Source organism: Ramlibacter sp. PS4R-6, assembly GCF_037572775.1.
GTDB lineage: Bacteria > Pseudomonadota > Gammaproteobacteria > Burkholderiales > Burkholderiaceae_C > Ramlibacter.
Genome location: NZ_JBBHKA010000001.1, coordinates 1 through 223,320, shown reverse-complemented (window position 1 = coordinate 223,320; position 223,320 = coordinate 1). Strand labels below are relative to the sequence as shown.

The 223,320-nt window shown below is 69.1% G+C and carries 212 protein-coding genes, 5 tRNA genes and 1 pseudogene (1 of these 218 only partly in view); 114 read left to right on the top strand and 104 right to left on the bottom strand.

The features are described from left to right. Positions 1-4,089 carry the 3' portion of a hybrid sensor histidine kinase/response regulator gene (locus tag WG903_RS01090; RefSeq protein WP_340072336.1) on the top strand. Its footprint begins 1,926 nt before the window's first position, so only the last 4,089 of its 6,015 coding nucleotides appear in the window; the start codon falls outside the window, past its left edge; its stop codon occupies positions 4,087-4,089. Here the strand turns inward: WG903_RS01090 and WG903_RS01085 are convergent. Further along, positions 4,079-5,401 (bottom strand): cryptochrome/photolyase family protein, encoded by a 1,323-nt coding sequence (locus WG903_RS01085; RefSeq protein ID WP_340072335.1) that lies wholly within the window; start codon positions 5,399-5,401, stop codon positions 4,079-4,081. The genes WG903_RS01090 and WG903_RS01085 overlap by 11 nt on opposite strands. Positions 5,402-5,457: 56 nt before the next feature. Between WG903_RS01085 and WG903_RS01080 the strand changes: the two genes are divergently transcribed. From WG903_RS01080 to WG903_RS01055, 6 genes are read left to right on the top strand one after another with little or no spacing between them, the layout of a single operon-like run. Continuing rightward, the gene (locus WG903_RS01080) at positions 5,458-6,060 is read left to right on the top strand and encodes a YqgE/AlgH family protein (RefSeq protein WP_340072334.1); all 603 of its coding nucleotides are present in this window, start codon (positions 5,458-5,460) and stop codon (positions 6,058-6,060) included. After that, positions 6,057-6,473 (top strand): Holliday junction resolvase RuvX, encoded by a 417-nt coding sequence (ruvX, locus tag WG903_RS01075; RefSeq protein ID WP_340072333.1) that lies wholly within the window; start codon positions 6,057-6,059, stop codon positions 6,471-6,473. The genes WG903_RS01080 and ruvX overlap by 4 nt, the downstream gene beginning before the upstream one ends. Continuing rightward, positions 6,470-6,967, top strand: coding sequence for a bifunctional pyr operon transcriptional regulator/uracil phosphoribosyltransferase PyrR (gene pyrR, locus WG903_RS01070; protein ID WP_340072332.1), 498 nt, complete (start codon positions 6,470-6,472; stop codon positions 6,965-6,967). The genes ruvX and pyrR overlap by 4 nt, the downstream gene beginning before the upstream one ends. Further along, a complete protein-coding gene (locus tag WG903_RS01065; RefSeq protein ID WP_340072331.1) occupies positions 6,967-7,929 on the top strand; it encodes an aspartate carbamoyltransferase catalytic subunit in 963 nt (320 codons plus the stop codon). Before pyrR ends, WG903_RS01065 begins: the two co-directional genes overlap by 1 nt. Continuing rightward, a complete protein-coding gene (locus WG903_RS01060) occupies positions 7,926-9,227 on the top strand; it encodes a dihydroorotase (protein ID WP_340072330.1) in 1,302 nt (433 codons plus the stop codon). The genes WG903_RS01065 and WG903_RS01060 overlap by 4 nt, the downstream gene beginning before the upstream one ends. Before the next feature lie 4 nt (positions 9,228-9,231). Next, entirely contained in the window at positions 9,232-9,972 is a 741-nt protein-coding gene (locus WG903_RS01055) for a lysophospholipid acyltransferase family protein (RefSeq protein ID WP_340072329.1), read from the top strand. Here WG903_RS01055 and WG903_RS01050 read toward each other — a convergent pair. Then, complete coding sequence (locus WG903_RS01050; protein ID WP_340072328.1) at positions 9,956-10,186, bottom strand: hypothetical protein; 231 nt, start codon at positions 10,184-10,186, stop codon at positions 9,956-9,958. The two genes, WG903_RS01055 and WG903_RS01050, sit on opposite strands and share 17 nt — an antisense overlap. Before the next feature lie 195 nt (positions 10,187-10,381). On the opposite strand from WG903_RS01050, the gene WG903_RS01045 reads away from it, so the two are divergent. Then, on the top strand, positions 10,382-11,596 hold the full coding sequence (locus tag WG903_RS01045; RefSeq protein WP_340072327.1) for a DUF4214 domain-containing protein: 1,215 nt from the start codon (positions 10,382-10,384) through the stop codon (positions 11,594-11,596). Positions 11,597-11,618: 22 nt separating this feature from the next. Here WG903_RS01045 and WG903_RS01040 read toward each other — a convergent pair whose 3' ends face one another. Then, entirely contained in the window at positions 11,619-12,899 is a 1,281-nt protein-coding gene (locus tag WG903_RS01040) for a hypothetical protein (RefSeq protein ID WP_340072326.1), read from the bottom strand. A gap of 22 nt (positions 12,900-12,921) precedes the next feature. On the opposite strand from WG903_RS01040, the gene WG903_RS01035 reads away from it, so the two are divergent. The 6 genes from WG903_RS01035 (at position 12,922) to WG903_RS01010 (ending at position 19,812) form a co-directional block, all read left to right on the top strand. Next, positions 12,922-12,996: transfer RNA gene (locus WG903_RS01035), tRNA-Arg, on the top strand. 515 nt (positions 12,997-13,511) lie between these two features. After that, on the top strand, positions 13,512-13,739 hold the full coding sequence (locus WG903_RS01030) for a hypothetical protein (protein ID WP_340072325.1): 228 nt from the start codon (positions 13,512-13,514) through the stop codon (positions 13,737-13,739). A gap of 368 nt (positions 13,740-14,107) precedes the next feature. Beyond that, the gene (locus WG903_RS01025; RefSeq protein WP_340072324.1) at positions 14,108-16,072 is read left to right on the top strand and encodes a hypothetical protein; all 1,965 of its coding nucleotides are present in this window, start codon (positions 14,108-14,110) and stop codon (positions 16,070-16,072) included. After that, positions 16,069-16,572, top strand: a complete 504-nt coding sequence (locus WG903_RS01020; RefSeq protein WP_340072323.1) for a hypothetical protein — start codon at positions 16,069-16,071, stop codon at positions 16,570-16,572. Before WG903_RS01025 ends, WG903_RS01020 begins: the two co-directional genes overlap by 4 nt. Beyond that, positions 16,569-18,134: a GMC family oxidoreductase gene (locus WG903_RS01015; RefSeq protein ID WP_340072322.1), complete on the top strand. Its 1,566-nt coding sequence runs from the start codon at positions 16,569-16,571 to the stop codon at positions 18,132-18,134. The genes WG903_RS01020 and WG903_RS01015 overlap by 4 nt, the downstream gene beginning before the upstream one ends. 94 nt (positions 18,135-18,228) lie before the next feature. Next, on the top strand, positions 18,229-19,812 hold the full coding sequence (locus WG903_RS01010) for a RimK family protein (RefSeq protein ID WP_340072321.1): 1,584 nt from the start codon (positions 18,229-18,231) through the stop codon (positions 19,810-19,812). Here the strand turns inward: WG903_RS01010 and WG903_RS01005 are convergent. From WG903_RS01005 to WG903_RS00985, 5 genes are read right to left on the bottom strand one after another with little or no spacing between them, the layout of a single operon-like run. Beyond that, positions 19,698-20,324: a class I SAM-dependent methyltransferase gene (locus WG903_RS01005; protein ID WP_340072320.1), complete on the bottom strand. Its 627-nt coding sequence runs from the start codon at positions 20,322-20,324 to the stop codon at positions 19,698-19,700. The two genes, WG903_RS01010 and WG903_RS01005, sit on opposite strands and share 115 nt — an antisense overlap. Before the next feature lie 32 nt (positions 20,325-20,356). Next, the gene (locus WG903_RS01000; RefSeq protein ID WP_340072319.1) at positions 20,357-21,547 is read right to left on the bottom strand and encodes a vWA domain-containing protein; all 1,191 of its coding nucleotides are present in this window, start codon (positions 21,545-21,547) and stop codon (positions 20,357-20,359) included. Between the two features lie 4 nt (positions 21,548-21,551). Then, a complete protein-coding gene (locus WG903_RS00995) occupies positions 21,552-22,148 on the bottom strand; it encodes a GNAT family N-acetyltransferase (protein WP_340072318.1) in 597 nt (198 codons plus the stop codon). Further along, on the bottom strand, positions 22,145-22,375 hold the full coding sequence (locus WG903_RS00990; RefSeq protein WP_340072317.1) for a hypothetical protein: 231 nt from the start codon (positions 22,373-22,375) through the stop codon (positions 22,145-22,147). Before WG903_RS00990 ends, WG903_RS00995 begins: the two co-directional genes overlap by 4 nt. After that, positions 22,375-23,217, bottom strand: coding sequence for an AAA family ATPase (locus WG903_RS00985; RefSeq protein ID WP_340072316.1), 843 nt, complete (start codon positions 23,215-23,217; stop codon positions 22,375-22,377). Before WG903_RS00985 ends, WG903_RS00990 begins: the two co-directional genes overlap by 1 nt. Before the next feature lie 94 nt (positions 23,218-23,311). On the opposite strand from WG903_RS00985, the gene WG903_RS00980 reads away from it, so the two are divergent. After that, entirely contained in the window at positions 23,312-24,013 is a 702-nt protein-coding gene (locus WG903_RS00980) for a c-type cytochrome (protein ID WP_340072315.1), read from the top strand. Positions 24,014-24,078: 65 nt separating this feature from the next. Here WG903_RS00980 and WG903_RS00975 read toward each other — a convergent pair whose 3' ends face one another. After that, on the bottom strand, positions 24,079-24,513 hold the full coding sequence (locus WG903_RS00975; RefSeq protein WP_340072314.1) for a DUF1841 family protein: 435 nt from the start codon (positions 24,511-24,513) through the stop codon (positions 24,079-24,081). A gap of 67 nt (positions 24,514-24,580) precedes the next feature. Here WG903_RS00975 and pcaF point away from each other — a divergent pair, with 67 nt between their 5' ends. Then, positions 24,581-25,786, top strand: a complete 1,206-nt coding sequence (pcaF, locus tag WG903_RS00970) for a 3-oxoadipyl-CoA thiolase (RefSeq protein WP_340072313.1) — start codon at positions 24,581-24,583, stop codon at positions 25,784-25,786. Then, entirely contained in the window at positions 25,783-26,538 is a 756-nt protein-coding gene (locus tag WG903_RS00965) for a sulfite exporter TauE/SafE family protein (protein WP_340072311.1), read from the top strand. Before pcaF ends, WG903_RS00965 begins: the two co-directional genes overlap by 4 nt. On the opposite strand, the gene WG903_RS00960 is transcribed toward WG903_RS00965, so the two are convergent. The 4 genes from WG903_RS00960 to kefF all read right to left on the bottom strand — a co-directional run bounded on the left by WG903_RS00960 (position 26,532) and on the right by kefF (position 32,877). Next, entirely contained in the window at positions 26,532-27,125 is a 594-nt protein-coding gene (locus tag WG903_RS00960) for a PAS domain S-box protein (protein WP_340072310.1), read from the bottom strand. The genes WG903_RS00965 and WG903_RS00960 overlap by 7 nt on opposite strands. 46 nt (positions 27,126-27,171) lie before the next feature. Next, a complete protein-coding gene (locus tag WG903_RS00955) occupies positions 27,172-30,342 on the bottom strand; it encodes a PAS domain-containing hybrid sensor histidine kinase/response regulator (protein ID WP_340072309.1) in 3,171 nt (1,056 codons plus the stop codon). Positions 30,343-30,436: 94 nt separating this feature from the next. After that, positions 30,437-32,263, bottom strand: a complete 1,827-nt coding sequence (kefC, locus tag WG903_RS00950; RefSeq protein ID WP_340072308.1) for a glutathione-regulated potassium-efflux system protein KefC — start codon at positions 32,261-32,263, stop codon at positions 30,437-30,439. Further along, positions 32,260-32,877, bottom strand: a complete 618-nt coding sequence (gene kefF, locus WG903_RS00945; protein WP_340072306.1) for a glutathione-regulated potassium-efflux system oxidoreductase KefF — start codon at positions 32,875-32,877, stop codon at positions 32,260-32,262. The genes kefC and kefF overlap by 4 nt, the downstream gene beginning before the upstream one ends. A gap of 32 nt (positions 32,878-32,909) precedes the next feature. Here kefF and WG903_RS00940 point away from each other — a divergent pair, with 32 nt between their 5' ends. Together WG903_RS00940 and WG903_RS00935 are read left to right on the top strand one after the other, a co-directional pair. Next, complete coding sequence (locus tag WG903_RS00940) at positions 32,910-33,527, top strand: ParA family protein (protein ID WP_340072305.1); 618 nt, start codon at positions 32,910-32,912, stop codon at positions 33,525-33,527. A gap of 29 nt (positions 33,528-33,556) precedes the next feature. Then, positions 33,557-34,015, top strand: a complete 459-nt coding sequence (locus WG903_RS00935) for a MaoC family dehydratase (RefSeq protein ID WP_340072304.1) — start codon at positions 33,557-33,559, stop codon at positions 34,013-34,015. Here the strand turns inward: WG903_RS00935 and trmL are convergent. Both trmL and WG903_RS00925 read right to left on the bottom strand, forming a co-directional pair. Beyond that, positions 33,996-34,469 (bottom strand): tRNA (uridine(34)/cytosine(34)/5-carboxymethylaminomethyluridine(34)-2'-O)-methyltransferase TrmL, encoded by a 474-nt coding sequence (trmL, locus tag WG903_RS00930; protein ID WP_340072303.1) that lies wholly within the window; start codon positions 34,467-34,469, stop codon positions 33,996-33,998. The genes WG903_RS00935 and trmL overlap by 20 nt on opposite strands. A gap of 3 nt (positions 34,470-34,472) precedes the next feature. After that, complete coding sequence (locus tag WG903_RS00925; protein WP_340072302.1) at positions 34,473-35,180, bottom strand: ComF family protein; 708 nt, start codon at positions 35,178-35,180, stop codon at positions 34,473-34,475. Between the two features lie 26 nt (positions 35,181-35,206). Here WG903_RS00925 and WG903_RS00920 point away from each other — a divergent pair, with 26 nt between their 5' ends. From WG903_RS00920 to WG903_RS00885, 8 genes are all read left to right on the top strand, one after another. Then, entirely contained in the window at positions 35,207-36,094 is an 888-nt protein-coding gene (locus tag WG903_RS00920) for a biotin synthase (protein ID WP_340072301.1), read from the top strand. A gap of 88 nt (positions 36,095-36,182) precedes the next feature. Further along, a complete protein-coding gene (locus tag WG903_RS00915; protein WP_340072300.1) occupies positions 36,183-36,659 on the top strand; it encodes a DUF2244 domain-containing protein in 477 nt (158 codons plus the stop codon). A 43-nt stretch (positions 36,660-36,702) separates the two neighbouring features. Beyond that, entirely contained in the window at positions 36,703-37,860 is a 1,158-nt protein-coding gene (gene coxB, locus WG903_RS00910; protein WP_340072299.1) for a cytochrome c oxidase subunit II, read from the top strand. A 30-nt stretch (positions 37,861-37,890) separates the two neighbouring features. After that, complete coding sequence (gene ctaD, locus WG903_RS00905) at positions 37,891-39,528, top strand: cytochrome c oxidase subunit I (protein ID WP_340072298.1); 1,638 nt, start codon at positions 37,891-37,893, stop codon at positions 39,526-39,528. After that, positions 39,525-39,635: a cytochrome oxidase small assembly protein gene (locus WG903_RS00900; protein WP_340072297.1), complete on the top strand. Its 111-nt coding sequence runs from the start codon at positions 39,525-39,527 to the stop codon at positions 39,633-39,635. The genes ctaD and WG903_RS00900 overlap by 4 nt, the downstream gene beginning before the upstream one ends. Continuing rightward, the gene (locus WG903_RS00895) at positions 39,635-40,222 is read left to right on the top strand and encodes a cytochrome c oxidase assembly protein (RefSeq protein WP_340072296.1); all 588 of its coding nucleotides are present in this window, start codon (positions 39,635-39,637) and stop codon (positions 40,220-40,222) included. The genes WG903_RS00900 and WG903_RS00895 overlap by 1 nt, the downstream gene beginning before the upstream one ends. Then, positions 40,219-40,401 (top strand): DUF2970 domain-containing protein, encoded by a 183-nt coding sequence (locus tag WG903_RS00890; protein ID WP_340072295.1) that lies wholly within the window; start codon positions 40,219-40,221, stop codon positions 40,399-40,401. The genes WG903_RS00895 and WG903_RS00890 overlap by 4 nt, the downstream gene beginning before the upstream one ends. A 39-nt stretch (positions 40,402-40,440) precedes the next feature. Next, positions 40,441-41,322, top strand: coding sequence for a cytochrome c oxidase subunit 3 (locus WG903_RS00885; protein ID WP_340072294.1), 882 nt, complete (start codon positions 40,441-40,443; stop codon positions 41,320-41,322). A gap of 46 nt (positions 41,323-41,368) precedes the next feature. Here the strand turns inward: WG903_RS00885 and WG903_RS00880 are convergent, their stop codons facing one another. Further along, entirely contained in the window at positions 41,369-41,602 is a 234-nt protein-coding gene (locus WG903_RS00880) for a twin transmembrane helix small protein (protein WP_340072293.1), read from the bottom strand. A 15-nt stretch (positions 41,603-41,617) separates the two neighbouring features. Between WG903_RS00880 and WG903_RS00875 the strand changes: the two genes are divergently transcribed. From WG903_RS00875 to WG903_RS00850, 6 genes are read left to right on the top strand one after another with little or no spacing between them, the layout of a single operon-like run. After that, positions 41,618-42,340, top strand: a complete 723-nt coding sequence (locus WG903_RS00875; protein ID WP_340072292.1) for an SURF1 family protein — start codon at positions 41,618-41,620, stop codon at positions 42,338-42,340. After that, positions 42,288-43,001, top strand: a complete 714-nt coding sequence (locus WG903_RS00870; protein ID WP_340072291.1) for an SCO family protein — start codon at positions 42,288-42,290, stop codon at positions 42,999-43,001. The genes WG903_RS00875 and WG903_RS00870 overlap by 53 nt, the downstream gene beginning before the upstream one ends. Before the next feature lie 5 nt (positions 43,002-43,006). Further along, positions 43,007-44,149 (top strand): COX15/CtaA family protein, encoded by a 1,143-nt coding sequence (locus WG903_RS00865; RefSeq protein WP_340072290.1) that lies wholly within the window; start codon positions 43,007-43,009, stop codon positions 44,147-44,149. Next, complete coding sequence (gene cyoE / locus WG903_RS00860; protein WP_340072289.1) at positions 44,146-45,042, top strand: heme o synthase; 897 nt, start codon at positions 44,146-44,148, stop codon at positions 45,040-45,042. The genes WG903_RS00865 and cyoE overlap by 4 nt, the downstream gene beginning before the upstream one ends. Next, a complete protein-coding gene (locus tag WG903_RS00855) occupies positions 45,039-45,623 on the top strand; it encodes an SCO family protein (protein ID WP_340072288.1) in 585 nt (194 codons plus the stop codon). Before cyoE ends, WG903_RS00855 begins: the two co-directional genes overlap by 4 nt. Before the next feature lie 2 nt (positions 45,624-45,625). Next, positions 45,626-46,432, top strand: a complete 807-nt coding sequence (locus WG903_RS00850; protein ID WP_340072287.1) for a DNA alkylation repair protein — start codon at positions 45,626-45,628, stop codon at positions 46,430-46,432. A gap of 2 nt (positions 46,433-46,434) precedes the next feature. Here the strand turns inward: WG903_RS00850 and WG903_RS00845 are convergent, their stop codons facing one another. The 3 genes from WG903_RS00845 to rpoH all read right to left on the bottom strand — a co-directional run bounded on the left by WG903_RS00845 (position 46,435) and on the right by rpoH (position 50,253). Beyond that, positions 46,435-47,424 (bottom strand): Bug family tripartite tricarboxylate transporter substrate binding protein, encoded by a 990-nt coding sequence (locus tag WG903_RS00845; protein ID WP_340072286.1) that lies wholly within the window; start codon positions 47,422-47,424, stop codon positions 46,435-46,437. Positions 47,425-47,463: 39 nt separating this feature from the next. Then, entirely contained in the window at positions 47,464-49,200 is a 1,737-nt protein-coding gene (locus WG903_RS00840; RefSeq protein WP_340072285.1) for a sensor domain-containing diguanylate cyclase, read from the bottom strand. Positions 49,201-49,314: 114 nt separating this feature from the next. Further along, entirely contained in the window at positions 49,315-50,253 is a 939-nt protein-coding gene (rpoH, locus tag WG903_RS00835) for an RNA polymerase sigma factor RpoH (protein WP_340072284.1), read from the bottom strand. 217 nt (positions 50,254-50,470) lie between these two features. On the opposite strand from rpoH, the gene WG903_RS00830 reads away from it, so the two are divergent. Then, a complete protein-coding gene (locus tag WG903_RS00830; RefSeq protein ID WP_340072282.1) occupies positions 50,471-50,932 on the top strand; it encodes a hypothetical protein in 462 nt (153 codons plus the stop codon). 3 nt (positions 50,933-50,935) lie between these two features. On the opposite strand, the gene WG903_RS00825 is transcribed toward WG903_RS00830, so the two are convergent. After that, positions 50,936-51,403 carry an Mpo1 family 2-hydroxy fatty acid dioxygenase gene (locus WG903_RS00825; RefSeq protein WP_340072281.1) on the bottom strand — a complete coding sequence of 156 codons (468 nt, stop codon included), beginning with the start codon at positions 51,401-51,403 and terminating at the stop codon, positions 50,936-50,938. 73 nt (positions 51,404-51,476) lie between these two features. Between WG903_RS00825 and cutA the strand changes: the two genes are divergently transcribed. Then, positions 51,477-51,779, top strand: coding sequence for a divalent-cation tolerance protein CutA (gene cutA, locus WG903_RS00820; protein ID WP_340072280.1), 303 nt, complete (start codon positions 51,477-51,479; stop codon positions 51,777-51,779). On the opposite strand, the gene selD is transcribed toward cutA, so the two are convergent. Together selD and senB are read right to left on the bottom strand one after the other, a co-directional pair. Continuing rightward, a complete protein-coding gene (gene selD / locus WG903_RS00815; protein ID WP_340072279.1) occupies positions 51,776-52,846 on the bottom strand; it encodes a selenide, water dikinase SelD in 1,071 nt (356 codons plus the stop codon). The genes cutA and selD overlap by 4 nt on opposite strands. Further along, positions 52,843-53,835 carry a selenoneine biosynthesis selenosugar synthase SenB gene (senB, locus tag WG903_RS00810; protein WP_340072278.1) on the bottom strand — a complete coding sequence of 331 codons (993 nt, stop codon included), beginning with the start codon at positions 53,833-53,835 and terminating at the stop codon, positions 52,843-52,845. The genes selD and senB overlap by 4 nt, the downstream gene beginning before the upstream one ends. Here senB and senA point away from each other — a divergent pair. Next, positions 53,823-54,986 carry a selenoneine synthase SenA gene (gene senA, locus WG903_RS00805; protein ID WP_340072276.1) on the top strand — a complete coding sequence of 388 codons (1,164 nt, stop codon included), beginning with the start codon at positions 53,823-53,825 and terminating at the stop codon, positions 54,984-54,986. The genes senB and senA overlap by 13 nt on opposite strands. A 16-nt stretch (positions 54,987-55,002) precedes the next feature. On the opposite strand, the gene WG903_RS00800 is transcribed toward senA, so the two are convergent. Beyond that, the gene (locus tag WG903_RS00800) at positions 55,003-55,515 is read right to left on the bottom strand and encodes a TlpA family protein disulfide reductase (RefSeq protein ID WP_340072275.1); all 513 of its coding nucleotides are present in this window, start codon (positions 55,513-55,515) and stop codon (positions 55,003-55,005) included. A gap of 78 nt (positions 55,516-55,593) precedes the next feature. Here WG903_RS00800 and WG903_RS00795 point away from each other — a divergent pair, with 78 nt between their 5' ends. From WG903_RS00795 to merP, 3 genes are read left to right on the top strand one after another with little or no spacing between them, the layout of a single operon-like run. Further along, positions 55,594-56,703 (top strand): transglutaminase-like domain-containing protein, encoded by a 1,110-nt coding sequence (locus WG903_RS00795; RefSeq protein WP_340072273.1) that lies wholly within the window; start codon positions 55,594-55,596, stop codon positions 56,701-56,703. A gap of 19 nt (positions 56,704-56,722) precedes the next feature. Beyond that, the gene (locus WG903_RS00790; RefSeq protein ID WP_340072271.1) at positions 56,723-57,058 is read left to right on the top strand and encodes a mercuric transporter MerT family protein; all 336 of its coding nucleotides are present in this window, start codon (positions 56,723-56,725) and stop codon (positions 57,056-57,058) included. A 13-nt stretch (positions 57,059-57,071) separates the two neighbouring features. After that, on the top strand, positions 57,072-57,353 hold the full coding sequence (merP, locus tag WG903_RS00785; RefSeq protein ID WP_340072269.1) for a mercury resistance system periplasmic binding protein MerP: 282 nt from the start codon (positions 57,072-57,074) through the stop codon (positions 57,351-57,353). Between the two features lie 3 nt (positions 57,354-57,356). Here merP and ftsY read toward each other — a convergent pair whose 3' ends face one another. Then, positions 57,357-58,391: a signal recognition particle-docking protein FtsY gene (ftsY, locus tag WG903_RS00780; RefSeq protein WP_340072268.1), complete on the bottom strand. Its 1,035-nt coding sequence runs from the start codon at positions 58,389-58,391 to the stop codon at positions 57,357-57,359. A gap of 29 nt (positions 58,392-58,420) precedes the next feature. Here ftsY and WG903_RS00775 point away from each other — a divergent pair, with 29 nt between their 5' ends. The 4 genes from WG903_RS00775 to coaD all read left to right on the top strand — a co-directional run bounded on the left by WG903_RS00775 (position 58,421) and on the right by coaD (position 62,477). Then, entirely contained in the window at positions 58,421-59,827 is a 1,407-nt protein-coding gene (locus WG903_RS00775) for a M16 family metallopeptidase (RefSeq protein ID WP_340072267.1), read from the top strand. Between the two features lie 13 nt (positions 59,828-59,840). Further along, entirely contained in the window at positions 59,841-61,178 is a 1,338-nt protein-coding gene (locus WG903_RS00770; RefSeq protein ID WP_340072266.1) for a M16 family metallopeptidase, read from the top strand. Positions 61,179-61,373: 195 nt separating this feature from the next. After that, positions 61,374-61,946 carry a 16S rRNA (guanine(966)-N(2))-methyltransferase RsmD gene (gene rsmD / locus WG903_RS00765; protein WP_340072265.1) on the top strand — a complete coding sequence of 191 codons (573 nt, stop codon included), beginning with the start codon at positions 61,374-61,376 and terminating at the stop codon, positions 61,944-61,946. A 30-nt stretch (positions 61,947-61,976) separates the two neighbouring features. Further along, the gene (gene coaD / locus WG903_RS00760) at positions 61,977-62,477 is read left to right on the top strand and encodes a pantetheine-phosphate adenylyltransferase (protein ID WP_340072263.1); all 501 of its coding nucleotides are present in this window, start codon (positions 61,977-61,979) and stop codon (positions 62,475-62,477) included. Positions 62,478-62,483: 6 nt separating this feature from the next. Here the strand turns inward: coaD and WG903_RS00755 are convergent, their stop codons facing one another. From WG903_RS00755 to WG903_RS00720, 8 genes are read right to left on the bottom strand one after another with little or no spacing between them, the layout of a single operon-like run. Further along, a complete protein-coding gene (locus WG903_RS00755) occupies positions 62,484-63,188 on the bottom strand; it encodes an alpha/beta fold hydrolase (protein WP_340072262.1) in 705 nt (234 codons plus the stop codon). Continuing rightward, positions 63,185-64,381 (bottom strand): tetratricopeptide repeat protein, encoded by a 1,197-nt coding sequence (locus tag WG903_RS00750; RefSeq protein ID WP_340072261.1) that lies wholly within the window; start codon positions 64,379-64,381, stop codon positions 63,185-63,187. The genes WG903_RS00755 and WG903_RS00750 overlap by 4 nt, the downstream gene beginning before the upstream one ends. Beyond that, entirely contained in the window at positions 64,371-65,807 is a 1,437-nt protein-coding gene (locus WG903_RS00745) for an amidase (RefSeq protein ID WP_340072260.1), read from the bottom strand. The genes WG903_RS00750 and WG903_RS00745 overlap by 11 nt, the downstream gene beginning before the upstream one ends. A gap of 13 nt (positions 65,808-65,820) precedes the next feature. Further along, entirely contained in the window at positions 65,821-67,308 is a 1,488-nt protein-coding gene (locus tag WG903_RS00740; RefSeq protein WP_340072259.1) for an ABC transporter substrate-binding protein, read from the bottom strand. Positions 67,309-67,342: 34 nt separating this feature from the next. Then, entirely contained in the window at positions 67,343-68,140 is a 798-nt protein-coding gene (locus tag WG903_RS00735) for an ATP-binding cassette domain-containing protein (RefSeq protein WP_340072258.1), read from the bottom strand. Next, positions 68,137-69,126, bottom strand: coding sequence for an ABC transporter ATP-binding protein (locus WG903_RS00730; RefSeq protein ID WP_340072257.1), 990 nt, complete (start codon positions 69,124-69,126; stop codon positions 68,137-68,139). Before WG903_RS00730 ends, WG903_RS00735 begins: the two co-directional genes overlap by 4 nt. Continuing rightward, positions 69,126-69,947 carry an ABC transporter permease gene (locus WG903_RS00725; RefSeq protein ID WP_445263619.1) on the bottom strand — a complete coding sequence of 274 codons (822 nt, stop codon included), beginning with the start codon at positions 69,945-69,947 and terminating at the stop codon, positions 69,126-69,128. Before WG903_RS00725 ends, WG903_RS00730 begins: the two co-directional genes overlap by 1 nt. Continuing rightward, positions 69,944-70,894, bottom strand: a complete 951-nt coding sequence (locus WG903_RS00720; RefSeq protein ID WP_340072256.1) for an ABC transporter permease — start codon at positions 70,892-70,894, stop codon at positions 69,944-69,946. Before WG903_RS00720 ends, WG903_RS00725 begins: the two co-directional genes overlap by 4 nt. 24 nt (positions 70,895-70,918) lie before the next feature. Between WG903_RS00720 and WG903_RS00715 the strand changes: the two genes are divergently transcribed. Continuing rightward, positions 70,919-71,239 carry a YfhL family 4Fe-4S dicluster ferredoxin gene (locus tag WG903_RS00715; RefSeq protein ID WP_340072255.1) on the top strand — a complete coding sequence of 107 codons (321 nt, stop codon included), beginning with the start codon at positions 70,919-70,921 and terminating at the stop codon, positions 71,237-71,239. On the opposite strand, the gene WG903_RS00710 is transcribed toward WG903_RS00715, so the two are convergent. The 8 genes from WG903_RS00710 to WG903_RS00675 all read right to left on the bottom strand — a co-directional run bounded on the left by WG903_RS00710 (position 71,181) and on the right by WG903_RS00675 (position 77,162). Continuing rightward, positions 71,181-71,483, bottom strand: a complete 303-nt coding sequence (locus WG903_RS00710) for a hypothetical protein (protein WP_340072254.1) — start codon at positions 71,481-71,483, stop codon at positions 71,181-71,183. The two genes, WG903_RS00715 and WG903_RS00710, sit on opposite strands and share 59 nt — an antisense overlap. After that, positions 71,480-72,094 (bottom strand): aminoacyl-tRNA hydrolase, encoded by a 615-nt coding sequence (gene pth, locus WG903_RS00705; RefSeq protein ID WP_340072252.1) that lies wholly within the window; start codon positions 72,092-72,094, stop codon positions 71,480-71,482. Before pth ends, WG903_RS00710 begins: the two co-directional genes overlap by 4 nt. 78 nt (positions 72,095-72,172) lie before the next feature. Then, positions 72,173-72,889 carry a 50S ribosomal protein L25/general stress protein Ctc gene (locus WG903_RS00700; protein WP_340072251.1) on the bottom strand — a complete coding sequence of 239 codons (717 nt, stop codon included), beginning with the start codon at positions 72,887-72,889 and terminating at the stop codon, positions 72,173-72,175. Between the two features lie 58 nt (positions 72,890-72,947). After that, positions 72,948-73,925, bottom strand: a complete 978-nt coding sequence (locus WG903_RS00695) for a ribose-phosphate pyrophosphokinase (protein WP_340072250.1) — start codon at positions 73,923-73,925, stop codon at positions 72,948-72,950. A 22-nt stretch (positions 73,926-73,947) separates the two neighbouring features. After that, positions 73,948-74,024, bottom strand: a tRNA-Gln gene (locus tag WG903_RS00690). 47 nt (positions 74,025-74,071) lie between these two features. After that, positions 74,072-74,917, bottom strand: a complete 846-nt coding sequence (gene ispE / locus WG903_RS00685) for a 4-(cytidine 5'-diphospho)-2-C-methyl-D-erythritol kinase (RefSeq protein WP_340072248.1) — start codon at positions 74,915-74,917, stop codon at positions 74,072-74,074. A 2-nt stretch (positions 74,918-74,919) separates the two neighbouring features. Further along, positions 74,920-75,420 carry a lipoprotein insertase outer membrane protein LolB gene (locus tag WG903_RS00680; RefSeq protein ID WP_340072247.1) on the bottom strand — a complete coding sequence of 167 codons (501 nt, stop codon included), beginning with the start codon at positions 75,418-75,420 and terminating at the stop codon, positions 74,920-74,922. Then, a complete protein-coding gene (locus WG903_RS00675; RefSeq protein WP_340072246.1) occupies positions 75,417-77,162 on the bottom strand; it encodes a tetratricopeptide repeat protein in 1,746 nt (581 codons plus the stop codon). The genes WG903_RS00680 and WG903_RS00675 overlap by 4 nt, the downstream gene beginning before the upstream one ends. Before the next feature lie 23 nt (positions 77,163-77,185). Between WG903_RS00675 and mutM the strand changes: the two genes are divergently transcribed. Genes mutM through mutY form a run of 3 tightly spaced genes read left to right on the top strand, consistent with a single transcriptional unit; the run spans position 77,186 to position 81,030 of the window. Continuing rightward, positions 77,186-78,004 carry a bifunctional DNA-formamidopyrimidine glycosylase/DNA-(apurinic or apyrimidinic site) lyase gene (gene mutM, locus WG903_RS00670; RefSeq protein ID WP_340072245.1) on the top strand — a complete coding sequence of 273 codons (819 nt, stop codon included), beginning with the start codon at positions 77,186-77,188 and terminating at the stop codon, positions 78,002-78,004. 48 nt (positions 78,005-78,052) lie between these two features. Then, the gene (locus WG903_RS00665) at positions 78,053-80,008 is read left to right on the top strand and encodes a dynamin family protein (RefSeq protein ID WP_340072244.1); all 1,956 of its coding nucleotides are present in this window, start codon (positions 78,053-78,055) and stop codon (positions 80,006-80,008) included. Beyond that, positions 80,005-81,030: an A/G-specific adenine glycosylase gene (gene mutY / locus WG903_RS00660; RefSeq protein ID WP_340072243.1), complete on the top strand. Its 1,026-nt coding sequence runs from the start codon at positions 80,005-80,007 to the stop codon at positions 81,028-81,030. Before WG903_RS00665 ends, mutY begins: the two co-directional genes overlap by 4 nt. Here mutY and rapZ read toward each other — a convergent pair. Genes rapZ through WG903_RS00645 form a run of 3 tightly spaced genes read right to left on the bottom strand, consistent with a single transcriptional unit; the run spans position 81,027 to position 84,443 of the window. After that, positions 81,027-81,896, bottom strand: a complete 870-nt coding sequence (gene rapZ / locus WG903_RS00655) for an RNase adapter RapZ (protein ID WP_340072242.1) — start codon at positions 81,894-81,896, stop codon at positions 81,027-81,029. The two genes, mutY and rapZ, sit on opposite strands and share 4 nt — an antisense overlap. Continuing rightward, positions 81,893-83,545: a DNA repair protein RecN gene (recN, locus tag WG903_RS00650; protein WP_340072241.1), complete on the bottom strand. Its 1,653-nt coding sequence runs from the start codon at positions 83,543-83,545 to the stop codon at positions 81,893-81,895. The genes rapZ and recN overlap by 4 nt, the downstream gene beginning before the upstream one ends. Before the next feature lies 1 nt (position 83,546). Further along, positions 83,547-84,443, bottom strand: a complete 897-nt coding sequence (locus WG903_RS00645) for an NAD kinase (protein WP_340072240.1) — start codon at positions 84,441-84,443, stop codon at positions 83,547-83,549. A 54-nt stretch (positions 84,444-84,497) separates the two neighbouring features. Here WG903_RS00645 and hrcA point away from each other — a divergent pair, with 54 nt between their 5' ends. From hrcA to WG903_RS00625, 4 genes are all read left to right on the top strand, one after another. Beyond that, a complete protein-coding gene (gene hrcA, locus WG903_RS00640; RefSeq protein ID WP_340078177.1) occupies positions 84,498-85,505 on the top strand; it encodes a heat-inducible transcriptional repressor HrcA in 1,008 nt (335 codons plus the stop codon). An 83-nt stretch (positions 85,506-85,588) separates the two neighbouring features. After that, a tRNA-Ile gene (locus WG903_RS00635) sits at positions 85,589-85,665 on the top strand. Positions 85,666-85,711: 46 nt separating this feature from the next. Then, a complete protein-coding gene (locus WG903_RS00630) occupies positions 85,712-86,731 on the top strand; it encodes a DUF3800 domain-containing protein (protein WP_340072238.1) in 1,020 nt (339 codons plus the stop codon). Positions 86,732-86,864: 133 nt separating this feature from the next. Beyond that, complete coding sequence (locus WG903_RS00625) at positions 86,865-87,266, top strand: hypothetical protein (RefSeq protein ID WP_340072237.1); 402 nt, start codon at positions 86,865-86,867, stop codon at positions 87,264-87,266. A gap of 7 nt (positions 87,267-87,273) precedes the next feature. Here the strand turns inward: WG903_RS00625 and WG903_RS00620 are convergent, their stop codons facing one another. Then, positions 87,274-88,167 (bottom strand): LysR family transcriptional regulator, encoded by an 894-nt coding sequence (locus tag WG903_RS00620; protein WP_340072236.1) that lies wholly within the window; start codon positions 88,165-88,167, stop codon positions 87,274-87,276. A 74-nt stretch (positions 88,168-88,241) separates the two neighbouring features. Between WG903_RS00620 and WG903_RS00615 the strand changes: the two genes are divergently transcribed. Both WG903_RS00615 and WG903_RS00610 read left to right on the top strand, forming a co-directional pair. Next, on the top strand, positions 88,242-89,309 hold the full coding sequence (locus WG903_RS00615; protein ID WP_340072235.1) for a tartrate dehydrogenase: 1,068 nt from the start codon (positions 88,242-88,244) through the stop codon (positions 89,307-89,309). 32 nt (positions 89,310-89,341) lie between these two features. Further along, complete coding sequence (locus WG903_RS00610; RefSeq protein WP_340072234.1) at positions 89,342-90,298, top strand: tripartite tricarboxylate transporter substrate binding protein; 957 nt, start codon at positions 89,342-89,344, stop codon at positions 90,296-90,298. 37 nt (positions 90,299-90,335) lie between these two features. Here the strand turns inward: WG903_RS00610 and WG903_RS00605 are convergent, their stop codons facing one another. Next, positions 90,336-90,821, bottom strand: coding sequence for a hypothetical protein (locus tag WG903_RS00605; RefSeq protein WP_340072233.1), 486 nt, complete (start codon positions 90,819-90,821; stop codon positions 90,336-90,338). 68 nt (positions 90,822-90,889) lie between these two features. On the opposite strand from WG903_RS00605, the gene WG903_RS00600 reads away from it, so the two are divergent. Next, the gene (locus tag WG903_RS00600) at positions 90,890-91,312 is read left to right on the top strand and encodes a helix-turn-helix domain-containing protein (protein WP_340072232.1); all 423 of its coding nucleotides are present in this window, start codon (positions 90,890-90,892) and stop codon (positions 91,310-91,312) included. Here the strand turns inward: WG903_RS00600 and WG903_RS00595 are convergent. From WG903_RS00595 to WG903_RS00585, 3 genes are read right to left on the bottom strand one after another with little or no spacing between them, the layout of a single operon-like run. Then, positions 91,281-92,447: a mandelate racemase/muconate lactonizing enzyme family protein gene (locus WG903_RS00595; protein WP_340072231.1), complete on the bottom strand. Its 1,167-nt coding sequence runs from the start codon at positions 92,445-92,447 to the stop codon at positions 91,281-91,283. The genes WG903_RS00600 and WG903_RS00595 overlap by 32 nt on opposite strands. A gap of 60 nt (positions 92,448-92,507) precedes the next feature. After that, positions 92,508-93,878, bottom strand: a complete 1,371-nt coding sequence (locus WG903_RS00590; RefSeq protein ID WP_340072230.1) for an MmgE/PrpD family protein — start codon at positions 93,876-93,878, stop codon at positions 92,508-92,510. A 3-nt stretch (positions 93,879-93,881) separates the two neighbouring features. Further along, complete coding sequence (locus WG903_RS00585) at positions 93,882-94,850, bottom strand: Bug family tripartite tricarboxylate transporter substrate binding protein (protein WP_340072228.1); 969 nt, start codon at positions 94,848-94,850, stop codon at positions 93,882-93,884. Between the two features lie 98 nt (positions 94,851-94,948). On the opposite strand from WG903_RS00585, the gene WG903_RS00580 reads away from it, so the two are divergent. Beyond that, positions 94,949-95,425: a cupin domain-containing protein gene (locus tag WG903_RS00580; RefSeq protein ID WP_340072227.1), complete on the top strand. Its 477-nt coding sequence runs from the start codon at positions 94,949-94,951 to the stop codon at positions 95,423-95,425. A 4-nt stretch (positions 95,426-95,429) separates the two neighbouring features. Here the strand turns inward: WG903_RS00580 and WG903_RS00575 are convergent, their stop codons facing one another. Next, positions 95,430-96,863, bottom strand: coding sequence for a DUF4214 domain-containing protein (locus tag WG903_RS00575; protein ID WP_340072226.1), 1,434 nt, complete (start codon positions 96,861-96,863; stop codon positions 95,430-95,432). Between the two features lie 115 nt (positions 96,864-96,978). Between WG903_RS00575 and WG903_RS00570 the strand changes: the two genes are divergently transcribed. The 5 genes from WG903_RS00570 (at position 96,979) to WG903_RS00550 (ending at position 112,007) form a co-directional block, all read left to right on the top strand. Beyond that, entirely contained in the window at positions 96,979-97,305 is a 327-nt protein-coding gene (locus WG903_RS00570; RefSeq protein WP_340072225.1) for a DUF962 domain-containing protein, read from the top strand. Between the two features lie 46 nt (positions 97,306-97,351). Further along, positions 97,352-98,590, top strand: a complete 1,239-nt coding sequence (locus WG903_RS00565) for a glycosyltransferase (RefSeq protein WP_340072224.1) — start codon at positions 97,352-97,354, stop codon at positions 98,588-98,590. Between the two features lie 42 nt (positions 98,591-98,632). Then, on the top strand, positions 98,633-99,781 hold the full coding sequence (locus WG903_RS00560; RefSeq protein ID WP_340072222.1) for a helix-turn-helix transcriptional regulator: 1,149 nt from the start codon (positions 98,633-98,635) through the stop codon (positions 99,779-99,781). A 254-nt stretch (positions 99,782-100,035) separates the two neighbouring features. Further along, on the top strand, positions 100,036-111,870 hold the full coding sequence (locus tag WG903_RS00555) for a calcium-binding protein (protein WP_340072221.1): 11,835 nt from the start codon (positions 100,036-100,038) through the stop codon (positions 111,868-111,870). Between the two features lie 60 nt (positions 111,871-111,930). After that, positions 111,931-112,007, top strand: a tRNA-Arg gene (locus WG903_RS00550). Positions 112,008-112,055: 48 nt separating this feature from the next. Here the strand turns inward: WG903_RS00550 and panC are convergent. The 5 genes from panC to WG903_RS00525 all read right to left on the bottom strand — a co-directional run bounded on the left by panC (position 112,056) and on the right by WG903_RS00525 (position 115,567). Beyond that, a complete protein-coding gene (panC, locus tag WG903_RS00545) occupies positions 112,056-112,877 on the bottom strand; it encodes a pantoate--beta-alanine ligase (protein ID WP_340072220.1) in 822 nt (273 codons plus the stop codon). 2 nt (positions 112,878-112,879) lie between these two features. After that, on the bottom strand, positions 112,880-113,686 hold the full coding sequence (gene panB / locus WG903_RS00540) for a 3-methyl-2-oxobutanoate hydroxymethyltransferase (RefSeq protein ID WP_340072219.1): 807 nt from the start codon (positions 113,684-113,686) through the stop codon (positions 112,880-112,882). Continuing rightward, complete coding sequence (bioB, locus tag WG903_RS00535; RefSeq protein WP_340072218.1) at positions 113,683-114,636, bottom strand: biotin synthase BioB; 954 nt, start codon at positions 114,634-114,636, stop codon at positions 113,683-113,685. Before bioB ends, panB begins: the two co-directional genes overlap by 4 nt. Further along, positions 114,633-115,010, bottom strand: coding sequence for an aspartate 1-decarboxylase (gene panD, locus WG903_RS00530; RefSeq protein WP_340072217.1), 378 nt, complete (start codon positions 115,008-115,010; stop codon positions 114,633-114,635). Before panD ends, bioB begins: the two co-directional genes overlap by 4 nt. A gap of 71 nt (positions 115,011-115,081) precedes the next feature. Then, positions 115,082-115,567 carry an Lrp/AsnC family transcriptional regulator gene (locus tag WG903_RS00525; RefSeq protein WP_340072216.1) on the bottom strand — a complete coding sequence of 162 codons (486 nt, stop codon included), beginning with the start codon at positions 115,565-115,567 and terminating at the stop codon, positions 115,082-115,084. A 123-nt stretch (positions 115,568-115,690) separates the two neighbouring features. Here WG903_RS00525 and WG903_RS00520 point away from each other — a divergent pair, with 123 nt between their 5' ends. Both WG903_RS00520 and amaB read left to right on the top strand, forming a co-directional pair. Continuing rightward, positions 115,691-116,785: a saccharopine dehydrogenase C-terminal domain-containing protein gene (locus WG903_RS00520; RefSeq protein WP_445263564.1), complete on the top strand. Its 1,095-nt coding sequence runs from the start codon at positions 115,691-115,693 to the stop codon at positions 116,783-116,785. Positions 116,786-116,798: 13 nt separating this feature from the next. Next, a complete protein-coding gene (amaB, locus tag WG903_RS00515) occupies positions 116,799-118,313 on the top strand; it encodes an L-piperidine-6-carboxylate dehydrogenase (protein WP_340072215.1) in 1,515 nt (504 codons plus the stop codon). Here the strand turns inward: amaB and WG903_RS00510 are convergent. Continuing rightward, the gene (locus tag WG903_RS00510) at positions 118,310-118,732 is read right to left on the bottom strand and encodes a PaaI family thioesterase (protein WP_340072214.1); all 423 of its coding nucleotides are present in this window, start codon (positions 118,730-118,732) and stop codon (positions 118,310-118,312) included. The two genes, amaB and WG903_RS00510, sit on opposite strands and share 4 nt — an antisense overlap. 228 nt (positions 118,733-118,960) lie before the next feature. Between WG903_RS00510 and WG903_RS00505 the strand changes: the two genes are divergently transcribed. Further along, a complete protein-coding gene (locus tag WG903_RS00505; protein WP_340072212.1) occupies positions 118,961-121,168 on the top strand; it encodes a cellulose synthase in 2,208 nt (735 codons plus the stop codon). A 13-nt stretch (positions 121,169-121,181) separates the two neighbouring features. Here WG903_RS00505 and WG903_RS00500 read toward each other — a convergent pair whose 3' ends face one another. Beyond that, positions 121,182-121,583: a response regulator gene (locus tag WG903_RS00500; RefSeq protein ID WP_340072210.1), complete on the bottom strand. Its 402-nt coding sequence runs from the start codon at positions 121,581-121,583 to the stop codon at positions 121,182-121,184. Between the two features lie 140 nt (positions 121,584-121,723). Between WG903_RS00500 and WG903_RS00495 the strand changes: the two genes are divergently transcribed. Beyond that, positions 121,724-124,180 carry a sensor domain-containing protein gene (locus WG903_RS00495; protein WP_340072209.1) on the top strand — a complete coding sequence of 819 codons (2,457 nt, stop codon included), beginning with the start codon at positions 121,724-121,726 and terminating at the stop codon, positions 124,178-124,180. 6 nt (positions 124,181-124,186) lie between these two features. Here the strand turns inward: WG903_RS00495 and WG903_RS00490 are convergent, their stop codons facing one another. Further along, the gene (locus WG903_RS00490) at positions 124,187-124,933 is read right to left on the bottom strand and encodes a hypothetical protein (RefSeq protein ID WP_340072207.1); all 747 of its coding nucleotides are present in this window, start codon (positions 124,931-124,933) and stop codon (positions 124,187-124,189) included. Between the two features lie 93 nt (positions 124,934-125,026). Here WG903_RS00490 and greB point away from each other — a divergent pair, with 93 nt between their 5' ends. Continuing rightward, positions 125,027-125,590 carry a transcription elongation factor GreB gene (greB, locus tag WG903_RS00485; protein ID WP_340072205.1) on the top strand — a complete coding sequence of 188 codons (564 nt, stop codon included), beginning with the start codon at positions 125,027-125,029 and terminating at the stop codon, positions 125,588-125,590. On the opposite strand, the gene WG903_RS00480 is transcribed toward greB, so the two are convergent. The 4 genes from WG903_RS00480 to WG903_RS00465 form a co-directional block, all read right to left on the bottom strand. Further along, the gene (locus WG903_RS00480; RefSeq protein WP_445263563.1) at positions 125,574-127,841 is read right to left on the bottom strand and encodes a RelA/SpoT family protein; all 2,268 of its coding nucleotides are present in this window, start codon (positions 127,839-127,841) and stop codon (positions 125,574-125,576) included. The two genes, greB and WG903_RS00480, sit on opposite strands and share 17 nt — an antisense overlap. 95 nt (positions 127,842-127,936) lie before the next feature. Continuing rightward, positions 127,937-128,140: a DNA-directed RNA polymerase subunit omega gene (gene rpoZ / locus WG903_RS00475; RefSeq protein ID WP_340072204.1), complete on the bottom strand. Its 204-nt coding sequence runs from the start codon at positions 128,138-128,140 to the stop codon at positions 127,937-127,939. Positions 128,141-128,153: 13 nt separating this feature from the next. After that, the gene (gmk, locus tag WG903_RS00470; RefSeq protein ID WP_340072203.1) at positions 128,154-128,774 is read right to left on the bottom strand and encodes a guanylate kinase; all 621 of its coding nucleotides are present in this window, start codon (positions 128,772-128,774) and stop codon (positions 128,154-128,156) included. A 12-nt stretch (positions 128,775-128,786) separates the two neighbouring features. After that, positions 128,787-129,689, bottom strand: a complete 903-nt coding sequence (locus tag WG903_RS00465) for a YicC/YloC family endoribonuclease (protein WP_340072202.1) — start codon at positions 129,687-129,689, stop codon at positions 128,787-128,789. A 92-nt stretch (positions 129,690-129,781) separates the two neighbouring features. On the opposite strand from WG903_RS00465, the gene WG903_RS00460 reads away from it, so the two are divergent. From WG903_RS00460 to WG903_RS00430, 7 genes are all read left to right on the top strand, one after another. Next, positions 129,782-130,789: a serine/threonine protein kinase gene (locus WG903_RS00460; RefSeq protein WP_340072201.1), complete on the top strand. Its 1,008-nt coding sequence runs from the start codon at positions 129,782-129,784 to the stop codon at positions 130,787-130,789. Then, the gene (locus WG903_RS00455) at positions 130,790-131,704 is read left to right on the top strand and encodes a PP2C family protein-serine/threonine phosphatase (protein ID WP_340072200.1); all 915 of its coding nucleotides are present in this window, start codon (positions 130,790-130,792) and stop codon (positions 131,702-131,704) included. A 58-nt stretch (positions 131,705-131,762) separates the two neighbouring features. Then, positions 131,763-132,488 (top strand): ribonuclease PH, encoded by a 726-nt coding sequence (rph, locus tag WG903_RS00450; RefSeq protein ID WP_340072199.1) that lies wholly within the window; start codon positions 131,763-131,765, stop codon positions 132,486-132,488. A 56-nt stretch (positions 132,489-132,544) separates the two neighbouring features. Then, positions 132,545-133,090: a non-canonical purine NTP pyrophosphatase gene (locus tag WG903_RS00445; RefSeq protein ID WP_445263618.1), complete on the top strand. Its 546-nt coding sequence runs from the start codon at positions 132,545-132,547 to the stop codon at positions 133,088-133,090. After that, positions 133,087-134,277 (top strand): radical SAM family heme chaperone HemW, encoded by a 1,191-nt coding sequence (gene hemW, locus WG903_RS00440; RefSeq protein ID WP_340072198.1) that lies wholly within the window; start codon positions 133,087-133,089, stop codon positions 134,275-134,277. Before WG903_RS00445 ends, hemW begins: the two co-directional genes overlap by 4 nt. A 149-nt stretch (positions 134,278-134,426) precedes the next feature. Then, the gene (locus WG903_RS00435) at positions 134,427-139,235 is read left to right on the top strand and encodes an NAD-glutamate dehydrogenase (protein ID WP_340072197.1); all 4,809 of its coding nucleotides are present in this window, start codon (positions 134,427-134,429) and stop codon (positions 139,233-139,235) included. A 27-nt stretch (positions 139,236-139,262) separates the two neighbouring features. Continuing rightward, positions 139,263-139,350, top strand: a tRNA-Ser gene (locus WG903_RS00430). A gap of 1 nt (position 139,351) precedes the next feature. On the opposite strand, the gene WG903_RS00425 is transcribed toward WG903_RS00430, so the two are convergent. The 5 genes from WG903_RS00425 to WG903_RS00405 form a co-directional block, all read right to left on the bottom strand. Further along, positions 139,352-140,026 carry a GNAT family N-acetyltransferase gene (locus WG903_RS00425; RefSeq protein ID WP_340072196.1) on the bottom strand — a complete coding sequence of 225 codons (675 nt, stop codon included), beginning with the start codon at positions 140,024-140,026 and terminating at the stop codon, positions 139,352-139,354. A gap of 49 nt (positions 140,027-140,075) precedes the next feature. Further along, on the bottom strand, positions 140,076-141,287 hold the full coding sequence (locus tag WG903_RS00420) for a glycosyltransferase (protein ID WP_340072195.1): 1,212 nt from the start codon (positions 141,285-141,287) through the stop codon (positions 140,076-140,078). Between the two features lie 301 nt (positions 141,288-141,588). Then, positions 141,589-141,816: a hypothetical protein gene (locus WG903_RS00415; protein WP_340072194.1), complete on the bottom strand. Its 228-nt coding sequence runs from the start codon at positions 141,814-141,816 to the stop codon at positions 141,589-141,591. An 81-nt stretch (positions 141,817-141,897) separates the two neighbouring features. After that, positions 141,898-143,091, bottom strand: coding sequence for a DUF4382 domain-containing protein (locus WG903_RS00410; RefSeq protein ID WP_340072193.1), 1,194 nt, complete (start codon positions 143,089-143,091; stop codon positions 141,898-141,900). Between the two features lie 217 nt (positions 143,092-143,308). Beyond that, positions 143,309-143,785 carry a hypothetical protein gene (locus tag WG903_RS00405; protein ID WP_340072192.1) on the bottom strand — a complete coding sequence of 159 codons (477 nt, stop codon included), beginning with the start codon at positions 143,783-143,785 and terminating at the stop codon, positions 143,309-143,311. A 386-nt stretch (positions 143,786-144,171) separates the two neighbouring features. On the opposite strand from WG903_RS00405, the gene WG903_RS00400 reads away from it, so the two are divergent. Further along, positions 144,172-144,438: a GlsB/YeaQ/YmgE family stress response membrane protein gene (locus WG903_RS00400; RefSeq protein ID WP_340072191.1), complete on the top strand. Its 267-nt coding sequence runs from the start codon at positions 144,172-144,174 to the stop codon at positions 144,436-144,438. 114 nt (positions 144,439-144,552) lie between these two features. On the opposite strand, the gene WG903_RS00395 is transcribed toward WG903_RS00400, so the two are convergent. The 3 genes from WG903_RS00395 to puuE are packed head-to-tail and all read right to left on the bottom strand — an operon-like array spanning position 144,553 to position 148,491. Next, positions 144,553-145,788, bottom strand: a complete 1,236-nt coding sequence (locus tag WG903_RS00395; protein ID WP_340072190.1) for a M20 family metallopeptidase — start codon at positions 145,786-145,788, stop codon at positions 144,553-144,555. Then, on the bottom strand, positions 145,785-147,554 hold the full coding sequence (gene uraD, locus WG903_RS00390) for a 2-oxo-4-hydroxy-4-carboxy-5-ureidoimidazoline decarboxylase (RefSeq protein WP_340072189.1): 1,770 nt from the start codon (positions 147,552-147,554) through the stop codon (positions 145,785-145,787). The genes WG903_RS00395 and uraD overlap by 4 nt, the downstream gene beginning before the upstream one ends. Position 147,555: 1 nt before the next feature. Then, complete coding sequence (gene puuE / locus WG903_RS00385; protein WP_340072188.1) at positions 147,556-148,491, bottom strand: allantoinase PuuE; 936 nt, start codon at positions 148,489-148,491, stop codon at positions 147,556-147,558. A gap of 40 nt (positions 148,492-148,531) precedes the next feature. Between puuE and uraH the strand changes: the two genes are divergently transcribed. Next, the gene (uraH, locus tag WG903_RS00380; protein WP_340072187.1) at positions 148,532-148,885 is read left to right on the top strand and encodes a hydroxyisourate hydrolase; all 354 of its coding nucleotides are present in this window, start codon (positions 148,532-148,534) and stop codon (positions 148,883-148,885) included. Here the strand turns inward: uraH and WG903_RS00375 are convergent. Further along, complete coding sequence (locus WG903_RS00375; RefSeq protein ID WP_340072186.1) at positions 148,882-149,403, bottom strand: hypothetical protein; 522 nt, start codon at positions 149,401-149,403, stop codon at positions 148,882-148,884. The genes uraH and WG903_RS00375 overlap by 4 nt on opposite strands. A 130-nt stretch (positions 149,404-149,533) precedes the next feature. On the opposite strand from WG903_RS00375, the gene xdhC reads away from it, so the two are divergent. After that, positions 149,534-150,322: a xanthine dehydrogenase accessory protein XdhC gene (xdhC, locus tag WG903_RS00370; RefSeq protein ID WP_340072185.1), complete on the top strand. Its 789-nt coding sequence runs from the start codon at positions 149,534-149,536 to the stop codon at positions 150,320-150,322. 2 nt (positions 150,323-150,324) lie between these two features. Continuing rightward, a complete protein-coding gene (locus WG903_RS00365; protein WP_340072184.1) occupies positions 150,325-151,521 on the top strand; it encodes a urate hydroxylase PuuD in 1,197 nt (398 codons plus the stop codon). Here WG903_RS00365 and WG903_RS00360 read toward each other — a convergent pair. Together WG903_RS00360 and WG903_RS00355 are read right to left on the bottom strand one after the other, a co-directional pair. Next, positions 151,496-152,452 (bottom strand): MBL fold metallo-hydrolase, encoded by a 957-nt coding sequence (locus WG903_RS00360; RefSeq protein WP_340072183.1) that lies wholly within the window; start codon positions 152,450-152,452, stop codon positions 151,496-151,498. The genes WG903_RS00365 and WG903_RS00360 overlap by 26 nt on opposite strands. 35 nt (positions 152,453-152,487) lie before the next feature. Continuing rightward, positions 152,488-153,030, bottom strand: coding sequence for a hypothetical protein (locus WG903_RS00355; protein WP_340072182.1), 543 nt, complete (start codon positions 153,028-153,030; stop codon positions 152,488-152,490). A gap of 319 nt (positions 153,031-153,349) precedes the next feature. On the opposite strand from WG903_RS00355, the gene WG903_RS00350 reads away from it, so the two are divergent. After that, positions 153,350-155,218 (top strand): glycosyl hydrolase family 8, encoded by a 1,869-nt coding sequence (locus tag WG903_RS00350; RefSeq protein ID WP_340072181.1) that lies wholly within the window; start codon positions 153,350-153,352, stop codon positions 155,216-155,218. Positions 155,219-155,301: 83 nt separating this feature from the next. Continuing rightward, positions 155,302-155,517: a hypothetical protein gene (locus tag WG903_RS00345; RefSeq protein ID WP_340072180.1), complete on the top strand. Its 216-nt coding sequence runs from the start codon at positions 155,302-155,304 to the stop codon at positions 155,515-155,517. Between the two features lie 6 nt (positions 155,518-155,523). On the opposite strand, the gene WG903_RS00340 is transcribed toward WG903_RS00345, so the two are convergent. Beyond that, entirely contained in the window at positions 155,524-156,249 is a 726-nt protein-coding gene (locus WG903_RS00340) for a sulfite exporter TauE/SafE family protein (RefSeq protein ID WP_340072179.1), read from the bottom strand. A 67-nt stretch (positions 156,250-156,316) separates the two neighbouring features. Between WG903_RS00340 and WG903_RS00335 the strand changes: the two genes are divergently transcribed. The 6 genes from WG903_RS00335 (at position 156,317) to WG903_RS00310 (ending at position 162,552) form a co-directional block, all read left to right on the top strand. Continuing rightward, positions 156,317-158,092 (top strand): DUF885 domain-containing protein, encoded by a 1,776-nt coding sequence (locus WG903_RS00335; RefSeq protein ID WP_340072178.1) that lies wholly within the window; start codon positions 156,317-156,319, stop codon positions 158,090-158,092. 41 nt (positions 158,093-158,133) lie between these two features. Beyond that, entirely contained in the window at positions 158,134-159,084 is a 951-nt protein-coding gene (locus tag WG903_RS00330; protein ID WP_340072177.1) for a tripartite tricarboxylate transporter substrate binding protein, read from the top strand. Between the two features lie 30 nt (positions 159,085-159,114). Further along, positions 159,115-160,422: a glycerate kinase type-2 family protein gene (locus WG903_RS00325; protein ID WP_340072175.1), complete on the top strand. Its 1,308-nt coding sequence runs from the start codon at positions 159,115-159,117 to the stop codon at positions 160,420-160,422. Positions 160,423-160,506: 84 nt separating this feature from the next. Further along, on the top strand, positions 160,507-160,953 hold the full coding sequence (locus tag WG903_RS00320; protein ID WP_340072174.1) for a septal ring lytic transglycosylase RlpA family protein: 447 nt from the start codon (positions 160,507-160,509) through the stop codon (positions 160,951-160,953). A gap of 87 nt (positions 160,954-161,040) precedes the next feature. Beyond that, the gene (locus tag WG903_RS00315; protein ID WP_340072173.1) at positions 161,041-161,829 is read left to right on the top strand and encodes a hypothetical protein; all 789 of its coding nucleotides are present in this window, start codon (positions 161,041-161,043) and stop codon (positions 161,827-161,829) included. A gap of 171 nt (positions 161,830-162,000) precedes the next feature. Next, positions 162,001-162,552 (top strand): DUF2087 domain-containing protein, encoded by a 552-nt coding sequence (locus WG903_RS00310; RefSeq protein ID WP_340072172.1) that lies wholly within the window; start codon positions 162,001-162,003, stop codon positions 162,550-162,552. Here WG903_RS00310 and WG903_RS00305 read toward each other — a convergent pair. The 8 genes from WG903_RS00305 to WG903_RS00270 all read right to left on the bottom strand — a co-directional run bounded on the left by WG903_RS00305 (position 162,522) and on the right by WG903_RS00270 (position 172,617). Then, positions 162,522-163,514: a Cj0069 family protein gene (locus WG903_RS00305; protein WP_340072171.1), complete on the bottom strand. Its 993-nt coding sequence runs from the start codon at positions 163,512-163,514 to the stop codon at positions 162,522-162,524. The genes WG903_RS00310 and WG903_RS00305 overlap by 31 nt on opposite strands. 100 nt (positions 163,515-163,614) lie before the next feature. Then, positions 163,615-164,709: a DNA topoisomerase IB gene (locus tag WG903_RS00300; protein ID WP_445263562.1), complete on the bottom strand. Its 1,095-nt coding sequence runs from the start codon at positions 164,707-164,709 to the stop codon at positions 163,615-163,617. A gap of 69 nt (positions 164,710-164,778) precedes the next feature. Beyond that, positions 164,779-165,261: a DUF3016 domain-containing protein gene (locus WG903_RS00295; protein ID WP_340072169.1), complete on the bottom strand. Its 483-nt coding sequence runs from the start codon at positions 165,259-165,261 to the stop codon at positions 164,779-164,781. A 62-nt stretch (positions 165,262-165,323) separates the two neighbouring features. Beyond that, a complete protein-coding gene (locus WG903_RS00290) occupies positions 165,324-165,737 on the bottom strand; it encodes an acyl-CoA thioesterase (RefSeq protein WP_340072168.1) in 414 nt (137 codons plus the stop codon). Positions 165,738-165,745: 8 nt separating this feature from the next. Continuing rightward, positions 165,746-166,723 (bottom strand): Bug family tripartite tricarboxylate transporter substrate binding protein, encoded by a 978-nt coding sequence (locus WG903_RS00285; RefSeq protein ID WP_340072167.1) that lies wholly within the window; start codon positions 166,721-166,723, stop codon positions 165,746-165,748. After that, positions 166,720-168,240 carry an indolepyruvate oxidoreductase subunit beta family protein gene (locus WG903_RS00280; RefSeq protein WP_340072165.1) on the bottom strand — a complete coding sequence of 507 codons (1,521 nt, stop codon included), beginning with the start codon at positions 168,238-168,240 and terminating at the stop codon, positions 166,720-166,722. The genes WG903_RS00285 and WG903_RS00280 overlap by 4 nt, the downstream gene beginning before the upstream one ends. Then, on the bottom strand, positions 168,237-170,363 hold the full coding sequence (locus WG903_RS00275) for an indolepyruvate ferredoxin oxidoreductase subunit alpha (protein ID WP_340072164.1): 2,127 nt from the start codon (positions 170,361-170,363) through the stop codon (positions 168,237-168,239). Before WG903_RS00275 ends, WG903_RS00280 begins: the two co-directional genes overlap by 4 nt. 88 nt (positions 170,364-170,451) lie before the next feature. Further along, positions 170,452-172,617, bottom strand: a complete 2,166-nt coding sequence (locus WG903_RS00270; protein ID WP_340072163.1) for a sensor histidine kinase — start codon at positions 172,615-172,617, stop codon at positions 170,452-170,454. A 110-nt stretch (positions 172,618-172,727) separates the two neighbouring features. Here WG903_RS00270 and WG903_RS00265 point away from each other — a divergent pair, with 110 nt between their 5' ends. Then, on the top strand, positions 172,728-172,961 hold the full coding sequence (locus WG903_RS00265; RefSeq protein ID WP_340072162.1) for a hypothetical protein: 234 nt from the start codon (positions 172,728-172,730) through the stop codon (positions 172,959-172,961). Here WG903_RS00265 and WG903_RS00260 read toward each other — a convergent pair. The 5 genes from WG903_RS00260 to WG903_RS00240 form a co-directional block, all read right to left on the bottom strand. Then, complete coding sequence (locus WG903_RS00260) at positions 172,958-174,694, bottom strand: MFS transporter (RefSeq protein ID WP_340072161.1); 1,737 nt, start codon at positions 174,692-174,694, stop codon at positions 172,958-172,960. The two genes, WG903_RS00265 and WG903_RS00260, sit on opposite strands and share 4 nt — an antisense overlap. A gap of 42 nt (positions 174,695-174,736) precedes the next feature. Continuing rightward, positions 174,737-175,162, bottom strand: coding sequence for a hypothetical protein (locus WG903_RS00255; RefSeq protein ID WP_340072160.1), 426 nt, complete (start codon positions 175,160-175,162; stop codon positions 174,737-174,739). Between the two features lie 98 nt (positions 175,163-175,260). Next, positions 175,261-175,410: a lmo0937 family membrane protein gene (locus tag WG903_RS00250; protein ID WP_340072159.1), complete on the bottom strand. Its 150-nt coding sequence runs from the start codon at positions 175,408-175,410 to the stop codon at positions 175,261-175,263. An 8-nt stretch (positions 175,411-175,418) separates the two neighbouring features. Further along, positions 175,419-175,784 (bottom strand): hypothetical protein, encoded by a 366-nt coding sequence (locus tag WG903_RS00245; RefSeq protein ID WP_340072158.1) that lies wholly within the window; start codon positions 175,782-175,784, stop codon positions 175,419-175,421. A 79-nt stretch (positions 175,785-175,863) separates the two neighbouring features. Continuing rightward, positions 175,864-176,175 (bottom strand): BON domain-containing protein, encoded by a 312-nt coding sequence (locus tag WG903_RS00240; protein WP_340072157.1) that lies wholly within the window; start codon positions 176,173-176,175, stop codon positions 175,864-175,866. A 206-nt stretch (positions 176,176-176,381) separates the two neighbouring features. Here WG903_RS00240 and WG903_RS00235 point away from each other — a divergent pair, with 206 nt between their 5' ends. After that, positions 176,382-177,836, top strand: coding sequence for a phospholipase D-like domain-containing protein (locus WG903_RS00235; RefSeq protein ID WP_340072156.1), 1,455 nt, complete (start codon positions 176,382-176,384; stop codon positions 177,834-177,836). On the opposite strand, the gene WG903_RS00230 is transcribed toward WG903_RS00235, so the two are convergent. Then, a complete protein-coding gene (locus WG903_RS00230; RefSeq protein ID WP_340072155.1) occupies positions 177,833-178,639 on the bottom strand; it encodes a Crp/Fnr family transcriptional regulator in 807 nt (268 codons plus the stop codon). The two genes, WG903_RS00235 and WG903_RS00230, sit on opposite strands and share 4 nt — an antisense overlap. A 73-nt stretch (positions 178,640-178,712) precedes the next feature. Between WG903_RS00230 and WG903_RS00225 the strand changes: the two genes are divergently transcribed. The 3 genes from WG903_RS00225 (at position 178,713) to WG903_RS00215 (ending at position 180,849) form a co-directional block, all read left to right on the top strand. Beyond that, a complete protein-coding gene (locus tag WG903_RS00225; protein WP_340072154.1) occupies positions 178,713-179,069 on the top strand; it encodes a hypothetical protein in 357 nt (118 codons plus the stop codon). 128 nt (positions 179,070-179,197) lie between these two features. Further along, the gene (locus tag WG903_RS00220) at positions 179,198-180,376 is read left to right on the top strand and encodes a sensor histidine kinase (RefSeq protein ID WP_340072153.1); all 1,179 of its coding nucleotides are present in this window, start codon (positions 179,198-179,200) and stop codon (positions 180,374-180,376) included. Further along, positions 180,373-180,849, top strand: coding sequence for a response regulator (locus WG903_RS00215; protein ID WP_340072152.1), 477 nt, complete (start codon positions 180,373-180,375; stop codon positions 180,847-180,849). The genes WG903_RS00220 and WG903_RS00215 overlap by 4 nt, the downstream gene beginning before the upstream one ends. A 14-nt stretch (positions 180,850-180,863) precedes the next feature. On the opposite strand, the gene ureG is transcribed toward WG903_RS00215, so the two are convergent. The 7 genes and pseudogenes from ureG to WG903_RS00180 all read right to left on the bottom strand — a co-directional run bounded on the left by ureG (position 180,864) and on the right by WG903_RS00180 (position 185,124). Beyond that, positions 180,864-181,487, bottom strand: a complete 624-nt coding sequence (ureG, locus tag WG903_RS00210; RefSeq protein WP_340072151.1) for an urease accessory protein UreG — start codon at positions 181,485-181,487, stop codon at positions 180,864-180,866. After that, a complete protein-coding gene (locus WG903_RS00205) occupies positions 181,484-182,152 on the bottom strand; it encodes an urease accessory protein UreF (protein ID WP_340072150.1) in 669 nt (222 codons plus the stop codon). The genes ureG and WG903_RS00205 overlap by 4 nt, the downstream gene beginning before the upstream one ends. Then, positions 182,118-182,615, bottom strand: a pseudogene (ureE, locus tag WG903_RS00200) (urease accessory protein UreE); the annotation flags it as partial. The pseudogene ureE and the gene WG903_RS00205, both read right to left, overlap by 35 nt. Further along, positions 182,615-184,333, bottom strand: coding sequence for an urease subunit alpha (ureC, locus tag WG903_RS00195; RefSeq protein WP_340072149.1), 1,719 nt, complete (start codon positions 184,331-184,333; stop codon positions 182,615-182,617). The pseudogene ureE and the gene ureC, both read right to left, overlap by 1 nt. Positions 184,334-184,335: 2 nt before the next feature. After that, complete coding sequence (locus WG903_RS00190; protein WP_340072148.1) at positions 184,336-184,641, bottom strand: urease subunit beta; 306 nt, start codon at positions 184,639-184,641, stop codon at positions 184,336-184,338. After that, positions 184,638-184,802 carry a hypothetical protein gene (locus WG903_RS00185; protein ID WP_340072147.1) on the bottom strand — a complete coding sequence of 55 codons (165 nt, stop codon included), beginning with the start codon at positions 184,800-184,802 and terminating at the stop codon, positions 184,638-184,640. The genes WG903_RS00190 and WG903_RS00185 overlap by 4 nt, the downstream gene beginning before the upstream one ends. A gap of 19 nt (positions 184,803-184,821) precedes the next feature. Next, positions 184,822-185,124, bottom strand: a complete 303-nt coding sequence (locus WG903_RS00180) for an urease subunit gamma (protein WP_340072146.1) — start codon at positions 185,122-185,124, stop codon at positions 184,822-184,824. Between the two features lie 255 nt (positions 185,125-185,379). Between WG903_RS00180 and urtA the strand changes: the two genes are divergently transcribed. From urtA to WG903_RS00145, 7 genes are all read left to right on the top strand, one after another. Then, positions 185,380-186,666, top strand: a complete 1,287-nt coding sequence (urtA, locus tag WG903_RS00175) for an urea ABC transporter substrate-binding protein (RefSeq protein WP_340072145.1) — start codon at positions 185,380-185,382, stop codon at positions 186,664-186,666. Positions 186,667-186,786: 120 nt separating this feature from the next. Next, positions 186,787-188,358, top strand: a complete 1,572-nt coding sequence (urtB, locus tag WG903_RS00170; RefSeq protein ID WP_340072144.1) for an urea ABC transporter permease subunit UrtB — start codon at positions 186,787-186,789, stop codon at positions 188,356-188,358. After that, a complete protein-coding gene (gene urtC / locus WG903_RS00165) occupies positions 188,358-189,509 on the top strand; it encodes an urea ABC transporter permease subunit UrtC (protein ID WP_340072143.1) in 1,152 nt (383 codons plus the stop codon). The genes urtB and urtC overlap by 1 nt, the downstream gene beginning before the upstream one ends. After that, on the top strand, positions 189,506-190,366 hold the full coding sequence (gene urtD, locus WG903_RS00160; protein WP_340072142.1) for an urea ABC transporter ATP-binding protein UrtD: 861 nt from the start codon (positions 189,506-189,508) through the stop codon (positions 190,364-190,366). The genes urtC and urtD overlap by 4 nt, the downstream gene beginning before the upstream one ends. Next, positions 190,366-191,058, top strand: coding sequence for an urea ABC transporter ATP-binding subunit UrtE (gene urtE, locus WG903_RS00155; protein WP_340078173.1), 693 nt, complete (start codon positions 190,366-190,368; stop codon positions 191,056-191,058). The genes urtD and urtE overlap by 1 nt, the downstream gene beginning before the upstream one ends. A gap of 86 nt (positions 191,059-191,144) precedes the next feature. After that, complete coding sequence (locus WG903_RS00150; protein ID WP_340072141.1) at positions 191,145-191,372, top strand: hypothetical protein; 228 nt, start codon at positions 191,145-191,147, stop codon at positions 191,370-191,372. 150 nt (positions 191,373-191,522) lie between these two features. Next, on the top strand, positions 191,523-193,502 hold the full coding sequence (locus WG903_RS00145) for an alpha/beta hydrolase family protein (protein WP_340072140.1): 1,980 nt from the start codon (positions 191,523-191,525) through the stop codon (positions 193,500-193,502). Here WG903_RS00145 and WG903_RS00140 read toward each other — a convergent pair. The 3 genes from WG903_RS00140 to WG903_RS00130 all read right to left on the bottom strand — a co-directional run bounded on the left by WG903_RS00140 (position 193,499) and on the right by WG903_RS00130 (position 195,482). Next, a complete protein-coding gene (locus tag WG903_RS00140; RefSeq protein ID WP_340072139.1) occupies positions 193,499-194,329 on the bottom strand; it encodes an urease accessory protein UreD in 831 nt (276 codons plus the stop codon). The genes WG903_RS00145 and WG903_RS00140 overlap by 4 nt on opposite strands. A gap of 22 nt (positions 194,330-194,351) precedes the next feature. After that, entirely contained in the window at positions 194,352-194,501 is a 150-nt protein-coding gene (locus WG903_RS00135) for a hypothetical protein (protein WP_340072137.1), read from the bottom strand. Positions 194,502-194,603: 102 nt separating this feature from the next. Further along, the gene (locus WG903_RS00130; protein WP_340072136.1) at positions 194,604-195,482 is read right to left on the bottom strand and encodes a PAS domain-containing protein; all 879 of its coding nucleotides are present in this window, start codon (positions 195,480-195,482) and stop codon (positions 194,604-194,606) included. Positions 195,483-195,540: 58 nt separating this feature from the next. On the opposite strand from WG903_RS00130, the gene WG903_RS00125 reads away from it, so the two are divergent. Both WG903_RS00125 and WG903_RS00120 read left to right on the top strand, forming a co-directional pair. Beyond that, a complete protein-coding gene (locus tag WG903_RS00125; RefSeq protein WP_340072135.1) occupies positions 195,541-196,383 on the top strand; it encodes a CAP domain-containing protein in 843 nt (280 codons plus the stop codon). Between the two features lie 61 nt (positions 196,384-196,444). Then, positions 196,445-197,074 (top strand): cytidylate kinase-like family protein, encoded by a 630-nt coding sequence (locus tag WG903_RS00120; protein ID WP_340072134.1) that lies wholly within the window; start codon positions 196,445-196,447, stop codon positions 197,072-197,074. On the opposite strand, the gene xdhB is transcribed toward WG903_RS00120, so the two are convergent. After that, positions 197,071-199,374 carry a xanthine dehydrogenase molybdopterin binding subunit gene (gene xdhB, locus WG903_RS00115; RefSeq protein ID WP_340078172.1) on the bottom strand — a complete coding sequence of 768 codons (2,304 nt, stop codon included), beginning with the start codon at positions 199,372-199,374 and terminating at the stop codon, positions 197,071-197,073. The two genes, WG903_RS00120 and xdhB, sit on opposite strands and share 4 nt — an antisense overlap. Before the next feature lie 53 nt (positions 199,375-199,427). Then, positions 199,428-200,891, bottom strand: coding sequence for a xanthine dehydrogenase small subunit (xdhA, locus tag WG903_RS00110; RefSeq protein WP_340072133.1), 1,464 nt, complete (start codon positions 200,889-200,891; stop codon positions 199,428-199,430). A gap of 42 nt (positions 200,892-200,933) precedes the next feature. Here xdhA and WG903_RS00105 point away from each other — a divergent pair, with 42 nt between their 5' ends. The 5 genes from WG903_RS00105 (at position 200,934) to WG903_RS00085 (ending at position 207,572) form a co-directional block, all read left to right on the top strand. Then, positions 200,934-202,439, top strand: coding sequence for an ABC transporter ATP-binding protein (locus tag WG903_RS00105; RefSeq protein ID WP_340072131.1), 1,506 nt, complete (start codon positions 200,934-200,936; stop codon positions 202,437-202,439). Then, the gene (locus tag WG903_RS00100) at positions 202,432-203,496 is read left to right on the top strand and encodes an ABC transporter permease (protein ID WP_340072130.1); all 1,065 of its coding nucleotides are present in this window, start codon (positions 202,432-202,434) and stop codon (positions 203,494-203,496) included. Before WG903_RS00105 ends, WG903_RS00100 begins: the two co-directional genes overlap by 8 nt. Then, positions 203,475-204,395: an ABC transporter permease gene (locus WG903_RS00095; RefSeq protein WP_340072129.1), complete on the top strand. Its 921-nt coding sequence runs from the start codon at positions 203,475-203,477 to the stop codon at positions 204,393-204,395. Before WG903_RS00100 ends, WG903_RS00095 begins: the two co-directional genes overlap by 22 nt. Positions 204,396-204,431: 36 nt before the next feature. Next, positions 204,432-205,601, top strand: a complete 1,170-nt coding sequence (locus tag WG903_RS00090) for a BMP family ABC transporter substrate-binding protein (RefSeq protein ID WP_340072128.1) — start codon at positions 204,432-204,434, stop codon at positions 205,599-205,601. A gap of 117 nt (positions 205,602-205,718) precedes the next feature. Beyond that, positions 205,719-207,572 carry a PAS domain-containing sensor histidine kinase gene (locus tag WG903_RS00085; protein ID WP_340072127.1) on the top strand — a complete coding sequence of 618 codons (1,854 nt, stop codon included), beginning with the start codon at positions 205,719-205,721 and terminating at the stop codon, positions 207,570-207,572. A 3-nt stretch (positions 207,573-207,575) separates the two neighbouring features. Here WG903_RS00085 and WG903_RS00080 read toward each other — a convergent pair whose 3' ends face one another. Together WG903_RS00080 and WG903_RS00075 are read right to left on the bottom strand one after the other, a co-directional pair. Beyond that, the gene (locus WG903_RS00080) at positions 207,576-208,730 is read right to left on the bottom strand and encodes a sensor histidine kinase (protein ID WP_340072126.1); all 1,155 of its coding nucleotides are present in this window, start codon (positions 208,728-208,730) and stop codon (positions 207,576-207,578) included. A gap of 159 nt (positions 208,731-208,889) precedes the next feature. Then, complete coding sequence (locus WG903_RS00075) at positions 208,890-209,915, bottom strand: VWA domain-containing protein (protein ID WP_340072125.1); 1,026 nt, start codon at positions 209,913-209,915, stop codon at positions 208,890-208,892. A gap of 138 nt (positions 209,916-210,053) precedes the next feature. Here WG903_RS00075 and WG903_RS00070 point away from each other — a divergent pair, with 138 nt between their 5' ends. The 3 genes from WG903_RS00070 to WG903_RS00060 are packed head-to-tail and all read left to right on the top strand — an operon-like array spanning position 210,054 to position 212,470. After that, entirely contained in the window at positions 210,054-211,094 is a 1,041-nt protein-coding gene (locus WG903_RS00070; RefSeq protein ID WP_340072124.1) for a GNAT family N-acetyltransferase, read from the top strand. A gap of 25 nt (positions 211,095-211,119) precedes the next feature. Next, positions 211,120-212,157 carry an adenosine deaminase gene (locus tag WG903_RS00065; protein WP_340072122.1) on the top strand — a complete coding sequence of 346 codons (1,038 nt, stop codon included), beginning with the start codon at positions 211,120-211,122 and terminating at the stop codon, positions 212,155-212,157. Then, the gene (locus WG903_RS00060; RefSeq protein ID WP_340072121.1) at positions 212,150-212,470 is read left to right on the top strand and encodes a hypothetical protein; all 321 of its coding nucleotides are present in this window, start codon (positions 212,150-212,152) and stop codon (positions 212,468-212,470) included. Before WG903_RS00065 ends, WG903_RS00060 begins: the two co-directional genes overlap by 8 nt. A 46-nt stretch (positions 212,471-212,516) precedes the next feature. Here WG903_RS00060 and WG903_RS00055 read toward each other — a convergent pair whose 3' ends face one another. Next, complete coding sequence (locus tag WG903_RS00055; RefSeq protein ID WP_340072120.1) at positions 212,517-215,558, bottom strand: S8 family peptidase; 3,042 nt, start codon at positions 215,556-215,558, stop codon at positions 212,517-212,519. A gap of 224 nt (positions 215,559-215,782) precedes the next feature. Between WG903_RS00055 and WG903_RS00050 the strand changes: the two genes are divergently transcribed. From WG903_RS00050 to WG903_RS00035, 4 genes are read left to right on the top strand one after another with little or no spacing between them, the layout of a single operon-like run. Then, positions 215,783-216,805 carry a BMP family ABC transporter substrate-binding protein gene (locus WG903_RS00050; protein ID WP_340072119.1) on the top strand — a complete coding sequence of 341 codons (1,023 nt, stop codon included), beginning with the start codon at positions 215,783-215,785 and terminating at the stop codon, positions 216,803-216,805. A 23-nt stretch (positions 216,806-216,828) separates the two neighbouring features. After that, positions 216,829-218,112: a guanine deaminase gene (gene guaD / locus WG903_RS00045; protein ID WP_340072118.1), complete on the top strand. Its 1,284-nt coding sequence runs from the start codon at positions 216,829-216,831 to the stop codon at positions 218,110-218,112. Then, positions 218,109-218,654, top strand: coding sequence for a hypothetical protein (locus WG903_RS00040; RefSeq protein ID WP_340072117.1), 546 nt, complete (start codon positions 218,109-218,111; stop codon positions 218,652-218,654). The genes guaD and WG903_RS00040 overlap by 4 nt, the downstream gene beginning before the upstream one ends. Positions 218,655-218,658: 4 nt before the next feature. Further along, complete coding sequence (locus WG903_RS00035) at positions 218,659-219,498, top strand: 5'-3' exonuclease (protein WP_340072116.1); 840 nt, start codon at positions 218,659-218,661, stop codon at positions 219,496-219,498. Here WG903_RS00035 and WG903_RS00030 read toward each other — a convergent pair. Continuing rightward, positions 219,482-220,159, bottom strand: a complete 678-nt coding sequence (locus tag WG903_RS00030; RefSeq protein WP_340072115.1) for a hypothetical protein — start codon at positions 220,157-220,159, stop codon at positions 219,482-219,484. The two genes, WG903_RS00035 and WG903_RS00030, sit on opposite strands and share 17 nt — an antisense overlap. A gap of 31 nt (positions 220,160-220,190) precedes the next feature. On the opposite strand from WG903_RS00030, the gene dcd reads away from it, so the two are divergent. Beyond that, positions 220,191-220,757, top strand: coding sequence for a dCTP deaminase (gene dcd, locus WG903_RS00025; RefSeq protein ID WP_340072114.1), 567 nt, complete (start codon positions 220,191-220,193; stop codon positions 220,755-220,757). Here the strand turns inward: dcd and WG903_RS00020 are convergent. Next, positions 220,738-221,652 carry a delta(1)-pyrroline-2-carboxylate reductase family protein gene (locus tag WG903_RS00020; protein ID WP_340072113.1) on the bottom strand — a complete coding sequence of 305 codons (915 nt, stop codon included), beginning with the start codon at positions 221,650-221,652 and terminating at the stop codon, positions 220,738-220,740. The two genes, dcd and WG903_RS00020, sit on opposite strands and share 20 nt — an antisense overlap. Positions 221,653-221,750: 98 nt before the next feature. On the opposite strand from WG903_RS00020, the gene WG903_RS00015 reads away from it, so the two are divergent. The 3 genes from WG903_RS00015 to WG903_RS00005 form a co-directional block, all read left to right on the top strand. Then, on the top strand, positions 221,751-222,032 hold the full coding sequence (locus WG903_RS00015; RefSeq protein WP_340072112.1) for a hypothetical protein: 282 nt from the start codon (positions 221,751-221,753) through the stop codon (positions 222,030-222,032). 85 nt (positions 222,033-222,117) lie between these two features. After that, complete coding sequence (locus WG903_RS00010; protein ID WP_340072111.1) at positions 222,118-222,441, top strand: hypothetical protein; 324 nt, start codon at positions 222,118-222,120, stop codon at positions 222,439-222,441. A 186-nt stretch (positions 222,442-222,627) separates the two neighbouring features. Continuing rightward, on the top strand, positions 222,628-223,320 hold a 693-nt coding region (locus WG903_RS00005; RefSeq protein ID WP_340072110.1), incomplete at its 3' end, for an Ig-like domain-containing protein.

The window sequence follows — 223,320 nt, the reverse complement described above, 5'->3', positions numbered from 1 at the left end:
TCCGCGCGCGAAGCCGCCGCCGCCGTGGCGCACGACCCGGCCGCCGCGCCCAAGGCGCTCGAGCAGCTCGCCGCCGCCGTCAAGCCCGTGCCAGCGCCCGTCGCGCCGCCGCCGGCGTCCGACGACATCGAGGAAGACGACCTGCTCGACATCTTCCTGGAGGAAGCGCGCGAAGTCGTGGGCAACGGCCTGGCCGCCATCGAGTCGCTCGTGGTCGCACCCGCCGACGTGGGCGAGATGACCACGCTGCGCCGCGCTTTCCACACGCTCAAGGGCAGCTCGCGCATGGTGGGCCTGAACGAGTTCGGCGAGGCCGGCTGGGCGATGGAACAGGTGCTCAACACCTGGCTGGCCGACCAGAAGCCGGCCAGCGACGAGCTGCGCACGCTCGCAACCGACGCGCTGAAGGGCTTCGGGAAGTGGATCGAGGACATCGCCGCCAAGAACGACGGCGCGTGGAAGTCCTCGTTCTTCCGCGGCCCGGCCGATGCGCTGCGCACCGAAGGCCGCCTGGTCGCGATCACGCTGCCGGTTGCCGGCGAAGCCGCGCCGGCCGCGGTCGAGGAAGTGCCCGCCCTGGAGATTCCCGCCGAACCCGCGATCGGGGTCGAGGTCGAGGTCGTCGAGACCATCGAGCTGTCGGCGCCGGCGCTGGAGTTGCCGCCCGAGCCCGCGCCGGAACCGGCCCCCGCCGCGGATGCGGTGGCGTTCGAGATTTCGTTCGATGCGCCCCCCGCCGAAACGCCGCCGGTGCAGGAAGCCCCGGCCGAGGAAGCAGCGCCGGCCATCGAACTGTCGTTCGACCCGTTGCCCGACCCCGCGCAGGAAGTCGTCTCCTTCAACCAGACGCAGATCATCCGCGGCGAGCCGCCGCAGGCCGCCGAGATCCCGGCGGCCGAGCTGCCGCCGGAATTCGATTTCTCGCCGACGCCCACGCTCACCATCCGCGCCGAGGCCCAGCAGCCCGAGGCGGAGGAAGAAGCACCCGCGCCCGTGCCCGAAGCCGTCGAGATCGAAGGCATCGACTTCGCGAGCCTGTCCGCCGTCTCCGGCGCGGCCGAAACGCCGGAGCGCGCGCCGATCGCAGCCGAGAGCGACGACCAGGTCAAGGTGATCGGCACGCTGCGCATCGGCATCCCGCTGTACAACGTGTACCTCAACGAGGCCGACGAGTGGTCGCGCCGCCTTGCCACCGAGCTCGCCGAATGGGCGCTGGAGCTGGACAAGCCGGTCCCCGAATCGGCCGTCGGCATCGCGCATGCGCTGGGCGGCAGTTCCGCCACCGTCGGCTTCCACAGCCTGTCGGAGATCGCGCGCGCGCTCGAATACGCGCTGGAGCACACGCGCATGCTCGCCTGGGCCACGCCGCAGCACGGCAAGGCCTTCACCGAAGCGGCCGAGGAAATCCGGCGCCTGCTGCACCAGTTCGCCGCCGGTTTCCTCAAGGACCCGAACCCGGGCATCGTCACGGCGCTCGAGGCACTGAAGGCGCTGGACATCCCGCAGCGCGCCGACACGTCTTCCTCGGGTCCCGCGCCGCTGGACGAGCCGCAGGTGGATTTCGGCGAGATCGTCCCCGAGCCTCCGGTAGCCGTGCCCGCAACGCCCATGCCGGCCGCGCCGGAAGTGGCGCCGCTCGCGGCCAACGTCGTGCCCATGCCGTCCGCGGCCGCGCAGCGCGTCGTCGCGCAAGTGGATGTCGATGACGACGAGGAAGACATCGACGTCACGGACGCGGTGGACCCCGACCTGTTCCCGATCTTCGAGGAAGAGGCGGTCGAACTGCTGCCGCAGATGGGCGCCGCGATGCGCCAGTGGTCCGCGCGGCCCGACAACCGCAGCGCCCGCGACGAGGTGCTGCGTGCGCTGCACACGCTCAAGGGCAGCGCACGCCTCGCCGGCGCGCTGCGCCTGGGCGAACTCGCGCACCGCATGGAGTCGCACATCGAGTCGCTCGGCTCCGAGGGCGTGAGCGCCGCGGCCATCGACCCGGTGCTGCACCGCTTCGACGTCATCCAGACCAGCTTCGAGCACCTGCGCGCCGGCGGCGCCGCCCAGCCGGCAGCCGCCGAGGAGGCCGTTCAGCCCGACGCCGTCCAATCCGCCGCGCCGGCCACGCCGGCGCAGGCCGCTCCGCAGCTCACGCAGCTCGGCACGCAAGCCACGCCGCAGCGTGCGCTCGTCGCGCAGCCCGCGCTGCAGGTGACGGCGCAACGCGCGGCGGGCCATGCGGTCCGCGTGCGCGCCCAGCTGCTCGACCGCCTGATGAACCAGGCCGGCGAGGTGATGATCACGCGTTCGCGCCTGGAGTCCGAGCTGCGCCAGCTGCGCGGCTCGCTCAACGACCTCACCGGCAACCTGGACCGCCTGCGCGGCCAGCTGCGCGAGATCGAGGTGCAGGCCGAGACGCAGATGCAATCGCGCCTGGCGCAGGCCAAGGACACGGCCGCGGGCTTCGACCCGCTCGAATTCGACCGGTTCACCCGCGTGCAGGAACTCACGCGCTTCATGGCCGAGTCGGTGAACGACGTGGCCACGGTGCAGCGGAACATCCAGCGCGTCGTGGAATCGACGGAAGACGACCTCGTCGCGCAGGCCCGCCAGACGCGCGAGCTGCAGCGCGACCTGCTGCGCACGCGCATGGTGGAGTTCGAAGGCATCTCCGACCGCCTGTACCGCGTGGTGCGCCTGGCATCCAAGGAATCGGCCAAGCAGGTGAAGCTGGACATCACCGGCGGCTCGATCGAAATGGACCGCGGCGTGCTGGACCGCATGACGCCCGCGTTCGAACACCTGCTGCGCAACTGCGTGGCGCACGGCATCGAGGAGCCGTCCGTGCGCACCGCCGCCGGCAAGGACCCCAGCGGCACCATCGTCATCAACCTGCACCACGAAGGCAACGACGTGTCGGTGGAGTTCCGCGACGACGGCGCCGGCCTGAACCTCGCGCGCATCCGCGATAAGGCGGTGCAGCAGGGCCTGGTGCCCGCGGGCCACGAGCTCTCCGACGCCGAGGCGGCGCAGATGATCTTCATGCCCGGCTTCTCCACCGCGACGCAGGTGACCGAACTGGCCGGCCGCGGCATCGGCATGGACGTCGTCCGCGCCGAGGTCAACGCGCTGGGCGGCCGCATCGAAACGGCGACCACGGCGGGGCAGGGCACGAGCTTCAAGCTGGTGCTGCCGCTGACCACCGCCGTGACGCAGGTCGTGATGATCCGCGCCGGCAAGCTGTCCTTCGGCGTGCCCGCGAACCTGATCGAGATCGTGCGCCGCGCCGCCGCCAAGGAGGTCGAGCAGGCCTACAACAGCGGCACGTACGCGTTCGGCGACGAGCAGCTGTCCTTCTTCTGGTGCGGCGCCCTGCTGCAGGCTTCGCAGCGCAGCTCGGAGCCGGTGGGCAAGACGCTGCCGGTCGTGGTGTTCCGCAGCGCCGCGCAGCGCATCGCGGTGCACGTGGATGAAATCCTGGGCAACCAGGAAGTGGTGGTGAAGAACCTCGGGCCGCAGCTGGCGCGCCTGCCGGGCCTGGCGGGCATGACCGCGCTGGCCTCCGGCGCCGTGGTGCTGATCTACAACCCGGTGGCCCTGGCCACGGTGTACGGCGACCTCGCGCGCCAGCTCAGCGCCGACAGGGCGCAGCCGGAAGTGCTCGAGCAGGAGGCCATGCCGGCGCAGCCCGCCGCGGTGCTGATGCCCGCCGCACCGGCGATCCCGCTGGTGCTGGTGGTCGACGACTCGATCACGGTGCGCCGCGTGACGCAGCGCCTGCTGCAGCGCGAAGGCTACCGCGTCGCGCTCGCCGCCGACGGCCTGCAGGCGCTGGAGCGCTTGGCCGAGGAAAAGCCCACGGTGGTGCTGTCGGACATCGAGATGCCGCGCATGGACGGCTTCGACCTGGCGCGCAACATCCGCAACGACGATCGCCTGAAGGACCTGCCGATCATCATGATCACGTCGCGCATTGCGCAGAAGCACAAGGACCACGCGCAGGAGCTGGGCGTCGACCACTACCTCGGCAAGCCGTACTCGGAAGAGGAACTGCTCTCGCTGGTGCGGCACTACAGCACGCAGGCCGTCACGGCCTGACGGCGGCGTACCGGCGCAAGGCGCGCTCGCGCGCCTCGCCATGCGCCACGATCGGCGGCACGGCCTTGCGCCCCGCCAGCCAGTAACCCACGAACGACCCCTCGGGGTCGAACTTCGCCTGCTGGCTTTCGGGGTTGAAGATGCGGAACCACGGCTGCGCGTCGCAGCCGGTCGACGCGGCCCACTGCCAGTTGCCGTTGTTGGCGGCCAGGTCGTAGTCGTTGAGTTTCTCGGCGAAGTAGCGCTCGCCGCGCCGCCAGTCGATGCCCAGGTCCTTCACCAGGAAGCTCGCCGCGACCATGCGCAGGCGGTTGTGCATGAAGCCGGTGGCGTTGATCTGCGCCATGGCCGCATCGACGATGGGATAGCCGGTACGCCCCTCGCACCAGGCCGCGAAGCGCTCGTCGGCGTGCGCGCCGCTTTCCCACTCGATGGCGTCGTACTCGCGGCGGAAGGCGCCGTCCACGACGTGCGGGAAATGGGCGAGCACCTGGAAGAAGAAGTCGCGCCACACCAGCTCGGACAGCCACACGCCCGCGCCTTCGCTGCCCGCGCGCATGCGCCGGTGCGCTTCGCGCGCCAGTTCGCGCACGGACACGGTTCCGAAGCGCAGGTGCACGCCCAGGCCGCTGGTGCCGTGCAGGGCCGGGAAGTCGCGTGTGGCGCCATAGGCATCGATGTGCGCGAGGAAGTCGCGGAACATGGCGGCTCCGCCCGATACGCCGGTGGGCAGGTCGAGCTCGCGCAGGTTGGTCGCCTCGAACCCGAGGTCGGCCAGCGACGGCACGGGTTCGGCTTGGGGCGTCGGCACGAGCCGGTGCGCATGTTTGTCGACGGCATAGGAGCGCAGCTGGAAATCGTCGAGCTTCGCCAGCCAGGCGTTCTTGTACGGCGTGAACACGGTATAAGGCTTGCCCGCCTGCGTGAGGACCTCATCCCCGTCGAAGACGGCCTGGTCCTTGAACGCGTGGAAGGCGATGCGGTCGCGGGCCAGCGCGGTGCGCACCGCGTCGTCGCGGGCAATGGCCGCCGCCTCGTAGTCGCGGTTGGCGAACACCGCCTGCACGCCCAGCTCGCCGGCAAGCCGCGGGATTTCGTCGGCGGCACGGGCGTGCCGCACCACGAGCCCCGGCAGCAGCCGGCGCAGCTCGGCGACGCTTTCGCGGACGAATTCCACCCGCCGGTCCCGGCGCGGCAGGCCGCCGAGGATGGCCGGGTCGAAGACGAACACGGCGTGCACGCGCTCGCAGGCCCGCAGCGCCTCGTACAGCGCCGCGTGGTCGTGGGCCCTCAGGTCGCGGCGAAACCACACGAGGCCCTTTGAATACTTGGCTGGCACGGCAGGCGGCACCCGGTAAAATGGCGATCATGCCGTCCGATGCCGAGCCCATCAACCTCACGCATCACTTCCTCATCGCGATGCCGGGGCTGCAGGACGAGTCGTTCGTCCGCAGCGTGGTGTACCTGTGCGAGCACAGCTCGCGCGGCGCCCTGGGCCTGGTGATCAACAAGCCCAGCGACATCAACCTGCGCCACCTGTTCGACAAGGTGGACCTGCCGCTGGGCCGCGACGACCTGGCGGGCGCCCCCGTGTTCCAGGGCGGCCCGGTGCAGACCGAGCGCGGCTTCGTCCTGCACGAGGCGGTGTTCAAGGACCAGGACGCGGAATCGAAGGAGACGGTGTACGCCTCCACCATGACCATCCCCGGCGGGCTGGAGATGACGACGTCCAAGGACGTGCTGGAGGCGATCTCCACCGGCGCCGGCCCGAAGAAGGTGCTGGTGTCGCTCGGCTACTCGGCCTGGGGCGAGGGCCAGCTCGAGACGGAGCTCGGCGAGAACAGCTGGCTCACCGTCGGCGCGGACATCTCCGTGATCTTCGATACGCCGGTGGAGGAGCGCTACGAGAAGGCGCTGCTGCTGCTCGGCCTGCAGCCGTGGATGCTGACCACGGAGGCGGGGCACGCATGATGGGGCGACCCATCGACGTCCCGCCCCACTTCTCCACCTTTTTAGCTTTCGATTTCGGCGCGAAGCGCACCGGCGTCGCCGTGGGCAACCGCATGCTGCGCACCGCCACGCCGCAGCCGACGATCCGCGCGGAAGCCGGCGACGCGCGGCTGCAGGCGGCGGCCGACCGGGTGCGCGAGTGGCAGCCCGATGCCCTGGTGGTCGGCGTACCCTTCCACCCGGACGGCGCGAGCCACGACAATACGGCCCGCGCCCGGAAATTCGCCCGCCAGCTGGCTGCCCGCACGAAGCTGGCGGTGTACGAAGTGGACGAGCGCTACAGCACGACGGAGGCCGAGGGTTCGGGCGCGACCGACCCCGATGCCGGCGCCGCGTGCGTGATCCTGGAACAGTTCCTGAGGAGCCTGCCATGAAACCTGCGCTCGACGCCGAAGCCCTGTACCGCGACCTCGTGCGCGGCGTGCGGCAGCTCGGCGCCGGCAGCGCGAAGCTCGTGGGCATCACCTCGGGCGGCGCGTGGCTGGCCGAGCGCCTGCAGCAGGACCTGCAGCTCGCCGGCAAGGCGGGCGTGATCTCCTCGGCGATGCACCGCGACGATTTCGCGCAGCGCGGCCTCTCGGGCGCCGGCCAGCAGACGCAGCTGGATTTCGACGTGAACGGCGCGCACATCATCCTGCTGGACGACGTGCTGTACACGGGCCGCACCATCCGCGCGGTGATCAACGAGCTGTTCGACTACGGCCGGCCCGCCAGCGTGAAGCTCGCGGTGCTGGTGGACCGCGGCGGGCGCGAGCTGCCGGTGCAGGCGGACTTCGCCGCGGCCACGGTGCAGGTCCCCGACAAGCAATCGCTCGCGCTCGCGCGCGGCGCCGACGGCACCTTCAGTTTCCAGGTGGAAGGCCCCTGATGCTCCACAAGCGCAACCCGCAACTCAACCGCAACGGCGAGCTCGTCCACCTGCTCTCGGTGGAAGGCCTGCCGCGCGACATCGTCACGCACATCCTCGACACGGCGTCCACCTTCGTGAGCGTCAGCGACCGCGAGGTCAAGAAGGTGCCGCTGCTGCGCGGCAAGAGCGTCTTCAACCTGTTCTTCGAGAACTCCACGCGCACGCGCACCACGTTCGAGATCGCGGCCACGCGCCTGTCGGCCGACGTGATCAACCTGGACATCGCCCGCTCCTCCGCGAGCAAGGGCGAGTCGCTGCTCGACACCATCGCCAACCTCTCGGCCATGGCCGCCGACCTGTTCGTGGTGCGGCACAGCGAGTCGGGCGCGCCCTACCTGATCGCCCAGCACGTCGCGCCGCATGTGCACGTGATCAACGCGGGCGACGGGCGGCACGCGCACCCCACGCAGGGGCTGCTGGACATGTACACCATCCGCCACTACAAGAAGGACTTCTCGAACCTCACGGTGGCGATCGTCGGTGACGTGCTGCACTCGCGCGTGGCGCGCTCCGACATCCACGCGCTCACCACGCTCGGCTGCGCCGAGGTGCGCGCCGTCGGACCCAAGACGCTGGTGCCCGCCGACATGGCGCAGATGGGCGTGCGGGTGTGCCACACGCTCGAGGAGGGCCTGAAGGGCTGCGACGTGGTGATCATGCTGCGCCTGCAGAACGAGCGCATGAGCGGCGCGCTGCTGCCTTCGTCGCAGGAGTTCTTCAAGGGCTACGGCCTGACGCAGGAAAAGCTCGCGCTGGCCAAGCCCGACGCGATCGTGATGCACCCGGGGCCCATCAACCGCGGCGTGGAGATCGACTCCGCCGTGGTCGACGGCAAGCAGAGCGTGATCCTGCCGCAGGTCACCTTCGGCATCGCCGTGCGCATGGCGGTGATGAGCATCGTGGCGGGGAACGAAGCATGAAGATCCTGATCAGGGGCGGGCGCGTCGTCGACCCGGCCAGCAAGCTCGACAAGGTCTGCGACGTCGCGATCGCGGCGGGGCGCATCGTCTCGATCGGCGAGGCCGCCAGCTTCAGCGCCGCGCGGACCATCGATGCCGCCGGCTGCATCGTCGCGCCCGGCCTCGTGGACCTGGCGGCGCGCCTGCGCGAGCCCGGCTACGAGCACGAGGGCATGCTGGAAAGCGAGATGGCCGCGGCGGTGGCCGGCGGCGTCACCAGCGTGGTGTGCCCGCCCGACACCGACCCGGTCCTCGACGAGCCGGGGCTGGTCGAGATGCTCAAGTTCCGCGCCGAGAAGCTGCACCAGGCGCGCGTGTTCCCGCTGGGCGCGCTCACGCGCAAGCTCGAAGGCGAAATTCTGACCGAGATGGTGGAGCTCACCGAGGCCGGCTGCGTCGGCTTCAGCCAAGCCGACGTGCCGCTGGCCAACACGCAGGTGATGCAACGCGCCTTCCAGTACGCGGCGACCTTCGGCTACACGGTGTGGCTGCGGCCGCAGGAGCTGTATTTGGGCCGCGGCGTCGCGGCCAGCGGTGCACTGGCGACGCGCCTCGGCCTGCCGGGCGTGCCGGTCGCCGCCGAGACCATCGCCCTGCATACCATCTTCGAGCTGGTGAAGATCACCGGCGCGCGCGTGCACCTGTGCCGCCTGTCGAGCGCGGCCGGCGTGGACCTGGTGCGCCAGGCCAAGGAGCAGAAGCTGCCCGTCACCTGCGACGTCAGCATCAACTCGCTGCACCTGACCGACGCCGACATCGGCTTCTTCGACGCGCGTGCCCGACTGAGCCCGCCGCTGCGCCAGCAACGCGACCGCGACGCGTTGCGCGCGGGGCTGGCGGACGGGACCGTCGATGCGCTGGTGTCCGACCACACGCCGGTGGACGAGGACGCCAAGACCTTGCCCTTCGGCGAGGCCGAGCCCGGCGCGACGGGGCTAGAGCTGCTGCTCCCGCTGGCGCTGCGCTGGGGCGAGGAGAGTGGTGCGGGCCTGGTGCGCGCGCTGGCCGCGGTCACCAGCGCGCCGGCGAAGGTGCTGGGCGCGTCGCTGGGCACGCTGCAGGCCAGCGTCGGCCAGCTGGCCAACGGCGCGGTCGCCGACGTGTGCGTGTTCGACCCGAAAGCCGAATGGACGGTGGACGCCGAAGGCCTGCGCAGCCAGGGCAAGCACACGCCGTTCGCGGGCTACCCCATGCGCGGCCGCGTGCGCTGCACGATCGCGGCGGGCCAGCTCGCGCACGAGGACCGCCCGGCCGCGTGACGCGATGAGGGCCTTGCGCGCCGCGTGGCGCCTCCTGCGCGCGCTCGGCGTGGGCCTCGCCGGCTGGCGCACCATCGCCTTCGAGTTCCCGCGGCTGGCGCCGCACGAGCGCGAGCAGCGCGTGCAGGACTGGGCGCGCCGCATGCTGCAGGTGCTGGGCATCGAGCTGCGCCTGCTCGGCACCGCCCCCGCGCACGGTCCCCTGCTGCTGGTCGCCAACCACATCTCGTGGCTGGACATCCTGGTGATACATGCGGCGCGGCATTGCCGCTTCGTGTCGAAAGCGGATGTCAAGCACTGGCCCCTGATCGGCACGCTCGCGACCGGCGCGGGCACGCTCTACATCGAACGCGAGTCGCGCCGCGACGCCATGCGCGTCGTGCACCACATGGCCGATGCGCTGCGCGCGGGCGACATCCTGGCCGTGTTCCCGGAAGGCACCACGACCGACGGCCGCGAGCTGCTGCCCTTCCACGCCAACCTGATCCAGGCGGCCCTCTCGGCGCCCGCGCCCGTGATGCCGGTGGCGTTGAGCTTCGTCGATGCGCACAGCGGCGAGACGAGCTTCGCCGCCAGTTACATCGGCGACGAGACGCTCGTGGGATCGCTCTGGCGCACGCTCACCGCGCCGCCGCTGGCGGCCATCGTCGCATTCGGGGAGCCGCAGCCGCCGCAATCGCGCGAGCGGCGCGCCTGGGCCGCGGACCTGCGCAAGGCGGTGGGCGAGCTCAGGGCTCGTCGCTGAATTCGGCGCGGCCGGCGGGCTGCTTGCGGAAGAGGACCTCGCCGGTGGGCACGTGCACCACGCGGATTTCGCCCGACGGCTGGGTGAAGCTCTTCGCGGCCATGGCGACCGCGAGGCCGCGATCGCTGAAGAAATACTGTTGCGCGCCGGGCTGGGGCAGGAAGCGGCCGGCGATCGGGTAGCTGCTTTCGACTCGGAATTCCTCGGAAGGCATCGTGTTCCCCTGGTGCGTCTTCAATGCTACGCAGGGCATTTGACGTCGCGGTGGCAGCCCTGTCTGTAGGAGCGCGCCGACACCAGCGTCGGACACCGCGATGGCTACCCCTTTCCAGTCCTAGCCCGTCTGCGCCATTGCTGGCACGGCAGTGCATTCCTAAAGTCGTCCCATCAATTCAGGAAGGCTTTCGCAATGGCAATTCAGACTGGCACCTCGGGCAACGACGCGTTCGTGGCCCACCCCGCAATCGACTACCAGAAGGGCCAGCTGGTCTTCGTCCTCGGCGGCATCCCCGCCGGCGGTGAGTGGCCGAAGATCGGCGTCCTGATCAATGGCCAGTGGACCGCCACGGCCACGATCGACGCCTATGTCATCAACGGCAACACGCAGACGGTGACGGTGCAGCTGCCGACCGGCACGATCACGAGCGTGGGCCTGCAGTACTTCAACGACGGCAGCGTCGGGTCCGAGAACCGCGACCTGTACATCGGCAGCGCATCGCTCAATGGCGTGAACCTGCCCTTGAACCAGGGCACCTACGCGATCGACGGCGCGTCGCCCATCCCCGGGCAGAACGAGATCTACCGCAACGGCACGCTCACGTGGAGCGGCTCGGTGGTCAGCAATGCGATGGCGACCTCGGCGAAGGCCGAGAACAACGACATCACGGGCGGCGCGGGCTTCGACGTGGTGAGCTACACCGGCAAGGAGCTGCCCCTCTTCGACTTCAAGTACCAGGCCGACGGCTCCATGACCGTGGAGAGCTACCGCGCGGGCTTCAAGGACACGCTGCACGGCATCGAGAACATCCTGTTCGACGACACGAGCGGGTCGGGCGCCAATGCCACGGTCGACGCCGCGGGGCGCGTGATCGACGGCGGCCGCGGGTTGGACACGCTGGTTCTGTTCGGCCACACCGACCAGTACTACGTGTCGCACACGGCAACGGGCGTGTCGATCTACGGCAATGGCGTGGACGAATGGATCACGAACGTCGAGCGCGTGCAGTTCACGAACGGCTTCCTCGCCTTCGACATCAACGGCAATGCGGGCATGGCTTACCGCCTGTACCAGGCCGCGTTCGACCGCAAGCCCGACGTCGGCGGGCTGAGCTACTGGATCCATGCGATCGACGGCGGCCAGTCGGTGCGCGACGCCGCCGCCTACTTCGCAACCAGCCCCGAGTTCAACTCCAAGTACGGCCCGCTCGACAACCAGCACTACGCCGCGCAGCTCTACACCAACGTGCTGCACCGCACGCCGGACGCGGGGGGCCTGCAGTACTGGGTCGATTCGCTCAACAAGGGCACGTCGCGCGCGGAGGTGCTGATCGGTTTTTCGGAGTCCGCCGAAAACCAGGCGAACGTGATCGGCGTGATCGAGGACGGGATCTACTACACGCTGTGATCGCGCCGGGAGGCCGGCGCCCTCAGTGCGCCGCCGCCCAGGCCAGCAGCAGGTCGATGGCCTTCGCGATCTCGCCGGCGGTGCCGCGGTATTCCGCGGAGCCGCGCGGCGCGCCTTCGCGCGTGTACCACTCGTAGAAGCCGTTGTCGCGCACCACGCGATCGAGCATGGGCCCGATCTCCTGGTAGGCCTGCGCGACTTGGCCGTGCGCCACCATCTGCTGCACGATGCGCGCGCCGAACCACGGCCAGTCGCCCCCGTTCTGGTAGAAATATTCCGAGCCCATGTACTCGGTGTTGGCGAAGAAACCGGCGGGGTAGGCCGGGTAAAGCGACACGCCGACGCTGGCCGAACCCGAATCCACCTTGTTTCGAACCATGCGCGCGAAGGCCTGCAGCACTTCCGCCTCTTCCAGCATGCCGGCCTGGATCGCGACCGCAGTGCCGCCCTGGAAGTAGATGCGCGATTCGTCGAAGCTCGCCGGGAAGGGCGAGCCTTTCTCCAGGTAGACGTGCGGGATGAACTGCGTGCCGGTCCACAGGTGCGTGCGGACGGCGGCGCGCAGCGCGGTGCGCTTCGCTGCCCACGCGGAGGCATCGCGCGCGATCGCCCCTTCCAGCGACTGCAGGTCCGCCAGCGCCAGCGACAGCATCGCGTTGTCGTAGATGCTGATGGCCGGGTGGCTCGCATCGCTCAGGTCCACGCCGGGCACGTCCTCGGGCTGCACGTCGCCCCAGTCGGCGCGCGTTCCGCCCCAGACCAGGCCGTACGCCGCCGCATAGCGCTGCGAGTACAGGAAGTTCAGCGCGTTCTCCAGCCGCACGATCACGGGCACGCCTGCCACCGATTGCGTCAGGAACGCCGTGTCACCGGTGGCGGCGACGTACTTCGCCACCGCCTGCACCAGCGAGCTTTCCTGGTCCGATTCGACCGTGCCCTTGAACGTCGCGCCGTCCAACAGGGCAATGCCGTCGGCGATGTTGCCGTCCGCGCCCTGGTGCGCCAGGAAGAGTTCGAGGTACTCGCGCACCTTCTGCGGCCCCTGGGCCTCGATCGCGAGCGCAAGGAAGGTGTTGAGGTCGCGGATGAACACCGCCGGGTAGCCGCTGCCCGCCGCGAGCGAACCCGCGGCGAGCTGCCTGGCCTTGGCGCGCACGGATGCGAGGCGCGTGTCGCTGCGAATGGTCGCGGCGAGCGTGGCCTCTGGCGACGGCGGGGGCGACGAACCGCCGCCGCCACCGCAGGCATGCAGCAACAGCGCGGCGAGGGCGACCGCCAGCGCGGCGAGGAACGGGTGTTTCATAAGACCTAGAATCGGCGTCACCGCCGCCGTAGTTCAATGGATAGAACGAGCGCCTCCTAAGCGCTAGATACAGGTTCGATTCCTGTCGGGGGCGCCAGGGCGGCCTTGAGGTAGTCGCGCACTTCGGGCGTGCACAGGCGCAGGGCCGCGCGCAGCGCCGCCACCTGTTGCGGCGAGGTCTTTTGCGGCCGCGCCGGGAACGACGGGTCGGGGTCGTGGAAGGCCGGTCCCAGCTCGTCGCGTAACCACGCGTTTTCGGCGGCGATCAACTCCGCGAGCGGCCGGGCCTCGGCCTCCAGCAAACCGAACTTCGGCCCCTTCATCCGCCGGATCGCCTGCAAGCCGGGCTGGGTCAGGAACTGCTTGAGCTCCTGGTTGGTTCCTTGCCACCGGCTACGGCCGAAGCGCCGGAACAGCACCGACAGGACGCGCACCGACAAGTCGCTGGACCCTTCGTTGACCCGCTTCCACTCGAGGCCCTCCAGGTTGCGCAAGCCGATGGTTTCGAGGAAGTAGCCCGGCGGGCCGTGCGGGTGCGCGACCGCCGTTTCATGGCTGTGGAATTCCACCTGCGGGAACACCGAGCGGACCATTTCCATGCGGGGCCGGACGATGCCCTTCGAACGCACGAGTTCGTCCACCGCCTCGCCCAGCGTCAGCGCGAGCTGCCCGCGCACCCGCTGCCCCACCATCGAGTCCAGCCACGGGGTGATGTGCCGTACGTGGCAGACCACGCGCAATTCGCACCCGATGGACGTGAGCCAGTCGCGCAAGGCGGCCAGTTCGTCCGGTGCATACGTCGAAAGGCCTTCGGCCGACAGGATCGAAGGGCCGCGGTAGGACCGCAAGGCATCGGCGAACTGCGCCTTCACCGTCTCGCGCTCGTGGTCCGCCAAGGTGAAGGAACCCGCCTCGAACTGCCCCTCCAGGCCCATGCGTCCCGGGTCGCGGCGGAACAGGTTGCGCAGGATGAACGTGTGGTTGGCTTCCTCGGGCCCGCGCGCGCGCACCGTGGGGTACTGGAAGCCGCGCGCCCGCAGAACGACCTGGTTCGCCGCGCAAGTGGCCTGGATCGAGGAGGAGGCCGTCTTGTGCAGGCCGACGTGGAGGATGAGTTGCTGCGCCATGCGTGGGCCCGGTTGGGCGCTGGAAGCATAGCGCAAGCGGTGTGCGACACTCGCCGCAGGAGCGACGATTGCGGGGAATCCATGCGCTTGCCTCCGGCGCCTTGCGCCATCTTTCCGCTGCTGCTGCTGGCTTCCGGGCTCGCGGCGGCGCAACCCGAAACGCCGGAACGCGCGGCTGAGTTGCTGGCGCGCGGCGCGCCTCCCCCGATGATGGCGGGGCAGAACCATGCGGTGCCGCCCATGCCCACGGCGGCGCAGCAACCCAACCCGCTGGATGCCACGTTGCGCCAGGTGCGCACCACGCTCGCGGCGTCGCCGCTGCGCTCGCCTACCGGCGTCACGAGCCGCGACTACGCCGCGATCGCCAACGGCATCGTGCAGTACTTCCGCCACTTCCAGGCGCCGGGCGGGCGCATCGTCGACCCGTTCATGCGCCGCGAGTTCCAGTACAGCACGCCAACGTATGCGCTGGCGGCGGCCACGCTGGCGACAGGCGCGGGTGTGAACGACCTGCTCGACAGCGCCGCGCGCGCTCTCGACAGCTCCCTGTTCCAGCTCGCCTCCGGGACGCCCGCCGACCGGCACGGCGACTTCTTCATCGTGCCGACGATGCTCGCGTACGACCGCCTGCAGGGCCGCGTCGATGCGGCCACGCGCGCGCGCTGGGAGAAGTACCTGCGCATGATCGACCCCAAGGTGGCCTACACCGACCTGATCGGTCCGGGCCAGGCCGACGTCATCAACTGGAACACCGGCGCGATCGCCGGCGAGTTCATGCGCCACAAGCGCGGCTTCACCGACGCGGCCTTCGCCGAGCGCTACCTTGCCGCGCAGCTGCCGCGCTTCACGCCCACCGGCACCTACCGTGACCCCGGTGCGCCGGTGGCCTACGACGCGGAGGCGCGCTTCAACCTCACGATGCTGCTGGAAGCGGGATACGACGGCCCGCAGCGCCAGGCGCTCGAGACGCTGTTGGAGCGCGGCGCGTGGGCGGCGCTGCTGATGCAGTCGCCGCGCGGCGACGCGCCCGCCGGCGGCCGCAGCGCCGAGCATGCGTGGAACGACGCGCTCGCTTGCGCGACGTTCGAGCTGTGGGCGCGCCGCAGCAAGGCCAGGGGCGACATGGCCGCCGCGTCGGCCTTCAAGCGCGCGGCCCGCCAGGCGGCGCGCGCCGTCGCGCGCTGGGTGCGGCCCTCGGGCGAGCTGTGGGTGGTGAAGAACCGCTTCGACCCCGCGGTGCGGCGCGGCTTCGAGCCCTACTCCTCGCACTCGCAGTACAACCTGCTGGCCGCCGCTTACCTCGCGATCGCCGCGAGCGTGGCCGACGAATCCATCCCCGAAGGTCCCAGCCCCGCCGACGCGGGGGGCTTCGCGATCGAGCTGCCGGCGCTGCACAAGGTGTTCGCGAACGCCGGCGGCCACTACCTGGAGATCGACACCGCCGCCGACATCGACTACGACAGCACGGGCCTCATGCGCGTGCACCGCCCGGACATGGACAACGCGATCGGGCCCAACGCCAGCGCACCGGCGAAGCTGCTGCCGCTCGCGGCCGGCGGCATCGCCTGGCCCGACGGCAAGGGGGGCTGGGAGTGGCTGGCGCAGTTCGGGCAGGGCAAGGTCAAGGCGTCCATGAGCGTGGCCACCGCCACGCCCGCGAAGGTGGAGTTCTCGGTGCGCTACGAGCTCACGGGCGCCGCGATCGCGGCGGTGACCGAGAGCTATTCGCTCGCGCCCGACGCCGTGACCGTCACCGTGCGCCTCGAAGGCGGCACGGCCGACCGCTGGCGCCTCGCGTTCCCTGCGTTTTCGGGCGACGGCCGCGAGCGCGCAGGCATAGGCGCCGCCAACGAAGGCCTCATCGTGCGCACGGCATCGTCCGCGCAGGGCCTGCGCATCGTCGCGCCCGACAAGGCGCAGGCGCTGCGCACGGGCCGCATCGTCGCGCTGCGCAACGGCGACTACGAAGCGATCGAATGGGGCGGCGCGGGCCGCCAGGTCACCTACCGCCTGGCGGCACCATCCGCCGCAGGCACGCCGCCGTGAAGGGCACGCGGCGCGACTTCGTGCGGCAAGGCGGCTGGGCCGTCGCCGGCGCATACGTGCCGGCGCAGGCGCAGCAGCAGCGCCCGGCCGCCGACCCGGCGGCTTCGGTTCTCGCGCCAGCGGTGGTGCGCACCTTGCGTGCCAGCGCCGAAGCGATCACCGGCGTGGCGCCGCTGCGCGGCCACTACGAAGCCTACTGGCGCTACCACGCCCTGCACGACGCGAAGCGCCGCGAACTCTATGGGCGCTTCGCCGACACCGTCACCGCGAGCGCCGCGGCCGCCGGCATCGCGGACTTCGCGGCTGCTTCGCCGCAGTCGCGCCTCGCCGTCCTGCAGGGCCTGCGTTCGCTGCCCGAGCAGGCGCGCGCCTTCGAGAGGCCCGTGTTCCAGGAAATCCTCGCCATCTTCCAGCGCACGGATGCCTGGCTGCAACTGGGCTACGAGGCCTGGCCGGGCAGCGCGCGCGGCCTCGACGAGTACCGGCGCGCACCGCGATGAAGCGCGTGGCCATCGTCGGCGCGGGCATCGTCGGCACCACGCTCGCGTGGCACCTCGTGAAGGCCGGCCATCGCGTCGACCTCTTCGAGACCGGGCCCGACATTCCCTATCCGCACGCGCCGCAGTTCGCCAACGAGGTGCTGTTCGCGAACCAGTTCGCCAGGCCGGCGCAAGCGATCCCCGCCGCGCTGCCCGCGGACGTGCGCGGCCTTGTGCAGACCGGCGACTATGCGTGGCGCATCGACGACGAAAGGTCGATGTGCGTCGGCGGGCAGGCGACGCGCTGGTGGGGCATCACGCCGCGGCTCGTGCCCGAGACCTTCGCCGGCTGGCCCATCACCTACGACGACCTCGAGCCCTGGTACGGCGAGGCGGAGCGTTACCTCGGCATCTCGGGCTCGGCCGACGACAACCCGTTCGCGGCGCCGCGCAAGCAGCCGTACCCGCTGCCGCCGTTCGAGCTGGGCGCGGTGGACCTCGAGCTGGCGGCGCGCCTGAAGGCGCAGGGGCTGCACGTGCACACCACCGCGCAGGCGCGCACGCGCCGCGCGTACGACGGCCGACCGGCGTGCAGCAACTACGGCACCTGCGGCACCTGCCCGACGGGCGCGCGCTACAGCCCCAACCACCACCTCGCGCAGGCGCTGCGCACGGGCCTGGCGACGCTGCACACGCGCTCGCTCGTGCGCCGCATCGTGATGGAAGGCAACCGCGCGCGCGCACTGCTGGTCCACCCCGGCCTCGGCGCCGCTTCGCGTGAGCACGCAGCCGACGCCATCATCGTCGCCGCGGGCGGCATCGAATCCGCGCGCCTGCTGCTGCTGTCCAAGGCCGGGGGCCCGCACCGCGAAGGCCTGGGCAACGACTCGGGCCAGGTCGGCCGCAACCTGGTGTTCCACCATGTCTGGCGCGGGCAGGTGGAGTTCAGCGAACGGATGCTGCCGGGCCGCGCCGGGCCGCCGACGATGCTGTCGCACCAGTTCGTGCGCCCGGCGGCGCCGCGCGAGCACGGCGGCATGACGGTGGAACTGTTCGACACCTTCAGTTCGGCGGCACTTGACGCGGTGATGCGCAAGCCCTGGCGCGACGGCGCGCAGGTCGTCGAAGCGATGCGCCCCGGCACGCGCCTGCGCACCCTCACCTTCAACGCCGAGGCGCGGCGGGGGCCGGGCAAGTACGCGGCCTTGGCCAAGCAGTCGGCCGACCGCTTCGGCGATCCCTACATGCATGTGCACTACGAACTGGACGACTTCGACCGCGCCACCTACAAGGCTGCGACGGGCATAGGCGCGCGCTTCGCGCAGGCGATGGGCGCCGTTGCGGGGCGGCTCGACGACATCGCGTCGTACTGGTCGGCCCACCACCACCTGGGCACGTGCCGCATGGGCGCCGACGCGCGCGAAGGCGTCGTCGACTCGTTCGGCACGGTGCATGGGGCGCAAGGCGTCTACGTCTGCGGCGGGAGCACCTTCGCCAGCGCGGGCGCGCTGCAGCCGACGCTGACGATGGTGGCGCTGGCGATCCGCAGCGCCCGCCGCATCGCGGACACGCTGCGCGGCTGAGCAATTGGGGCCGACCCCGCGTGCGGCGCCGCCGACGCGCGGCAGGGCAGCGGGCCGTCGCACCTGTCAACGGTTCGCGGGCAAGCTGGTGGGGGTGAGCATCCTCTTCGTCGTCGACCGCACTTCGCACTGGCCGTTCGAGATCCCTGGCTCGAGCGTGGCCAGCGCCCGCGCCTACCTCACGGAACCCGCGTACGCCAACCACCTGAGGGCACGGGTCGTGAACCTCTGCCGTGTCAACCGCTACCAGGGGCGCGGCTATTACGTCTCGCTGCTGGCCGAAGCGCGCGGCCATGAACCCCTGCCCAGCGTGAAGGCGCTGGGCGACCTGCAATCCGACGAGCTGCGCCAGGCCATCGCCGACAAGGTCGCGGAGCTGACGCGTGGCATCCAGCACGAGGAGAGCGACCGCTTCGAGCTGGATGCCTATTTCGGCCGCGACCCCTCGGGTGCGCATGGCCCACTCGCCCAGCAACTGTTCGACGCGAGCCAGGCGCCGCTGCTGCGTGCGCAGTTCCGCCGCAGCGACGATGGGTGGCAGCTGGAGAAGCTCACCCCGATCTCGGCCGACGACGTGCAAACGCGCCACCGCGAGTTCCTGCTGTCCGCGGCGACGGAATTCGTGACCGGCGACAACCGCGCGCCGGCAGCCACCGGGGGCAGCCGCCGCACGCCCGTGCTCGCGATCCTGCACGACCCGGCCGCCGAGGACAAATGCTCCAACGAAGGCGCGCTGCGCAAGTTCGTCGAGATCGCGCCGCGCGTGGGCATCGAGGCCCGGCTCATCGAGCCGGGCGACGTGGACCGCATCGAGGAGTTCGACGCGCTCTTCATCCGCGCCGACCCCAGCGTCGACAACTACACCTACCCGCTGGCGCGCAAGTGCGAGTCGCTGGGCATGCCGGTGATCGACGACCCGGAATCGGTGCTGCGCTGCTCGAACAAGGTCTACCTCGACGAGCTGCTGACGCAGCACGGCATCCCCAAGCCCAAGACGCTGAAGGTGCACAAGGGCAACGTCGGCGAACTCATCCCCGCGTTGGGGCTGCCGCTGGTGCTGAAGGTGCCCGACGGCGCGTTCGGCCTCGGGGTGGTCAAGATCGAGAGCGAGGAGGACCTGCAGAAGCACGCGAAAGAGCTCTTCGCCCGCTCCGAGCTCCTCGTGGCGCAGGAATGGCTTCCCACCGAATTCGACTGGCGCATCGGCGTCTTCGACGGCCGCCCGCTTTTCGCGGCGCAGTACATGATGGCGCCGGGTCACTGGCAGGTGCACAAGCGCGAGGACGGCCAGCACACCGAGGGCGACACGATTGCCTTCTCGATCGGCGAAGTCCCCGAAGTGGTGGTCGAGACCGCGCTGCGCGCCTGCAACCTGATCGGCCGCGGCCTGTACGGCGTCGACCTGAAGCAGTCGGGCGAGAAGTGCTGGCTGATCGAGGTGAACGTCAACCCGAACATCGACGCGGGCAACGAGGACCAGATCCTGGGGGATGCGATCTACCGGGAGATTCTCGGGGTGTTCGCGCGGCGCATGCGCGCGAAACGCAAGACGGCCGCGCCCGGCTACGGCCGCACGGCGTACACACGGAACCCGGAGGCCACCCTGTCCGAAACGAACGACGAGCGCCTGGCCGCGGCCGCCAGCGGCAGCAGCAAGGGCACGCGCAGCAGCTTGTAGGCGAAGCTGTCCTTCATGTGCAGCCACTCCCACACCACCCAGTAGAGCGTGTGGTAGACGGAGGCGAGGGCGCGGACCTCCTCGACCCGGAACCCGTTCCTCTCGAACAGGAGCGTGAACCCGTCGCGCGTGAAACGCTGGAAATCCCCCGGCACCTTGTGCTCCGGCTGCAGGAAAGGAACGCTCGCCACCACGCGGCCCCCCGGCCTGAGCACGCGCAGCATCTCCGCCACGCACGCGTCCGGGTTGGGGACGTGCTCGAGGACGGCGATGCAGATCACCGTGTCGAACGACGCATCTGCCAGCGGCAGTTCGTGCAGCGGGGAGACGACGTCGATGGCCTGGCGGTCGTCGCCGGGCCAGGCGTCCTGGTTGACGAGTTCGCCGGGAACCAGGTGGCGGATGCTGCGCCAGCCGGCGCCGGCGTTGAGCACGCGCCCGTCGAACCAGCCGCGCTCCCGCGCTTCGCGCAGCTCGTCGTCGATCGGGGGCCAGATCACGGACTGGGACACCGCCCGCCTCAGTCCGTCGAGCAGCTGCATCGCTACTTGGACAGCAGGCGCATCGCCTCTTCCAGCCCCTTGATCGTCAGCGGGTACATGCGCTGGTTCACCAGCTGCTGGATCACGCTGATCGACTGGCGGTACTGCCACACGCCTTGCGGCTCGGGGTTGATCCACACGAACTTCGGGAAGGCGTTCGTCAGGCGCTGCATCCATTCCGCGCCGGCTTCCTCGTTGTTGTATTCCACGCTGCCGCCGGGCTGCAGGATCTCGTAGGGGCTCATCGTGGCGTCGCCGACGAAGATGAGTTTGTAGTCCTTGTTGTACTTGCGGATGATGTCCCACGTGGGGAACTTCTCCGAGAAGCGGCGGCGGTTGTTCTTCCACATGAAGTCGTAGACGCAGTTGTGGAAGTAATAGAACTCCAGGTGCTTGAACTCCGCCTTGGCCGCCGAGAACATCTCCTCGACGCGGTGGATGTGCTCGTCCATCGTGCCGCCCACGTCCATGAGCAGCAGCACCTTCACGTTGTTGTGGCGCTCGGGCACCATCTTGATGTCCAGCCAGCCCGCGTTGGCGGCGGTGGACTTGATGGTGTCGTCCAGGTCCAGTTCCTCTTCGGCGCCCTCGCGCGCGAACTTGCGCAGGCGGCGCAGCGCGACCTTGATGTTGCGCGTGCCCAGCTCCTGCGAGTCGTCGTAGTCCTTGTAGGCGCGCTGGTCCCACACCTTCACGGCGCTCTTGTTGCGGCCCTTGTCCTGGCCGATGCGGATGCCCTGCGGGTTGAAGCCGTAGGCGCCGAAGGGTGAGGTGCCGCCCGTGCCGATCATGCGGTTGCCGCCTTCGTGCCGGTCCTTCTGCTCCTCGAAGCGCTTCTTCAGCGTCTCCATGAGCTCGTCCCAGCCCATGGCCTCGATCTTGGCCTTCTCCTCGGGCGACAGCTCCAGCTCAAGGTTCTTGCGCAGCCACTCCAGCGGGATGTCCTTGGTGAAATCGGCCACCAGCTCCACGCCCTTGAAGTACGCCGCGAACGCACGGTCGAACTTGTCGTAGTGCTTCTCGTCCTTCACCAGCGACGTGCGGGCGAGGTAGTAGAAGTCGTCGATCGCGTAGCCGTCCTCGCTTTCGGGACCGACCACGCCGTGCTTCAGCGCGTCCAGGAGGGTGAGGTACTCCTTGACGGAGACCGGCAGCTTCGCGCTGCGCAGCGTGTAGAAGAAGTCGATCAGCATGGCGTCACTCCCGCGGCTTCGAGAGCAGGTACTGCAGCTGGGCCTTCACCTCGGGCCACTCGCCCGCGGCCAGGCTGTACATCACCGTATCACGAACCGTGCCGTCGCGGCGCAGCCCGTGGTGCCGCAGCACGCCGTCCTTGCGCGCGCCCAGGCGCTCGATCGCCTTCTGGCTGGCGTGGTTGTAGTTGTCGGTGCGCCAGCCGACGAGCTTCGCGCCGAGCGTCTCGAAGGCGTGCGTCATCAGCAGCAGCTTGCACGTCGTGTTGACGTGCGTGCGCTGCCAGCTCCTGCCGTACCAGGTGTAGCCGATCTCCAGCCGCTCCACCGCCGGCACGATGTCGTGGTAGCGCGTGCTGCCGATCACCTTGCCGCTGCCCAGGTCGCGCACGACGAAGGGCAGCATGTGGCCGTCGGCGTAGCCCTTGAGCGCGGTGTCGACGTACGCCGTCTCCTCGCCCGGCGCCGGCACCGAGGTCACGCGGATGTTCCAGAGCTCGCCGTCGCGCGCGGCCGACGCGATGTCGGCGGCATGGTCGCGCGTCATCGGCTCCAGCCGCACGCGGCCGGATTCGAGCGTGACGGGCTCGTGCTTCTTCATGCTTCTTCCTTGCGCTGCGAACGGCGCCAGGTGCGGGCCACCCGCAGGCCGAGGCCGCCGCCGATGCCGCACAGCACGATGCCGGCAATCGCGCGGGGACCGAACCCTGGCTCGAAGATGCTCCAGCCGAGCAGCTGCCCGATGCCGAAACCGAGCACGCCGCCCAGCACGAAGCCGACGGCGTCCGAGACGCCTTCGACCAGAGCGTCGCGGAAGGCCGTGTCCATCAGCGGTTGTGCTTCTGCATGAACACGAGCTTCTCGAACAGCGTCACGTCCTGTTCGTTCTTCAGCAGCGCGCCCACCAGCGGCGGCACGGCCACCTTGTCGTCCTTGCTTTGCAGCGCGGCCGGCGGGATGTCCTCGGCCACCAGCAGCTTGAGCCAGTCGAGCAGTTCGCTGGTCGAGGGCTTCTTCTTCAGGCCCGGCAGGTTGCGCACGTCGTAGAAGGTCTTCATCGCCGCCGTGAGCAGGTCCTTCTTGAGCGTCGGGAAGTGCACGTCCACGATCTGCTTCATCGTGTCGGCGTCGGGGAACTTGATGTAGTGGAAGAAGCAGCGGCGCAGGAACGCGTCGGGCAGCTCCTTCTCGTTGTTCGACGTGATGAACACGAGCGGCCGGTGCTTGGCCTTCACGAGCTCCCGCGTCTCGTACACGTAGAACTCCATGCGGTCGAGCTCGCGCAGCAGGTCGTTGGGGAACTCGATGTCGGCCTTGTCGATCTCGTCGATCAGGAGCGCCACCGGCTGGTCCGCCGTGAAGGCCTGCCACAGCACGCCCTTGACGATGTAGTTGTGGATGTCCTTGACCTTTTCGTCGCCCAGCTGCGAATCGCGCAGGCGGCTGACGGCGTCGTACTCGTACAGGCCCTGCTGCGCCTTGGTGGTGGACTTGATGTGCCACTGCAGCAGCGGCATCTTCAGCGCCGTCGCCACTTCCTCGGCCAGCATGGTCTTGCCGGTGCCCGGCTCGCCCTTGACCAGCAGCGGCCGCTTGAGCGTGATGGACGCGTTGACCGCGAGCATCAAATCCTGCGTCGCGACGTAGTTCTGGGAGCCTTGGAACTTCATGGGTGCTGTGCCGGAAAAGCGGCGGGATGGCCGCCGATATAATCGATCGTTTGGAGGGACGGGTCGTCCCCTCGCATCGGATTCTGCCCCCAAAATGAAGAACCTGTTCTCCACGCTCTTCGCCGTCGCTGTCGCTTGCGCGACGGCCCCTGTGCTGGCCCAGGCGCCCGCTGCCGCCCCCAAGGCCGCTGCGTCGGCCGCCCAGCCGGGCCCCGTCTCCAAGTCGGTCGAGGCCCGCGTCGCCATGTGCATGGGATGCCACAGCATCAAGGGCTACCAGGCCAGCTTTCCCGAGGTGCACAAGGTGCCGATGATCGCGGGCCAGAGCGCCAAGTACATCGTCGCGGCCCTCAACGGCTACAAGAACGGCGACCGCAAGCACCCCACGATGCGCGCCATCGCCGGTTCGCTGTCCGACCAGGACATCGCCGACGTCGCCGACTACTACGCCAAGCTGGGTGGCGACGCCAAGGCGCCCGCGCAGCCCTCGAAGCAGCCGGACGCGCAAGTCGCCGCGCTGCTGCAGAAGGCCGCTTGCGCGTCGTGCCACGGCGCCAACTTCTCGCTGCCCATCGACGTCTACCCGAAGATCGCCGGCCAGCACGCCGATTACCTGTTCGTCGCCCTGAAGGCCTACAAGCAGGAGAACAACCAGGCGGTGGGCCGCAGCAACGGCGTGATGGGCGCCATCGCCAAGCAGTTCAGCCACGCGGAACTCAAGGCGCTGGCGAATTACATGGGTTCACTGGATGGCGACCTGAAGACGGTTCCGGAATCGCGCTTCCATACTCATTAGGCCCTTCGGGTCTACGTTCAACAAGGCCCGCTCAAGCGGGCCTTGTTCTTTGTGGACTGACTCCGTCAGTCCTTGGTGGCTCGCTTCTGCACGCACTCCACGTAGGCGTCCCCATCCGGCGGTCGCCCGCTGCGCTGGCTTTCCCACAGCATCTGCCCCAGGCACTCCATCGCCTCGTGGTGCGCATCGTGCAGCGAGTTGCGCCTCGCCGCGAGCAGTTCCACCGCCTGCCGGATGCCGCGCGGCTGGTCGATGGAGCATTGCTCGCTGATCGACAGGTGCATCGCCAGGTGCAGGAAGGGGTTGGCGCGCCCGTCGCTGCCGTCATGCTGCGCGGCCAGCGCCGCCTGCTCGTCGGCGAGGTCGCCCGCGTACTCGGGGTGCTCGCCCACCCATTGCCCGGCCAGCGTCTCCAGCGCATCCATGGGGTGGCCGGCCCGCGACTTGGCCGCGACACCGCAGAAGAAGCGGCGCACGTCCTGCTGGGAAGGGTTGAACATGCAGGCAGCGTAGCACGGGCCTAAACTTGCGCCGTTGGCCCATGTGCAACACGAACAGGAGATTCCGATGACCCGCCATGCCTTCATCTGCGATGCGATCCGCACGCCTTTCGGCCGCTACGGCGGCGCCTTGTCTTCGGTGCGCACCGACGACCTCGCCGCGATCCCCCTGAAGGCGCTGATGCAGCGCAACCCCAAGGTCGACTGGCAGGCCGTCACCGACGTGATCTACGGCTGCGCGAACCAGGCCGGCGAGGACAACCGCAACGTCGCGCACATGGCGACGCTGCTCGCGGGCCTGCCGGTGGAAGTGCCCGGCGCGACCATCAACCGCCTGTGCGGCTCGGGCCTCGACGCGGTCGGCACCGCGGCGCGCGCCATCAAGGCCGGTGAAGCCACGCTCATGATCGCCGGCGGCGTCGAGAGCATGAGCCGTGCGCCCTTCGTCATGCCCAAGGCCGACAGCGCCTTCTCGCGGACCAACGCCGTCTACGACACCACCATCGGCTGGCGCTTCGTCAACAAGCTGATGAAGGAACAGTACGGCGTCGACTCCATGCCCGAGACGGCGGAGAACGTCGCCACCGACTACAAGGTTTCGCGGGACGCGCAGGACCGCATGGCACTCGCTTCGCAGACGAAGGCGGTGGCCGCGCAGAAGGCCGGCTTCTTCGCCGGCGAGATCACGCCCGTCACCATCCCGCAGAAAAAGGGCGAGGCCGTCGTCGTCGACAGGGACGAACACCCGCGCGAGACCAGCCTCGAGGCGCTGGCCCGGCTGAAGGGCGTGGTGCGTCCCGACGGCACCGTGACGGCGGGCAATGCCAGCGGCGTCAACGACGGTGCGTGCGCGCTCGTCATCGCCGACGAAGCCACGGCATCGCGCCACGGCCTCACGCCGCGCGCTCGCATCGTGGGCATGGCCACGGCCGGCGTGCCGCCGCGCATCATGGGCATCGGCCCCGCGCCGGCGACGCAGAAGGTGCTGGCGCTGGCGGGCATCCAGCTCGAACAGCTCGATGTCATCGAGCTGAACGAGGCCTTCGCCGCGCAAGGCCTCGCGGTGCTGCGCCTGCTCGGGCTGCAGGACGACGACCCGCGCGTGAACCCCAACGGCGGCGCCATCGCCCTGGGCCACCCGTTGGGCGCATCGGGCGCGCGGCTTGCCACCACCGCGGTCAGCCAGTTGCACCGCACGGGCGGGCGCTACGCGCTGTGCACCATGTGCATCGGCGTGGGGCAGGGCATCGCCGTCGTCCTCGAGCGCGTTTGAACCTCCCGCTCATCACCGACCCGTGGTTCTACGCCGCGGCGGTGCCCGCCGTGCTGCTCATGGGCATCAGCAAGAGCGGCTTCGGGTCCGGCTTCGGCTCGCTCGCGGTGCCGATGATGGCGCTGGCCATTCCCGTGCCGCAGGCCGCCGCGATCTTCATGCCCATCCTGTTCGCGATGGACCTGATGGGCATCGCGGCTTTCCGCCGCCACTTCGACTGGGCCTTGATCCGCTTCCTCGTGCCGCTCGGGCTGGCCGGCAGCCTGATCGGCGCCTTGTCGTTCCGCTACCTCGATGCGAAGACGGTGGCGGGCATCGTCGGCGTCTTCACGCTGCTGTTCCTCGCGCAGCGCCTCGCGTTCCCGCCCAAGCCCGACAGCCCGCACCCGCCGAAATGGGCCGGCGCGCTGCTGACCGTCACGTCGGGCTTCACGAGTTTCATCGCGCATGCCGGCGGGCCGCCCGTCAACGCCTACATCATCCCGATGCGGCTCGCACCGATCACCTTCACGGCGACCATGGCGGCGTTCTTCTTCACCGTGAACCTGAGCAAGTGGGTCCCGTACGCGTGGCTCGGATTGCTCGACGCGCGCAACATGGCGACCTCGCTGGCGCTGCTGCCGCTCGCGCCCTTCGGCGTGTGGGCCGGCGTGCGCCTGGCGCACCGCATCCGCCCGCAGCTGTTCTACCGCCTGGTCTACGCGGGGATGTTCCTCACTGGCGTCAAGCTGGTGTGGGACGCGTTTCAGTAGGTCGTCGCGCGGGCCTCGGCCACACGCTCGGGGTCTTCCGACTCCAGCAGCGTGACGATGCGATCCAGACGTGCCTTGTCGGTGACGTCGCGAAAGCTGGTGACGCTGCCGACCCGGCGCCCGCGCACGCGCTGCGGCATCACGTGGCATTCGAGGATGCGGCCGTCGGTCAGCTCGACCAGGTCGCAGCGCTCCTCGTCGGGGCGTGCGCGCCGGGCCTGCGAGATCTCCAGGAACAGCTCCGGGTCCTTCACCTGCGCCATCTGCAGGGCGAGCAGCGCGGCCTCGTTCAGGCACGACGCCCTGTCTTCCGCGATGCCCCACATGTCGACGAAGCGCGAGTTGAAATGCATCGCGCGGCCGAAGTAGCCCATCGCCAGGATGCCGTCCTGCGAGGCGTCCAGCGTGGCCAGCAGCAGGTCGAGGGCCGCGCGGGCCTCGATCAGCTCCTGGGTGCGCGCTTCCAGCGAGCGCGTCACCGAATGCAGCTTCTGCTGCGAGGCGCCGAGCTGGCGCTGCACCTGCGCGACTTCCTGGGCCAGCCGGTTGACCAGCCCGTTGTATTCGAGTTCCTTGGTTTCGCTCATGGGGTGATCAGACCATCTCGCGGTGCGATGCAGTTAAGCCGATTGCCTAAACAGGTTGAGCCGACAGCTGCGCGTCCAGGGCGTCCAGCAGCGGCAGCACCGCGGCGTCCAGTGCGTCCAGGAGCACGCCGGTATCGGCGGGACGGTGGCGCAAGGCCTGTTCGAGCTGCTCCGCCTGGTCCTGCACCAGCGTCGCGCCCACATTGCCCGCGACCGCCTTGGCCGTGTGCGCCAGCCGTTCCGCGGTGGCGGTGTCGCCGGCGGCCAGGGCGTCGCGCAGCTCGCGCATCGCTTCGCGCTGGCCGCTGGCATAGCGCTTCAGCATCGCCAGGTACAGCGGCTTCTTGTTCATCATGCGCTTGAGGCCCAACGCGGTGTCGAGGCCCGCGATGCCGCGGGGAATGCCGTCGGCTGCCGCGGCACCCGTGGGCGCGGCGGCCGGCACCGCGGCGACGCGGCGCGGGCGGATCCAGCGCAGCAGGATGTTCCACATGTCCTCGGGGTCGATCGGCTTGACCAGGAAGTCGTTCATGCCGGCGTCGAGGCACTTGCGCCGGTCGTGCTCCATCGCGTTGGCCGTCATCGCCACCACGGGCAATGCGTCGAAGTGCTTGAAGGCGCGGATCTGGTGCGTGGCCGTCACGCCGTCCATCACGGGCATCTGCATGTCCATGAAGACCAGGTCGTACTTCGCCGCCTCCAGCCGCTCCAGGGCCACCTGGCCGTTGTCGGCGACGTCGACCACGAGGCCGGCGTCCTCCAGCAGTTCGCGCGCCACCTGCTGGTTGATGTCGTTGTCTTCCACCAGCAGGATGCGCGCGCCGCGGATGGCGGCGAGGCGCTCCCCGGGCTCGGCACGCCCGGGCTCCGTGGGCGCGGCGCGCGCAGCGCGCGAGCCCAGCGCGCCCACCGTCGTGTCGAACAGGATCGACGGGCTGACCGGCTTGACCAGCACGCTCTGGATGCCCACGCCGTGCGCCTCCTTGAGCACCTCCTCGCGCCCGAAGGCGGTCACCATCAGGATCATCGGCGCGGCTTCGAGCCCCAAGGCGCGGATGCGGCGCGCCGTCTCCATGCCGTCCATGCCGGGCATGCGCCAGTCCAGGTACACGACGTCGTAGGGGTTGCCCGCAAGGTACGCGCTGCGCACTTCCTCGATCGCCGCGGGGCCGGAGCGCACGCCGCGCGTGACGAAGGTCATGCCTTCGAGCATCTCGGTGATGACCGCGCGGGCGTGGTCGTTGTCGTCGACGACCAGGGCCCGGCGGCCGCGCAGGTCGGGGTTGGGAACGAAGTCGCGCCGGGTCGAAGCGCCGATCCCCAGGCGCGCGCTGAACCAGAAGGTGCTGCCCTTGCCGGGCTCGCTCTCCACGCCCACTTCGCCGCCCATCAGCTCGGCGAGCTTGCGCGAGATCGCCAGGCCCAGGCCCGTGCCGCCGAAGCGGCGCGTCGTCGACGTGTCGGCCTGCGAGAAACTCCTGAACAGGCGCTCGATCTGCTCCGGGCTCAGGCCGATGCCCGTGTCCTGCACACGGAAGTGGAGCAGGACGTCGCGCTCGGTGCGCTCGCTCGCACGCACCGAGATCATGACCTCGCCCTTCTCGGTGAACTTCACCGCGTTGTTCGCGTAGTTCAGGAGGATCTGGCCCAGGCGCAGCGAGTCGCCCACCAGGTTGGCGGGAACGTCGGGTGCGATGTCGATCACGACCTCGAGCCCCTTGGCGCTGGCCTTGTCGCCCACCAGGCCGCTCGTGGTGTCCAGCAGCTTCTCCAGCTCGAAGTCGGCGTGCTCCAGGTCCAGCTTGCCGGCCTCCACCTTCGAGAAGTCCAGGATGTCGTTGATGATGCCCAGCAGGTGCTGGCCGGAGCTCTGCACCTTGGCGATGTAGTCGCGCTGGCGCGGCGTCAGGTCGGTCTTCAGCACCAGGTGCGACAGGCCGATGATGGCGTTCATGGGCGTGCGGATCTCGTGGCTCATGTTGGCCAGGAAGTCGGACTTCATGCGCGTGGCTTCCTCGGCCAGCTCCTTGGCGCGGCGCGTGTCCTCTTCCTGCTTCATGCGCACGGTGATGTCGCGGCTGATGCCCAGCACGCCGCGCGCCTTGCCGTCTTCATCCCACAGCGGCCACACGTGCGTGTCCAGGCGCACCTGCTCGCCGGTGGGGTAGGTCACCCAGCATTCCGACTTCTGCTCGCGCAGGCTGGCCAGGCAGCGCGCGTCGCGCTCGGCCATCATGGCCGCGAGCTCCGGGGGGAAGACGTCTTCGTACGTGAGGCCGACGACCTCCTGCGGCGGCCTGCCGGCCAGCACGCCGAACGCGGTGTTGCACCCCAGGTAGCGGCCGTCCATGTCCTGGTAGAAGATCAGGTCGGAGATGGAGTTGACCAGCGAATCGAGCGTCGCCTCGTGGCGTTTCTTCTCCTGCTCGGCGCGCCTCAGCTCGGTGATGTCCTTGATGCTGACGATCAGCATGCCGCGGTCGCCCTGCTGCGTGAGGAAGATCGTGAGCTTGACGTCGCGCAGCGTGCCGTCCTTGCGGCGGTGCTGGCTGACGATGGTGCTGCGCTTGCCTTCGCGCGCCAGCTCCTCGACCAGGCGCATGGCCTTCTCCTGGTCCGAGTAGAGCGGGTCGATGTCGGCCACCTTCAGGCCGATCAGCTCCTCGGCCGGGTAGCCGAAGTGCGAGCACGCGCCCGGGTTGGCGTAGGCGATCCGCTGCGTGTCCGGGTCCACCCACACCATCGGCGCGGAGTTTTCCAGCACGAGCTGGTTGAACAGCATGTCCTGTTCGTGGCGCATGCGCTCGGTGACGTCGCGGAAGATGATCACGCAGCCGACGCAGCGGCCGTGCACGCGCTGCGGCAACACGTGGCGCTCCAGCACCCGGCCGTCGAGCAGCTCCACGGTGGAAAAATCCTCCTCCTCCGGGTTGGCGCGGCGCCGCGCGATCGCGTCCAGCCACTGCTGCGGGTCCTTCACGCGCGACAGCTGCCACTCCACCAGCTGGTGGTCGCCCAGGTCGCCCAGCTTGTCCTCGGGGATGCCCCACAGCTCCACGAAGCGGATGTTGTAGTACAGGCCGCCGTCGAACTGCAGCGTGAGGATGCCGTCGTTGGTGGCGTCCAGCGTCGAAACCAGCTGCTCGTGCGAGGCGCGCAGGCGCGCGAGCTCCTCGCGCATCTGGGCCAGCTGGATTTCGGCGGGGGCACGGTCCATGGGTTCCTCTCCTTGGGGACTCCATGAGACACCGGCGCGGCCGCCGGGGGTTAGGCAAATTGCGTAGGGGGCCTAGGGCGTTTCGCCCCGGGGCTTACCAGTTGGGGCGCTCCGTGGACTCCTGGCGGCGCTTGTCCTGCTCGGCCCGCTCCTGCGCCATCTGCTCCTCGAACTGCCGGCGGCCCTCCTTGACCACCGAGATCAGCTTGCTGCGGTTCTGGTAGTGCGGGTACATCTGCTCGAACAGCTGCAGGTTGTGGCGGCGGAAGCGCATGGCCTGGCGGCGGGCCTCGCCGGCCGTGTGCCCGAGCAGCTCCAGCACCGTGCGGCCGCTGCGCAGGCTGGACTCGAACACCTCGCGCTCCACCCGCAGCACGTTGCGGTCGCGCAGCTTGTTCCAGTGCGTGACGTCGCGCGCGCGGGCGACGATCTGCAGGTGCGGGAAGTGCTCGTGCGCCAGGTCGACGATGGCCAGCGACTGGTCGACGTCGTCGACCGCGACCACGAGGATCTTCGCCGTGCCCGCACCCGCCGTTCGCAACAAGTCCAGGCGCGTGGCGTCGCCGTAGAACACCTGGTAGCCGAAGGCGCGCGCGGCCTCGATCATGTCGGCGTCGTGGTCCAGCACGGTCGACGCGAAACCTTCGGCGGTGAGCAGGCGGCCGATGATCTGGCCGTAGCGGCCGAAGCCCGCGATGACCACCGGCGCGTCCTGCTGCTCGCTGATCTCGTCGAGCTTCGGCACGTTGCAATTGGCCCAGCGCGGCAGCAGCCACTTGTCGATGGCGATCAGCAGCACGGGGCTGAGCAGCATGGACACCGCGACCGCGCCGATCAGGAGCGAGGCCGTCTGCGCGTCCATCACCGTGTTGCCCGCGGCGGCCTGGAACACCACGAAAGCGAACTCGCCGCCTTGCGCCAGCAACAGCGTGAACACGGGCCGCTCCATCGTCGGGATGCGCATCGCGCGCGCCAGCGGGTAGATGACCGCGGCCTTCACCGCCATGAAGCCGAGCACGATGCCGGCCATCACGAGCGGCGAGCGCGCCAGCACGCCGAAGTCGATGCTCATGCCCACCGCGATGAAGAACAGGCCGAGCAGCAGGCCCTTGAAGGGCTCGATGTCCGTCTCCAGCTCGCGGCGGAATTCGCTTTCGGCCAGCAGCACGCCGGCGAGGAAGGCGCCCAGCGCCATCGACAGGCCCGCCAGCTGGCACAGCGCGGCGATGGCGACGACCACTAGCAGCGAGGCGGCCGTGAAGATCTCGGGCGTGCCGCTGCGCGCGATCCACGACAGCAGCGGCCGCAGCGCGAGCCGCCCGCCCAGCACGATGACGGCCACGACGCCGACGATGCGCAGGCCTTCGATCCAGCGGCCGTCGCTGTCGGTCCCGGCCACGCCGCCCAGCAGCGGCAGCAGCGCCAGGATGGGGATCGCGGCGACGTCCTGGAACAGCAGGATGGAAAAGCCCGCCTGGCCGCTGGAGGTGGGCAGCAGGTTGCGCTCGCCCATCACCTGCAGCGCGATGGCGGTGGAAGAAAGCGCCAGGCCCAGCGCCGCGACGATCGCGATGCGCCAGGGCACGCCCGCCAGCATGGCGGCAGCGCAAATGAGGGCCGCGCACCCGAGCACCTGCGCCGAGCCCCAGCCGAAGATCGGGCGGCGCAGGTTCCACAGGCGCCGCGGCTCCAGCTCCAGGCCGACGAGGAACAGCATGAGCACCACGCCGAACTCGGCGAAATGCAGGATGTCGGGCGCGTTGGTGACGAGGCCCAGGCCCCAGGGGCCGATCGCGATGCCGGCGGCGAGGTAGCCGATGATCGAACCCAGGCCCAGCGCGCGCGCGAGCGGCACGGCGAACACCGCCGCCGCGAGGTAGACGAGGGAGCCGGACAGCCAGCCGGGCAGGTGTTCGGTCATTGGTGCGGCCTGTCGTCGGCGGGCACGTCGCACGCGGGGCACATGGGCAGGTCCTCGATCTCCGGCCAGTCGGGATAGGAGCCCAGGCGCTCGCGGAACACGGCCACGTGCTGCTCGACCTGTTCTTCGCTCGCGCGCCGCACGCCGTGCATGACCAGCGGCGGCAGGAAGCGCATGCCGCACAGCGTCGCGGTCTGCTCGTAAGGCGGCATGAAGGCGTCGAAGAAGTAGCGGTTGTAGCCGGTGGGGTGGTAGGCCGACTCGGGGCCGCCGGTCGTCGCGGCCAGCCACAGGTCCTTGCCTTGCAGCGCGGTGCCATCGTGCCCGTACGCCCAGCCGTAGGCGAGCACCTCGTCCAGCCACAGCTTCTGCAGGGGCGGCATGGAGTACCACTGGATCGGGTGCAGCAGCACGAGCAGGTCCGCGGCGGCGCAGGCCTGCTGCTCCACGGCGGCATCGACGTCGAAATCCGGGTACAGCGCGTAGAGGTCGCGCACCTGGACTCCCGGCACCGAGCGAGCGGCCTCGACGAGGCGCCGGTTCACCCGCGACTCGCGCCAGTTGGGGTGGGCCGCGAGGACCAGCACCCGGGATTTCGGAGCTTGCTCATCCATACCGGTAACATACCGCAGAGGAGGGGTCCATCATGCCTGTGGTCGTGGTTGCGAATCCGAAGGGCGGCGTCGGCAAGTCGACGCTGGCCACCAACATCGCGGGGTACTTCGCGAGCAAGGGCCGAACGGTCATGCTGGGCGACGCCGACCGGCAACAGTCCTCGCGGCTGTGGCTGGGCCTGAGGCCTCCCGCGGCGCGCGGCATCGCGGGCTGGGACGTCGGCGCCGACAAGATCGCCAAGCCGCCGAAAGGCACCACCCACGTGGTCCTGGACACGCCGGCCGGCATCCACGGCAAGGAATTGAAGCAGGTGGTGGAGATCGCGGACAAGGTGGTCGTGCCCTTGCAGCCCAGCATCTTCGACATTTACGCGACGCGCCACTTCCTCGACGAGCTCGCCCAGCTGAAGAAGGCCGCGCACAAGCAGGTGGGCATCGTCGGCATGCGCGTGGACCCGCGCACCATCGCCGCGGACAAGCTGCACGAGTTCGTCGACAGCCTGAAGCTGCCGGTCATCGGCTATTTGCGCAGCACGCAGAACTACATCCACCTGGCGGCGCGCGGCCTGACGGTCTTCGACGTCGCCCCGGGCCGCGTCGAGCGCGACCTGGAGCAATGGCAAGGCATCTGTCGCTGGCTCGACACCTGATCCATGCGCCGCGGCGCTAAAGTGGGCGCATGAAACGCACGTTCCAGACGCTCCAGGAAGTCGCGCAGCACGTCGGCCAGGAAGTCGCGGTGAGCGACTGGGTGACCATCACGCAGGAGCAGGTCAACCTGTTCGCGCAGGCCACCGGGGACCACCAGTGGATCCACGTCGACGTGGAGCGCGCCAAGACGGGGCCGTTCGGCGCGCCCATCGCCCATGGTTTCCTCACGCTGTCGCTGCTGCCCAAATTGATCGAAAGCTCGCTGCAGGTGCGCGATTCGAAGATGGGCGTGAACTACGGGCTGAACAAGGTGCGCTTCACCGCGCCCGTGCCGGTGGGCAGCCGACTGCGCTCGCGCACGAAGCTGCTCGAGGCCAAGCCGATCGAGAACGGCGGCTACCAGTTCACCTGGAACGTGACCATCGAGCGCGAAGGCAGCGACAAGCCGGCTTGCGTCGCCGAGTCGATCAACCGCCGCTATCCCTGAAGCCGTTCTGGCGCCAGGCCTCGAACACCGTCACCGCGACGGCGTTCGAGAGGTTCAGGCTGCGCTGGTTGGCTCGCATCGCGAGCTTCAGGCGCTGTTCCTCGGGGAAGGAATCGCGCACGTCCGCAGGCAGGCCCGCGGATTCCGAGCCGAACACCAGCCAGTCGCCCGGACGGAACTGCGTGTCGTGCACGAAGCGCATCCCGCGCGTGGTCAGCGCGAAGAGGCGCCCGCGGTCGGGCCGCGCCTCAGCGAGGAACGCCTCCCAACCCGCGTGCCGCTTCACCTCCGCGTACTCGTGGTAGTCCAGGCCCGCGCGCTTCATCAACTTGTCCTCCATCGAGAAGCCGAGCGGCTCCACGAGGTGCAACGTGCAGCCGGTATTGGCGGCCAGTCGGATGACGTTGCCGGTGTTGGGCGGGATCTCCGGGTGGACCAGGACGATGTGGAACACGCGTCAGGCCCCCGGTTCGTCGGTGCGCGCGAACACGATGCCGGTGACCTGTGCCGCGCCGGCATCGCGCAGCGCCTGCGCCGCCGCGAACATCGAGGCGCCGCTGGTCATCACGTCGTCGACGATGGCGACCCGCTTGCCCCGCACATCGCCGGCGCGCAAGGGATCGACCGCGAACGCGCCCTTCACGTTGGCGATGCGCGCCTGGCGGTCCAGCGCCGATTGCGCCGCGGTCGCGCGGATGCGCAGCAGCAGGCCGGCGTTGGTGCGCGCCAGGGCCAGCGCCTTGGCCAGTTCCAGCGACTGGTTGAAGCCGCGTTCGGCCAGGCGCGCGCGCGACAGGGGCATGGGCACGACGGCCTGCGCGGCCTCCAGCGCGGGCTCGACCCACGGCGCGCTGCGCATCAGCAGCGCGAAGCTGCGCGCCCAGCCGGCTTGGCCGTTGAACTTGAACTGCGCCACCAGCGACGACCACGGGTAGTCGTACGCCACGGCGGCGTGGCAGGCATCGAGCGGCGGCGGCGCCCCCAGGCAGGCGCCGCATTCGCGCACGCCGGGCGGCACGGGCAGGGCGCAGCGAAGGCAGCGCGTGCGCGGCTGCGCGAAGCGCTCCACACAGCGCTCGCACAGCGCCTGTGCCGGCCAGGCGCGGCACACCGCGCACTGGGCGGGCAGCGCGCGTTCCGCACGGGTGAGCAGGCGCTGGAACATCGCGGGTCAATATACTCGCGAGCCCCATGGCCGACGCGAAGCCGCCCACCATAGCCCCCGCCGCCGCCGCGCGCTGGCAACACGCCGCACCGGCGCGTCCGCCGTGGCTGCACGAGGAAGTGGGGCGGCGCATGGCCGAGCGGCTGGAATGGATCCGCCTCGCGCCGCAAGCCTGGGCCGACTGGGAGCCGGTGCGCGGCGGCATCGAGGCCCACCGCGCCGTCGCAGCCCGCTACCCGAAGGCGCAGCGCTGGGTCGCCGAGCACGAGGCTCGGCGGGCCGACGTGGCGCGGAAGGCACTGGCAAACCCATGGTGGAAGATCAACGCGGCACCGGTCCATCACGGCGACGCACCGGAGGGCGGCGTGCAGATGCTGTGGGCCAACATGGCGCTGCACATGGCCGCCGACCCGCAGGCGCTGATCGCGCAGTGGCACCGGGCGCTGGCCACCGACGGCTTCCTGATGTTCTCCTGCTTCGGCCCGGACACCTTGCGCGAGCTGCGCACGCTGTACGCGGCGCAGGGCTGGCCGCCGCCGGCGCACGAATTCACCGACATGCACGACTGGGGCGACATGCTGGTGCACTGCGGCTTCGCCGAGCCCGTGATGGACATGGAGCGCATCACGCTCACCTGGCCCACCCCTGAGCGCATGCTGACCGAGCTGCGCGAGCTGGGCGCCAACCTGCATCGTTCGCGTTTCCAGGCCTTGCGGGGCCGGGGTTGGCGCCAGCGGCTGCACGACGAGGCCGCGCGCTCGCTGCGAGGGCCCGAAGGAGGGCTGGCGCTCACCTTCGAGATCGTCTACGGCCATGCGCTCAAGCCCGCGCCGCGCATGCGCATGGCCGACCAGAGCGCCATTTCCGTCAAGGACATGCAAGCCTTGCTGCGATCGGGCCGCAAGCCGGGCTGAATGCCCCGCCGCCGCAGGGAAATGCCCCTTTCGCTGCCGCTACAATGGCTGGTTGATTTCCGACCCCCGCCACTGACCAACCTTACCCGTGCCGAAACCGGTCTTTCGTTTCGCCACCGTGCAGGGCCAGGCTGTGTACTGGTTCCTCAAGCGCAACTGCTCGGTGACCCCGCAGCAGCTGGGCTGGCTCTATGCATCGCTGTGCGTGCTGTCGCTGGGCATCGCGGGCATGTTCTGGGCCATGGGCGCCGTGCTGGTGATGCCCTTTGCCTGGCTGGAGCTGGCGGCGGTGGGCCTGGCGTTCCTCGCGTATGCGCGGCACGCCACCGACGGGGAGAAGATTTCGCTGAAGGGCCGCCAGCTGGTGGTCGAGTTCGAGAGCGCCGGGCACCTGCAGCGCGCGGAATTCAACCGCGACTGGGTGCGCGTGGAGCCGGTGGCCGACGACCGCTCGCTGATCGAGCTGTCGGGCCAGGGGCGGCGCGTGAACGTGGGGCGCTTCGTGCGCCCCGAGCTGCGGCCGGTGCTGGCGCAGGAGATCCGCAGGGCCTTGCGGGAAGCCTGAGGGCGCGGACAAGAAAACGAATCGAAAGCAAACGACCACAACCATGAAGAGCATTTCCACCAAGCTGGCCCTGCTGATGCTGGCCGCGGGCATCGTTCCCGCGGCGCATGCCGTCAACGACCTGCCCGGCGGCCCCGCGGTGCGCCAGCTGAACCTGCATGCGGCCGCGACGCGCATCGCCGTCGAGCAGGCCTGGCTCCACTGGTTCATGCTGATCGCCTGCACGGTGATCTTCATCGCGGTGTTCTCGGTGATGTTCTATTCCATCTGGAAGCACCGCAAGTCGGTGGGCCACCCGGCCGCCAACTTCCACGAGTCGGTGACGGTCGAAGTGATCTGGACCATCATCCCGTTCCTGATCGTGATCGGCATGGCGCTGCCCGCCACCAAGGTGCTGGTCGCGTCCAAGGACACCAGCAACGCCGACCTCACCATCAAGGCCACGGGCTACCAGTGGAAGTGGGGCTACGACTACCTCAAGGGCGAGGGCGAGGGCCTGTCGTTCCTGTCCACGCTGGACGCCACGCACCGCGAGATCTCCAACGACGGCGCCAAGGGCGACGTGCCGGACAACTACCTGCTCAAGGTCGACAACCCGCTGGTGGTGCCGGTGAACAAGAAGGTCCGCATCATCACCACCGCCAACGACGTGATCCACGCGTGGGGCATCCCGGCCTTCGGCGTCAAGCAGGACGCTATCCCCGGCTTCGTGCGCGACACCTGGTTCCGCAGCGAGAAGACCGGCGACTTCTACGGCCAGTGCTACGAGCTGTGCGGCAAGGAGCACGCCTACATGCCGATCCACGTGAAGGTGCTGTCGGCGGCCGACTACACCGCGTGGGTGGCCGGCGAACAGAAGAAGGTGGCCGCCAAGGCCGACGACCCGAACAAGGTCTGGACCCTGGCCGACATCACGGCCCGCGGCGAGAAGGTCTACAACGCCAACTGCGCGGCCTGCCACCAGCCCAACGGCAAGGGCGTCGCCGCCTTCCCGGCGCTGGACGGCTCGGCCCTCGTGAAGGACGCCGACAAGGCCAAGCAGCTGCACGTCGTGCTCAACGGCCGCAACGCCATGCCGGCGTGGAAGCAGCTGTCGGACACCGACATCGCCGCCGTCGTCACGTACACCAAGAACAGCTGGTCCAACAAGACCGGCCAGCTGGTGCAGCCGTCGGAAGTGCTCGCGCAGCGCGGCAAGTAAACACGGGCAGAGGAACAAGAGGATCACAAGATGAGCGCAGTTCTGGACCACCACGATCACGCCCACGACGAGCACCACGACCACCACGCGCCCACGGGCTGGCGGCGCTGGGTGTTCGCCACGAACCACAAGGACATCGGCACGCTGTACCTGCTGTTCGCCTTCACCATGCTGATGGTGGGCGGCGTGCTGGCGCTCCTGATCCGCGCCGAGCTGTTCCAGCCCGGCCTGCAGCTGGTCAACCCCGAGCTGTTCAACCAGCTCACCACCATGCACGGCCTGATCATGGTGTTCGGCGCGATCATGCCGGCCTTCGTGGGCTTCGCGAACTGGATGGTGCCGCTGCAGATCGGCGCGCCCGACATGGCCTTCGCGCGCATGAACAACTTCAGCTTCTGGCTGGTGATCCCCGCGGGCATCATGCTGGTGGGCTCGTTCTTCATGCCCGGCGGCGCCCCCGCGGCCGGCTGGACGATCTACGCGCCGCTCACGCTGCAGATGGGCCCGTCGATGGATGCGGCGATCTTCGCGCTGCACGTGCTGGGCGCCAGCTCGATCATGGGCTCGATCAACATCATCGTCACCATCCTGAACATGCGCGCGCCCGGCATGACGCTGATGAAGATGCCGATGTTCTGCTGGACGTGGCTCATCACCGCCTACCTGCTGATCGCCGTGATGCCGGTGCTCGCCGGCGCCATCACGATGACGCTGACCGACCGCCACTTCGGCACGACGTTCTTCAACCCCGCCGGCGGCGGCGACCCGGTGATGTACCAGCACATCTTCTGGTTCTTCGGCCACCCCGAGGTCTACATCATGATCTTGCCGGCCTTCGGCATCATCAGCCAGGTCGTGCCCGCGTTCTCGCGCAAGCGCCTGTTCGGCTACGCGTCGATGGTGTACGCCACGTCTTCCATCGCGATCCTGTCGTTCATCGTGTGGGCGCACCACATGTTCACGACCGGCATGCCGGTGACGGGCCAGCTGTTCTTCATGTACGCCACGATGCTGATCGCGGTGCCTACGGCGGTGAAGATCTTCAACTGGATCGCCACCATGTGGCAGGGCTCGATGACCTTCGAGACGCCCATGCTGTTCGCGGTGGGCTTCATCTTCGTGTTCACGATGGGCGGTTTCACGGGGCTGATCCTCGCGATGGCGCCGATCGACCTGCTGCTGCAGGACACCTACTACGTGGTGGCGCACTTCCACTACGTGCTGGTGGCGGGCTCGCTGTACGCCATGTTCGCCGGCTTCTACTACTGGGCGCCCAAGTGGACGGGCGTGATGTACAACGAGACGGCCGGCAAGATCCACTTCTGGTGGTCGCTGATCGCGTTCAACGTCACCTTCTTCCCGATGCACTTCCTGGGCCTGGCCGGCATGCCGCGCCGCTACGCCGACTACCCGATGCAGTTCGCCGACTTCAACATGTGGGCGTCCATCGGTGCCTTCGGCTTCGGCCTGGCGCAGGTGTACTTCTTCTTCGCCGTGGTGCTGCCGGTGATGCGCGGCAAGGGCCAGCCGGCCGGCCAGCGCCCCTGGAACGACCCGGACGGCGCGGGCGCCGAAGGCCTGGAGTGGGAAGTGCCGTCGCCGGCGCCCTTCCACACCTTCGAGACGCCGCCGCGCCTGAACGCCGCCGCCACCAAGGTGATCGGATGACACCCGACCAGAAGAAGTCGAACCTGCGGCTGGCGCTGATCCTGGCGTCGATCGCGGGCGTCTTCTTCATCGGCTTCGTCGCCAAGATGTTCCTGCTGGGTCGCTGATGGCCGCCGACAACGCGAAGATGTTCAAGAAACTGGCGGTGGTCGCCGCCGGCATGTTCGCGTTCGGCTACGCGCTGGTGCCCATCTACAAGCACATCTGCGAGGTGACGGGCATCAACATCCTGGCGCTGGGCGAGAAGGAAGTGCCCGGCACCTCGCGCGCACAGCCCAATTCGCAGGTCGACACCACGCGCACGATCACGGTGGAGTTCGACGCCAACGCGCGCGGCCCCTGGGAGTTCAAGCCCGCGCAGCGCTCGGTGCAGGTGCACCCGGGCGAGCTCGCCACGGTGATGTACGAGTTCCGCAACGTGCAGAACCGCCGCATGTCGGCGCAGGCCATCCCCAGCTACGCGCCGCACCAGGCCGCGAGCCACTTCAACAAGGTCGAGTGCTTCTGCTTCAAGCAGTACACGCTGGAGCCGGGTGAATCGAAGCAGTGGCCGGTGGCGTTCGTCATCGACCCCAAGCTGTCGAAGGACGTCACCACCATCACGCTGTCGTACACCTTCTTCGAGGTGGGCAGCCAGGTGCCCCCCGCGCCGCAAGGCGCCTCGCTGGTCACTGGGGGTGGCCGTGCGTCATGAACGTGCCGCAGACGATCAAGGCGGTGCTGTGGTCCTTCATCGGCATCCGCAAGCGCTCGGAGCTGGAGCAGGACATGGCCGGGCGGCTGAACCCCTTCGCGGTGATCGCGGTGGCGTTCGTGCTGGTGGCGCTGTTCGTGGCGGGCCTGGTGACGCTGGTGCACTGGGTCGCGAAATAACGCAAGAGATTTGAAGAAAACAAGAGAGTCGAGGACAAGATGAGTTCCAACACCGGCGGCGCCGCGCCGCACTATTTCGTTCCCGCGCCCTCGCGCCATCCCGTCACGGCCTCCATCGGCCTGCTGATCATCATCTTCAGCGCCGCCGAATGGGTCAACGGCGCCGACTGGGCGAAGTACTCGCTCCTGGTCGGCTTCCTGTGGCTGTTCACGGTGCTGTTCCAGTGGTTCCGCGACGCCATCCACGAGAGCGAAACGGGCCAGTACGGCCACAAGGTGGAGATCTCCTACCGCTGGAGCATGAGCTGGTTCATCTTCTCGGAGGTGATGTTCTTCGGCGCCTTCTTCACGGCGCTGTGGTGGATGCGCGCGCACTCGGTCCCCGCACTGGGCGGCCTCGACAACGCGCTGCTGTGGCCCGACTTCAAGGCCGTGTGGCCCACGGTGCAGCCGGGCGCCACCGCGTCGCCGGCGAACATCATCGAGCCCTTCCAGACGATGACGCCGTTCTGGCTGCCGACGATCAACACGGCGCTGCTGCTCTCCTCGGGCGTGACCATCACCATCGCGCACCACCTGCTGCGCGAAGGCAAGCGCGGCCCGACGATCCTGTGGATGTGGATCACCGTGGCACTGGGCGCGACCTTCGTCGCCGTGCAGGGCTACGAATACTTCCACGCGTACCACGAGCTGAACCTCAAGCTCACCTCGGGCGCCTACGGTTCCACCTTCTTCATGCTCACCGGTTTCCACGGCTTCCACGTGATGGTCGGCATGCTGATGCTGTTCTTCATCACGCTGCGCCTGATGAAGGGCCACTTCACCGCCGACAAGCACTTCGGCTTCGAGGGCGCCGCGTGGTACTGGCACTTCGTGGACGTCGTGTGGCTGGGCCTGTACACCCTCGTGTACTGGCTGTGACGCTGCCGCGCCCCGCAACGAAAAAGCGCCGCGAGGCGCTTTTTTGTTATTTCCCGACCGGGATCCCGGTGGGCTGGATCCAGCCCAGCTTCCAGGCGACGAGGATGCAGACGAACAGCAGCACCGACAGGCCGATGCGCAGCGCGAGCGCGCGCGCCATGTTGTCGCCGCGGCGCTTGTCGCCCTGGTCGTCCTTGCCGGTGCGCATCATGAAGAACAGCGCCGAGCCCAGGCTGCCCACGATGGCCAGGAACGCGACGGCGACGAGCACTTTGATCATCGCCCCGATTATCCCGTGAGGCCGCTGCGTTCCTGGCTCGTCACCGCCGCGGCCCTGGCCGGGATCGCGGCGACCTTCGCCCTCGGGCAGTGGCAGCTCGGCCGCGGGCGCGAGCGCGACGCCGCGCAGGCCGCGATCGAGGCCCGCGCGCAACTGCCCGAACTGGCGCAAGCCTCGCTGGCCGCGCCGAACGCGCAGGAGCTGGTGCATCGCCGCGTCGTGCTGCGCGGCACCTGGGATGCGCCGCGAACGGTGTTCCTCGACAACCGCCAGATGCGCGGCGCGCCGGGCTTCTACGTGGTCACCCCCCTGAAGCTCGAGGGCAGCGATGCCGCCGTGCTGGTGCAGCGCGGCTGGGCTCCGCGGAACTTCGAGCGGCGCGAGCAGCTACCCAAGGTCGATACACCGGCCGGTCCCGTCGAACTGCGCGGGCGCATCGCCCCGCCACCGGCACGGCTGTACGAGTTCCGGGGCGTGGAGACCGGGCCGATCCGGCAAAATCTGGACATCGCGGCATTCAGCGCCGAAACCGGCCTGAAGCTGGCGCAGGTGTCCGTGCTGCAGGCGGCCCCGCCTGCATCCGAAGGCCTGCTGCGCGACTGGCCGCGCCCGGCGGCCGGCAGCGAAAGGAATTACGGCTACGCCCTGCAATGGTGGGCCTTGTGTGCGCTCATCGCGATCCTCTATGTCTGGTTCCAGTTCATCGCCCCTCGACGCCAAGCCCGGCCTGCTCGATGAGCCGCTCGGGCTGACGGTGCATTCGCTGCCGCTGCCGCAGGAAGCCGCGGCGGAGGACGGCCGCCGCACGGCCACCGGCCGCTTGAAGATGCTGCTGGTGCTGGCGGTGTGCGCGGCGCCGGTGGTCGCCTCGTACGTCACGTACTACGTGATCCGCCCCCAGTCGCACAAGAGCTACGGCGCACTGATCGACCCGCAGCGCACGATCCCGCAGGCGCAGGCCACGGCGCTCGACGGCAAGCCGGTGCAGCTGTCGACGCTGCGCGGCCAATGGCTGTTGGTAAGCGTGGCCGGCGGCAGTTGCGACGCCGCGTGCGAGAAGCACCTGTACCTGCAGCGGCAGCTGCGCGAGTCGCTCGGCAAGGACAAGGCGCGTGTCGACTGGGTGTGGCTCGTCGACGACGCGGCCACGGTGCGGCCGCAGCTGCTGCCCGCGCTCGCGCAAGCCACCGTGCTGCGCGTCGACGCGAAGCCGCTCGCGCAGTGGCTCGAAGCCGCGCCCGGGCAGTCGCTCCACGACCACCTGTACGTGGTCGACCCGCAAGGCAACTGGATGATGCGCTTCCCGCCGGCGACGGACGCCGCGGCGGCCAAGTCCATCAAGCGCGACCTCGAGCGGCTGCTGCGCGCGTCGGCGTCGTGGGACCTGCCGGGGCGGTGAACGCGATGCAGCCGCAAGCCCTTTGGGATTTCTCGCCCGCGCTCCATATCATGGCGATGGGCGTGGCGCTCGCACTCGGGCCGCTGGCGTGGGTGGGGTTGCGCAAGCTCGAGGGCGGCGCCGCGCGAAGGCTGCAGGCACTGACGCTGCTCACGCTCTTCCTCACGTTCGACCTCGTGCTGTTCGGCGCGTTCACGCGCCTGACGGATTCGGGCCTGGGCTGCCCCGACTGGCCCGGCTGCTACGGTAACGCCAGCCCCATCGGCGCCTCGCACGAGATCGCGCAGGCGCAGGCGCAGATGCCGAGCGGCCCGGTCACGCACACCAAGGCGTGGATCGAGATGCTGCACCGCTACTTCGCCACGGGCGTTGGCGTGCTGATCGTGACCCTGCTGGTCGCCACCTGGCTCGAGCGAAAGCGTGGCGCCGCGGTGGCGCTCGCATGGCCCGCCGTCACGCTGGCCTGGGTCTGCGTGCAAGGCGCCTTCGGTGCGTTCACGGTCACGCTGAAGCTGCAGCCGTCCATCGTCACGCTGCATTTGTTGGGCGGACTGGTGCTCATCGCGCTGCTGGTGCGGCAGGCGGTGGCTTACGAACACGCGCGCCAGGGCGCGCAGCCCGTCGCGCTGGCGCCGACGCTGCGCATGGGTCTGCTGGCGTGCCTTGCGCTCGTCTGGCTGCAGGTTGCGCTGGGCGGCTGGGTCAGCACGAACTACGCGGTGCTGGCGTGCGGCGGCTTCCCGAAATGCCAGGGCGCGTGGTGGCCGGCGATGAATGTCGACCAGGCCTTCGAGCTGTGGCGGCCGCTGGGCCGCACGGGCGCGGGCGACCCCATCGAGTTCGGCGCTTTGGTCGCGATCCACTACGTGCATCGCCTGGCTGCGTACGCCGTCCTCGCGGCGATCGCGGCGCTCGTGTGGCAGGCCAGGCGCGCGGGCGTGCTGGCCCGGCCGATGAAATGGCTGGCCATGCTGGCCGTGCTGCAGTTCCTCACCGGCCTCGCGAACGTCGTCTTCGACTGGCCATTGGCCTCGGCGGTGCTGCACACGGGCGGCGCGGCGGCGCTCGTCGGCGTGCTGACCTGGGCCGCGTGCGAGAGCCGCGCCGTTCCCGAACGCACCCTCGCAGCGCGGGAGGCATCGGCATGAACACGGTGGCCGCGCCGGCGGCATCGCGCTTCTCGCAGTTCTATGCGCTGACGAAGCCGCGCGTGGTGCAGCTGATCGTCTTCTGCGCCCTGATCGGCATGGTGCTCGCGGTGCCCGGCATCCCGACGCCTGCGGACCTGCGCACCATGGCCATCGCGTGTTTCGGCATCTGGCTGGTGGCGGGCGCCGCCGCCGTCTTCAACTGCCTGGTCGAGAAGAGCATCGACGCCAAGATGCGGCGCACGGCGTGGCGCGCCACGGCCAAGGGCGAGCTGTCCGACTGGCAGACGCTCGCATTCGCCGCGGTGCTGTGCGGCATCGGCTCGGCGGTCCTGCACGAGTGGGTGAACCCGCTGACGATGTGGCTCACCTTCGCCACCTTCGTCGGCTATGCGGTGATCTACACCGTGGTGCTCAAGCCGCTCACCCCGCAGAACATCGTGATCGGCGGCGCCTCCGGCGCGATGCCGCCCGTGCTGGGCTGGGCGGCGCTGCGCGGCGACGTGGGCCCCGAGGCGCTGATCCTCTTCCTCATCATCTTCCTGTGGACGCCGCCGCACTTCTGGGCGCTGGCGCTGTACCGCGTGGAGGACTACCGCAAGTCCGGCCTGCCGATGCTGCCCGTGACGCACGGCAACGAGTTCACGCGGCTGCAGGTGCTGCTGTACACGTTCGTGCTGTTCGCGGCCTGCCTGATGCCGTTCGCGTACGGCATGAGCTCATGGTTCTATCTTGCCGCCGCAGTCGTGCTGAGCGCCGGCTTCTGCTGGTATGGCTTTCGCCTGTGGCGCGATTACTCGGACGCACTCGCGCGCCAGACCTTCCGCTTTTCCCTCATCCACCTGAGCCTGCTGTTCGCGGCGCTCCTGGTCGACCACTACCTGCCCATATGAACCGCCGCCACCTCCTCGCCGCCGCAGCTGCTGCACTGGCCAGCGCCTGCACCGAGTCGAAGCCGAAGTTCGCCGGCGTCGACGTGACCGGCGCGCCATACGGCAAGGACTTCAACCTGCCCGACGCCGACGGCAAGCCGCGCGCGCTCGCGGAATTCAAGGGCAAACTGGTTGCCCTGTTCTTCGGCTACACGCAGTGCCCCGACGCGTGCCCGACGACGATGGCCGAACTCGCGGAAGCGAAGAAGCTGCTGGGCGCGCAGGGTGACCAGCTGCAGGTGGTGTTCGTCACCGTGGACCCGGCGCGCGACACGGCCCCCATCCTCAAGGCGTACATGGGCAACTTCGACGCAACCTTCCTTGCGCTGCGTCCCAACGAGCAGCAGCTCGAACAAGTGGCCAAGGACTTCAAGGTCTACTACAAGAAGGCCGAAGGCGGCGACGCGAAGAACTACACGATGGACCACACGGCCTCGACCTACGTCTTCGACATGCAGGGGCGGCTGCGCCTGTACGAGCGCTACGGCAGCGGGCCGCAGGTGCTGGCCGCCGACTTCAAGAAGCTGCTCGACGCCGCCTAGGGATGGTCCAGCACCTGCTCGGCCGCAAGGGCGCGCCGACCATCGCGCGGATCCCGCCCGAGGTGCTCGAGGCGCTCAACGACGGCCTCATCCCCACGGCCAACCTCAACGAGTTCCTCGCGCTCGACCTGCCGCGGTTCGCGCGTACGGTGGCCGGCCACATCGGCGTCGATGCGCAGCACGAGCGGCTGGCCGACACGCTGGCGATGCTCGAGGCCTTCCCCAAGGTCAAGCGCCACGAGCATGTCGCGCGTGCGTTCTTCGACATCGTCGAGCCCCTCGCCGGGCGCGACCGCATCGCGCACGCGCTGGCCACGCACCCGAGCGACATCGCGCGTTCGTGGGCGGCGCAGTGGGTGATGTTCGCGCGCATGCCACTGGCGCAGAAGCTGCGGTCGGTGCGGCGCTTCGCCGCCGACCCGCATTTCGGCGTGCGCGAGATCGCCTGGATGGCCGTGCGCGACGAAGTCGCCGGTGGCGTCGACACGGCCGTGCCGCTGCTGCGGCCGTGGGTCGCCGATGCCGACGCCAACATCCGCCGCTTCGCCTCCGAGCTCACGCGCCCGCGCGGCGTGTGGTGCGCGCAGATCGAGTCGCTCAAGCGCGAGCCCTGGCGCGCGATCGAGCTGCTGGAGCCGCTGAAGGCCGACGCCAGCCTCTACGTGCGCAACTCGGTCGCCAACTGGCTCAACGACGCGAGCAAGACGCAGCCCGAGTGGGTCGAGCAGGTGTGCGCGCGGTGGGAGCGCGAGTCGCGCACGCCCGAGACGGCGTACATCGTGCGCCGCGCCCGGCGGTCGATGAAGTAGCGCTACTCGGCTTTGATGCCGCGGGTACGGATCACGTCGCCGAGCAGCGCCGTGTCCTGCTTGATGCGGTTGGCCAGGCCCTCGGACGACGTGCCGGCCACCTGCCAGCCTTGCGCGAAGAGCTTCTGGCGCACTTCGGGCGTCCGCGCGATCTCGCTGATCAACGCGGACAGCTTCGCCACGACGGCCTTCGGCAGGCTCGCGGGCGCCGCAACGGCCGTCCAGATCTCCAGCTGGAAGCCGCGCGTGACGCCTTGCTCGTCGAGGCTGGGGTACTCGGGCACCAGCGAGCTGCGGCCGCTGGACGTGACGCCGACGGCCTTGAGCTTGCCCGCGCGGACCTGCTGCGCGGCCAGGCCCGGCGGCAGCAGCGCCAGCTGGATCTGCCCCGCGATCATCGCGTTGATCACCTGCGGGTTGCCGGGGTAGGGCACATGCACGGGGTCGATACCGGCCTTCGTCTTCAGCAGCTCCATGCCGATGTGGCCCACGGTGCCTACACCGGGCGAGCCGTAGCTCCACTTGTTACCCGCGGTGCGCGCGGCGGCGAAGAAGTCCTGCGCGTTGGTGAACGGCACGCCGGTGCCGGCTGTGAGCAGCAGCGGCGCCGTGCCGACGAGGCTGATCGGCGCGAGGTCCTTCAGCGGGTCGTACGGCGTCGCGGGATTGAGCAGCTTCGCGATGGTCATGTTGCCGTTGATCATCACGCCGAGGGTGTGGTCGTCGCTGGCCTTGGCCACCTGGTCGGCGGCGATGTTGCCCGCGGCGCCCGGCTTGTTCTCGACGATCACCGGCTGGCTGAGCGCCTTCGACAGCGGCTCGGCGATCGTGCGCGCCACCAGGTCCGGCGTGGACCCGCCGGGAAAGCCGACGAGGATGCGCACGGTCTTCGTGGGCCAGGCGGGCGCTGCCGCCTTCTGCGCGAAAGCGGGGACGGCGAGCGACGCGGCGCCCGCTGCGAGCAGGGTGCGGCGGTCAAGGGAAGCGGTCATGGCGGAAATGCTTTCGTCCAAATGTTCGATGGTACTGCCCTAGAAATTCAGGGGCCGGATCAGCTTGCGTGCGTCGGGCCGGATCGAATTCACGCCCTCCAGCAGCCAGTCGAGGCTGCCGCCGGCGTCGAGCTGCCGGTCGGGCAGCAGGGCGGCGGCCACCTGGAACTTGATCAGCAGGCCGTTGGGCAACGCGTCCGACTCGCGCAGGCCGCTGGCCACCAACTGCTGCGCGCGGCTGGCCGCATCCTGCGGGGTGGCCGGCCCTTCCAGCAGCAGCGCGAAGTGGTGGTCGCCCACGCGCGCGGCCATGTCGGTGTCGGCGGCGACGCCGCGCAGCAGCGAGGCTGCGACCACCAGCGCGCGCTCCGCGGCGTCGCGCCCGTACTCGGCCATGATGGATTCGTAGTTGGCGATCTTCACCGTGAGCAGGCCGCACGCGTGCTTGAGCGTGGCGCAGCGCTGCAGCGCGCCCTCCAGCCGTTGCAGGAAGGTGCGCGTGTGCGCCAGGCCCGTGAGCGTGTCGTTGCGTGTCAGGCCGGCCGCCCGCACCGTCGCCTCGCGGCGGCGGTTGGCGCGCACGCTCAGCGCGTAGAAGAGGATCGGCATCTCCAGCGCCGCGCCGATCGAGACGCCATAGCGCGTCCACGGCGAGATCGGGATCAGGTTGAAGCCGCGCAGGATCGGGAAGACGGCCATCACCAGCACCGGCAGGAAGCCCAACGCGATCAGCTGCACGTAGGGATCGTCGCCCTGCACCCAGACGACGCCGATCAGAACGGCGACGATCACCAGCGCGATGCTGGCCAGCAGCACCACGACGAACAGCGACAGCCGGGAGGCCAGCACGACGTCGAGGGCCACGGCCGACAGCAGCGCCGCGATGACGGCCCACACCATGAGGTCCAGGGCGCGCGAGTAGCGCCGGGGCTCGGTCACCGTGCGCGTGAACCACAAGGCAGCCGCCGCGGACACGCCCGGCAGCACGAACGACGCCATCTCGTTCCACTTGAGCGCGTGATCCCACAGGTGCTGCGCCCCCACGCCCAGGTAAGCGAGCTGCCCGGCCGCGAGCGCGATCACGTACACCGCGTACACGCCGAAGTTGCGGTCGCGGTAGAAGACGGCGTTGCCGATGGACACGAGCGCGATCAGGACCGCGAGGCTGAAATAGCCACCCAACAGGAACTGCTCGGCCTCGCGCGAGGCGAACAGGACCGACTGGTCGTACAGCCCCAGCGGCGATGCGAAGTCCACGCGCTCGTGTTCGATGCGCAGCCAGTAGCGCACCGGCTTGTCGGTGCGGCCCGACAGTTCGAACGTGGGCAGGCGGCCGGGCAGGGGCCATTCCGACACCGGACGCGTGTCGCCGGCTTCCTGCATCACCCAGGCGCCGTTCGGCCCGCGCCAGAAGAACTGCACGCGGTCCACGCCCGAGGATCCCACTTCGGCGAACCAGCGCGCGCCGGCCGGTGTCAGGGCGTCGAACTGGAACCAGAGCGCGGCGCCGTCGATCCGGTAGCTCGTGCCGGCCTCGCGCAAGCGCCAGGGGATCGCGTCGCCGGCGGCTTCGAGCGCGTCGGGTGTCGCCTTGTGCGTGGTGTCGATGTAGAAGCGCGCGCGCCCGGTCAGCGGGATGCCGGGCCCTTCGCTGCCGAGGATGATCGGCGCGGGCGCGGGGACGGCGCGAGCAGGCTCCTGCGCCCCGGCCCAGCCCGCGACGAGCAGCAGCAACAGCGCCACGATGCGCGCGGCGATCGAAGTCCGTCCCCTCACGCGCCGATTGTTGCAGCAAAAAAAGAAAAAGACCCGGGTTTGCCGGGTCTCTTGCGAAGCAAAAAGGCCCGGCTTTGACACCGGGCCCAGGCAGCGGAGCGCCTGCAAGTGAGCTTACGCGTATGCGGCCAGCGCCTTCTTCATCTTCTTCATCGCGGCCGACTCGATCTGGCGAATGCGCTCGGCGCTCACGCCGTATTCGTCGGCCAGCTCGTGCAGCGTCATGCCGCCGGAGCCGTCGTCGTTCACCTTCAGCCAGCGCTCCTCGACGATGCGGCGGCTGCGCGGGTCGAGCTCCTCGAGGGCCGCGGCGATGCCGTCGGTGGCCATCACGTCGCGCTGGCGCGACTCGATCATGGCCGTCGGCTCGTGCGAGGCGTCGGCCAGGTAGGCGATCGGGCCGAAAGCCTGCTCGCCGTCATCGGTCGGCGTGGGGTCCAGCAGCACGTCGCCGCCGGCCATGCGCGTTTCCATCTCGATGACTTCCTCGCGCTTGACGTTCAGCTCGCGCGCCATCACCTCGATCTGCGCGTCGGTCAGCGTGTCGCGGTGGGTCTGCGCGTCTTCCTCGTCCTTGAAGCCCTGCTTCATCGAACGCAGGTTGAAGAACAGCTTGCGCTGGGCCTTGGTCGTCGCGACCTTGACCATGCGCCAGTTCTTCAGGATGTACTCGTGGATCTCGGCGCGGATCCAGTGCAGCGCGTAGCTCACCAGGCGCACGCCCTGGTCGGGGTCGAAGCGCTTGACGGCCTTCATCAGGCCGATGTTGCCTTCCTGGATCAGGTCGCCGTGGGGCAGGCCGTAGCCCAGGTACTTGCGCGAGACCGAAACCACCAGGCGCAGGTGGGACAGCACGAGCTTCCCGGCCGCTTCCAGGTCGTTGTCGTTGCGCAGCCGCCGGGCGAAGTCCTGCTCCTCCTCCAGCGTGAGCATGGGGAGGCGGTTCACCGCCGAGATGTAGGCGTCCAGGTTGCCCAGCGAGGGGACCACCGCCCACGGGTTGGCCATTGCCAGGGCCGTGGTGTTGCCGGGGGCAGCCAGAGGTTGGGACATTCCAGAAACTCCTTTCATATATGGAGCGTTTCAACGCCATGTTAGCACTCTCTTGGAGTGAGTGCTAAGGCCGGAGTTCCGTCCATGGCCGGATACGGTCCGGGAAAACCCGGGCCGCCGAGTTGTGGGTGGATTGTGGCTTTTCCCAGCGCTTGGGCTAGCATCACCGCAACAGGAAGTAACAAGCGCGGCATGGCCCGTGCGGGCCAGGAGGGTCATGAAAACCATCATCAACCGGGTCTTCGCCAAGAAGGAAGAACCCGCCCAGTCGCCTGCTCAGCCGTCGCACCTGTCCTCGGAGCTGAGCCACAGCGACATCGAGAATTACTACCTTCGTATCATCGTGGACTGCCTGCGGCGCATGCTGGTGCCGCCGGACAGCATCGAGGTGGGGGTCAAGCGGGCGGGCGTCGGGCCCAGTGGCCTGTCGGCCTTCGCCGGCTACGTGCGCATCCTGAAGTGGGACTCGGTGCTGACGCCCGTGCTGCTGCAGAACATGCCGGTCATCGACGCGCGGATCCGCAAGGTCGTGGACGCCTCGATCATCCTGGAGCACACGCACTTCGCCGGGATCTGGTTCCAGGCCAACGACAACACCGAGGGCGCGCCGAAGTCGCTGCTGGGCGTGCCGGCCGAGCTGGTGCACCAGCCTGGCGGCGTGCCGCCGAACTCGCCGTAGCGCTCAGTAGCGCAGGCCGAGCTTGTTGAACAGCTTGGCCGCCACGAACAGCGGGCCCACCAGCAGGTACTGCAGGTCCTCGAAGAACGAGGGCTTCCTGCCTTCGATCTTGTGGCCGATGAACTGGGCGATCCAGGCCACCACGAACACCGCGACCGACACCGGCAGCACATCGGCGCCGAGCGCCTGCACGATCACGATCGTCAGCGCGCCACTGACCACCATCGCAGCCAGGAAGGGCACGGAGCCCAGGCGCACGTAATAGACCATGCTCAGGGCGAGGAAGCCGTAAGCGACCCACGGGTGCAGCGCGTACAGCAGGCCAATGAGGCTGACCATGATCAGCGGCACCGCCACGCAGTGGATCGCGGTGTTGGTGGCGTTGCGATGGCTCTCGCCGTAGTGCGCCAGCAGCTGGTCGAGGCGCCGCGCCGCCGGGGCTCCGGCCGTGCCTTCGGTGATGGTGCTCATCGGGTTCTCCTTTGGAAGAATGGCGGCATTGTCGAAGGGGCCCGCCATGCCGGACTGTAAAGAAGTTGACATTTTGACCGTCACCACGACGGTGGGTTCCCTGGACGACGCCAAGCGCCTGGCGCGCGGCCTGGTCGAGGCCAAGCTGGCGGCCTGCGTCCAGCTCGATGCGATCGCTGCCTCCGTCTACCGGTGGGAAGGCAAGGTGTGCGAGGACGCGGAAACGCGGCTCACGATCAAGACCTTGCCCGCGCGCGCGGACGCGCTGCGGGCGTTCCTCGATGAACACCACCCCTACGACGTCCCGCAGTTCGTCGCGCTGCCGTGCCGTGCGAGCGATGCGTACGGCGAGTGGGTGAAAGGCGAGGTTGCCTAGCGCAGCACCAGCTTCGGCTCGCCGGCGGCGGGGCGGCACTCGCCGATGACCGCGGCCTGCGCGAAGCCGTGACGGCGGAAGGTGTCGATGACGGCCGCGGCGCTGGCCGGCGTGCACGACACCAGCAGGCCGCCGCTGGTCTGCGGGTCGCTGAGCAGTGCCTGGTCGACCGACGCGAAGCCCGCCGGCAACTGCACCGACTGGCCGTAGCCGGCCCAGTTGCGCCCCGACGCGCCCGTGACGTGGCCGGCAGAAGCGAGCTCACGCACGCCCTCGAGCAGGGGCACTTTCGCCCAGTCGAACACGACATCCAGCTTCGCGCCGCGCGCGAGTTCGAGCGCATGGCCCGCGAGGCCGAAACCCGTCACGTCGGTGAGCGCATGCACGGCGTCCATCGCCGCGAGCTCCGGCCCGGGCGTGTTGAGCTTCGTCGTGGTCTCGATCATGCGGCGGTAGCCCGCGGGCTCCAGCTGTTCCTTCTTCAACGCGGCCGATAGCACGCCCACGCCGAGCGGCTTGCCCAGCACCAGCACGTCGCCCGCGCACGCATCGGCGTTGCGCTTCACGCGCTTCGGGTGCACCAGCCCCAGCGCCACCAGGCCGTAGATCGGCTCGACCGAATCGATGGTGTGGCCGCCCGCGATGGGGATGCCCGCGTCGCGGCACACCGATTCGCCGCCTTCGAGGATGCGCGCGATGGTTTGCGTCGACAGCACGCTGATCGGCATGCCCACCAGCGCCAGGGCCATGATGGGCTTGCCACCCATCGCATACACGTCGGAGATCGCGTTGGTCGCCGCGATGCGGCCGAAGTCGAAGGGGTCGTCGACGATCGGCATGAAGAAGTCGGTGGTCGCGATCAGCGCCTGCTCGTCGTTCAGCTGGTACACCGCCGCGTCGTCGGCGGTTTCGATGCCCACCAGCAGCTGCGGCGGCACCGGCAGCCGCGCGGTGCCCTTGAGGATTTCCGACAGCACGCCGGGCGCGATCTTGCAGCCGCAGCCGCCGCCATGCGACAGCGAGGTCAGGCGCGGTTCGGCGGATGCGGGATTCAACGGGGCGTTCATGCGCTTTCCTCGAGTTCGCGGACCAGTTGCAGCACGGCCGCGCGCTCCGTCTCCGGTGCGAACAGCGGTGCCCGAAGCGCGCATTGTGCGCGCAGGCGCGCGAGGAGGGCGGCCGAGGGGTCATCGCCGGCCTGCGTGTCGCGCGCCGCTTCGAGCAGCCGCGCCAGCGCCGCGGCGTCGCCGTGCGGGAAGTAGCCGCCGTAGTCCGCGCCGAGCATGCCGACGTTGCCGTCCACGCGCGAGGCGATCACGGGCGTGCCGCTGCACACGGCTTCCATGATCACGTGCGCGCCGCCTTCCATCGCGCTGGTGTGCACCAGCACATGCGCACGCTGGATCGCATCGCGCGTCTCGTTGTGGGGCAGGGCGCCGAGCCAGCGGTAGTTGGGGCACGCGGCCTGCGCGGCCCGCGCGCGTTCGGCCCACACGGGCTCCTCGGCGCGGCCGATGTGGTGGATCTCGATGTCCGTGCGAGCGCGCAGCAGGCCGGCGGCGTCGAACAGCGTCTGCGGGCTCTTCACCTCGCGCAGGTGGCCGACCATCACGGCGCGCAGCGTGCGGCCGGATTTCGAGAGCGCGCGCCGCGGCGTGACCGACTGGTAGATCGCGCGTGACTTGCTTCGGTGGCGGGCGGGCAGTGCCGAAAGCCCCAGCTCCTGCAGCACGACGAGGCTCTGCGCCAGGTCGAGCGATCGCTGCGCGCCGGCATCGCCCCGGATGTCGCGGTAGAGGTCGGTGCCGGTCAGCACCAGCGCGATGCGCCCGGGTGGCTTCACGGAAACCCATGCGGCGATGGCCGTCGCCGAGCGCCGAGCATGCAGGGCGATCATCAGTTCGTCGCCGGCCGCGCCTGCATCGGGCCACGCATCCACGATACGCACCGGGTAGCGCGGCCGCAGGAAGGACGCCCAGCGCGCCGCGGTCTGCCAGTTGCCGTTGTTGGCGGCAGCCAGTGCGGGGCTTACGATGACCACCGATGGAGACGGCATCGCCGGTTTATAGCGCGGCGCAGGCTTTGCGCACGGGCGGGCGCGACGCGGTGCGGGCGGCGCTGCTGGCCGCGCGCAAGCGCACGCTGGTGCTGGCGGACGCGTACGCGGAAGCGCTGCGCCCCGCCGGCTTGCGCGTGCCCTGCCGCGCCACGCTCAACCCGCCGCTGTGGGAATGGGGCCACGTCGCGTGGTTCCAGGAATGGTGGATCGCGCGCAACCGGGAGCGTGCGCTCGGAACGAGATGCGATCCCGAGCACGAGCGTTTGCCGTCGCTGATGGCCGCTTCCGACGCGCTGTACGACTCCGGCAAGGTCGCGCACGCCACGCGCTGGGACCTTCCCTTGCCCGACGAGAAGGGCACGCGCGCCTGGATGGCCGCGACGATGGACAGCACGCTCGATGCGCTGGAAGGCCTGCCGGCCGATGCGGGCGACAACGAGCTCTACTTCTTCCGCCTGGTCGCGCTGCATGAGGAGATGCACGCGGAAGCTGCGTGCTACATGGCGCGCGGCCTCGGCATCGTCGTGCCGACGGTCCGGCCGACGCCGTTGCTCGGCAATGGCGCGACGCTGCATGTGCCCGCGCAGGAGTTCGTGGCGGGCTGGCAGGGGCCGGGCTTCGCGTTTGACAACGAACTGGCGCCCGTGCGCGTGCAGCTCGCGGCCTTCGAGATCGACGCCGAGCCGGTGAGCCAGGCACGATTCTCCGAGTTCGCCGATGCCGGCGGTTACGTTGAGCGCAAGTGGTGGGGCGACGCCGGCTGGGCCTGGCTTCAGCAAAGCGGCGCGAGCCCGCAGGCCGGCGATGCCGGTGCGCCCGCCATGCACCTCACGGCCTTCGAAGCCGAGGCCTGGTGCCGCTGGGCCGGCCGCCGCCTGCCGAAGGAATTCGAATGGGAGTGCGCTGCGCTCACGCAACCGGACTTCCGCTGGGGCCACGTGTGGGAATGGACGGCCTCGCCGTTCGTGTCTTATCCCGGTTTCGAGCCGCATCCCTACCGCGACTATTCCGCGCCCTGGTTCGGCACGCGGCGCACGTTGCGAGGTGCCTGCGCGGCCACGTCGCCGCGGCTGGCCCATCCGCGCTACCGCAACTTCTTCGAGCCGCAGCGCAGCGACATCGTGTCGGGCTTCCGCAGCTGCGCGTGAACGTCCGTCCGGCCGTTCACAGCAACGGCCGGATCGCTTCCATTCCGGCGCCGCCGTCCCAGTCGAACTCCCCGACGATGATGAAGCGTACGCGGCCCTGGCGGTCGATGGCCACCGTGCTCGGGAAGATGTTGATGCCGAACGCGCGCGCGGCCGCACCGTCCGCATCGCGCACCACCGGCAATTGCAGCGGCATCTTCGCGAGGAAGCGCTTCACGGCAGGCTCGCCTTCGCGGTAGTTCACCGCCACCACGCGCAGCCCTGCTTCGCGCTGCGACAACGCGAGGCGCTCCAGCGCCGGCATCTCCGCCCGGCACGGCTCGCACCAGCTGGCCCAGAAATTCAGCAGCACCGCATGGCCCCGCTCTCCCGCGAGCCGCCACGGCGCGGTGTCGACGGCCGGCAACTCCAGCGGCGGGGTCGGCTTGCGCGCCGGCCAGGCCTTGCGTACCGACTGCGCAGCCACGAGGTCACTCGACACGAGCGCACCCATGCCCAGGAGCGCGCCGATGCAATGGCGGCGATTCATGCGGTCCGGAATCCCCTTGTCGAATGGTGCGAAAGGCTTCCCTTCGATAATATCCAGAACCCCGAAACGGAGCTTCCCATGACGTTCGCGATCACACGCCGCCAGATCGTCCAAACCGCCGCTGCGTCGATGGTGGCGGGCGGCCTGCCCCAGCTCCACGCGCAAGAGGTTGCGCGCCGCTTCGAGCCCAGGCCCGAAGGGTGGCGCAAGTTCGAGATCACCACCACCGTCCAACTGCGCGGCGAGCGCGGCGATGCCACCATCTGGCTGCCCGTTCCATCGCTGGACACGCCATGGCAGCGCACGAGCGACAGCAACTGGTCGGGCACCGCCAGCACCATCAACACCGCTTCCGACGGCCGCACGGGCGCAAAGGTGCTGGTGGCGAAGTACGCCGCCAGCGCGGCCGACCCGACGCTGGTGCTGACCAGCGTCGTCGAAACGCAGAACCGCGCCGTCGACTGGGGCGCGAAAGCGCCGGCCGCCGATCCATCGGACCTGCGCGAATGGCTCCAACCCAGCGAGCTCATCCCGACGGATGGCATCGTGAAGAAAGTCGCCACGCAGGTCGTGCTCGGCGCTCGGTCCGACCGCGAGAAGGCCCAGCGCATCTACGACTGGGTGATCGTCAGCACCTACCGCGAGCCCAAGGTGCGCGGTTGCGGCACCGGCGACATCAAGGCGATGCTCGAGTCCGGCAACATGAGCGGCAAGTGCGCCGACATCAACGCGCTGTTCGTGGGCCTGTGCCGCGCCAGCGGTGTCCCGGCGCGCGACATCTACGGCATCCGCCTCGTGCCCAGCGCATTCGGCTACCGTGAACTCGGCGGCAACCCGGCCAGCCTCAAGGGCGCGCAGCACTGCCGCGCCGAGGTCTACCTGCAAGGCACCGGCTGGGTTGCGATGGATCCCGCCGACGTCACCAAGGTGATGAGGCAGGAAACGCCCGAGTGGATCAAGGACGCGGGCCACCCGGTGGTCGCGCCGGTGCGCAAGGCGCTCTTCGGCAGCTGGGAAAGCAACTGGATGGGCTACAACTGCGCCAGCGACGTGAAGCTGCCCGGCGCGAAGCAGGCCCGGCTCGGGTTCTTCATGTACCCGCAGGCGGAAACCGCAGCGGGCGCGAAGGATCCGTATGATCCCGACACGTTCGTCTACCAGATCACCGCGCGTGAAATCCGTGCCTGAACATGCAGCAGCCGCCAAGGTGGCTTCGCCACTCACGCTGGCAGGCATCGCCGCGCTGCTGGCCTCGACGTGCTGTGTGCTGCCGCTCATCTTTGCGGTGGTCGGTGTGAGCGGCGCATGGATCGGGCAATTGCGCCGCATGGAGCCTTATTCGTACCCGCTCACGGCGCTCGCCGCCGCGTCGCTGCTGGTGGCGGGTTGGCGCATCTGGCGCTCGGCAACGCCGGACGCCGCGCAGTGCGAGGCCGAAGCCTGCGTTCGCAGCAACGCCGCCGCCCGGCGATGGTTCTGGGCGCTGGCCGCGCTCACGGTGCTGCCCATCGCGCTCAACCAGAGCGCGCATCTGTTCTATTGAGGAGGGCTCGCGCATGAAGACGATCCGATCGCTTGCCGCAGTGGCCCTCATGGCCGGCGCATTCGCCGCGCACGCCGGCGTGCGCCAGGTGGAGCTCAGCGTCCCGTCGATGGACTGCGACACCTGCCCGATCACGATCCGCGTGGCGCTGATGAAGGTGCCCGGCGTCAAGAAGGCCGTGGTGAGCTACGCGAGGCGCAATGCCGTCGTGACGTTCGACGACAAGGCGACCACGGTTGCCGCGCTGACGAAAGCGACCGAGCAAGCCGGTTACCCGTCGTTCCAGAAGGACTAGCCTTCAGGCGAGCAGCGCCAGCGCGAATTCGCGCGCGCTGAAAGTCTCCAGGTCCTCGAGCTTCTCGCCGACGCCGATGAAGTAAACCGGCACCGGCTTCTCCTGCGCGATCGCGGCCAGCACGCCGCCCTTGGCCGTGCCATCGAGCTTGGTGACGATCAATCCCGTCAGTCCCAGCACGTCGTCGAAGGACTTCACCTGCGCCAGCGCGTTCTGGCCGGTGTTGCCGTCGATGACCAGGATCACCTCGTGCGGCGCCGTCTCGTCGGCCTTGGTCACCACGCGCTTGATCTTGCGCAGCTCCTCCATCAGGTGCAATTGCGTGGGCAGGCGGCCCGCGGTGTCCACGAGCACCACGTCCTTGCCGCGCGCACGGCCCGCGGCAACCGCATCGAAGGCCACCGCCGCCGGGTCGCCGCCTTGCTGGCTCACGATCTCCACGGTGTTGCGGTCGGCCCAGACGGCGAGCTGCTCGCGCGCCGCCGCGCGGAAGGTGTCCGCCGCCGCGAGCAGCACCGACTCGCCGTCGTCCGCCAGGTGCTTGGTGAGCTTGCCGATGGAGGTGGTCTTGCCCGCGCCGTTGACGCCCGCGACCATGATCACGGTCGGCTGGTGCTCGCCGATCACCAGCGGCTTCTCCAGCGGCTTGAGCAATTGCGTGAGCGCGTCGACCAGGATGTTCTTGGCCTGCACGGGGCGCGATGCGCCGCTTTGCGCCACGCGCCGCTTCACTTCGGCGATGAGGTGCTGCGTGGCCTTCACGCCCGTGTCGGCCATGAGCAGCGCGGTCTCCAGCTCCTCGTAGAACGCGTCGTCGATCTGCGCCGCGCCGAACACCTCGGAGATCGACGAGCCGGTCTTGCGCAGGCCGGCGCTCAGGCGTTCCATCCAGCTCTGGCGCTCGGGCGCGAGCGGCGCCACCGGCACTTCGATGGCCTGGACGACCGCCGTGCCGATCAAGGAAGAGCTGGCGCCCGGCGGGGCTGGCGCGGCGGGGGCGGGGGTGGCCGCCGGTTTTTTCTTGAAGAAGCTGAACATTGCCGCGCTTGTTAGGATCACACGATTCTATGAAACAGCTCCTGCACCGGCTCCTGGCCGCTTTCGCATTCGCTGCCTTCGTCCCCACCGCACCGTCTTTCGCGCAAGCGCCGCCGCCGCCGCGCGTCGAGCAGTTCCGGCTGGACAACGGCATGACCGTGATCGTCAAGCCGGACCATCGCGCGCCGACGGCAGTACAGATGGTGTGGGTGCGCGTGGGCTCCATCGACGAGGTCGACGGCTGGAGCGGCCTGGCCCACATGCTCGAACACATGATGTTCAAGGGCACCAGGCAGCTGAAGGTGGGCGAGTTCTCGCAGCGCATCGCGCAGCTGGGCGGGCGCGAGAACGCCTTCACCAACCGCGACACCACGGCGTACTTCCAGCAGATCCCGGCGAACAAGCTCGAGGACGTGATGAAGCTCGAAGCCGACCGCTTCGCCAACAGCCAGTGGCCCGACGAGGAGTTCAAGAAGGAACTCGAGGTGGTGAAGGAGGAGCGCCGCTGGCGCACCGACGACCAGCCGCGCGCCCTGCTGTGGGAGGCGCTCAATGCCACGGTGTGGGCCGCCTCGCCCTATCGCCGCCCGGTGATCGGCTGGATGAGCGACCTGGATGCGATGCAGCCGCAGGACGCGCGCGATTTCTACCGCAGCTGGTACGTCCCCGCCAATGCGGCGCTGGTGATCGTCGGCGACGTCGACCCGCAGAAGGTGCGGCAGCTGGCGCAGAAGTATTACGGTTCGATCGCCGCGCGGCCCTTGCCGCCGCGCAAGCCGCGCGAGGAGCCCGAGCAGGCCGGCGTGCGGCGCCTGGAGTTCAAGGCGCCCGCGGATCAAGCGTACGTCGCGCTCGCGTTCAAGGTGCCGCAGCTGCGCTCGTTCGATGCCACGCCGGACAACGACGATGCGCTCGCGCTCACGGTGCTGTCGGCGGTGCTGGACGGCTACGCGGGCTCGCGCCTGGACCGCGCGCTCACGCAGGGGCCCGACCGCGTGGCCGACAGTGCCGGCGCATCGAACGGTTTGTGGGCGCGCGGCCCGCAACTCTTCGTGCTGGACGGCGTGCCGGCGCAAGGCAAGACCGCGGAGCAGGTCGAGGCCGCCTTGCGCGCGGAGGTGGCGAAGGTCGCGCGCGACGGCATCACCGAGGCGGAACTCAATCGCGTGAAGACGCAGTGGGTGGCCAGCCAGGTCTACCGCCTCGATTCGCTCATGGGCCAGGCGCAGGAGCTCGGCTCGCACTGGGTGATCGGCATGCCCACCGACGCGCAGGAGCGCTTGATCCAGCGCCTGCGCGCCGTCACCGCAGCGCAGGTGAAGGCCGTGGCCGCGAAGTACTTCGGCGACGACCAGCTCACCGTGGGCATCCTGCGGCCGCAGCCGATCGACCCCAACCGCAAGCCGCGCCAGCGCCCCGCCGGCGTGCGCGACTGAAGGAGCGGCAACGATGAAGCACAAGCAACTGGCCGCAGCCTTCGCACTGGCACTGTGTGCCGCGGGCGCCTTCGCCGCGATCCCGATCCAGCACTGGGTGCAGCCCAGCGGCGCGAAAGTCTATTTCGTTGAATCGAACAGCCTGCCCATCGTCGACGTGCGCGTGGACTTCGACGCCGGCGGGCGGCGCGAGGCCGACGACAAGGCGGGCCTGGCCAGCATCACCGCGGGCATGACGTCCAAGGGCGTGGCCGCGCGCGGCAGCGAGCCCGCGCTCGACGAAAACCAATTGGGCGAAGCCTGGGCCGACCTCGGCGCCGACCTGGGCGAGGGCGCGAGCTCCGACCGCATGAGTTTTTCGCTGCGCACGCTCAACTACCCGGACATCCTGCCGAAGTCCGTCGCCCTGGCCGCGCGGCAACTGGGTGAGCCGTCCTTCCCCGAGGACGTGTGGCGGCGCGAGCGCCAGCGCATTGCCGCGGCCATCCGCGAGGCGAACACCAAACCGGGGACCATCGCGTCCCGCACTTACGCCGCGGCGGTGTACGGCACGCATCCCTACGGCCATGACACCACCGAGGAATCGCTGGCGCGCATCTCGGTGGCCGACATGCGCCAGTTCTACCGCTTCCTCGAACCCTGCCGTGCCAAGGTGACCATCGTCGGCGCCGTGACGCGCGCGCAGGCGGACGAGATCGCGCGCACGTTGCTGTCCCGGCTGCCCGCCGCTGTGGCGGGCAAGTGCGAGGCCTTGCCGCCGGTCGCCGAGGTGCAACCACTCACTGCGGCATCGGTGAAGGCCATTCCGTTCGCGTCCGCCCAGGCCCATGTGCTCATGGGTCAGCCGGGCTACAAGCGCTCCGACCCGGATTACTTCCCCATGGTCGTGGGCAACTACATCCTGGGTGGCAGCCCGCTGGTTTCGCGCCTGCCGACCGAGGTGCGCGAGAAGCGCGGGCTGTCGTACTCGGCCAGCAGCGGCTTCTCGCCCGGGCTGCACGCCGGCGCCTTCACCGTCAGCCTGCAGACCCGGCCCGACCAGGCGCAGCAGGCGCTGCAGGTGGCGCGGGACGTGGTGGCGCGCTTCGTCGCCGACGGACCGACCGCGGATGAGCTGAAGGCCGCCAAGGGCTTCCTCGTCGGCGGCTTCCCGCTGCTGATCGACAGCAACCGCAAGCTCCTGGACAACGTCTCGAACATCGCCTGGAACGACCTGCCGCTGGACTACCTGGACACGTGGACGGCCAAGGTGGAGGCGGTGACGGCGGCCCAGGTCAAGGCGGCCTTCGCCCGCAAGCTCCAGCCGGACCGGATGGTCACGGTGATCGTGGGCGCCGGCGCCGGGACGTAGACCCCCCGGGTATGCCCCCCCTGTCAAAGTTGACAGGGGTCGGCAACACGGCCCTTGCGAAGCTTCCTAGGATTGCATCCATCGCTGTCACACGATCGGCGCTCGCGAGGGTGCTGTCTCTCTCTCCCAAAAAAGCCGGGGCGTCCCAAAAGGGCGACCCCGGCTTCATTTTGGGCGGGCGCTTACAGTGCGCGGATGCCCAGACAACCCGCCCCGCCGCGCGAGGTCCGCATCATCGGCGGCCAGTGGAAGCGCACCAAGCTGCCCGTGCGCGACAAGCCCGGCCTGCGCCCCACGCCCGACCGCGTCCGTGAAACGCTCTTCAACTGGCTGGGCCAGGACCTCACCGGCTGGCGCTGCATCGACGCCTTCGCGGGCACCGGGGCGCTGGGCTTCGAGGCGGCGTCACGCGGTGCGGCGCAGGTGGTCGTCGTCGAACAGGATGGCGAGCTGGTGGAGCTGCTGCGGGCGCTGAAGGCGAAGCTCGCGGCCGAAGCGATCGACGTGCGCCGCGCCAACGGCCTGTCGGTGCTGGCCTCCGCGACGGAAGGCAGCATCGACGCCGTCTTCCTCGATCCGCCGTTCGACGCGGGCCTGTGGGACAAGGCGCTGCGCAGCGCCGCGCCCGTGCTGGCGCCGGAAGGCCGCATCTACCTCGAAGCGCCCGATGCGTGGGACGACGCGAAGCTGGCGCCCTACGGCTTGGCGCTCGAGCGCCACATGAAGGCCGGGGCGGTGCACGCGCACCTGTTGCGGCGGGCTGCATAATGCAGCGCAGCAATGGCGCGAGGAGACACCATGAGCCAGCCCGTGATCGCCGTCTACCCCGGCACCTTCGACCCCATGACCTTGGGGCATGAGGATGTCATCCGGCGGGCCACGCAGCTTTTCTCCAAGGTGATCGTCGCGGTGGCCGCCGGCCACCACAAGAAGGCGATGTTCACGCTGTCCGAGCGCATCGACATGGCCCGCGAGGTGGCCAGCCAGTTCAAGGGCGTGGAGGTCGACAGCTTCTCGGGCCTGATGCGCGACTTCGTCGTGGCCCGCGGCGCCAAGGCCATGGTGCGCGGCCTGCGCGCCGTCACCGACTTCGACTACGAGTTCCAGCTGGCCGGCATGAACCGCAGCCTGATGCCCGACGTCGAAACGGTCTTCCTCACGCCCAGCGACAAGTACCAGTTCATCAGCAGCACCTTCGTGCGCGAGATCGCCGTGCTGGGCGGCGAGGTCGACAAGTTCGTCTCGCCCGGCATCCAGCAGCGCCTCATGGAAAAGGTGCGCAGCCTCGGCGGCAACTAATTGGGGTCAGATTCCAATTTCCCGCAGCCACGCCGCTAGCCGGGCGTTCACTTCCTGCGGCCGCTCCATCGTGAGCATGTGCCCGCAGCGCGGCACGACGTGCAACTGCGCTTGCGGTGCAAGCCCCGCGATCTCCCGCCCGCAATCGGGCGGCACCAGTTGGTCCGAATCGCCGTGCATCACGAGCACCGGGCAATTGACGTACGGCAGGTGCAAGCGCGCATCGGGCCGCGAGATCACGGCGCGGTTCTGGCGGACCAGTTGGTCCGCGCCCGCGCGCAGCACGAACTCCAGGTAGTCCCGCGCGATCGACGGGTCCTGCACGTGGTCGGGGTGGAAGGCGAAGCCCACGTTGGGCTCGATCACCTCGCGCAGGCGCCCCTGCCCGAACAGCGTGATCGCGTTCTCGCGCACCTGGCGCATGCCCTCGTTCTCCGGCTGGGCGCTCGTGCCGAGCAGCGCCAGCGCCGCGACGCGTTCCGGCGCTTGCCGCGCGGCTTCCATCGCGACCATGCCGCCCATCGAGGCGCCCACCAGCACCAGCCGGCCCGGCACCTCCGCCAGCAGGGCCGATGCCATGTCCGGGATCGAGCCGTGCCGCATGTGCACGTCCGTGACGACTGGCTGCCATGCCGACAAGGCCTCCAGCTGCGAGCGCCACATCACGCGGTCGCCGGCCAGCCCCGGCACGAGCACGAGCTGCGCCTTCATCGTGCGCGCGCGAGGGCGTCGCGATGGACGCGCGTGAAGAGGTCGCGCTGCGCATGGCTGCCGCCGATCTCGGCCATGCGTGGCAGCGCGCGCCCCAGTTGGTCGGCTGCGCGCGACCAGTCCCCGCGCGCATGCGCGAGCATCCCGCGCGCGGCGGGCACGGCGACGTCGCGCCACACCCGGGGTGCGCCTTCAGCATGCCGCTCGATGTTGCGCATCAGCACGTCGGCTTCAGCCCGACCCGCGCGCGCCAGCCCATAGAGATACTGCACGTCGAGGAAGGGCAGCACATGGTCCGCCACGCGCGGCGCCAGGTGAGTGGCGACGTCCTGCCAGCGCGCACCGACATCGCCGCCCGCCAGCTCGACGCGCGCGAGCAGCGACACCGCGTTGACCTGGTCCTGCGAGTAGTCCTTGGCGACGCCCCACACCTGCGCGTCGTAGACACGCAGGACTTCGTCGAGTTCACCGAGTTCGATCAGGAACAGCGCCTGGTGCCACCAGTTGTGCGTCACCATGAACGAGTTCAGCCCCGTCCAGGTGTCGCTCACCGACGCCATGAAGTCGCGGCCTTCGCCGTTGCGGCCCTGCGTGAGCATCACGTGCGCCAGCGCATGGTGGGCCCAGGGCTCCTTGCGGCGCATGGCAATGGCACGCCGAGCGCTCGCCTCCGCTTCGGCCAGCCGATGGCACTGCTCGTAGCCGAAGGCCAGCATGCCGTGGAAGAAGGGCACGTCCGCCGCCGCAGCCTCGACGGCCTGGGCGATCCGCAGCATGCCTTCGGAGTCACCGCCGTTGAACAGGTGGTACTGCCCCAATTTCACCGAAGGCAGGTCGCGCGGGAATTCGCGTGCCTGTTCCTCGTGCAGGGCGATGGCGCGCGGGATGTCGCTCTGCACCCAGGCATCGACGGCGGCGATGAAGCGCTGCTCGCGCGGCGTCGCTTCAGCTGCGTGGGCCTTCGCGCGATCGAGAAACGGCCGCGCGTTGGCGGGCGCATCGGGCGTCTCCGCGAACATGTGCACCGCCGCGGCATACGCCTGCACGATGGGGCTGTCGTCCCGGTCCGCGATGCCGAGGACGTTCACCGCCCGCGCCTCGCTGGCGATGAAGCCCTCCACGAAGTCGTCCACCGCGCCGCGGCTGCCTTCGTCGCGCAGCGTGACGCGGTTGCCCAGGACGTCAGTCGACATGGGCCGTGCTCTTGGACGGCGGTTGCGGCCACGGGCGCTGCTCGCCCCGGATGATCTCGAAGGCGCGCGCCACCTGCAGCACGCCCAGGTCGTCGAAGCGCGCGCCCGCGATCTGCAGGCCGATCGGCAGGCCGCTCGCGGTGTAGCCGCAGTTGATCGACGCCGCCGGCTGCTCCGACATGTTGTACGGCACGGTGAAGCCGATGTGCTCCAGCGAGCGCATCGGGTCGTTGGTCGGCGACGCGTGTTCCGCCGGATACGCAGGCACCGGCGCCGTCGGCGAGATCACGCAGTCGAACGCGCTGCACGCCGCCACCGTGCGCACACGCGTCAGGTGGAACTGGCTGTAGCCCTTGAACACCGCCTCGCCGCTCATGTTCGCCGCGCTGTCGCCCCACTGCTGGATGTAGGGCAGCACGCGCGCCTTGCGCTCGGGCGGCAGCGCCTTCATGTCCACGTACGAGCGCATGCGCCAGAACCAGTCCATGCCTTCCAGCATCGCCTGCGTCATGAAGGGTTTCATCGGCGTGACGATCGCGCCCGCGCGCTCGAAGAGCTGCGCGGCCTGCGCGACGGACTTGCGCACTTCGGGTTCGACCGCCAGGCCGCAACCCGCTTCGAGCAGCAGCCCGATGCGAAGGCCCTTGAGCTTGTCCGCGCCGCGGTCGAAGCTGCCCCAGGCGATGTCCTGGTACGGCAGGTTCATGCTGTCGCGCGCATCCGGCCTCGACAAGACCTGCATGAACCACGCGGCGTCTTCCACCGTGCGTGTCATCGGCCCCGCGGCGCGCCCCATGTAAGGCGGGTCGATCGGGATGCGGCCGAGGCTGGGCTTGAGCGTGAAGATGCCGCACCAGCCCGCGGGCAACCGCAGCGAGCCGCCGATGTCGCTCCCCACGTGCAGGGGCCCGTAGCCGGCCGCCACCGCCGCGGCCGCACCCGCGCTGGAACCGCCGGGCGTCTTCGCGAGGTCCCACGGGTTGCGCGACAGCGCATGGAAGCTCGAGAGCCCCGAGGACAACATCCCGTAGTCGGGCATGGTGGTCTTGGCGACCATGACGCCGCCCGATTCGCGCACGCGCGCGGCGGGCGGCGCATCGGCAACAGCGGGCGCGAGCTCCGTCGCCGCCGTTCCCAGCGGCACCGGGTCGCCCTGCGTGGCGATGTTTTCCTTGATCGTGAGCGGCACGCCGTCGATGGGGCCCAGCGGCGCGCCCTTCATCCAGCGTGCCTCGCTCGCGCGCGCCTGCTGCAGCGCCAGCTCGGGCCGCAGCAGGTACAGCGCCCGGATGTGGGGCTCCCACAGCTCGACGTGGCCGAGCACGGATTGCGTGACCTCCACCGGCGACAGCTCGCGCCGGCGGTAGGCGTCGACGAGCGCGGGGGCGCTCAGCTCGTGCAGCGCACGAGGGTACTGCCTGGACATCGTGGCTTCCCGCTCAAGCCCAGGAGATCGCGGCCAGGTCGTTGCAGAAGATCGGCATGTCCTTCCACAGGCCCTTGACCTCCTTGCGCGCGACGGTCGGGAACTGCGGCTGGTACATGTAGCCGTTGGCCGCGTCCTGCGCGAGCAGGCGCTGCACCTCGCCGAGGTACTTGGCGCGCTCGGCCGCGTTGCCGGTCGACTTGACCTTGTTGTAGGCCTCGCTGAACTTCGGGTTGGCGTAGCCCCAGTAGTAGTCCGGCTTGGCGTAGTTGCCCAGGTCGAAGGGCTCCACGTGCGAGATGATGGTCAGGTCGTAGTTGTGCGGGCCGCCGAAGGTGTTGGACAGCCACTGCGCCCACTCGACGTTCTGCACCTTGACGGTGATGCCCACCTTGGCCAGCTGCGCCACGATGAACTCGCCGCCCTGGCGCGCGTAGGCGGGCGGGGGCAGCGTCATCGTCAGCTCCAGCGGCGTCTTCACGCCGGCTTCGGCCAGCAGCCGCTTGGCCTTCTCGGGGTCGTAGGGGTTGACCGACGTCGTGTCGACGAAGCCTTCCGCGCCCGGCACGTAGTGGCTGCCGATGGGCGTGCCGAAGCCGTCGGCCGCGGCCTCGATGAAGGCCTTGCGGTCGATGGCCGCGAGGATGGCGCGGCGCACACGCACGTCGTCCAGCGGCTTGTGCTTGTTGTTGATCGACACGATGGTCTTGGCGCGCGAGCCGCCCAGGTACACCTGGTACTGCGGGTTGTTGCGAAACTGCGCGACGGCGCGCGTGGCGATGCGGGGGAAGGCGTCGACGTCACCCGACAGCACGGAGGCGGCTTGTGCAGCCGGGTCGGAGATGAAGCGGAACGTGACGCGGCGCAGCTTGGCGTGCGAAGGGCTGCGGTAGCCGTCCCACTTGGTCAGCACCGCCGACGAGCCTCTGGTCCAGTTCTCCAGCCGGTAGGGTCCGGTGCCCACGGGCTTGGTGGCATTGGTCTCCGCGCTCTTGGGCTCGACGATGATGGCCGTGGCCTGCCCGAGCAGGAAAGGCAGGTCGGGGTCGATCTCCTTGTTCAGCAGCACCACGGTGTTGTCGTCGACGACCTGCGCGGACAGGTTGGCGAAGGTGCGCTTGTCCTTGTTGGTGCTCTTCTCGCCGCCCGCGCGGTCGAACGAGAACTTCACCGCCTGCGCGTTGAACGGCTCGCCGTTCTGGAACTTCACGCCCTTGCGCAGCTTGAAGGTGTAGGTCTTGAGGTCGGGCGAGACCTCCCAGCTTTCGGCCAGCAGCGGCGTGACCTTGCCGTCGGAGTTGATCTTGGTGAGCGTCTCGAAGACGTTGTACAGGACGATCTCGGCGATGGCCGAGGCCGCGCCGGCGGTGGGGTCCAGGCCCGGCGGCTCCAGCGCCATCGCCATCACGATCGAATCCTTGCTCTTCTGGGCGAAGGCGGGCAGGGCCAGCGGCAGGGTGGAGGCGGCGGCGCTGGCCAGGACGGTTCTTCGTTTCATCATGATCCTCATCTCCAAGGTGGGGTGCGCCGCCATCTTATTCCGGCGGCTCGGCTTGCGGAACGGCCTCGAGCAGGGCGCGGGTATAGGGATGACGAGCATGCGCGAACAGCTCGCCCGGCGGCCCCTGCTCGACGATCACGCCCTCGCGCAGCACCGCCACCTCGTCGCACAGGTGCTGCACCACGGCCAGGTCGTGGCTGATCAACATGTAGGTCACGCCGAACTCGGCCTGCAGGTCCTGCATCAGGTTGAGTACTTGCGCCTGCACCGACACGTCCAGCGCACTCACCGGCTCGTCGGCCACGATCAGGCGCGGGCGCGTGACGAGCGCCCGGGCGATGGCGATGCGCTGGCGCTGGCCGCCGGAGAACTCGTGCGGGAACTTGGCCAGGTCGGTGGCACGCAGCCCGACCGACTCCAGCACCTTCGCGGCTCGGTCGTGCTGCTCGCTGCGCGGCGCGCCTTGGGCCGCCAGCGGCTCGCTGACGATGCGGCCGATCGGCTGGCGCGGGTCGAGCGAGCCGTACGGGTCCTGGAAGACCATCTGGAAGTCGCGCCGCGCCGCGCGCAGTTCCTCGCGGGGCAGGCGATGCAGGTCGCGGCCCAGCATCTTCACGCTGCCGGAGGTGGGCGCGTCCAGCGCCATGACGATGCGCGCGAGGGTGGACTTGCCCGAGCCCGATTCGCCGACGATGCCCAGGCTGCGGCCGGCATGCAGCGTGAAGCTCACGCCGCGCAGCGCGTGCACCTTCGGCGGCGGGGCGCTGAGCTTTTCGCGCGGCAGCGTGTAGTCGCGCACCAGGTTCTCGACTTCGAGCAGGGGTGCGTTCATGCGGCCTGCTTCTTGAAGTCGGCAACGGCATCCAGGCGGATGCAGCGCGCGTGGTGCCCGGGGTGGACTTCCACCGGCGGCGGCACCGTGGCGCGGCACTCGGGAATCGTGAAGCGGCAGCGGCCCGCGAAAGGGCATCCCGGCGGCAGGTCCGCGAGCTCGGGCACCGTGCCCGGGATGGTCACCAGCCGCTGGCCCTTGGGCGTGCGCAGCCCCGGCCGCGCGCCGAACAGGCCCAGCGTGTACGGGTGCATGCGGTCGGCGAAGACCGAACGGGTGGTCCCGTCTTCCACGCCGCTGCCGCCATACATCACCAGCATGCGGCGCACGTTCTGCGCGATCACGCCCAGGTCGTGCGAGATCAGGATCAGGCCCATGCCGCGCTCGGCGACCAGGCCGGAGATCAATTCCAGGATCTGCTTCTGGATGGTGACGTCCAGTGCCGTCGTCGGCTCGTCGGCGATGAGCAGCGCGGGCTCGCACGCCAGGGCCATCGCGATGGTGATGCGCTGGCGCTGGCCGCCGGAGAACTGGTGCGGGTAGGCGTCGATGCGGCGCGCGGCATCGGGGATGCCGACGCGGTCGAGCAGGGCAATGACCTTCTCGCGCGCCTGCGCCCCCGACAGGCCGCGGTGCAGCCGCAGGGGCTCGGCCACCTGCTTGCCCACGGTGTGCACGGGGTTCAGCGCCGTCATCGGCTCCTGGAAGATCATCCCGATGCGGTCGCCGCGGATCTGGCCCATCTGGGAATCGCTCTTGGTCAGCAGCTCCTCGCCTGCCAGGCGGATGCTCCCTTCGACCTGCGCGCCCTCGGGCAACAGGCCCATCAGCGCCATGGCCGTCATCGACTTGCCGCAGCCCGATTCCCCGACGATGCCCAGCGTGTCGCCCTTGTCCAGCGTGAAGCTCACGTCGCGCACGGCGCGCGCCGGGCCGCGGTGCGTCTGCAGCGTGATCGTCAGGTGCTCGACTTCGAGGAGTGCCATCAGCGCTTCCTCGCCAGCTTGGGATCGAAGATGTCGCGCAGGCCGTCGCCCAGCAGGTTCAGGCCCAGCACCGCCAGGGCGATGGCGACGCCGGGGTAGACCGCGAGCAGCGGCGACTGGAACATCAGCGTCTGCGCCTCCGACAGCATGCGCCCCCACGAGGGCTGCGGCGGCTGCGTGCCCAAGCCCAAGTACGACAAGGCGGCCTCCGCGAGGATGGCGATCGCGAAGCGGATGGTCGCCTGCACGATCAGCACCGACGCGATGTTGGGCAGCACGTGCTCCATCGTGATCGCGAAGGACCCCTTGCCGCAAGCACGCGCGGCCAGCACGAACTCCCGCGTCCAGATAGCGTTGGCCGACGCGCGCGTGATGCGCGCGAAGGTCGGGATGTTGTAGATGCCGATGGCGACGATCGCGTTGACCATGCCGGGGCCGAAAGCGGCCGTGAGCATGATGGCCGACAGGATCGCGGGAAAGGCGAAGCCGAAGTCGGCGATGCGCATGATGATTTCTTCCCACCAGCCGCGCCGGGCGGAGGCGAGCAGGCCGAAGGCCGTGCCGATCACCAGGCCGATGCCCACCGCGATCACGCCGACGGCGATCGATGCTCGCGCCCCGACGAGCAGCAGCGAGGCGACGTCGCGCCCGTATGCATCGGTGCCGAACCAGTGCGCGGCGCTCGGGCCCTGCAGCTTGGCGGTGATGTCGACCTCGTAGGGCGAGTGCGGCGTCCACACGAACGACAGCGCCGCCGCCAGCGCGAGGAGCAGGCTCAGCACGGCGCCGATCGCGAAGCTGCGGTGGGCGAAGGGCTTCAGATGTCGCTCGCCTTCACGCGCGGGTCGATGGCCGCGTACAGCACGTCGACGATGAAGTTCACGGTCACGACCATCGCCGCCAGCAGCATCACGCAGTTGCGCACCACGATCAGGTCCCGGTTGGAGATCGACTGGAAGATCAGGCGCCCGAGGCCCGGCAGGTAGAACACGCTTTCCACCACGATGGTGCCCGCCAGCAGCTCGGCGAACTGCAGGCCCATCACCGTGATCACGGGGATCATCGCGTTGCGCAGCACGTGGCCCCACAGCGTGCGCGTGCGCGACGCGCCCTTGGCGCGCGCGGTGCGCACGAAGTCCTCGCGCGACACCTCGAGCACCGCCGATCGCGTGATGCGGGCAAGGATCGCGGACTGCACCACGGCGAGCGAAAGCGCCGGCAGCAACAGGGCCTTGATTCCCGAGAGGATGCCTTCGCTCCAGCCCGGGAAGCCGCCGGCCGAGAACCACTTCAGGTGTACCGAGAACAGCAGGATCAACAGGATCGCGAACCAGAAGTTCGGGATGGCGATGCCGACCTGCGACGCCGCCATCACGCCGACGTCGCCCGCCTTGTTGTGGCGGGACGCTGCGTAGATGCCGGCCGACAGCGCGATGACGGACGTGAGCGCCATCGCCATGATGGCCAGCGGCACGGTGAGCGCCAGGCGCTCCCAGACCAGTTCCGACACGGGCGAGCTGTACGCATAGCTCAGCCCGAGGTCGCCGTGCAAAAGTCCCGTGATCCAGTGCCAGTAGCGTTCGGCGGCGGGGCGGTCCAGGCCGAGCTTCTCGGCCAGCGCCCGCACCGCGTCGGGCGATGCGTCCGGCCCCATGAGGATCTGCGCCGCGTTGCCAGGCAGCACCTCCAGCACCCAGAAGACCACGAGGGACGCGCCAACCAGCGTCGCAATCAGGGTGATCAGGCGCTTGGCGAGGAAGACGCTCATGGCGCGGTGGATAATGCCAGAACCATGGCATTGATGATCACCGACGAGTGCATCAACTGCGACGTGTGCGAGCCCGAGTGCCCCAACCAGGCGATCTTCCTGGGGCCCGAGATCTACCAGATCGACCCGCACAAGTGCACGGAATGCGTCGGCCACTTCGACGAACCGCAGTGCGTCCAGGTGTGCCCGGTCGACTGCATCCCGATCGACCCCGCGCACACGGAAGCGCGCGAGACCCTGTGGCAGAAGTACCGGCGGCTGACGGCGCAGGCGGGAGAAGCCGCGCCTAGCCCTTCTTCTGCTTCTCTTTCGCCTTCTTCCCCGAACCCGGAACGGCCGCTGTAAAGGTCTCGGGCTTCTTCGCCTTCGCTTCTTCCTTCTTCGGCTCTTCCTTCGGGATGTACACGGCCACCGGCTTGGCGTCTTCCTTCAGCCGCGCCTTCTCCATCGCATCGGCCAGCTTCGCGTCGCGCTTGGCGTTGTCGCGCGCCTGCCTGGCCTCGGCGGCCGTGGGCGTGTAGCCCAGGGACTGCGCGCCGGCCGCGCCGGCGATCGCGCACAGCGCGACGGCAAGCATTTGTCGTTTCATGGTGTTCCCCCCTCCGGTTTCGGCGGCTTCGGCCGCGGCGGTTTGCTGGTGTGAATGAGCAGCGTGGCCTTCTCCATCTCGCCGGCCATCAGCGCGGGGAAGGCCTTGAGCGTGCGCGCGACGCATTCCTCGATGGCCGTGCGCTGTTCCGGCGCCGGCTTCTTCAGCACCCAGTTCGCGACCTCGTTCTTGTCGCCCGGGTGGCCGATGCCGATGCGCAGGCGCCAGTAGTCGCCGGTGCCCAGCTGCGCGTGGATGTCGCGCAGGCCGTTGTGGCCCGCGTGGCCCCCGCCCAGCTTCAGCTTGGCCTGGCCCGGCGCGATGTCCAGCTCGTCGTGCACCACGAGGATCTCCTCGGGCTGGATCTTGTAGAAGCGCGCCAGCGCCGCGACCGAGCGGCCGGAAACGTTCATGAAGGTCTGCGGCTCCAGCAGCCACACCGTGTGGCCGTGCACGTTGGCCCGTGCGACCAGGCCGTGGTAGCCCTTGTCGGTGACCAGCGGCGCCTTCAGCTCGCGTGACAGCGCGTCGACCCACCAGAACCCGGCGTTGTGGCGGGTGTATTCGTACTCGGGGCCGGGATTTCCCAGGCCGACGAAGAGCTTGATCATGGGCGTGATTATCGAGGCGGCGCCGGAATGAAAACGGCCCACCGAGGTGGGCCGTGCACGCATTTCCTGTGAGGGAAATTACTTCTTCTTCTTGTCGTCCTTCGCGGGGGCCTTGGCATCGGCCTTGGCGTCCTTGGCGGGCGCCTTGGCATCGGCCTTCGCATCCGCGGCGGCCGGAACCGCGGCGGCAGCGGGGGCGCCCTCGACGGCGGCAGCGGCTTCGGTCGGCTCTTCGCCGCCCACCACCGCCACGGACACCACGACCGGGTCCTTCTTGCCGTGCGTCACGGCGGTCACGCCCTTGGGCAGCTTCACCTCGCTCAGGTGCAGCGAGATGCCCTTCTTCATGCCGGACAGGTCCACCTCGATGAACTCGGGCAGGTCGGCCGGGAAGCAGGAGATGTCCACTTCGGACATCACGTGGTTGACCACGCAGTTCTCGAACTTGACGGCCTGCGACTCCTCGGCCTTCACGAAGTGGAACGGCACCTTCATGTGCAGCTTGGTCTTGGCGTCCACGCGCTGGAAGTCCACGTGCACGATCTGCGGCTTGTAGGGGTGGTACTGCACGTCACGCAGCAGCACCTTGGCTTCCTTGCCCGCCAGTTCCATGTCCAGGATGGTGGAGTGGAAGGCTTCCTTCTTCAGGGCGTGCCACAGCGCGTTGTGATCGAGCTCGATCAGCTGCGGCTGGCCGTTGCCACCGTACACGATGCCCGGCGCGCGGCCGGTGTTGCGAAGACGGCGGCTCGCACCCGTCCCCTGCTTGTTGCGCTCGAAAGCGACGAATTTCATTTCTCTCTCCAGTCAATGGGGCGACCGCCGCGACCAGCGTGAAGCCCCGTTCAAAAACTCAGAACAGGTCGACCTGCTCCGAGAACAAACTCATCACCGACTCGCCCTTGGCGATGCGCTGGATCGTCTCGGCGATCAGCGGCGCCACGGTGAGCTGGCGGATCCGGCTGCAGGCGCGCGCGGCGTCCGACAGCGGGATCGTGTTGGTGACCACGACTTCGTCCAGGGCCGTGCCCTTGGACAGGCGCTCGATGGCCGGGCCCGAGAACACGGGGTGCGTGCAATACGCGTACACGTGCTTGGCGCCGCGCTCCTTGAGCACCTCGGCCGCCTTCACCAGCGTGCCGGCGGTGTCGATCATGTCGTCCATGATCACGCAGTTGCGGCCGTCGATCTCGCCGATCACGTGCATCACTTCCGACACGTTCGCCTTGGGGCGGCGCTTGTCGATGATCGCGAGGTCCGTGCCCAGCTGCTTGGCCAGCGCCCGGGCGCGCACCACGCCGCCGACGTCGGGCGACACCACGATCAGGTCGTCGTACTTCTTGCTGCGCACATCGGACAGCAGCACCGGCGACGCGTAGATGTTGTCCACCGGGATGTCGAAGAAGCCCTGGATCTGGTCGGCGTGCAGGTCCATGGTCAGCACGCGGTCCACGCCCACGGTCTGCAGCAGGTTTGCCACCACCTTGGCCGAGATCGGCACGCGCGAAGAGCGCGGGCGGCGGTCCTGGCGGGCGTAGCCGAAATACGGGATGACGGCGCTGATCCGCTCGGCCGAGGCGCGCTTGAGCGCATCGACCATGACCAGCAGTTCCATCAGGTTCTCGTTGGTCGGCGCGCAGGTGGACTGCACCACGAACACGTCGCGGGCGCGCACGTTCTGGTTGATCTCGACCGTGACTTCACCGTCCGAGAACCGGCCCACGGTGGCCGCGCCCAGCGAAATGCCCAGGTGTCCGGCAATCTCCGCGGCGAGCGCGGGATTGGCGTTACCTGTGAACACCATGAAATCGGGGTGCTGTTGGACCTGCATCGGGCGGCGTGTTCAAAAAATTTGGCAGGGGAGGAAGGACTCGAACCCTCGAATGCCGGAATCAAAATCCGGTGCCTTAACCAACTTGGCGACTCCCCTACACAGGAGACCGGCTCAGAAACTCTCTATTCGTCAGCCGGACACCGTTAATCGTCGCTGGAAGCCCACCCGGCCAGGGGATGGGCGACCATGTTGCTGCATTCCCGTACCGCCCATCCTGCGGGCGCCTGGTCCAAGTGCCTGTCCGGCGCCATCGGCGCGAAAACCGCACTGCCCGAACCGGTCATGCGGCCCTGGAACCCCTGCGAGCCCAGCCATTGGAAGGCTTTCGCGACATCGGGACACAGCGCCTGCGCAACCGGCTGCAGGTCGTTCGCGCCGAACGCAAACGGGTTTGCAGCAAAGCCCGAGATTATAGCAGCGGGGCTCGTTCGCTTGAGCTGGGGGTGGCCGAAGATGGCCGCCGTGGAGACGCCGGCCGGGGGTTTGGCGACCGCAAAACGGGCCGCCGGCAGCTCGATGGGCGTGAGTTTTTCCCCGGTTCCCTCCACCCAGGCGTTGTGCCCGCCAACGAAGAAGGGCACGTCGGCGCCGATCTTCTCGCCGATGGCCGCCAGTTGTGCCCGGTTGAAGTTCGTTTGCCAGAGGCGGTTCAAGGCCAGCAAGGTGGTGGCAGCGTCCGAGGAGCCGCCGCCCATCCCGGCCTCGGCCGGGATGCGCTTTTCGATGGCGATGTGGGCGCCGAGCCGGGTCCCCGAGGCCGCCTGCAGCGCGCGGGCCGCTTTCAGCACCAGGTCGTCGGCGGGCAAGGGCGTTGCCAGGTCCTCTCGTGACAGGCCCCCGCCGTCGCGCAATTCGAAGTGCAGCGTGTCGCACCAATCCACCAGCATGAACGCCGACTGCAGCAGGTGCATGCCGTCCTCGCGCCGGCCCAGCACGTGCAGGAAGAGGTTGAGCTTGGCGGGCGCGGGGACGTCGTGGAGCGAGCGCAATTTCAGCGCTCCAGCAGGACGCGCAGGTCGGCCTGGGGCTGCGGGTCGGTTCGCACCGCCCTGAGGCGGCCTTGTGCGAGCTGCGTCAGGTCCGGCTGCCAGCCCGGCACGGGCGTGGCGACGCCGCGCAGCCAGTCGAACAGCGCCGCGACCGGGATGGAAGTGCCCGCCACCTGCGTCACCAGCGCTTCCAGCGATTCGTATTCGGTGGTGCGCGAGCTCGACCGCAAGGTGGCCTTGCCCGGCTGCCATTGCAGGAGGCCCAGCGTGCCGCCCAGCGGCGAGAGCAATTCAAGCTCGCCTCGCTGCGGGTTGCCTTTCAGCTCGAAGCCCGCCGCGAAGGATTCGTTCGGCTTGTCCTGCACGGTCAGCGCCAGGCGCCCGGCCCAGGGCCCCATTTCGGCCGTCGCTTCGGCCGGGGGCTTGGGCGCCGTCGCGCAAGCCGACAGCAGCAAGGCAAGGAGCGCCGCGCCGGCGGCGCGCCAGGGGGCGTGCAATTTCATGGCTTGACGCGCAGGCGCTTGAGTGTCTCCTGCAGCGTGTCGTTGTCGCTGTTCATCAGGAGGCCTTCCTTCCACACGCTGTGTGCGCGGTCGCGCTGGCCCATGCTCCACAGCACCTCGCCCAGGTGCGCGGCGATGTCGGCGTCGGGCCTTTGCTTGTACGCGCCTTCGAGGATGCGCAGCGCTTCCGGCTTGTTGCCCAAGCGGAACTCGACCCAGCCCAGGCTGTCGGTGATGAACGGGTCGTTGGGCGCATAGGTCAGCGCCTTCTGGATCAACTCCTTCGCCTCCGGCAGGCGCACGTTGCGCTCGGCGAACGAGTAGCCCAGCGCGTTGTACGCGTGGTGGTAGTCGGGCTTTTCCGCGATCACCCGGCGCAGCAGCTTCTCCATCACGCCCAGGTCGCCCATCTTCTCGGCGATCATGGCCTGGTCGTAGGCGAGGTCGGCGTCGAAGGGCTGCTTGGCCGCGGCTTCGGCGAGCACGGCGTACGCGGCCTTGTACTGCTTGGCGTCGCGCAGCAGCTGCACCTCGGCCAGCATCTTCTGGCGCGCGTCGCCGGGCTCGCGCTCGGGCAGCTGGCGGATCAACTTGCGGCCTTCCTCCAATTTGCCCTGCCGCGCGAGCAGCGACGCGCGGCGCTGCTGCGCGGCGATCAGGTCCTGCGGGTTTTCGATGCGGTCCAGGTACGCGTTGGCCAGCGCGAAGTCCTTGCGCTTTTCGGCGATGCGCGACAGGCCCATGTAGGCCTGCGCTTCGGTGCCGCGGCGGTCGTCGCCCTGGCCCGGCTGCGCCTTGGCCAGCTCGAGGAAGCGCTTGTACGAGGCCTCGGCCGCGGCGTCCTGGTTGTCCTGCAGCTGCAGCAGGCCTTGCACGAGCCAGGCCTCCGCGTAGTCGGGCCTTTGCGCGGTGACCAGCTGGATCTGCTGCGACGCCTCGCTGTAGCGCTGCGTGTCCACCAGCACGCGCGCATAAGCCATGCGCAGCTCCGGCAGCGGGCGTTGCGCGAGGTAGCGCTTGAACTGCTCCTCGGCCTCGGGCCGCTTGGGGTCCATCAGCTCCAGCGCCAGGAGCGCGGGCCCTTCGGATTCGGGGCTCACCGCCTGCGCCTTGCGCACGGCTTCGATGGCGCCGGCGGTGTCCGTCGCGGCCAGGCGAAGGCGGCCCACCGCCGTCCAGCCCGCGGCGGCCGTGTCCTTCTGCTGCAGCACGTCGGCCAGGCCTTGCTCGACGGCGGCCGCAGCCGCCTTCTTGTCCGGCGCCCGCGAGTACAGGCGCGGCAGGGCGGCCAGCACGGGGTTGCGCTCGGCCGCCGGGGCGAGGGCGATCTCCGCACGCAGGGGCTCGATGCTCTCCGGCAGGCGGTTCAGCGCCACCAGGATCTGCAACACGTAGCGATTGGCTTCGCGCGACTGGGGGAACGCCTGCTTCCACGCACGCGCCGCCTGCAGCGCGGCATCGCCGGAGCGCGCCTGGAACGCGACCTCCACCGCGCGCTGGTACAGCTGCGGGTCGTTGGTGCGCCGGGCGGCTTCGAGGATGAGCGAGATGCCGAGGTTGGCTTCGCCGGTGCGCGCGCTGATCTCGCCGACCAGCAGCTCGTAGAACAGCTGCGCATTCAGGGGCGTGGGCTGCGGCGGCCCCTTGGGCTTGTCTTCGTCGTCGTCGTCGGCCGCGTAGGCGGGCACGAGGCATGCCATGCAGGCGGCCAGCGCCAGGGCAGCCAGTGGGAAACGCTTCATCGGATCATGATAATCCCGCTGCAATGCCCGAACTGCCCGAGGTCGAAGTCACGCGCCAGAGCTTTGCCGAGCGGATCGCCGGCGCGACGATCCGCGCCGTGCGCACCTCGGGCAAGGCGCTGCGCTGGCCGCTGGGAATCGACCCGCAGCAGCTGGCGGGCCGGCGCGTGTTACAGGTTCGCCGCCGCGGCAAGTGGCTGCTCGTCGACCTGGACGAAGGCGTGCTGCTCATGCACCTGGGCATGTCGGGCAGCCTGGCCTTCGCGAGCGAGCACCCCGGCCCCGGCACGCACGACCACTTCGACCTGGTGACCACGCGCGGCACGCTGCGCCTGAACGACCCGCGCCGTTTCGGTGCGGTGGTCTACGCGCCGCACGAAGCCGCGCCCGAAGGCGAGAAGATGCTCGGCCGCCTGGGCGTGGAGCCGCTGTCGCCGGACTTCGACGCGCTGCGTTTCCACGAGGCGCTGCGCCAGCGCAAGGCGCCGATCAAGCAGGTACTGCTGGCCGGCGACATCGTCGTTGGCGTGGGCAACATCTACGCCTCCGAGGCGCTCTTCCTCGCCGGCATCCGCCCGACGCTGGCGGCGTCGAAGATCAGCCGGCCGCGCGCGGCGAAGCTGCGCGAGGCCATCCGTGAAGTCCTCACGCGAGCGGTGCAAAAAGGCGGCAGCACCTTGCGCGACTTCTCGAATGCCCGGGGCGAAGCGGGCTACTTCCAGCTCGAGGCCATGGTGTACGACCGCGCCGGCGAACCGTGCCGCGTGTGCGGCACGCCCATCAAAAGTATTCGCCAGGGCCAGAGGGCAACGTACTACTGCCCGCACTGCCAGAAATCCTGAGCACTTAAGAAATCCGGGTGCCATAATGGTTTGGCGCAGGGGACAGCAGTGAAATCCTTCAACGAGAAATTCGACCAGCACGCGGCCTGGCGCCGCGAGTTTGCGCTGCGCCTCAAACTCCTCGCGGAGTGGCTGAAGGACCACGAGCTGCTCGACGCCGCCGTCGAAGAGCGCCTGCGCCGCCTGCAGAACCAGGTGAAGTCGGACAAGGTGATGGTCGCCTTCGTCGCCGAGTTCTCGCGCGGCAAGTCCGAGTTGATCAACGCGATCTTCTTCGCCGGCTACAAGCGCCGCATCATGCCCGCCAGCGCCGGCCGCACCACGATGTGCCCGACCGAGCTGGGCTACGACAGCGAGGTGCCGCCCTGCCTGCGCCTGCTGCCGATCGAAACGCGCCTGCAGCCGCAGGCGCTGATGGAATGGCGCGCGGTGCCCGAGAAGTGGACGCGCATCGACCTGGACGTGAACGACCCCGCGCAGCTCGCGCAGGCCTTCGAGAAGGTCGCCGAGGTGCGGCACGTGACCAAGGACGAAGCCAAGGCGCTGGGCTTCTGGCACGAGGACCGCCCGCAGGACAACCCGATGGTCAACGCGGAAGGCATGGTGGAAGTGCCGCGCTGGCGCCATGCGCTGATCAACATCGCGCACCCGCTGCTCAAGCAGGGCCTCGTCATCCTCGACACGCCGGGCCTCAACGCGATCGGCGCCGAGCCCGAGCTCACGGTCAACCTGATCCCGCAGGCGCATGCGGTGGTGTTCATCCTCGCCGCCGACACCGGCGTCACGAAGTCAGACCTCGCCATCTGGCGCGAGCACCTGATCACCGAGGCCGACAACGTCGAGTCGCGCCTGGTCGTGCTGAACAAGATCGACACGATGTGGGACCAGCTGTCGACGCCCGAGCAGATCCAGGCCCAGATCGACAAGCAGCGCGCCACGTCGGCCGAGATCCTCGAGCTGCCGGCGACGCAGGTCATCCCCGTGTCCGCGCAGAAGGGCCTGCTCGCGAAGGTCACGCACGACGCACCGCTGCTCGAGCGCAGCCAGCTCCCCGTCCTCGAGAAGGCGCTGGGCCTGGGCGTGATGGGCCAGCGCCAGCGCATCCTGCGCTCGGCCGTGGGCACCGGCATCACCGAGCTGCGCTCCGAAGCCGGGCGCGCCATCAACATCCGCCGCCGCGACCTCGCCGAGCAGATGCTCGAGCTGAAGGGCCTGCGCGGCAAGAACACCTCGGTCATCAAGCACATGCGCTCGCGCATCGAGCAGGAGCAGCGCGACTTCGACGTGAGCGGCGCGCGCATCCACGCCGTGCGCTCGGTGCACACCAAGCTGCTGCGCGACGTGTTCACGCTGCTGGGCACCAGCACGCTCAAGACCGAGATGGCCGAGCTGACGGCCGCGCTGCGCCAGCCCGGCATCAAGCTGGGCGTGAAGAAGGCCTACGGCACCACCTTCGAGCGCCTGCGCCAGGGCCTGCAGAAGGCGCAGGCCACCAGCGCCGAGATCCAGTCGATGCTGACCGGCACCTTCCGCCAGCTGAACGCCGAGTACGGCTTCTCGCTGCAGGCGCCGAGGGAGCCCGAGCTGGCCCGTTACGAGCGCGACCTCGACCTGGTCGAGCGCAGCCACCTGCAGTACCTGGGCATGTCCAATGCGCTGCGCCTGGCGCAGCCCGAGTTCGCCGACCGCCTGGTGCGCGCGCTGGCCACGCGCCTGCGTGTCGTCTACGAATCGGCGCTGGGCGAAGTGGAGCTGTGGAACAAGTCCGCGGCCGCGCAGCTCGACGCGCAGTTGCGCGAGCGCCGCCGCAACTTCGGCCGGCGCCTGGAAGCCATCGAGCGCATCCAGCACGCCGCCAGCGGCCTGGACGAGCGCATCGCCGAGATCGAGCAGCAGGAAGCCGCGCTCGACGCGCTGGACCTGAAGCTGACCGAGCTCACGGACCACCTGGTCCACATCCCCGAGCCCACGCTCGACACCCAGCCCGCCGCGCTCGCGGCATGAAGCCTTCCGTGGAAGGTTTCGCCGGCCGCATCGTGCGCTGGCAGCAAAGCCATGGGCGCCACGCGCTGCCGTGGCAGGGCACGCGCGATGCGTATCGCGTGTGGCTGTCCGAAGTCATGCTGCAGCAGACGCAGGTGGCCACCGTGCTGGCCTACTACGAGCGGTTCACCGCGCGGTTCGCCGGTGTACGCGCGCTGGCCGCAGCGGACGAGGACGAGGTGCTGGCACTGTGGAGCGGCTTGGGCTACTACAGCCGCGCGCGCAACCTGCACCGCTGCGCGCAGGAAGTCGTTGCACGGTTCGGCGGAGAATTCCCGCGCACCGCTGCGGAACTGGAAACGCTGCCCGGCATCGGCCGCTCGACCGCCGCGGCCATCGCGGCCTTCTGCTTCGGCGAACGCGTCGCGATCCTCGACGGCAACGTCAAGCGCGTGCTCGCGCGGGTGCTGGCGTTCGATGGCGACCTGGCGAACGCGAAGGCGGTGAACGAACTCTGGTCGCGCGCCGAAGCGTTGCTGCCGGCGAGCGAGGCGATGCCGCGCTACACGCAGGGGCTGATGGACCTGGGCGCCACCGTGTGCCTGCCGCGCAACCCTTCATGCCTGGTGTGCCCCGCGCAAGACGTGTGCGGCGCACGGCTGCGCGGCAACCCGGAAGACTTCCCCGTCAAGACGAAGAAGCTCAAGCGCACGGCGCAGTCGCTGTGGCTGCTGCGTGCCCACGCGAGCGACGGCGCCGTGTGGCTGCACAAGCGACCCGCGCCCGGCGTGTGGGCGGGCCTGTACTGCCTGCCGGTGTTCGACAGCCGCGAAGCGCTGGAAGAAGCCTTGCCCGCCGGCAGCGAAGCCAGCGACGGCGCGGCCTTCAAGCACGTGCTGACGCACAAGGACCTGCACCTGCACCCGGTGGAAGTGCGCCTGCCGCGCAAGCGCAAATTGCAAGGCGAGGGCGACTGGTTCGGCGCGCAGCAGTGGCCGGCCCTGGGCCTGCCTGCGCCTATCCGCAAGCTGCTGGACGGCTAGGCGTCGAGCTCGCGGTGGCGCTTGAGCGTCACCCACTTGGCGCCGAAGTCGGCGGCCAGCTTTTCGACGAGGTAGACCGAGCGGTGCTGCCCGCCGGTGCAGCCGATGCCCACGGTGACGTAGCTGCGGTGGTCGCGCGCCAGCGGCTCCAGCCAATGCTCGAGGAACTTGCGAATCTGCCCGTACATCTCGCGCACGTCGGCGTGCTGCTCGAGGTAGGCGACCACGGGCGCGTCGCGGCCGGTGAGGGCCTTGAGCTGCGGCTCGTAATGCGGGTTGGGCAGCATGCGCACGTCGAAGATGTAGTCCGCATCCACCGGGATGCCGCGCTTGAACGCGAAGGACTCGAACACCAGCGTGAGGCGCGAGGCCGGCGCCGACAGCAGCGACTTCACGTGCGCCTGCAGCTGCGCGTTACGGATCTGGCTGGTGTCGATGACGTGCGCGTGCTCGCGCAGGTCGGAGAGCAACTCGCGCTCCAGCTCGATCGCGTCGACCAGCGCGTGCTGCTGGTCCAGCGCGGCCTGGCCCGAATCGCCCGACAGCGGGTGGCGGCGGCGCGTCTCGGAGAAGCGGCGCACCAGCGTCTCGGTGGTGGCGTCCAGGAACAGAGGCCGCACGTGGACACCTTGCGCGGAAAGGTCGCGCAGCAACTGCGGCACCAGCGGCAGCGACGAGCGGCTTCGCACGTCCATGGCGATGGCCACGCGGCCCGCGCTGCTCTTCTGCTCCAGCGTGACGAACTGCGACAGCAGCTCGGGCGGCAGGTTGTCCACGCAGTAGTAGCCGGCGTCCTCCAGCGCGCGCAGCGCCACCGACTTGCCGGAGCCCGACATGCCGGTGATGAGGACGAGCTCCAGGCTCATGACTTGGCGCCCGAAAGCATTTCCTTGGCGTGCGCGAGCGTGGTGCCCGACAGGCGCTCGCCGCCCAGCATGCGCGCGATCTCGGCCACGCGGTGTTCGCCGTTCACGGGGGCCACGCTGCTGGACGGGCCTTTGGCATCGCTTTGCTTGGCGACGACGAGGTGATGGTCGGCGCAGGACGCGACCTGCGGCAGGTGCGTCACGGCCAGCACCTGCCGGTCGCGGCCCAGTTGCTTCATCAGCCTGCCCACCGTCTCCGCGACCGCGCCACCCACACCGGCATCGACCTCGTCGAAGATCAGCGTCTGCGCCGTGCCGAGGCGGCTGGTGGTGACGGCGATGGCCAGCGCGATGCGCGAGAGCTCGCCGCCCGACGCCACCTTGCCCACCGGGCGCGGCGTGCTGCCGGCGTGGCCGGCGACGAGGAAGGCGACTTCCTCCATCCCGCTTTGCTGCGGCTCGGCGAGTGCCTGCAACTGGACCTCGAAGCGGCCGCCTTGCATGCCCAGGCCTTGCATCGCGGCCGTGACGGCCTTGGCCAGTTGCGGCGCCGCCTTGGCGCGCGCCTTCGACACCGCGCGCGCTTCGTTCACGTACGCCTCGTGCGCCTTCTTCTCCGTCGCTTCCAAACCCGCGAGGTCGGCGGCGGCATCGAGCCGCGCAAGTTCTTCCTTCCACGACGCCAGCTGCGCGGGCAGCTCCGCCGGCGTGCGGCGGAAGCGGCGCGCGAGCGACAGCCACAGCGACATGCGTTCGTCGAGCTCGGCGAGCCGCTGCGGGTCAAGCTCCGTCTTGCGCAGATACGCATGCAGCGAATGCGCGGCGTCTTCCAGCTGCGCGAGCGAAGAGGCCAGCACTTCGCCGATCTCGCGGAACTGCGGCTCGACGTGCTCCTGTGCGCCCAATAGAGACTGCGCGTGCGCCAGCGAGCGCGTGGCGCCGCCTTCATCGCCCTCCAGCGCATCGATCGCGCCTTGCGCGGCTTCGAGCAGCGACTGCGCGTTGGCCAGCCGCGTGTGGCTGGTGTTCAATGCATCCCACTCGTCCGCACCCGGCGCGAGCTTGTCCACCTCGCCGATTTGCCAGGCCAGGCGCTCGCGCTCGCGCGTCAGCGTCTCCTGCGCGGCGCGCGCATCGGCCAGCGTCTTGCCGGCCGTGCGCCACTTGTGCCATGCGTCGCGCAGCAGCTGCGTATCGAGCGCCGCGTAGCCGTCCAGCAGCTGGCGCACCGCGTCGGCGCGCGTGAGGCTTTGCCACGCATGCTGGCCGTGGATGTCCACCAGGCTGTCGGCGAGCTCGCGCAGTTGCGTGGCGGTGGCAGGGCTGCCGTTGATCCACGCGCGGCTCTTGCCCTGGTTGTCGATGCTGCGGCGGACCAGCAGCGCGTCTTCCTTGTCGAAGCCGGCTTCCTCGAGCCACGGCGCGAGCGCAGCGGGCATGTCGAATTCCGCCGTGATCTCCGCCCGCACCGCGCCTTCGCGCACAACCGCCGCCTCCGCCCGCGAGCCCAGCGCGAGCTGCAGCGCGTCGACCAGGATGGACTTGCCCGCCCCCGTTTCGCCCGTCAGCACGGAAAAGCCGCCGTCGAGCTCCAGCTCGAGCTCTCGCACGATCACGAAATCGCGCAGCGCGATGCGCCTGAGCGCCATATCAGGAGTGCCCCTCGTTCCAGTGCAATTTCTTGCGCAGCGTATCGAAGTAGGTCCAGCCGCGCGGGTGAAGGAAGCGCACGCGATGCTGTGACCTCTTCACCGTGATGCGGTCGCCCAGCAGCAGCGAAGCCAGCGACTGCATGTCGAAATTGGCGCTGGCGTCGCGGCCCGAGACCAGCTCGATCGTCACCTCGGCCGCCTCGGGCAGCACGAGGGGCCGGTTGGACAAGGTGTGCGGCGCGATCGGCACCAGCACCCAGCCCGGGTTGGCGGGGTGGATCAGCGGCCCGCCCGCCGACAGCGCGTAAGCCGTGGACCCCGTGGGCGAGGCGACGATCAGGCCGTCGGCGCGCTGGTTGGCCACGAAATGCCCGTCGACCTCCACGCGCAGTTCCACCATGCCCGAGGTGGCGCCGCGGTTGACCACCACGTCGTTCATCGCCGTGGCCTCGAACACGGTGCGGCCGTCCCGCACCACGCTGGCTTCCATGACCGTGCGGTGGTCTTCCTCGTACTGCCCCGCCAGCATGGGGCCCAGCGCCTCGCGGAAGTTGCCGAGCGGGATGTCCGTGATGAAGCCCAGCCTGCCCTGGTTGATGCCGATGAGCGGCAGGCCGTACCGGGCGATGCGCCGGCCCATGCCGAGCATGGTGCCGTCGCCACCGACCACCAGCACCAGGTCGCACTGCTTGCCGATGGTGGGCACGTCCGCCGACGCGTAGCCCGAGATGCCGGACGCGAGGGCCGTCTCTTGCTCCAGCATCACCTCGCAGCCTTGCGAGGCGAGATACTCCGCCACGTCTGTCAGTGCGGCCAGCGCCGAGCCGCCCCCCGGCCCGGACGCCGTGGTCTGGTACTTGCCCACCAGGGCAACGTTGCGGAAGGTGGAGGCCATTGACGCAAATTACAGCATCAAACGCCACGTCCTGCTGGATAAAATGACATGCATATGCTCGACGACCGCGCCAAGCTGTTGCTCAAGGCCCTGATCGAGCGGTACATCGCCGACGGCCAGCCCATTGGCTCGCGCACCCTGTCGCGCGCCTCGGGGCTGGACCTGTCGCCGGCGACCATCCGCAACGTGATGGCCGACCTGGAGGAACTGGGCCTCATCGCCAGCCCCCACACCTCGGCGGGCCGCGTGCCCACGGCCCGCGGCTACCGCCTGTTCGTCGACACCATGCTCACGGCCCGGCGCGAGGACTTCGGCGCCAAGGCGCCCGAGCTGCCGCACGACCAGCCCCAGCGCGTCATCGCGCACGCGGCGCAGCTGCTGTCGAACATGTCGCAGTTCGTCGGCGTGGTGATGGCGCCGCGCCGCGCGTCGGTGTTCCACCACATCGAGTTCCTGCGCCTGTCGGAGCGCCGCTTCCTCGTCATCATCGTGTCGCCCGACGGCGACGTGCAGAACCGCGTGGTGTTCACCGCGCACGACTACACGCAGTCGCAGCTGGTCGAAGCCGCCAACTTCCTCAACGCCAACTATTCGGGCAAGACGATCGAGGCGGTGCGCGAGCACCTCAAGGGCGAGGTCGACAAGCTGCGCGGCGAGATCGCCGACCTGATGCAGACGGCCGTGCAGGCCAGCAGCGAGGCGCTGCGCGAACAGGACGAGGTGGTGATCTCCGGCGAGCGCAACCTGCTGGCGGTGAGCGACTTCTCGCAGGACATGGGCCACCTGCGCCGCGCCTTCGAGCTGTTCGAGCAGAAGACGCAGCTGATGCGCCTGCTGGACATCTCCGAGCAGGCCGCGGGCGTGCGCATCTTCATCGGCGGCGAAAGCCAGGTGGTGCCCATCGAGGAGCTGAGCATCGTCAGCGCGCCGTACCAGGTCGACGGCCAGGTCGTCGGCACGCTGGGCGTCATAGGCCCCACGCGCATGCCCTACGACCGAATGATCCAGATCGTGGACATCACGAGCAAGCTGGTGAGCAATGCGCTGAGCCATAACAAGTGACATCGCGAGCCCCGCGAGCGATGTCATCCCGGCGCAGGCCGGGAGCCAGTGTCTTTAGCGCGTCCCTACAATGCCCCTCAGGCAGGCCGTTAGCTCAGTTGGTTAGAGCAGGGGACTCATAATCCCTTGGTCGCTGGTTCAAGTCCAGCACGGCCTACCAAAATCTGGTCTCCCCCAGCGTTTTGTGGACTCCTGTACGGCAGCCCGTGAACATCTATGTAGACGAATCTGGGACATTCACCGCTGATGCAGCACGCCCTGGATCCTGGTGCGTCGTCGCTGCCTACGTATCCCCCGAAACGGATCGACGCAAGATCGAAGATTTGATGCGCAGCATGCGTCGCCAATATGGTGGCGGGCGCGAGGTCAAGATTTCTGATCTTCCTGAACCTGTTTATCTCCAATTCTTGCGTGACTTGGCCCGCCTCAATGGGCTGCTTTTTGCAGTCGCAATTGACGTCGGTCTTCATGACCGCCCGACCATTTCGGCGCATCAGGCGGGTCAAGTCACGAAGGTGGTTGAGCACATTGACAAGATGATCTACCCCGAAGGTCGCGCAGGAGTGCAAAACCTCGCTGATGAGATCGCTGCTTTGCCTCTGCAGCTATACACGCAACTGCAATGCCAGTTGCAGCTTTTCCATGCAGTATTGAGGCTCGCCCCGGTGTACTTTGTTCAGCGCTTCCCTGGGACATTGTCGGCATTCCGATGGCGGCTAGATCGCAAGGACACCGTGCCGACTCCGTTTGAGCAGGCGTTTCGCCACATCCTGCCCGCGATACTGCAAACGATGTCGATGCGTGACCCGATGATCCAACTGATCGGAGCGAACTATCGTCACATGGCTCGCTTCGAGTTTCCGGACGGTAGACCCCCGGAGTATTTGAAAGATGCATACGGTATCGAAGTCGAAAGTGGACTCGATGTGGGGAAAATCGTGCGGGAGGACTTCAAGTTCGTGGACTCTGCGGCTATCAGTGGCGTACAGATAGCTGATCTTTGCGCTTCCGGGATAAGAAGGCTCTTTCGGAACAAGCTTTCTGAATCGAAAAAGGCAGCTGCACTTCTTGGCGCCAATATGCTCCAAACGGAGCGTGGCCGGCGCGTGATGCCACTTATCACCTTTGGCCGCGAGGCAGCCTTGCCGCCTGAACATTCTGATCTGATACGGATATTGGAGGGCGCTTCTCGGGCAATGCTCACGCGCAGCTTGCAAGACGAGTAGAGATTGTGGTTCGAAAGCGCCAGCAGTCGCTTTGGTTGTCGGCTGAGTGAAGCACAAAGGGCGCGTATTCGAAATCTCCTGACCCTCGACTGACCCCGGGAACCAAACCCCGGTCTCCATGCAACTAAGGGGCATGGAACAAGAACGCGAACACCCCATTCCCGTCGGCGTCGCGCCGGACGGCACCGTCTCGGCGGCAACGCCCGAAGGAACGTTGGTGGTGGAACTCTCGCGCACGCGCGGGGGTTTCCCGGAAGTGGTCACCAGCGTCCAGATGGGCCTCGCCAGTTCGCCGCGCGAAGTGGCGCGCTACCCGTTGCGCCAGTTCCTCGCGCTCGTGCTGCGTGCGACGCGCGCGGCGCGCCGGCGCGGCCGTGCGCGCGCCGTGCTCGTGGCGGCGGAGCTTCCCGCGCGGCTGCGCAAGGCGCAACGCCTGGCGCTCGCCAAGTTCGTGCGGATCAACTTCGATTCGATGATGCAGATCGCGCACGCGCGCCGGCGCTGGACGCCGCTGCATTCGGCGATCACGCACTGAAGCGAGGTCAATCCGCGAAGTAAGCGGACAGATGCTGCACGAAGGCCTGCACCCGCGCCGTCCCCGCATGCCGCGCCGGGTACACCGCATGGATGTCCGCCGGCGGCGTGTCCCAGTTCTCCAGCACGCGTTGCAGGCGCCCGCTCTTCAGGTAGCGCTCGACGTCCCAGCCGGCGCGCAGCACGATGCCCAGTCCTGCCAACGCCCAGTTCACGGCCACCTCGCCGTCGTTGGTCGACAGGCTGCCGCGCAGGCGCACCGCCGCGGCCTTCTTGCCGCTCGTCAGGCGCAGCAGCCCTTGCGCTTCGTCGGCTTGACGGATCGAGATGAAGTTGTGGCGCGGCAGCTCCTGCGGCGTCTTGGGCGGACCTTCGCGCGCCAAGTAGGCGGGCGATGCGCAGAGCAGCCGGCGGTTGGCGGCCAGCTTGCGCGCGACCAGGCGCGAATCGGGCGGCTCGCCGAAGCGCACGGCAACATCCCATGAGTCGTCGGTGATCGGCGGCGGGCTGGCCGACAGCTGCAACTGAACGTCGACGCGCGGGAATTTGCGCGAGAAGGTTGCGATGGCCGGGCCGATGTGCATGCGCCCGAAGCCCAGCGTGGCATTGACGCGCAGCATCCCGGCGGGCTGGGCCTTGGCGCCCTGCAGTTCGCTTTCCATCGCCTCGATCTCATCCAGGATGCGGCGCGCACTGTCGAGGTACGCATGGCCGTGCTCGGTCAGCGCCAGGCGCCGCGTCGTGCGATGCAGCAGGTCCACGCCCAGCCGCGTTTCCAGGCTCGACAGCCGCTTGCTGACGGCGCCCGTGGACACCTGCAGCTCGCGCGCGGCCGCGGTCAGGCTGCCGCTGCGGACGAGCCCGGCGAAGAACTGCATGTCCTGCGATTGGGTCAATGGCATTGTTGAACCCCACTTCAAGAATGCCTTGAATTGTGGCGCATTCGCTCGCACCCGCATGCGCCTAGAGTCGGGGCATGAAGACTTATCGCATCGCATGCATCCCCGGCGACGGGATCGGCAAGGAAGTGGTGCCCGCGGGCGCCGAAGTGCTGCAGGCGCTCGCCGCCTCCGGCGCGAACTTCCGTTTTGAATTCACGTCCTTCGACTGGGGCGGCGACTACTACCGGGCCAACGGCAAGATGATGCCGGACGACGGCCTCGACGCCCTGCGCGACAAGGACGCCATCCTGTTCGGCTCGGCCGGCGACCCGCACATCCCCGACCACGTCACGCTGTGGGGCCTGCGCCTGAAGATCTGCCAGGGCTTCGACCAGTACGCCAACGTGCGGCCCACGCGCATCCTGCCCGGCATCGACGCGCCGCTGAAGCGCTGCACGCCGAAGGACCTCGACTGGGTGATCGTGCGCGAGAACTCCGAAGGCGAATACGCCGGTGTCGGCGGCCGTGCGCACCAGGGCCACCCGATCGAAGTCGCCACCGACGTGAGCATGATGACGCGCGCCGGTGTCGAACGCATCATGCGCTTCGCCTTCAAGCTGGCGCAGTCGCGGCCGCGCAAGCTGCTCACGGTGGTCACCAAGTCCAACGCCCAGCGCCATGCCATGGTGATGTGGGACGAGATCGCGCTGGCCATCAGCAAGGAGTTCCCGGACGTGAAGTGGGACAAGGAGCTGGTCGACGCGTGCACCGCGCGCATGGTCAACCGCCCCGCATCGCTCGACACGCTGGTCGCCACCAACCTTCACGCCGACATCCTCAGCGACCTGGCCGCCGCGCTGGCGGGCAGCCTGGGCATCGCGCCCACCGGCAACATCGACCCCGAGCGCCGCTACCCCTCGATGTTCGAGCCCATCCACGGCTCGGCCTTCGACATCATGGGCAAGGGCCTCGCCAACCCGGTCGGCACGTTCTGGAGCTGCGTGATGCTGCTCGAGCACCTCGGCGAGGACGAGGCAGCGCGCAAGCTCATGCGCGCGATCGAAGCCGTCACGGCCGATGCCAAGCTGCATACTCGCGACCTGGGCGGCAGCGCGACGACGGTGCAGGTCACCGAAGCCGTCGTTCAGCGCCTGAAGTCCTGAGCAGCACCTACAAATATTCCAAGGAGACAAGCATGTTGAAGTTCATCGGCGCGATCGCGCTCGCCGCACTGGCCCCGCTCGCGTTCGCGCAAGCGCCCCTGCAATGCCCCGACAAGAACGTGATGTACTGGCAGGCCTTCCCGCCCGGCGGTGAATCCGACCTGTCGGCACGCCACCAGCAGCTGGTGCTCAAGAAGAAGTGCGCGGCGGTCGAGACGATCATCCAGTACAAGGCCGGCGCCGGCGGCGCGCTGATGTGGACGCAGATGAACCAGCTGCCCGCCGACGGCGTGAACGTCGTGGGCATCAACCTGCCGCACATCGTGTTCCAGCCGATCGAAGGCCAGGTGCAGTACCGCACGCAGGACATCACGCCCGTGTTCTGGTTCCACTTCACGCCCGACATCCTGGTGGTGCCGGCGCAAAGCCCCATCAAGAACTTCAAGGACTTCATCGAAGCCGCGAAGAAGGACCCGGGCAAGATCAGCCTGGGCGGCTCGGGGCAGTTCTCGGCCAACCACGCGGCGCACGAGCGCCTGGACGCCGCCTTCGGCATCAAGACGCTGTACGTGCCGTTCAAGGGCACGGGCGACATGGCCACGTCCGTGATGGGCGCGCAGGTGGATGGCGCGATGACGTACACGCCTTTCGCGATCACGAACAAGGAGCGCATCCGCCCGTTGGCCGTCGCCATGGACAAGCGCCACCCGCTGCTGCCCGACGTGCCGACATTCAAGGAGCTCGGTGTCGACTGGGTCGACGGCGCTTACCGCGGCATCGGCGTGCCCAAGTCCACGTCGGCCGCCGACCGCAAGAAGCTGTCGGACCTGTGGCGCGCGCTGAACACGGATGCCGAGATGCGTGACCTCGCGGCGAAGAACGGCTTCGAGCTGATCAACATCGGCGTCGAGGAGATGGACGGCTTCATGGCGTCCAAGACGAAGCTTTACACCGAAGGCGCGGCGCGCATGGGGCTGGGGAAGAAATAGCGGTTGTCATCCCGGCGCAGGCCGGGATCCAGTGTCTTCACTCAACCGGCGTGTACACGCCGCGCTTCGCCTTCGCCAGGTCCACGCCTTCGATCCGCACGAGGCGCGTGGGCCCTGCGTGCGTCACCGCATGGATGGCGCCTTCGTTGTACACGTGCGCGTCGCCCGGGCTCAGTGTCACGCTGCGCACCTTGCGCACGCGTCCCGGCGAAACCACTTCGAACTCGTTCATCACGGACTGGCCCTCGGCCTGTCCGTAGATCGCCCAGGACGGCCCATGGTCGTGCGGCTTGCCTTCGCGTGCGTGCGAGGACTCATGCGCGAGGATGCAGAAGCCCAGTTGCGGGTCTTCGTACGCGACCTGCCGTTCGCCCACGGGGCGCGCGAAGACTTCCTTCACGAAGCCGGTGTCGCGCAGCGCGGCCGAGAGAAGGCCCGCCGCACGCGTTCGTCCCGCAGGGCCGGCGTCCTCGAAAAGGGCGCGCTTGCAGCCGGCGGCGAGGGATTGCAGGGTGGTGGCCATGTTTGAAACTCCTTTCGGTGCATGGCACGATACGAGTTCAAGTCGACTTGAAGTCAAGGGGTTCGTGCATGGACATCGCGGAAGTCGCCCGGCGTTCCGGCCTTGCGGCCTCGACGCTGCGGTTTTATGAAGAGAAAGGTTTGATCGCGTCGGTCGGCCGCGACGGCCTGCGCCGCCGCTTCGCCCCCGCGGTCCTGGACCAGTTGGCCATGATCGCGCTGGGGCGCGCCAGCGGCTTCTCGCTGGACGAGATCGGCGCGATGTTCGGCCCGGATGGCCGCGCCAGCATCAACCGCAAGCAGCTGGCGGCCAAGGCCGACGAGGTCGACCGCACGATCAAGCGGCTCGCGGCGATGAGCAAGGGCCTGCGCCACGCCGCCGAGTGCCCCGCGCGCACGCATTTCGAATGCCCGACGTTCCAGCGCCTGTTGCGCGCAGCCGCGGGCGGCGCACTGGCGCCTACTCCGCCAAGGCTCGCATCTCGCGGATGAGGTCGGCTTTGCCTTCGAAGCCGATGCCCGGCAGGTCGGGCAGCTCCACGTAGCTGTCCTTCACCTTCACGCCGTCGGGGAAGCCGCCGTAGGGCTGGAAGAGGTCCGGGTACGACTCGTTGCCGCCCAGCCCCAGCCCGGCCGCGATCGCCAGCGACATCTGGTGCCCGCCGTGCGGCACGCAGCGGCTCGCGGACCAGCCATGCTGGTCGAGCATCTGCAAGGTGCGCAGGTACTCCACCAAGCCATACGACAGCGCGCAATCGAACTGCAGCCAGTCGCGGTCGGCGCGCATGCCGCCGTAGCGAATGAGGTTGCGCGCGTCCTGCATGGAGAAGAGGTTCTCGCCCGTGGCCATCGGGCCGGCGTAGTAGTTGCGCAGCGTGGCTTGCAGCTCGTAGTCCAGCGGGTCGCCCACTTCCTCCAGCCAGAACAGGTCGTATTGCGACAGCGCCTTGGCGTACGCGATCGCGCCGTCCAGGTCCAGGCGCCCGTTCGCGTCCACGCACAGGCGCTGGCCGGGCTTCAGGATGGACAGCGCCGATTCGATGCGGCGGCAATCTTCGGCCAGCGTAGCGCCCGCGATCTTCATCTTGACCACCGAGTAGCCGCGGTCGATGTAGCTGCGCAGCTCGTCCTTCAGTTGCGCATCGTCCTTGCCAGGGTAGTAATAGCCGCCGGCGGCGTAGACGAACACCTTGCGGTTGGGCGTGCCGTTGCCGTAGCGCTCGGCGAGCACCTGGAACAGCGGCTTGCCCGCGATCTTCGCCACCGCATCCCAGATCGCCATGTCGATCGTGCCCATGGCCACCGAGCGCTCGCCGTGGCCGCCGGGCTTCTCGTTCGTGAACATGGTGGCCCACACCTTGTGCGGGTCCAGGTTGTCGCCCGTCGAATCAACCAACGACTTCGGGTCGGCCTCCACGATGCGCGGGATGAAGCGCTCGCGCATCAGGTTGCCCTGGCCGTAGCGGCCGTTGGAGTTGAAGCCGTAACCCACCACGCGACGGCCGTCGCGCACGACGTCGGTCACCACCGCCACCAGGCTCAGCGTCATCTTGCTGAAGTCGATGTACGCGTTGCGGATGGGCGAGGCGATGGGGCAGGTCTTTTCGCGGACTTCGAGGATTTTCATGCGACCCATTGTGGGCGCGCGTGCAGCCCATCCATGGTGGTGGAACTGCGTAGCGTCGCCTCAGGGCCGGCACAGCGCCGTGAGCGTGCGCACCTCGGCGGCCAATCCCAGCTGCCAGCACGCGCGCGTGATCTCTCCGGCGCGCGCAGCGCCCAGCACGGGCTCGACCAGCGAACGGAATTTCGCTTCGAGCTGCGCGTCCGACAGCGGCCGCTGCAGCGAGCCGATGGCGTGCTCCACGTGCACGTCGACGCGGCGGCCGTCGTTCAGTACGGCGGTCATGCGCACGGATTCCTCGGCGATCGAGTCGTCCACCGTGGCCTGCACCTTGTTGCGCAAGGCCACCAGGCGCGGGTCGTTCACCACGGCGTCGGAGAACTCGTCCTCGCCCGCTCGGCCGTAGATCAGGCCCGCGGCCACGCCGTGGTACACGCTGAATTTGCCTTGCAGGCCGTCCTTCGGCTCCTTCTTGCCCGTGAGTTCGAGCACCAGCGAGTGCACGCGCAGCTCGATGCGCTCCACCTGCTCGGGTGTCACGCCCTTGTCGCGCAATTGCGTGGCGGCGTCGATGCTGGGGTGGATCACGATGCCGCACGCGAACGGCTTGTAGGTGTTGAACGAGATCTCGAAGCGCTCGCCGAGTTCGCCGGTGACTTCGCTCCAGTCGCGCTTGTCCGAGACGACCTGCACGAAGCCCCGCGGCGCTTCGAGCGCGCGCGGGCTGGAGGTGAAGCCGGTGCTGGCGAGCAGCGCCGACATGAGACCCGCACGCGCCGCGCCGCCGGGGTGGAACGGCTTGGTCATGGTGCCGAACTGCTCGCGCACGCCCACGGGTTGCGACGCCGCGATCCCCAGCGCCATCGCCGTCTTCTTTTCGTCGAGCTTGAGCAGCCGCGCGCAGCCGGCGGCGGCGCCCAGCATGCCGGTCGATCCGGTGATGTGCCAGCCGCGGTCGTAGTGGTCCGGGTACATGGTGTTGCCGACGCGGCAGGCCACGTCGATGCCCAGCACGATCGCGTCGATCACGTCGCGGCCGGACAGGTTGTTGTGTTCGGCGAGCGCCAGCACCGCCGACGCCACCGGCCCCGCTGGGTGGATGATGGTCTTGAGGTGCGTGTCGTCGAAGTCGAAGGTGTGCGACGTGATGCCGTTGACCAGCGCCGCATTGGCCATGTCCATCTTCTCGCTGCGACCGAGCACGGTGGCCTGGGGCGCGGGCTGCAGCATCTTCGCTGCCGCGACTGCGGCATCTGCGGCTTCGTGGCGCGCCGCGCCGATCGCGCAGCCGAGCCAGTTGTAGAACGTGCGGTGCGCCTCATGGTCGACCGCGTCGCGCCAGCCGCGCGAAGGATGGTTCGCGACGAACTTCGCCAGGATGGCGGTGATGGGGGGCGCCGCGGTGTCCGCGGCCACATGCGTGTTGCGGGCCATGGCTTACTCGTCCAGCTGGATCTTTCGCGCCCGGGCCAGCGTGGTCCAGCGTGCGATGTCGGCCTTCATGTAGTCGCCGAACTGCGTGGGCGTCATGGGCCAGGGGTCGACGGCTTCGCCCGAGAGCTTCTCGGCCAGGTCGGGCGCCTTCAGCACCGACACCAGTGCGTCGTTCAGGCGCTTGACCACGTCGGCCGGCATGCCCGCCGGCCCGGCGCAGCCGTACCACTGCATGGCGTCGAAGTCCTTGAAGCCCAGTTCTTCCATCGTCGGCACGTCCTTGACCTGCGGGCTGCGCTGCTTGCCCGTGACGGCCAGCGCGCGCAGTCGCCCGGAGCGCAGGTGCGGCAGCGCCGCGGCCAGGCCCGGGAAGACGGCCTGCGTCTGCCCGCCGATCGCATCGGTCAGCGAAGGAGCGATGCCGCGGTATGGGATGTGCAGCATGAACACCCCGGCGGCCTGCTTGAACAGCTCCATCGTCAGGTGCGTGAGCGAGCCCTGGCCCGCGGAGCCGTAGCTCACCTTGCCGGGGTTCTTCTTCACGTAGTCGACGAACTCCGCGACGGTTTTCGCCGGTACGTTGGCGTTGACGACCAGCACGTTGGGCGTCGCGCCGATCATGCCGACGGGCGTGAAGTCCCGGACGGCGTCGTACGTGACCTTGCGCGTCGCGGGCGTCGTTCCGTGCGTGGCGACGTAGGCCTGCATCAGCGTGTAGCCGTCCGCCGGCGCGCGCGCGGTGGTCTGGCACGCGACCACGCCGCCGCCGCCGCTCACGTTGTCGACGACGAAGGTCTGGCCCAGGGCCTGGCCCCAGCGCTCGGTGACCACGCGCGCGATCATGTCGCTGCCACCGCCGGCCGCGACCGGGACGATGTAGCGGATCGGCTTGCTGGGATAACCCTGCGCGAAGGCGAGCTGCGGCAACGCGATGGCGCCCGCGGCCGCCTGGATGAGTTGCCGGCGTTTCATGGCCTGTCGTTCTCCTTGGGGCCTTGCATCTTGTGCCTTCGGCGCGTTGCTGTAAATTGCAACGTTCCGGCTCGCAGCCTTCCCCCAAGGAGATGATCATGGTCCGAAGCCTTTCGCATCTGGTGCTGTCCTGTGCCGGGGCTGCGGCCCTGGCCCTCTCGTCGCCCGCGTGGGCCGCGCATGGCGGCGAGGGCCTGAAGTGGGGCGACGCGCCGCCGGTTCTGCCCAAGGGCGCGAAGCTCGCGGTGCTGCACGGCGACCCGACCAAGCCCGGGCCTTTCGTGATGCGCCTGCAGGTCCCCGCCGGCTACAAGGTCGCGCCGCACTGGCATTCGAAGGACGAGAACGTCACGGTGATGTCCGGCGCCTTCATGGTCGGCATGGGCGACAAGCCGGACGTGAAGGCCATGAAGACCTTCAAGGCCGGCGACTTCGGCTCGATCCCCGCGAAGCAGAAGCACTACGCGATGGCCAAGACGGCCGCGATCATCCAGATCCACGGCGACGGGCCGTTCGACCTGACATACGTCAACGCCGACGACGACCCGGCCAAGATGACCAAGGCGAAGAAGTAGCCGGTCAGGCGAGCGTGATGTCCGCCGCGGCGACGCCGATGATGGCGATGGCCGCGGCCGTGTCGGTGGGCGTCACCGCGTGGGCGATCTTCACGCCTTCGGCGATCGACGCCTGCGGCGTGTTGAAGCCCAGGCCCATGTCGATGGCGAACAGCTTGCCCACCGCGTACTTGTTGTCCAGCAAGTCCGCGACCCAGCCCCACTGCGCGTTGCCCTTGAAGGTGTGCGCCGATCCGAGGATGGCGTCGACCAGCGAGCCGCGCGTCTCCGAGCCGTCCGCGAGCGCCTTCGACCAGTAGGCCAGGCCCTCGGCGTCCGCCGAGTCGCGCCCGAGCGCGTTGCGGTAGACCACGTTCACGAAGTCGGCGTTGGACATCGATGCGGAATAACCGGTGATCGAGGAGTACTGCACGCCCGCCGCGTAGAACGCATCGGCCATGCTGTCGATGGACAGCCCGCCGTCCACCTGCGCGATCCAGTACGCCATGCCGTCCGCGTCGGGCACGCGGTTGAAGAAGGCGACGTACAGCTCGACGATGTCCTTCAGCTGCGCGGCGCTGATTTCGTGCGACAGCGCGGTGACTTCGGTGTTGATCGTCTTGTCGTTGAAGCGCAGGTGCTCCACGTTGGCGATCGTGTCGCTGCCCAGGGTGCCGCGCTTGTCCGTGACCACGAGCGAATCGTTCGTCCGGTGCACCGTGAAGTTGCGCAGGCCGGCCGAGAAGGACACCGTGTCCAGGCCCGCACCGCCGTCGAAGCTGTCGTTGCCGCTGTCGGCCGTGAAGGAATCGTTGCCTGACGTGCCGGCGTGGGTCGTGCCGACTTCGGGAGCCGGCGCCGGGGCGGGGCCGGGCGCGGGAGCAGGCGCGGGGGCCGGTGCGGGCGCGGGAGCAGGCGCGGGCTCCGGGTCCGCGGCATCGGCCGGGATGTGCCAATGGCCCTTCATCGCATGGATGGCCGTGAGCACGGAGTCGGGATCGTCGGTGACGGGCTTGAGAACTTCCGCCACGCCCAGCTCGTCGCCGCCGTACGACGCGTAGTACACGGCGACGGCCACCTTGTTGTTGAACAGGGCCTGGCTCTTCAGTGTCGCGGCGTCGCTGCCGCCGTAGTTCACCAGCGCCGCGATCATGTCCACCATCACGTCCGAAGGCGTCACGTACGCATCGAGCTGCGCCTGCCATGGCGCGAGCTGCGCGGCGGTCGGGGCGTGGCCGTGGATGTTCGCGTAGAACTTCGCCGCGATCTGGGCGTTGCTCATCCCCGCGGGATAGTTCGCGGGCTGGTAGTCGTAGTACATCCAGTTCGCGATGGCCTTCAGCGGCTGGTTGGCCTCGAACGCGTAGGCGTAGTTGGCGAAACTGGCGCCGTCGGGGGCGGCCCCCAGCAGCGCGATGAACAGGCGCGGCTCTTCGCGCAATGCGTATTCGGTGATCATGCGTACATCCCTTGCGCCCTCTCGGGGGCGATTGGATGCATCATTGGGGCCGAGGCCCGAAAACGCCATGGCCCTCCCGGGCTAATCCGCAGGCCTACACGAAGAGGAGAAGTCGATGAAGCTCGAAACCTTCGGCGAGTTCTATGCGTATTACCTGACGCAGCATGCCGACCCCACCTGTCGCACGCTGCACTTCATCGGGTCCACGCTGGTCCTGTGCACGCTGGGGTGGGTGCTGGCGACGCAGACGTGGTGGGGGCTCGTGCTGCTGCCCCTCATCGGCTACGGCTTTGCCTGGGTGGGGCACTTCGCATTCGAGAAGAACAAGCCCGCGAGCTTCGGGCACCCCTTCTACAGCTTCGCGAGCGACTGGGTGATGTGGTTCCAGATGCTCACGGGCAAGGTGCCGTTCTCGGGCCGCCTGCAGACCACCGCGGCCTGACGCGTGGCGCGGCGCGCGGGCGCTTCGCCCGTATGATCGCGCGCCGATGCGCTTCCTCTTCGTCCACCAGAACTTTCCCGGCCAGTTCCGCCATGTGTCCGCGGCGCTCGCCGCGCGCGGGCACGAGGTGGTCGCGCTCGGCGTCAACCGCGCGGAGCCGATCGCCGGCGTGCGGCACCTGCTGTACGAGGAGCCGAAACTCGACCACAAGACGGCGGGGCGCAACCCGCTGGGCCCGGCGCTCGACGAGCTGCGCACGAAGGTGCTGCGCGGCGAAGCGGCGGCGCGCGCGATGCAGGCCTTGCGCGCGGGCGGCTTCGAGCCCGACGTGGTCGTCGTGCATTCGGGCTGGGGCGAGGCCTTCTTCGTGCGGGACGTGTTCCCGAAGGCGCGCTTCGTCGCGTATGCGGAGTACTACTACGGCGCGGAAGGCGGCGACACGGGGTTCGATCCCGAGTTCTCGTCCGGCGACGCGACGCTTGCGTCCAAGCGCGTGCGCATCAAGAACACGCACCTGCTGCACGCGCTGAACGATTGCGACGTGGCGCTGGCCCCAACCGGGTTCCAGAAGGCGCAGCACCCGGCCTGGGCGCAGGAGCGCATCCGCGTCATCCACGAAGGCATCGACACGCAGCGCTTCCGGCCCGACCCCGAAGCCACGGTGACACTGCGCAACGCCAAGCTGGTGCTGCGACCGGGCGACGAGGTCGTGACCTTCGTCGTGCGCCAGCTCGAGCCGTACCGCGGCTACCACGTGTTCATGCGCGCGTTGCCCTTGCTGCAGAAGCTGCGGCCCAACCTGCGCGTGGTGCTGGTGGGCGGCGACGGCACGAGCTACGGCGCGCCGCCGCCCAAGGGCAAGACCTGGCGCGCGATCTTCCAGGAGGAAGTACAGGCGCAGCTGGACATGGAACGCATCCACTTCGTGGGCCGCGTGCCCCACACCGTGCTGACGCAGTTGATGCAGGTGTCGGCGCTGCACGTCTACCTCACGTACCCGTTCGTACTATCGTGGTCCTTGCTGGAGGCCATGAGCATCGGCTGCCTGGTGCTGGCCTCCGACACCGCGCCCGTGCGCGAAGTGATCGAGCACGGCAAGAACGGCCTGCTCACGCCCTTCTTCGATGTGGAAGCGCTTGCTCACGCGGCCGCCGGGGCGCTGAAGAACGGCAAGAAGCTGCGGCCGCTGCGCGAGGCGGCGCGCCAGACGGTGGTGTCGCGCTACGACTTGGCATCGATCTGCCTCCCCGCGCAGGTCGAACTGCTCGAAAAGTCGTCACTTTGAATTAAAGTGCCCCTCGGGAGACGCAGTTCCGGAGGGCGCGATATGCAGGAACCTGCCCAGGCAGGTGAGTTGATCGGGAGCATCTACGAGGCGGGCATGGACGGCAGCCGCTGGCCCGCCTTCATGGACAAGCTCCGCTCCGCGCTGAACGCGGGCTTCGGCAACCTGTGGCTCCTCGACAAGACGCGCTGGAGTTTCAACAACGACGACAGCGGCGACGTCTGCGCCTTCTCGGGGCTCGATGCGGCCACCGTGGGGGTGTACAAGGACGAATACGCCAAGCTGAACGTCTGGCTGCCCAACGCGTTGGACCTGCCCGAAGGCGCGCTCACCGTATCGTCCGCGCTCTACCCCGACCACCGGCTGAAGGGCACCGAGTTCTACGACGTGTTCCTGCGGCCCAACGACCTGTTCTACGCGGTGGGCAGTTCCGTCGCCCAGCGTGGCACCACCGACGTGCGATTGAGCTTCGTCCGCGCGGAACGGGCCGGCCGGTACTCCACCGGCGAACTGCGCCTGCTGCAGGACCTGATGCCGCACCTGCGCAACGCAGTCGTGCTGCACCGGGAGCTGTACCGGTCGCGCGCGCTCGCCGCGTCGGCGATGCAGGCGCTGGAGCTGCTGCCCGTCGGCGTGATCCTGCTGACCCCGTCGGGGCGGGTCGCCCATGCGAACCGCCGCGCCCATGACCTGTGCGCGCGCAGCGCCGGCTTGCGCCTGGACGGCGCGGGCGGCTTCCGCGCGACGGCCGCTGCGGCCCACTCGGATCTGGAGCGGCTGGTGCGCGACGCCATCCGCACCGCCACGGGCAAGGGGCTCGGCCACGGCGGCAGCCTGAGGCTGCGCGGTCCGGGCGGGCGCCTGCAGGTGCTGGTGACGCCGCTGGGCACCTTCCAGGCCTTCGGCGACGACCCGATGGCCGCGATCTTCTGCAGCGACCCCGACGCGGCCATCGGCCATCTCTCGCAAAGCCTGGAGAGCATGTACGGCATGACGCCCGCCGAGGCGCTGCTGGCCGAGGCGCTCGTCAGCGGCAAGTCGCTGCAGGAATACGCCGAAAGCCGCAGCGTGACGATGAACACCGTGCGCACGCAACTGAAGTCGGCCATGGCCAAGGCGGGCGCGCGGCGGCAAGCCGACCTGGTGCGCATCGTGCTAACGGGGCCCGCCGTCTTCCGGCGGCCCGACTGACCTTTCCCCGCGACCACCGGCTTCACCCAAACGGGTGATGCGGCAGCGCATGCGCTGCGCGAGAGTCCGTCGCACGGTGGTGTGAGATGGCACGCGGAAAAGTTGGCATACCAACAACATGCCCAGTGGTACTGGCGCTTTCCTTGTTGCCAAGCTCAAGCAGTCCGGTTACAACGGGTTTACAAAACCGCAGTTTGTAACAAGCAGGGCCCGCCCATTGGGCGGGCTTTTCCTTTTTCGGAGAGGGGATTTCCATGGCCATCGACGGCACGAGCGCGAACGACACGATCAACGGCACGCCCGACGACGACACCATCAACGGCCTGGGGGGCCATGACTACCTGACCGGCGATGCCGGCAACGACCTCATCAACGGCGGCGACGGCAACGACACGCTGGACGGCAACGGGGGCAACGATTCCCTCGACGGCGGCGACGGCAACGACGTGCTGCACGGGCAGGCCGGCAACGACACGCTGAACGGCGGCATCGGCTTCGACGTCGCGAGCTACTTCGACGCGGCCGCCGCGGTCAACGCGAGCCTGGCCACCAACACCGCGTCCGACGGCGCGGGCGGCACCGACTCGCTGGTGGGCATCGAGCGCCTGGTCGGCTCCGACTACAACGACACGCTCACGGGCGGCGCCTTCGACGACGACTTCACCGGCAATGCGGGCAACGACCTGATCGACGGCGGCACGGGCGGGTTCGACAACGTCTGGTACGGCAACGCGTCCGCGGCGGTCACCGTCAACCTCGGCACCGGGTCCGTGACCGGGGGCGAAGGCAACGACACGCTCGTCTCGATCGAGGGCGTCGAAGGTTCGCGCTACGCGGACTCGCTCGTCGGCTCCTCCAAGGACGAATACTTCCGCGGCGACGGGTCGTTCAGCGACTCGCTCGGCGGCGCGGACACGATCGACGGCGGCGCGGGCTTCGACGTCGTCGACTACCGCGAAGATCCCGGCGCGGTCAGCGTCGACCTGTCGACCGGCTCGGCCGTCGACGGCCGCGGCAACACCGACACCCTGATCTCCATCGAGGAAGCGCGCGGCTCCACGTTCGCCGACTCGCTCAAGGGCAGCACCGGCCTGGACGGCGCGGCCTACCTGCACTTCGAGCGCTTCGAGGGCCGCGAAGGCAACGACACCATCGACGGCGGCGTCACCAGCGACACGCTGAACCAGAAGGACGGCAACCAGGTCAGCTACCGCTTCGCGTCCGGCAGCGTGACGGTGGACCTGAAGGCGGGCACCGCCACCGGCGCGGCCGGCAACGACACGCTGCTGAACATCAACGAGGCGCGCGGCTCCTTCTTCAACGACACGCTGCTCGGCTCCGACCGCTCGGACATCACCGAGCTGTTCGAAGGCCGCGAAGGCAACGACTCGATCGACGGCCGCGGCGGCTTCGACATCGTGCGCTTCGACAATGCCAACGGCGGCATCACGGCCAGCCTTGTGACCGGCACGTCGTCCGGCGCGAACCTCGGCAGCGACACGTTCAAGAACGTCGAAGGCCTGTGGGGCGGCGGCAGCGACGACCTGCTGGTCGGCGGCAACGCGGCCAACGGCACGGTCGTGTTCAACGGCCTCACCACCGGGCCCCAGGAGTTCTTCCTCGGCGGTGCCGGAAACGACACGATCGACGGCGGCCAGGGCTACGACCTGGCGTCGTACCAGAACAGCACGGCAGGCGTCACGGTCACGCTCAACGACACGCTGGACGGCACCGCCAGCGACGGCTTCGGCGGCACCGACACGCTGAAGAACATCGAGGGCGTGCGCGGCTCCGCGTTCGACGACACGCTGACCGGCAGCGCGGCGGCCTTCGAATCGTTCGAAGGGCGCGAGGGCAGCGACCTGATCGACGGCAAGGGCGGCGTCGACCGCCTGGACTTCTTCCGCGCGATCAGCGGGGTCAACGTCGACATGTCGACCGGCACGGCGAGCGACGGCTACGGCAGCACCGACACGTTCTCCAACATCGAGAACGTGCGCGGCAGCCGCGATTCGGCCGACGTCATCGCCGGCAACGCCGGCGCGAACGGCATCGAGGGCCTGGGCGGCAACGACACCATCACCGGCGGCGCCGGCAACGACACCATCGCCGCCGGCACGGGCGTGGACAGCGTCGACGGCGGGCTCGGCATGGACACCCTGGTGCTGCAGGCCAAGTTCGACACCAACTACGAGCTGGAAGTCGTCAATGCGACGACGGTCCACATCACGAACACGGTCACGGGCGAAGACGTCACAGCGTCCAACATCGAGTGGATCCAGGCCTCCGACGGCGAGCGCGCGACCATCTTCGACGCCCGCGCGAACGCGGACTCGGACCTGAACGACGCCCCGGTCTTCGCCAATTCACCCGCGGGCACGTACCTCACCCACGACTTCCTGGGCGCGGACACGGGCGGGCGCGTCGCGGTGGACAGCACCGGGGGCTACTACGCGGCCGGCGCGATGGGCGCCGGCAATGGCTCGGGCACCCTCGAGGTCTGGCACTTCAACGCCGACGGCACGCGCGACCTGGACTTCGGCGCGGACGGCCGCGTCTTCACGCAGCAGCTGGGCAACAACTTCAACCCGCGCGAGATCGCCGTGCAGCCGGACGACAAGCTCGTCGTGGCCGGGTGGATGGTCAAGAACGACGGCAACCTGCAGTTCGGGCTGGCCCGCTACAACACCGACGGCTCGCTCGACAGCTCCTTCGGCTCCAATGGCATCGTCATCACGGCGTTCGCGGTCGACGACCGCGTGCGCTCGATCGACTTCACGTCCACCGGCAAGATCATCGCCGGCGGGCAGACACAGTCCGACTTCACCGGCGGCAGCCGCGATTTCGTGCTGGTCCGCTACAACAGCGATGGCACGCTGGACAACACGTTCGGCACCGCCGGAAAGGCGACGTTGTCGCTGGGCTCCGGCTCCGCCGAGGTGATCTCGACCGTCCAGGTGCTGGGCGACGACTCCATCCTGGCGTGGGGCACCACGCAGAACACCAGCACGGGTGCCACGTCGGTGGTCCTGGCGCACTTCAATGCCAATGGCTCGCTCGACAACACGTTCGGCACTTCCTCCGGCTACACGCTCACGCCGCTGGCCGACGGGTCGATCAACGTGGCGGCGCGCTCGATGGCCGTGCAGGGTGACGGCAAGATCGTCGCGCTGGGCATGGAAAGCAACGGCCACGGCGGGCAGAACCTCTTCGTCGAGCGCTTCAACGCCGACGGCACCATCGACACGGGGTTCAACGGCGACGGCGATGCGGACGGCCGCGTGTCGATCGCGGTGGGCAGCACGCAAGACCTGGGCTGGAAGATCCTGGTGCAGCCCAACGGCAAGATCGTCATTGATTCGGACGCGCTGAGCGGGGACACGCAGCAGGGCGCGATCATCCGCCTGAACGCCGACGGCAGCCTCGACACCGCGTTCGGTGACGGCGGCGTGGCGCGCTCGCCGTTCGACCCGCCGACCTTCACCGCCTTCAACGACATCACCCTCGATGCCGGCGGCAACATCGTCGCGGTCGTCGGCCTGGGGCCGAACGTCGAGGACCCGCTCCTCGTCGACATGGCCCTGGTGCGCTACACGAGCACCGGCGCCCTCGACACGACCTTCAACGTCCAGCCCTCGTCGCTGTCCGGCAAGTTCCTGGCTGCCGCGGGCGGCCCGGCCGTGGACCTGCTGTGGGGCACCGGCGCCATCTACGACGCGGAGCTTTTCGCGCGCGACAACTACCAGGGCGCGACGCTGACGATCCAGCGCCACCTGGGCGCCGTCGGCTCCGACGTGTTCGGCGGCGACAACCCGCTGACGTTCAGCGGCGGCAAGGCCTTCCTTGACGGCCAGGAGCTGGGCAACGTCACCAACAGCGGCGGCACGCTGTCGATCACGTTCACGCAGCCGGTGCCGCAGCTGTTCGCCAGCGGCCTGATGAACCTCATCACCTGGCAGAACGGCAGCGTGTCTGCGGGTACCACGGTGCAGTTCGACTGGACCTTCAACGACGGCAGCGGCGCGGGCAACGCGAGCGTCACCGGCACGAGTTCGCTGAGCGTGGTGGACGGCATCTTCGGGACGACCGGGAACGACACGGTGAACGGCACCGGCAGCGACGACGTGCTGTACGGCAACACCGGCAACGACACGCTCGACGGCCAGGGCGGGGACGACCTCGTCTTCGGCGATGCGGGCAACGACACGCTGATCGGCGGGACGGGCAACGACACGCTGGCGGGCAACGCCGGCTTCGACACCTTCCGTCCGGGCGCGGGCAACGACTCGGTCGACGGCGGCGACATCCACGACCGCGTCGGCTACACCGACCGCAACATCCTCAGCTACAAGGCCGATGCCACGACGGGCGTGTACGTCGACCTGTCCGGTATCGCCGGCGACGGCACGCTGGGGCAGGGCACGGTGCACGACGGGCAGGGCGGCATCGACACCGTCACCAACGTGAACTTCGTCGTCGCATCCACCTTCGACGACACCATCGTCGGCAGCGCGGCGGCGATCTTCGAGCAGTTCGAGGGCAGCACCGGCAACGACTACATCAACGGCGGCGGGCTGCGCGACACGCTGAACAACGTCGACGGCAACCGCGCCAACTTCCAGAACGCGTCGGCGGCGGAAAACATCAACCTCGGCACGAACTCAGCGACAGGTGGCGACGGCTCGGACACGCTGGTGAACATCACGCAGGTGCGCGGCTCCTCGTTCACCGACACGATCACCGGGTCGAACCGCACCGACTACACGGAATCGTTCGAAGGCATGGCCGGCTCCGACACGATCGACGGGGCGGGCGGCTTCGACATCGTGCGCTTCGACAGCGCGGCGTCCGCGGTGAACGCGAGCCTCGTCTCCGGCACCGCCACGACGACTTACCTGAACTTGAGCCAGGTCGCGGTGGGCACGACCCACACGCTGATCGGCATCGAGGGCCTGCAAGGCACGAATTTCAACGACGTCCTCACGGGCGGCAACGCGCAGGGCGGCGTCACGCTCAGCGACGGCCTGTCCGAGGTCTTCCGCGGCGGCGGCGGCAACGACACCATCGACGGCGGCCAGGGCTACGACCGCGTGGACTACAACACGACGGCGACGGCCGGCGTGAACGTCACGCTCGGCGGCACGGGCCAGGGCACCGCGTCGAACGACGGCCAGGGCGGCACCGACACGCTGTTCAACATCGAGGCCGTGCGCGGCTCGATCTTCAACGACACGCTGACGGGCAGCGACTCGGGCAGCTTCGAATCGTTCGAAGGCCGCGACGGCAACGACACCATGGACGGCAAGGGCGGCACGGACCGCGCCGACTACTTCACCTCCACCGTCGGCGTCATCGTCAACCTGGGCACCGGTTCCGCGCAGGACGGCTGGGGCGGCACGGACACGCTGCTGAACATCGAGCAGGTGCGCGGCAGCCGCGACGCCAACGACACGCTGATCGGCAACGCCGTCTCCAACCGGCTCGAGGGGCAGGGCGGCGACGACAGCCTGGACGGCGCGGACGGCTTCGACACGCTGGTCGGCGGCAACGGCAACGACCAGCTGCTCGGCGGCAACGGCGACGACTGGGTCGCGGGCAACGCGGGCAACGATTCCATGGTCGGCGGCGCCGGCTTCGACTGGGCGGACTACGTGGGCGCGTTCGGGCCCGTGCAGGTCAACCTGGCGACGGGCGTCGCAACGGGCGACGGCAACGACACGTTGTCGGGCTTCGAGGCCGCTCGCGGGACCGGCCTCGACGACGTGCTCACCGGCGGATCGGCCGACGAAAGCTTCGTCGGCGGCCTGGGCAACGACACCATCAACGGCGGCGGCGGCACCCGCAACGAGGTGGCGTACTGGGACGTGACCGGCTCTTCCGGCGTGACCGTCAACCTGGCCGACGGCACCGTCACCGGCGCGGCCGGCAACGACGTGCTGTCCAACATCCAGAACGCCACCGGCTCGAAGAACGACGACACGCTGATCGGCACCGGCGGGGACAACAACCTGAACGGCGGCCTGGGCAACGACAACATCACCGGCGGCGCCGGCAGCGACTGGACGGCGTACTACGACGCCGTCGGCGGCGTCAACGCCAACCTGGGCACGGGCGTGGTCACGGGCGGCGGCGGCAACGACACCCTGTCGGGCATCGAGAACGTCAATGGCAGCTCGTCCAACGACACGCTCACGGGCAGCGCCGACGACAACGCGCTGCGCGGCGAGGCCGGCAACGACACGCTGGACGGCCAGGGCGGCAACGACTACCTGACCGGCGGCTCGGGCAACGACTCGATCACCGGCGGCCTGGGCATCGACACGGCCGACTACTTCTACAGCGACACCAACGGCGGCATCAACGTCAACCTCGCCACCGGCGTGGTGACGGGCGCGGCGGGCGCCGACACGCTGGTCGGCATCGAGAACGTCAACGCGGGCAACTTCAACGACGTGATCACCGGCGACCTCAACGCCAACTTCATCCAGGGCCAGGGCGGCAACGACTCGATCGCCGCGGGCGCGGGCGCCGACCAGGTCGACGCCGGCATGGGCGTGGACACGGTCGACGGCGGCACCGAGACCGACACCGTCATCGTGCACGGCAACTTCGCCACGTACACGGTCAGTACCGTGGGCGGCGACACGCGCCTGGTCAACGCCGGCACCGGCGAGGACGTGACGATCCGCAACGTCGAGCAGGTGCAGTTCAACGACGGCCTGAAGACGATTTCGCAGATCCTCAACGGCGGCGGCGACCTGCTGCTGAACGGCACGCCCGCAGCGGACAGCCTGACGGGCGGCGCGGGCAACGACACGATCAACGGCCTGGCCTCCAACGACACGCTGGTGGGCAACGGAGGCAACGACTTCCTCGATGGCGGCGCCGGCACCGACGTGATGATCGGCGGGCTGGGCGACGACACCTATGTCGTCGACGCCACGGCGGAAATCGCCAACGAAACCCTTGGTGGCGGCGGCTACGACACGGTGCAGGTCAAGCTGGCCGCGGCGGGCGTCTACACGCTGGCGGCCGGCGTCGAGCGCGGCGAGGTCGCGAATTCGGTCGCTTCCAGCATCACCGGCAACGCGCTGAACAACCAGCTGTTCGGCAACGAGCTCGCCAACACGCTCAGCGGCCTGGACGGCAACGACTTCCTGAGCGGCGGCGGCGGCGCGGACATCCTCAACGGCGGCATCGGCAACGACAACATCGAGGGCGGCGACGGCAACGACACAATCAACGGCAACGAAGGCCGCGACGGCATGCAGGGCGGCGCGGGCAACGACTCGATCGACGGCGGCCAGGTGTTCGACCGCATCAACTACAACGACGGCAACACGGTCAGCTACGAGGACTCGACCGGCGGCATCGTGATGAACCTCACGGGCATCACGGGCGACGGCAGCGTGGGCCAGGGCACGGTGACCGACGGCATGGGCGGCACCGACGTCGTCAAGAACGTGCCGTTCATCATCGGCTCGCAACACGACGACAGCATCACCGGCAGCACCGCGCTCACCTTCGAGATGTTCGAAGGCCTGGACGGCGACGACACGATCGACGGCGGCGCCATCACCGACAAGCTGGGCGCCCTCAACTCGAACCGCATCAACTACCAGTTCGCCACGGGCGGCGTGACGGTGGACCTGCAGGCGGACGGCGACGGCTGGCAGCACGCGACCGGCGCGGCCGGCGAGGACCTGCTGAAGAACTTCAACCAGGCGCGCGGCTCCGACTTCGACGACTCGCTGTACGGCAGCGCGCGCGCGGACGGCATCTCGGAAACCTTCGAAGGCCGCGCGGGCAACAACCTGATCGACGGCCGCGGCGGCTTCGACTGGGCGCGCTACACCTCGTTCCAGGCGGGCGTGAAGGTGGACCTCGCCGAAGGCAAGGCCACGCTGCCGGGGGCGGTGGGCTTCGACACCCTGGTGCACATCGAGGCCGTGCAGGGCTCGGACTTCAACGACACGCTGCTGGGCGGCAACCCCGACAACGGCGTGGAGCTGGACGACGGGCTGATCGAGGTGTTCCGCGGCAACGGCGGCAACGACTTCATGGACGGCGGCCAGGGCTGGGACCGCGCCGACTACGCGACGTCGGTCAACGGCATCAACGTCAACCTGTCGACCAACTCGGCCATCGACGGCCTCGGCGGCAACGACACGCTGCAGGGCATCGAGGACATCCGCGGCTCCAACTTCGCCGACACGATCACCGGCGGCGCGGGGGACTACGAATCGTTCGAAGGCCGCGCCGGGAACGACGTGATCAACGGCGGCGCCGGCGTGGACCGCGTGGACTACCTCACGTCCACGGCAGGCGCCAACGTCAACCTGCAGACGGGCGCGGTCATCGCCGACGGCTGGGGCAATGCGGACACGCTCTCGGGCATCGAGGACGTGCGCGGCAGCCAGTTCAACGACACGATCACCGGCAGCGCCGGCCAGAACTTCATCTGGGGCCTGGGCGGCAACGACTCGGTCGCCGCGGGCGACGGCGACGACACCGTCGTCGCGGGTACCGGCGTCGACACCGTCGACGGCGGCATCGGCAGCGACACCGCGATCCTGATGGGCAACTTCGCGGCCTACACGATCACCCGCCCGAACGCGACCGACCTCCTGCTGGTCAACGGCATCACCGGCGAGAGCGTGACGGTGCGCAGCGTCGAGAACTTCGAGTTCGCCGACGGCCCGCGCTCGCTGGCGCAGGTGCTGGGCAACTCGCTGAGCGATTTCAACGACACCTTCACCGGCTCCGAAGGCCCCGACCTCATCGACGGCAAGCTGGGCAACGACTCGCTCACCGGCCTGGGCGGCAACGACACGATCATCGGCGGCGGCGGCAACGACACGATGGTCGGCGGCCAGGGCGACGACACCTTCAGCGTGGACGTCGCGGCCGACCAGGTCGTCGAGGTCGACGGGGAAGGCTCGGCCGACCAGGTCAACGTCGCGTTTGCGACGGCGGGCACCTTCAACATGGCCACCAATGCGGCCAACGTGGAGAACGCCGCGGTCACGAGCATCGGGACCGCCGTGGTGAACATCACCGGCAACGACCTGAACAACGTCCTCACGGGCAACGGCGCGATCAACACCCTCACCGGCGGGCTCGGCAACGACACCCTGGACGGCGGGCTGGGCAACGACATCCTGGTGGGCGGCGCGGGCGACGACACCTACGTGCTCAACGTCGCCTCCGACGTCGTCAACGAGACGCTGGGCGGCAGCGGCTCCGACACCGTCAAGTTCATGTTCGCGGCTGCGGGCACCTACACCCTGACGGCGGGCGTCGAGAACGCGTTCATCGGCAACGGCTTTGCCGTGACCGTCACGGGCAACGAGCTCGACAACCGCATCACCGGCAACGCCGCCATCAACATCCTCAATGGCGGGCTCGGCAACGACACGCTCGCCGGCGGCACGGCCACGGGCCTGGGCGACACGCTCGACGGCGGCGCCGGCGAAGACGTCGCGCAGATGCTGGCTGCGTGGTCGGGCAACTACGTGGCGGTGCGCGCCACGGCAACCGACACCCGCATCACCAACACGGTGACGGGCGAGATCGTCATCCTGCGGGGCATCGAGTCGGTGCGCTTCGCGGACGACACGGTCAAGACGATGTCGGACCTGTGGGGCAACAACCCCTCGCCCCTGCCCGACGCGCTGGTCGGCACGGAAGAGGACGACCTGATCGACGGCCTGGCCGGCAACGACACGATCCGCGGCCTCGAAGGCAACGACACGCTGATCGGGGGTGCCGACGTCGACAGCCTCATCGGCGGTGCGGGCAACGACCTCTACGTCGTCAACGTGGCCGGCGACATGATCTCCGAAGACTCGGTCGGCGGCACGGATTCGGTCAACGTGGGCTTCACGGCAGCGGGCATCTACAACATGGGCACCAACGCCGCATGGGTGGAGAACGCGACCGTCACCAGCACGGGCACGCTCGCCGTCGGCATCGTCGGCAACGCGCTCGACAACGTGCTCACCGGCAACGGCGCCGGCAACTCGCTGACCGGCGGCGCCGGCAACGACACGATCGACGGTGGCCTGGGCAACGACTCGATGTTCGGCGGCGCGGGCGACGACACCTACACGGTCAACGTCACCACCGACATCGTCAACGAGTCGATCGCGGGCTCGTCCGGCACCGACCTGGTCCGCGTCGCGTACACCGGGGCCGCGACCTACCTGATGCTGGGGGGCGTGGACAACGCCACGATCGTCACGGGTACGGACGGCGTGAACGTCACGGGCAACGTGCTCGCGAACACCATCACCGGCAACGGCGCCAAGAACACGCTGCTGGGCGGCGACGGCAACGACACGATCTTCGGCAACGGCGGCACCGACTCCGTCGACGGCGGCCTGGGCACCGGCGACGTGCTGGTGCTGGCCGGCGTGCAGACCGACTACGTCATCACGCGCCCGACGGCGACCACCACGGTGTTCGTCAAGAGCGGCGTGACGGTGACGGCGTCCGGCATCGAGTTCGTGAAGTTCGACGACGGCACGTTCGACTACGCCACCGTGGTGGCGCAGGTGGGCTCCATCGGCGCGGACGCGCTCGTGGGCACGGCCGATGCCGACACGCTGGATGGCGGCGTGGGCAACGACACGGTGACCGGCCTGGCGGGCGACGACACGCTGTTCGGCGGCGTCGGCAACGACAGCCTGGTGGGCGGCGCCGACAGCGACCTGCTCGACGGCGGCGACGGCAGCGACGTCTACGCATGGGGCAAGGGCGACGGCACCGACTTCATCTCGCAGAACGACACCGTCGCGGCCGACATCGACGCGGTGCGCCTGACGCAGGGCGGGCTGACCGCCGACGACGTCACGTTCACGCGCGGCTACCACAGCTTCGACGACCTCGTGATCAACATCGCGCAGGACGAGGAGGAGGTGGACCAGGTGGTGGTGCTGGGCTTCTTTGCCAACGACGCGATCGCGGCGGGCACCATCGACCAGGTCGTGATCGCAGCCACCAACACCACGTTCACGGCCTCGCAGATCGCGAACGCCGCGATGCTCACCGGCAACGGCGAGAACATCTTCGTGGGTTACAACACCGCCAACAACATGGCGGGCAGCTCCGGCGGCGACTGGATGTACGCGGGCGGCGGCAACGACACGGTCAACGCCGACGGCGGCGCCGACATCGTGTTCGCCGGCGCGGGCAACGACGTGGCCAACGGCGGCGGCGGCGAGGACACGCTGGTGGGCGGCGCGGGCAACGACACGCTCGACGGCGGCACCGGCGACGACCTGCTGACGGGCGGCGCGGGCTCCGACACCTACCAGTTCGGCGCCACGTCGGGCAACGACACCATCCGCGAAAGCATGCCGGCCCTGTCGCCGGACCAGCTGTCCAGCGGCATCGGCCCGGTCTACGTGGTGAGCGACGGCGACGCGCCGCTGACGGGCGACAACGACGTGCTGAACCTCAATGGCGTGGCGGCGGCCAACGTGCTGGCCGCGCGCGTGGGCGACGACCTGGTCCTCACCATCCAGGGCCCGGGCAACACGGTGACCGTCGAGGACTACTTCGCCAACGGCGTGCCGACCATCGAGCGCATCGCGTTCACGTCGGGCTCGACGGTGTGGAACGCCACGACGATCCGCGCGAAGGTGCTCGTGCCCACCAGCGGCGACGACACCATCACGGGCTACCTGGGCGGCGACAAGCTGGCCGGCGGCGCGGGCAACGACGTCATCGACGGGCGCGAAGGCAGCGACACGATCACCGGCGGCGCCGGCATCGACACGCTGACCGGCGGCTCGGGCAACGACCGCTTCGTGCTGGACACGATCGCTTCCGACTCGAGCGAGTTCGACGTGATCGTGGACTTCCAGGCCGGCGACACGATCGCGCTGAAGGCCGGCGTGTTCGCGGCCCTGGGCGCGGCGGGAACGCGCGTGACCTTGAGCGACAACCTGCTGTACGACAACACCAGCGGCCAGTTGCTGTACGACGCCGACGGTATCGGCGGCGACGCCGCGGTGCTGGTGGCGGTGATCGGCACCGACACGCACCCCGACTCGTTCGGCAACGACTTCCTGCTGGTGTCCTGACCCTCCGCACCCGCCCGCCCCGCAAGGGGCCGGGCGGCTGCTGGTATACTCACCGGCTCAGCGGCTGTAGCTCAGTTGGATAGAGTACTTGGCTACGAACCAAGGGGTCGTGGGTTCGAATCCTGCCAGCCGCGCCAAATCGAAGGGCCTGCGTCGAAAGATGCGGGCCCTTTCCGTTTGCCGCGTCAGAACTCCAGGTTGTCGATGAGGCGCGTGGTGCCCAGGCGCGCCGCGCCGAGCGCCACCAACGTGTCGCCCTCGGCCGGGGCCTGCAAGTCGGCGCGACGGCGCACGGTGAGGTAGTCAGGCTGCCACCCGCGCCGCGCGAGTGAAGTCGTCGCATCAGCCTCTGCTACCGCGCGGTCCACGCCTGACCGAACTCGTTCGGCCAAGGCCTTCAGCGCAAGCGACAGCTGCACCGCCTCCTCGCGCTCGCCCGCCGACAGGTACCCATTGCGCGACGACAGCGCCAGGCCGTCGCCTGCGCGTTGCGTCTCACCCGCCACGATCTCGATCGGCAGCGCGAACTGCCGCACCATGCCGCGGATCACCATCAGCTGCTGGTAGTCCTTCTTGCCGAACACGGCGACGCGCGGCTGCACGCAGGCGAACAGCTTCATCACCACCGTGCACACGCCGGTGAAGAAGCCGGGGCGGAACTCGCCTTCGAGGATGTCACCGATGGGCGCCGGCGGCTGCACCTTGTAGGTTTGCGGCTCGGGGTAAAGCTCGCGCTCGCCCGGCGCGAAGACGATGTCGCAGCCGGCCGTGCGCAGCTTCGCGCAATCGCCCTCGAACGTGCGCGGGTAGCTGTCGAAGTCCTCGTGCGGCAGGAACTGCAGGCGGTTGACGAAGATGCTGGCGACGGCCACGTCGCCGAGTTCGCGCGCGCGGTGCACCAGCGCCAGATGGCCCTCGTGCAGGTTGCCCATGGTGGGCACGAAGGCGGGCTTGCGCGCGGCTTGCAGCGTGGCGCGCAGTTCGGCGACGGTGTGGACGACTTGCATGGTCAGTGGCAGTGCAGGTGCGGGTCGGGAAAGGTGCCGTTCTTCACGGCGTCGACGTAGCGGCGCACGGCATGCGCGATGCCCGTGCTGCCGTCGCTGAAGTCGCGCACGAAGCGCGGCGGCTTGCCGGGGTGCAGCCCCAGCAGGTCGTGCAGCACCAGCACCTGGCCGCCGCACTGGGGCCCCGCGCCGATGCCGATGATGGGGACGGGCAGCGCGCGCGTCACTTCGGCGGCGAGGGCCGCCGGGACGAGTTCGAGGACGAGCATCGCGGCGCCCGCATCTGCGAGCTCTTTCGCGTGCGCCAGCAGCTGCGCCGCCGCCACGTCGCCGCGGCCCTGCACGCGCCAGCCGCCCAGCGCATGCACCGACTGCGGTGTGAGCCCGAGGTGCGCGCACACGGGGATGCCGCGGTCGACGAGGAAGCGCACGGTGTCCGCCGTCCATCCGCCGCCTTCGAGCTTGACCATGTGCGCGCCGGCCTGAACGAGGACGGCGGCGCTGCGCAGCGCCTGCTCGCGCGACTCCTGGTAGCTGCCGAAGGGCAGGTCGCCGATGACCCAGGCGGTGCGGTTGCCCTGCGCGACGCAGCGCGTGTGGTACGCCATGTGCTCCAGCGTCACCGGCGTGGTGCCGCGCTCGCCCTGCAGGACCATGCCCAGCGAGTCGCCCACCAGCAGGCAGTCGACACCGGCCTCGTCCAGCACGCGCGCGAAGGTCGCGTCGTAGCAGGTGAGCATCGCGACCTTCTCGCCGGCCGCGTGCATCTCGCGCAAGCGGTGCAAGGTGACGGGCTTGCGCTCGCTCATGCGGGCAGCGGCTGCGGCTGGCCGGCTTTCAGGCCGAGCCGTTGCAGGAGCTCGAGGTCGGCGGCGGTGTCGGGGTTGCCGGTGGTCAGCAGCTTGTCGCCATAGAAGATCGAGTTGGCGCCCGCCTGGAAGCACAAGGCCTGCACCGCTTCGCCCATCTGCTGGCGCCCGGCCGACAGCCGCACCCGCGCGCGCGGCATCGTGATGCGTGCAACTGCGATGGTGCGCACGAACTCGAAGGGGTCCAGCGGCGGCTCGTCGGCCAGCGGCGTGCCTTTCACGCGCACCAGGTGGTTGATCGGCACCGATTCCGGATAGGGGTCGAGGTTGGCCAGCTGCGCGATGAGCGCCGCGCGCTGCCGGCGCGACTCGCCCATGCCGACGATGCCGCCGCAGCACACCTTCACGCCCGCGCCGCGCACGTGCTCCAGCGTGTCCAGGCGGTCCTGGTAGTCGCGCGTGGTGATGATCTCGCCGTAGAACTCGGGCGCGCTGTCCAGGTTGTGGTTGTAGTAGTCCAGGCCGGCGGCTTGCAGCGTCTCGGCGTGGCCTTCGTCCAGCATGCCCAGCGTGGCGCAGGTCTCCAGGCCCAGGGCCTTCACTTCGGCGACCAGCTCGGCCACCTTCTCGATGTCGCGGTCCTTGGGCGAGCGCCAGGCCGCGCCCATGCAGAAGCGCGTGGCGCCGGCGTCCTTCGCGCGCTGCGCGGCGGTGCGCACCTCGTGCGGCTCCATCAGGCGCGTCGCCTCGACGCCGGTGTCGTAGCGCGCGGCCTGCGGGCAGTAGGCGCAGTCCTCGGGGCAGCCGCCGGTCTTCACCGACAGCAAGGTGGCGAGCTCGACCAGCGACGGGTCGAAGTTCTCGCGGTGCACGGCCTGCGCGCGGTGCAGGAGCTCGGCGAAGGGCAGCGCGTACAGCGCCTCCACCTGCGCAATGGTCCAGCGCGTCATGCCTGCACCGGCACGAAGTCGCGCTGGCCGACCTGGCGGTTCGCCTCGTCGACGAACACCAGCTTGGGCTTGAAGCCGGCGACGGCTTCCGCAGGCACCTGCGCGAAGGCCGCGATGATGACCAGGTCGCCGACGGCGGCGCGCCGCGCGGCCGAGCCGTTCACCGACACCATCCCGCTGCCGCGCCGTCCCTTGATCGCGTAAGTGACGAAGCGCTCGCCGTTGGCGATGTTCCAGATGTGCACCTGCTCGTTCTCGGCGATGCCCGCCGCGTCGAGCAGGTCCTCGTCGATGGCGCAGGAGCCTTCGTAGTGCAGCTCGCACTGCGTCACCGTGACGCGGTGGATCTTGGATTGGAGCAGCGTGCGCAGCATCGGCCTTCCCGAAAACAAAAGTGCGCAATGTAGCAGCGCCTTGGTACCGGCGCGTCCCGCAGGCGACGACTCTAGGCGTTGCGGTCTACGCGCAAGGCCAGCACCACCGAGGTGGTGGTGCGCAGCACGCCTTCCATCTCGCCGATTTCGTCCAGCAGCGCGTCCAGCCGCATGGTGGTGGGTGCGCGCAGCAGCGCCATGTAGTCGAACTCGCCGCTGACCGAGGCCAGCTGGCGCAGCTCGGGCAGGCGCGTGAGGCGGCGGATCACGTCGCGCTGCATCTTGGGGTTGATCGAGATGCCCACGTAGGCCTGCACGCCCTGTTCGGCGGCTTCGCTGCCCAGCCGCACGGTGTAGCCGACGATCACGCTGGTGGCCTCCAGGCGCGCCAGCCGCGCGAGCACGGTGGTGCGCGCCACACCCAGCTTGCGTCCCAGGTTCGCCACGCTCTCGCGGGCGTTGGCCTGCAGCAGCGCGATCAGCTCGCGGTCCAGCGAATCCTTGGGCGCGGCCAGGGGGATGGGCTGCTTCTCGGGGGTGCGTTTGCGCGTGGCCATGGCGGTTTCGTCGAAATTCTATGACGAAACGGCGAAACAGGCACGCATTCGGACGAACTTGCCCTACCAATCGTCAGCACCGCTTCCTAGAATCGTTGCAGCAAATCCATAGGAAGAACGACCATGCGCAACGTTGCCCTCCTCGGCGCCGGCCACATCGGCCAGACCATCGCCCGCCTGCTGCACGACAGCGGCGACTACCGCGTCACCGTGTTCGACCAGAACCCGGCGGCGCTCGCGAAGCTGCACGCCCAGGGCGTCGGCACCCACACCGTCGTGGGCGAGATCGACACCATCGCCCCGGCCCTGAAGGGCCAGGACATCATGGTCAACGCGCTGCCTTACCACCTGGCGATCCCCGCCGCCCGCATGGCGCGCGACGCCGGCCTGCACTACTTCGACCTGACCGAGGATGTGGCGGCCACCAAGGAAATCCAGAAGATCGCCGCCGACGCGAAGACCGCGTTCATGCCCCAGTGCGGACTGGCGCCCGGCTTCATCGGCATCGTGGCGCACCACCTCACGCAATCGTTCGACTCGCTGCACGAGGTGAAGATGCGCGTGGGCGCGCTGCCGGAGTTCCCGACGAACGCGCTGAAGTACAACCTGACCTGGAGCGTGGACGGCCTCATCAACGAGTACTGCCACCCCTGCGAAGCCATCCACGACGGCGAGACGATCAACGCGCTGCCGCTGGAGGGCCTGGAGCATTTCTCGCTGGACGGCATCGAGTACGAGGCCTTCAACACCTCGGGCGGCCTGGGCACGCTGTGCGAGACGCTCAAGGGCCGCGTGCGCGACCTGGACTACAAGACCGTGCGCTACCCCGGCCACCGCGACCTGATGATGTTCCTGCTGCGCGACCTGCAATTGCACCGCGACCAGAACCAGCTGAAGGACATCATGCGCAAGTCGATGCCGGCCACGATGCAGGACGTGGTGCTGGTCTTCGTCACCGTCTCCGGCATGAAGGGCGGCACGCTGGTGCAGGAAGTGTTCGCGCGCAAGATCTTCGCCGAGCGGAGCGGCGACCAGCAGCTGTCGGCCATCCAGATCACGACGGCTGCCGGCATCTGCGCCGCCGTGGACCTGTTCTGCCACGACAAGCTGCCCCAGCGCGGCTTCATCGCGCAGGAGCAGGTGAAGCTGCCGGACTTCCTGGCCAACCGCTTCGGCAAGGCTTATGCAAAATCGCGGCAGGTCGAATCGATCTGCTGAGAAGGAAAGCACCATGACACTCGCCGCCAAATCGCTCGCCGCACTGGGCATGCCGACGTCGCAAACCGCCGACGGCACGCTGGCCGTGCGCTCGCCCATCGATGGCTCCGCCATCGGCAACGTGCGCGAAGCCTCGCCCGCGGAAGTCGGCAAGGCCGTCGAGCGCGCGCACGAGGCCTTCCTGGCCTGGCGCAACGTGCCCGCGCCCAAGCGCGGCGAGCTCGTGCGCCTGTTCGGCGAGGAGCTGCGCCGGCACAAGTCGGAGCTGGCGCGCCTGGTTTCGGTGGAGGCCGGCAAGATCGCCAGCGAGGGCGAGGGCGAAGTGCAGGAGATGATCGACATCTGCGACTTCGCCGTCGGCCTGTCACGCCAGCTCTACGGCCTGACCATCGCCAGCGAGCGCCCCGGCCACCGCATGATGGAGCAGTGGCACCCGCTGGGGGTCGTCGGCGTGATCTCCGCGTTCAATTTCCCGGTGGCGGTGTGGGCGTGGAACGCCGCGCTGGCGCTGGTGTGCGGCAACACGGTGGTGTGGAAGCCGTCGGAGAAGACACCGCTGACGGCGCTGGCGACGCAGGCGCTGTTCGAGCGCGCGCTGGACGCCTTCTCGAAGCAGCAAGGCACCCCGAAGCTCGCGCTGTCGCATGTCGTCAACGGCCGCGCGCCGGTCGGTGAAGCACTGGTGGACCACCCGAAGGTTGCGCTCGTCTCGGCGACGGGCTCGACGCGCATGGGCCGCGCCGTCGGCCCGCGCGTGGCGCAGCGCTTCGGCCGCTGCCTGCTGGAACTCGGCGGCAACAACGCCATCATCGTCGCGCCCACGGCGGACCTGGAGCTCGCCACGCGCGGCATCCTGTTCGGCGCCTACGGCACGGCGGGCCAGCGCTGCACGACCACGCGGCGCGTGATCGTCCACGAGAGCATCCACGACGAACTGGTGCAGCGCCTGGAGCGCACGCGCGGCCAGTTGCGCATCGGCGACCCGCTGGAGAACGGCACGCTCATCGGCCCGCTGATCGACCGGCACGCCTTCGACGGCATGCAGGCGGCGCTGGCCAAGGCGCGCGAGCAGGGCGGCCAGGTCACGGGCGGCGAGCGCGTGCTGCAGGCGCAGTGGCCCGACGCCTTCTACGTCGCACCCGCGCTGGCCCGGATGGCGTCGCAGTCCGGCGTGGTGCTGGAAGAGACCTTCGCGCCCATCCTGTACGCGCTGAAGTACCGCGAGCTGGACGAGGCCATCGCGCTGCAGAACGCGGTGCCGCAAGGCCTGTCGTCGGCGATCTTCACCAACGACGTGCGCGAAGCCGAGCGCTTCATGTCGGCGTCGGGCTCCGACTGCGGCATCGCCAACGTCAACATCGGCACCTCGGGCGCCGAGATCGGCGGCGCCTTCGGCGGCGAGAAGGAAACCGGGGGCGGGCGCGAATCGGGCTCCGATTCGTGGAAGGCCTACATGCGCCGCACGACCAACACGGTCAATTACTCCAGCGCGCTGCCGCTGGCGCAGGGCGTGAAGTTCGACGTCTAGGCGGCGTTCGCGGCGACGGGCACGAGCAGCACCTCGCCCGTCGCCACCAGCACCTCGCCCTTGTCGGTTTCCCCGAACATCTCGCAGGCGGTGAACACCTGCGAGCGGCCGGCCTTGACCACGCGCGCCCGCGCGATGAAGCGGCGGCCCACCGCGGGCCGCACGCAGTTGATGGCGTAGTGCGACGCCAGCACCGGGCCCGAGACGGTCGTGGCCGCGTAGCCGCAGGCCGTGTCGATGAAGCCGCCGACGATGCCGGCGTGCGCGAAGCCGGCGTACTGGCCGAATTCCTCGCGCCAGGGCATCGCGATGGTGGCGCGGCCTTCTTCGACGGAGACCACTTCCAGCCCGCACCAGCGGTTGAATGCGGCCGTCTGGTTGAGCGACTGGAGGCGGGCGAGGTGTTCGGCGGGATTCATGTAACCAATCTACGGCCGCGCGCAATGCGCGGCTGTCCTTGCCGCGACCTACTGTCGCGCAGGCAGCAGCCCGCTACGGTTGGGGAGTAGGCACGTTCCTACGCGGCCTCGGCGGCTTCACTGGCGAGCCGCAGCGGTTACAACTCCTAAATTGGGACCGGGATTGAAACACACCGGCCGAGCTTCGCGAGCGACGCTGGGTGCCTGAGCAGGACCACGGAGCTTCCCATGCCTGACCGACGCCTCGCCGCTGCGTGCGCACTCCTCGTTGGCGCGAGCTGGGCGCAACCGCAACCCCCCGCACCGCTGCCGCCGCTCGCGGCGGCGCAAGCCGTGTCGGTGGGCGATGCGTTCCGCAAGCTCAGCGGCGACACCTCAGTCGCGCGTTCCGTCAGCCTGGCCGATCTCGGCCTGCCGCCCATCGTGCTGGGCTATCCCGACGCGGCGCGCGAAATCCAGCTGCCCGTGCCGCCGAACGTGCCGCTCACCAACGCCACGCTGCAGATGGACGCGAGCTTCGTGCGAGCCGACGGCGGGCGCACCACGCTCATCCTGTCGCTCGACGGATTCCCGGCGTCGGCGAGGCCCGTCGCGGCTGAGCGCGGCGACGGCAGCCTGACGCTGGCCGTGGACGGCACGGCACGCCCCACCGGCATCGTGCGATTCAACGTCGACTGGCGCACCGCGATCACGCGCGAGAACACCTGCACCGACACGCGCACGCCCGGCAACCTGCTGCGCATCGAGCCGACCACGCGCCTGTCGTACCGCTTCGACGCGGCCACGGTGCAGGACCTCCCGGCCGCATGGGCCGCACTGCCGGCCACGCCGGTCATCTTGGTGACGAGCAGCCGGCTCTCGGCGCAGGCCTTCGACGCCGCGTGGCGCGTGGGCGTCGCGCTGGAGCGCGCGGGCAAGCACCCGCGCATCCGCACGGTGCCTGCGGTGGGCGACGTGGTCGACCTCACGAACGTCACCATCCCGCCGGCGCTCAAGCGGGTCCCGGCCTTCTCTGCACTCGCCGAGGCCAGCGCCACCGGCAAACGAAAGCTGCGCGACCTGGCCGAGGTCGGCGCCGTGATTGCACTGGGTAACGCCGGGCCGCTGCAGGCCGACATCGTGATCGGCGACCGCTCGATCGCCGGCGTGCTTGCGCAAGCGCTGGATGCCCTGAAGGCGCAATTGCCGCCCGAAGGCATCGAGGCCTTCAACGAATGGCGCGAGCGCGCGCTCGACGGCTGGAGCCGCCAGCTGGCATCGGGCCAGGTGCGCGTGGCCAACGTGCTGGGCCGCCCGGCGATCGTGGTGGCGCAGGACGCGGGGCCCGATGCCGCCGCGCTGTTCACGCAGCCCACGGGCACGGCGCCGATCAACGTCGCGGCCGCGGACGACCCGCGCAGCGACGTGTCGTCCGTGTCACTGAAGTACCTGGGCGCAAAGCCCGCGACGCTGGAAGTGCTGTCACGCGCCGACTGGACGGCCGGCTTCCCGATCGGCGCGCTGGCCGGCGACGGCCGCCTGCCGTCGACGCTGGTCATCGACGTCGCCGCCGCGCCGGGCGCCGCGCGCAGCGCGCCGGTCGCGTCGGTGTTCCTCAACGACGTGCTGCTGTCGGCGCGCGAGCTCGACGCGAGCGGGCGTCGCGAGCGCTTGATCGCGCCCATCCCGCGCCACGTGCTGTCGGCGCAGAACACCATCCGCGTCTCCTTCGTGCGCCAGCCCGCCAGCGATCGCTGCCGCGAATCGCCGGAGCCTTACCCGGTGTCCGTGCTGGCCAGCAGCCATGTGTTGCTCGACAAGGTGGAACCGGGCCCGGACTTCAGCGGCCTCATCGCGCGCTTCGCCCGCGGCGGCAGCCTGCTGGTGCCCGTGGCCTATTTGCAGGACGCGCACAACACCTTGCCGCGCGTGATCGCGCTGGCCGCCAGCACGGGCCTGTCGCCCGCCCGCGCGCGCTTCGACGCGGTCGGCGACACCGGCCCGCAGCAGCCCAAGGGGCCGTTCCTTGCGCTGGACGTCGCGCTGCAAGGCGTGGACAGCGAAGTGCGCGTCGAAGCGGGGCGCCTGTACGCGCAAGGCTCCGACCGCCCGCTGCTCGACGTCGGCGGCCTGCAGCGCGCGGGCGTGATCGAAGTGGTGAAGCAAGGCGGCGTGGCTGGTGCGGTGTACCGCACCATCGCGCGCGACGGCCCGGTGCCCGAGCGGCCCTTCCAGCTGTCGCAAGGCAACGTGGCCGTGATCTCGTCCACCGGCTTGCGCGCGGAGATCAACACCTGGGACCCCACGGGCCAGGCCATGGTCGGCGAACGGCGCGCCACGATCCCGGGCGGGCGACACATGTGGGTGGTGTGGGCGCTGGTGCTGGCGTTCCTCGCGGGCGTCGCCGCGTTCGGCTGGTACGTGTGGCGCCGCCGTGTGCAGGCGGCCGGGTCATGAACGGCGCGCGGCCTCAGGCGGCGGTCGTTTGGGCCTGCGCGATGCGGAAGCACTGATGCGCGCAGTAGTCGACGAGCGAATCGATCTCGGTGGACTTGTCGAACACCGCGTCCACGCCCAGCTGGGCGCAGCGCTTGCGCACGCTGGCGTTGATGTAGTTGGAGAAGACCACGATCTTCTGCGTGGGCCGCGTGCGCTTGATGCACTGGGCCAGGTGGATGCCGCTGCCCTGCTTGAGGAAGAGGTCGACGATCACCAGGTCCCAGCCGTCGGCGTTCTGCGACAGCCAGGCCATCGCTTCGGCCTCGGTCGCGCTCGTGCCGGCGACCTGCACGCAGGTCAGCTCCTCGAGGGTCCCGATGAGGTTTTCGCGAATGGTCGCGTTGTCCTCGATGACAAAGGCTTTCAGATGCACGGCTACTGCTTGGGGCAAAGTGATGCCCGGGCCCTGATGATGCTGGCGTGGCTCTGCGCTGGCCCGGCGGAATTGCCCGCGAGTGCGGGTAGGACCGAGCCTACCGTCCCCGTGGGGCCCCAAGGAACCGTTTGAAGCACATGCAAGACACGCGAACCACCGGCAACGACAAGCTGCTCGAAGCGGACAGCCTGCTCGCGCTCATGGAGCGCACGGCGTTCGTCGGCGCGTGGGCGCTCGATCCGCAGACCGGCGACATCGCGTGGTCCGAGCAGCTCGCCGCCATCCACGATGCGCCCGCGGGCTTCACGCCCCCGCGCGACGACCCCTTCGGCTTCTACGCGCCCGAGTGGCGCGAGAAGATCAACGCGCTGGTGGAAAGCTGCGCGAGCACGGGCACGCCGTTCGACGAGGAGATGCAGATCGTCACGCTCAAGGGCCGGCGCGCGTGGGTGCGCACGGTGGGCCAGCCGGTGCGCGACGAAACGGGCGAGGTGATCCGCGTCGAAGGCGCGGTGCAGGAGATCGCGCCGCACGGCTACCGCGCGGGCACGCTGATGCGGCACACCGTGAGCATGGGCGGCGCGATGGGCAGCGGCGAAGCGTTCGCCACCGTCGACCGGCAAGGGCGCTTCACCTACCTCAACGAGCAGGCCGAGCGCCTGCTCGCCCGGCCCGCGCGCGAGTTGCTGGGGCGCCCGATCTGGAACTACTTCCAGAAGACGGTGCGCCTGCGGCTGGAAGAGCAGTTCCGCCGCAGCTTCACCACCGGCAACAAGCTCGAGGCGGAAGAGCTCGATGCCCAGCTGTCCGGGCGCATCGAGATGCGCGGTTATCCGTTCGGCGGCGGCATGGCGGTGCACCTGCGCGACGTGACGGCGCGCCACAAGTCGCAGGAGCTGCTGCGGCTGCTGGAAGGCAGCATCGCGCGCCTGAACGACCTGGTGATCATCACGGAGGCGGGACCGTTCTCCGAGCCGGGCCCGCGCATCGTGTTCGTCAACGAGGCCTTCGAGCGCCGCACGGGCTACACGCCGGAAGAGGTGATGGGGCGCACGCCGCGCCTGCTGCAAGGGCCCGGCACGCAGCGCAGCGAGCTCGACAAGATCCGCCAGGCGATGGAGCAGTGGCAGCCCGCGCGCGTCGACCTCATCAATTACAAGAAGAGCGGCGAGGCCTTCTGGGTCGACCTGGAGGTCTCGCCCGTGTGGGACGAGCAGCGCAAGCTGACGCACTGGGTCGCGGTGGGCCGCGACATCACCGAGCGCAAGACGGCCGAGGAGAAGATCCAGTACCTGGCGTTCTACGACCCGCTCACGCGCCTGCCCAACCGCCAGCTGCTGCTCGACCGCCTGCACCGCGCGCTGTCCGAAGGCGACAAGCCGCGCGAAGGCGCGCTGATGTTCATCGACCTGGACAACTTCAAGGTGCTCAACGACACGCTGGGCCACCAGAAGGGCGACCAGCTGCTGCAACAGGTGGCCGAGCGCTTGCGTTCGTGCGTGGCGCGCGGCGACACGGTCGCGCGCCTGGGCGGCGACGAATTCGTGATCCTGCTGCAGCACACCGGGCAGAAGCCCTTCGAGCCCACGGCCGGTGCGCGCGCCGTGAGCGAGCGCATCCTGCAGAAGCTGGGCGAGCCCTACCAGCTCTCCGGCTACCTGCACCACTCCACCTGCAGCATCGGCGTCACGCTCTTCGGCAAGACGCCGTGGACGGTGAGCGAGCTGCTCAAGCAGGCGGACCTGGCGATGTACCAGGCCAAGGCCGCCGGCCGCAACGCCGTGCGCTTCTTCGATCCCGAGATGCAGGCCACCGCCACCGCGAACGCCGCGATGGCCACGGACCTGCGGCAGGCGTGGCGCGAAGGCCAGTTCCTCATCGACTACCAGCCGCAGGTGGGCGCCGACGGCCGCATGACGGGCGTGGAGGCGCTGCTGCGCTGGAAGCACCCGCAGCGCGACATGGTCCCGCCGGCGGAGTTCATCCCGACCGCGGAGGAGACGTCGCTCATCGTGCCCATCGGCCGCTGGGTGATCGAGCAGGCCTGTGCGCAGCTGGCCAAGTGGGAGAAGCAGCCGGGCCGCGAGCACCTGTCGATCGCGGTGAACGTGAGCGTGCGGCAGTTCCGCGACCCGGACTTCGTCGACCAGGTGATGCACGCCATCCGCGACTGGAAGATCGAGCCGCACAAGCTCAAGCTGGAGCTCACCGAAAGCCTGCTGGCCGAAGGCATCGAGGTCACGACCGCCAAGATGGCGAGCCTGAAGGAGATGGGCGTGTCGCTGTCGCTCGACGACTTCGGGATGGGCTATTCGTCGCTGTCGTACCTCAAGCGCCTGCCGCTGGACCAATTGAAGATCGACAAGGAGTTCGTGCGCGACATCCTCACCGACGCCAATGACGCGGCGATCGCGCGGACCATCATCCACCTGGCGCGCAGCCTGGGGCTCGGTGTGGTGGCGGAGGGCGTGGAGACGGAGGAGCAGCGGGCCTTCCTGGCGAACGAGGGCTGCTACGAGTACCAGGGCTTCCTGTTCTGCAAGCCGCTGCGCATCGACGAGCTCGAGGCCTTCATCGATGCGGGGAAGGGGTAGCCGGGGTCAGTGCGGCGCGATCTGCAGCGGCGCCGTCGCCAGGTGCCGCGGCAGCCGCAGCGCGATGTGGTCGTCGCCGCGCACCAGGTCCACGCCTTCGGCCAGCGCCAGGGCCTGCACGTCGGCCCAGTCGAGCTGGCGGTAGCTGGCTTCGTAAGGCAGGCCTTCGAACTCGTCTTCGCGCGGCGTGATGCGCACCGACACCTGGGCCGTCGGGCCGTCGACTTCGGCCTTCACTTCGACGCGCGACGGGCCCGAGGCGGCGTCGGTCAGCGTGATGAGCGACGCGATCAGCAGGTTGCGCAGCGCGACGCGCGAGACCTGGAAACCGGTCTCGGGGCAGTCCACCTCGACGAGGAAGCCGCGGAAGTTGAAGTTGCTGGCGAGCAGCGCCACGCACTCGTTCACGCCGTCGGCCAGCTTGATGCCTTCGTCTTCGCCCGGCACCAGCCACGCGGCGACCTGCAGGCAATTGGCAACGGCGTCGCGCGCGATGCGGTTGAGCTTGGCGATGCTGGCGTGGAATTCGGCGGGGTCCGGCGAGCCGCGGTCGAGCTTGGCGTTCATCACCTCGGCCATCATCGCGATGGCCTGCAGGTTCACCACCATGTCGTGCTTGAGCGCGGGGCCCAGGCGGCGCAGCACACCGTAGCGCGCGGCTTCGGCGCCCGCGCGCGATCGCTTGCCGGGGGCGGCCAACGGGGGTTCGGGATCGCGGGTCTCCGCCGCGGAGGTGGGTGTAGCGACTGCCATGTACTGCGCGAATCGTGCCTCAGGCACAGGCGGCGATCCGTAGGATTGTTGCCATCCGACTGTAGGACCGGGCCGTTGGAATATCCTTCGCGCATGAACAAGGCGTTCACGAAGGAAACCGACGGCGACGAGGACGAAGACGGCGCGTTGCCGGAGATTCCCGCGGGCACGAAAAACTACATCACGCCGCAGGGCTACGCGCGCCTGCGCGCGGAGCTGCTGCAGCTGATCGACGAGGAGCGGCCCAAGGTGGTGGAGGTGGTGCACTGGGCCGCGAGCAACGGCGACCGCTCCGAGAACGGCGATTACATCTACGGCAAGAAGCGCCTGCGCGAGATCGACCGCCGCATCCGCTTCCTGACCAAGCGCCTGGAGATCGCCGAAGTCGCCGACCCCGCGCTGCACCACGGCAGCGACCAGGTGTTCTTCGGCGCGACGGTGACCTACGCCGACGAGACCGGCGAGGAGCGCACGGTCACGATCAAGGGCATCGACGAGGCCGACCACGCGCACGGCGAGGTGAGCTGGATCTCGCCGATCGCGCGGGCGCTGCTGAAGTGCCGGGTGGGAGACGTGGTGAAGCTCGTGACGCCGGCTGGCGTGCACGAGGTCGAAATCCTCGACGTGAAATACCCGGCGGCTAGCGCCCAGGCCTGACGCGCGACGCCCTCATGACGGACGGCGTGCGCTTGAGCACGCGCAGCACCTGCTCCAGGTGCGCCTTGTCGCGCACGGCGACGAGGAAGCGCAGGTCGGTGGCGTCCTGTGCCCGCTCCTCGTCCATGTCGACGTGCGTGATGTCGGCTTCGGCGCTGGCCAGTGCCGCTGCGACGCGCGCGAGCACGCCCTTGCCATTGGCGACGGTGACGAGCAGGTTGGTTTCGAACGGGCGCACCGGCTCGTCGGCCCACTCGACGCCGATGAAGCGCTCGGCATCCTTGTGCTGCAGCCGCTTGGCCACGGCGCAGTCGTCGCAATGCACGACCAGGCCTTCGCCGCGCCCGAGGTAGCCGACGATCTTGTCGCCGGGCACGGGGCGGCAGCAGGTGGCGAACTGCACCGAGGCGTTTTCGCTGCCGTCCAGCGTCACCTCGCCCTGCGACACGTTCTCGTGCGCCGTGTAGCGCTCCCGCGTGATCAACAGCGCGTTGGGCTTCTGCCCCATCTCGCCCAGCATCGTGACGAGGCGCTTGGCGACGATGGTGGCGATGCGCTTGCCCAGGCCGACGTCGGTGAGCAGCTCGTCGCGCGTGCGGTTGCCCGTGAAACGCAGGAGCTTCTCGTAGATGGGGTGGTAGGCCTCGTCGTCGGGCGGGAGCTTCTCCAGGCCTTCGGCGCGAACGGCCTGCGTGAGGAGTTTTTCGCCCAGCTCCTTCGACTCCGCCTGCGCCATCGACTTGAGGTGGTGGCGGATCTTGGAGCGGGCGCGGCCCGTGCGCACGAAACCAAGCCACGCGGGATTCGGCGTGGACACCGGCGCCGTCACCACCTCGACCACGTCGCCGTTCTTCAGCTCGGTGCGCAGCGGCACCTGCACGTTGTTGATGCGCGCGGCCACCGTGCGGTCGCCGATGTCGCTGTGGATCGCATAGGCGAAATCGACCACCGTCGCGCCGCGCGGCATGGCCATGATCTGGCTCTTGGGCGTGAAGACGTAGACGGCGTCGGGGAAGAGGTCGATCTTGACGTGGTCCCAGAACTCGGCGGCGTCGCGCGTCTCGTGCTGGATGTCCAGCAGCGATTGGAGCCACTTCGTGCCCAGGCGGTCGCTGGCGTCGGTCTCGATCTCGTCGGCCTTGTACAGCCAGTGCGCGGCCACGCCCGATTCGGCGACGACGTGCATCGGGTGCGTACGCATCTGGAACTCGACGTTCACGCCCGAGGGGCCCACCACCGTGGTGTGCAGCGACTGGTAGCCGTTGACCTTGGGGATCGCGATGTGGTCCTTGAACTTGCCCGGCACCGGCTTGTACATCTGGTGCAGCACACCCAGCGCCTTGTAGCAATCCAGCACCGTCGGCACGATCACGCGGAAGCCGTAGATGTCCGTCACCTGCGCGAAGCTCAGGTGCTTTTCCTCCATCTTGCGGTAGATGGAGTACAGCGTCTTTTCGCGCCCCCCGATCTCCACCTTCAGGCCGGCGGCGTGCAGGTCGTTCTCGACTTCCTTCTGCACCTTCTGGATCAGGTCGCGCCGGCGGCTGCGGGCCTTCGACACGGCCTTCGAGAGGATCGCGTGCCGCCACGGCTGCAGGTAGCGGAAGGCGAGCTCCTGCAGCTCGCGGTACGTCGCGTTCAGGCCCAGGCGGTGCGCGATCGGCGCGTAGATGTCCAGCGTCTCGGAAGAGATGCGCGCCCACTTCTCGCGCGGCACGTCTTCCAGCGTGCGCATGTTGTGCGTGCGGTCGGCCAGCTTGATCAGGATGACGCGCACGTCGCGCGCCATCGCCAGCAGCATCTTGCGGAAGGATTCGGCCTGGCTTTCCTCGCGCGTGTTGAACTGCAGCTTGTCCAGCTTGGTGAGGCCGTCCACCAGGTCCGCCACCGGCGCGCCGAAGCGCTCGATCAGCTCCGACTTGGAGACCCCGCAGTCCTCGATGGCATCGTGCAACAGCGCCGCCATGAGCGCCTGCGCATCGAGCTTCCATTCCGCGCACTGCGAGGCGACGGCGATGGGGTGGGTGATGTAGGGCTCGCCGCTGGCGCGGATCTGGCCCAGGTGCGCCTCGTCGGCGAAGCGGTAGGCCTTGCGGACCTGCTCGACGTCGGCCGGTTCCAGGTAATCGAGCTTGGCGGTCAGCGCCGCGAAGCTGGCCGCGGCTGCGTTGACAGCGGCTGGGCTGGGCGCCGCGGGGGCGCCTTTACCTTGTTTGCCCTTGCCCGATGACGATTCAATGACGGCTGTCACAGCGCTAATGTAGCGCGCCCAATAAAAAAGCACCCTGAAGAGGGTGCTTGCGCGGCGAGTCCCGGGCTACGCCGGGAAGTCCACTTTCGCTGTGCTCAGCCCGGCACCTTCTTCAACATCTCCAGGCCCACCTTGCCCTCGGCCACTTCGCGCAGGGCGGTGACGCCCGGCTTGTTCTTGGCTTCGATCTTCGGGGCGTGGCCCTGGCTCAGCATGCGGGCGCGGTAGGTCGCGGCCAGCACCAGTTGGAAACGGTTCGGGATCTTATCGAGGCAGTCTTCGACGGTGATGCGGGCCATGTCAACTTTCCGGTCAGGTGATGTGGAGGGCCTTGAACGTTTCGGCGCGGGCGCGGCGCTGGGCCGAGAACTTCAGGCGCTGGGCGTGGACGATCGCTTTGAGGTCAAAGAGCGCACGCTCAAATAACTCGTTGATTATAACGAAGTCGAATTCCCTTGCCTGTTGCATTTCGTCAGCGGCATTGGCCAGCCTGAGCTCGATGGTTTCGGGCGAATCCTCGCCCCGGCGCTCCAGGCGCGAGCGCAGCTCCTCCCAGCTGGGCGGCAGGATGAACACCAGCACGGCGTTCTCGAAGATGCGCTTGATCTGCATGGCCCCCTGGAAGTCGATCTCCAGGATGACGTCCGCGCCTTGGGCGATGCGCTCCTCGATCGCCTTCTTGGAGGTGCCGTAGCGGTGGCCGTGCACGTTGGCCCATTCGACGAAGGCGCTGTCCAGCACCATGCGGTCGAAGTCGGGGCCGCTCACGAAGTAGTACTCGCGGCCGTGCTTTTCCTGGCCGCGCGGCGGGCGCGTGGTGTGCGAAACGGAGGGCTGGACGTGCGAATCGAGCTCGAGCAGCGCCTTCACGAGGCTGGATTTGCCCGCCCCGCTGGGGGCCGCGACGACGAAGAGGTTCCCCGGGTAGTCCATGCCGGATTATCGCTATTCGATGTTCTGCACCTGCTCGCGCATCTGCTCGATGAGCACTTTCATGTCCACCGAGATGCGGGTCATCTCCAGCACGGCCGACTTCGAGCCCAGCGTGTTGGCCTCGCGGTGCAGCTCCTGGATCAGGAAATCCAGGCGCTTGCCGATCTCGCCGCCCTTCCTGACCAGGCTTTCGATCTCCTCGATGTGCGAGGCCAGGCGCGTGAGCTCCTCGGCCACGTCGATGCGGATCGCGAAGGCCGTCGCTTCCGACAGGGCGCGGTCTTGCGCCGCTTCGGGGATCGTGGTGCCCTCGGCGACGGCCATCGCCTCCTTCCAGCGTTCGAGGAAGCGCTGGCGCTGCTGCTCCACCAGCTGCGGCACGAGCGGCTTGGCCTGCCTGGCGAGTTCGCGCAGCTGCTTCAGGTGCGACAGCAGCATGGCGGCCAGGCGCGCGCCCTCGCGCTCGCGCGCGGCAGAAAGTTCGTCCAGGGCGTGCTTCGCGAGCTCCTGCACCTGGTCGCCCAGGTCCGAAGGCGGGGCCGATTCCGAACCCGACAGGCGCAGCACGTCGGCCACCGACAGCGGCTGCACGTCGGGCATCCACGAGCGCACGCTGTCCTGCAGCGTGGCCAGCCTTTGCAGCAGGCGCGGGCTGGGGTCGCGCACGGTGTCGCCGCCGGTCGACTCCAGCTGGGCGCGCACTTCCACCTTGCCGCGCTTGACTCGCGCCGCGACGAGTTCGCGCAGTTGCGGCTCGTACTGGCGCAGGTCCTCGGACAGGCGGAAAGCGAGGTCGAGGAAGCGGCTGTTGACCGTGCGGACCTCGATCCCCAGGCGTGTTGCAACGGCGCCCGTTTCGGCCGGCGCGGCACTTGCCTGCGCATTGGCGTAGCCGGTCATGCTGTAAACTGCCATCGAGGTCTTTCGGTGGGGTGTATCGGGCCGTTCTGGCCGTTGCGGGATTGCGATGATCACGGGTTGCCCCGCCTGACCCTACATTCTGGATCATGTCGAAGGTCAAACCCGCGCCGCTGCCGCCCGATACCGTGATCGGCGGCTACCGGATCGTCCGCAAGCTGTCCGCGGGCGGCTTCGGCGTGGTGTACCTGGCCGTGGACAACGAGGGCCAGCAGGTCGCGATCAAGGAGTACCTGCCCGCCTCGCTCGCCAACCGAGCCCCCGGCGAGCTGCTGCCGCAGGTGCAGCCCGAAAAACTCTCCCTCTACCGCCTGGGCCTCAAGAGCTTCTTCGAGGAAGGCCGCTCGCTCGCGCAGATCTCGCACGCCTCGGTGGTGAGCGTGCTCAACTTCTTCCGCGAGAACGAGACCGTCTACATGGTGATGAACTACCTGGAGGGCGCCACGCTCCAGGACTTCATCATCACCGCGCGCGAGCTGAAGAAGCAGAAGGTCTTCCGCGAGTCGACCATCCGCTCGCTCTTCGACGAGATCCTGCGCGGCCTGCGCATCGTGCACCAGCACAAGATGCTGCACCTGGACATCAAGCCGGCCAACATCTTCATCAGCGACGACAACAAGGCGGTGATGATCGACTTCGGCGCCGCGCGCGAAGTGCTGTCGAAGGAAGGCAATTTCATCCGGCCCATGTACACGCCGGGTTTCGCCGCGCCCGAGATGTACCGGCGCGATTCGTCGATGGGGCCGTGGACCGACATCTACGCCATCGGCGCGTGCATCTACGCCTGCATGCAGGGCTACCCCCCCAACGACGCGCCCCAACGGCTCGAGAAGGACCGGCTCGCACTGGCCCTGTCCCGCCTGCGCGGCATCTACTCCGACAACCTGATCGAGGTGGTGGAGTGGTGCATGTCGCTCGACCCGCTGTCGCGCCCGCAATCGGTCTTCGCGCTGCAGAAGGAATTGAGCCGCGAGGGCGAACGCCGCTACACCAAGCTGTCCGTGGGCGAGAAGATGCGCCTGCAGTTCGACAACATGGTGTCCGATACCAAGAAGACCATGACGCGCGCCACCAAGTTCGGCGCGAAGGCCAAGTAAGTGAAGTTCTCCGTCTTCCAGATCAGCCGCCGCGGGGGCCGCGAGAAGAACGAAGACCGCATGGGCTATTGCTACACGCGGGAGTCGGGCCTGTTCGTGCTGGCCGACGGCATGGGCGGCCACCCGGAGGGCGAAGTCGCCGCGCAGCTCGCGCTGCAGACCGTCTCGGCGCTGTTCCAGAAGGAAGCGCGCCCCATCGTGAACGACGTGTCGGAGTTCCTCTCCCTCGCGCTGATGGCCGCGCACCACCAGATCATCCGCTACGCCAGCGAGAAGGGCATGCTCGACACGCCGCGCACCACGCTGGTCGCGTGCGTGGTGCAGGGCACGTCGGCCACCTGGGTGCACTGCGGCGACTCGCGCCTGTACGTCGTGCGCAACGGCGAGCTGCTCACGCGCACGCGCGACCACTCGTACCTCGAGCAGCAGGCGGGCGTGGTGCCCGCCGGCGTGGTGCGCATGGACAAGATCAACCGCAACATCCTCTTCACCTGCCTGGGCTCGCCGACCAAGCCGGTGTTCGACGTGACGGGCCCGGTCACGCTGCAGCAGGGCGACAAGATCCTGCTGTGCTCCGACGGCCTGTGGGGCACGGTGCCCGAGAACGAGATCGTGCTGAACCTGTCGACGAAAGCCGTGGCCGAGGCCGTGCCCGACCTCGTCGAGGTGGCGCTGCGCAACGGCGGCGACCACAGCGACAACGTCACCGTGATCGCCTTCGAGTGGGAGACGCCCGACGCGTTCGAGTCCACGCACGGCGTGTCCACCGATTCCATCAGCGACGGCGTGTTCGCCTCCACCATCCAGGCCGGCGTGCTCGACACGCAGGTCGAGGACCTGGACGACGCCGCCATCGAGCGCTCCATCGCCGAGATCAACGAAGCGATCCGCAGGTCCGCCGCTCGAAAGAGTTGAACCAACACAAAACGTCGCCGCACTTGCGGCGCCGTCCTTCTTCAAGAGTCCTTCGTTCATGAGTTACCTCCGATCGGGCGGCCGCGCCGCCGACCAGCTTCGTCCCGTGCGCATCACGCGCGGCTACACCATCCACGCCGAAGGCTCGGTGCTCATCGAATTCGGCCACACCAAGGTGCTCTGCACCGCGTCGGTGGAAGAGAAGGTGCCCCCGCACAAGCGCGGCAGCGGCGAGGGCTGGGTGACGGCGGAGTACGGCATGCTGCCGCGCGCCACGCACACCCGCGGCGACCGCGAGGCGGCGCGCGGCAAGCAAAGCGGCCGCACGCAGGAGATCCAGCGCCTGATCGGCCGCTCGCTGCGCAACGTGTTCGACCTGAAGGCGCTGGGCGAGCGCACCATCCAGCTCGATTGCGACGTGCTGCAGGCCGACGGCGGCACCCGCACGGCGGCCATCACCGGCGCCTTCGTCGCGGCGCAGGACGCGGTCACCAAGCTGATGGCCGCGGGCAAGCTCGCCGCGTCGCCCATCCTGTCGCCCGTCGCCGCGATCTCGGTGGGCATCGTCGAAGGCACGCCGCTCCTGGACCTGGAGTACGTCGAGGACGTCGGCTGCGACACCGACATGAACGTCGTGATGACCGGCAAGGGCCACTACGTCGAGGTGCAAGGCACCGCCGAGGGCGCGGCGTTCACCCGCACCGAGATGGACGAGCTGCTGCGCCTGGCGGAAAAGGGCATCGGCGAGCTGGTCGAACTGCAGGCGCGCGCGCTGAAGCCGTGATCACGCGGATCATCCTGGCTTCCAACAACCCCGGGAAGCTGAAGGAACTGCAGGCGATGTTCGCGCCGCTGGGCATCCAGCTGGTCGCGCAGCAGGAGCTGGGCATCCCCGAGGCCGACGAGCCGCACCGCACCTTCGTCGAGAACGCGCTGGCCAAGGCGCGCCATGCCGCGCGCGAAGGCCAGCTGCCGGCGATCGCGGACGACGCGGGGCTGTGCATCGATGCGTTCGGCGGCCTGCCGGGTGTCGACACCGCGTACTACGCGACACAGTTCGGCTACGAGAAGGGCGACGCGAACAACGTGCGCGCGCTGCTGGAGCAGATGGCGAACGTGGCGAACCGCCGCGCGGCGCTGGTGAGCACGCTGGTGGCGATGCGCAGCGCCGATGATCCGGAGCCCCTCATCGCCGTGGGCCGCGCGGTTGGCGAGATCACGCGCGAGCCCGTCGGCGCCAACGGTTTCGGCTTCGATCCCGTGATGTTCATCCCCGAGTTCGGCAAGACGTTCGCGCAATTGCCGGTCGAAGTGAAGAACGCGAACAGCCACCGGGGAAAAGCGGCGAAACAGATGGTGGAGCTCATCCGCGACAATTGGCTGTGACCCCCACGGCCGACCTCGTCCAGACCTACCTGCGCCCCGGCACCCTGACGCTGGGCGCGCAGCCGCCGCTCGCGCTGTATGTCCACCTGCCGTGGTGCCTGCGCAAGTGCCCGTATTGCGACTTCAATTCGCACGAGGTGCAAGGCGAGATGCCCGAGCAGCGTTACCTCGATGCGCTCGTCGCCGACCTCGAAGCCTCGCTGCCGCTGGTGTGGGGCCGCGAGGTGCACAGCATCTTCATCGGCGGCGGCACGCCCAGCCTCTTCTCGCCGCGCGGCATCGACCGCCTGCTGTCGGACATCCGCGCGCGGCTGAAGCTCGCGCCCGATTGCGAGATCACGCTGGAGGCCAATCCCGGCACCTTCGAGAAGGACCGCTTCCGCTCGTTCCGCGATGCCGGCGTGACGCGCCTGTCGGTGGGCGTGCAAAGCTTCGACGACGCGCACCTGAAGGCGCTGGGCCGCGTGCACGACCGCGCGCAGGCCATCGCCGCGATCGAGGAAGCGCAGGTGGCGTTCGACACGTTCAACGTCGACCTGATGTACGCGCTGCCGGGGCAGGCGATGGGGCAGCTCGAAGCCGACCTCAACCAGGCCATCGCGCTGATGCCGCCGCACCTGTCGGTCTACCACCTGACCATCGAGCCGAACACGTACTTCGCCAAGTTCCCGCCGCGCGTGCCCAACGAGGACCTGGCCTACGCGATGCTCGATCGCATCACCGAGATGACAGCCGCCGCGGGCTATGGCCGCTACGAGGTGTCGGCGTACGCCAAGCAGGGCCACCGCTGCTGGCACAACGTGAACTACTGGGAGTTCGGCGACTACCTGGGCATAGGCGCCGGCGCGCACGGCAAGCTGAGCTTCCCGCACCGCATCGTGCGGCAGGTGAAGTACCGCGACCCGCGCCTGTACATGGAGAACGCGCTGGCCGGCAACGCGCTGGCGCAAAGCGACGAGGTGGCGCGCGAGCAATTGCCCTTCGAGTTCATGCTCAATGCGCTGCGCCTGCGCGAGGGCTTCGCGCTGCACCTGTTCACGGAGCGCACGGGCCTGCCGATCACCGCGATCCAGGGGCCCCTGCAGGAGGCCGAACAGCGCGGCCTCGTCGAACGCAGCCTCACGCACGTCAAGCCGACCGAGCGCGGCTTCGACTTCCTGTCGGACCTGCAGCAGCTGTTTCTCTAGGGGTTCCCGCCGGGTCATGCATTTTCGGCATGACCCCTCTCCCAACCGGCATTTGCGCCCGGCAGGGCGCGGTTCGAGAATGGCTGCCGCGGCGTGGATGTCACGAGCGTCCGTTGCCGACACGCAGACAAAACGAAGGGACAAAACCCATGAATGCCGCCACCCCGGCCCTGCACAACCGGGTCGACGCCGTGCTCTCGCTGGCCGCGTCCACCCTCGACGCCACGCGCCTGAAACAGGTGCAGGCCATCGCCCCCGAATACTTCCGCCGCGTCGCCGACGACATCGTCGAACGCATGCCCGAGGACCTGCTGGCCGCGCTGCTCGCGCACCTGCAGCTGGGCGCGGGCCGCAAGCGCGGCGAATTGAAGCTGCGCATCTTCAGCCCCTCGCAGGAGCAGGACGGCTGGACCTCGAAGCACTCCGTCATCCAGGTCGTCAACGACGACATGCCGTTCCTGGTCGATTCGACCAGCCTGGAGATCAACCGCCAGGCCCTGACGCTGCACCTGATCGCGCACCCGATCTTCGCGGTCGAGCGCGACGCGAATGGCGCGCTGCAGAACATCGCGACGCGCACCGACCTGCCGCAGTCCCCGCGCGAATCGTGGATGCACATCGAGATCGACCGCCTGGTCGACGACGAACAGCGCGAGGCGCTGGAAGCAGGCCTCCAGCGCGTGCTCGGCGACGTGCGCTGCGCGGTGCAGGACTGGAAGCCGATGCTGGCGCGCCTGGGCGTGACCATCGCCGAACTCGCGAACCCGCCGGCCACCGTGCCCGAAGCGGCCGTCGACGAAGCGCGTGCCTTCCTGCAGTGGCTGGCCGACGGCCACATGACGCTGCTCGGCTACCGCCAGCACGACCTGGTGCGCCAGGGCTCCGACGTCGTGCTGAAAGTCGTGCCCGGCAGCGGCCTGGGCCTGCTGCGCGAGAACGCGCAGGACAAGACCTCGGCCACGTTCTCGGCGCTGCCGCCGCAGGCGCGCGCCGTCGCCGCGGCCACGCTGCCGCTGGCGGTGGTCACCAAGTCGAACACGCGATCCACCGTGCACCGCGCCGGCTACACCGACTACGTCGGCGTCAAGCGCTACAACGACGCCGGCGAGGTGATCGGCGAGCACCGCTTCATCGGCCTGTTCACGTCGCAGGCCTACAGCTCGCGCGTGACGGAGATCCCGCTGCTGCGCGGCAAGGTGCAGCACGCGATCGACCGCGCCGGCTTCCCCCCCGGCGGCCACCTGCACAAGGCACTGGTGCACGTGCTGGAGACGTACCCGCGCGACGACCTGTTCCAGATCCCGGAAGAAGACCTGTACGACACCGCGCAGGGCATCGTGTCGCTGGGCGAGCGCCAGCGCCTGCGCCTCTTCGCGTGGAACGACCCGTTCGAGCGCTTCGTGTCGTGCCTGGTGTTCGTGCCGCGCGACGCGTACTCGACCGACCTGCGCATCAAGTTCCAGCGCATCCTGATGGCCGCCTTCAACGGCACGCACGCGGATTTCGACGTGTCGCTCACCGAGCAGGTGCTGGCGCGCATTCACATCACCGTGCGCACGACCCCGGGCCAGATCCCGCAGGTGGACGTGCGCGAGGTCGAGCGCCAGCTCGCCGCCGCGGCGCGCCGCTGGGAGGACGACCTGCGCGACGCGCTGATCGAAGGCGAGGGCGAAGGGGCGGGCCTCGCGCAATTCAAGCGCTGGTCGGCGGCCTTCCCGGTGGCCTACCGCGAGCGCTTCACCGCGCAGCAGGCAGTGCCCGACGTGCGCAAGCTGTCGTCGCTGTCGCCGCAATCGCCTTTTGCCCTCGCGCTGTACGAGCGCGACGGCGCCGACCCCGGCGCGCTCGGCCTGAAGGTCTATCGCCTCGGTGCGCCGCTGGTCCTCTCCGACAGCCTGCCCATGCTGGAGCACATGGGCCTGCGCGTGCTGGGCGAGGCCAGCTGGCGCATCACCGGCGCCGGCGGCGAAGCCATCGCGCTGAACGACTTCGAGCTGCAGGGCAAGCTCTCGGGCGAGATCGAGCATGCCGCGCTGGCGGCGCTGTTCGAGGAAGCCTTCGCGCGCGTGCTGCGCGGCGAGGTCGAGAGCGACGACTTCAACCGCCTCGTGCTGCTGGCCGGCCTCTCGGCCGAGGAAGTGGTGGTGCTGCGCGCCTACGCCAAGTACCTCAAGCAGATCGGCTTCGCGCAGTCGCAGGCCACCATCGCGACGACGCTCGCCACCTACCCGCGCATCGCGCGCATGCTGGTGCTGCTGTTCAAGCTGCGATTCGATCCCGAGAAGCGTGACGAGCAGGGCGCGGCCTCGCAGGTGCGCGCCATCGAGCAGGCGCTGGAGAAGGTGAGCAACCTCACCGACGACCGTGTGCTGCGCCAGCTGCTGGCGCTGGTGCAGGCCACGCTGCGCACCAACTACTGGCGCACCGGCAAGGGCCATTCCGGCGCCGCCGGCGTGCGCCGCCACTTCCTGTCGTTCAAGTTCGACTCCGCGAAGATCCCCGGCCTGCCCAAGCCGCTGCCGCTGTACGAGATCTTCGTGTACTCGCCGCGTTTCGAGGGCGTGCACCTGCGCGGCGGCAAGGTCGCGCGCGGCGGCCTGCGCTGGTCGGACCGTCCCGACGATTTCCGCACCGAGGTGCTGGGCCTCGTGAAGGCGCAGATGGTGAAGAACACGGTGATCGTGCCCGTCGGCTCCAAGGGCGGCTTCGTGCTGAAGAAGGCGCCGCCTGCCAGCGACCGCGACGCGTTCATGGCCGAAGGCATCGCCTGTTACCAGGACTACCTGCGCGGCTTGCTCGACCTCACCGACAACCTGGTCGGTGGCAAGGTGGTGCCGCCGCCGCACGTCGTGCGCGCCGACGGCGACGATCCCTACCTGGTGGTCGCGGCCGACAAGGGAACGGCTACCTTCTCCGACTACGCCAATGCCGTGAGCGCCGAGTACGGCCACTGGCTGGGCGACGCGTTCGCTTCGGGCGGCAGCGTCGGCTACGACCACAAGGCCATGGGCATCACGGCGCGCGGCGCGTGGGAGAGCGTCAAGCGCCACTTCCGCGAGCTGGGCATCGACACGCAGTCGACCGACTTCACCGTGGTCGGCATCGGCGACATGTCGGGCGACGTCTTCGGCAACGGCATGCTGCTGTCGAAGCACATCCAGCTCGTCGCCGCGTTCGACCACCGCCACATCTTCATCGACCCCAACCCCGACGCGGCGAAGTCCTTCGCGGAGCGCGAGCGCATGTTCAAGCTGCCGCGCTCGTCGTGGGCCGACTACGACACGAAACTGATCTCCGAAGGCGGCGGCATCTGGGCGCGCTCGGAGAAGTCGATCCCGCTGTCGCCGCAGGCGCGCCAGGTCCTCGGCATCCAGGCGGCGGCGCTCACGCCGCTCGAGCTGATCTCCGCGATCCTGAAAGCGCCGGTGGACCTGCTGTACAACGGCGGCATCGGCACCTACGTGAAGTCCACGCAGGAATCGAACGCCGACGTGGGCGACCGCGCCAACGACGGCCTGCGCGTCAACGGCAACCAGCTACGCGCCAAGGTGGTGGGCGAGGGCGGCAACCTCGGCTTCACGCAGCGCGGCCGCATCGAGGCGGCGCTGGCCGGCGTGCGCATCTACACCGACGCCATCGACAACTCGGCGGGCGTCGACACCTCGGACCATGAGGTCAACATCAAGATCCTGCTGGGACTGGTGGAGTCCGACGGCAAGCTCACCCTCGACCAGCGCAACGCGCTGCTGCCGACGATGACCGACGAGGTCGCGGCCCTGGTGCTGCGCGACAACTACTTCCAGACGCAGGCCCTGTCGGTCGGCAAGCGCATCGCCGCGGCGACGATCGACGAACACCAGCGCTTCATGCGCTTCCTGGAGAAGGAAGGGCGCCTGGACCGCGGCATCGAGTTCCTGCCGTCCGACGACGAGATCGCGCAGCGCAAGGCCAAGGGCCTGGGCCTCGCGACGCCGGAGCTGGCCGTGCTGCTGGCGTACAGCAAGATGTGGCTGTACGACGAACTCGTCGCCTCCGACCTGCCCGAGGACCCGTGGGTCGCGACGGCCTTGTCACGCTACTTCCCGAAGGCGCTGGCACAGAAGTTCGCGGCGTACGTCGAGAAGCACCCGCTCAAGCGCGAGATCATCGCCACGCACGTGCTGAACAGCATGGTCAACCGCGTCGGCCCGGCCTTCGTGTTCCAGCTGGCCGAGCAGACCGGCGCCACGCCGGCGAACGTCGTGCGCGGCTACCTGCTGACGCGCGAATCGTTCGGCAGCGTCCCCCTCTGGCAGGAAATCGAGGCGCTCGACAACAAGGTGCCCGACGAGGCGCAGGCGCAGATGATCCTCGAATGGCGCCGCCTGACGACGCGCGCCACGACCTGGTTCCTGCGCTCGCGGCGTCTCGCCGATTCGCTGGAGAAGGTCGTGCAACGCTTGGCGCCGTCGGTGGCCGCGCTCGAGAAGCGCCTGGCGCCCGAGGCGGCGAACCTGCCCAAGGTGGCCGCGTGGACGAGTGCCGGCGTCCCGGCGAAACTCGCGCAGCACGTGGGCAGCGCCGAGCGCCTGTACAGCGCGCTCGACGTGGCCGAGATCAGCGAGGGCGCGGGCAGCTCACTCGAGGTCACGGCCGACGTGCACTTCGGCGTGGGCGAGCGCCTGGGCCTGGAGACGCTGCGCCAGCAGATCGAGCTGCTACCGGCCGACAGCCACTGGCAGTCGCTGGCGAAGATCGCGCTGGCCGACGACCTGGCGGACCTGCACCGCTCCATCGCGCTCGACGCGGCCAAGGGCGGCAGCGGCAGCGCCGCCGACAAGCTGGAAGGCTGGGAAAAGCGCAACCCAATGGCCTTCGCGCGTGCGCGGCGCCTGGTGGGCGAACTCGGCGAGCTCACCGCGCCCGACCTGGCGATGTTCTCAGTGGCGCTGCGCGAGCTGCGCAACCTGGTCGACTAGGGCCCGGGCGTAGAATTGCCGCGCACCGGAAGCGTGGCAGAGTGGTCGATTGCACCGGTCTTGAAAACCGGCAACGGGCAACCGTTCGTGAGTTCGAATCTCACCGCTTCCGCCAGCTACAGCTTCGTCACCACGCGCACCGGCTGTTCCAGCCGCTCGGCGAAACCCATCTTGCGGTACAGCGCCCGCGCGCTTTCGTTGGCCTTCATCACGTGCAGGAAAGGCACCTGCCCGCGCGCGAGCTGGTCGCGCACGACGATCGCCACCAGGTCGCGCGCCCAGCCGCGGCCGCGGAAGTCGGGGTGCGTGCACACGCCGCTCACTTCGCGGAACTCCCCCGCATGCGCGCGCTCGCCCGTCATCGCGGCAAGGCGCCGGCCTTCGAACACGCCCCAGTAGTCACCGAGCTGCGGCGTGCGCGGGCCGAAGGGCCCGGGGTTGGTGAGGATCGCGAGCTCGTGCATCGCGGCGTGATGTTCGGGGCCCAGGCGCTGCGCCCGGCCGCGCACGTCAGCAGGCGGCGCCGGCGCGTTCCACACCATCTGGCACATCGCCGATTCGATGTCGATGCGCCAGCCTTGCGGCGCCGGGCCGGTCCAACCGCCCACATAAAACCGCTCGCCGCTGTCGCAGTGCGGCGCCACGGCGTCGAAATCCGGTGATGCGAGGTCGGGGAATCCCAGCAGCGGCGAGAAGCCGCGCGCATAGCGCTTCGCACGGTCCCCACCGGCCGCGAAGTGCGCCTGCTCGCCGGTGAGCGCGTGCCAGAAGACGTTGTCCAGGGTGTGCATCCCGCAACGGTAATGCACACCGCGGGCCCGCGGCAAGCCGGGGCAGTGTTCAGCCTGCTGCGGCCGCGCGTTGCGCGCCCGAGTCGACGCGCGGCAGCGGCATGGCCGGCATGTCGATGGGCCGGGACTGCGGAGTGGCGATCTGCGCGCCTGCGCCGACCAATTCGTCGGCCTGCGCGATCAGTTCCGCGATCGCACCGGCGGTGCCGTCCCACGACGTGCGCGCCGCGATCGCCTTCAGCTCGCGCGCATGCCGCTCCTGCTCCTCGCGCGGGCGGGCCAGCAGCATCTCGATATCGGCGATGAAGCCTTCGGGCGTGTCGGCGATGCGCAGCACGTGGCCGTAGGGCTCGACGATGTCGCGGATGGACGTGCTCACCGCCGGCCGTCCGCACGCCATGTACTCCAGCGTCTTGTTGGGGCTGATGCTGCGCGTCGCCTCATTGAGCGCGAAGGGCATCAGGCACACGTCCCAGCCCTTGATGAACTTGGGCAGGTCGTCCCAGCTTTGCGGGCCCAGCCAGTGGATGTTGTCGGGGCGCGGCAGCGCCGCGGCGTCGATCCCCGCCAGCGGCCCGACCATGACGAAGTTCCATTCGGGGCGCGCCTTCGCGATGGCATCGAGCAGGACGAGGTTGATGCGCCGGTCGATCACGCCGCTGTAGCCGATGCGCGGGCGCGGGATGTCGGCGTGCAGCGGGTGCTCGCCCCCGATGCGCTCGAAGTGCGCCGCGTCGACGCTGCCGGGGAAGCAATGCACGTCGGGGTGGCGGCTGCGCTTGGCCTTGTGGATGCTGGGCCCGCCGGTGAACACCAGGTCGGCCACCTTGAAGAGCGCGTTCTCGCGCTGCACCAGCTGCCCCGGCGCGTCGCGCAGGTGCGAGAGCTCGTCCATGCAGTCGTAGACGATGCCGCGCGGCCGCAGCTCGCCCGCCAGCGGCAGTGCCATGGGCGTGTAGAACCAGAGCCACGCGTCGCGGATGCCGCGTTCGCGCACCGCGTCTGCGACGAGCTGCTTCAGCACGGGCAGGTGCTCGTCGTGGAAGCCTTCGGCGGCGCCGGTCACGTGAGGCCGCCATACCTGCACGCCGGCGGCGGGCTCGAACACCTCGAGCCGGTCGGCGTCGCTGCCCGGCACGGGTTCCTCGACGTACACGACGGGCCAGCGCCGGGCCAGGCGCGTCAGCAGGTGCTGCGGCCGCTGGTAGAAGCCGCTCCAGCGGCGATGGGAGAAGACGACCAGGGATTGGAGGACGGGCATTCGTGCGTTCGGTGCGGGGCGGCTGCCATTTTGGAAGCCCCGGCGGGAGCGCGTGTGTCGGACGCGGGCGCGTTCCGACAGCGGTGCGCGGCGGTCCCTGCGCGGCTGTCAGCCCCGGGCCTACCGGAATTGGGCGCGAGTTCGCTCAGGGCATGCGCCGCGCGGGTCCTAGCCTTGGAACATCGTCAACTTACCGGAGTTCAAAAATGCCTGTCATCCTCTGGCTTCTGGGCGTGCCGCTGACCCTCGTGATCCTGCTGATGCTGTTTCACGTGATCTGACGCACCGACCCCCCGCGAGGTCACGGCTTGCGCCGGGCCTCTTCGAGCTGCTCGAGGTTGCGCCCCGACAGCTCGCCGCGGTTCCCCTCGGCCACATGCGTGCCGCCGTCGGGAGCCGCGGCTTCTTCCGGGCCCTGGTTGCCGTAGGGCTGCCGGCCGGAGCCGCCTTCCCAGGTCACTTCGGTGCGCGGGCCCTGCCGCGCTTTTCCGCTTTCATCGCCCTTGACCGGGCCGTCACTGTCCACCATGAGCATCTCCTTCGCGGGCACTAGCGTATAGCGCTGTGCTGGACGGTCTGTAGGACAGGGCCGCATGTGCGCGGCAGCCGATCAGTAGGCGAAGTCCACCGTCACCGCACCGGATGTGCTGACGTCGGCGGGCTTGACCACCGTTGCGCGCCCGGGCGCGGTGCTTTCGATCGAGTACTTGCCCGCGACGGCGGCGTCGGCCGCGAACGTGAGGGTCGTTCCGCCGAAGGTCGCCTTCACCGGAGCCGCCATCGGCAGGCGCAGGACGTAGCCCCCGGTCGTCGCATCGGCGTTCTGGCGCGCCACTTCGATCACCGGGCCGCCGGTCAGCGACTGCGTGGCGCGCAGCGTCGCGTCGGTCACCGGTGACGTCGTGGCCGGCGTCCCGGAAGTCGCCGTCACTGTGCCGGACACGTTGGCCATGGCCGAGGTGGGCAGCGTGATGGGCGTGGTGCTCAGCACGGTGTTCGTGCTGCCTGCGGGGACGTTGGCGATGACGCCGGTGGCGTGCGCATCGGATGTGATCACCAGCGTGTATGTGCCCGCCTGCAGGAACGGCAGGCTGAAGTTGCCCGCGGCGTCGGGCGCGGTGGAGCGCACCGTCACGCCGTTCTGCTGCGCGGAGATCGTCGTGGCGGCGGGCACCAGGGAGGTGGCGAGCGAACCCTGGATCGCGCTGCCGATGCGCGGCACCACGGACACCACGGGCTTGAGGTTGTACTGGCCGGAGTTGCCGGCCTTCACCACGGAACGGCAGGCGTCGAAGTCGAGCACCAGGTCGGCCATCTGGCCCGCCGCGACGTCGACGTTGGCTTGCAGCTTCAGGCCGCTTTGCTGGCCGCTCGGGGTCGACAGCGGCACCACGGCGCCGCCCGTCGGCTGGACCGCGTTCGCGGGCGTCGCCGCGCCGGCGGTGTTGGCGGCAAGCACGAGCCGCACCTGTGAGTAGTGCCCGGGGGCGAGCGGTGTCGACCCCAGCTCCTCGAGCACGCCGTTCGTCAGCGTGAGCAGGTCGACGCGCCGCGCCGGCGTGACCGCCAGTTCCGTCCACCCGGCATCGGCGTCCGCGGCGCTGCCGCTGGTGTGCACGCGCACCTTCTCGACCGTGACCCACACATGGTCGTAGCCGCATGCCGGTGCGTCGGTGATCGCGAATCGCATGGTGGCTTCGGCATTCGAGGGCGAACCGCCGCCCCCGCCGCACGCGACCATCGCCGCTGCGACGACGCTGCTCCACACCCCCAGGCCGATCCATTGCAGCTTGCCCGATGCCATTCGCGATCCTTCCAAATGCTTGTTGCTGAGGCAGCGATGGTGTGAGCAATGCACGGGTGGCTCGTCAGCAAGTGTTGCCGGGAGGACGCGCAATGCGCTTTCGCATGCCGCCTGCTTACGGGTGACACAGCCCGCAACAAAGAAGCCCCGGATACGGCGCGCAAAAAAAGCGGGCCGAAGCCCGCAATCTCTCCCTGATGTCCTTCGTGTGGTGTTCTTACTTCTGCACCGGCACCAGCACGACCGGGTCGGACGTCTTGGCGTCCACCGTGATCGAGCCCTGGCCGGGGGGCATGACGACCGTTTCCACTTCGCGGATCACGCCGCCGCCGGCCACGCTCCCGGACACCGTCCCGTACCCCATCATCCGGGCCTCGCATGCCGCGCGGTCTTCGCCGGTCAGCACGCCGCAGCGCGCACGCGCGTTGGCCTGGTAATTCGTGCCCGCATCGAGCACGCCGCGCTGCTTGTCGGCTTGCGCGTTGCGCGCTTCCTTCAGGCAGTCGGCCTGGGCCTGGCCGGTCTGGCCCTGCATGCACGCGTGAATCTCGCTGCGGTAGTTGCCGCTGGTATCGAGCTGCGTGCCGCCCTGGGCCACCGCGACCTGCGCCACCGCGGCCGTCAAGGCCAGGAGCGCCGCCGCGCCGAAAGAGGCGAGGCTTTTGCGCGAGAACCGCTTGTCCTGTTTTCTCATCGTGTGCTCCTGCGATGCATTTCTTCGATGCAAGCAGTCTGGCGCACGGGGCAGCCCGGCCATGACGGAAGACGCACCGCATCGGCGGCGGCGCACGGCGACCGCAACCGTAGGACTCCCGCTTGCAGGCGCAGGACGACGCGGCGGGTCGTGACGCAGTTCGCGCCATGCCGGAAGTGGGCGCTCAGCCCGTCCTTGCGGTAAGGGCCGTCCGACGCCGCCATGCGCCGGGCGCGCACGCTGAGCCTTGAGGGGTGACTACGCTGCGGCCCCACCCCCCATTCCATATTGCGTTCACCGGCCGTCCTAAGCGGCGGGAGGTGGTCGGACCAAAGAGGGCCGGCCCGCTGTCAACAACAGCCGTTCGCGGCATAGGAGTTAGCAACATGAACTTCATCATCTGGTTGATCGTCGGGGGTATCGTCGGCTGGCTCGCCAGCCTGGTCATGCGGACCGACGGCCAGCAGGGCATCCTGCTGAACGTCATCGTGGGTATCGTCGGCGCCTTCATCGGCGGCTGGCTGATCTCCCCGCTCGTGGGCACGGGCACCATCAACGACGGGTTCTCCATCGGCTCGTTCGTGGTCTCGCTGATCGGCGCCATCATCCTGCTGGCGATCGTCAACCTGTTCCGCCGCGGTCGCGTCCGCTAAGCGAAACGGGTACCAGGCAATCGGCCTCACGGGGCCTTTTGCCATTTCCGCGCCCGCCCCAAGGCAAGGCGCGCCGGCCCTCGACACCCCGCAGTGCGCAAGCCTGCGGGGTTTTTATTGCGCCAGCAGGTCGTGCAGCGTGCGCGCGATGACCTTGGTCGCGCGGCGCAGGTCCTCGAGTTCCACCCGCTCGTCGGCGCGCTTGGCGTGCGACTCGAGCACCGTGCGCGGCCCCGCGCCGTAGATCACGCCGGGGATGCCGGCTTCGGCATAGAGCCGCACGTCGGTGTACAGCGGCGTGCCCATGGCGGGGATGGCTTCGCCGAACACCTGCGCGCCGTGCTTCTGGATCGCCTCCACCAGCGGCGCATTGCCGGGCAGCGGCTTCATCGCATGCGCGAGCAGCAGGCGCCGGGTTTCCACCGTGATGCCGGGCGAGAGCGCCGCGGCGTCGTCGATCGCGCGGCGCACGGACTCCTCCACGCCCTTCGGGTTCTCCTCGGGGATCATGCGGCGGTCCAGGCGGAAGGTGACCTTGCCCGGCACGACATTGGTGTTCGTGCCGCCCTCGATGCGGCCCACGTTCAGGTAGGGGTGCGTGATGCCGGGCACCTGCGAGTGCACGTGGCGGTAGTTCTCGTTCAGCGCGTACAGCGCGTTCAGGATGCGCACCGCGCCCTGCAAGGCGTCGACGCCGGTGTGCGGCACGGCCGCGTGCGCCATGCGCCCGTGGACGGTCACCTCCATCTGCAGGCAGCCGTTGTGCGCCGTCACCACCTGGTAGCTGAAGCCGGCCGCGATCAGCAGGTCGGGCTTCACGATGCCCTCGCGCAACAGCCAGCCGGGGCCGAGTTCGCCGCCGAATTCCTCGTCGTAGGTGAAGTGCAGCTCCACGCCGCCCTTGAGCGGCGCGCCCAGCGCCTCGAGTGCGCGCACCGCGAAGGCGTAGGTGGCGAAATCGCTCTTGCTCACCGCCGATGCGCGCCCGTACAGCTTGCCGCCGGCGACTTCGGCGCCGTACGGGTCGTGCGTCCAGCCCTCGCCGGGCGGCACCACGTCGCCGTGCGCGTTCAGCGCGACGACGGGGCCCGAGCCCTTCGGGCCGTAGGGGCGCCGCACGACCAGGTTGGTGATCGACTGCATGCCTTGTGCGCGCACGTCCTGCGCGGGGACGGGGTGCTTCTCGGCCTGGAAGCCGAAGGCGGCGAGCAGGTCGGCGGTGCGGTTCGCGTGCGGCGCGTTGTTGCCGGGCGGCGTGTCGGTGGGCACGCGCACCAGCTCCTGCAGGAAGCGCACCTCCTCGTCGAAGTGCGCGTCGACCCAGGCGTCGAGATCCTCGTAGGCGCTCATGCCGCGCCTTCCAGCAGCTGCATGAAGGCGTCGACGGCGAGCTGGATGTCGTCGCTGGTGGTGCTCTCCAGCGGGTTGTGGCTGATGCCCGAGTTCTGCCCGCGCACGAACAGCATGGCCTGCGGCATCACCTCGTGCAGTTTCATCGCGTCGTGCCCCGCGCCGCTGGGCATGCGGTGCAGCGGCACGCCGAGCGCATCCACGGCCTTCTCCCAGCGCGCCTGCCACGCAGGCGCGCTGGGCGCGGCCGCTGCGCGCATGGTCTGCTCGCAGGTGAAATGCACGCCGCGCTTCGCGGCGATCGCCGTCATCCGTTCCATCACGTCCTTCGTCAATGCATCGCGCTGCGCATCGGTGGGCGCGCGCAGGTCCAGGCTGAAAAGGCAACGGCCCGGGATCACGTTGATCGATCCGCCCGGCACGTTCAGCATGCCGATCGTGCCCACGGAGTCGCCGTCTTGCGCGGCGCGCTCCTCGATGAACAGCGCCAGTTCGGCCACGGCCGCCGCCGCATCGCGCCGGCGGTCCATGGGCGTGGTGCCGGCATGGCTGGCCATGCCCTGCGCCTCGCACTGGTAGCGCACGCCGCCGTTGATCGAGGTGACGATGCCCAGCGGCAGGTTCATCTCGTTCAGCACCGGCCCCTGCTCGATGTGCACCTCGACGAACGCGAGGTAGGCCGCGGGATCGCGGCGCAGCGCGGCGATTGCCTCCACGGTCGCGGGCAGGCCGGCCGCGCGCATCGCGTCGCGCATGGAGACGCCGTCGGCGTCGCGCTGCTCCAGCCAAGCCGCGTCGAACTGGCCGACCAGCGCGCCCGAGCCGAGGAAGGTGGCCTTGTAGCGCTGGCCTTCCTCCTCGGCGAAGCCGATCACCTCGAAGGCGAAGGACAGGCGACGCTTCGTGCGGGCGAGCTCGCGCACGCACGCCATCGGCACGTAAATGCCCAGGCGCCCGTCGTACTTGCCGCCGTTGCGCACCGTGTCGTAGTGCGATCCCGTCAGGAGAGCCTTCGCTCCCGCCGTCGCGCCGTGGTACCTGCCCACGACGTTGCCGACCGCGTCGATCGCCACCTCGTCGAAGCCGCATTCCTTCATGTCGGCCACGATGCGCGCCGACGCGGCGCGGTGCGCGTCGGTGAGGTAGGTGACCGTGAGCTGCCCTTGCTCCTTGAACCCCGGGTCGCTGAACTGCGCCAGCGCCTCGAGCTTGTCCCACACGAATCGGCCTTGCGCGGGTTCGGCGCCGAAGCGGTCGTCCAGGCGCAGCTCGGCGATGCGGTGCACGTTGCGCAGGCCCTCGGCGAGCTCGAAGCCGCGCGGGTTGGCCAGGCGCCGCTCGAAGGTGGCGATGATCTCGGCGCGCGAAAGGCCCGTGCCGCGCGGCCCGCGCACCGCGAGAATGAAGGGGAAGCCGAACTTCGCGTTGTAGTCGCGGTTGAGCGCTTGCAGCCGGTCGAACTCCTCGCGCGTGCAGTGCGCGAGGCCCGCCGTGCCTTGTTCGCTGGTCGATTCCGTTGTCAGCGTGCCCGCGACCATCGCCTTGCCCGCGAGCTCCGGGTGGGCGCGCAGCAGGGCGAGCTGCTGCTCCTCGCCCGCCTCGTCCACGGCTCGCGCGAGCGCGTGCTTCAGGTGCGCGAGCGAACGGAAAGGGCGCTGCGCAAGCGCGCGCTGCGCGACCCACGGCGAATGCTCGTAGATGCCTTCGAGCAGGCGCGCGGCTTCCGCGGGGGGCGCGGCGTTCAGCGGGTCGATCGTCGCGGCCATCTCACTCCTCGTACGGGTGCACGGCCTTCCAGTGCCGCGCGATGTCGATGCGACGGCACACCCACACGCGGTCGTGCGCGTCGATGTGGTCCAGGAAGCGCTGCAGCGCCACGATGCGGCCCGGCCGCCCGAGCAGGCGGCAGTGCATGCCCACGCTCATCATCTTCGGGCTCTCCTCGCCCTCGGCGTAGAGCGCGTCGAAGGTGTCGCGCAGGTAGGTGAAGAAGTCGTCGGCCTGCGCGAAGCCCTGGGGCAGCGCGAAGCGCATGTCGTTGGCGTCCAGCGTGTAAGGCACGACCAGGTGCGGCACGACCTTGCCGTCGGTGCGCCGCACCTTCATCCAGAAGGGCAGGTCGTCGCCGTAGTAATCGCTGTCGTAGGCGAAGCCGCCTTCGTCCACGACGAGGCGGCGCGTGTTGGGGCTGTCGCGGCCGGTGTACCAGCCCAGCGGCCGCTCGCCGGTAAGCTTTTCGATGGCCTCGATGGCCAGGCGCATGTGCTCGCGCTCCGTCGTTTCGGCCACGTCCTGGTAGTGGATCCAGCGCCAGCCGTGCGAGGCGATCTCGTGCCCGAGCTCGACGAATGCGGCCGTGACGTCCGGCGTGCGCTGCAGCGCCATGCCGACGCCGAACACCGTCAGCGGCAGGCGGCGCTTCTCGAACTCGCGCACGATGCGCCACACGCCCGCGCGCGAGCCGTACTCGTAGATGCCTTCCATCGACAGGTGGCGCGCGGCGAAGCTGGGCGGGTTGGCCATCTCGGAGAGGAACTGCTCCGAGCCGGCGTCGCCGTGCAGCACCGAGTTCTCGGCGCCTTCCTCGTAGTTCAGGACGAACTGCACCGCGACGCGCGCCGCGCCCGGCCAGCGGGCGTGCGGGGGCGTGCGGCCGTAGCCCGCGAGGTCGCGCGGGTAGGACGCGGTGCTGTCGTAGTTCATACTCCGGCCATCCCCTTGTCGATTACGAAAAGGATGGTACATGGGCCTGAGCACGCATGTCCTCGACACGATGCACGGCTGCCCCGCGCGCGGCATGGGCGTGGCGCTCTATAGGACGAAAGGCCCCGACACCACGCTCGTGAAGCGCTTCGTCCTGGACGACGACGGCCGCAGCGCCGAAGGGCCGCTGATCGAGGCCGCGGCGCTGGAGAAGGGGACGTACCGGCTGGTGTTCGACGTGGCGGCCTACTTCCGCTCACGCGGGGTGGCCTTGCCGCAGCCGCCCTTCCTGGACGTCGTGGCGCTGGACTTCGGCATCGCCGACCCGGCGCAGCACTACCACGTGCCGCTGCTGGTGAGCCCGTGGTCGTACTCGACCTACCGGGGCTCCTAGAGTTGGCCTTCGGTCAGCGTGTCCAGCTGGAAGCGGCCGCTCTTGTGCCACAGCCAGGTGTCGGTGTACGTGACACGGCCCATGTTGGCCGGCACCGGGAAAGGCGCGGCCGCGCGCACGGTGCGCTCGATCTCGGCGACCACTTCCGGCGCGTGCGAGGGCGCGCGCATCCAGTTCAGCGCGCGCACGTTGCCGCGGCCATCCACTTCCACCTGCAGGACGCCGATGGCGTACAGCAGCGGGGGCAGCTTGCCCTTGTAGATGCGGTCCGTGTTGCGGGCGTAGATGTGCGAGGCGGCATCGGCGCGGTACGCGCGCGGGTTCGGGGCATGCGAGACGGTCGTGTGCGCGTGGCCGGAGGGCTGTGCCTGCACCGGAGCGACGGCGACCTCGCCGGACGACTGCTGCACCGGCGCGGGCTGCGGGGCGCGTGCGACGGGGGCGGGCGAGGAGCACGCAGCCAGCAAGGCTGCGACGGCGCCGGATGCGGCGAGGGCCAGGTGGGATCGGTACTTCATCGATGTCTCCATGGGCGCGTAGAAATGGATGCGCTCGAGCGAATTGAAAAGGATATTGTTGAGCTTGGCGATGGGCGTTACCTTTTGAGATCGCCGTTAGTTGTTGGGAACGTAATCCGCCGTCCAACGCATGAAAGTTGTCACGAACCGCTACTTCGATGAGCAAGTGGTGCTGGTAACAGTGCACCAGGTGCGCGGGTCCGCGCCCCGCGAGGAGGGCGCGTGGATGCTCGTGTCCGGGCAGGGCATCGAAGGCACGGTGGGCGGCGGCCACATGGAACTCGAAGCGATCGCGCAGGCCCGATCGATGCTCGGCGGCGGTGAGCGCGAAGCGCAACGCGAATGGAAGCTCGGGCCGAGCCTGGGGCAGTGCTGCGGCGGGACGATGCAATTGCATTTCGAGCGCATCGCCGATGCCGCGTCGCTGCCAGCGCGCCTCGCACCGCGGCGAGCGCCGCTGGCGCTGTTCGGTGGCGGCCATGTCGGCCGCGCGATCGTCGATGCGTTCGCGCCTTTGCCTTTCGACGTGACGTGGATCGACAGCCGCGACGGGATCTTCCCGGAACGCGTGCCCGCCAACGTGCAGTGCGAGCACTCGGAGCCGGTGCAGGCGGCCGTGCCGCAGCTCGCCGCGCATTCACGCGTGTTCGTCATGAGCTTCAGCCATGCGGAGGACCTCGACGTCGTCGCCGCGTGCCTCAAGCGACTGCGCGAGCGCAGCGACCTGCCGTACGTGGGCCTGATCGGCAGCGCGACCAAGTGGGCCACCTTCCGCCACCGGCTCGAGCAGCGCGGCTTCACGGATGCCGAACTCGCGCGCATCACGTGCCCGATCGGCATCCCCGGCATCGACGGCAAGCAACCCGAAGTGATCGCCGCCAGCGCCGCCGCGCAGGTGCTGCAACTCGCGCCCCCCTGACCATGGACACCTACCTCCTCGACTGGGCCAACCTGCTGCTGCGCTGGGCGCACGTGATCACGGCGATCGCGTGGGTCGGCTCCTCGTTCTACTTCGTGTTCCTCGATTCGAGCCTGGTGCCGCCCGCCGACGACAAGCTGCGCGGCGAAGGCGCGACCGGCGAGCTGTGGGCCGTGCACGGCGGCGGCTTCTACCACCCGGTGAAGTACGCGGTCGCGCCGCCGCAGCTGCCGCCGCACCTGCACTGGTTCTACTGGGAAAGCTACTCGACCTGGCTCACCGGCTTCGGCCTCTTCACGGTGCTGTACCTGTGGCACGCCGGCAGCTTCCTCGTCGACCGCAACCTGCTCGATTGGCCGCCGGCCGCCGCCGGCGCCGCGGCGGTGGCGTCGCTGTACGTGTTCTGGGCGATCTACAACCAGGCGTGCAAGTGGTTCGGCGAAAAGGACAACGGCGACGCCATCGTCGGCGCGATCGTGCTGGTGCTCGTCGTCGCCGCATCCTGGGCGGCGTGCCGCGTGTTCCCGGGGCGCGCCGCATTCGTCATCGTCGGCGCGATGCTTGCTACCGCGATGAGCGCCAACGTGCTGTTCTGGATCATCCCCGGCCAGCGCCAGGTGGTGGCCGCCATCCGCGCCGGACAGCCCGTCGATCCCGTCCACGGCTTCCGCGGCAAGCAGCGCAGCGTGCACAACACCTACTTCACGCTGCCGGTGCTCGTCGCGATGCTGAGCAACCACTACGGCTTCCTGTGGTCGCACCCGCACAACTGGCTGGTGCTGGTGCTGATGATGGCGGCCGGTGCGGCGATCCGGCAGTTCTTCGTGCTGCGGCACGGTTTCAAGCTGGGGCGCAACGGCCATCCCTGGCCGTATGCGGTAGCCGGCGTCGTCGTCATCGCGGCGGTCGCGGCGTGGCTGGCGCCCGCGCCGGCGCCGCAGCAGGCCGCGCAGAAACCGGTGGGCTACGCCGACGTGCAGCCGGTGATCGCGCAGCGCTGCGTGCAATGCCACGGCGAGCAGCTGCAGATGAAAGGCATCCGCCTCGACTCCGCCGAGTCGCTCAAGCAGCACGCGCAGCAGGTGTACCAGCAGGCCGTGGTGCAGAAGACCATGCCGCTGAACAACGCCACCGGCATGACCGAGGAAGAGCGCGCGCTGGTGGCGCGCTGGTTCAGTTCTTCAGGATCGAGTAATTGAGCGGCTCGAACGCGTAGCCGTTGCCTTCGGCGCGGATGCGGCCCAGCCCGGGGAACGAGATGTGCGCCGCGCCCACCATCCAGCGCTTCTGTGCCGCCTCGGCGAAAGCCTTCTCGCGCTCCGCGATGGCGCGCGGGCTGTCGGTGTCGAAGCTGATCGCGATGCGCGGCGCCTCGAACTGCACCGAGGCGACGTGCATCAGGTCGCCCCACAGCACCAGCGTCTGGCCCTTGCTCTCGATGCGGTAGATCGCGTGGCCCGGCGTGTGGCCGTGCGTCGGCACCGCGGTGACGCCGGGGGCGATCTGCGTCACGCCCTCGAAGGTGGCGAGCCTGCCCGCGGCCGCGTAGGGCCGCACCTTCTCCATCGCAACCTTGAAGGCCGGCGCCTGCTCGCCCGCCTTCGCCATCATCTCGTCGCTGAGCCAGTAGTCGGTGTCCGCCTTGTCGATGCGCAGCCGCGCGTTGGGAAAGGTGCGCGCCGTGCCGGTCATCAGCCCGCCGATGTGGTCGCCGTGCATGTGCGTGATGCAGACCTCGTCCACCTGCTCGGGCCGGTAGCCGGCGGCGCGCAGGTTGTCGACCAGCAGCGGCGCGTCGCCGAAGTAGCCGCCCGAACCCGTGTCGATGAGCACCAGCTTGCCGCCGGTGTTGACGAGGTAGGCGGTCACCGAAACCTCGTGCGTGTCTTCCAGGAAGTGCCGGCCCAGGGCGGCGGCCACCTGCTCCTTCGGCGCGCCGCTCAGGAACTGGCCCATCGGCAACTTCGCGGTGCCGTCGAGCAGGGCGGTGACTTCGATGTCGCCCACCATGGCGCGGTAGAAGCCCGGCGCCTGCTTCTTCACCAGCGGCGCTTCGGCCCGCGCGGAATCGGGCGACAGGAAGGGGATGGACAGCAGGAGCGCTGCGGCGAGCGCGGCGTGACGCAACATGGTTCCTCCTCGCGGATGCGAAGCGGAAGTGTGCCTCAGCCGTTTTCCCTTTTTCGCCGCAGGACTTTGCGCCGCCACAGCAGCAGCCCCGCGGCGTAAGCCATGAAGTAGCCGGAGAACATCCCCACGGGTGCGAGCGTCCAGGGGCTCAGCACGAACTGCGGGCCTTGCGACGCGTCGGTGCCATGCAGCGCCAGCTCACCCAACCGCCACGCGAGGCGCGCGACGAACAGCGCCGACAGCGCGATGCCGAGCCGCGCGTCGGGCGTGTAGTACAGGCCGTCGCCCGGGATGGCTTCGAACTGCGTGCGCTTGAGGCCGTACACCGCCAGCGCGCCGCCGATCGCGAGGCCCGCCGCGAGCCAGACGAGCTTGAACGGCTGCGGCGGCCCCGGCGGCACGAACGCCGTCATGGCGAGCAGCCACAGCAGCAGCGGGAACAGCGTGAGCGTGACCCATGGCCGCACGCGTGAAAGCTTCTGCCGCTGCGTGAGGCGGCGGAAGCGCACGACCATGCGCCACGCGATGAGCGGCACCAGCACGAGCCACGTGATGAGCGAAGGATTGGGCGCCGCCATGCGCGCCGATTCTCCGATACTGCTGAGGCACCCGTGGCTCAGCAGCGGCCGCGGTGCCTCAGCCATAGCACGCCAGGCTCATCACTGGACGTAACTTTGTGACAGACGAGCTTGTGGATAGCTCGGCGGGCATCCCCGGATGAGCACGTGTACATGGGGCGAAATGGCTCATCAACGCCGTCCTACACTGTAAATTCCGCTTTTCCTTTTCTTGCAATGTAGGCGGCGTCCTCTGCCGTTTGTAGTCCGCGTCCTACTACCATCGCGCCTTCGGTTGAGCTCATGGCTCGGCTGCAGCAGTACGCAGGAGTAGCAGTAAATGAAAAGACGCGATTTCTCGAAGTTCTCGGCCGCCGGCCTCGTTCTCGCCGGAGCCGGCTGGGCAGGCACCCGCAACGCGGCGCCCGTGACGCGCCCCAAGTCGACCAGCGGCCCTGCGCCGGCACCGACCCCGACGTCGGCGCCCGCACCCGCTCCCACCACGGCGCCGGCACCCGCTCCCACGACGGCGCCCGCACCCGCACCAGCCCCCGCCACCGCTTCCGGCCTGGGCTATCCCTTCGGCGCGCGCCTGAACGCCTATGTCGCCGGCACGAAGCCCTCGACGCCCACGGCCACCATGGACTCGGCGCTGAAGAGCCACTACACGGCGTGGAAGGCCGCGCGCGTCGTCGACGCCAGCTCCATCGTCGCCGGCGGCTACGCCGTCAAGTTCTCCGACAGCAACTTCATGACCGTGTCCGAAGGCATGGGCTACGGCATGTTGCTGGCCGTCGTGTTCGCCGGCCATGACCCGAACGCCCGCGCGCTGTTCGACGGCATGCTGGCCGTGGTGCGCACGCGCTACGCCTACGGCAACGCCACGTACGACCCGCTGGGCAAGTACCTCATGGATTGGCGCCTGTACGCCAACGGCAGCTCGGCCGGCGAAGGCTGGAACGCCATGGACGGCGACCTCGACATCGCGATGGCCCTGCTGATGGCCGACAAGCAGTGGGGCTCCACCGGCAAGTGGAACTACCTGCAAGAGGGCAAGAACACGATCGCCGCGCTGAAGTCGATCAACATGAAGCCGGACGGCACGACCAAGGGCCTGCGCCTGCCGGACGTGAGCCGCAGCTCCGACTACATGATCGGCCACTTCCGCGCCTTCGCGGCCGCGACCGGCGACTCGTTCTGGAACACCGCGATCGACCGCGCCTACCAGCTCACCGACCGCATGCAGACCGTGTACTCGGCCGGCGCGGGACTGGTGCCCGACTTCATCGTAGACACCAACACGGCCACGCCGCGTCCCTCGCCCGGCTTCATGGGCGACGGCAACGCCAACGAGGACCGCTTCTGGTGGAACGCCTGCCGCAACCCGTGGCGCTACGCCTCGGACTACCTGCTCTCCGGCGACACGCGCTGGAAGACGGTGACCACGCGCATGATCGACTTCTTCCAGGCCCGTGGCGGCAGCGACGTGTCGCAGATCGGCACCGGCTACTTCCTGAACGGCGCCATGGCCACCGGCGGCAACAGCCCCGCGTACCACGGCCCGATCTGCGCCGGCGCCTGCGTCGACGCCAAGTACCAGCCGTTCCTCGACGCGCTGTGGAACTGGAACGCGTCGCACCTGACGACCGGCTACTACGACGGCGAACTGCAGTTGCTGAGCCTGGTGGTCGCTTCGGGCAACTGGTGGTCGCCGCTGGGCAGGACCGGCGCCGTCTCGGGCGGATCGTCGCCGGCGCCCGCGCCGTCGCCCGCACCGGCTCCCGCGCCGGCTCCGGCAACGTCCACCGGCACCAACGTGCTGGCCAACGGCGACTTCGCCGGCGGCATGTCGGGCTGGGCCGACTGGGGCAACTCGGTGGTCGTGGCCGGCGCGCTGAACGTCGGCATCAACGCCGGCGGCTGTGGCCAGGACATCGCCACCAAGGTCGTGGCGGGCAAGACCTACAAGCTGACCGCCACGGCGCGGATCACGACGGCGGCCGAAGGCGTGTTCGTCGGCGTGAAGCTGATGGACGCGAGCGGCGCCGCGCTGGTGAACCAGTCGCAGCTGGTGTCGTCGACCTCGGCGACGGCCGTGTCGATCACCTTCACGGTGCCCGCGGGCGTCGCCAGCGGCAACGTGTTCGTGTGGAAGAACGCCAACGCCGCGCTGGGCGTGATCGACAACTTCTCGCTGGTGGCGATGTAAGCAGGCTGCGTCCTTCGCAAGAAAGCCAATGTGCATGTAACGCACATTGGCTTTTTTCATGGGCCATCCGAGAATTTGCACGCATGGGGACAGACAAGGCAGCAGTCGCTTTCGCACAGTGGCTGGAAGCGCACAAGAAGCACGTGGCGTGCGAGAAGCGCATGAAGGAAGCCCTGCGCGTCAGCCGCCAGATGGGCAGCCAGCCGCCGCAGGAGCTGGTCGACGAATGCAGACGGCTGAAGGCCGAGGCCGACCGCCTGCTGGCCATCGCGCAGCAGCAGGTGCCGCGCAAGCCCTGAGCGGCCTCAGGCCGTGAAGGCCGCCGCCAGCATGACGAGCCCCGCCACGAGCATGACGCCGTCCATCAGGTAGCGGAAACGCTCCGCATCGAGCCGGCGCACGAAATGCTTGCCGATGAAGGCGCCCGCCAGCAGCGTGCTGCCGACGATCAGGCCCTGCACGAACACTTCCAGCGGCAGCGCGCCGAAGCTGCGGAAGGCGATGGCCTTGGCGACGTACACGCCGATCGAGCTCATGGCTTCGGTGGCCAGGTAGGAGCCCTTCACCAGCCCGTGCATCAGGAAGAACGGCGTGTTGATGGGCCCCGTGCTCACCACCATGCCGGTGGCGAACCCGATGAACGCGCCGACGAGCGCCATGTGCACGCGCGTCAGCTGCCACTGCTGGCGCAGCATCCAGCGGCGGATCGGGATCATCGCGATGAAGAAGGCGCCGAGCACGCCTTCGACGATGCCGGTGGGCAGCACGAGCAGCGTGCGCGCGCCGGCCGCGGCGGCGGGCATGGCGGTGACGGAGTAGGCCAGCGTGGTGCGCCAGTCCACCTCGCGCCACCAGGCGGCGACGCGCGAGGCGTTCGCCAGGATCGAGCCGATCGCCATGATCGGCACCGCCTGCTTGGGGCCGTAGACCAGCACCAGCGCCGGCATCAGCATGATCGACGTGCCGAAGCCGACGATGCCGCCCAGCGTGCCCGCGACCAGGCCCAGGCTCAGGACCAGCAGGTAATCCAAGGAACTGTCAGCAGCATAGACCCCAGGGATTATGGGTGAGCTGCCGCGGGCCTACGATCGCGCCGCGATGACGAACTTCCTGCTCACACGCCGCACCTTCAACACGCAGCTCGCGGCGGCTGCCTTGACCACCGCATTGCCCGCCGCCGCCGCATCCGGCCCCGCCGCGCAGGTGGCGCGCCTGGCCGATGCGTACATGGATGCCTACTGGCGGCTCTTCCCGCTGGACGCCACGGAGAACACGGGCGACGCCGTGTACGAAGGCCTGTTCGCGGTGGACATCGCCCCTGCAGCGCGCGAGCAGCAGCGCGCGCTGTACCGGCGCACGCTGGCGCAGCTGGAGGCGATCCCGCGCGCCGCGCTCGAAGGCCAGGCCGCGCTGACCTGGGACGTGCTGAAGTTCGACGCGCAGGACAAGCTGGCGCGCCTCGCGTATCCCTCCCACCTGGTGCCGGTGGGGCACATCGACGCGCTGCCGGTCAAGCTGTCGCAGTGGGCGAGCGGCGACGCCGCGCAGCCGCTCGCGACCGCGCAGAACCAGGCGCACTTCCTCGTGCGCCTGAAGGGCATCCCCGCGTGGATCGACCAGGCCATCGCCAACATGAAGGAAGGCATGGCGCGCGGCTTCACGCTGCCGCGCCCGCTGGTGGAGCGCACGCTGCCGCAGCTGGCCGAGCTGCTGCCGGCCGACGTGGCGCAAAGCCCCTTCCTCGCGGCCTCGCGCAAGTTCGCGGATGCGCGCATGGCGGCGGCCTACCGCCGCGTGGTCGAGCGCGAGGTGACGCCCGCGGTGGCGCGGCTGCGCGATTTCATGGCGGGGCCTTACCTGGCCGCCGCGCGCACCACGGCGGGCCTCGCGCACGTCAAGGGCGGGCGCGAGTGGTACGCGACGCTGGTGCGTTCCAGCACCACATCGTCGGCCAGCGCCGCCGAGTTGCACGAGCTGGGCCTGCGCGAAGTGGAGCGCATCCGCGCCGAGATGGCGGCGCTGCGCGCGCGCTTCGACTTCAAGGGCGAACTCGACGAATTCATCCAGTGGGTCGGCAAGCTGCCCGCCAACCGGCCGTTCAGGAGCGAGGACGAAGTGATCGCCGCCTACGAGGCGATCAACGAGCGCGTGAAGGCGCGCCTGCCGCGCCTGTTCGAGCGCTCGCCGAAAGCGGCGCTGCAGATCCGCCCGATCGAGCCCATCCGCCGCGCGACGGCCTCCGACAACTACGTGCCGCCCTCGGTGGACGGCGCGCGGCCCGGCGTGTTCTACGTCGTGGTGCAGGAACCGGGCGACTACCAGCGCATGTCGATGAATGCGCTGTTCCTGCACGAGGGCCAGCCGGGGCACCACTACCAGATGGCGTTGCAGCGCGAGCTGGGTGCGTCGAAGTTCCTGCAGTCCACCTGGTACGACGCGTTCGGCGAAGGCTGGGCCCTGTACGCGGAGAGCCTGGGCCACGACCTGGGCGTGTACGACGAGCCGCTGGCGCTGATGGGGCGGCTGCAGATGGAGCTGCACCGCGCGCTGCGCTTGGTGGTGGATACGGGCCTGCACGACAAGGGCTGGTCGCGCGAGGAGACCATGGCCTTCCTGCGCAGCAAGGAGGGCTCCACCGAGGAGTTCGCGCGCCGCGCGACCGAGCGCTACATGGCCTGGCCGGGGCAGGCGCTCGCGTACAAGGCGGGCGAGCTCAAGATCATCCAGCTGCGCGAGCGGGCGCGCGCCGCGCTCGGCGGCCGTTTCGACATCCGCGCCTTCCATGCCCGCGCGCTGGAGGGCGGCTGCGTGCCGCTGGCGCTGCTCGAGGCGCGCATCGACGCCTGGATCGCAGCCCAACGTTCGAACGGGTAAGCCCTCATTTCGCGCCCGCGGGCGGCGACAACAATCGGGGCATGAAGCTCCTGATCGCCCTCGTTTGCGCGGTCTCCGCGCAGCTCGCATCGGCCCAGGCACTGACCTGCCCGGACAAGAACATCCTCTACTGGCAGGCCTTCCCGCCCGGCGGCGAATCGGACCTGTCGGCGCGCCACCAGCAGGTGGTGCTGCACAAGAAGTGCCCGAATGTCGAGACCGTGATCCAGTACAAGGCCGGCGCCGGCGGCGGGCTGATGTGGGCGCAGATGAACCAGCTGCCCGGCGACGGCTACAACGTCGTGGGCATCAACCTGCCGCACATCGTGCTGCAGCCGCTCGAAGGCGAGGTGCAGTACAAGACGGCCGACGTCACGCCGGTGTTCTGGTTCCACTTCACGCCCGACGCACTGGTGGTGCCGGAGGCCAGCCCGCACAAGACTTTCAAGGACTTCATCGACGCCGCCAAGAAGAACCCGGGCAAGATGAACCTGGGCGGCTCGGGGCTGAACTCCGCCAACCACGTGTCGCACGAGCGGCTCAATGCGCTCTTCGGCGTGAAGACGACCTACGTGCCGTACAAGGGCACGGGCGACATGTCGCTGGCGGTGGTGGGCAACCAGATCGACGGCGCGGTGACGTACACGGCTTTCGCGATCAACAACAAGGCCAAGGTTCGCGCGCTCGCCGTGGCGATGGAGAAGCGCCACCCGCTGCTGCCGGACGTGCCCACGTTCCGCGAACTCGGCGTCGACTGGGTCGACGGCGCGTTCCGCGGCATCGGCGTGCCCAAGTCCACGCCGCCCGAGCAGCGCGCCAAGCTCGCGCAGTTGTGGCTCGCGCTGAACAACGACGCGGAGATGAAGGAGCTCGCGGCGAAGAGCGGCTTCGAGCTGATCAACGTCGGCACCGCGGAGATGGATGCCTTCATGAAGGACAAGGTGCGCGTGTACACGGAGAGCGCGAAGACGCTCAACCTGGGCAAGAAGTGACAGCGCGCCCGCGGTGACACAATCACGCGGATGACGATCCGCGACCCGCGCGCCTTCCTGGAGCACCTGTACCGCGTCGCCGTCGAGCGCGCGCAGCCGGTGCACGGCATGGGCCGCTTCCTGCCGCAGCCGCCCCGTGGCCGCACGCTCGTGCTGGGCGCCGGCAAGGCCGGCGGCGCGATGGCGCAGGCGCTGGAGGCGCTGTGGCCCGCGGATGCGCCGCTCGAAGGGCTGGTCGTCACGCGCTACCACCACACGCCGCCGCGCCCCAAGGGACTCGCTCAGCGGATCGAGGTCGTCGAGGCCTCGCACCCCGTGCCCGATGCCGCCGGCCTGCAGGCGGCGCAACGCATCCTCGCGATGGCGCAGGGCCTGACGCCCGACGACCTCGTGCTGTGCCTCATCTCCGGCGGCGGCTCGGCGCTGCTGACGCTGCCGGCCGAGGGCCTGACACTGGAAGAAAAGCAGCGCATCAACCGCGAGCTGCTCGAATCGGGCGCCAACATCGGCGAGATGAACTGCGTGCGCAAGCACCTCTCGCGCATCAAGGGCGGGCGGCTCGCGGCGGCGTGCGCGCCCGCGCGCGTGGTCACGCTCACCATCAGCGACGTGCCCGGCGACGACCCCTCGGTGATCGCGAGCGGGCCGACGGTGCCCGACGCGACCACCTGCGCGCAGGCCATCGCGATCCTTCAGCGCTGCGGCATCGCGGTTCCGGGCGCAATCATGAGCCTGCTGGAGCAAGGCGCGCTCGAGACGCCCAAGCCCGGTGATGCGCTCTTCGCGAACCACGAGGTGCACATGATCGCGACGCCGCGCCAGTCGCTGGAAGCGGCGGCGCAGGCTGCGCGCCAGGCGGGCATTGCCGCCCACATCCTGTCGGACGACATGGAAGGCGAGTCGCGCGAAGTCGGCAAGGTGCACGCGGCGCTCGCGCGCGCAGTCGCACGCACGGGCGAACCTTTCGCGAAGCCGTGCGTGATCCTCTCCGGCGGCGAGACGACGGTGACGGTGAAGAAGCAGCCCGAAGGCGTGCCGCGCGGGCGCGGCGGCCGCGCCGGCGAGTTCTGCCTCGGCCTGGCTCAGGCGCTGCAGGGCGAGGCGCGCGTGTGGGGGCTGGCGGCCGACACGGACGGTATCGACGGCGTCGAGGACAACGCGGGCGCCTACGTCGAGCCCGCGACGCTCGCGCGCGCGCAAGCGCTCGGCATGAAGGCCGACGAGTTCCTGGCGCGCAACGACGCCTATGGCTTTTTCTCCGCGCTCGGCGACCTCGTCGTGACCGGCCCGACGCACACCAACGTCAACGATTTCCGCGCGCTGCTCGTGCTGCCCTGAGGCGGTGTCGCTGAGCCGGGCGTTCCGACAGCGCTTCGCTCGCGCCTCCGACAACGCGGCCGCGCTGCACTGCCAAAGTGGGCCATGCTTCGCCGCTGCTCCTGCGTCGTGATCCTGCTTTGCGCCTGCATCGGCAGCGCCTCGGCCGCGCCGGCCATCGAAACGCCCCACCCGCCGCCGCACAAGAAGAGCCACGCCAAGCCGCAGGTGGGCCAAGCCTCCATCTATGCGCGCAAGTTCGCCGGCCGGCGCATGGCCAACGGCGAACGCATGGACCCGCGTTCCGACAATGCCGCCAGCAAGACCCTCCCGCTCGGCACCCGGGCCCGCGTGACGAACCTGGACACCGGGCGCAGCGCACTGGTCACCATCGAGGATCGAGGGCCCTTCGTGCGCGGCCGCATCGTCGACCTGTCGCCGGCTTCGGCGGCGCAAATTGGCCTGACGCCCAGGGACGGCGTCGCGCGCGTGGAAGTCGTTCCTGTCGAGCTGCCCGGCGCCGAGAAGGCGCAAACCGTGGCCGGTGAATGAGCCGTGGCTCAGCGTCGGAACCTTCCTACAAATCGCGGCTTTCCCGTCCGACTTGATGGGCAGCCGTGGCTCTGCTGTGATGCTTCGATGGACCGCACCACCAGCCTCGATCACGCCGTCACCACGGCCACCGTTCCCTCCACCGAGCCGCGGCGGCGCTGGTCCGACGGCCCGCACTACCCGTGGTCGCCGGCGACCGACGAAACGTGGTCGGTCGCGACGCACTGGCCCGCGCTCGTCGCGGTGCTGTGCGAGCAGGTGGCCGACAGCAGCGGCGACCTGGGCGGCGAGATCGAGCGGCTGTGCAAGCACGGCCTGCTGTCGCAGGGCGAGGCCGCGGCGATGCGCCGCAGCGTCGAAGCCATGCGCGCATCGGGCCAGGCCTTGCAGCAGATCGTGCGGCTGGGCGCGGGCCTGTACAACCTGTCGCCCGACCGCGTGGACCTCGCCGAGGTCGCACGCGCGGCGGTGCGCGAGCGCCAGCGCGAGGTGCTCACGCGCGGCGGCGAGCTGAGCATGGACCTGCACCGCGCCGAGGTGTGGGTGGATGGCGCCGTCGCCTCCGGCCTGCTGCAGGCGGGGCTGGACTGGGCGCTGGGTTTTTCCAGCCACGTGCGCGTGAAGGTGGAACCGGGCGACGGCGGCGAGCCGGCGCGCGTGGTGTTCCGCGGCGCGCTCTCGCGGTCGCGCGCACGCACGCCCGCGACCGGCACGCGCCGCAACCGCCGCATGAACGACAACCTGCACTGGGTGCTGCTGCGGCAGCTCGCGTCGTGCGCGCACCTGCCGATCAGCCGCTCGTCCACCGCGGCCACCGAATCGGCCGTGGTCGAATTCCCCGCGTACATCACCGTCGCGCCGCGCCCGCTGCCCTGATCTAGAATCGGCGCCGGGTCCGCAGTCCACCCAGGCGTTGCCGGGGCTTTCGAAGCCCCAAGCTAAACCTGCGATTCACACACGCGCATGCACCGGTGATTCCGTGCCTGACGCTGCAAGGGCAACCCCAGCACCCGCTTCGCGGCGGGACCGGGCACATGAGGAAGAGCCATGCCCAAGATCCCCGTGCCCTATGCGGCCGCGGACATTACCAGCGTCGCCAGGACGCTGAAGTCCGCCCTCGACGAACGCCATGCATCCGGCAAGCCGCCGCCGTCGCACGTCGAGCTCCTGAACCTGCTGGCGCGCGCCGCCGGCGTTCGCAACTTCCAGTCGCTCAAGGCCGCGCCGCCCCCTGCGCCGGCCGCGATCGAAGTGTTGCCTGCGGGCGAGCTCTCGCCCCTCGCGCGCAAGACGCTGATGCAGTTCGACGACGCTGGGCGCCTCGTGCGCCTGCCCAACAAGTTCTCGGTGCAGCGTATGGCGATGTGGGTGCTGTGGACGCGCTTCGCGCCGCGCCGCGACTACACCGAGAAGGAGGTCAACGCGCTGCTGAACGCGCAGCACACGTTCGGCGACCCCGCGACGCTGCGGCGCGAGCTGGTCGAGATGAAGCTGCTGGGCCGCGAGAGCGACTGCAGCCGCTACTGGAAGGAGCCGCGCCGGCCCGACGCCGACACGCGCGCCTTCCTTCAGGCCTGGCGGGCGAAGTTCCGCGCCTGAACGGCGGCGACGATCGCCGGGATGGCCGACGGCGGGAACGGCGAGACGCTGCTCACGTTGATCTCGCACAGCACGTACGCGTCGCCCGCGCCGAGCATGAAATCGCAGTCCCACAGCAGCGGCAGGCGCTCGCGCGGCAGGCCCACGCTTGCGCGCAGCAGCTCGACCCACGAGGATTCGAGCAGCGACCGCAGCCGCTGGCATTCGGCGAGGTCCGGCCCGTGGTACAGCCGCTGCCCCGGCTGCGGCGCCTCGGGATGCAAGGCATTGACCGCCTGCACGCCGAAGCCCGCGACGCGATCGCCCACGAGGTAGGCGCGCACCATGCCTTCGGCGATGCGCGGCTGCCAGGCCTGGTCGACCATGTGGCCGCCGGCCGCGGGTTCGAAGTAGGGCGCGAGACGTTCGCAGAGCGCCTCGAGGTCCATCGTCTCTTCCTCGCTGCCGCGCTGCGCCGGCCGCACGCGCACGCGTTCGCCGTCGGCACGCTCGATGCGGAACACGCCCATGCCGCTGTGGCCGCGGTACTGCTTGAGCACGCGCGGCCCCTGCGCCAGGCGCTGCGGCAAGTCCGCCTGGAGCTGCGCCAGGCTGCCGATGCGGTGCACGTCGCTGCCGAACGGCAGGTCGCGCACCGCGAGCAGCACGTCCTTGGTGCCGAGCGCGAGGATGGCGTCGGGATGCGCGCTGACGAACACGCCGCGGCCTGCCACGCGCCGCAGCATCGCATCGAGCGTGTCGCGGCGGCGCCCACCTTCGATGGGGTTGCACCAGGCCTGCACCACGTCGACGCCGCGCAGCTGCGCCTCGACCTCGTCGCAGAAGTCGTCGTGGTACACGGCGGGTTGCGCGGGGATGCCGGCTAAACGGAAGGCTTCGAAGAGCGGTGCGAAGCGGCTTTCGGCGGGATCGCTGCGCTCGCGCATCGCGCGATCGCCGGGGTAGAGCAATGCGACTTTCACGGGGGGCTCCTTCGCGGCCATGGGCCGCCGTCGGGAGCAGAACTTGGACGCGCTCGGGCGTCTTGGATCGGGGAGCCTGCCGTTGTCCCCTGCGCGGATTCTAGGCCGCCACGGCCTCGGCTGCACGCTTCTTCGGCTTCGCCTTGGCCTTGGCGACGCTCGCTGCCAACTGGCCCGCCAGCGTGCGCGAAAGCCGCGTTTCCAGCAGCGCCAGCACGGCGGCCTCGGCACCGGCCCTGGGGTCCAGCACCAGCTCGCCCTGCTGGTAACTCGCAAAGATTTCGGGGTGCACGTAGCACTTGCGGCAGATCGTCGGCGTGTTGCCCAGGCGCTGCGCGACGCGCGCGATCGCGGCCTTCACATTTTTCTTGAAGCCGGCCTGCGAATCGAACGCTTCGCATTCCTGCAACGCCATCGCCGCCATCACCGTGCCGGCCCAGGTGCGGAAGTCCTTGGCCGTGATGTCGGCGCCGGTGATCTCCTTCAGGTACGCGTTGACGTCGGCGGACGTCACTTCGCGCAGCTCGCCGCCCTCGTCGACGTACTGGAACAGGCGCTGGCCCGGCAGGTCCTGGCAGGCCTTGACGATCTTCGCCACGCGCCGGTTCTGCACCTGCAGGTCCCAGGTCTTGCCGCTCTTGCCCTTGAAGCGGAACTTCAGTTGCGCGCCTTCCACCTTCACATGCGGGTTGCGCAGCGTGGTCAGGCCGTAGCTCTTGTTGTCGCGCGCGTAGTCGTCGTTGCCGACGCGGATCAAGGTCGTTTCGAGTAGGTGCACGACAGTGGCCAGCACCTTGTCGCGCGGCAGGCCGCGCAGCGCCATGTGTTCGGCGATCGTCGCGCGCACGGCCGGCAGCGCCTTGGCGAAGTCCAGCATGCGCTCGTACTTCGTGCCTTCGCGCACCTCGCGGAACTGCGGGTGGTAGCGGTATTGCTTGCGGCCGCGCGCATCGCGGCCCGTGGCCTGCAGGTGGCCGTTGGCCTTGGGGCAGATCCACACGTCGGTCCACGCGGGCGGGATGGCGAGCTTGCGGATGCGCTCCAGTACCTTCTCGTCGGTCACCTCGTCGCCGTTGGGCTTGAGGTAGGCGAAGCCGTCCCCGCGCCTTTCGCGCGAGAAACCGCGTTCGTCATCGCTGACGTAAGTGAGGCCGGCCTCTTCGGCCGCTTCTTTCGGGTCGTCCACGCCCGCCATGGTGCGGCGCGGCCAGCCCGGCCGTTGTAGGACCGGGGCGGGGCGGGCCGTCGGCCCGGCAGCCCAGCCTCAGCGGGCGGCGTGCGATTCGCCGAAGGTGCGGGCGAACCACGACGAGAGCATGCGCTTCTCGTAATAGAAGGGGCCCGTCGAGCGCCACGAGCCGCCGGGGTGCTGGTAAGCCAGGTCCACCAGGCGCTCGTCGCCGCTGCGGATCACCTGGCCGCGCGCTTCGAGCGTGTAGCGCAGGTGGATCGCCGGCGCGTCGGCAAGGCCGTTGTTCACGCGCACGTTGCCGCGGCGCGTGGGGTATGCGTAGCCGGCCAGGTCGACGTCGAGCACGTCCACGTGCAGCACGTGGTCGGCGGGCAGGCCGGCCGCGAGGCGCTGCAGGTGCCGCGCCAGGGCGTCCATCGTGTCGCGCTCCTGCACGGGGCTGGTGGCGAGGTCGGTGAAACGCTCGGGGGCGATGAACTTGACGTCGGCGGTGCCGGCGAAGGCCGCACCGGACGTGAACGCGACGGCGGCCAGAAGGATGCGGGACGGTTGCATGGGGCGCCTCCTGCTTGGCTTGGATCGTGCCGCCGCCGGCCGGTTCACTTCTTTACCGGAGGTCAGTCGCACAGGGCGCGGATGTCTTCCGGGATGGGCAGCGCGCGGATGCCGCCGCCTTCGCGCTTTCCAGCGAAGATGCGCACCTCCTCGCACTCCATGATGGTGTCGCCGTCCTTGGTCACGCGGTAGCGCTGCACGAAGCTCTTGGTGCGCCACTCGGGGATGCTGGTGTGGATGTACAGCGTGTCGCCGTAGGTCGCGACGGCGATGAACTTGGCCTTGGTGTCGACCAGCGGCGTGCCGATGATGCCGCGCGTGGCCTCGGTCTCGGTCCACGTCGGCACGCCGCACTGGACGAAGAAGTTGCGCGAGGCCGCGTCGATCCAGCGGAAGAAGTTCGGGAACCAGACGATCTTCGCGGGGTCGCAGTCCCCGAATTCGACATTCACCGTGTAGACGACTTCGCGTGCCATGCTGCCTTTCAGTCCGCCAGGATCTTGCGTTCCTTGATGATCGCACCGAATCGCCGCGAATCCTCGGTGGCCTTGGCCGCGAACTCGGCGGGCGAGATCGGCAGCGCCTCGCCGCCCAGCCCCACGATGCGGTCCTTCACGGCCTGCGTGCCCAGCACCTTGTTGATCTCGCGGTTCAATCGCGCCACCACGTCGGGCGGCGTGCCGGCGGGCGCGTAGAAGCCGAACACGGTGTCGGCATCGAAACCCTTCAGGCCCGCTTCGTCGAGCGTGGGCACGTCGGGGAAGAGCGGCGAGCGCTTGAGGCTGCCCACCGCCAGCAGCTTCAGCTTGCCCGCGCGCACTTGCTGCAGGCCGATGCCGGGGTCGAAGTAGTAATCGAGCTGCCCCGCCAGCAAGTCCTGCAGCGCGGGCGCCGCGCCGCGGTACGGCACGTGCACGGCGAACAGGCCGGCCTGGCTCTTGAACATCTCGCCCGCCAGGTGCGGCGAGCTGCCGCTGCCCGGGGAGCCGTACGAGAGCCTGCCGGGGTTGGCCTTCACGTAGCCGATGAACTCCTTGACGCTGTTCGCCGGGATCGACGGTTTGGTCACGAGGTACACGGCGATGCGCGCCGCCGCCGCGACCGGCACGAGGTCCTTCGCGGGGTCGAACGCCATGCGCGGGTAGATGTGCGGGTTCACCGAGACCATGCCGCCCGAGCTCATGAGCAGGGTGTAGCCGTCGGCCGCGCTCTTGGCGACGACCTCGCCGCCGATGTTGCCGTTGGCGCCGGCGCGGTTCTCCACCACGACGGGCTGGCCCAGGGCGTCCTGCAACGGCAGGCCGATCAGGCGCGCCAGCTGGTCGGCGGCGCCGCCGGGCGGGAAGTTCACGACGATCTTCACGGGCTTGGACGGCCACGCCTGCGCGAAGGCGCCCGGGGCCGCGAGCGCGAGCGGCAGCAGCGCCAGCAGTGCGCGGCGGAGGATGGTGTTTGTTGTCATGCTTGTCTCCTTGCGGGTAGCCAGCGGATCGGTTGTTCCTTGACGGGGCGCGGCGGGGCGCCATGCGCCACCAGCGCCGCGTCGAGCGCCTTGCCCGCATCGTCGGCGAGCGCGGCGCTGCGCGCATCGGCAATCGCCCTCGCCGCGGCCAGAGGGTCGCTGTCGTGCGCGAGGTGCCCGAGCACGTGCAACAGGTTGTCCTTGCCGCGCTCGTTGGTGCTGCCGTAGCCCTTGATGAGGCGGCCGCATTGCGCGATCTCGTGGCCCAGGCGCCAGTCGCGCCGCGTGCCGGCCACGACGCCCGCGAGCCACTGCTCGATCATCGATTGTTCCAGCAGGTAGCGGCTGCCCTTGCGGCGCAGCCCCTTCAGCGAGGCCAGGACGCGCAGGGCGAGCATGCCGGTGACGGTGTGCGCGCCGAGCTTCAGCGGCAGCGACCAGGTGCCTCGCTGTACGCGCTTCGCCAGCGACGGCGGCAGCAGCGCCGCGAACTCCGGCGCGCCCGGCTTGAAGTGGTCGTAGATGCGCAGGAGCTCGTCCGCCTTCGCTTTCGTCTCGCCGCGCACGCGCTCGAAGCGCGAGGCGCGGCTCTTGAGGTCGGCCACGCGCACGATGTCGTCGAACGCCATCCACAGCGCGAGCCAACGGGCGGTTTCGCGCGTGACGGCGAAGCGCTTCGTGTCGAAAGGGTCGGCCGACTTCTCGGCGTCGAGGACCGCGCGCAGGCGCTGTTCGTAAAGCCCCGCATACGCGCCGTCCTGGTACTCGGTGAGGCGCTGCACGCCGAGCGACGCGAATTCGGCGACGGGCTGCGGCCAGGCTGTCACGGCGGGCTCGACCCGCGGTTGCGGGCCGTCGGCCGCCGGCGCCACCGGATCGAGCCCGGCATGGCAGATGGCGTGCGCCTTGGCAAAACCGCGCAAGCTCGCCTGTGCCGCCGCACCCCCGCCTTCGCGGATCACGTTCTCGTAGTCCTCGCGCGCGAAGAAGGGAAACACGCCGCTGCCCGCCACCGCCCCCAGCATCACGGCGCTCACCACCGTGCCACATTCCTTCGCCACAGCGTTCATGTCGAAGACGCGGTGCTCCCGGCTGAACTCGCGCACCACCTTCAGCAGCGCCTCGCTGTCGGCGCGCCCGTCGCCCAGCTGCATGCGTTCGTGCGTCGTCAGCGCGCGGCTGGACGAAGTGACGATGCGCGTGCGGTCCTTCGCCGCCATGCCGTTGGCCACCTGGCGCGTGGTCTCCAGCAGCTCCGACGACACGATGGCGTCGAGCATCCCCGGCACCGGGTTCAGGCTGAACACCGGCTTGCGGCCGGCGAGTTCGGCGATCGGCACGGGGAAGACTTCGAGGTAATAGGTCGTCGCGCCGGTGCGCTGCGCCACGCCGGGGATCGACGTGGCCTGCGCGGGGTAGCCGGCCTGGCGCGCGACGTTCACCAGCCATTCGGTGAGCACGCCGCCGCCTTCGCCGCCCAGCGCGCAGATCAGCAGGGACACGGGACGCGCGTTCATGCGGGCTGCAGGGCGCGCACGACGGCGCCGCGGATCGACTGGAACAGCCGTTCGTGCCACCTCGGGTTCTGCACGACCTCGGCGCGGTAGAAGCTGGGGCACAGCGTGGCCGCGTGCGCGTTCTCGCCGCACAGGCCGCAGCCCACGCAGCCGTCGATGACGGTGGCGACGGGGTCCACCTTCAGCGGGTCGGGGTTGTCCTTGAGCGTGAGCGTCGGGCAGCCCGACAGGCGGATGCACGCGTGGTCGCCGTTGCACACGTCTTCGTCCACGCCGTACTTCACGCGCACCACGCGCTCACCCTTCTTCAAGAGCGAGGCGATCCAGGGCTTGATGCGGCGCTGGCGCTCCAGCTGGCACTCGCCCTCGGCGACGATGACCTTCAGGCCGTTGAAATCGCTGGTGAAGGCGTCCTCGAGCGTCTTCTTCACGTGCGCGACGTCGTAGGTGTGCACCGTGCGCAGCCACTGCACGCCCAGGCCCTGCAGCGTGGCCTCGATGGTGCGGTTGGTGTGCACCAGGCTCTCGCCCTTGTCGGCCGACGCCGCTCGCGCGTGCTCGTGCGGCGTGGAGATCAGCTCCTGCGTGCCCGTGGCCGACGAGTAGCCGTTCTTGAAGATCAGGAGCACCGCGTCGTCGCCGTTGAAGAGCGCGCTTTGCACGCCGGTGAGCAGGCCGTTGTGCCAGAAGCCGCCGTCGCCCATCACCGCCAGCGTGCGCCGCTGCATCACCGGCGACACGCCGGCGCGCGAGGCGAGCGACATGCCGTAGCCCAGGATCGAATGCCCCATCGAGAAGGGCTCGAAGGTGCCGAAGGCGTGGCAGCCGATGTCGGCGGCGATGTGCACCGGCCCGATGGCCTGCTGCGCGAGCTTGAGCGCGGAGAACACTGGCCGCTCGGGGCAACCGATGCAGAAGCCGGGCGGGCGGTTGGGCAAGGGTTGCGGCAGGAGCGCGGCGGCTTCCTTGCGGCGCGCATCCAGCGCGGCCAGCCAGCCGCCGTCCGCACCCGCGAACTGCGCGAGCCCGCGCGAGATCGTTTCCACCGTGTATTCGCCGCCCGCGGGCAGCACGTCCTTGCCGTGCAGGCGCGTCTGGATGTCGCGGCGGCGCAGCAGCGTGGCGATCTCCTGCTCGATGTACTCGGGCTGGCCTTCCTCGACCACCAGCACCTTGTCCTTGCCGATGCAGAAGTCGGCCACCTGTTCGGGCACCAGCGGGTAAGTGACGTTCAGCACCAGCAGCGGGATCTCGCTGGCGCCGAACGCATCGGCCAGGCCCAGCTGCTGCAGCGAGCGCACCAGCGCGTTGTACAGGCCGCCTTGCACGATGATGCCGACGTCCGCGCGCCGGCCGGGCATGAGCTCGTTGAGCGCGTTGTCCACGATGTACTTGCGCGCGGCGGGGATGCGCTCGTCGCCCTTGAGCTTCTCGTGGCGGAACGTGACGGGCGGGTGGGCGAGGCGCATGTAGTCGAAGGCGGCCGGGTTCTCCATCAGCGCGCGCTTGGAAATGGCCGGCGCGACGTTGTCCTTGGCGACGAAGCTGCCGCGCACGTGGCAGGCGCGGATGCGCAGCTCCAGGATGCACGGCATGTTCGAGGCCTCCGACAGGCGGAAACCCTCCTCGACCATGCGCACCATCACCTCCAGGTCGGGCCGCGGATCGATCAGGCACATCGTCGACTTCAGCGCGTAGGCGTGCGTGCGCTCCTGGATGACCGACGCGCCTTCGCCGTAGTCTTCGCCCACGACGATGAGCGCGCCGCCCTTCACGCCGGGCGACGACAGGTTGGACAGCGCGTCCGACGCCACGTTGGTGCCGACGATGGACTTCCACGTCACGGCGCCGCGCAGCGGGTAGTGGATGGAAGCCCCCAGCATGGCGGCAGCCGATGCCTCGTTGGCGCACGCCTCGACGTGCACGCCCAGTTCGTCCAGGTAGGGGCGGGCCTGCACCATCACGTCGAGCAGGTGCGACACCGGCGCGCCCTGGTAGCCGCCGACGTAGGCCACGCCCGATTGCAGCAAGGCCTTGGTGATGGCGAGGATGCCCTCGCCGTGGAAAGCCTGGCCCGCGTGCAGGCGCAGCGATTCGATCTCGCGCGCGAATGAAACTTCCATGGCCGCAGTGTGCGTCGCGGCAGGCCATTCAGCAATCCGGTCTGCGAACTATCGGATATGCGCGGGGTGAATACCGCCGTGTGCCGCGTCAGGCGCGGGGTGCGCTGCTCCGCGCCCCATCGGCACCCGCATCCGGCGCCACCGGCCTGGGCGTGGGGGCCGACGTGAGCGGGAGGTAGACCGTGAAGGTGCTGCCGTGGCCCGGCCCGTCGCTGAAGACCTCGACATGCCCGCCGTGCAGGGCGACGAGCTTGCTCACCAGCCCCAGCCCGATGCCGAGCCCACCCTGGCGCTGGTCGGCGTGACTGCCCACCTGCTCGAACATCTCGAAGATCCGCGCCTGGGCCGTCACGGGAATCCCCAGCCCGTCATCGCGGATCTCCACCACGGCCTCGTGCCCTTCGCTGCGCGCCGCCAGCCGGATGTTGCCGCCCAGCGGCGTGTACTTGGCCGCGTTGCCCAGGAGGTTGGTGAAGACCTGCTCCAGCCGCGCCGGGTCGCCGCTCATCAGGAGCTCGTCCGCGGGCAGGGCCAGCTCGAACTTGTGCGAGGCGCGCTCCATCGAGCTCTGTGTCGCATCCGCCGCGCGCAGCAGCACCGTGCGCAGGTCGATGCCCTCGAGCTCGAGCTGCACCTTGCCGCTGTTGATGCGCGAAACGTCCAGCAGGTCGTCGATCAGCCGCTTCATCTGGCGCAGCTGCTGCGACAGCACCTCACGGGCGCGTGCCGCCTGAGTGGAGCCGGGCTCCGCGATCTTCAGGATCTGCGCGCAGTTCTGCACCGGCGTGAGCACGTTGCGCAACTCGTGCGACAGGGTGGCCAGGAACTCGGCGCGGCGCCGGTCGACATCGGCCAGGTCGCGGGCGAGCACCCGCAGCTGCTCCTCCTGGTGCTTGCGCTCGGTGACGTCCACGCCGGCGCCCGCGATGGCCAGGATCGCCCCGGCTTCATCCCGTACCGGGGACAGAACCAGGTCGATGAGGCGCAGGCGCGAGTCGCCACGGAAGGCGGCCTCGCAGCGGAAGGTTTCGCCGGCACGGGCCAGCGCGATCCCCTCGCGCAATACCGATTGCTGCGACTCGGGCGCGGCGAACCACGGGCATTCCCACAGCTTGGTCCCGGCGGGCAGCGGTTGGCCGCCGGCCTCGCCCTGCCCGTGGTTGACCTCCAGCAGGTCGCCGTCGGGCGAGATGACGCACGCGAACATCGAGCCCTGCTCGAAGAATGCGCGGAACTTCGCGTTCGCCTGCGCGACCGCGACGGCGGCTTCCTCGGCGTTGCGATGCGCCTGGGCCCGCCCGCGCGCGCGTTGCCCGAGCACGAAGAAGCGCACGGCGCCTGCTGTGAGCAGCGACAGCGCAAGCAATCCCGCGATGCTCGCGACCACCGCGCGGTTCCACGTGGCCAGGACCACCTCGATGCGCGTGGAGACCAGGACCACGAGCGGGTGGCCTTCGACCGCGCGGTAACTCACGATGCGCTCGTAACCCCAGGGCGGGCCGCTCGTGACGAAGGTGTCGGCGCGGCGCTGCAGCAGCTTGGTCGCGAAGACCGGCGCCTCGGCGAAGCTGCGCCCGATCAGCGCGTCGTCGGCGGGGTAGCGCGCCAGTAGCGTGCCGTTGCCTTGCAGCAGCGAGACCTGCTGTCCCGGCTGGAGGTCGAGCTTGCGATAGAGCCGCGAGATGGAGTCCAGCTGCACCGCCGCGACGGCAACACCGAGGAAGCGCCCGTCCCGCGCCGTGATGCGGCGCGTCACCGCGACGAACCAGCCCGTGCCGGAGCGGCTTTGCAGCGCTTCGGAGACGGCGCGCGTGACCCGCTCGTCGTCCAGGTACTGGCGGAAGTAGGGGCGGTCCGCCAGCGACACCGCGGGTGTGTTCGGGTAGTCGGTGTCATGCAGGATGAAGCCGTCCGGTCCGATGACGAAGAGCGCCCGCACCGTGGGCACGAACCCCAGGCGCGCCCGCATGGTCTCGCGCGCCGCCCGGTCGTTCTTCGGCGGCTGCATGGCCGCCGTGTAGATCGCCAGCCCTTCCAGCGTGCTCGCCACGCCGTCGAAGGTGCGTGCGGTGTTCTCCTCGAACAGCGCGGCCAGCGTGGTCGCGTCCTTGCGGGCCTGCTCGATGAGCAGGCGGCGTTCGCGTTGCAGCGCAAGGGCCGCGACGATCGCGATGATGGAGACGAACGCAATGCCGGCCAGGGCCGCCGAGCGCCACTCGCGCAGGCCCCGCTTCGGGTCGGGATCGGGGGCCATGCCGTTCGGGACGAGGGGAAGTGGATGAGATGGTATCCCAGGGTGCAAGAGGCGCTTGCCATGCAGGGGGAGCGTTTTCCCGGTCCCGGCGCGGGCTAAACTGCTCATCCATGGGCATCGCCGAAGACAAGCTGAAGTACCTGCAGCTGCAGCAGGAGGCCGACTTCGCGCTCTGGAAGGCGCGCGAGGCGATCGCGGAGGTGAAGCAGGCCTACGCCCTGCTGGCCGCCGGCAAGGGACCGGGACCGTCAAAGGAACTGCTGGAGCAGCTCGCGGCGTTCGAAGGCGACGCCGAGGTGAAATACCGCACGCTGCGCGACTTCCTGCGCGCGTACTTCGGCTAGCCGGCCGCCTCCGGCCGCACGCGCTGCAGCGCCGGGTCAGCCTCGATCACCGTCGTCTCGCGCCAGTCCATGCGCGACAGCGCCAGCAGCACGATGCCGCCGGCCAGCGGCGCCACGTACAGGAAAACGTTCACCAGCGTGTGCAGCGGCTCGGCCGTCGCCTTGCCGGCCCAGTAGCGCCCGTACATCGCGAGCAGCAGCACGGCGACCCACGGCGCGGCGCGCCCCCACGCACCGGATGCGGTGCCCAGCACCTCGCGGCCGGCCAGCAGGAACAGCGCCGAGGCGACGAACACCAGCGTGTAGAAGGTGCCGATGATGGGTTGCACGGCGCCCACGGCTTCGCGGTTCGGCCAGAACACCAGGAAGGACAGCACGCACACGCCCAGAACCGCCGCGGTGGTGCGCGAGCGCCAGTTGGCGCGGTCGTCGGCCCAGGCGGCGGGCTGCTTCATGGCCGGCAGCAGCAGGACGCACAGCGGCCCGACGATGGCATCGACCAAGAGCGTCGTTGGGTAGCCCCAGGCTTCGATCACGACGCCCTGCCAGCTGGCCGCGAACGCGATCGCGAGGTTCATCATCGCCATGTAGGCCGTGAACTGCGTGGCCGCCACGCGCGGGTTGGTGACGTCCATCATGATGGCCGAGCGCGTGCCGTACATCAGCCCCTGGAACACCGCGTAGGCCATGTTCGCGATCCACAGCTGCGTGATGAGGGCGGGGATCGGCGTGGAACCGGGCGGGCGCGGCATCACGTAGCCCGCCACCTGCAACTGCCACATGAGGTAAAGCACGGGCGCGCTCATGAACAGCAGGTACCACGCCAGCGTGATGCGGCGGCCCAGCTTGTCCGAGAGCCAGCCGCCCAGCACCATGCAGGCCGCCGACGTGATGGAGCTCCAGAAACTTAAAGCGCCGACCTGGTCGTCGTTCATGCCCAGGTCGACGGCCAGGTTGGTCTGCAGCGCGAGGCCCAGCGACATCGCGCCCGCGGGCAGCAGCGAGAAGAACACGCCGCGGAACGCGCCGCTGGTGCCGACGAAGGAACGGAAGGACTGCACGGCGAAGGAGCGCATGTCCGTCATCGCCTGCTGCATGCGCGTGACGCCGGCGGGCAGCGCCAGCGCGCCGATCAGCGCCTCCTTCATCGGCAGCACGACGAACAGCGTGACGAGCGCGATCGACGCGGCCACCAGCAGGAAGGTGGACTGGAAAGGGATGTAGGAAGACGCGAACAGCACGCCGCTGCCGCCCACGGCCTGGCCGAGCATCGCGCCGGAGAACATCAGCCCGTTGGCCAGGCCCCGCTCGTCCTCGCCCAGCGTGTTGACCGCCAGCGAATCGATCGCCACGTCCTGCACTGCCGCGAACGAGTTGTGCACCAGCAGGATGGCCGTGAACAGGGCCAGCCCCTGCGGCAGCGGGATGAACACCAGCACCGCAAGCGTGAGCGCCATGACGATCTGCGTGAGCAGGATCCAGCCGCGCCGGTGGCCCCAGCGCTGCGAGCGGAACACGTCGACGAAGGGGCCGGCCGCCCATTTGAACGCCCACGGCAGGTAGAACGACGCGACGAAGGTGCCGATCTCCGCCGGGCCGACGCCGCGCCGCCGCAGCTCGGTGGCGATGGCCACCGCGGCGAAGCCGAGCGGCACGCCTTCGGTGGTGTACAGCAGGAAGAATGCGGCGAGGCGGCCCCGGCGCGAGGCGAGCAGGTTGGGCAGGCGCAGCATGGGCGCATGCTAAGCGCATTCGCCCCGCTTGCGAACCGGGTGCTACGGTGCGTCGCGCAACGCCCAGCGCTGCTTCGGGTCGTAGGGGTAGTGCTTGCGGCCCACCGCATAGGGCGAGGCCTTGCGCTTGGCGGCCACGACGTGCACGCGCGGCGGCGCCAGCTTCGAGGCGCGCAGCTTCGGCGCGGGAGCGGCGTGCCTCGCGGGCTTGCGCGGCGGCGTGCGCAGCAGCGCGCGCGGCACCAGGTCGGCTTCGTGCAGCGTCACCTCGATGCGCACGGGCGGCGTGTCGTCCTGCACGTCGAGCGGCGCCGGCGCTTGCGGCGCGGCGGCGGGCAGTGCCGCTAGGGGGGCGTGGGCCGCGGGCTGCGGTGCCTCCGCGGGCTTGCGCATCATGTACGTTCCCGCACAGAACAGCAGCACCAGCGCGCCGAAGGTGGCCTTCCAGGCAACTGCTTGATCCGACATGGCGGGAGTCTGTTCCCGCATCTGGGTGTTGTCAGTCGGTGGCTCATGCGCCACGCTGTAGGTGCGTGCGCCGGGCGGACTAGTCCGGTGCGACGCCTTCAGAGGGCGCGGCGGCCGCTGATCACCCGCAACAGCACGACCACGATGGCAATGACCAGCAGGGCATGGATCAGGCCTCCCGCCGTGAAGGAGGTGACAAGGCCCAGGGCCCACAGGATGAGGAGGACAACGGCGATCGTATAAAGCATGGGTTCTTTCAGAGTGAAACAGGGTTGTTGGAAGACGGCTCGTTGCCGCCAATGAGCATGACCGGATCGCCGACGCGCCACTTGGCGACGCTCGCGACGCTGCTCACCCGGGCCGATCCATCCCGCAGCCGAATGGTGAATTCGTAAACCGCGGGCGTGGCGCCGGCCGCATCGACCTTGCGGATGCTTTCGACGACACCGCAAGTCCGGCATCTCGCCTTCGACCGGGAGGTAGGTGCTTCCGTCCCGGGCGCGCGTTCCAGCTTGCCCGGAGATGCCGGGGAGGTCACCTCATCGGAGAGGGACAGGTCCGTTGACCACTGCCCGACCGGGACATTGGCCATGGCCACCGTAGCGCCGGCGATGGAGGCCATCACCCACAGGGCGGAAGCAGGCCAAAGGGCTCGAAAGCCCCTGCACGCGATGGCCGGCGCCGGACGGGCAGTCATCTCGTTACTTCACGCGCATGTCGTTGGCGACGGAGGAGACGCCCCCCACGCCTTGCGCCACGCGCACGGCACGATCGATGCTCTCGCGGCTGGAAACGAACCCGCTCAACTGCACGCGGCCCTTGAAGGTTTCGACGTTGATCTCGGCCGACTTGAGCGTCGGGTCGTTGAAGATCGCGGCCTTGACCTTGGTCGTGATCGTCGTGTCGTCCACGTACTGGCCCGTGCTTTCGTGCTTCTGGGTCGACGCGCAGCCGGCGAGCGCGGCCAGCGACACGGCGGCAAAGAGGATGGAGGTGCGGGTGAATCGGTTCATGGTTTCTTCCAGGTGGTTCTTGGGGAGCACCGTGCGCAGCGCGAACGGCCGATGACTTGAAGTCAACGCCGCGAGGTTGCGCGCACGCCGGTCATCCGTCTGTCCACTGCCATACCGATGAGCTTCGGCTCGTGTAGGACGGCACGCCGTCTTGCTGCTGGGTACACCAGCAGACAGACGAGCTGCCACCGGATGAGGCACCCTGCATGTCCATCCTTTCCGAAGACCTGCGCCCCATGAGCAAGAAGACGAGGCCGTGGTGGCCGCGCCCCGGAGCCGGGGCTTTCCTCGCAGTCGCCACCGTGTGCGCGCTCGCCGCGGCAGTGACTGCCTGCGGGACGCTTCCCGACACGCGCTTCCTGTCGGGGCGGTACGAAAAACAGGAGGCGAACTTCCAGACGGCATGGGGGCCGCTGTCGCAGAAGAAGAGCGCCGCCCTCGTGGCACGCCTGCAGGCGGCCAGCGGCGACCTCGACATCCTCGACCGCCAGACCGTGCTGGAACAGCAGATCGGCGGCTCCCCGCTGGTCCTGGGCAACCAGGTGACGCTGCTGGAGGACGGCCCGGCGACGTACGCGTCGATGTTCGCGGCCATCCGGTCGGCCCAAAAGCGCATCCTCGTGGAGTCCTACATCTTCGAAGACGGCGAGATCGGCCGCACGTTCGCCGAGCTGCTCGCGCAGCGCCAGGCTGCCGGCGTGCAGGTGCGCATCATCTACGACAGCGTGGGTACGTTCGGCACGGCGCAGGCATTCTTCGACACGCTCAAGGCGGCCGGCGTGGAGATCGTCGAATTCAACCCGGTCAACCCGCTGGCGGCGAAAGACAAGGCGTGGGCGCCCAACCATCGCGACCACCGCAAGCTGATGATCATCGACGGCGAGACCGCCTTCCTGGGCGGGATCAACATCAGCAGCGTGTATTCGAGCGGCTCGTCGATGCGCACGAGACGCGCCGCCTCGCCCCCCGTCGGGTGGCGCGATACCGACGTGCGCATCGAAGGGCCCGTGGTGGCCGACTTCGAAGCCCTCTTCGAAACGACATGGGCGCGGCAGAAGGGCCAGCCCGCGCCGCCGCCCGTCTCCGCGGCGCAGCGCACCCAGCCCCGCGGATCCGATGTCGTGCGCGCCATCGGCAGCACGCCCGACGACGCCTACAGCCTCATCTACCTCACCCTCATCTCGGCGATCGCGAATGCCGAGAGGCGCGTCTACATCACCAACGCCTACTTCGTGCCGGACCCGCAGCTTGTGAAGGCGCTACTCGACGCGGCCGCCCGCGGCGTGGACGTGCGGATGGTCCTTCCGGGCCAGTCCGATTCCCCGGCGGCGTTCCATGCGGGACGCTCCCACTACGCCCAACTGCTCGAAGGCGGCGTGAAGATCTACGAGCGCCGCGGCCCCCCGCTGCACGCGAAGGCCGCGGTCGTGGACGGCGTCTGGTCCTGCGTGGGCTCGAGCAACCTCGACTGGCGCAGCGCGCTCGACAACGACGAAGTCAATGCGGTCGTGATCGGCCGCGAGTTCGCGGGCCGCATGGAAAGCGCGTATGCCCGCGACATCGCGGCGTCGGACGCCCTCTCGGCCGAGAGCTGGCGGCACCACCCGACGCGTTCACGCATCAAGGAGTGGGGCGCGCGCCTCCTGGGCCCGCTGCTCTAGCCTTGTGGAAGGGTCACCGTCGGGATGGCGCCGACGTTGGCGAGCTGCCTCTGGGGCAGGTAGTGCAGCAACGCGTCGGTCTCTTTCCTGACGACGCGGTAGCACTCGCAGCTCATGGCTTCGAGGCGCGGCCGGTCGAGCACTTCGATCAGTCCGCGCTGGTACGAGATCACCCCGAGCTGCTCCAGCTTGGACGCGGCAAGGGTGACCCCGGGCCGGCGGACCCCGAGCATGTTGCTGATGAACTCCTGCGTCATCGTCAGCTGGTTGCCCGACAGGCGGTCCATCGACAGCAGCAGCCAGCGGCACAACTGCTGGTCGATCGAGTGGTGCCGGTTGCACACGGCCGTCTGCGCGATCTGCGTGATGAGCGCCTGCGTGTACCGCAGCATGAGCAGCAGCAGCTCGCCGTGGCGATTGAATTCGTCCTTGACGCGCGTCCGGGGCAGGCGAAAGGCGTGCCCCGCGCTCTGCACGATGGATCGGCTGGGCGTCGTTTCGCCGCCCATGTACAAGGTGATGCCCAGCAGGCCTTCGTTGCCGACCACAGAAATCGCGGTCGATGCGCCGTTCTCCATCAGGTACTGCATCGACACGATGGAGTCCGTCGGAAAGTAGACGTGGCGCATCGGGTGCCCCGCTTCGTACATCAGCGCGCGCAGCGGCAGTTCGGCCAGTTCCAGGTGCGGGAAGAGTCGCCCCTGCACTTCGGGTGACAAGGCCGCAAGCAGGTGGTTCTGGCTGGGCTCTGGCACAGCGGGCGGAGCATCGGAAGCCCCCAGCCGTGATCGTCGGTTCGCCATCGCGGCGAGTTTAGACGAACCCCCCAGCCGTACGGCGTCGGATACGAAACACCCGCGTGCCCTACCATTGCGCATGCTCGACTTTCAACTGCTCGCCGAAGAAGATTTCGCCGTGGCGCAACTCGAGGGCCTGGTGACGCTCGATGCGTGGCGGGAAGTGCTGCAGAGACTTGCGGACGAGGTGAAGTCCAACGGCGCGCCGAGCCGCCTCGTCATCGACATCCGGAGGGTCCTCGGCTACCTCGGCATTCCAGAACGCAAGACCGTCGGGGCCTTGATGGCGCACCACTTCCTCACTTGCGCGAAAGTCGCCGTCGTCGTGCAGGCGCAGAAGATCACGGGTGTGGTCTCCGGTGAAGCGAATCGCCATGGACTTGACCTGCGTCTGTTTCCCGACTTCGACGATGCCGTGGCCTGGATAAGAACCTAGCCCGGGCGCCTGTCCGCTCCCGCTCGGCTGATCCGCCCGCCGGGCCTTTCCATCAAGAATTCCCCACAGCGCCGGCACAGGGTTCCCTCTAGCGCCTGGCGCCTTCGTTCCATAAGCTCCGCCCCGGGGTGCTCGATTTCATCGAGGAGAGCCTGGTGTCAGTTGGAGCCTGGATGAATCGGAAAGCAGAAGGTGTCGAGACGGAAAGCGAAAGCGGTTACCGGTCGCTGTTTGAACACAACCTGGACGGCGTCCTGTTCACCACACCTGACGGGACCATCCTTCGGGCGAACCCCGCGGCGTGCGAGATGCTCGGGCGCACGGAGCGCGAGATCCACTGCCTAGGGCGCGAGGGCGTCGTCGACGTCTCGGACCCGAGGCTTCCCGTGCTGCTGCAACGGCGGCGCGAAGCCCGGCAGGCGCGCGGTGAGCTCCGCTTTGTCCGCGCCGACGGCGAGAAGTTCGAAACGGAGATTTCCTCGAGCATCTTCTGCGACGACCGCGGCAACGAGCGGTGCTGCATCGTCTTTCGCGACCTGAGCGAACTCGAGCGGGCCCGCAACGACCTTGCCAGGCTGAACGACGAACTCGAGCAGATCGTCGAGCACAGGACGCGGGAGCTCGTCACCGCGGTCGGTGACCTGGAGGCGTTTGCCTATTCGGTTTCGCACGACCTGCGTGCTCCGCTGCGGACGATGCAAGGCTTCGCCGACGTGCTGCAGCAGGACTTCGGCGCCAGCTTGCCCGAGCAGGGGCAGCACTACCTGAAGCGTGTCAGCGCAGGCGCGCGCAAGCTCGGCCAGCTCATCGACGACCTGCTCCGGTTTTCGAGATTGGGCCGGCAGGAGATGCACGCGGGCGAAATCGACGTCGACGCACTGGTGAAGGAGGCCGTCGAGCAGGTCCGCGCGCACGATCCGGACTGGGCCGGCGCCGTGGTCAAGTGTGCGCTGGGGCGCTGCAGGGGCGACCTGCCGATGCTCCGCCAGCTGTGGGTGAACCTGATCGGCAACGCATTCAAGTACTCGGCGAGAAAGGAGCATCCGACCGTGGAGATCGGCTGCGAGCACCGGGACGGCACAACCGTCTACTTCGTCAAGGATGACGGTGCGGGGTTCGACATGGCTTATGTCGGCAAGCTGTTCCACGTGTTCGAGCGATTGCACACGGACGCCCAGTTCCCGGGCACAGGCGTCGGCCTTGCATTGGTCAAGCGCATCGTGGATCGCCATGGCGGCCGCGTGTGGGCAGAAGGCGCGGAAGGGGCGGGCGCCACTTTTTATTTCACGTTGGGATCATCGAAATGAACCGAAGAGGCCGCGTCCAGATCCTTCTGGTCGAAGACAACCCGGATGACGCCGAACTGGCGATTCTCGCGCTCAACGACGCAGGCATCGCCAATGAGGTGCACGTCGTCGGCGATGGCGTCGAAGCGCTCGCGTTCCTGCGGTGCGAGGGCAAATACAGCAACCGCAACCCCTATGAGCCACCCAACGTCGTGCTCCTGGACCTGAAGTTGCCCAAGGTGAACGGGTTGGAAGTGCTGGCCCAGATCCGGGGCGATCCCCGGACCCAGCAGGTGCCGGTTGTCCTCCTTACTTCATCCCAGGAGCAATCCGACGTTGCCAAGGGGTACAAGAATGGAGCCAACGCGTACATCGTCAAGCCGATTGACTTCAAGCAGTTCAGTGAGGCGATTCGCCACATCGGCTACTTCTGGCTTGTCCTGAACCATCCCCCACCGGTCGTCGATCCGAATGCCAGGCGCGACACCAACTGATTGGCGACGCGAACTCACCCCTTGAGCAGGCCCTTGCGCTCGATGAAGGCGACGACTTCCGCAAGCCCGTCCTGCGTCTTCAGGTTCGTCATCACGAAGGGCTTGTCGCGCCGCATGCGCTTCGTGTCCTCTTCCATCACCTGCAGGCTCGCGCCGACGTGCGGCGCGAGGTCGGTCTTGTTGATGACGAAGAGGTCGCTCTTGGTGATGCCGGGCCCGCCCTTGCGCGGGATCTTCTCGCCGGCCGCGACGTCGATCACGTAGATCGTCAGGTCCGACAGCTCGGGGCTGAAGGTGGCGGCGAGATTGTCGCCGCCGCTTTCGACGAACACGATGTCGGCGTCGGGGAAGCGCTCCAGCATGCGGTCGATGGCCTCGAGGTTGATCGATGCGTCCTCGCGGATGGCGGTGTGCGGGCAGCCGCCCGTCTCCACGCCCATGATGCGTTCCGCGGGCAGCGCGCCGCTCACGGTGAGCAGGCGCTGGTCTTCCTTGGTGTAGATGTCGTTGGTGATGGCGACGAGGTCCCACTCGTCGCGCATGGCCTTGCAGAGTTTTTCGAGCAGCGTGGTCTTGCCGGAGCCGACGGGGCCGCCGATGCCCACGCGCAGCGGGGGGAGCTTCTTGGTACGGTTCATGAGCGGAACAGGCGTGAGTATTGGGTTTCGTGGCGCGACGACAGGATCGCGAGCATGGGGCTGAAGGCCTGCGGTTCTTCGGCCGCGAACGCGGCGTCGACCGCCGCGGGAATCTCCTGCGCCAGCCGCGACAGGATGCGCTGGCCCGAGCTTTGCCCAAGCGGCACGACGCGCACGGCGGCCTGCACCATGTTCTCGGCCCAGCCGAAAGCGAAGGCGTTCAGCGCATCGCGCGCGCCGAGTTCGAAGCCCGAGGCGGCGAGGGACCACGCAACGGGATAGGCCAGCGGCCCGGCATGCGGGACGGCGCGCCCCACGGACTTCAGCCATTCCAGCATCGAGCGTCCCATCTGCACGGTCTGCTGGCGCAGCTCCGACGTTTCGCGCGTGCGCAGCACCCAGGCGTTCATCGCATCGGCCTGCGCGGGATCGGCGACCACGTTGCGCACGACGACGAGGTCCGCGCGCGCGAGGTTCAGGTGCAACTGGTGCACGAGCCAGTCGGCGGCTTGCGCTTCGCCGGTGACGAGGCCCGCATCGACGGCCGCTTCGAGCCCTTCGGAATACGAGAACCCGCCCACCGGCAGCGCCGGCGACGCCAGCCACAGCAGCGGCAGCAGGCCGTCAATGGTGGTCGTGGCCGTGGTGCTCGTGCGCGTGTCCATGGTGGCCGCCGCTCGCATATGCCCCGCCTTCCGGCTCGAAGGGCGCGTTCGCTTCGGTCACGTCCAGGTGCATGCTGCGCAGCATGTCCGCGAGGACGTGGTCGGGTTCGATCTTCAGGTGGTCGGGCTTCAATTCGATGGGCACGTGCCGGTTGCCCAGGTGGTAGGCGGCGCGCGTCAGGTCGAAGGGCGAGCCGTGTTCCTTGCACGCGGTGATCACCAGCACCGGCTGGTCGGCCGCGACGATGCGGATGAACGAGCCGTCTTCGGCGACGAGCACGTCGCCCCCGCGCACGACGCTGCCGCGCGGCAGGAACACGCCCACGTGGCGCCCGTTCGAATCGGTGAAGTCGAAGCGGCTCTTCTGCCGCGTGTCCCAGTCCAGCGTGACGAAGGGTGCGCGCTTGACCAGCGCGGGTGCGAGGCCCGCGCCGCGCGCGAGGAGCTTGGTCGCCTGGATCATCAGAACAGGAAGTATCGCTGCGCCATGGGCAGCACCTTCGCCGGCTCGCAGGTGAGCAGTTGCCCGTCGGCGCGCACGGCGTAGGTCTGGGGGTCGATCTCCATCCTGGGCGTCGCGCCGTTGTGGACCATGTCGCGCTTGGTGACCTTGCGGATGTTCTTCACCACCCCGATGGTTTTGGCCAGGCCGAACTCCTTCGCCACGCCGGCGCCGAAAGCGGATTGCGACACGAAGGTGAACGAGCCCTTCGCGACCGCACCCCCGAACGCGCCGAACATCGGCCGGTAGTGCACCGGCTGGGGCGTGGGGATGGACGCGTTCGGGTCGCCCATCGCCGCCATCGCGATGAAGCCGCCCTTGAGGATGAGCGAGGGCTTCACGCCGAAGAAGGCGGGTTTCCAGACGACGAGGTCGGCCCACTTGCCGGATTCGATGCTGCCGACCTCGTGCGAGATGCCGTGCGCGATGGCCGGGTTGATCGTGTACTTGGCGACGTAGCGCTTGATGCGCGTGTTGTCGTTGCGGGCCGTGTCGCCGCCCAGCGTGCCGCGCTGCAGCTTCATCTTGTGCGCGGTCTGCCAGCAGCGCAGGATGACTTCGCCCACGCGCCCCATGGCCTGCGAGTCGGACGAGAACATGCTGATCGCGCCGATGTCGTGCAGGATGTCCTCGGCCGCGATGGTCTCCTTGCGGATGCGGCTTTCGGCGAAGGCCAGGTCCTCGGCGATGCCCGCGTCCAGGTGGTGGCACACCATGAGCATGTCGACGTGCTCGTCGAGCGTGTTCACGGTGTAAGGCATCGTCGGGTTGGTCGAAGAGGGCAGGAAGTTCGCCTCGCCCACCACGCGCAGGATGTCGGGTGCGTGGCCGCCGCCCGCGCCTTCGGTGTGGAAGGCGCACAAGCTGCGGCCCTTGGTCGCCGCGATGGTGTTCTCGACGAATCCGGATTCGTTCAGCGTGTCGCTGTGGATCGCGACCTGCGTGTCCGTCTCTTCCGCCACCGACAGGCACTGGTCGATGGCCGAGGGCGTGGTGCCCCAGTCCTCGTGCAGCTTCAGCCCGATGGCGCCGGCTTCGATCTGCTCGCGCAGCGCATCGGGCCGGCTGGCGTTGCCCTTGCCCAGGAAGCCCAGGTTCATGGGGAACGCGTCCGCCGCCTGCAGCATGCGCTGCATGTTCCAGCGGCCGGGCGTGCAGGTGGTGGCGAGCGTGCCCGTCGCCGGGCCGGTGCCGCCGCCGAACATGGTCGTCACGCCGGAGGCGAGCGCCTCCTCGATCTGCTGCGGGCAGATGAAGTGGATGTGCGAATCGATGCCGCCGGCGGTGACGATCGAGCCTTCGCACGAGATGATCTCCGTGCCCGGGCCGATGATGATGTCCACGCCCGGCTGCGTGTCGGGGTTGCCGGCCTTGCCGATGGCGGCGATGCGGCCGTCCTTCACGCCGATGTCGCACTTCACGATGCCCCAGTGGTCGACGACGAGTGCGTTGGTCAGCACCACGTCCATCGCGCCCTGCGCGCGCGAACGCTGGCTTTGCGCCATGCCGTCGCGGATGGTCTTGCCGCCGCCGAACTTCACCTCTTCGCCGTAGCCGCCGGCGCGCAAGGTGTAGTCGTCCTCGACTTCGAGCAGGAGCTCGGTGTCGGCCAGGCGCACGCGGTCGCCCTTGGTGGGGCCGAACATCTCGGCGTAGGCACGCCTGCCGATGGTGGCCATGGTCAGAGCTTTCCTTGAACGAGGCCGCGGAAGCCGTACACCACGCGCTCGCCGGCGTACTCGACGAGTTCCACCGTGCGCTGCTGGCCGGGCTCGAAGCGCACCGCGGTGCCCGATGCGATGTTCAGGCGCATGCCGCGCGCCGCGTCGCGGTCGAACTGCAGCGCGCCGTTGGTTTCGTGGAAGTGGTAGTGCGAGCCGACCTGGATCGGGCGGTCGGCCGTGTTCTTCACGACCACCGTGGTGGTGCGGCGGCCGGGGTTGAGCGCGTGGTCGGGGCCGTCGACCAGGATTTCGCCGGGGGTCATTCGCCCCTCGCCAGCCACAGGGCGAGCAGGGCGCCGACGGCGATGACCGCGAGGCCGGCGACGTCGCTGGCGTGCCAGTGCACCTCGCCGGGCATGCCGTGCCCGGAATGCGCCCAGGCCTGTGCGGCGAAGAAGGCGGGAAGGGCGAGCCAGTTCTTCATCTTGTCGTCTCCTCGTTGTTCAGGGCAGGGGCTGGTGGACGGTCACGAGCTTGGTGCCGTCGGGGAAGGTGGCCTCCACCTGGATGTCGGCAATCATTTCGGCGACGCCGTCCATCACGTCGGCGCGCGTCAGCACGCTGCGGCCCTCGGACATGAGCTGCGCCACCGTCTTGCCTTCGCGCGCGCCTTCCATCACCGCGGCCGAGATCAGCGCCACGGCTTCGGGGTAATTGAGCTTCAGGCCCTTGGCCTTGCGCCGCTCCGCCAGCAGCGCGGCGGTGAATATCAGCAGCTTGTCCTTCTCACGGGGCGTCAGTTCCATCGTGCCTCCTGCACCAAATCCGATGTCGCAAATCATGTGCCATGCAGCTTCGCAGTGCGCAAGAGCCCCGCGATCGCTCGCCGACAACGCATTTTGGTGCGTCCGCCTCCATTTCGTGCGCGGGCGCGCCGCCAAACCGTGCGCCACGTCGGTGCAAACCCGGATGGGGGGATGGCACACGCCTTGCGTTGACAAGTGACCCCGGCCAACGGGGTTCGCATTTCCCCACTACCTCTTTCACTTCGGAGCAGCCACATGAATCGTCGAGGGAACCTCAAACTCCTCACCGCCTCCATCGCCCTCGGCCTTGGCCTGGGCGCGACCACCCTCTCGCAAGCCCAGGACAAGGGCACCATCAAGGTCGGCGTCCTGCACAGCCTGTCGGGCACCATGGCCATCTCGGAAACGGTCCTCAAGGACACCGTGCTGATGGCGATCGACGAGATCAACGCCAAGGGCGGCGTGCTCGGCAAGAAGCTCGAGCCCGTGGTCGTGGACCCGGCCTCCAACTGGCCGCTGTTCGCCGAGAAGACCAAGCAGCTCCTGACGCAGGACAAGGTCGCCGTGATCTTCGGCTGCTGGACGTCCGTGTCGCGCAAGTCGGTGCTGCCGGTGGTCGAGGAGCAGAACGGCCTGCTGTTCTACCCCGTGCAGTACGAGGGTGAAGAGCTGTCGAAGAACGTGTTCTACACGGGCGCCGCGCCGAACCAGCAGGCCATCCCCGCCGTGGAATACCTGATGTCCAAGGAAGGCGGCGGCGCCAAGCGCTTCGTGCTGCTCGGCACCGACTACGTGTACCCCCGCACCACGAACAAGATCCTGCGCGCGTTCCTCAAGTCCAAGGGCGTCGCCGAGGCCGACATCATGGAGGAGTACACGCCCTTCGGCCACTCCGACTACCAGACCATCATCGGCAAGATCAAGAAGTTCAGCTCCGAAGGCAAGAAGACGGCGGTGATCTCCACGATCAACGGCGACTCCAACGTGCCCTTCTACAAGGAACTGGGCAACCAGGGCCTGAAGGCCAAGGACGTGCCGGTCGTCGCCTTCTCGGTGGGCGAGGAAGAACTGCGCGGCGTCGACACCAAGCCGCTGGTGGGCCACCTGGCCGCGTGGAACTACTTCATGTCGGTCAAGAACCCGACCAACACCGAGTTCACCAAGAAGTGGGGCGACTACGCCAAGACCAAGGGCATCGCCGGCCACAAGGACAAGCCGCTGACGAACGACCCGATGGAAGCCACCTACATCGGCGTGTACATGTGGAAGCAGGCCGTCGAGAAGGCTAAGAGCACGGACACCGACAAGGTCATCGCCGCGATGGCCGGCCAGACCTTCAAGGCGCCGAGCGGCTTCGTCGCCACGATGGACGCCAAGAACCACCACCTGCACAAGCCGGTGTTCATCGGCGAAGTGAAGGCCGACGGCCAGTTCAACGTGGTGTGGAAGACGCCCGGCCCGGTCAAGGCCAAGCCCTGGTCGCCCTTCATCGAAGGCAACGACAAGAAGAAGGACGAGCCGGACGGCAAGTCGAAGGTGTAAGGACCGCCGTTGTCGCCCCGGCGCAGGCCGGGGCCCAGTGTCTTTCGACGGAAGCCACTGGATCCCGGCCTTCGCCGGGATGACATCTTCGAAGTGCCTCGCGTGCGGGGCACTGCAAAGATGTTCAAACGAATCCTTTTCCTGGTGGCGGTATTCGCGGCAGCACAGGCCCACGCGCTGACGGCCGAGGAAGCCAAGGCCATCGCCATCGGCGAATCCGACGCCCGCATCGAGGCGCTGGGCAAGGCCATCGCCACGGCCGACGACAAGACCGCGGCGTTCCTGCAGGCGCTCGCCGACGACTCCGTCAAGGCCGCGGGCGACAAGCTGTTCATCGTCCGGGACGGCAAGGGCACCGACCCCGTCACCGGCGCCGAAGCCGCCGTTCCCGCCGACGCGGAAGACGTGGTGACCAACAACCGCATGCGCGGCGAGATCGATTCCGCGCTGTCGTCGCTCAAGCTCTTCTCGAAGGACGACGCGCTGCGCATGGCGGCGGTGAAGGACTTCCAGAAGGACCCGGACGAATCCAAGCTGCCGATGATCGAGAAGGCCCTGGCCGCCGAGCCCAACGCCGCGATCCGCGAGCAGCTCGCGCTGGTGCGCGCCGCCGCCCTCCTGAACAGCGCCGACAAGGCCAAGCGCCTCGAAGCGGCGAAGGTGCTCGCGGCCAGCCGCTCGCCCGCGGTGAAGTCCATCCTGATCGAACGCATGAAGGGCGAAACCGAGAGCGACGTGAAGTCGGCGCTGGAGCTGTCGCTGCGCAGCGTCGAGGCGTCGCTCGCCTGGGGCGAGCGCATCGGCGCCGTCTTCTCCGGCATCAGCCTCGGCTCGATCCTGCTGCTCGTCGCGCTGGGCCTGGCCATCACCTACGGCCTGATGGGCGTGATCAACATGGCGCACGGCGAGCTGATGATGATCGGCGCCTACGCCACGTACGTCGTGCAGGGCCTGTTCCGCAAGTACCTGCCCGGCTCCTTCGACTGGTACCTCATCGCGGCGGTCCCGGTCGCGTTCCTCGCCTCGGCGATCGTCGGCGCGATCCTCGAGCGCGGCGTGATCCGCTTCCTCTACGGCCGACCGCTCGAGACGCTGCTAGCCACCTGGGGCATCAGCCTTGCGTTGCAGCAGCTGGTGCGCACGGTCTTCGGCGCGCAGAACGTCGGCGTGGAGAACCCCAGCTGGATGTCCGGCGGCGTCGCAGTCATGGGCAACCTGCAACTGCCGTGGAACCGCATCTTCATCGTCGCCTTCGCCTTCGTGGTGCTGGCGGGGATGGCCCTGATGATCGCGAAGACGCGCCTGGGCCTGTTCGTGCGCGGCGTCACGCAGAACCGCCCCATCGCCTCGTGCATGGGCGTGAACACGGCCCGCATCGACACCTATGCCTTCGCGCTGGGCTCCGGCATCGCCGGCCTGGCCGGCTGCGCGCTCAGCCAGATCGGCAACGTCGGCCCCGACCTCGGCCAGGGCTACATCGTCGACTCGTTCATGGTCGTCGTGCTCGGCGGCGTGGGGCAGCTGGCGGGCACGGTGTACGCGGCGCTCGGCCTGGGCATCCTGAACAAGTTCCTCGAAGGCTGGGCCGGCGCCGTGCTCGCGAAGATCGCCGTGCTCGTCATCATCATCGTCTTCATCCAGAAGCGTCCGCAGGGCCTGTTCGCCGCGCGCGGCCGCAGCGCGGAGGCATGATGGACCGCGCCCCGCAGGAGCTGGTCGAGAAGATGCAGGGCTACAAGCCGATGCCGGTGCTGCTGCCCGCGCGCAAGCCGCTCTTCACGAAAGCCGGCTGGACCTTCTTCCTCATCGCGCTCGTGGCCGTGTGCGCCATCGCGCCGCTCATGAACCTCGTGGCGCCCGAGGGCAGCGTGTTCCACATGAGCGACTACGCCGTGGCGCTCATCGGCAAGATCATGTGCTACGCCATCTGCGCGCTGGCCATGGACCTGATCTGGGGCTACACCGGCATCCTGTCGCTGGGCCACGGGCTGTTCTTCGCGCTCGGCGGCTACGCGATGGGCATGTACCTGATGCGGCAGATCGGCCGCGAGGGCCAGTACAAGAGCGACATGCCCGACTTCATGGTGTTCCTGGACTGGAAGCAGTTCCCGTGGCACTGGAGCCTGTCGGACAGCCCGGTCGCGATGCTGTTCCTCGTCGTCGCGGTGCCCGGCCTGCTCGCGTTCGTCTTCGGCTTCTTCGCCTTCCGCTCGCGCATCAAGGGCGTGTACTTCTCGATCATCACGCAGGCGCTCACGTACGCGGCCATGCTGCTGTTCTTCCGCAACGAGACCGGCTTCGGCGGCAACAACGGCTTCACCGACTTCAAGCGCATCTTCGGCTTCACCATCGCCTCGCAGCAGACGCGCATGGGCCTGTTCGTGGTGACCGGCGTGGTGCTGCTGGCCTTCCTGCTCATGGCGCGCTGGCTGGTGCAAAGCAAGTTCGGCCGCGTGCTGCAGGCCATCCGCGACGCCGAGTCGCGCGTGATGTTCTGCGGCTACAACCCGGTGGGCTACAAGCTCGCGATCTGGACGCTGTCGGCCGTGATGTGCGGCGTGGCCGGCGCGCTGTACGTGCCGCAGGTGGGCATCATCAACCCCAGCGAGATGAGCCCGGCGCAGTCGATCGAGATCGCCATCTGGGCCGCGGTCGGCGGCCGCGCCACGCTGGTCGGCCCCATCCTCGGCGCCTTCATCGTCAACGGCGCCAAGAGCTGGCTCACCGTCTTCGCGCCCGAGTTCTGGCTGTACTTCCTGGGCGCACTGTTCATTGCTGTCACGCTGTTCCTGCCCGAAGGCGTCGTGGGGCTGGCGAAGAAGTTCAGGGGAAAACGCGCATGACGCCCGACCTGATGGAAGCAGGCGCGCAGCGCCACAAGGTGCTGCGCGGGCGCACGGAATCGGGCGGGCGCGCCGCCGGTTTCGCCCACCCGGTGCGCGAGCGCGAGGTCGACGTCTCGCACGGCCGCATCCTGTACCTCGAGGACGTGAGCGTCAGCTTCGACGGCTTCAAGGCGATCAACAAGCTGTCGCTGGACATCGCCCCCGGCGAGCTGCGCTGCATCATCGGCCCCAACGGCGCGGGCAAGACCACGATGATGGACATCATCACGGGCAAGACGCGCCCCGACGAAGGCACGGTGTTCTTCGGCAGCACCATCGACCTGCTGCGCCACAAGGAGGCCGACATCGCCCAGATGGGCATCGGCCGCAAGTTCCAGAAGCCCACGGTGTTCGAGCAGCTCACGGTGTTCGAGAACCTGGAGCTCGCGCTCAAGACCAACAAGGGCGTGCGCGCTTCGGTGTTCTTCCGCATGGACGGCGAGCAGGACGACCGCCTGTCGGAGGTGCTGCACACCATCCACCTCACCGACAGCGTGGACCGCATGGCCGGCGAGCTGAGCCACGGCCAGAAGCAGTGGCTGGAGATCGGCATGCTGCTGATGCAGGACCCCAAGCTGCTGCTGCTGGACGAACCGGTGGCCGGCATGACCGACGAGGAAACCGAGCGCACGGCGGAACTCTTCGTGTCGCTCAAGGGCAAGCACTCGCTGCTGGTCGTGGAGCACGACATGAACTTCATCCAGCTGATCTCCGAGAAGGTCACGGTGCTGCACGAAGGCTCGGTGCTGGCCGAAGGCACGCTCGAGCAGGTGCAGGCGGACGAGCGCGTGATCGAGGTCTACCTGGGGCGATGATGCTGTCGGTCAAGGACGTCAACCAGTACTACGGCGGCTCGCACATCCTGCGCGGCCTGTCGTTCGAGGCGAAGCCGGGGCAGGTGACGGTGCTGCTCGGCCGCAACGGCGTGGGCAAGACCACGCTGCTCAAGTCGCTCATGGGCCTGGTGCCCATCAAGTCCGGCACGATGGCATTCGAGGGCAAGCCGATCACCACGCGCACGCCCTACGAGCGCGCCCGCGCCGGCATGGGCTACGTGCCCCAGGGCCGCGAGATCTTCGCGCGGCTGACGGTGGAGGAGAACCTGCGCATGGGGATGGCGTACCGCGCCGCGGGCGAGCCCATCCCGCCGGAGCTGTTCGAGCTCTTCCCGGTGCTGGCGCAGATGCTCAAGCGGCGCGGCGGCGACCTCTCCGGCGGCCAGCAGCAGCAGCTCGCGATCGCGCGCGCGCTCGCCGCCCGGCCGCGCCTGCTGATCCTGGACGAGCCGACCGAGGGCATCCAGCCGTCCATCATCAAGGACATCGGCCGCGTGATCCGCATGCTCGCCGACCGCGGCGACATGGCGATCCTGCTGGTCGAGCAGTACTACGACTTCGCGCGCGACCTCGCCGACGAATTCCTCGTGATGCAGCGCGGCGAGTTCATCGCGCGCGGCCTGGGGCAGGAGATGGATGCGCAGGGCGTGCGCGAGCTCGTGGCGATTTGACCGTCGCCCTGCCGAGCCAAGCTCCTACGGCAACTCAGGCAGCGCGCGGGCGGCAGGAACGCGCCGGGCGAACCAAACTTCGCCGCATGGACGAAGCCGACCTTGCATTCGATTCCGAGCAACGCTACCTGTCGCAGGCGCTCGCGGCGCAACGCACGCGCACCGGCGGCCTGAAGGCGGTCGGCAGCTGCCACAACTGCGGCAACGCCGAGGACATCGGCGAACGCCTGTTCTGCGACAGCGACTGCGCGGCCGACTGGGAGTACCAGGACTCGCTGCGCCGCCGCCTGGGGCTGAAGGCGCCGGTGCACTGACCGCTGCACGCGGCGTGACTTTTTCGCGGGTTCCGCCCGCGGCGCGCGGGCGCATGAGCCCTCGCCGGCTTCCACGACCCTCCCCCGAATAGACTCTCCCGGCCCACGGCTGAGCTAGCATCCGTGCGGGACCCCTGGGGAGCTACCGTGATGATCCGTCGCTGGGCGAGTGCCTTTCTCGCCGCCATCTGCCTGCCATTCGCCGCCGCGCACGCCGCGCAGCCGGCGAGCGCCGAAAACTTCTTCCGCAAGCCTTTCCTCAGCGAAGTGGCGGTCTCGCCATCCGGCCGCCACCTGGCCGCTGCCGTGCCGACCGACGGCGGGCGCGTGCAGCTGGCCGTGATGGAGCTTGCGCCCCTGGGCCCGCCCAAGGTCGTCGCCGCCATCGCGGGATCGGACATCAGCGACGTGCGCTGGGTAAACGACGAGCGCCTGGTCTTCTCCACGGTCGACCTCAAGCGCGCCATGGGCGACCAGAACAAGATGCCCGGCCTGTATGCCGTCAACCGCGACGGCAGCGATTTCCGCCAGCTGATCCACCGCGTGAGCAACACGATCTCGGCGGCGACGGGCGTCATCTCGCGCATCCTCACCTGGGAGTGGGACTTCGTCGACACCGTGGAAGACGGCTCGCCGGACATCATCGTCGGGCAATCGAAGTGGGACGCGGGCTGGGACCTCATCTCGGTATCGCTGTATCGCCTCAACACCTCCACGGGGGAGAAGCGCCTCCTGAGCGCAGGCGCGCCCGAAGGCGCGCAGGACTGGCTGATGGACGCGAAGGGCGAGCCGCGCGCCGTCACGGCCTATGTGGGCAACCGCCGGCACGTGTGGTGGCGGCGCGGCGACTCGCGCGAGTGGGAGCGCATCGGCGACTTCGGCAAGTACCGCAGCGAAGGCTTCCGGCCCGTGTTCGTCGACGCCGGCGGCACGCTGTATGTCGCGGCTCCGCACGGCGCGGCCGGCACCGAGGCCCTCTTCCGGTTCGACGCCGACAGGAAGCAGCCCGAGCCCGAGCCGCTCGTCTCGGTGCAGGGCTTCGACCTGGAGCCGCGCCTGCAGACGCACCGCGGCCAGTTCCTCGGCCTGCACTTCCTCATGGAGCAGGGCGCGAGCTACTGGTTCGACAGGAAGCTGCGCACCTTGCAGGCCGGCGTCGACAAGGCGCTGCCCGGGCGCAGCAACCGGCTGCACTGCGGCAAGTGCGTGGACGCGCGGGCCGTCGTCGTCGAAAGCAAGTCGGACCGCCAGCCGGGCGAGTTCTTCCTGCTCGACACGCAGGACATGTCGATGAAGCGCATCGCCGCCGCGCGGCCGTGGGTGGACGAGGCGACGCAGGGCACGCGCAGCTTCCACCGCTACAAGGCGCGCGACGGCCTGGAGATCCCCGCGGTGGTCACGCATCCGCCCGGCGCGGCGCAGGGCCGGAAGCTGCCGACGGTGGTGCTCGTGCACGGCGGGCCGTGGCTGCGCGGCGCCAAGACCAGCTGGAACGGCGACGCGCAGTTCCTCGCATCGCGCGGCTACCTCGTGGTCGAACCGGATTTCCGCGGCAGCGAGGGCTACGGCTACAGCCACTTCAAGGCGGGGCTGAAGCAGTGGGGCCTGTCGATGCAGGACGACCTGCAGGACGCGCTGAAGTGGGCCGCCGCGCAGGGCTGGGCCGACGCCGACAAGGCCTGCATCATGGGCGGCAGCTACGGCGGCTATGCCGCGCTGATGGGCACGGTGCGCCACCCCGAGAGCTGGCGCTGCGCGATCAGCATCGCCGGCGTGACCGACATCGAGCTGATGTACTCCATCACGTGGAGCGACTTCAACAACGGCTGGAAGCGCTACGGGATGCCGCTGCTGGTCGGCGACCGGGAGAAGGACGCGGCGCAGCTCCAGGCGACGTCGCCGCTGGCGCAAGCCAGCCGCATCAAGACGCCGCTGCTGCTGATCCACGGCGTCGCCGACGTGCGCGTGCCCATCGACCACGAGCGCAAGTTCCGCGCCGCGGTCAGCTCCGCCGGTACGGCGCCCGAGTACCTCGAGTATTCCGACGAAGGCCACGGCGGCTGGCTGCTGGAACACGAGGTGGAGTTCTGGCAGCGCATCGACCAGTTCCTGGCGAAGCACCTGCGCTAGAGCGCCCACAGCCGCGAGGCGATCGCAGGCTGGTCCCACAGGGCCGGGCGCCACGCGGCGTGGATGGCTTTCAGCAGGTTCATCGCGGGCTCGACGACGTCGGCCAGCACGCGCACGACGATCACCCGCGGGCCGGGCGCGGTGGCGCCGGCGCTCACAACCGCATCGCAGGCCGCAAGGGCTTCGTTCGCGAGCTCCAGCGCCTGCTCGCGCCGCGCATCCGCGATGTCCGAACCGCTCGCGAAGAACAGCGTGGCCAGGCAGCGGCGGCCGGCCAGGCCCAGGGGGCCGTCCATCAGGCGCGCATCGTTCGCGTCGATGCGGCCGCGTTCGAGCCACTGGCCTTCGAGCTCGAGGTGCTGCAGCAACAAGCCCTGCTTGAAGGGCTGCTCCGCGGCGGGCAGGCCGAGCGCGGCGATGTCCCAGCCCATCATCTCGGCGCCGGGCGCCAGGTCGAGTTCGATGCGGTTTTCCGCGATGCAGCCGCTGTACGCCAGCGCTTCGAGCGGCAGCCATTCGAGCCGCGCGCCGGTATCGAGCCGCAGGTGTGCGCGCTGCATGGCGGGCTCGCCTTCGCTGCGGTAGAAGCGGGCGGCGCCCGGCGTCGTCACGAAGCCGTGGCTGCCCTCGCGCACGTGCACGGCGATGTCCAGCGTGTCGCCGCCGACGAGGCCCGACGGCGGGTGCACCAGCACGTTGTGGGCGATCGCGTCGCCCTCGGGATACAGGGTCTGCAGGATGCGAAGCGGCCCTTCGTGCGCGTGCCGCGCCACGGTGCGGCCGCCTTCGCGCGAGTAGTCGAGTCGAAGGCGTGCATGCCAGGGCATGCCGCCGACTTTAACTCTTCAATTACGCGAACAGGCGCTGGGCCTTGTCCTGGAGTTCCTGGCGGCGCATCATGATTCGAGGCAGGTCCGGGTGCAGCGGGTTGATCTCGGACATGGCCCACTTGTAGAACGCCTGGGCGGTCATGACGTGGATGAGATGGAGGATCTTCATGACACGTATCGTGCCGACTGGCTGAGGCAGGACCTGTCGGCGCCTGCCTCGTCCATTGGCGGCGTTCTCCGACAGAACGTGTCGGAACTCACGCCTGCAGCACTAGTCCGGGGCGGTTTTGCGGCCGAGTTGGGCGCGCAAGCGTAAAACTTCACGCCGCATCGCGATCCGCTCGGTGTCGTCGCGGATGCAGAAGGTCAGGCCCTCGTCCGTGGGGGTCACCTTGAAGTGCACCCAGATCGCCAGCGGCGCGTAGAACTTGGTGAATTCGACGCTGCGGTTCGCCGTCGCGGCGTCCGTGCACTTCTCCAGGAAGACGCCGCGCCCCGTTTCCGGGAAGGTGCGCAGCATGCTCTTGCCCAGGAGCTCGGCGCGCGTGCGGTGCAGGATGCGCTCGGCCTCGGGGTTGAGGTAGACGAAGCGCCACTGGCGGTCCAGCAGGATGTAGCCGTCCGGCAGGTTCTCCAGCGTGCGCGCGAGGCGTTCGCCCGTCTTGTGCGCCTCGGCCACCGCGGCCCTGTGGCGCGTGATGTCCTGGATCGCGCCGCGCAGGGCGGTGATGCCGCCGTCGGCGTCGCGCTCGGCCTCGCCGATGGCGCGGATCCACGCGCGGCGCCCGCCGGCGGTCTCCAGCTCGAGCTCCAGGTCGAAGGGCGTGCCGCAGGTGGCGCAGTCCTCGAAGGCCGACATGATCCTCAGCTGCGACCGCGGTTCGTAGAAGGCCAGCGCCGTCTCGGTCGTCGGGCGGAATTCCGGGCCCACCTCGTGGATCGCGCGCACCTCGTCGGACCAGGCCCAGGCCATGTCCGACAGGCGCAGCGACCACGCGCCGAGCCGGCCGGCGCGCGCCGCCACGCGCACCAGCGCTTCCATTTCCTGCCAGCGCTCCTGCGCGAGCCACGCCTGCGAGTCCTGCCCGGTTGCGCCCAGGTAGCCGCGGTAGGTCACGCCCGCCGCCGCATCGCCATTGAGCCAAGCCATGCCGTGGCCTCCTTCGGCAAAGGCGCGTGCACGTTGCGTGCCAGCGGTAGCATGGCGCATGGCCTCTCGCACGATCGCGGTGCTCATGCTTGCCGGCGCGTCGGCCGCGCTGGGCGCGGGCACCGGCGACGAGCACCTGTTGTCGCTGGTGGTGCAGGCGCGGGCCCGCGGCTGCGCGGGGCACGCGGGCACGCGCGAGCCCTTGCACTGGTCTGCCGCCGTGGTGCGTGCCGCGGCGCGGGCCGAGCGCGGCGAGAAGCCTCTGGCGGCGCTGGAGCACGAGGGCTACCGCGCCACGCGCGTGTTCCATGCCAGTTTCGGCGGCTACCGCGACGCGGCCGCGGTCGCCGATGCCTTCGCGAACCATTACTGCTCGGCGCTGGTCGAGCCCGGCTTCACCGACTTCGGCTTCCACCGCAGCGGCTCGCGCTGGCTCCTGGTGCTGGCCGCGCCGCTGGAAGTGCCGCAGCTGGCCGACCGCAAGGCCGCGCTGGCGAAGGTGCTGGCGCTGACGAACGAGGCGCGCGCGCATCCCCGGACCTGCGGCGACAAGGCGTTCGACGCGGCGCCGGCCGTGCGGTGGAACCCGCAGCTGGAGCGCGCGGCCGCGCAGCACGCGCAGGACATGGCCGCGCACGCCTACCTGGACCACCGCGGCCGCGACGGCAGCACGCCGGCGCAACGCATCACGCGCGCGGGCTATCGCTGGCGGGGCGTGGGCGAGAACGTCGCATCGGGGCAGACGACGCCGCAGGACGTCGTGGCCGACTGGCTGCGCAGCCCGGGCCATTGCGCCAACCTCATGAACCCGGACTACAGCGAGATGGGGGTGGCCTACGGCGTCAACATGAATGCGGAAGCTGTCGTTTTCTGGGCGCAGGCCTTCGGCAAGCCGCGCTGAGCGGCGCTTGCGCCCCCCTTGGCTCGTCCGTATCATGGCCCGTCCACCTAGGAGGGCCGAAATGGTTGCAACCGTAGTCTGCATTTCGCGCGCGATGTACACCGGGGCGGAGAACATCGCTCATGAAGTGGCGCAGGAGCTGGGCTTCCGCTACGTCGACGAGGAGATCGTCGAACGCGCCGCGCAAAAGCGCGGCCTCCAGGCGGCGGAGGTCGCCAGCGCCGAGCGGCGCAAGAACTTCCTGGTGCAGGCCCTCGAGGAGATCGCCGACCAGGGCTCGGACCTCGTGGCCTACTTCGCCAACAACAAGGAGGCCACGCGGCCCAGCGACGAGCTGCGCAACCTCATACGCCAGGCGATCCAGGAAACGGCCGACGAAGGCCGGGTGGTCATCGTCGCGCACGCGGCCTCGTACGCGCTGGCGCGGCGCAAGCAGGTGCTGCGCGTGCTGATCACGGGCTCCGAATTCGGCCGCGTCATGAAATGGGCGCCCACGGCCGGCGGCGCCAGCCCCACCGAGGCCGGCGAAGCCATCCGCGCCAGCGACGCCGCCCGCGCCGATTACCTGAGGCGCTTCTACGACGTCAAGCAGGAGTCGCCCTCCGACTACGACCTGACCGTGTCGGTGGATTCGCTCAAGCCCGCGAGCATCCGCGAGCTGGTCCTGCAGGCCGCGCGCCTGGTCGACTAGGCGCCCAGCGCCTTCAGCACGTTCTCGGCGGTCGCCGGCGCATCCATCTGCACCGGGCGGCCGTCGCCGCGCGCCTGCGCGACGGCCTCGCGGATCGCCTCCCACACGCTGATCGCCAGCATGAAAGGCGGCTCGCCCACGGCCTTGCTGCCGCCGACGTTGTCCTCGCGATTCGCCTCCGGCCACAGCTGGACGTCGAAATGCGGCGGCACGTCGCCGCTGGTGGGGATCTTGTAGGTGCTGGGCGCGTGCGTGGTGAGCACGCCCTTGTCGTTCCACACCAATTGCTCGGTCGTGAGCCAGCCCACGCCCTGGATGAAGCCGCCCTCGATCTGGCCGATGTCGATGGCGGGGTTCACGGGGGTGCCGACGTCGTGCAGGATGTCCACCGCCAGCACGCGCGATTCGCCGGTGAGCGTGTCCACCGCTACCTCGCTGCACGCCGCGCCGTAGGCGAAGTAATAGAAGGGCCGGCCCGTCAGCGTCGTCTTGTCGTAGTGGATCTTGGGCGTGCGGTAGAAGCCGTGGCTCCACAGCTGGATGCGGTTGGCGTACGCGGCCTTCACCACCTCGTCGAAGCTGCGCGTGTTCGCCGGCGTGATGACCTGGCCGCGTGAAAACCCGACCGCGCCCGCGCCGCAATTGTCCAGGCCCGCGACGAAGGCGGCGAGGTTGTCGCGCACGTTGCGCGCCGCGTACTGCGCCGCGCGGCCATTGAGGTCGGTGCCGCTCGATGCGGCGGTGGCCGACGCGTTCGGCACCTTGCTGGTGTCGGCCGCGGTGGAGCGCACGCGCTCGAAGGGCACGCCCAGCTCGTCGGCGACCAGCTGCGCGATCTTGGTGTTCAGGCCCTGGCCCATCTCGGTGCCGCCGTGGTTCACCTGCACGCTGCCGTCGGTGTACACGTGCACCAGGGCCCCGGCCTGGTTGAAGAGCGTGGCCGTGAAGCTGATGCCGAACTTGACGGGCGTGATCGCGAGGCCCCGCTTGATCACGGGGCTCTTCGCATTCCACGCGGCGATGCGCCCGCGCCGTTCGCGGTAGCGCGAATGCTCCTCGAGGCGTGCGATGAGCGGCGCGAGGATGTTGTCCTCGACCTTCATCTGGTAGTGCGTGACGTTGCGCTCGGCCACGCCGTACAGGTTGCGCTTGCGCACGTCCAGCGGGTCGAGCGCCAGGGTTCGCGCGATGTTCCCCAGGATCGCCTCGATGAGGATCACGCCCTGCGGCCCGCCGAAGCCGCGGAAGGCGGTATGGCTCTGCACGTTCGTCCTGCAGCGATACGAGACGATTTCCACGTCCGACAGGAAGTACGCGTTGTCGGTATGGAAGATCGCGCGGTCCGCCACCGGCCCCGACAGGTCCGCCGAGAAGCCGCAGTTGGCGTACATCTTGACCTTGAGCGCCGTGAGCAGGCCCGAGTCGTCGAAGCCCGCTTCCCAGTCGTAGGCGAAGGGGTGGCGCTTGCCGGTGACGAGGAAGTCGTCGTCGCGGTCCAATCGCATCTTCACGGGCCGCCCGCACTTGTGCGCCGCGAGCGCCGCCCAGACCGCGAGGTGGCCGGCCTGCGTTTCCTTGCCGCCGAAGCCGCCGCCCATGCGCCGGCATTCCACCGTGACCGCGTTGTTCTCGATGCCCAGCGCATGCGCCACCCAGTGCTGCACCTCGCCCGGGTGCTGCGTGCTGGAGTGCACGTGCCAGCCGCGCTGCTCCTTCGGGATGGCGTAGGCCACCTGGCCTTCGAGGTAGAAGTGCTCCTGCCCGCCCACCTCGAACTGGCCCTGCAACCGGCGCTTCGAGCGCGCGAGCGCCGCGTCGGCATCGCCGCGCCGCACCGTGACCGGCGGCAGCACGTAGCTTTGCTGCGCGTGCGCCTCGCGCGGCGTGAGGATCGCGGGCAGGGGTTCGATGTCCAGCACCACCTTGCGCGCGGCGCGGCGCGCGTCCATCACCGTGTCCGCGACGACGAGGCCGATCACCTGCCCGACGTGGTTCACCTCGCCCTGCGCGAACACCGGTTCGTCGTGCACGAAGGTCGCGAGCACCGGGTCGCCGGGGATGTCGCGCGCCAGCACCACGTCGCGCACGCCGGGCATCGCCAGTGCCGCGGCGACGTCGACGCCGCGCAGCTTTCCGCGCGCCACGGTCGACAGGATGGGCGCGGCATGGAGCGTGCCCTTGATCTCGGGGATGTCGTCGATGTAGGTCGCCGTCCCGCTGACATGGGCGCGGGCGCTCTCGTGCGCGAGCGGCACGGCGACCGCCGGCGAGTGCTGCGTGCGCGCGTGCGGCGACTCCATCGCCGGGGCGATGTTGCGTTCGCCCAGGTCGCTGGCCGCCTTGTCGCGCATGTTCATGCGGCGCTCTCCAGCGCGAAGGACTCCAGGTTGATGTTCGCGACGCCCTGCGACTCGAGCCAGAAACGCTGCATGAGATTTCCCAGCACCTCGCTGCGATAGGCGGCCGAGGCGCGCATGTCGGTGATGGGCTGGAACTCGGTCCGCAGTTCCTGGCCCGCGGCGAGCGCGGTCGCCTGCGACCACTGCCTGCCCTTCAGGAAGGCTTCCGTCTTGCGGGCCCGCGCCGGTGTCGCCGCGACGCCGCCGGCGCCGATGGAAACAGAGGCAACCTTGCCGTCCTTGATGTGCAGCGAGAGCGCCAGGCACACCGCGCTGATGTCGTCGTCGAAGCGCTTCGACACCTTGTACACGCGCATGAACTCGCCCGCCTGCGGCTTCAGCACGCGGATGCGCGCCACCACCTCGTCGGGCGCGAGCAGGTTCTTGCGGTAGCCCGTGTAGAAATCCTCCACCGGCATTTCGCGTTCGCCGCGCGTGCTGGCCAGTGCGACCTTGCCGCCCAGCGCGATGACGAGCGGCATCGAGTCGCCGATCGGCGAGCCGTTGGCGACGTTGCCGCCCAGCGTGCCCGAGTTGCGGATCGGCAGGCCGGCGAAGCGGCTGGCGAACACCTTCAGCTGCGGCCGGTCCGCGACCAGCGCGGCGTAGGCATCCTCCAGCGGAACGGCGGCGCCGATGAAGACCTCGCCGGGGCCGTGCTCGATGCGCCGCAGTTCCTCCACGCGCGTGACGTCCAGCACCTGCGCGAAACGCATGTGCATCTTGGTGACCCACAGGCCCACATCGGTGCAGCCGGCGACGACCTGCGCCCGTGGATGGTTCGCGCGCAGGTGCATCAGCTCCTTCATCGTGCGCGGCGCCATGTAGGTGGCGTCTTCGATCGCGCCTTGCGGCCGCACCAGCCGCAGCTGCGCCAGCAGTTGTTGCTCGTCGATGCCGTCGGCGCGCCAGTGCTTCATCGTCTGCGCGGCATCGAGGATGGGGCGGTAGCCGGTGCAGCGGCACAGGTTGCCCGAAAGTTCTTCCTGCGCCAGTTCGCGCGTGATGGTGCCGCCGCGCGCGACGTGGTTCTGGTACATGCCGAACAGGCTCATCACGAAGCCCGGCGTGCAGAAGCCGCACTGCGAGCCGTGGCAGGCCACCATCGCCTCCTGCGCCGGATGCAAGGTGCCGTCGGCGTTGGCGATGTCCTCGACCGTCCACAGCGCCAGGCCGTCGACCGAATGCGCCAGGCGGATGCAGGCGTTGACGGCGCGGTAAGTCATACGACTGCCATCGGCCTCGCCGGTGACGACGGTGCACGCGCCGCAATCGCCTTCGCCGCAGCCTTCCTTGGTGCCGGTGAGCCCCAGGTCCTCGCGCAGCACCTCGAGCAGCGTGCGGTCGGGTGGTACATTGGGCAGCGCCACGACTTCGCCGCGCCGGATGAATCGGATCGTGCGTGTTTCCATGGCCATGTCCAGTATGAACCAAGAAGGACGAAACGAGGAGAAGGGCGGTTGAGCACCCCGCGGCTGCAACTGGAGGGCATCACCAAGCGCTATCCCGCCGTCGTCGCCAACGACGGCGTGTCGCTCACGGTGATGCCGGGCGAAACGCACGCGGTGCTGGGCGAGAACGGCGCGGGCAAGTCCACGCTGATGAAGGTCATCTACGGTGCGGTGAAGCCCGACGAAGGCGCGGTGCGCTTCAACGGCCAGCCGGTCGCCATCCGCAGCCCGCAGGAGGCAAGGAAGCGGGGCATCAGCATGGTGTTCCAGCACTTCAGCCTGTTCGACACGCTGACCGTCGCCGAGAACGTGTGGCTCGGGCTCGCGAAGAGCCTGTCGCTCGCCCAGGTCACGCGCGACATCGAGGCGAAGGCCGCCGAGTACGGGCTGGACATCCATCCCTCGCGCCACGTGCACACGCTGTCGGTCGGCGAGATGCAGCGCGTGGAGATCATCCGCGCGCTGCTGACGAACCCGCAGCTGCTGATCCTCGACGAGCCGACCTCGGTGCTGACGCCGCAGGCCGTCGAGAAACTGTTCGTGGTGCTGAAGAAGCTGGCGGCCCAGGGCTGCAGCATCCTGTACATCAGCCACAAGCTGCACGAGATCCGCGAGCTGTGCACCGCGTGCACCGTGATGCGCGCGGGCAAGGTCACGGGCGTGTGCGACCCGCGGCAGGAGACGAACGCGTCGCTGTCGCGCCTGATGATCGGCGCCGAGCCGCCGCAGCTGGAGCACCACGACCGCCAGCCCGGCGAGGTGGCGCTGCGCGTCGACAGCCTGTCGCTGCCGCGGCGCGACCAGTTCGGCGTGGACCTCGAGGGCGTGTCGCTCGAGGTGCGCGCCGGCGAAGTGGTCGGTATCGCGGGTGTCTCCGGCAACGGCCAGCAGGAGCTGCTGCTGGCGCTGTCGGGCGAAGATGCGCGCGCGCAGCCCGATGCGATCGCGGTGCTCGGGCGCGCATCGGGGCGCCTGGGCCCCGCGCAGCGCCGCGCGCTCGGCCTGCACTTCGTGCCCGAGGAGCGGCTGGGCCGCGGAGCGGTGCCCACGCTCTCGCTCGCGCACAACCTGATGCTCACGCGCACCGAGGCCGTGGCGCACGGCTGGATCTCCACCGGCACATTGAGGCAGCAGGCGCAGGACATCATCGCGCGCTTCAACGTCAAGGCCGGCGGGCCGCACGCGGCGGCGCAATCGCTGTCGGGCGGCAACCTGCAGAAGTACATCGTCGGCCGCGAGATCGACGCGAAGCCGAAGCTCCTGATCGTCTCGCAGCCGACCTGGGGCGTGGACGTGGGCGCCGCCGCGCAGATCCGCGGCGAGCTGCTGGCGCTGCGCGACGCGGGTTGCGCGGTGCTGGTGGTCAGCGAGGAGCTCGAGGAGCTGTTCGAGGTCTGCGACCGCCTGTACGTGATCGCCAAGGGGCGCCTGTCGCCGTCCATCGCGCGCCGCGACGCCACCGTGCAGCGCATCGGCGAGTGGATGAGCGGCCTGTGGAGCGAGGCGCATGCTTAGGCTGGAGCAGCGCCCGCAGCCCTCGCGCGCGTGGAGCGTGGCCTCGCCCTTGCTGGCGCTGCTGCTCACCATGGTGATCGGCGTGATCCTGTTCGCGGCGCTGGGCAAGGACCCGGTGCGCGGGCTGCAGGTGTTCCTGTGGGAGCCGGTGAGCTCGCCGGGCCGCATCGGCGAACTGCTGGTGAAAGTGACGCCGCTCTTGATCATCGCGCTGGGCCTGGCCGTGTGCTTCCGCTCGAACGTGTGGAACATCGGCGCCGAGGGCCAGTACGTGATCGGCGCGCTCCTCGCGGGCGGCGTGGCGCTGCTGGCGGCCAAGGACACGACGCGCTGGATCGTCGTGCCCATCGTCTTCGCCGGCATCGCCGGCGGCATGCTGTGGGCCGGGGTCACGGCCTTCCTGCGCGACCGCTTCAACGCCAACGAGATCCTCGTGAGCCTGATGCTGGTGTACGTCGCCGAGCAGTTGCTCAATTACATGGTGTTCGGCCCGTGGAAGGACCCGCAGGGCTACAACTTCCCGCAAAGCAAGACCTTCGAAGCCGTGACAGAAATCCCGCGGCTGATGGCGGGCTCGCGCGTGAGCGTGGGCATCGTGATCGCGCTGGTCGCGGCGGCGGCGCTGTGGGTGTTCCTGTTCCGCACGCGCGCGGGCTTCGCGCAGCAGGTCGGCGGCCTGGCGCCTAACGCCGCGCGCTACGCAGGCTTCTCGTCGCGGCGCGCGCTGTGGACGGCGCTGCTGGTGTCGGGCGGCGCGGCGGGGCTCGCCGGCGCGTTGCAGGTCGCCGGGCCCATCGGCCAGCTCACGCCTTACGTGCCCGAAGGCTACGGCTTCGCGGCGATCATCGTCGCTTTCGTCGGCCGCCTGCACCCGGTGGGCACCGTGTTCTCCGCGCTGCTCATGAGCATGTTCTACATCGGCGGCGAGCTCGCGCAATCGCGCCTGGGGCTGCCCAAGTCGCTCACCGGCGTGTTCCAGGGCCTGCTGCTCTTCACGCTGTTGGCCTGCGACACCTTGATCGCCTACAGGATCCGATGGACGCGTACGCATTCCTGATCGCCGCCACGCTCAACGCCGGCACGGTGCTCGCGCTCGCGGCCATCGGGCTGTTGATCAACGAGAAGGCCGGCATCGTCAACCTCGGCGCCGAAGGCATGATGCTGTGCGCCGCCATCGCGGGCTTCGCGGCGGTTGTGCACACGGGCAACGACTGGCTGGGGTTCGCCGCGGGCATTGCCGTGGGCGCCGGCCTCGCCGCGATCTTCGGCGTGCTGGTGATCTGGCTCAACACCAACCAGTACGCCACGGGCCTGGCGCTCAGCCTGTTCGGCGCGGGCTTCTCCGCGTTCGCCGGCATCAAGTACGTGCAGGAGAAGCTGCCGGAGCGGCCACACTTCGAGATCCCGTTCCTCGCGGACATCCCCTTCTTCGGTCCCGCGCTGTTCAAGCAGCACCCGATGGTCTATTTCGCGATCGCGCTGGTCGTCGCGCTGGTCTGGTTCCTGGACCGCTCGCGCAGCGGGCTGGTGATGCGCTCGATCGGCGAATCGCCCTCGTCGGCGCACGCGCTGGGCTATCCCGTGCGGCGCATCCGGCTGCTGGCGGTGGTCGCCGGCGGCGCGCTGTGCGGCCTGGCCGGCGCCTACATCTCGGTGATCTACACGCCGCTGTGGGTCGAGGGCATGGTGGCCGGCAAGGGGTGGATCGCGCTGGCGCTCACCACCTTCGGCACCTGGCGGCCGCTGCGCGTGCTGCTCGGCGCCTACCTCTTCGGCGGCGTGACCATGCTGCAGTTCCACCTGCAGGGCACGGGCGTGGACATCCCCAGCCAGTTCCTGACCATGCTGCCGTATATCGCGACCGTCGTGGTGCTGGCCCTGATCTCGCGCAACCCGGCGTGGATCCGGGTGAACATGCCCGCGTCGCTTGGAAAACCCTTCTATCCCGGCTCATAATCCGCGCTTGCCCCCAACCCTCGGAGAAGGACCCTCATGGACATGAAGAAACGTTCGCTGCTGAAACTGGCGGCGCTCTCGGCCGTCGCGGCCGGCTCCCTCGTCGCGTGCAGCAAGAGCGAAGCACCGGCACCGGCCCCCGCTCCCGCGGCCACGCCCGTCGCCTCCGCGGCCGCTCCCAAGCCCGAGCCGCTGAAGATCGCCTTCGCCTACGTCGGCCCGGTCGGCGACGGCGGCTGGACCTTCGCGCACGACAACGGCCGCAAGGCCGTGGAGAAGGAATTCGGCGACAAGGTGGTCACGAGCTTCGTCGAGAAGGTGCCCGAGGCCGCCGACGCCGAGCGCGTGTTCCGCGACATGGTGTCGCAGGGCAACAAGCTCATTTTCGGCACGACCTTCGGCTACATGGAGCCCATGCTCAAGGCCGCCAAGGACAGCCCGAACGTCAAGTTCGAGCACGCCACCGGCTACAAGAACGCCGACAACCTGCGCGCCTACGACAGCCGCACCTACGAAGGCGCCTACATGGCCGGCGTGATCGCCGGCAAGATGACCAAGACCAACACGCTGGGCGTGGTCGGCTCGATCCCGATCCCCGAGGTCGTGCGCAACATCAACAGCTTCACGATGGGCGCGCAGTCGGTGAACCCCAAGGTCAAGACGCGCGTGGTGTGGGTGGGCGACTGGTTCAACCCGCCGAAGGAAACCGAGGCGGCCACGTCGCTGATCAACGGCGGCGCCGACGTGCTGATGCAGAACACCGATTCGTCGGCGGTGCTGCAGACGGCCGAGAAGATGGGCAAGCGCGCCTTCGGCTGGGACAGCGACATGTCCAGCTACGGCCCGAAGGCGCACCTGGGCTCGGCCATCATCAACTGGGCGCCGTACTACGTGTCGTCAGTGCGCGAGGCGCTCGAGGGCAAGTGGAAGACCTCACCCACGAAGATCTGGTGGGGCGTGAAGGAAGGCTCGATCGACTTCGTCTCCGTCGCGGCCGACGTGCCCGAGGACGCGAAGAAGAAGCTCGACGAAGTGAAGGCGGGCCTCAAGGGCGGCACCTTCTCCATCTGGAAGGGCCCCATCGTCGACAACGCCGGCAAGGAAGTCCTGGCCAAGGACAAGGTCGCGGACGACGAGTGGCTGGGCGGCATCAACTTCTACGTCAAGGGCGTGGAAGGCAAGGTGCCCGGCGGCGAGAAGAAGTAGGCAAGACAGTCAGGCAACTGCAGGGGGCCGTCCGCAAAGGGCGGCCCCTTTTTCATGGGTGGCATGCGTGCAAACCATGCCCTGCTCATCCATGGGGGCAGCGCCACAATGGAGGGCATGCCTCCCGCAGTTGCAGCATCGCTCCAGGATTCCGGCCTGCTTGCCGCCATCGCGCAGGAAACCGACGACGCGATCTTCTCCAAGGACGCCCAGGGCCGCTACCAGTTCGCCAACCGCGCGGCGCTGGAGGCCATCCGCCTGCCGCTGGGCCAGGTGATCGGCCATACCGACGCCGACCTGCTCGACGCCGACATCGCGCGCCGCATCATGCAGGTGGACCAGCGCGTGCTGGGCCGTGGCGAGACGGTCGAGGTCGAGGAGGGCATTCCGGGCGCGGACGGCACGCTGAGCTACTGGTCGTCGCGCAAGGCCCCGCTGCGCGATGCGCAGGGCCGCATCGTCGGGCTCATCGGCATCGCCCGCAACGTCACGGCGCGCAAGCAGGCCGAGCTGCGCGCCGACGCCGACCGCCTGAAGCTGCAAATGGCGATCCAGGCGGCGGGGCTCGTCACCGCGGAGATCGACTACCGCACCAACCAGAACCACATCTCGGGCGAACTGGCGCGGCTGATGGAGCTGGGCGACGGCCCCATGGTCGTGCCGCGCCAGGCCATCTTCGACCGCATCCATCCCGACGACCGCGAGCGCTACCTCGAAGCCATCCGCCGCACCACCGCGCCGGGCAGCCACGGCCACCTGGCCATCGACGTGCGCGCGCTGATGCCCAGCGGCACACTGAAGTGGCTGCACATCGTGCTGCAGGTGACCTTCACGGAGATCGACGGCGAGCTCAAGCCGGACCGCGGCATCTGCGCGGCCGCCGACGTCACCGAGAAGATGGTCGCCGAGCGCAAGATGCGCACGGCGCAGCGCATGACGGAAGGGGTGATCGAGAACGCCGGCGCGCTCGTGTGGGCCAAGGACCTCGAGGGGCGCTTCATCCTGTCCAACCAGGCCTGGCGGCGCCTGCACGGGCTGACCGAGGAAGCGGCGCGCGACATCACCGACGACGTCGTGTTCGGCCCGCGCATCGCCGCGCAATTGCGCGAGAACGACCGCCGCGTCATCGCGAGCGGCGAGCCGGTGGTGGTGCACGAGAAGGCCGAGGTGCACGGGCGCAGCGTCACCTACCGCTCGCACAAGTTCCCGCTGTTCGACGAGGCGGGGCGCGTCCATGCCGTGTGCGGCGTGTCCACCGACATCACCGAGGTGGTCGAGGCCGACCGGCGCAAGGACGAATTCATCGCCACGCTCGCGCACGAGCTGCGCAACCCGCTCGCACCCATCCGCAACGGGCTGGAGATCCTCAAGCGCCTGCCCGACGTGCCGGCGCAGGCCGGCAAGGTGCGCGACATGATGGACCGCCAGCTCGCGCACCTGGTGCGGCTGGTGGACGACCTGCTGGACGTCTCGCGCATCACTCGCGACAAGCTGGAAATGCGCATGAAGCCGGTGACGCTGCAGGAGATCGTGGACCACGCGGTGGAATCGAGCCGCCCCGCCATCGACGCATCCGGCCACACGCTGCAGGTGCAGCTGCCCGGCCGGCCGATCCGCATCGAGGGCGACCTCACGCGCCTGGCGCAGGTGGTGAGCAACCTGCTGAACAACTCGGCGAAGTACACGCCGCCGGGCGGGCGCATCGACGTGAATGCGCGCTTCCAGGGCGACCACGTGTGCATCGAGGTCACCGACAACGGCGCCGGCATCGCCGCCGACAAGCTGCCGCACGTGTTCGACCTGTTCTCGCAGGTGGACCGCACCATGCACCAGGCGCAGGGCGGGCTGGGCATCGGGCTGTGGCTGGTGCAAAAGCTCGTCGAGATGCACCGGGGCAGCATCACCGCGAAAAGCGCCGGCCCCGGCAAGGGCAGCACCTTCACGCTGAAGCTGCCGGCCGCGCTGGGCTGAACCCTACAGGTCGCCGGGCGGCAGGTGGATGGCGCGGTGGCGCGGCAGCGTCATCACGAAGGTGCACCCGTGGCCGGGCCGGTCCTTCACCGTGAGCGTGCCGCCGTCGGCCTCGACGCTCTGGCGCGCGATCGACAGGCCCAGCCCCAGGCCCGACCGGTCGGTGTTGCGCTGCGTGAACGGCGAGAACATGCGCTCGATGCTGCCGTGCGCGAGGCCGCCGCAATGGTCGCTGACCTCGATGCTCACGGACGACCCGTAGGCCGACGCGGCGAGGCTCACTTCCGTCCCGGGCGCCGTGAACTTGAAGGCGTTCTGCAGCAGGTTGGCCAGCGCGGCCAGGATGCGCTCGCGATCCGCGTTGACGAAGACTTCGGGATCGACGGTCCCGACGGTCAGCGTGCATCCGCTGGTGGACGCATACAGCTCCGCGGCCCACGCCGCGTCCGCGATCAGTCCCGCAACCGCGAAGACCTCCCGGCTGGCGTGGTTGGACGTGCGCTCGCGCACTTCCTCCACGGCCGAGCTGATCAGCCGCGTCATGGAGGCCAGCGAGCGCTTGAGGACGGCGCCGGTGGCGCCGTGGATCGGCAACCCCCCGGTTTCCAGCGCGGCCATGGCGAGGGTCGCTGACGACAGCGCGTTCCTCATTTCGTGCGCGAGCGACCCGATGCGCCGCTCCAGCGCGAATTCGCGCTGGCGCTCCACCGCCATCTCCTTCTGGTAGCTGAACTCGGTGACGGCGTCCGCGATGGCGTTGTCCAGGCAGCGGTTGAGGGTGCGGAACTCGTCCACGCCGAAGGGCGCGTCGCGCTCGACGGCGAGGTCGGTGATGGCCTGGCACAGGTCGCCGTAGTCGTGCACCACCTGGTCGACCGTGAAGCCGAGTTCGAGGAGCTGGCGCCCGTGCGCCGTCGCGCTGACGCCGATTTCCGAGAGGTTCGAGGCGGCGCCGCCGGCGGGGCCCGAAATCTCCAGGCTTTGCCGGCCGTCGAAGCCTTCCTCGGCCATCAGCGTGCGCTGCAGCTGCTCGAGGAAGATGGGGATGCCGTTGCGCAGCTGCGCGTCGGTGGCGGAGCGGTGGGTGCGTTGCGCCACCTTGGTCTTGCAGCGCTCGATCAGCTCGGCGCGGTTGTTGGAGATGAAGGTGTGCATCATTCCGCGGTTCCTCCAGGGGGAGTGCATGCCGGGCGGCATGCGGTGCGGAAGCACAAGAAAGGCTGGGCGCCAACCGGCTAGGGGCACGAGGGGAGCCGGACCCTCAGCATACGCCCCTGCGGGCGTTCCGCTTGCGGAAGGGACATTGCCCTGCGTGCATCAAGAGCGGAACCATGTCACGGACAACGCGCCGGCCGCGAAGAGCAGCAGCGCGGCGGCAAGCGCGAGCAGGCCGGAAAGTTCCGTCTCGCGCGTGTCCACTTCCATGCGCGAGCCGAGGTTCTCGTACACCATGCGCAGCTTCTCGGCCGTGCCTGCGTGCAGGTATTCGCCGCCCGTCATGCGCGCGACCTCGCGCAGCGTCGGCTCGTCCAGCTGCAGGTAGATCGCCATGCCTTCGGGCAACATGGCCGAGCCGTCGGCCGTGCCCAGGCCCACGACGTAGATGCGCACGCCGCGGTCGGCGGCCAGCTTCGCGGCTTGCAGCGTGTCGATGCCCGTGGTGCGGCGTCCGTCGCTCAGGAGGATGATGGCCGCGGACTTGTACGAGCCTGGCGCGACCGGCGTGAACGCCTTGGGCGGCGGCTTGTTCTTCGCGTCGATGCCGCGCCCGTACTTCGCGCGCAGTGTCATCTCGCCGACGTCGATGGCGTGGTCCGGGAAGAGCTCGGCGACGCTCAGCGCGATCGCATCGCCCACGGCGGTGCCCAGTTGCATCTGGAAGGCGTCGATGGACTTGACCAGCGCCTCGCGGTCCAGCGTGGCGCGCTGCGCCACCTGTCCGCTGCCGGCGAAGGTGACCAGGCCCACTTCGATCTCGCGCGGCAACTGGCGCAGGAAGACCTTGGCGGCGTCCTGCGCGGCGGCCATGCGCGTCGGCTTGACGTCGGGCACGCGCATGCTGAGCGACACGTCGATGGCCAGCATCACCGTGGAGCGCGCCCACGGCAGGCGCACCGAAGCAACGGGACGGCAGGCGGCAAACAGGAGGATGGCGCAGGCGGCGAACACCAGCGCCGGCGGCACGTGGCGCTTCCAGCCGGCGCTGCCCGCGCGGCGCACGCTGGCGACGTTGCTGTAGCGAAGCGCGTGCTTGCGCCGGCGGGCCAGCAACCACAGGTAGGCGAGCAGCAGCAACGGCAGCGCTGCCATCAGCCAGAGAAACTGGGGCCACAGGAAGGACATGGAGGTGCCTCGCCGGACTGCTTCCATCGTACTCCGATGTAGGAAGCAGTGCAGTGGCGCCGTGCGCGGTCCCGGGCGAGCAATTCCCTGTCGCAAAGGCTGACAGTCCAAATGCCAGCGCGTGCGCATACTCGCGCGGTGGCCGCCATTCACCCGTTTCCCCCGCACCGCGAAACCGACCTCCTCCCCGACCCGGGCGCGATCGGCCATGGCGCGCCGGCGGCCAACGACGCGGCCGTCGACCCGCTTGCCCCCACGGTCTTCCACGAGCACTGGTGGCTGGACACCGTCACGCGCGGCGGCTGGCAGGCCGCCGAAGTGCGCAGCGACGGCAAGCTGGCCGGCTGGATGCCCTACGTGCTGTCGCGCCAGCGCGGCTTTCGCGTGAGCGTGATGCCGCCGCTCACGCACCTGCTCGGCCCCGTGGTGCCCGAAGGCAGCGGCAGCTCGAACACCCGCTGGTTGCGCCGGCTGGGCATCCTTCAGGAGCTGGCGGCGCAGCTGCCGCGCGTGGCCCACTTCTCGCAGACCTTCCACCCCGACACGGCCGACGTGCTCGCCTTCCAGTCGCGCGGTTTCGAGACCTTCACGCAATTCACCGCCGAAGTCGCCCCGGCCACGGAGGCCCTGCTGTGGTCGCACCTGCGCGACAAGACCCGCAACGTGATCCGCCGGGCGCAGGAGCAATGCCGTGTCGAGGCGATGGGCGACCCGCACGAGTTCCTGCGCTTCTACCTCCACAACCTGGAAGCAGCGGGCGAGCGCTTCTACTTCGACCCGTCGCTGCTGGTGCCCTTGGTGGAGGCGGCGCGATCGCGCCACCGCGGGCGCGTGCTCGTGGTGCGCGCTCCGGACGGACGGCCGCTCGCGGCCGTCTTCTACGTCTGGGACCGCCGTCGCCTGTGGTACTTCCTGTCCACGCGGGACCCGAAGGACGGCCACAACGGCGCGGTGAGCCTGCTGGTGTGGCGCGGCCTGCAGATGGCGGCGAAGCACGGCCTGGTGTTCGACTTCGACGGCGTGGCGGGCGAGGGCGCCTGCCGGTTTTACGGCAGCTTCGGCGCACGGTTCGTTCCGCGCCTGGCGGTCTGGCGCCGCAGCCCCGGCTACGCCTTCTTCCGCAGCGCGATCGAGCTCGTGCGCGGGCGCTCCGGGCGCAACCCGTTCGTCGCGCCGTGACGTCGCGCGGGCGTATGCTTGCGCCATGGCCACCATCCCGAACATCCCCGCCGGGCGGCTGCCGCAGCTGCTGGCGCGCATGCCCAAGGCGGAGCTGCACATCCACATCGAAGGCTCGCTCGAGCCGGAACTGATCTTCGAGATGAGCCGGCGCAACGGCGTGGCGATCCCGTACGCGAGCGTCGACGAGCTGCGCCGCGCCTATGCCTTCACCAACCTGCAAAGCTTCCTGGACATCTACTACGCCGGCGCCAGCGTGCTGCTGAAGGAGCAGGACTTCTACGACATGGCCATGGCCTACCTGAAGCGCGCGCAGGCCGACAACGTGGTGCATGCGGAGCTGTTCTTCGACCCGCAGACGCACACCGCGCGCGGTGTCGCCATGGAAACCGTGATCAACGGCCTGCACCGCGCCACCGTCGACGGCGCGAAGCAGCTGGGCGTCGATGCGTCGCTGATCCTGTGCTTCCTGCGGCACCTGTCCGAGCAGGACGCGTTCGAGACGCTGGAACAGGCGCTGCCGTGGCGCGACAAGTTCATCGGCGTCGGCCTCGACTCGAGCGAGGTCGGCCACCCGCCCGAGAAGTTCGCGAAGGTCTACGCGCGCTGTCGCGAGCTGGGCCTGCACCTCGTTGCGCATGCGGGCGAGGAAGGGCCGCCGGCCTACGTGTGGACGGCGCTGGACCTGCTGAAGGTGGAACGCATCGACCATGGCGTGCAATCGACGAAGGACCCGGAGCTGGTGAAGCGGCTGGCGCGCGACCGCATCCCGCTCACCGTGTGCCCGCTGTCCAACCTGAAGCTGTGCGTCTTCCCGAAACTCGAGATGCACAACATCCCGCAGCTGCTGGAGGCGGGCCTGGTGGCCACGGTCAATTCCGACGACCCGGCGTACTTCGGCGGCTACATGAACGAGAACTTCGTGCAGACATTCGCCGCCACGGGCATGGGCGCGCGCGAGGCGTACCAGCTCGCGAAGAACAGCTTCGACGCGAGCTTCGTCGACGCGGCCGCGAAGCGGCGCTACACCGACCGGCTGGACGAGGCTTTCGCGAATGCTTGAGGCGATCGTCCTGGCCCTGTCTATCGTGGTACCACCCGAAGCCGAAACCGTCGTCAACGCCGCCATCGCGGACGTGTCGCGGCGTTTCGCGATGAAAGCGCGCGTCGTGAGCGTGGAGCGCGTGACGTGGCGCGACGGCAGCCTCGGCTGCCCGCAACCCGGCATGAACTACACCCAGGCGCTGGTGCCGGGCTGGCGCATCGAGCTTGCGGTGGGCAGCCGCTCGTTCCTCTACCACGCCAGCGAACGCGGGCGCGTCGTCAATTGCCCGCCCGGCCGCGCGAAGAAACCGCTTCCCGACTCGCGCACATGAAAAAACGCCCGGCATGCCGGGCGTTTTCCTTGGGGCCGCGTGCCCTTTACGGGTCGACGCGGATGATCGTCGGGGCCGGCAGCGACGGCAGGCCGGTGTACGCGACCGAGCCGAGGTACTTGGTGCCCGGGGTCAGGCCCGTCGTGCCGATCGTGACCGTGCCGTTGGTGCCGGCGACGATCTTGGCGGGCAGCGTGGCCGTCATGTTCCCCGCGTTCGCGGTGCCCAGCGCCCAGGTGTGCAGGTTGAAATTCGACGAGCCACCCGGCGTGTAGTAGCCCACGATGCGCACCGTGTACGTCCCGGCCGGCGGGTTCACGAAATCGACGTGCTCCTCCGCCGTCACGCCGCCGCTGCCGCCGATCGTCTCGCCGTTGAAATCGATCTCCATGTCGAGGTCGGTGTCGGCGACGTTGATGTCGCTGTCGAAGAGCGCGAAGCGCACGAACGTCGTGCCGGCCGGGATCGTGACCGGGATTTCCAGCACGCCGTCCTGCGCGACCGTGCCCGGCGTCTTGGTAGCCGGGATGAGGCCGCGGGGCGTGGCCTTCAGCGCGGTCGTGGTGACGCCGAAGCGGACCGGGTAAGAGCCGCTCGCCTCGGCGGGCACGGCCAGCGCGACGGGTTGCACGACGACGGGCAGCTTCACCTTGTGCTTGTTCTCGGTGAGCACGAGCCGCCCGGATGCGTACGCCTGCAGCGGCGCGTTGGCCCGCGAGAAGGTCAGCGTGAACTGGCCGGTCTGCCCCGGCGCGAGCTTGAGCTTGCTCGGGGTCATCGTCACCTTGACGCCCTTCAGGCCTTCCAGCTTGGCGGTGTAGGTGGTGGCCACGCTGCCGACGTTGGTGGCGCGCCGCACGACGGTCTGCGTGCCGGCGAGTGCGCCGATCGCGATCGACGGGACGTTGACGTTCGACGGGTGCAGCGACGGCACGCCCGTGCAGTCGGCGAAGAACTCGCCCAGGCCGCACAGCATCTGGACCCATTCGTCCACGTCGGAGTCGAACACCAGGCCCGGGTCCAGCGCCGCCTTCGGGTTCACATGGCCCGCGCCCTGCGCGAAGGCCACGTTCGGGTCGGTGGCGGGGCCGTCGAGCACGTCGGTGGCCGTGGTCATCAGCGCCGACTTGATCATCATCGGCGACCAGTCGGGGTGCAGCTGCTTGAACAGCGCCGCGAGGCCGGCGACGTGCGGGCTGGACATCGAGGTGCCGCTGTACAGGTCGAAGCTGCGGCCCTCGTTGCCGGGGGGCGCGACGGCCGCCAGGATGTCCTGGCCCGGCGCGACGAGGTCCGGCTTGAGCAGGTTGCCGCCCGCGGCCAGCGACGGGCCGCGCGACGAAAACACGGCCATCTGCGGGGCCGGCACGTTGAACACCAGCGCGCTCTGCGCGATGCTGGCCGTCGGGTTGGAAACCGCGGCGGCGAACAGCGCGTCGTGCGCGGCGACGTCGAGGTGGACGGTGGGCACGGAGTGCACGTCGGCGTTGGTGCTGTTGGCGCTGGTGTTCACGAGGACCATGCCCACGCCGCCGGCGTCGGCCACGGCCAGGCTCTTGTTGACGCGCGCGGTCACGCCGCGTTCGCACAGCACGACCTTGCCGGCCACCTTCGTCGGGTCCAGCACCGCGGTGCCGCCGTTGTCGATGGCCGCGTAGCACAGGCGCACCATGTCGGCATCGGCGCCCGCCATCGCGGCGTCGGCCGCCCTGATCAGCGGCGCGCTCACGGCCGTCGCGAACGACGCGCCGTTGTACGTGACGCTGTTGACGGTGACGCTGCCCGTGCCCGTGCGGTTGTGCGTGCCGGCGGCGACGGTGGTCACCCAGGGGCTCGGGTGTTCGACCGTGCTCGCGTCGGGGCCGTCGTTGCCGGCCGATGCCGCGACGAACACGCCGCTGGCCGCCGCCTCGAGGAAGGCGATCTCCGTGTAGTCGAGGAAGGTGTCCTGCGAGCCGCCGACGGAGAAGTTGATGACGTCGACACCGTCGGCGATGGCCTGCTCGATGGCGATCAGGCTGTCGGTGCCGAAGCAGCCGCCGCCCAGCTCGGTGGTCGACCAGCACACCTTGTACGTCGCGATGCGGGCGCGCGGCGCGATGCCGCTGATCGAGCCCATCGCGGCGGCGGGGCCGGTGATCGTGACGTTGGCGTTGCCGCCCGCGGTGCTCGACGTGTGCGTGCCGTGGCCGCCCCAGTCGCGCGGCGACAGGTACTCGTACGGGAAGAAGCTGGCGATGGCGGCGTCGCCGCCCCAGGCCGCGTTGAAGTAGCGCGCACCGATCAGCTTGTTGTTGCAGTTGCCGGTGGTGAAGCTCGCGCCGGCGATGCACTCGCCCGTCCAGCCGGACGGCGCCGCGGTGTAGACCGTCGTCGTGCCACCGTGGCTCGGCTTGCCTTCGCCGTCGACCTTGTCCGCGAAGCTGTTGCTCTCGGGCGTGATGCCGGAATCGATCACGCCGATCACGATGTCCTCGCCCTTGGCGCCGCTGGTCTGCCAGAGACCGGTGGGGCCCGACAGGCCGAGGAAGCCCGGCGTGGAGGCCGTGTGCGGCTGGCGCAGCGTGTCCTTCACGACGGAGCGCACGCCCTTGGTGGCGCGCAGCTTCTGCACTTGCGCGTCGGTCAGTTCGGCGGCGAAGCCGTTGAACGCGTAGCCGTAGTCGTAGACCTTCTTGCCGCCCCCGACGCTGCTGAGCACGGCGTCGTGCCGCGCCTTCAGGTAGTTCACGTAGCTCACGACCGCGGCGGACTTGCGGTTGATCTTCTTGCCCTTGCCGGCGTGCGTGGCGGCCAGGTTGTTGATGCCGCCCTTGTAGCTGATGGCCGGCGGCTCCTTCAGCTGGACGACCCACAGCTTGTTGCTGAATTTCGGCGCGACCTTGCGCGCAATCTTGCGGCCGTCGTCATTGGCGGCCTGTATCGACGGTGTCAGGCTGGCCGCTTGCGGCGTGCCGAAGCTGTCGGCTTCCGCCTCCAGCATCGCGCTTTGCGGCTCCTGGGGATCGCTGCCTCCGCCGCACGCCGCGAGCAATGCGGCGGCGAACGCGGACAGCAGGGCCAGCCGCGGTTTCTTCAATAGCATCATGGGATCGACTCCTGGTGGGCACCCGGTCGGCTTGTGGCCTGCCCGGGACTTCGGGGTGGTGCGCGGCCCCCTCCCGGCGGCCGCGAAGCCGGATTCGGACATACCGCTGAGGCAGGGTCAAGGGTGGGAACCCCGTTCATAGCTCTGCATTTACAATCGCGTAACAACGCTGTGCCCCCAGCGTGTTTTTTTTCGATGCATTTGGGGCCATGTAGAGGACCACCATGTACAAAAACCTCGCCGCCACGCTGGCCGTGGCTGCCTCGTTTTCCCTTGCTCCCGCGTTTTCCCAGACCCCGCTGAAGGTGGGTTTCGTGTATGTGGCGCCCGTCACCGACACGGGCTGGGTGCGCCAGCACGACGAAGGCCGCAAGGCCGTCGAGCAGGCGTTCAACGGCAAGGTGAAGACCACCTTCGTCGAGAACGTGCCGGAAGGCCCCGACGCCGAGCGCGTGATCCGCGACCTCGCGCAGCAGGGGCACCAGCTGATCTTCACGCCCAGCTTCGGCTACATGGAGCCGACGCTGAAGGTCGCGAAGGATTTCCCCGACGTGAAGTTCGAGTCGATCACCGGCTACAAGGGCGCGCCCAACGTCGCGACGGCGAACGCGCGCTACTACGAGGGCCGCTACCTCGCGGGCATCGTCGCCGGCCGCATGACGAAGTCGAACGTCGCGGGCTACGTGGCGGGCTTTCCCATCCCCGAGGTGCTGCAGGGCATCAACGCCTTCACGCTGGGCATGCGTTCGGTGAACCCGGGCGCGCAGGTGAAGGTGGTGTGGCTGAACGCGTGGTTCGATCCGGCGCGCGAGCGCGACGCGGCGATGACGCTGTTCAACGAAGGCGTGGACGTCGTCGCTTTCCACACCGCGTCCGACGCCATCATGCGAGCCGCGCAGGAGCGCGGGAAGATGGCGGTGGCCTACCATTCCGACATGCGCAAGGCCGCACCGGACGCGCAGATCGCGGCAGTCACCCATCACTGGGGCGAGTACTACGTGCAGCGCACGAAGGCCGTCGTCGACGGCAGCTGGAAGGCCGGCAACGTGTGGGGCGGCGTGAAGGAGCGCATGGTGCGCATCGAGGGCTTCGGCCCCAAGGTGCCGAAGAAGGTGCAGGAAGAGGCCCTGGCGCGCCAGAAGGACATCGCGTCGGGCAAGCTCAAGCCGTTCGGCGACCTCACCGACGAACAGATCCTGAAGATGGACTACCTCGTGCCCGGCGTGCTGGGCAAGATTTCAAGGTAGCCACCCGGTGACAGAATGCGCGGATGCAAGCCTTCCGCGCCGCCATCCTTCGCTTCTCCGAAGACCGGCGCGCGGTCTATGAGGAAGACGGACTGCTGGTCGTCGGGCCCGATGCCGGCGGCCGGCAGGTGGTGCGCGCCGTCGGTGCATACGCGGCGCTCGGACCGAACTACCCGGGGCTGAAAGTCACCGAGTTTCCCGGCCGCATCGTCGCGCCGGGCTTCATCGACCTGCACATCCACTTCCCGCAGCTGGACGTGATCGGCTCGCCCGCCGACGGCCTGTTGCCCTGGCTGGAGAACTACACCTTTCCGCACGAGGCGCGTTTCGCCGACGCGACGCATGCCCGCGAGCTTGCCGGGTTCTTCTGCGACGAGCTGCTGCGCCACGGCGTGACCACCGCGCTGGCCTTCGGCACCTCGCATCCTTCGTCGGTCGACGCGTTGCTGGCCGAGGCGCAGCGCCGCGGCTTGCGCATGATCGCGGGCAAGGTGCTGCAGGACCGCCACTCGCCCGACGGCGTGCGCGACGACACCGAGGAGTCGCTGGTGGACACCGAGGCGCTCATCCGCCGCTGGCACGGCGTGGACCGCCTGGGCTACGCCATCACGCCGCGCTTCGCACCCAGCTGCACCGACGCGCAATTGCGTGGCGCCGGCGAGCTCGCGGCGAAGTACCCCGATGTGTGGATCCAGTCGCACGTCGCGGAGAACCGCGACGAGGTCGCGTGGGCCAGGCAGCTCTTTCCCCAGGCGCGCAGCTACCTCGCGGTGTACGAAGGCTTCGGGCTGATGCGCGAACGCGCCATCTACGCGCATTGCATCCACATCGACGACGAGGACCGGCGCCTGATGAAGGCCACGGGCGCCGCAGCGGCGGTGAGCCCCACCAGCAACCTGTTCCTGGGCAGCGGCTTCTTCGACTACGAGGGCGCCGAACGCATCGGCTTTCGCTACGGGCTGGCCAGCGACGTCGGCGGTGGTACGAGCTTCTCGCCGTTCCACACCATGCTCGCCGCGTATTACGTGGCGCGCGAAGGGCAGACCAAGCCCGGGCTGTCCCTTTCGCCGCAGCACCTGTGGTGGCAGCACACGGCGGGCGCCGCGCAGGCGCTGGGCCTGGACGGCGTGATCGGCAACCTGTCGCCGGGGTGCGAGGCGGACTTCGTCGTCATCGACCCGAAGGCGACGCCGCTGCTGGCGCGCAAGACGTCGATCGCGACGAACCTCGACGAGCTGCTGTTCGCGCTCATCGTGCTGGGCGACGACCGCGCCATCGAGCGCGCCTTCATCGAAGGGCGTGCGTGAGCTTCGCGGCGTTCGATCCCGCGAACGACGAGGACGGTCTGCCCATCGTGCTGCGCGAGCCGCGGCAGTCGTGGCGCGCGAACGTGTTCTGGGGCCTGGGGCTCGGCTTGCCGGCGCTCTTGCTGCCGCCCTTTGCGGGTGCGGAGGCCGACTGGCTGGAGAAGGCCGGGACGATGCTGGTCGGTGCGGGCTGGATGGCCTTCATGGGCGCGAACGCCTGGCGCAACTGGGGCCGCACCGTGCGCTGCGACATGGAGACGATCGCGGTGGCGCAGGCCTTTGCGTCGCGCACGATCCCGCTCGCGGCCGTTGCGAGCATCGAGCGCGAGGACGTGCGCCAGAGCCTGCGCGACTTCGACAACATCGGCGTGTCCTGGCGCGAGCGCGCGCGGCAGATGGACACCACGGCCCCGATCAACATGTACGTGCTGCGCGACGCCGCGGGCCAGACGCTGCTGCGCATCGACGAGGAGATGGAGCCGCCGCAGGCGCTGGCGCGTTTCGTCCAGCGCGTGCAGCGACAGGTGCGGCGCGCCCGCTAGCCGCATGGTCATCGACCTCGTCGACGGCACCTACGAGCTCTTCCGGCACTTCTACGGCCTGCGCCGATTCACGAAAGGCAAGGACCGGCCTTTCGGTGCGGTCGCCGGCGTGCTCAACGGCATCCTGGAGATGCTCGAGCGCGAGGCCACGCACGTGGGCGTCGCCACCGACCACGTCATCGAGTCGTTTCGCAACGGCCTGTGGCCCGGCTACAAGACCGGCGAGGGCATCGAGCCGGCGCTGTGGGCGCAGTTCCACCCGCTCGAAGAGGGCCTCGCCGCGATGGGCGTTGCCGTGTGGCCGATGGTGGACCTGGAAGCCGACGATGCGCTCGCCAGTGCGGCGCACATCGCGGCGCAGGATGCGCGCGTGGAGAAGGTCCTGATCTGGACCCCCGACAAGGACCTGGCGCAATGCGTGCGCGGCGAGCGCGTGCTGCAGGTGGACCGCAAGTCGAAGCAGATCCGCGCGGCGAAGGACGTGCGCGCCAAGTTCGGCGTCGATCCCGGGCACATCCCCGACTGGCTGGCGCTGGTGGGCGACAGCGCGGATGGCTACCCGGGCATCGAAGGCATAGGCACCGTCACGGCGGCGCGTCTCGTGAACCAGCACGGCGCCATCGAATCGTTCCCGCCGCAGGTGCTGGGCGAACGCCGTGCGGAAGCCCTGCTCTTCAAGCGCCTCGCGACGCTCGTCACGAACAAGCGCCTGTTCCGCAACGTCGACACCCTGCGCTGGCGCGGGCCGCGCAGGCAGTTCGCGGCATGGACGGAGCGCATCGAAGCGCCCCGGCTGCTCGAGCGCGCCCTGCGCGTACAGGCGCTGGTCAAGGCCCGATCGTGACGGCGGGCCGCTCGACGGCCAGTCGCTGCCAGTCGACCTCCACGATGTCGGGCGCGTCCGGATCGTCCTTCGCCGCATCGGCCACCGTCACACCGGTGATGCCGAAGCGCGCCATGTCGGCCGCGCGCAGCGCATAGAAGCTCTCGACGTCGTACGGCGGGATCTTGGCGAACCAGGCGACGTAGCCATCCACGCCGACGCGGCGGTAGAAGATGGCCTCGCGCCGCGCGAGGTCGCGCGCTTGCGCCATCAGCGGCTCGTCCCACTTTTCGCGGCCGGTCTGCGCCAGCCACAGCACGTGCGTCATGTTGCCGTGCCAGCCGATGGCGCGCGCGTGGCCCAGGCGCTTGCCGGCTCCGGCGGGGAAGACGTAGTTGGCGCACGAAGACCAGCAGGCCTTCGGCACCTCGACGTCCAGCTGGCGGTCGCGGATGGCGTCGGCCATGTCCAGCGCCGGCCCCACGAGGCCGCCGAAGGAGGTGATCACCACGCGCTTGATGGCGGGGTCGCGCGCGAGCTCGACGAAGCGGGCGGCGGATGGCGGGTCGATGCGGCCGTCGAAGACGATGGCGTCGCCCGAGGCCTCGACGCGCGTGGGGGCGGGTTGGGCTTGGGCCAGGCCGCAAGCAGCCAGGAGGGCGAGTGCAAGGGGGCGGATCACGCCACCTAGAATAAGGGCAGGAGAGCGCAAGATGACGATCAAGAGCGACAAGTGGATCCGCAGGATGGCCGAGGAGCATGGCCTGATCGAGCCCTTCGAGCCCAAGCAGGTCCGCCAGGTGGATGGCCGCAAGGTGATCAGCTACGGCACCTCCAGCTACGGGTACGACATCCGCTGCGCGCCGGAGTTCAAGGTTTTCACCAACATCCACAGCACGGTGGTGGACCCGAAGAACTTCGACGAGAAGAGTTTCGTCGACTTCCACGGCGAGGACTGCATCATCCCGCCCAACAGCTTCGCGCTGGCGCGCACGCTCGAGTACTTCCGCATCCCGCGCAACGTGCTGACCATCTGCCTGGGCAAGAGCACGTATGCGCGCTGCGGCATCATCGTCAACGTCACGCCCTTCGAGCCGGAATGGGAAGGCTACGTGACGCTGGAGTTCTCCAACACCACGCCGCTGCCGGCGAAGATCTACGCCGGCGAAGGCTGCGCGCAGGTGCTGTTCTTCGAGAGCGACGAGGTCTGCGAGACCAGCTACAAGGACCGCGGCGGCAAGTACCAGGGGCAGAAGGGCGTCACGCTGCCGAAGGCGTAGCGCGCAGCGCCACGCGGGCCGCGGCGAGGTCCCAGCCGGCCCAGCCGCAGCTCTTGAACAGCACCGGCCCGCGCGCGCCGGGGCGCGCATCCAGCACATCGCGCAGCGTGGGGAACGACGCGACCTCGAGGCCGGCCTGGATCAGGTCGCCCGCTTCGTGGACGGCTTCGGGCGTGTCGACGACGACGCGGCCGTGCGCTGCGCACTCGCGGCACAGTTCCGCCCCGAGCTCCACCATGTGTGGCGTGAAGGCGCCGACGGCAGCGATGAAGACATCCCCGCGGGGCAGCGAGCGCAGCACGACGCCGTTGGCGGGCGTGCATGTCACGATGAGCGGGCAAGGGGCCGATGCCGGGTCGGCGACCGTCGTGGCGCGTGCCCCCAGCGCGCGGGCGTGAGCGGCCAGCGCCTGCGCGCTCGATGCGCTGCGTGAGGCGATGACGACCTCGCGCACGCCCAGCACTTCGATGAAGGCCTCGCAATGCGCGCGGCCCTGCGCACCGGCGCCCACGACGAGCAGCGGCCCTTTCGCATCGGGCGCCAGGGCCTGTGCGGCAAGCGCAGAGACGGCCGCCGTGCGCCGCGCCGTCACCGTCGGGCCATCGAGCACCAGGCGCCGCTCGCCCGTGGCCACGTCGAACACCACGACGTCGCCCTGGATGGCGGCGCGCGGCGTGCCGGCATTGGCGGGCGTGAAAGTGATGAGCTTCGCCATCGCCACGCGCGCATCCGCGGCGGGCATGACGAACAGACTCGCGCCGCCGGCCAGCGGCTGCACGATGCGTGGCGGCACCTGCACGGATGCGTCGGCGAGCAGGGCGCGCAGTTCGTGCACGAGGCGCGGATAAGGCAGGCGCGCGGCGGTGGCGTGGGCGTCGAGGAGCGAGGCGCTCATGAGGGCATTTTGTCCTACGTCCCGTTGCGACACGAGGCGTCTGCCTACGTGCAGCCGCGCGCCCTAGCATCGATCCAGAAGTACAAGGAGTCCGCACCATGCTGCCCCCCCTGCTCGACAAGACCCAGCCGTCCCCCGCCGACAAATGGCTCTGGGCGCTGCTCGGGTTCCTGGTCGTGGGGCAGGTGGTGGCGCTGTGGATGCTCTGCAGCCAGCAGGTGCACAAGGCCGAAGTGCGCGAAGCCGAGTTGCGCCTCGCACGCAGCGCCTTGCGCGACGACTGCGCACCGCGGGGCGGCCATGCCACCTGCCTGCCGGCCGCCGCCGCGCAGGCCAGGCGCCAGGGCGACGTGAACGCCGTCATGGCGGCGCTGCGCTGACCGACCGCCGGCGCTGCGCGCGTCCGACACGCTGACTCAATCCGCACCGACTGGGCGCCGCCGCGGCGCTTCCTACAGTCGATGCATGAACACCAACGCCGTCGCCAGCACCACGGGCCTCGCCCAGGATTTCCGCGTCCTGCCGCCGCTGGAGCCCTGCGACGCTTCGCTGCTGGCGGACGAGATGCGCTACTGCCCCACGCAGCTGCTCTCGGCCTTCGCGCTGCTGATGGCCGGCCACGGCCGCGCGGTATGCACGTCGATGATGCTCGGCGACCGCGAGTACGCGATGCTGCAACTGGCGCGCGCGCACACCATCAGCGACCCGGAGCTGCGCGGCGTGACCGCGCGCCTGTTCGCCTACTTCGACGACGCGCACGCGCTACCGCCCGTGGGGCTGCGCGCCTGATCGTTGTATTGGCACAAATCCACCTAGCGTTTTCCCCGAGCGCTGTTACAAATCCCGGGGCCTTTCGGTCGCGGATTGGGGGTTTTGGGAGAAATCTGGCACGCCCCGTAACTCAGCCGTTGTAACCATTTGACTCCACCTGTTACTCTCCTCGCTTCGCAGTAATTCGCAAAGCAGAGGGGCATCATGGCGGCGTTCGACATCACTCTTTCCCTTTCCGACGATACCGGTTCGTCAAGCACCGACTTCATCACCAACGAAACCAGCCAGACGCTTGGCGGAACTTACCGGGCGTTGGGCACCGACGAAATCGTGAGGGTCCAAGTCGATGGAGGGGGCTGGACAACTGTGGCCGCCGGGGGCACGGGTCCGAGCACCTGGAGCCTTCCCGTTACTCTGGTGGGGGGGACGGGCACGATCGAGGTCCAGATCTACGACACGGTGCTGCTCAACACCGTCGGCTCGACGATCAACCAGTTTTACCAAGTCGACCAAAGCGCCCCCTCCGCGCCTGGCACGCCCGACATGACCACGGGCACGGACAGCGGCTCCTCGGACACGGACAACAAGACCAGCAACACGACGCCCACGTTCACGGGCACGGCCGAAGCCAATGCGCTGGTCGAGCTGTTCGACTCCGACGGCACCACCTCGCTGGGCACGGCCACGGCCGACGGGTCGGGGAACTGGTCGATCACCAGCAGCACGCTGGGCGAAGGCTCGCACACGCTGACGGCCAAGCAAACGGACGTGGCCGGCAACACGAGCGTGGCATCCGCTGGCCTGGCGGTCACGATCGACACGACGGCACCGGCTGCGCCCAGCGCGCCGGACCTGACGGCGGGCACCGACAGCGGCTCCTCCAGCACGGACGACCTG

What these genes read in the sequence shown, in the direction of transcription:
- WG903_RS01080 (WP_340072334.1), top strand. Translation starts at nt 5,458, where the DNA reads ATGCCGTCCGATGCCGAGCCCATCAACCTCACGCATCACTTCCTCATC.
- ruvX (WP_340072333.1), top strand. Translation starts at nt 6,057, where the DNA reads ATGATGGGGCGACCCATCGACGTCCCGCCCCACTTCTCCACCTTTTTA.
- pyrR (WP_340072332.1), top strand. Translation starts at nt 6,470, where the DNA reads ATGAAACCTGCGCTCGACGCCGAAGCCCTGTACCGCGACCTCGTGCGC.
- WG903_RS01065 (WP_340072331.1), top strand. Translation starts at nt 6,967, where the DNA reads ATGCTCCACAAGCGCAACCCGCAACTCAACCGCAACGGCGAGCTCGTC.
- WG903_RS01060 (WP_340072330.1), top strand. Translation starts at nt 7,926, where the DNA reads ATGAAGATCCTGATCAGGGGCGGGCGCGTCGTCGACCCGGCCAGCAAG.
- WG903_RS01055 (WP_340072329.1), top strand. Translation starts at nt 9,232, where the DNA reads ATGAGGGCCTTGCGCGCCGCGTGGCGCCTCCTGCGCGCGCTCGGCGTG.
- WG903_RS01050 (WP_340072328.1), bottom strand. Translation starts at nt 10,186, where the DNA reads ATGCCTTCCGAGGAATTCCGAGTCGAAAGCAGCTACCCGATCGCCGGC.
- WG903_RS01045 (WP_340072327.1), top strand. Translation starts at nt 10,382, where the DNA reads ATGGCAATTCAGACTGGCACCTCGGGCAACGACGCGTTCGTGGCCCAC.
- WG903_RS01040 (WP_340072326.1), bottom strand. Translation starts at nt 12,899, where the DNA reads ATGAAACACCCGTTCCTCGCCGCGCTGGCGGTCGCCCTCGCCGCGCTG.
- WG903_RS01030 (WP_340072325.1), top strand. Translation starts at nt 13,512, where the DNA reads ATGCCCTTCGAACGCACGAGTTCGTCCACCGCCTCGCCCAGCGTCAGC.
- WG903_RS01025 (WP_340072324.1), top strand. Translation starts at nt 14,108, where the DNA reads ATGCGCTTGCCTCCGGCGCCTTGCGCCATCTTTCCGCTGCTGCTGCTG.
- WG903_RS01015 (WP_340072322.1), top strand. Translation starts at nt 16,569, where the DNA reads ATGAAGCGCGTGGCCATCGTCGGCGCGGGCATCGTCGGCACCACGCTC.
- WG903_RS01000 (WP_340072319.1), bottom strand. Translation starts at nt 21,547, where the DNA reads ATGCTGATCGACTTCTTCTACACGCTGCGCAGCGCGAAGCTGCCGGTC.
- WG903_RS00995 (WP_340072318.1), bottom strand. Translation starts at nt 22,148, where the DNA reads ATGAAGAAGCACGAGCCCGTCACGCTCGAATCCGGCCGCGTGCGGCTG.
- WG903_RS00990 (WP_340072317.1), bottom strand. Translation starts at nt 22,375, where the DNA reads ATGGACACGGCCTTCCGCGACGCTCTGGTCGAAGGCGTCTCGGACGCC.
- WG903_RS00985 (WP_340072316.1), bottom strand. Translation starts at nt 23,217, where the DNA reads ATGAAGTTCCAAGGCTCCCAGAACTACGTCGCGACGCAGGATTTGATG.
- WG903_RS00980 (WP_340072315.1), top strand. Translation starts at nt 23,312, where the DNA reads ATGAAGAACCTGTTCTCCACGCTCTTCGCCGTCGCTGTCGCTTGCGCG.
- WG903_RS00975 (WP_340072314.1), bottom strand. Translation starts at nt 24,513, where the DNA reads ATGTTCAACCCTTCCCAGCAGGACGTGCGCCGCTTCTTCTGCGGTGTC.
- pcaF (WP_340072313.1), top strand. Translation starts at nt 24,581, where the DNA reads ATGACCCGCCATGCCTTCATCTGCGATGCGATCCGCACGCCTTTCGGC.
- WG903_RS00960 (WP_340072310.1), bottom strand. Translation starts at nt 27,125, where the DNA reads ATGAGCGAAACCAAGGAACTCGAATACAACGGGCTGGTCAACCGGCTG.
- WG903_RS00955 (WP_340072309.1), bottom strand. Translation starts at nt 30,342, where the DNA reads ATGGACCGTGCCCCCGCCGAAATCCAGCTGGCCCAGATGCGCGAGGAG.
- kefC (WP_340072308.1), bottom strand. Translation starts at nt 32,263, where the DNA reads ATGACCGAACACCTGCCCGGCTGGCTGTCCGGCTCCCTCGTCTACCTC.
- kefF (WP_340072306.1), bottom strand. Translation starts at nt 32,877, where the DNA reads ATGGATGAGCAAGCTCCGAAATCCCGGGTGCTGGTCCTCGCGGCCCAC.
- WG903_RS00940 (WP_340072305.1), top strand. Translation starts at nt 32,910, where the DNA reads ATGCCTGTGGTCGTGGTTGCGAATCCGAAGGGCGGCGTCGGCAAGTCG.
- WG903_RS00935 (WP_340072304.1), top strand. Translation starts at nt 33,557, where the DNA reads ATGAAACGCACGTTCCAGACGCTCCAGGAAGTCGCGCAGCACGTCGGC.
- WG903_RS00925 (WP_340072302.1), bottom strand. Translation starts at nt 35,180, where the DNA reads ATGTTCCAGCGCCTGCTCACCCGTGCGGAACGCGCGCTGCCCGCCCAG.
- WG903_RS00920 (WP_340072301.1), top strand. Translation starts at nt 35,207, where the DNA reads ATGGCCGACGCGAAGCCGCCCACCATAGCCCCCGCCGCCGCCGCGCGC.
- coxB (WP_340072299.1), top strand. Translation starts at nt 36,703, where the DNA reads ATGAAGAGCATTTCCACCAAGCTGGCCCTGCTGATGCTGGCCGCGGGC.
- ctaD (WP_340072298.1), top strand. Translation starts at nt 37,891, where the DNA reads ATGAGCGCAGTTCTGGACCACCACGATCACGCCCACGACGAGCACCAC.
- WG903_RS00900 (WP_340072297.1), top strand. Translation starts at nt 39,525, where the DNA reads ATGACACCCGACCAGAAGAAGTCGAACCTGCGGCTGGCGCTGATCCTG.
- WG903_RS00895 (WP_340072296.1), top strand. Translation starts at nt 39,635, where the DNA reads ATGGCCGCCGACAACGCGAAGATGTTCAAGAAACTGGCGGTGGTCGCC.
- WG903_RS00890 (WP_340072295.1), top strand. Translation starts at nt 40,219, where the DNA reads ATGAACGTGCCGCAGACGATCAAGGCGGTGCTGTGGTCCTTCATCGGC.
- WG903_RS00885 (WP_340072294.1), top strand. Translation starts at nt 40,441, where the DNA reads ATGAGTTCCAACACCGGCGGCGCCGCGCCGCACTATTTCGTTCCCGCG.
- WG903_RS00880 (WP_340072293.1), bottom strand. Translation starts at nt 41,602, where the DNA reads ATGATCAAAGTGCTCGTCGCCGTCGCGTTCCTGGCCATCGTGGGCAGC.
- WG903_RS00870 (WP_340072291.1), top strand. Translation starts at nt 42,288, where the DNA reads ATGTCTGGTTCCAGTTCATCGCCCCTCGACGCCAAGCCCGGCCTGCTC.
- WG903_RS00865 (WP_340072290.1), top strand. Translation starts at nt 43,007, where the DNA reads ATGCAGCCGCAAGCCCTTTGGGATTTCTCGCCCGCGCTCCATATCATG.
- cyoE (WP_340072289.1), top strand. Translation starts at nt 44,146, where the DNA reads ATGAACACGGTGGCCGCGCCGGCGGCATCGCGCTTCTCGCAGTTCTAT.
- WG903_RS00855 (WP_340072288.1), top strand. Translation starts at nt 45,039, where the DNA reads ATGAACCGCCGCCACCTCCTCGCCGCCGCAGCTGCTGCACTGGCCAGC.
- WG903_RS00850 (WP_340072287.1), top strand. Translation starts at nt 45,626, where the DNA reads ATGGTCCAGCACCTGCTCGGCCGCAAGGGCGCGCCGACCATCGCGCGG.
- WG903_RS00845 (WP_340072286.1), bottom strand. Translation starts at nt 47,424, where the DNA reads ATGACCGCTTCCCTTGACCGCCGCACCCTGCTCGCAGCGGGCGCCGCG.
- rpoH (WP_340072284.1), bottom strand. Translation starts at nt 50,253, where the DNA reads ATGTCCCAACCTCTGGCTGCCCCCGGCAACACCACGGCCCTGGCAATG.
- WG903_RS00830 (WP_340072282.1), top strand. Translation starts at nt 50,471, where the DNA reads ATGAAAACCATCATCAACCGGGTCTTCGCCAAGAAGGAAGAACCCGCC.
- WG903_RS00825 (WP_340072281.1), bottom strand. Translation starts at nt 51,403, where the DNA reads ATGAGCACCATCACCGAAGGCACGGCCGGAGCCCCGGCGGCGCGGCGC.
- selD (WP_340072279.1), bottom strand. Translation starts at nt 52,846, where the DNA reads ATGAACGCCCCGTTGAATCCCGCATCCGCCGAACCGCGCCTGACCTCG.
- senA (WP_340072276.1), top strand. Translation starts at nt 53,823, where the DNA reads ATGGAGACGGCATCGCCGGTTTATAGCGCGGCGCAGGCTTTGCGCACG.
- senB (WP_340072278.1), bottom strand. Translation starts at nt 53,835, where the DNA reads ATGCCGTCTCCATCGGTGGTCATCGTAAGCCCCGCACTGGCTGCCGCC.
- WG903_RS00800 (WP_340072275.1), bottom strand. Translation starts at nt 55,515, where the DNA reads ATGAATCGCCGCCATTGCATCGGCGCGCTCCTGGGCATGGGTGCGCTC.
- WG903_RS00795 (WP_340072273.1), top strand. Translation starts at nt 55,594, where the DNA reads ATGACGTTCGCGATCACACGCCGCCAGATCGTCCAAACCGCCGCTGCG.
- merP (WP_340072269.1), top strand. Translation starts at nt 57,072, where the DNA reads ATGAAGACGATCCGATCGCTTGCCGCAGTGGCCCTCATGGCCGGCGCA.
- ftsY (WP_340072268.1), bottom strand. Translation starts at nt 58,391, where the DNA reads ATGTTCAGCTTCTTCAAGAAAAAACCGGCGGCCACCCCCGCCCCCGCC.
- WG903_RS00775 (WP_340072267.1), top strand. Translation starts at nt 58,421, where the DNA reads ATGAAACAGCTCCTGCACCGGCTCCTGGCCGCTTTCGCATTCGCTGCC.
- WG903_RS00770 (WP_340072266.1), top strand. Translation starts at nt 59,841, where the DNA reads ATGAAGCACAAGCAACTGGCCGCAGCCTTCGCACTGGCACTGTGTGCC.
- rsmD (WP_340072265.1), top strand. Translation starts at nt 61,374, where the DNA reads ATGCCCAGACAACCCGCCCCGCCGCGCGAGGTCCGCATCATCGGCGGC.
- coaD (WP_340072263.1), top strand. Translation starts at nt 61,977, where the DNA reads ATGAGCCAGCCCGTGATCGCCGTCTACCCCGGCACCTTCGACCCCATG.
- WG903_RS00755 (WP_340072262.1), bottom strand. Translation starts at nt 63,188, where the DNA reads ATGAAGGCGCAGCTCGTGCTCGTGCCGGGGCTGGCCGGCGACCGCGTG.
- WG903_RS00750 (WP_340072261.1), bottom strand. Translation starts at nt 64,381, where the DNA reads ATGTCGACTGACGTCCTGGGCAACCGCGTCACGCTGCGCGACGAAGGC.
- WG903_RS00745 (WP_340072260.1), bottom strand. Translation starts at nt 65,807, where the DNA reads ATGTCCAGGCAGTACCCTCGTGCGCTGCACGAGCTGAGCGCCCCCGCG.
- WG903_RS00740 (WP_340072259.1), bottom strand. Translation starts at nt 67,308, where the DNA reads ATGATGAAACGAAGAACCGTCCTGGCCAGCGCCGCCGCCTCCACCCTG.
- WG903_RS00735 (WP_340072258.1), bottom strand. Translation starts at nt 68,140, where the DNA reads ATGAACGCACCCCTGCTCGAAGTCGAGAACCTGGTGCGCGACTACACG.
- WG903_RS00730 (WP_340072257.1), bottom strand. Translation starts at nt 69,126, where the DNA reads ATGGCACTCCTCGAAGTCGAGCACCTGACGATCACGCTGCAGACGCAC.
- WG903_RS00720 (WP_340072256.1), bottom strand. Translation starts at nt 70,894, where the DNA reads ATGAGCGTCTTCCTCGCCAAGCGCCTGATCACCCTGATTGCGACGCTG.
- WG903_RS00715 (WP_340072255.1), top strand. Translation starts at nt 70,919, where the DNA reads ATGGCATTGATGATCACCGACGAGTGCATCAACTGCGACGTGTGCGAG.
- WG903_RS00710 (WP_340072254.1), bottom strand. Translation starts at nt 71,483, where the DNA reads ATGAAACGACAAATGCTTGCCGTCGCGCTGTGCGCGATCGCCGGCGCG.
- pth (WP_340072252.1), bottom strand. Translation starts at nt 72,094, where the DNA reads ATGATCAAGCTCTTCGTCGGCCTGGGAAATCCCGGCCCCGAGTACGAA.
- WG903_RS00700 (WP_340072251.1), bottom strand. Translation starts at nt 72,889, where the DNA reads ATGAAATTCGTCGCTTTCGAGCGCAACAAGCAGGGGACGGGTGCGAGC.
- WG903_RS00695 (WP_340072250.1), bottom strand. Translation starts at nt 73,925, where the DNA reads ATGCAGGTCCAACAGCACCCCGATTTCATGGTGTTCACAGGTAACGCC.
- WG903_RS00680 (WP_340072247.1), bottom strand. Translation starts at nt 75,420, where the DNA reads ATGAAATTGCACGCCCCCTGGCGCGCCGCCGGCGCGGCGCTCCTTGCC.
- WG903_RS00675 (WP_340072246.1), bottom strand. Translation starts at nt 77,162, where the DNA reads ATGAAGCGTTTCCCACTGGCTGCCCTGGCGCTGGCCGCCTGCATGGCA.
- mutM (WP_340072245.1), top strand. Translation starts at nt 77,186, where the DNA reads ATGCCCGAACTGCCCGAGGTCGAAGTCACGCGCCAGAGCTTTGCCGAG.
- mutY (WP_340072243.1), top strand. Translation starts at nt 80,005, where the DNA reads ATGAAGCCTTCCGTGGAAGGTTTCGCCGGCCGCATCGTGCGCTGGCAG.
- rapZ (WP_340072242.1), bottom strand. Translation starts at nt 81,896, where the DNA reads ATGAGCCTGGAGCTCGTCCTCATCACCGGCATGTCGGGCTCCGGCAAG.
- recN (WP_340072241.1), bottom strand. Translation starts at nt 83,545, where the DNA reads ATGGCGCTCAGGCGCATCGCGCTGCGCGATTTCGTGATCGTGCGAGAG.
- WG903_RS00645 (WP_340072240.1), bottom strand. Translation starts at nt 84,443, where the DNA reads ATGGCCTCCACCTTCCGCAACGTTGCCCTGGTGGGCAAGTACCAGACC.
- hrcA (WP_340078177.1), top strand. Translation starts at nt 84,498, where the DNA reads ATGCTCGACGACCGCGCCAAGCTGTTGCTCAAGGCCCTGATCGAGCGG.
- WG903_RS00625 (WP_340072237.1), top strand. Translation starts at nt 86,865, where the DNA reads ATGGAACAAGAACGCGAACACCCCATTCCCGTCGGCGTCGCGCCGGAC.
- WG903_RS00620 (WP_340072236.1), bottom strand. Translation starts at nt 88,167, where the DNA reads ATGCCATTGACCCAATCGCAGGACATGCAGTTCTTCGCCGGGCTCGTC.
- WG903_RS00615 (WP_340072235.1), top strand. Translation starts at nt 88,242, where the DNA reads ATGAAGACTTATCGCATCGCATGCATCCCCGGCGACGGGATCGGCAAG.
- WG903_RS00610 (WP_340072234.1), top strand. Translation starts at nt 89,342, where the DNA reads ATGTTGAAGTTCATCGGCGCGATCGCGCTCGCCGCACTGGCCCCGCTC.
- WG903_RS00605 (WP_340072233.1), bottom strand. Translation starts at nt 90,821, where the DNA reads ATGGCCACCACCCTGCAATCCCTCGCCGCCGGCTGCAAGCGCGCCCTT.
- WG903_RS00600 (WP_340072232.1), top strand. Translation starts at nt 90,890, where the DNA reads ATGGACATCGCGGAAGTCGCCCGGCGTTCCGGCCTTGCGGCCTCGACG.
- WG903_RS00595 (WP_340072231.1), bottom strand. Translation starts at nt 92,447, where the DNA reads ATGAAAATCCTCGAAGTCCGCGAAAAGACCTGCCCCATCGCCTCGCCC.
- WG903_RS00590 (WP_340072230.1), bottom strand. Translation starts at nt 93,878, where the DNA reads ATGGCCCGCAACACGCATGTGGCCGCGGACACCGCGGCGCCCCCCATC.
- WG903_RS00585 (WP_340072228.1), bottom strand. Translation starts at nt 94,850, where the DNA reads ATGAAACGCCGGCAACTCATCCAGGCGGCCGCGGGCGCCATCGCGTTG.
- WG903_RS00580 (WP_340072227.1), top strand. Translation starts at nt 94,949, where the DNA reads ATGGTCCGAAGCCTTTCGCATCTGGTGCTGTCCTGTGCCGGGGCTGCG.
- WG903_RS00575 (WP_340072226.1), bottom strand. Translation starts at nt 96,863, where the DNA reads ATGATCACCGAATACGCATTGCGCGAAGAGCCGCGCCTGTTCATCGCG.
- WG903_RS00570 (WP_340072225.1), top strand. Translation starts at nt 96,979, where the DNA reads ATGAAGCTCGAAACCTTCGGCGAGTTCTATGCGTATTACCTGACGCAG.
- WG903_RS00565 (WP_340072224.1), top strand. Translation starts at nt 97,352, where the DNA reads ATGCGCTTCCTCTTCGTCCACCAGAACTTTCCCGGCCAGTTCCGCCAT.
- WG903_RS00560 (WP_340072222.1), top strand. Translation starts at nt 98,633, where the DNA reads ATGCAGGAACCTGCCCAGGCAGGTGAGTTGATCGGGAGCATCTACGAG.
- WG903_RS00555 (WP_340072221.1), top strand. Translation starts at nt 100,036, where the DNA reads ATGGCCATCGACGGCACGAGCGCGAACGACACGATCAACGGCACGCCC.
- panC (WP_340072220.1), bottom strand. Translation starts at nt 112,877, where the DNA reads ATGCAAGTCGTCCACACCGTCGCCGAACTGCGCGCCACGCTGCAAGCC.
- panB (WP_340072219.1), bottom strand. Translation starts at nt 113,686, where the DNA reads ATGAGCGAGCGCAAGCCCGTCACCTTGCACCGCTTGCGCGAGATGCAC.
- bioB (WP_340072218.1), bottom strand. Translation starts at nt 114,636, where the DNA reads ATGACGCGCTGGACCATTGCGCAGGTGGAGGCGCTGTACGCGCTGCCC.
- panD (WP_340072217.1), bottom strand. Translation starts at nt 115,010, where the DNA reads ATGCTGCGCACGCTGCTCCAATCCAAGATCCACCGCGTCACGGTGACG.
- WG903_RS00525 (WP_340072216.1), bottom strand. Translation starts at nt 115,567, where the DNA reads ATGGCCACGCGCAAACGCACCCCCGAGAAGCAGCCCATCCCCCTGGCC.
- WG903_RS00520 (WP_445263564.1), top strand. Translation starts at nt 115,691, where the DNA reads ATGCGCAACGTTGCCCTCCTCGGCGCCGGCCACATCGGCCAGACCATC.
- amaB (WP_340072215.1), top strand. Translation starts at nt 116,799, where the DNA reads ATGACACTCGCCGCCAAATCGCTCGCCGCACTGGGCATGCCGACGTCG.
- WG903_RS00510 (WP_340072214.1), bottom strand. Translation starts at nt 118,732, where the DNA reads ATGAATCCCGCCGAACACCTCGCCCGCCTCCAGTCGCTCAACCAGACG.
- WG903_RS00505 (WP_340072212.1), top strand. Translation starts at nt 118,961, where the DNA reads ATGCCTGACCGACGCCTCGCCGCTGCGTGCGCACTCCTCGTTGGCGCG.
- WG903_RS00495 (WP_340072209.1), top strand. Translation starts at nt 121,724, where the DNA reads ATGCAAGACACGCGAACCACCGGCAACGACAAGCTGCTCGAAGCGGAC.
- WG903_RS00490 (WP_340072207.1), bottom strand. Translation starts at nt 124,933, where the DNA reads ATGGCAGTCGCTACACCCACCTCCGCGGCGGAGACCCGCGATCCCGAA.
- greB (WP_340072205.1), top strand. Translation starts at nt 125,027, where the DNA reads ATGAACAAGGCGTTCACGAAGGAAACCGACGGCGACGAGGACGAAGAC.
- rpoZ (WP_340072204.1), bottom strand. Translation starts at nt 128,140, where the DNA reads ATGGCCCGCATCACCGTCGAAGACTGCCTCGATAAGATCCCGAACCGT.
- gmk (WP_340072203.1), bottom strand. Translation starts at nt 128,774, where the DNA reads ATGGACTACCCGGGGAACCTCTTCGTCGTCGCGGCCCCCAGCGGGGCG.
- WG903_RS00465 (WP_340072202.1), bottom strand. Translation starts at nt 129,689, where the DNA reads ATGGCAGTTTACAGCATGACCGGCTACGCCAATGCGCAGGCAAGTGCC.
- WG903_RS00460 (WP_340072201.1), top strand. Translation starts at nt 129,782, where the DNA reads ATGTCGAAGGTCAAACCCGCGCCGCTGCCGCCCGATACCGTGATCGGC.
- rph (WP_340072199.1), top strand. Translation starts at nt 131,763, where the DNA reads ATGAGTTACCTCCGATCGGGCGGCCGCGCCGCCGACCAGCTTCGTCCC.
- WG903_RS00445 (WP_445263618.1), top strand. Translation starts at nt 132,545, where the DNA reads ATGTTCGCGCCGCTGGGCATCCAGCTGGTCGCGCAGCAGGAGCTGGGC.
- WG903_RS00435 (WP_340072197.1), top strand. Translation starts at nt 134,427, where the DNA reads ATGAATGCCGCCACCCCGGCCCTGCACAACCGGGTCGACGCCGTGCTC.
- WG903_RS00425 (WP_340072196.1), bottom strand. Translation starts at nt 140,026, where the DNA reads ATGCACACCCTGGACAACGTCTTCTGGCACGCGCTCACCGGCGAGCAG.
- WG903_RS00420 (WP_340072195.1), bottom strand. Translation starts at nt 141,287, where the DNA reads ATGCCCGTCCTCCAATCCCTGGTCGTCTTCTCCCATCGCCGCTGGAGC.
- WG903_RS00415 (WP_340072194.1), bottom strand. Translation starts at nt 141,816, where the DNA reads ATGGTGGACAGTGACGGCCCGGTCAAGGGCGATGAAAGCGGAAAAGCG.
- WG903_RS00410 (WP_340072193.1), bottom strand. Translation starts at nt 143,091, where the DNA reads ATGGCATCGGGCAAGCTGCAATGGATCGGCCTGGGGGTGTGGAGCAGC.
- WG903_RS00405 (WP_340072192.1), bottom strand. Translation starts at nt 143,785, where the DNA reads ATGAGAAAACAGGACAAGCGGTTCTCGCGCAAAAGCCTCGCCTCTTTC.
- WG903_RS00400 (WP_340072191.1), top strand. Translation starts at nt 144,172, where the DNA reads ATGAACTTCATCATCTGGTTGATCGTCGGGGGTATCGTCGGCTGGCTC.
- WG903_RS00395 (WP_340072190.1), bottom strand. Translation starts at nt 145,788, where the DNA reads ATGAGCGCCTACGAGGATCTCGACGCCTGGGTCGACGCGCACTTCGAC.
- uraD (WP_340072189.1), bottom strand. Translation starts at nt 147,554, where the DNA reads ATGGCCGCGACGATCGACCCGCTGAACGCCGCGCCCCCCGCGGAAGCC.
- puuE (WP_340072188.1), bottom strand. Translation starts at nt 148,491, where the DNA reads ATGAACTACGACAGCACCGCGTCCTACCCGCGCGACCTCGCGGGCTAC.
- uraH (WP_340072187.1), top strand. Translation starts at nt 148,532, where the DNA reads ATGGGCCTGAGCACGCATGTCCTCGACACGATGCACGGCTGCCCCGCG.
- WG903_RS00375 (WP_340072186.1), bottom strand. Translation starts at nt 149,403, where the DNA reads ATGAAGTACCGATCCCACCTGGCCCTCGCCGCATCCGGCGCCGTCGCA.
- xdhC (WP_340072185.1), top strand. Translation starts at nt 149,534, where the DNA reads ATGAAAGTTGTCACGAACCGCTACTTCGATGAGCAAGTGGTGCTGGTA.
- WG903_RS00365 (WP_340072184.1), top strand. Translation starts at nt 150,325, where the DNA reads ATGGACACCTACCTCCTCGACTGGGCCAACCTGCTGCTGCGCTGGGCG.
- WG903_RS00360 (WP_340072183.1), bottom strand. Translation starts at nt 152,452, where the DNA reads ATGTTGCGTCACGCCGCGCTCGCCGCAGCGCTCCTGCTGTCCATCCCC.
- WG903_RS00355 (WP_340072182.1), bottom strand. Translation starts at nt 153,030, where the DNA reads ATGGCGGCGCCCAATCCTTCGCTCATCACGTGGCTCGTGCTGGTGCCG.
- WG903_RS00350 (WP_340072181.1), top strand. Translation starts at nt 153,350, where the DNA reads ATGAAAAGACGCGATTTCTCGAAGTTCTCGGCCGCCGGCCTCGTTCTC.
- WG903_RS00345 (WP_340072180.1), top strand. Translation starts at nt 155,302, where the DNA reads ATGGGGACAGACAAGGCAGCAGTCGCTTTCGCACAGTGGCTGGAAGCG.
- WG903_RS00335 (WP_340072178.1), top strand. Translation starts at nt 156,317, where the DNA reads ATGACGAACTTCCTGCTCACACGCCGCACCTTCAACACGCAGCTCGCG.
- WG903_RS00330 (WP_340072177.1), top strand. Translation starts at nt 158,134, where the DNA reads ATGAAGCTCCTGATCGCCCTCGTTTGCGCGGTCTCCGCGCAGCTCGCA.
- WG903_RS00325 (WP_340072175.1), top strand. Translation starts at nt 159,115, where the DNA reads ATGACGATCCGCGACCCGCGCGCCTTCCTGGAGCACCTGTACCGCGTC.
- WG903_RS00320 (WP_340072174.1), top strand. Translation starts at nt 160,507, where the DNA reads ATGCTTCGCCGCTGCTCCTGCGTCGTGATCCTGCTTTGCGCCTGCATC.
- WG903_RS00315 (WP_340072173.1), top strand. Translation starts at nt 161,041, where the DNA reads ATGGACCGCACCACCAGCCTCGATCACGCCGTCACCACGGCCACCGTT.
- WG903_RS00310 (WP_340072172.1), top strand. Translation starts at nt 162,001, where the DNA reads ATGCCCAAGATCCCCGTGCCCTATGCGGCCGCGGACATTACCAGCGTC.
- WG903_RS00300 (WP_445263562.1), bottom strand. Translation starts at nt 164,709, where the DNA reads ATGGCGGGCGTGGACGACCCGAAAGAAGCGGCCGAAGAGGCCGGCCTC.
- WG903_RS00295 (WP_340072169.1), bottom strand. Translation starts at nt 165,261, where the DNA reads ATGCAACCGTCCCGCATCCTTCTGGCCGCCGTCGCGTTCACGTCCGGT.
- WG903_RS00290 (WP_340072168.1), bottom strand. Translation starts at nt 165,737, where the DNA reads ATGGCACGCGAAGTCGTCTACACGGTGAATGTCGAATTCGGGGACTGC.
- WG903_RS00285 (WP_340072167.1), bottom strand. Translation starts at nt 166,723, where the DNA reads ATGACAACAAACACCATCCTCCGCCGCGCACTGCTGGCGCTGCTGCCG.
- WG903_RS00280 (WP_340072165.1), bottom strand. Translation starts at nt 168,240, where the DNA reads ATGAACGCGCGTCCCGTGTCCCTGCTGATCTGCGCGCTGGGCGGCGAA.
- WG903_RS00275 (WP_340072164.1), bottom strand. Translation starts at nt 170,363, where the DNA reads ATGGAAGTTTCATTCGCGCGCGAGATCGAATCGCTGCGCCTGCACGCG.
- WG903_RS00270 (WP_340072163.1), bottom strand. Translation starts at nt 172,617, where the DNA reads ATGGCCCCCGATCCCGACCCGAAGCGGGGCCTGCGCGAGTGGCGCTCG.
- WG903_RS00265 (WP_340072162.1), top strand. Translation starts at nt 172,728, where the DNA reads ATGGGCATCGCCGAAGACAAGCTGAAGTACCTGCAGCTGCAGCAGGAG.
- WG903_RS00260 (WP_340072161.1), bottom strand. Translation starts at nt 174,694, where the DNA reads ATGCTGCGCCTGCCCAACCTGCTCGCCTCGCGCCGGGGCCGCCTCGCC.
- WG903_RS00255 (WP_340072160.1), bottom strand. Translation starts at nt 175,162, where the DNA reads ATGTCGGATCAAGCAGTTGCCTGGAAGGCCACCTTCGGCGCGCTGGTG.
- WG903_RS00250 (WP_340072159.1), bottom strand. Translation starts at nt 175,410, where the DNA reads ATGCTTTATACGATCGCCGTTGTCCTCCTCATCCTGTGGGCCCTGGGC.
- WG903_RS00245 (WP_340072158.1), bottom strand. Translation starts at nt 175,784, where the DNA reads ATGGCCTCCATCGCCGGCGCTACGGTGGCCATGGCCAATGTCCCGGTC.
- WG903_RS00240 (WP_340072157.1), bottom strand. Translation starts at nt 176,175, where the DNA reads ATGAACCGATTCACCCGCACCTCCATCCTCTTTGCCGCCGTGTCGCTG.
- WG903_RS00235 (WP_340072156.1), top strand. Translation starts at nt 176,382, where the DNA reads ATGTCCATCCTTTCCGAAGACCTGCGCCCCATGAGCAAGAAGACGAGG.
- WG903_RS00230 (WP_340072155.1), bottom strand. Translation starts at nt 178,639, where the DNA reads ATGGCGAACCGACGATCACGGCTGGGGGCTTCCGATGCTCCGCCCGCT.
- WG903_RS00225 (WP_340072154.1), top strand. Translation starts at nt 178,713, where the DNA reads ATGCTCGACTTTCAACTGCTCGCCGAAGAAGATTTCGCCGTGGCGCAA.
- WG903_RS00215 (WP_340072152.1), top strand. Translation starts at nt 180,373, where the DNA reads ATGAACCGAAGAGGCCGCGTCCAGATCCTTCTGGTCGAAGACAACCCG.
- ureG (WP_340072151.1), bottom strand. Translation starts at nt 181,487, where the DNA reads ATGAACCGTACCAAGAAGCTCCCCCCGCTGCGCGTGGGCATCGGCGGC.
- WG903_RS00205 (WP_340072150.1), bottom strand. Translation starts at nt 182,152, where the DNA reads ATGGACACGCGCACGAGCACCACGGCCACGACCACCATTGACGGCCTG.
- ureC (WP_340072149.1), bottom strand. Translation starts at nt 184,333, where the DNA reads ATGGCCACCATCGGCAGGCGTGCCTACGCCGAGATGTTCGGCCCCACC.
- WG903_RS00190 (WP_340072148.1), bottom strand. Translation starts at nt 184,641, where the DNA reads ATGACCCCCGGCGAAATCCTGGTCGACGGCCCCGACCACGCGCTCAAC.
- WG903_RS00185 (WP_340072147.1), bottom strand. Translation starts at nt 184,802, where the DNA reads ATGAAGAACTGGCTCGCCCTTCCCGCCTTCTTCGCCGCACAGGCCTGG.
- WG903_RS00180 (WP_340072146.1), bottom strand. Translation starts at nt 185,124, where the DNA reads ATGGAACTGACGCCCCGTGAGAAGGACAAGCTGCTGATATTCACCGCC.
- urtA (WP_340072145.1), top strand. Translation starts at nt 185,380, where the DNA reads ATGAATCGTCGAGGGAACCTCAAACTCCTCACCGCCTCCATCGCCCTC.
- urtB (WP_340072144.1), top strand. Translation starts at nt 186,787, where the DNA reads ATGTTCAAACGAATCCTTTTCCTGGTGGCGGTATTCGCGGCAGCACAG.
- urtC (WP_340072143.1), top strand. Translation starts at nt 188,358, where the DNA reads ATGGACCGCGCCCCGCAGGAGCTGGTCGAGAAGATGCAGGGCTACAAG.
- urtD (WP_340072142.1), top strand. Translation starts at nt 189,506, where the DNA reads ATGACGCCCGACCTGATGGAAGCAGGCGCGCAGCGCCACAAGGTGCTG.
- urtE (WP_340078173.1), top strand. Translation starts at nt 190,366, where the DNA reads ATGCTGTCGGTCAAGGACGTCAACCAGTACTACGGCGGCTCGCACATC.
- WG903_RS00150 (WP_340072141.1), top strand. Translation starts at nt 191,145, where the DNA reads ATGGACGAAGCCGACCTTGCATTCGATTCCGAGCAACGCTACCTGTCG.
- WG903_RS00145 (WP_340072140.1), top strand. Translation starts at nt 191,523, where the DNA reads ATGATCCGTCGCTGGGCGAGTGCCTTTCTCGCCGCCATCTGCCTGCCA.
- WG903_RS00140 (WP_340072139.1), bottom strand. Translation starts at nt 194,329, where the DNA reads ATGCCCTGGCATGCACGCCTTCGACTCGACTACTCGCGCGAAGGCGGC.
- WG903_RS00135 (WP_340072137.1), bottom strand. Translation starts at nt 194,501, where the DNA reads ATGAAGATCCTCCATCTCATCCACGTCATGACCGCCCAGGCGTTCTAC.
- WG903_RS00130 (WP_340072136.1), bottom strand. Translation starts at nt 195,482, where the DNA reads ATGGCTTGGCTCAATGGCGATGCGGCGGCGGGCGTGACCTACCGCGGC.
- WG903_RS00125 (WP_340072135.1), top strand. Translation starts at nt 195,541, where the DNA reads ATGGCCTCTCGCACGATCGCGGTGCTCATGCTTGCCGGCGCGTCGGCC.
- WG903_RS00120 (WP_340072134.1), top strand. Translation starts at nt 196,445, where the DNA reads ATGGTTGCAACCGTAGTCTGCATTTCGCGCGCGATGTACACCGGGGCG.
- xdhB (WP_340078172.1), bottom strand. Translation starts at nt 199,374, where the DNA reads ATGGAGTCGCCGCACGCGCGCACGCAGCACTCGCCGGCGGTCGCCGTG.
- xdhA (WP_340072133.1), bottom strand. Translation starts at nt 200,891, where the DNA reads ATGGCCATGGAAACACGCACGATCCGATTCATCCGGCGCGGCGAAGTC.
- WG903_RS00100 (WP_340072130.1), top strand. Translation starts at nt 202,432, where the DNA reads ATGCTTAGGCTGGAGCAGCGCCCGCAGCCCTCGCGCGCGTGGAGCGTG.
- WG903_RS00095 (WP_340072129.1), top strand. Translation starts at nt 203,475, where the DNA reads ATGGACGCGTACGCATTCCTGATCGCCGCCACGCTCAACGCCGGCACG.
- WG903_RS00090 (WP_340072128.1), top strand. Translation starts at nt 204,432, where the DNA reads ATGGACATGAAGAAACGTTCGCTGCTGAAACTGGCGGCGCTCTCGGCC.
- WG903_RS00085 (WP_340072127.1), top strand. Translation starts at nt 205,719, where the DNA reads ATGCCTCCCGCAGTTGCAGCATCGCTCCAGGATTCCGGCCTGCTTGCC.
- WG903_RS00080 (WP_340072126.1), bottom strand. Translation starts at nt 208,730, where the DNA reads ATGATGCACACCTTCATCTCCAACAACCGCGCCGAGCTGATCGAGCGC.
- WG903_RS00075 (WP_340072125.1), bottom strand. Translation starts at nt 209,915, where the DNA reads ATGTCCTTCCTGTGGCCCCAGTTTCTCTGGCTGATGGCAGCGCTGCCG.
- WG903_RS00065 (WP_340072122.1), top strand. Translation starts at nt 211,120, where the DNA reads ATGGCCACCATCCCGAACATCCCCGCCGGGCGGCTGCCGCAGCTGCTG.
- WG903_RS00060 (WP_340072121.1), top strand. Translation starts at nt 212,150, where the DNA reads ATGCTTGAGGCGATCGTCCTGGCCCTGTCTATCGTGGTACCACCCGAA.
- WG903_RS00055 (WP_340072120.1), bottom strand. Translation starts at nt 215,558, where the DNA reads ATGATGCTATTGAAGAAACCGCGGCTGGCCCTGCTGTCCGCGTTCGCC.
- WG903_RS00050 (WP_340072119.1), top strand. Translation starts at nt 215,783, where the DNA reads ATGTACAAAAACCTCGCCGCCACGCTGGCCGTGGCTGCCTCGTTTTCC.
- guaD (WP_340072118.1), top strand. Translation starts at nt 216,829, where the DNA reads ATGCAAGCCTTCCGCGCCGCCATCCTTCGCTTCTCCGAAGACCGGCGC.
- WG903_RS00035 (WP_340072116.1), top strand. Translation starts at nt 218,659, where the DNA reads ATGGTCATCGACCTCGTCGACGGCACCTACGAGCTCTTCCGGCACTTC.
- dcd (WP_340072114.1), top strand. Translation starts at nt 220,191, where the DNA reads ATGACGATCAAGAGCGACAAGTGGATCCGCAGGATGGCCGAGGAGCAT.
- WG903_RS00020 (WP_340072113.1), bottom strand. Translation starts at nt 221,652, where the DNA reads ATGAGCGCCTCGCTCCTCGACGCCCACGCCACCGCCGCGCGCCTGCCT.
- WG903_RS00015 (WP_340072112.1), top strand. Translation starts at nt 221,751, where the DNA reads ATGCTGCCCCCCCTGCTCGACAAGACCCAGCCGTCCCCCGCCGACAAA.
- WG903_RS00010 (WP_340072111.1), top strand. Translation starts at nt 222,118, where the DNA reads ATGAACACCAACGCCGTCGCCAGCACCACGGGCCTCGCCCAGGATTTC.